The sequence below is a fragment of the Corynebacterium sp. KPL1818 genome (assembly GCF_000478135.1).
Taxonomy (GTDB): domain Bacteria; phylum Actinomycetota; class Actinomycetes; order Mycobacteriales; family Mycobacteriaceae; genus Corynebacterium; species Corynebacterium accolens.
In genome coordinates this window covers 1-230686 of record NZ_KI515758.1, presented here as the reverse complement: position 1 = coordinate 230686, position 230686 = coordinate 1, and the positions used below count along the sequence as shown (strand labels likewise).

At 60.6% G+C, this 230686-nt stretch carries 188 protein-coding genes, 6 tRNA genes, 2 rRNA genes and 4 pseudogenes (1 of these 200 cut by a window edge); 114 read left to right on the top strand and 86 right to left on the bottom strand.

Annotation, left to right across the window (positions count from 1 at the left end; genetic code table 11):
• Both HMPREF1261_RS00970 and HMPREF1261_RS00965 read left to right on the top strand, forming a co-directional pair.
• Window positions 1-165, top strand: partial view of a DUF6114 domain-containing protein gene (locus HMPREF1261_RS00970; RefSeq protein WP_023018072.1) — the final stretch only. The gene continues 480 nt to the left of window position 1, outside the view; 165 of the gene's 645 nt are visible here — the last part of the coding sequence; its start codon lies beyond the left edge, outside the window; it ends in the stop codon at window positions 163-165.
• Window positions 162-791, top strand: coding sequence for a hypothetical protein (locus HMPREF1261_RS00965; protein ID WP_023029329.1), 630 nt, complete (start codon window positions 162-164; stop codon window positions 789-791). Before HMPREF1261_RS00970 ends, HMPREF1261_RS00965 begins: the two co-directional genes overlap by 4 nt.
• Window positions 792-809: 18 nt before the next feature.
• Here the strand turns inward: HMPREF1261_RS00965 and HMPREF1261_RS00960 are convergent, their stop codons facing one another.
• From HMPREF1261_RS00960 to HMPREF1261_RS00950, 3 genes are all read right to left on the bottom strand, one after another.
• Window positions 810-2774: an ABC transporter ATP-binding protein gene (locus HMPREF1261_RS00960; protein WP_023029641.1), complete on the bottom strand. Its 1965-nt coding sequence runs from the start codon at window positions 2772-2774 to the stop codon at window positions 810-812.
• Window positions 2774-4516 (bottom strand): ABC transporter ATP-binding protein, encoded by a 1743-nt coding sequence (locus tag HMPREF1261_RS00955; RefSeq protein ID WP_023029640.1) that lies wholly within the window; start codon window positions 4514-4516, stop codon window positions 2774-2776. The genes HMPREF1261_RS00960 and HMPREF1261_RS00955 overlap by 1 nt, the downstream gene beginning before the upstream one ends.
• A gap of 110 nt (window positions 4517-4626) precedes the next feature.
• Window positions 4627-5043, bottom strand: a complete 417-nt coding sequence (locus HMPREF1261_RS00950) for a hypothetical protein (protein ID WP_023029639.1) — start codon at window positions 5041-5043, stop codon at window positions 4627-4629.
• A 172-nt stretch (window positions 5044-5215) separates the two neighbouring features.
• On the opposite strand from HMPREF1261_RS00950, the gene HMPREF1261_RS00945 reads away from it, so the two are divergent.
• From HMPREF1261_RS00945 to HMPREF1261_RS00930, 4 genes are all read left to right on the top strand, one after another.
• The gene (locus HMPREF1261_RS00945) at window positions 5216-6001 is read left to right on the top strand and encodes a phosphoadenylyl-sulfate reductase (RefSeq protein ID WP_023029638.1); all 786 of its coding nucleotides are present in this window, start codon (window positions 5216-5218) and stop codon (window positions 5999-6001) included.
• On the top strand, window positions 6001-6900 hold the full coding sequence (cysD, locus tag HMPREF1261_RS00940) for a sulfate adenylyltransferase subunit CysD (RefSeq protein WP_023029637.1): 900 nt from the start codon (window positions 6001-6003) through the stop codon (window positions 6898-6900). The genes HMPREF1261_RS00945 and cysD overlap by 1 nt, the downstream gene beginning before the upstream one ends.
• Window positions 6900-8183: a sulfate adenylyltransferase subunit 1 gene (locus tag HMPREF1261_RS00935; RefSeq protein WP_023029636.1), complete on the top strand. Its 1284-nt coding sequence runs from the start codon at window positions 6900-6902 to the stop codon at window positions 8181-8183. Before cysD ends, HMPREF1261_RS00935 begins: the two co-directional genes overlap by 1 nt.
• Window positions 8184-8284: 101 nt before the next feature.
• Window positions 8285-8875, top strand: coding sequence for a nucleosidase (locus tag HMPREF1261_RS00930; protein WP_023029635.1), 591 nt, complete (start codon window positions 8285-8287; stop codon window positions 8873-8875).
• Between the two features lie 136 nt (window positions 8876-9011).
• Here the strand turns inward: HMPREF1261_RS00930 and HMPREF1261_RS00925 are convergent, their stop codons facing one another.
• The 6 genes from HMPREF1261_RS00925 to HMPREF1261_RS00900 form a co-directional block, all read right to left on the bottom strand.
• Window positions 9012-11369 carry a SpaA isopeptide-forming pilin-related protein gene (locus HMPREF1261_RS00925; protein WP_232207961.1) on the bottom strand — a complete coding sequence of 786 codons (2358 nt, stop codon included), beginning with the start codon at window positions 11367-11369 and terminating at the stop codon, window positions 9012-9014.
• A 485-nt stretch (window positions 11370-11854) separates the two neighbouring features.
• Complete coding sequence (locus HMPREF1261_RS00920; protein WP_232207960.1) at window positions 11855-12658, bottom strand: hypothetical protein; 804 nt, start codon at window positions 12656-12658, stop codon at window positions 11855-11857.
• A gap of 57 nt (window positions 12659-12715) precedes the next feature.
• The gene (locus tag HMPREF1261_RS00915) at window positions 12716-13636 is read right to left on the bottom strand and encodes a class C sortase (RefSeq protein ID WP_023029632.1); all 921 of its coding nucleotides are present in this window, start codon (window positions 13634-13636) and stop codon (window positions 12716-12718) included.
• 163 nt (window positions 13637-13799) lie between these two features.
• Window positions 13800-15320 carry a SpaH/EbpB family LPXTG-anchored major pilin gene (locus tag HMPREF1261_RS00910; protein WP_023029631.1) on the bottom strand — a complete coding sequence of 507 codons (1521 nt, stop codon included), beginning with the start codon at window positions 15318-15320 and terminating at the stop codon, window positions 13800-13802.
• A 445-nt stretch (window positions 15321-15765) separates the two neighbouring features.
• A complete protein-coding gene (locus HMPREF1261_RS00905) occupies window positions 15766-17226 on the bottom strand; it encodes an AI-2E family transporter (RefSeq protein WP_023029630.1) in 1461 nt (486 codons plus the stop codon).
• Window positions 17227-17366: 140 nt separating this feature from the next.
• A complete protein-coding gene (locus HMPREF1261_RS00900) occupies window positions 17367-20807 on the bottom strand; it encodes a bifunctional proline dehydrogenase/L-glutamate gamma-semialdehyde dehydrogenase (RefSeq protein WP_023029629.1) in 3441 nt (1146 codons plus the stop codon).
• 1127 nt (window positions 20808-21934) lie between these two features.
• Here HMPREF1261_RS00900 and HMPREF1261_RS00895 point away from each other — a divergent pair.
• The gene (locus HMPREF1261_RS00895) at window positions 21935-23548 is read left to right on the top strand and encodes an LPXTG cell wall anchor domain-containing protein (RefSeq protein ID WP_232207959.1); all 1614 of its coding nucleotides are present in this window, start codon (window positions 21935-21937) and stop codon (window positions 23546-23548) included.
• A gap of 138 nt (window positions 23549-23686) precedes the next feature.
• Here HMPREF1261_RS00895 and HMPREF1261_RS00890 read toward each other — a convergent pair whose 3' ends face one another.
• From HMPREF1261_RS00890 to HMPREF1261_RS00880, 4 genes are all read right to left on the bottom strand, one after another.
• Window positions 23687-24361 (bottom strand): response regulator transcription factor, encoded by a 675-nt coding sequence (locus HMPREF1261_RS00890; protein ID WP_023029627.1) that lies wholly within the window; start codon window positions 24359-24361, stop codon window positions 23687-23689.
• Window positions 24346-24501, bottom strand: a complete 156-nt coding sequence (locus HMPREF1261_RS12805; RefSeq protein ID WP_005285046.1) for a hypothetical protein — start codon at window positions 24499-24501, stop codon at window positions 24346-24348. Before HMPREF1261_RS12805 ends, HMPREF1261_RS00890 begins: the two co-directional genes overlap by 16 nt.
• A 91-nt stretch (window positions 24502-24592) precedes the next feature.
• On the bottom strand, window positions 24593-25771 hold the full coding sequence (locus HMPREF1261_RS00885; protein WP_232207958.1) for a sensor histidine kinase: 1179 nt from the start codon (window positions 25769-25771) through the stop codon (window positions 24593-24595).
• A 226-nt stretch (window positions 25772-25997) separates the two neighbouring features.
• The gene (locus tag HMPREF1261_RS00880; protein WP_023029625.1) at window positions 25998-26219 is read right to left on the bottom strand and encodes a hypothetical protein; all 222 of its coding nucleotides are present in this window, start codon (window positions 26217-26219) and stop codon (window positions 25998-26000) included.
• A 495-nt stretch (window positions 26220-26714) separates the two neighbouring features.
• Here HMPREF1261_RS00880 and dnaK point away from each other — a divergent pair, with 495 nt between their 5' ends.
• The 5 genes from dnaK to HMPREF1261_RS00855 all read left to right on the top strand — a co-directional run bounded on the left by dnaK (window position 26715) and on the right by HMPREF1261_RS00855 (window position 33115).
• Window positions 26715-28577: a molecular chaperone DnaK gene (gene dnaK, locus HMPREF1261_RS00875; protein ID WP_023029624.1), complete on the top strand. Its 1863-nt coding sequence runs from the start codon at window positions 26715-26717 to the stop codon at window positions 28575-28577.
• On the top strand, window positions 28577-29299 hold the full coding sequence (gene grpE / locus HMPREF1261_RS00870) for a nucleotide exchange factor GrpE (protein ID WP_034657799.1): 723 nt from the start codon (window positions 28577-28579) through the stop codon (window positions 29297-29299). Before dnaK ends, grpE begins: the two co-directional genes overlap by 1 nt.
• A 98-nt stretch (window positions 29300-29397) precedes the next feature.
• Window positions 29398-30603, top strand: coding sequence for a molecular chaperone DnaJ (gene dnaJ, locus HMPREF1261_RS00865; RefSeq protein WP_023029622.1), 1206 nt, complete (start codon window positions 29398-29400; stop codon window positions 30601-30603).
• Window positions 30604-30623: 20 nt separating this feature from the next.
• Window positions 30624-31166: a heat shock protein transcriptional repressor HspR gene (locus HMPREF1261_RS00860; RefSeq protein WP_023029621.1), complete on the top strand. Its 543-nt coding sequence runs from the start codon at window positions 30624-30626 to the stop codon at window positions 31164-31166.
• Window positions 31167-31594: 428 nt separating this feature from the next.
• Window positions 31595-33115: an aldehyde dehydrogenase family protein gene (locus HMPREF1261_RS00855; protein ID WP_005279394.1), complete on the top strand. Its 1521-nt coding sequence runs from the start codon at window positions 31595-31597 to the stop codon at window positions 33113-33115.
• A gap of 43 nt (window positions 33116-33158) precedes the next feature.
• Here the strand turns inward: HMPREF1261_RS00855 and HMPREF1261_RS00850 are convergent, their stop codons facing one another.
• Together HMPREF1261_RS00850 and HMPREF1261_RS00845 are read right to left on the bottom strand one after the other, a co-directional pair.
• On the bottom strand, window positions 33159-34337 hold the full coding sequence (locus tag HMPREF1261_RS00850) for an alpha/beta hydrolase (RefSeq protein WP_023029620.1): 1179 nt from the start codon (window positions 34335-34337) through the stop codon (window positions 33159-33161).
• A complete protein-coding gene (locus HMPREF1261_RS00845) occupies window positions 34334-34597 on the bottom strand; it encodes a hypothetical protein (RefSeq protein ID WP_034657956.1) in 264 nt (87 codons plus the stop codon). Before HMPREF1261_RS00845 ends, HMPREF1261_RS00850 begins: the two co-directional genes overlap by 4 nt.
• Window positions 34598-34688: 91 nt before the next feature.
• On the opposite strand from HMPREF1261_RS00845, the gene HMPREF1261_RS00840 reads away from it, so the two are divergent.
• Window positions 34689-35504, top strand: a complete 816-nt coding sequence (locus HMPREF1261_RS00840) for a carbon-nitrogen hydrolase family protein (RefSeq protein ID WP_023029302.1) — start codon at window positions 34689-34691, stop codon at window positions 35502-35504.
• Here the strand turns inward: HMPREF1261_RS00840 and HMPREF1261_RS00835 are convergent.
• Both HMPREF1261_RS00835 and HMPREF1261_RS00830 read right to left on the bottom strand, forming a co-directional pair.
• The gene (locus tag HMPREF1261_RS00835; protein WP_023029301.1) at window positions 35501-36739 is read right to left on the bottom strand and encodes an FAD-binding oxidoreductase; all 1239 of its coding nucleotides are present in this window, start codon (window positions 36737-36739) and stop codon (window positions 35501-35503) included. The genes HMPREF1261_RS00840 and HMPREF1261_RS00835 overlap by 4 nt on opposite strands.
• 112 nt (window positions 36740-36851) lie before the next feature.
• Window positions 36852-38195, bottom strand: coding sequence for an NAD(P)-binding domain-containing protein (locus HMPREF1261_RS00830; RefSeq protein ID WP_023029300.1), 1344 nt, complete (start codon window positions 38193-38195; stop codon window positions 36852-36854).
• Window positions 38196-38326: 131 nt separating this feature from the next.
• On the opposite strand from HMPREF1261_RS00830, the gene HMPREF1261_RS00825 reads away from it, so the two are divergent.
• From HMPREF1261_RS00825 to fbaA, 8 genes are all read left to right on the top strand, one after another.
• A complete protein-coding gene (locus HMPREF1261_RS00825) occupies window positions 38327-39703 on the top strand; it encodes a sodium/glutamate symporter (RefSeq protein ID WP_023029618.1) in 1377 nt (458 codons plus the stop codon).
• A gap of 474 nt (window positions 39704-40177) precedes the next feature.
• A complete protein-coding gene (gene clpB, locus HMPREF1261_RS00820) occupies window positions 40178-42733 on the top strand; it encodes an ATP-dependent chaperone ClpB (RefSeq protein WP_023029617.1) in 2556 nt (851 codons plus the stop codon).
• Window positions 42734-42777: 44 nt separating this feature from the next.
• Window positions 42778-43635, top strand: coding sequence for a sulfurtransferase (locus HMPREF1261_RS00815; protein ID WP_023029616.1), 858 nt, complete (start codon window positions 42778-42780; stop codon window positions 43633-43635).
• Between the two features lie 70 nt (window positions 43636-43705).
• Complete coding sequence (locus HMPREF1261_RS00810) at window positions 43706-45724, top strand: hypothetical protein (RefSeq protein ID WP_034657798.1); 2019 nt, start codon at window positions 43706-43708, stop codon at window positions 45722-45724.
• A gap of 77 nt (window positions 45725-45801) precedes the next feature.
• Window positions 45802-46356, top strand: coding sequence for an orotate phosphoribosyltransferase (pyrE, locus tag HMPREF1261_RS00805; RefSeq protein WP_023029295.1), 555 nt, complete (start codon window positions 45802-45804; stop codon window positions 46354-46356).
• Window positions 46357-46360: 4 nt separating this feature from the next.
• Window positions 46361-47089 (top strand): TrmH family RNA methyltransferase, encoded by a 729-nt coding sequence (locus HMPREF1261_RS00800; RefSeq protein ID WP_023029294.1) that lies wholly within the window; start codon window positions 46361-46363, stop codon window positions 47087-47089.
• 53 nt (window positions 47090-47142) lie between these two features.
• Complete coding sequence (locus HMPREF1261_RS00795; protein WP_023029293.1) at window positions 47143-48348, top strand: glycoside hydrolase family 76 protein; 1206 nt, start codon at window positions 47143-47145, stop codon at window positions 48346-48348.
• 173 nt (window positions 48349-48521) lie between these two features.
• Entirely contained in the window at window positions 48522-49556 is a 1035-nt protein-coding gene (gene fbaA, locus HMPREF1261_RS00790) for a class II fructose-bisphosphate aldolase (RefSeq protein ID WP_023018031.1), read from the top strand.
• Between the two features lie 231 nt (window positions 49557-49787).
• Here fbaA and HMPREF1261_RS00785 read toward each other — a convergent pair whose 3' ends face one another.
• Window positions 49788-50846: an HNH endonuclease signature motif containing protein gene (locus tag HMPREF1261_RS00785; protein ID WP_023029614.1), complete on the bottom strand. Its 1059-nt coding sequence runs from the start codon at window positions 50844-50846 to the stop codon at window positions 49788-49790.
• Window positions 50847-51023: 177 nt separating this feature from the next.
• Here HMPREF1261_RS00785 and HMPREF1261_RS00780 point away from each other — a divergent pair, with 177 nt between their 5' ends.
• Window positions 51024-52250: an aromatic acid exporter family protein gene (locus HMPREF1261_RS00780; protein ID WP_023029613.1), complete on the top strand. Its 1227-nt coding sequence runs from the start codon at window positions 51024-51026 to the stop codon at window positions 52248-52250.
• Between the two features lie 90 nt (window positions 52251-52340).
• Here HMPREF1261_RS00780 and HMPREF1261_RS00775 read toward each other — a convergent pair whose 3' ends face one another.
• On the bottom strand, window positions 52341-53156 hold the full coding sequence (locus HMPREF1261_RS00775; protein ID WP_034657797.1) for a hypothetical protein: 816 nt from the start codon (window positions 53154-53156) through the stop codon (window positions 52341-52343).
• A gap of 88 nt (window positions 53157-53244) precedes the next feature.
• Here HMPREF1261_RS00775 and HMPREF1261_RS00770 point away from each other — a divergent pair, with 88 nt between their 5' ends.
• The gene (locus HMPREF1261_RS00770; RefSeq protein ID WP_023029611.1) at window positions 53245-54537 is read left to right on the top strand and encodes an adenylosuccinate synthase; all 1293 of its coding nucleotides are present in this window, start codon (window positions 53245-53247) and stop codon (window positions 54535-54537) included.
• 140 nt (window positions 54538-54677) lie between these two features.
• Here the strand turns inward: HMPREF1261_RS00770 and HMPREF1261_RS00765 are convergent, their stop codons facing one another.
• Complete coding sequence (locus tag HMPREF1261_RS00765) at window positions 54678-55130, bottom strand: hypothetical protein (protein ID WP_005279422.1); 453 nt, start codon at window positions 55128-55130, stop codon at window positions 54678-54680.
• Window positions 55131-56805: 1675 nt separating this feature from the next.
• Here HMPREF1261_RS00765 and HMPREF1261_RS00755 point away from each other — a divergent pair.
• From HMPREF1261_RS00755 to purT, 3 genes are all read left to right on the top strand, one after another.
• Window positions 56806-60369: a VaFE repeat-containing surface-anchored protein gene (locus HMPREF1261_RS00755; protein WP_232207957.1), complete on the top strand. Its 3564-nt coding sequence runs from the start codon at window positions 56806-56808 to the stop codon at window positions 60367-60369.
• Window positions 60370-60510: 141 nt separating this feature from the next.
• Window positions 60511-61266, top strand: coding sequence for a class F sortase (locus tag HMPREF1261_RS00750; RefSeq protein WP_023029608.1), 756 nt, complete (start codon window positions 60511-60513; stop codon window positions 61264-61266).
• A 164-nt stretch (window positions 61267-61430) separates the two neighbouring features.
• On the top strand, window positions 61431-62783 hold the full coding sequence (gene purT, locus HMPREF1261_RS00745; protein ID WP_023029607.1) for a formate-dependent phosphoribosylglycinamide formyltransferase: 1353 nt from the start codon (window positions 61431-61433) through the stop codon (window positions 62781-62783).
• Between the two features lie 110 nt (window positions 62784-62893).
• On the opposite strand, the gene HMPREF1261_RS00740 is transcribed toward purT, so the two are convergent.
• Window positions 62894-64255 carry an FAD-dependent oxidoreductase gene (locus HMPREF1261_RS00740; RefSeq protein ID WP_005284969.1) on the bottom strand — a complete coding sequence of 454 codons (1362 nt, stop codon included), beginning with the start codon at window positions 64253-64255 and terminating at the stop codon, window positions 62894-62896.
• A 228-nt stretch (window positions 64256-64483) separates the two neighbouring features.
• On the opposite strand from HMPREF1261_RS00740, the gene pta reads away from it, so the two are divergent.
• A complete protein-coding gene (gene pta, locus HMPREF1261_RS00735) occupies window positions 64484-65851 on the top strand; it encodes a phosphate acetyltransferase (protein WP_023029282.1) in 1368 nt (455 codons plus the stop codon).
• Window positions 65852-67075, top strand: coding sequence for an acetate kinase (locus tag HMPREF1261_RS00730; RefSeq protein ID WP_023029281.1), 1224 nt, complete (start codon window positions 65852-65854; stop codon window positions 67073-67075).
• Window positions 67076-67078: 3 nt separating this feature from the next.
• Here the strand turns inward: HMPREF1261_RS00730 and HMPREF1261_RS00725 are convergent, their stop codons facing one another.
• Genes HMPREF1261_RS00725 through HMPREF1261_RS00715 form a run of 3 tightly spaced genes read right to left on the bottom strand, consistent with a single transcriptional unit; the run spans window position 67079 to window position 72575 of the window.
• Window positions 67079-70126, bottom strand: a complete 3048-nt coding sequence (locus HMPREF1261_RS00725) for a serine/threonine protein kinase (RefSeq protein WP_023029606.1) — start codon at window positions 70124-70126, stop codon at window positions 67079-67081.
• Window positions 70123-71130 (bottom strand): glutamate ABC transporter substrate-binding protein, encoded by a 1008-nt coding sequence (locus HMPREF1261_RS00720; protein WP_023018022.1) that lies wholly within the window; start codon window positions 71128-71130, stop codon window positions 70123-70125. The genes HMPREF1261_RS00725 and HMPREF1261_RS00720 overlap by 4 nt, the downstream gene beginning before the upstream one ends.
• Window positions 71130-72575 (bottom strand): hypothetical protein, encoded by a 1446-nt coding sequence (locus HMPREF1261_RS00715; RefSeq protein ID WP_023029605.1) that lies wholly within the window; start codon window positions 72573-72575, stop codon window positions 71130-71132. The genes HMPREF1261_RS00720 and HMPREF1261_RS00715 overlap by 1 nt, the downstream gene beginning before the upstream one ends.
• Before the next feature lie 70 nt (window positions 72576-72645).
• On the opposite strand from HMPREF1261_RS00715, the gene HMPREF1261_RS00710 reads away from it, so the two are divergent.
• The 3 genes from HMPREF1261_RS00710 to HMPREF1261_RS00700 are packed head-to-tail and all read left to right on the top strand — an operon-like array spanning window position 72646 to window position 74973.
• A complete protein-coding gene (locus HMPREF1261_RS00710; RefSeq protein WP_023029604.1) occupies window positions 72646-73140 on the top strand; it encodes an NUDIX domain-containing protein in 495 nt (164 codons plus the stop codon).
• Between the two features lie 30 nt (window positions 73141-73170).
• Window positions 73171-74190, top strand: a complete 1020-nt coding sequence (locus HMPREF1261_RS00705) for an ABC transporter ATP-binding protein (protein WP_023029276.1) — start codon at window positions 73171-73173, stop codon at window positions 74188-74190.
• A gap of 6 nt (window positions 74191-74196) precedes the next feature.
• Window positions 74197-74973 carry an ABC transporter permease gene (locus tag HMPREF1261_RS00700; protein WP_023029275.1) on the top strand — a complete coding sequence of 259 codons (777 nt, stop codon included), beginning with the start codon at window positions 74197-74199 and terminating at the stop codon, window positions 74971-74973.
• Window positions 74974-75084: 111 nt separating this feature from the next.
• Here the strand turns inward: HMPREF1261_RS00700 and HMPREF1261_RS00695 are convergent, their stop codons facing one another.
• The 4 genes from HMPREF1261_RS00695 to HMPREF1261_RS00680 are packed head-to-tail and all read right to left on the bottom strand — an operon-like array spanning window position 75085 to window position 79044.
• Window positions 75085-76548, bottom strand: a complete 1464-nt coding sequence (locus HMPREF1261_RS00695) for a phospholipase D-like domain-containing protein (protein ID WP_023029274.1) — start codon at window positions 76546-76548, stop codon at window positions 75085-75087.
• Window positions 76549-77358: an exodeoxyribonuclease III gene (locus HMPREF1261_RS00690; protein ID WP_023029603.1), complete on the bottom strand. Its 810-nt coding sequence runs from the start codon at window positions 77356-77358 to the stop codon at window positions 76549-76551.
• A 58-nt stretch (window positions 77359-77416) separates the two neighbouring features.
• The gene (locus HMPREF1261_RS00685) at window positions 77417-78418 is read right to left on the bottom strand and encodes an N-acetyltransferase (RefSeq protein WP_023029602.1); all 1002 of its coding nucleotides are present in this window, start codon (window positions 78416-78418) and stop codon (window positions 77417-77419) included.
• 2 nt (window positions 78419-78420) lie between these two features.
• Window positions 78421-79044, bottom strand: coding sequence for a peptide deformylase (locus HMPREF1261_RS00680; protein ID WP_023029271.1), 624 nt, complete (start codon window positions 79042-79044; stop codon window positions 78421-78423).
• Between HMPREF1261_RS00680 and HMPREF1261_RS00675 the strand changes: the two genes are divergently transcribed.
• The 3 genes from HMPREF1261_RS00675 to HMPREF1261_RS00665 are packed head-to-tail and all read left to right on the top strand — an operon-like array spanning window position 79043 to window position 81464.
• A complete protein-coding gene (locus HMPREF1261_RS00675; protein ID WP_005279449.1) occupies window positions 79043-79318 on the top strand; it encodes a DUF3263 domain-containing protein in 276 nt (91 codons plus the stop codon). The two genes, HMPREF1261_RS00680 and HMPREF1261_RS00675, sit on opposite strands and share 2 nt — an antisense overlap.
• Window positions 79319-79341: 23 nt before the next feature.
• The gene (locus tag HMPREF1261_RS00670) at window positions 79342-80280 is read left to right on the top strand and encodes a LytR C-terminal domain-containing protein (protein WP_023029601.1); all 939 of its coding nucleotides are present in this window, start codon (window positions 79342-79344) and stop codon (window positions 80278-80280) included.
• A gap of 44 nt (window positions 80281-80324) precedes the next feature.
• Complete coding sequence (locus HMPREF1261_RS00665) at window positions 80325-81464, top strand: glutamate--cysteine ligase (protein WP_023029600.1); 1140 nt, start codon at window positions 80325-80327, stop codon at window positions 81462-81464.
• Window positions 81465-81572: 108 nt separating this feature from the next.
• Here the strand turns inward: HMPREF1261_RS00665 and HMPREF1261_RS00660 are convergent, their stop codons facing one another.
• The 8 genes from HMPREF1261_RS00660 to HMPREF1261_RS00625 form a co-directional block, all read right to left on the bottom strand.
• Window positions 81573-83093 (bottom strand): glycosyltransferase 87 family protein, encoded by a 1521-nt coding sequence (locus HMPREF1261_RS00660; RefSeq protein ID WP_023029599.1) that lies wholly within the window; start codon window positions 83091-83093, stop codon window positions 81573-81575.
• Between the two features lie 15 nt (window positions 83094-83108).
• Window positions 83109-83489 (bottom strand): monovalent cation/H(+) antiporter subunit G, encoded by a 381-nt coding sequence (locus HMPREF1261_RS00655; RefSeq protein WP_023029598.1) that lies wholly within the window; start codon window positions 83487-83489, stop codon window positions 83109-83111.
• A complete protein-coding gene (locus tag HMPREF1261_RS00650; RefSeq protein WP_005279460.1) occupies window positions 83486-83761 on the bottom strand; it encodes a monovalent cation/H+ antiporter complex subunit F in 276 nt (91 codons plus the stop codon). Before HMPREF1261_RS00650 ends, HMPREF1261_RS00655 begins: the two co-directional genes overlap by 4 nt.
• Window positions 83761-84288, bottom strand: coding sequence for a Na+/H+ antiporter subunit E (locus HMPREF1261_RS00645; protein ID WP_005279462.1), 528 nt, complete (start codon window positions 84286-84288; stop codon window positions 83761-83763). The genes HMPREF1261_RS00650 and HMPREF1261_RS00645 overlap by 1 nt, the downstream gene beginning before the upstream one ends.
• Window positions 84281-86116, bottom strand: a complete 1836-nt coding sequence (locus HMPREF1261_RS00640) for a Na+/H+ antiporter subunit D (RefSeq protein WP_023029597.1) — start codon at window positions 86114-86116, stop codon at window positions 84281-84283. The genes HMPREF1261_RS00645 and HMPREF1261_RS00640 overlap by 8 nt, the downstream gene beginning before the upstream one ends.
• The gene (locus HMPREF1261_RS00635; RefSeq protein ID WP_005279466.1) at window positions 86109-86609 is read right to left on the bottom strand and encodes a Na(+)/H(+) antiporter subunit C; all 501 of its coding nucleotides are present in this window, start codon (window positions 86607-86609) and stop codon (window positions 86109-86111) included. The genes HMPREF1261_RS00640 and HMPREF1261_RS00635 overlap by 8 nt, the downstream gene beginning before the upstream one ends.
• A complete protein-coding gene (locus tag HMPREF1261_RS00630) occupies window positions 86610-89618 on the bottom strand; it encodes a Na+/H+ antiporter subunit A (protein ID WP_023029596.1) in 3009 nt (1002 codons plus the stop codon). It lies immediately after the preceding gene.
• A 245-nt stretch (window positions 89619-89863) separates the two neighbouring features.
• The gene (locus HMPREF1261_RS00625; protein WP_034657953.1) at window positions 89864-91231 is read right to left on the bottom strand and encodes a dipeptidase; all 1368 of its coding nucleotides are present in this window, start codon (window positions 91229-91231) and stop codon (window positions 89864-89866) included.
• A gap of 179 nt (window positions 91232-91410) precedes the next feature.
• On the opposite strand from HMPREF1261_RS00625, the gene HMPREF1261_RS00620 reads away from it, so the two are divergent.
• From HMPREF1261_RS00620 to HMPREF1261_RS00600, 6 genes are all read left to right on the top strand, one after another.
• Window positions 91411-93426 (top strand): OPT family oligopeptide transporter, encoded by a 2016-nt coding sequence (locus tag HMPREF1261_RS00620; protein WP_023029594.1) that lies wholly within the window; start codon window positions 91411-91413, stop codon window positions 93424-93426.
• Window positions 93427-93693: 267 nt separating this feature from the next.
• Window positions 93694-95337: a chaperonin GroEL gene (gene groL / locus HMPREF1261_RS00615; protein ID WP_005279471.1), complete on the top strand. Its 1644-nt coding sequence runs from the start codon at window positions 93694-93696 to the stop codon at window positions 95335-95337.
• A 728-nt stretch (window positions 95338-96065) separates the two neighbouring features.
• Window positions 96066-96245, top strand: a complete 180-nt coding sequence (locus HMPREF1261_RS00610) for a hypothetical protein (RefSeq protein ID WP_005279472.1) — start codon at window positions 96066-96068, stop codon at window positions 96243-96245.
• Between the two features lie 24 nt (window positions 96246-96269).
• Window positions 96270-96395 carry a hypothetical protein gene (locus HMPREF1261_RS13140; RefSeq protein ID WP_005279473.1) on the top strand — a complete coding sequence of 42 codons (126 nt, stop codon included), beginning with the start codon at window positions 96270-96272 and terminating at the stop codon, window positions 96393-96395.
• 158 nt (window positions 96396-96553) lie between these two features.
• Entirely contained in the window at window positions 96554-97453 is a 900-nt protein-coding gene (gene ppk2 / locus HMPREF1261_RS00605) for a polyphosphate kinase 2 (RefSeq protein ID WP_005279474.1), read from the top strand.
• A gap of 252 nt (window positions 97454-97705) precedes the next feature.
• Window positions 97706-98854: an alpha/beta hydrolase gene (locus HMPREF1261_RS00600; protein WP_023029593.1), complete on the top strand. Its 1149-nt coding sequence runs from the start codon at window positions 97706-97708 to the stop codon at window positions 98852-98854.
• 103 nt (window positions 98855-98957) lie between these two features.
• Here HMPREF1261_RS00600 and HMPREF1261_RS00595 read toward each other — a convergent pair whose 3' ends face one another.
• From HMPREF1261_RS00595 to HMPREF1261_RS00570, 6 genes are all read right to left on the bottom strand, one after another.
• On the bottom strand, window positions 98958-99749 hold the full coding sequence (locus HMPREF1261_RS00595) for an Abi family protein (protein ID WP_023029592.1): 792 nt from the start codon (window positions 99747-99749) through the stop codon (window positions 98958-98960).
• A gap of 156 nt (window positions 99750-99905) precedes the next feature.
• On the bottom strand, window positions 99906-103829 hold the full coding sequence (locus HMPREF1261_RS00590) for a Pls/PosA family non-ribosomal peptide synthetase (protein WP_023029591.1): 3924 nt from the start codon (window positions 103827-103829) through the stop codon (window positions 99906-99908).
• Between the two features lie 2 nt (window positions 103830-103831).
• Window positions 103832-104290 (bottom strand): MarR family winged helix-turn-helix transcriptional regulator, encoded by a 459-nt coding sequence (locus HMPREF1261_RS00585; RefSeq protein WP_005284892.1) that lies wholly within the window; start codon window positions 104288-104290, stop codon window positions 103832-103834.
• Between the two features lie 37 nt (window positions 104291-104327).
• Window positions 104328-104624: a rhodanese-like domain-containing protein gene (locus HMPREF1261_RS00580; protein ID WP_023029590.1), complete on the bottom strand. Its 297-nt coding sequence runs from the start codon at window positions 104622-104624 to the stop codon at window positions 104328-104330.
• 24 nt (window positions 104625-104648) lie between these two features.
• Entirely contained in the window at window positions 104649-105317 is a 669-nt protein-coding gene (locus tag HMPREF1261_RS00575; protein ID WP_023029589.1) for a response regulator transcription factor, read from the bottom strand.
• Window positions 105314-106123: a sensor histidine kinase gene (locus HMPREF1261_RS00570; protein ID WP_232207956.1), complete on the bottom strand. Its 810-nt coding sequence runs from the start codon at window positions 106121-106123 to the stop codon at window positions 105314-105316. The genes HMPREF1261_RS00575 and HMPREF1261_RS00570 overlap by 4 nt, the downstream gene beginning before the upstream one ends.
• Here HMPREF1261_RS00570 and HMPREF1261_RS00565 point away from each other — a divergent pair.
• Together HMPREF1261_RS00565 and HMPREF1261_RS00560 are read left to right on the top strand one after the other, a co-directional pair.
• Complete coding sequence (locus HMPREF1261_RS00565; protein ID WP_034657794.1) at window positions 106122-106808, top strand: ABC transporter ATP-binding protein; 687 nt, start codon at window positions 106122-106124, stop codon at window positions 106806-106808. The genes HMPREF1261_RS00570 and HMPREF1261_RS00565 overlap by 2 nt on opposite strands.
• Window positions 106805-108205 carry an FtsX-like permease family protein gene (locus tag HMPREF1261_RS00560; protein WP_023029587.1) on the top strand — a complete coding sequence of 467 codons (1401 nt, stop codon included), beginning with the start codon at window positions 106805-106807 and terminating at the stop codon, window positions 108203-108205. Before HMPREF1261_RS00565 ends, HMPREF1261_RS00560 begins: the two co-directional genes overlap by 4 nt.
• Window positions 108206-108315: 110 nt before the next feature.
• Here HMPREF1261_RS00560 and HMPREF1261_RS00555 read toward each other — a convergent pair whose 3' ends face one another.
• Together HMPREF1261_RS00555 and HMPREF1261_RS00550 are read right to left on the bottom strand one after the other, a co-directional pair.
• Entirely contained in the window at window positions 108316-109146 is an 831-nt protein-coding gene (locus HMPREF1261_RS00555; protein ID WP_023029586.1) for an endonuclease domain-containing protein, read from the bottom strand.
• A gap of 269 nt (window positions 109147-109415) precedes the next feature.
• Window positions 109416-109889, bottom strand: a complete 474-nt coding sequence (locus tag HMPREF1261_RS00550) for an inorganic diphosphatase (RefSeq protein WP_023029585.1) — start codon at window positions 109887-109889, stop codon at window positions 109416-109418.
• A gap of 82 nt (window positions 109890-109971) precedes the next feature.
• Between HMPREF1261_RS00550 and dacB the strand changes: the two genes are divergently transcribed.
• From dacB to HMPREF1261_RS00485, 13 genes are read left to right on the top strand one after another with little or no spacing between them, the layout of a single operon-like run.
• Entirely contained in the window at window positions 109972-111258 is a 1287-nt protein-coding gene (dacB, locus tag HMPREF1261_RS00545) for a D-alanyl-D-alanine carboxypeptidase/D-alanyl-D-alanine-endopeptidase (RefSeq protein ID WP_034657793.1), read from the top strand.
• Window positions 111259-112239 carry a tRNA lysidine(34) synthetase TilS gene (tilS, locus tag HMPREF1261_RS00540; RefSeq protein WP_034657792.1) on the top strand — a complete coding sequence of 327 codons (981 nt, stop codon included), beginning with the start codon at window positions 111259-111261 and terminating at the stop codon, window positions 112237-112239.
• 12 nt (window positions 112240-112251) lie between these two features.
• A complete protein-coding gene (hpt, locus tag HMPREF1261_RS00535; RefSeq protein WP_005279498.1) occupies window positions 112252-112839 on the top strand; it encodes a hypoxanthine phosphoribosyltransferase in 588 nt (195 codons plus the stop codon).
• Window positions 112840-112851: 12 nt separating this feature from the next.
• Window positions 112852-115263 carry an ATP-dependent zinc metalloprotease FtsH gene (gene ftsH, locus HMPREF1261_RS00530; RefSeq protein ID WP_023029582.1) on the top strand — a complete coding sequence of 804 codons (2412 nt, stop codon included), beginning with the start codon at window positions 112852-112854 and terminating at the stop codon, window positions 115261-115263.
• Window positions 115264-115274: 11 nt separating this feature from the next.
• Complete coding sequence (gene folE / locus HMPREF1261_RS00525) at window positions 115275-115883, top strand: GTP cyclohydrolase I FolE (RefSeq protein ID WP_023029581.1); 609 nt, start codon at window positions 115275-115277, stop codon at window positions 115881-115883.
• 41 nt (window positions 115884-115924) lie between these two features.
• Window positions 115925-116884, top strand: coding sequence for a dihydropteroate synthase (folP, locus tag HMPREF1261_RS00520; RefSeq protein WP_023029580.1), 960 nt, complete (start codon window positions 115925-115927; stop codon window positions 116882-116884).
• A gap of 2 nt (window positions 116885-116886) precedes the next feature.
• Window positions 116887-117285: a dihydroneopterin aldolase gene (gene folB / locus HMPREF1261_RS00515; protein ID WP_005284850.1), complete on the top strand. Its 399-nt coding sequence runs from the start codon at window positions 116887-116889 to the stop codon at window positions 117283-117285.
• A complete protein-coding gene (gene folK, locus HMPREF1261_RS00510) occupies window positions 117285-117770 on the top strand; it encodes a 2-amino-4-hydroxy-6-hydroxymethyldihydropteridine diphosphokinase (protein WP_023029579.1) in 486 nt (161 codons plus the stop codon). The genes folB and folK overlap by 1 nt, the downstream gene beginning before the upstream one ends.
• The gene (locus HMPREF1261_RS00505; protein WP_005284844.1) at window positions 117767-118240 is read left to right on the top strand and encodes a DUF3180 domain-containing protein; all 474 of its coding nucleotides are present in this window, start codon (window positions 117767-117769) and stop codon (window positions 118238-118240) included. The genes folK and HMPREF1261_RS00505 overlap by 4 nt, the downstream gene beginning before the upstream one ends.
• A gap of 5 nt (window positions 118241-118245) precedes the next feature.
• Window positions 118246-119322 (top strand): DUF6779 domain-containing protein, encoded by a 1077-nt coding sequence (locus tag HMPREF1261_RS00500; protein WP_023029578.1) that lies wholly within the window; start codon window positions 118246-118248, stop codon window positions 119320-119322.
• Entirely contained in the window at window positions 119323-119997 is a 675-nt protein-coding gene (locus HMPREF1261_RS00495; protein WP_023017987.1) for a hypothetical protein, read from the top strand. It begins immediately after the preceding gene.
• Window positions 119994-120935 (top strand): pantoate--beta-alanine ligase, encoded by a 942-nt coding sequence (locus HMPREF1261_RS00490; protein ID WP_023029577.1) that lies wholly within the window; start codon window positions 119994-119996, stop codon window positions 120933-120935. The genes HMPREF1261_RS00495 and HMPREF1261_RS00490 overlap by 4 nt, the downstream gene beginning before the upstream one ends.
• A complete protein-coding gene (locus HMPREF1261_RS00485) occupies window positions 120935-121546 on the top strand; it encodes a GNAT family N-acetyltransferase (RefSeq protein WP_005284832.1) in 612 nt (203 codons plus the stop codon). The genes HMPREF1261_RS00490 and HMPREF1261_RS00485 overlap by 1 nt, the downstream gene beginning before the upstream one ends.
• A gap of 51 nt (window positions 121547-121597) precedes the next feature.
• Here the strand turns inward: HMPREF1261_RS00485 and HMPREF1261_RS00480 are convergent, their stop codons facing one another.
• From HMPREF1261_RS00480 to HMPREF1261_RS00455, 6 genes are all read right to left on the bottom strand, one after another.
• Entirely contained in the window at window positions 121598-122899 is a 1302-nt protein-coding gene (locus HMPREF1261_RS00480; RefSeq protein ID WP_023029576.1) for an aminopeptidase C, read from the bottom strand.
• A 13-nt stretch (window positions 122900-122912) separates the two neighbouring features.
• Window positions 122913-124232, bottom strand: coding sequence for an aminopeptidase C (locus tag HMPREF1261_RS00475; RefSeq protein ID WP_023029575.1), 1320 nt, complete (start codon window positions 124230-124232; stop codon window positions 122913-122915).
• 77 nt (window positions 124233-124309) lie between these two features.
• Window positions 124310-125251, bottom strand: coding sequence for an ArsA family ATPase (locus HMPREF1261_RS00470; RefSeq protein WP_023029574.1), 942 nt, complete (start codon window positions 125249-125251; stop codon window positions 124310-124312).
• Window positions 125242-125499 (bottom strand): cory-CC-star protein, encoded by a 258-nt coding sequence (locus tag HMPREF1261_RS00465; RefSeq protein WP_023029243.1) that lies wholly within the window; start codon window positions 125497-125499, stop codon window positions 125242-125244. The genes HMPREF1261_RS00470 and HMPREF1261_RS00465 overlap by 10 nt, the downstream gene beginning before the upstream one ends.
• The gene (locus HMPREF1261_RS00460) at window positions 125483-127195 is read right to left on the bottom strand and encodes a carbon starvation protein A (RefSeq protein WP_005284818.1); all 1713 of its coding nucleotides are present in this window, start codon (window positions 127193-127195) and stop codon (window positions 125483-125485) included. Before HMPREF1261_RS00460 ends, HMPREF1261_RS00465 begins: the two co-directional genes overlap by 17 nt.
• 433 nt (window positions 127196-127628) lie before the next feature.
• A complete protein-coding gene (locus HMPREF1261_RS00455) occupies window positions 127629-128339 on the bottom strand; it encodes an ASCH domain-containing protein (RefSeq protein ID WP_034657790.1) in 711 nt (236 codons plus the stop codon).
• A 90-nt stretch (window positions 128340-128429) separates the two neighbouring features.
• Between HMPREF1261_RS00455 and HMPREF1261_RS00450 the strand changes: the two are divergent.
• The 5 genes and pseudogenes from HMPREF1261_RS00450 to HMPREF1261_RS00430 form a co-directional block, all read left to right on the top strand.
• Window positions 128430-128930, top strand: a pseudogene (locus HMPREF1261_RS00450) (IS3 family transposase); the annotation flags it as partial.
• A 95-nt stretch (window positions 128931-129025) separates the two neighbouring features.
• Window positions 129026-129898 (top strand): ABC transporter substrate-binding protein, encoded by an 873-nt coding sequence (locus tag HMPREF1261_RS00445; protein ID WP_023029573.1) that lies wholly within the window; start codon window positions 129026-129028, stop codon window positions 129896-129898.
• Complete coding sequence (locus tag HMPREF1261_RS00440; protein WP_023029572.1) at window positions 129898-130860, top strand: iron ABC transporter permease; 963 nt, start codon at window positions 129898-129900, stop codon at window positions 130858-130860. Before HMPREF1261_RS00445 ends, HMPREF1261_RS00440 begins: the two co-directional genes overlap by 1 nt.
• Window positions 130850-131833, top strand: a complete 984-nt coding sequence (locus HMPREF1261_RS00435) for an iron ABC transporter permease (RefSeq protein WP_023017976.1) — start codon at window positions 130850-130852, stop codon at window positions 131831-131833. Before HMPREF1261_RS00440 ends, HMPREF1261_RS00435 begins: the two co-directional genes overlap by 11 nt.
• Before the next feature lie 2 nt (window positions 131834-131835).
• Window positions 131836-132657 carry an ABC transporter ATP-binding protein gene (locus HMPREF1261_RS00430; protein WP_023029571.1) on the top strand — a complete coding sequence of 274 codons (822 nt, stop codon included), beginning with the start codon at window positions 131836-131838 and terminating at the stop codon, window positions 132655-132657.
• A 74-nt stretch (window positions 132658-132731) separates the two neighbouring features.
• Here the strand turns inward: HMPREF1261_RS00430 and HMPREF1261_RS12195 are convergent.
• Window positions 132732-133025: pseudogene (locus tag HMPREF1261_RS12195) on the bottom strand (transposase); the annotation flags it as partial.
• A gap of 690 nt (window positions 133026-133715) precedes the next feature.
• Between HMPREF1261_RS12195 and HMPREF1261_RS12630 the strand changes: the two are divergent.
• Window positions 133716-133913, top strand: coding sequence for a hypothetical protein (locus HMPREF1261_RS12630; protein ID WP_156907259.1), 198 nt, complete (start codon window positions 133716-133718; stop codon window positions 133911-133913).
• Here the strand turns inward: HMPREF1261_RS12630 and HMPREF1261_RS12920 are convergent.
• Window positions 133910-134110, bottom strand: a complete 201-nt coding sequence (locus HMPREF1261_RS12920; RefSeq protein WP_232018276.1) for a hypothetical protein — start codon at window positions 134108-134110, stop codon at window positions 133910-133912. The two genes, HMPREF1261_RS12630 and HMPREF1261_RS12920, sit on opposite strands and share 4 nt — an antisense overlap.
• A 316-nt stretch (window positions 134111-134426) precedes the next feature.
• Between HMPREF1261_RS12920 and lysS the strand changes: the two genes are divergently transcribed.
• Window positions 134427-136004, top strand: coding sequence for a lysine--tRNA ligase (gene lysS / locus HMPREF1261_RS00425; protein ID WP_034657788.1), 1578 nt, complete (start codon window positions 134427-134429; stop codon window positions 136002-136004).
• 338 nt (window positions 136005-136342) lie between these two features.
• Here lysS and crtI read toward each other — a convergent pair whose 3' ends face one another.
• The 3 genes from crtI to HMPREF1261_RS00410 all read right to left on the bottom strand — a co-directional run bounded on the left by crtI (window position 136343) and on the right by HMPREF1261_RS00410 (window position 140333).
• Entirely contained in the window at window positions 136343-137944 is a 1602-nt protein-coding gene (gene crtI, locus HMPREF1261_RS00420; RefSeq protein WP_034657787.1) for a phytoene desaturase family protein, read from the bottom strand.
• Window positions 137945-138013: 69 nt separating this feature from the next.
• The gene (locus HMPREF1261_RS00415; RefSeq protein ID WP_023029567.1) at window positions 138014-138865 is read right to left on the bottom strand and encodes a phytoene/squalene synthase family protein; all 852 of its coding nucleotides are present in this window, start codon (window positions 138863-138865) and stop codon (window positions 138014-138016) included.
• 31 nt (window positions 138866-138896) lie between these two features.
• Window positions 138897-140333, bottom strand: a complete 1437-nt coding sequence (locus HMPREF1261_RS00410; protein ID WP_023029566.1) for a GuaB1 family IMP dehydrogenase-related protein — start codon at window positions 140331-140333, stop codon at window positions 138897-138899.
• Window positions 140334-140430: 97 nt separating this feature from the next.
• Between HMPREF1261_RS00410 and HMPREF1261_RS00405 the strand changes: the two genes are divergently transcribed.
• On the top strand, window positions 140431-141852 hold the full coding sequence (locus tag HMPREF1261_RS00405) for an MDR family MFS transporter (protein ID WP_034657786.1): 1422 nt from the start codon (window positions 140431-140433) through the stop codon (window positions 141850-141852).
• A gap of 130 nt (window positions 141853-141982) precedes the next feature.
• Here HMPREF1261_RS00405 and HMPREF1261_RS00400 read toward each other — a convergent pair whose 3' ends face one another.
• The gene (locus tag HMPREF1261_RS00400; RefSeq protein WP_023029564.1) at window positions 141983-143368 is read right to left on the bottom strand and encodes a hypothetical protein; all 1386 of its coding nucleotides are present in this window, start codon (window positions 143366-143368) and stop codon (window positions 141983-141985) included.
• Window positions 143369-143584: 216 nt separating this feature from the next.
• On the opposite strand from HMPREF1261_RS00400, the gene HMPREF1261_RS00395 reads away from it, so the two are divergent.
• A complete protein-coding gene (locus HMPREF1261_RS00395; RefSeq protein WP_023029563.1) occupies window positions 143585-146461 on the top strand; it encodes an ATP-dependent Clp protease ATP-binding subunit in 2877 nt (958 codons plus the stop codon).
• Between the two features lie 277 nt (window positions 146462-146738).
• Window positions 146739-146909, top strand: a complete 171-nt coding sequence (locus HMPREF1261_RS12185; RefSeq protein WP_081443674.1) for a DUF4236 domain-containing protein — start codon at window positions 146739-146741, stop codon at window positions 146907-146909.
• A gap of 56 nt (window positions 146910-146965) precedes the next feature.
• Here the strand turns inward: HMPREF1261_RS12185 and HMPREF1261_RS00390 are convergent, their stop codons facing one another.
• Window positions 146966-147820 (bottom strand): A/G-specific adenine glycosylase, encoded by an 855-nt coding sequence (locus tag HMPREF1261_RS00390; RefSeq protein ID WP_023029562.1) that lies wholly within the window; start codon window positions 147818-147820, stop codon window positions 146966-146968.
• Window positions 147821-147855: 35 nt separating this feature from the next.
• Here HMPREF1261_RS00390 and HMPREF1261_RS00385 point away from each other — a divergent pair, with 35 nt between their 5' ends.
• Window positions 147856-148515: a carbonic anhydrase gene (locus HMPREF1261_RS00385; RefSeq protein ID WP_023017962.1), complete on the top strand. Its 660-nt coding sequence runs from the start codon at window positions 147856-147858 to the stop codon at window positions 148513-148515.
• Window positions 148516-148525: 10 nt separating this feature from the next.
• Window positions 148526-149245 (top strand): hypothetical protein, encoded by a 720-nt coding sequence (locus HMPREF1261_RS00380; protein ID WP_023029561.1) that lies wholly within the window; start codon window positions 148526-148528, stop codon window positions 149243-149245.
• A gap of 263 nt (window positions 149246-149508) precedes the next feature.
• On the opposite strand, the gene radA is transcribed toward HMPREF1261_RS00380, so the two are convergent.
• Both radA and HMPREF1261_RS00370 read right to left on the bottom strand, forming a co-directional pair.
• Window positions 149509-150873: a DNA repair protein RadA gene (radA, locus tag HMPREF1261_RS00375; protein ID WP_023029560.1), complete on the bottom strand. Its 1365-nt coding sequence runs from the start codon at window positions 150871-150873 to the stop codon at window positions 149509-149511.
• 84 nt (window positions 150874-150957) lie between these two features.
• Window positions 150958-151557 carry a hypothetical protein gene (locus tag HMPREF1261_RS00370; protein WP_034657785.1) on the bottom strand — a complete coding sequence of 200 codons (600 nt, stop codon included), beginning with the start codon at window positions 151555-151557 and terminating at the stop codon, window positions 150958-150960.
• A gap of 192 nt (window positions 151558-151749) precedes the next feature.
• Here HMPREF1261_RS00370 and HMPREF1261_RS00365 point away from each other — a divergent pair, with 192 nt between their 5' ends.
• From HMPREF1261_RS00365 to rlmB, 5 genes are read left to right on the top strand one after another with little or no spacing between them, the layout of a single operon-like run.
• Window positions 151750-152334, top strand: a complete 585-nt coding sequence (locus tag HMPREF1261_RS00365) for a CarD family transcriptional regulator (protein WP_005279544.1) — start codon at window positions 151750-151752, stop codon at window positions 152332-152334.
• A complete protein-coding gene (gene ispD, locus HMPREF1261_RS00360) occupies window positions 152306-153031 on the top strand; it encodes a 2-C-methyl-D-erythritol 4-phosphate cytidylyltransferase (protein ID WP_023029558.1) in 726 nt (241 codons plus the stop codon). The genes HMPREF1261_RS00365 and ispD overlap by 29 nt, the downstream gene beginning before the upstream one ends.
• The gene (gene ispF / locus HMPREF1261_RS00355; protein ID WP_023029557.1) at window positions 153024-153512 is read left to right on the top strand and encodes a 2-C-methyl-D-erythritol 2,4-cyclodiphosphate synthase; all 489 of its coding nucleotides are present in this window, start codon (window positions 153024-153026) and stop codon (window positions 153510-153512) included. The genes ispD and ispF overlap by 8 nt, the downstream gene beginning before the upstream one ends.
• Before the next feature lie 31 nt (window positions 153513-153543).
• The gene (gene cysS / locus HMPREF1261_RS00350) at window positions 153544-154950 is read left to right on the top strand and encodes a cysteine--tRNA ligase (RefSeq protein ID WP_023029556.1); all 1407 of its coding nucleotides are present in this window, start codon (window positions 153544-153546) and stop codon (window positions 154948-154950) included.
• Window positions 154951-155010: 60 nt separating this feature from the next.
• The gene (rlmB, locus tag HMPREF1261_RS00345) at window positions 155011-155961 is read left to right on the top strand and encodes a 23S rRNA (guanosine(2251)-2'-O)-methyltransferase RlmB (RefSeq protein WP_023029223.1); all 951 of its coding nucleotides are present in this window, start codon (window positions 155011-155013) and stop codon (window positions 155959-155961) included.
• Window positions 155962-156148: 187 nt separating this feature from the next.
• Here the strand turns inward: rlmB and HMPREF1261_RS00340 are convergent, their stop codons facing one another.
• The 5 genes from HMPREF1261_RS00340 to HMPREF1261_RS00320 all read right to left on the bottom strand — a co-directional run bounded on the left by HMPREF1261_RS00340 (window position 156149) and on the right by HMPREF1261_RS00320 (window position 160860).
• Window positions 156149-157345, bottom strand: coding sequence for an HNH endonuclease signature motif containing protein (locus HMPREF1261_RS00340; protein WP_034657781.1), 1197 nt, complete (start codon window positions 157343-157345; stop codon window positions 156149-156151).
• Between the two features lie 69 nt (window positions 157346-157414).
• The gene (locus HMPREF1261_RS00335) at window positions 157415-158245 is read right to left on the bottom strand and encodes a PHB depolymerase family esterase (RefSeq protein WP_023029554.1); all 831 of its coding nucleotides are present in this window, start codon (window positions 158243-158245) and stop codon (window positions 157415-157417) included.
• 11 nt (window positions 158246-158256) lie between these two features.
• Window positions 158257-159156 (bottom strand): metal ABC transporter permease, encoded by a 900-nt coding sequence (locus HMPREF1261_RS00330; protein WP_023017953.1) that lies wholly within the window; start codon window positions 159154-159156, stop codon window positions 158257-158259.
• A complete protein-coding gene (locus HMPREF1261_RS00325; protein WP_023029552.1) occupies window positions 159149-159850 on the bottom strand; it encodes a metal ABC transporter ATP-binding protein in 702 nt (233 codons plus the stop codon). Before HMPREF1261_RS00325 ends, HMPREF1261_RS00330 begins: the two co-directional genes overlap by 8 nt.
• Window positions 159850-160860 (bottom strand): metal ABC transporter solute-binding protein, Zn/Mn family, encoded by a 1011-nt coding sequence (locus HMPREF1261_RS00320; RefSeq protein ID WP_023029551.1) that lies wholly within the window; start codon window positions 160858-160860, stop codon window positions 159850-159852. The genes HMPREF1261_RS00325 and HMPREF1261_RS00320 overlap by 1 nt, the downstream gene beginning before the upstream one ends.
• Before the next feature lie 39 nt (window positions 160861-160899).
• Here HMPREF1261_RS00320 and HMPREF1261_RS00315 point away from each other — a divergent pair, with 39 nt between their 5' ends.
• Window positions 160900-162021 (top strand): LacI family DNA-binding transcriptional regulator, encoded by a 1122-nt coding sequence (locus HMPREF1261_RS00315; RefSeq protein WP_023029550.1) that lies wholly within the window; start codon window positions 160900-160902, stop codon window positions 162019-162021.
• Here the strand turns inward: HMPREF1261_RS00315 and otsB are convergent.
• The 5 genes from otsB to HMPREF1261_RS00290 all read right to left on the bottom strand — a co-directional run bounded on the left by otsB (window position 161993) and on the right by HMPREF1261_RS00290 (window position 166914).
• Complete coding sequence (otsB, locus tag HMPREF1261_RS00310; RefSeq protein WP_023029549.1) at window positions 161993-162751, bottom strand: trehalose-phosphatase; 759 nt, start codon at window positions 162749-162751, stop codon at window positions 161993-161995. The genes HMPREF1261_RS00315 and otsB overlap by 29 nt on opposite strands.
• 11 nt (window positions 162752-162762) lie before the next feature.
• Window positions 162763-163281: a hypothetical protein gene (locus HMPREF1261_RS00305; protein ID WP_023029548.1), complete on the bottom strand. Its 519-nt coding sequence runs from the start codon at window positions 163279-163281 to the stop codon at window positions 162763-162765.
• The gene (locus HMPREF1261_RS00300; RefSeq protein WP_023029547.1) at window positions 163281-164750 is read right to left on the bottom strand and encodes a trehalose-6-phosphate synthase; all 1470 of its coding nucleotides are present in this window, start codon (window positions 164748-164750) and stop codon (window positions 163281-163283) included. Before HMPREF1261_RS00300 ends, HMPREF1261_RS00305 begins: the two co-directional genes overlap by 1 nt.
• Window positions 164751-164764: 14 nt before the next feature.
• Window positions 164765-165121: a hypothetical protein gene (locus HMPREF1261_RS00295; protein ID WP_023029546.1), complete on the bottom strand. Its 357-nt coding sequence runs from the start codon at window positions 165119-165121 to the stop codon at window positions 164765-164767.
• A 62-nt stretch (window positions 165122-165183) separates the two neighbouring features.
• Window positions 165184-166914, bottom strand: coding sequence for a threonine/serine exporter ThrE family protein (locus tag HMPREF1261_RS00290; RefSeq protein ID WP_023029545.1), 1731 nt, complete (start codon window positions 166912-166914; stop codon window positions 165184-165186).
• A gap of 152 nt (window positions 166915-167066) precedes the next feature.
• On the opposite strand from HMPREF1261_RS00290, the gene HMPREF1261_RS00285 reads away from it, so the two are divergent.
• Window positions 167067-167139, top strand: a tRNA-Thr gene (locus tag HMPREF1261_RS00285).
• Window positions 167140-167207: 68 nt separating this feature from the next.
• Here HMPREF1261_RS00285 and HMPREF1261_RS00280 read toward each other — a convergent pair.
• Window positions 167208-168731, bottom strand: coding sequence for an MFS transporter (locus tag HMPREF1261_RS00280; RefSeq protein WP_023029544.1), 1524 nt, complete (start codon window positions 168729-168731; stop codon window positions 167208-167210).
• Window positions 168732-168890: 159 nt separating this feature from the next.
• Here HMPREF1261_RS00280 and HMPREF1261_RS00275 point away from each other — a divergent pair, with 159 nt between their 5' ends.
• From HMPREF1261_RS00275 to HMPREF1261_RS00265, 3 genes are all read left to right on the top strand, one after another.
• The gene (locus HMPREF1261_RS00275) at window positions 168891-170636 is read left to right on the top strand and encodes a pyruvate dehydrogenase (RefSeq protein ID WP_023029543.1); all 1746 of its coding nucleotides are present in this window, start codon (window positions 168891-168893) and stop codon (window positions 170634-170636) included.
• 213 nt (window positions 170637-170849) lie between these two features.
• Window positions 170850-171554, top strand: coding sequence for a response regulator transcription factor (locus tag HMPREF1261_RS00270; protein WP_005279568.1), 705 nt, complete (start codon window positions 170850-170852; stop codon window positions 171552-171554).
• A 14-nt stretch (window positions 171555-171568) separates the two neighbouring features.
• Window positions 171569-173104 (top strand): cell wall metabolism sensor histidine kinase WalK, encoded by a 1536-nt coding sequence (locus HMPREF1261_RS00265; RefSeq protein ID WP_023029542.1) that lies wholly within the window; start codon window positions 171569-171571, stop codon window positions 173102-173104.
• Here HMPREF1261_RS00265 and HMPREF1261_RS00260 read toward each other — a convergent pair.
• On the bottom strand, window positions 173101-173529 hold the full coding sequence (locus HMPREF1261_RS00260) for an HIT family protein (RefSeq protein ID WP_023017943.1): 429 nt from the start codon (window positions 173527-173529) through the stop codon (window positions 173101-173103). The genes HMPREF1261_RS00265 and HMPREF1261_RS00260 overlap by 4 nt on opposite strands.
• Before the next feature lie 34 nt (window positions 173530-173563).
• Here HMPREF1261_RS00260 and purD point away from each other — a divergent pair, with 34 nt between their 5' ends.
• From purD to HMPREF1261_RS00230, 6 genes are all read left to right on the top strand, one after another.
• Window positions 173564-174838, top strand: coding sequence for a phosphoribosylamine--glycine ligase (gene purD, locus HMPREF1261_RS00255; protein ID WP_034657951.1), 1275 nt, complete (start codon window positions 173564-173566; stop codon window positions 174836-174838).
• Between the two features lie 33 nt (window positions 174839-174871).
• Complete coding sequence (gene purB / locus HMPREF1261_RS00250) at window positions 174872-176311, top strand: adenylosuccinate lyase (RefSeq protein ID WP_005279575.1); 1440 nt, start codon at window positions 174872-174874, stop codon at window positions 176309-176311.
• Window positions 176312-176354: 43 nt separating this feature from the next.
• Window positions 176355-177248 (top strand): phosphoribosylaminoimidazolesuccinocarboxamide synthase, encoded by an 894-nt coding sequence (locus HMPREF1261_RS00245; RefSeq protein ID WP_023029540.1) that lies wholly within the window; start codon window positions 176355-176357, stop codon window positions 177246-177248.
• Between the two features lie 93 nt (window positions 177249-177341).
• Complete coding sequence (locus tag HMPREF1261_RS00240; protein ID WP_023029539.1) at window positions 177342-179465, top strand: S9 family peptidase; 2124 nt, start codon at window positions 177342-177344, stop codon at window positions 179463-179465.
• 89 nt (window positions 179466-179554) lie between these two features.
• On the top strand, window positions 179555-180238 hold the full coding sequence (locus HMPREF1261_RS00235; protein ID WP_023029206.1) for a DUF2334 domain-containing protein: 684 nt from the start codon (window positions 179555-179557) through the stop codon (window positions 180236-180238).
• 27 nt (window positions 180239-180265) lie between these two features.
• On the top strand, window positions 180266-180499 hold the full coding sequence (locus HMPREF1261_RS00230) for a helix-turn-helix domain-containing protein (RefSeq protein WP_023029538.1): 234 nt from the start codon (window positions 180266-180268) through the stop codon (window positions 180497-180499).
• A 6-nt stretch (window positions 180500-180505) separates the two neighbouring features.
• Here the strand turns inward: HMPREF1261_RS00230 and HMPREF1261_RS00225 are convergent, their stop codons facing one another.
• Window positions 180506-183223: an ExeM/NucH family extracellular endonuclease gene (locus HMPREF1261_RS00225; protein WP_034657946.1), complete on the bottom strand. Its 2718-nt coding sequence runs from the start codon at window positions 183221-183223 to the stop codon at window positions 180506-180508.
• A 279-nt stretch (window positions 183224-183502) separates the two neighbouring features.
• Here HMPREF1261_RS00225 and purS point away from each other — a divergent pair, with 279 nt between their 5' ends.
• The 7 genes from purS (at window position 183503) to HMPREF1261_RS00190 (ending at window position 190701) form a co-directional block, all read left to right on the top strand.
• Window positions 183503-183745: a phosphoribosylformylglycinamidine synthase subunit PurS gene (gene purS, locus HMPREF1261_RS00220; RefSeq protein WP_005279580.1), complete on the top strand. Its 243-nt coding sequence runs from the start codon at window positions 183503-183505 to the stop codon at window positions 183743-183745.
• Window positions 183746-184429 carry a phosphoribosylformylglycinamidine synthase subunit PurQ gene (gene purQ, locus HMPREF1261_RS00215; RefSeq protein WP_023029203.1) on the top strand — a complete coding sequence of 228 codons (684 nt, stop codon included), beginning with the start codon at window positions 183746-183748 and terminating at the stop codon, window positions 184427-184429. It begins immediately after the preceding gene.
• A 15-nt stretch (window positions 184430-184444) separates the two neighbouring features.
• Entirely contained in the window at window positions 184445-186754 is a 2310-nt protein-coding gene (purL, locus tag HMPREF1261_RS00210) for a phosphoribosylformylglycinamidine synthase subunit PurL (RefSeq protein ID WP_023029536.1), read from the top strand.
• Between the two features lie 145 nt (window positions 186755-186899).
• Window positions 186900-188183: a glycosyltransferase family 87 protein gene (locus tag HMPREF1261_RS00205; RefSeq protein ID WP_023029535.1), complete on the top strand. Its 1284-nt coding sequence runs from the start codon at window positions 186900-186902 to the stop codon at window positions 188181-188183.
• Window positions 188184-188288: 105 nt separating this feature from the next.
• Window positions 188289-188546: a hypothetical protein gene (locus HMPREF1261_RS00200; RefSeq protein WP_126319752.1), complete on the top strand. Its 258-nt coding sequence runs from the start codon at window positions 188289-188291 to the stop codon at window positions 188544-188546.
• Window positions 188547-188700: 154 nt separating this feature from the next.
• Window positions 188701-189426: a type IV toxin-antitoxin system AbiEi family antitoxin domain-containing protein gene (locus tag HMPREF1261_RS00195; RefSeq protein WP_023029533.1), complete on the top strand. Its 726-nt coding sequence runs from the start codon at window positions 188701-188703 to the stop codon at window positions 189424-189426.
• 96 nt (window positions 189427-189522) lie between these two features.
• Entirely contained in the window at window positions 189523-190701 is a 1179-nt protein-coding gene (locus tag HMPREF1261_RS00190; RefSeq protein WP_023029532.1) for an alpha/beta hydrolase, read from the top strand.
• A gap of 19 nt (window positions 190702-190720) precedes the next feature.
• Here HMPREF1261_RS00190 and HMPREF1261_RS00185 read toward each other — a convergent pair.
• A pseudogene (locus HMPREF1261_RS00185) lies at window positions 190721-191728 on the bottom strand (TDT family transporter).
• Between the two features lie 70 nt (window positions 191729-191798).
• On the opposite strand from HMPREF1261_RS00185, the gene HMPREF1261_RS00180 reads away from it, so the two are divergent.
• From HMPREF1261_RS00180 to HMPREF1261_RS00170, 3 genes and pseudogenes are all read left to right on the top strand, one after another.
• Window positions 191799-192815, top strand: a complete 1017-nt coding sequence (locus HMPREF1261_RS00180) for a LysR substrate-binding domain-containing protein (RefSeq protein ID WP_084538490.1) — start codon at window positions 191799-191801, stop codon at window positions 192813-192815.
• Between the two features lie 154 nt (window positions 192816-192969).
• Window positions 192970-197972, top strand: a pseudogene (locus HMPREF1261_RS00175) (DEAD/DEAH box helicase).
• Between the two features lie 95 nt (window positions 197973-198067).
• A complete protein-coding gene (locus HMPREF1261_RS00170) occupies window positions 198068-198799 on the top strand; it encodes a hemolysin III family protein (protein WP_034657776.1) in 732 nt (243 codons plus the stop codon).
• A 234-nt stretch (window positions 198800-199033) separates the two neighbouring features.
• Here HMPREF1261_RS00170 and HMPREF1261_RS12180 read toward each other — a convergent pair whose 3' ends face one another.
• From HMPREF1261_RS12180 to HMPREF1261_RS00155, 4 genes are all read right to left on the bottom strand, one after another.
• Window positions 199034-199501, bottom strand: coding sequence for a type II toxin-antitoxin system death-on-curing family toxin (locus HMPREF1261_RS12180; RefSeq protein ID WP_084538489.1), 468 nt, complete (start codon window positions 199499-199501; stop codon window positions 199034-199036).
• Between the two features lie 6 nt (window positions 199502-199507).
• Window positions 199508-200113 (bottom strand): Panacea domain-containing protein, encoded by a 606-nt coding sequence (locus HMPREF1261_RS00165; protein WP_023029525.1) that lies wholly within the window; start codon window positions 200111-200113, stop codon window positions 199508-199510.
• A gap of 38 nt (window positions 200114-200151) precedes the next feature.
• Window positions 200152-201372, bottom strand: a complete 1221-nt coding sequence (locus tag HMPREF1261_RS00160; RefSeq protein WP_023029524.1) for an asparaginase — start codon at window positions 201370-201372, stop codon at window positions 200152-200154.
• A gap of 89 nt (window positions 201373-201461) precedes the next feature.
• Window positions 201462-202472, bottom strand: a complete 1011-nt coding sequence (locus HMPREF1261_RS00155; RefSeq protein WP_023029523.1) for an acyl-CoA thioesterase — start codon at window positions 202470-202472, stop codon at window positions 201462-201464.
• A gap of 33 nt (window positions 202473-202505) precedes the next feature.
• Here HMPREF1261_RS00155 and HMPREF1261_RS00150 point away from each other — a divergent pair, with 33 nt between their 5' ends.
• From HMPREF1261_RS00150 to purM, 3 genes are read left to right on the top strand one after another with little or no spacing between them, the layout of a single operon-like run.
• Window positions 202506-202910, top strand: a complete 405-nt coding sequence (locus tag HMPREF1261_RS00150; protein WP_023029522.1) for a sterol carrier family protein — start codon at window positions 202506-202508, stop codon at window positions 202908-202910.
• Window positions 202911-202920: 10 nt separating this feature from the next.
• Window positions 202921-204417, top strand: a complete 1497-nt coding sequence (gene purF / locus HMPREF1261_RS00145; RefSeq protein WP_005284635.1) for an amidophosphoribosyltransferase — start codon at window positions 202921-202923, stop codon at window positions 204415-204417.
• 25 nt (window positions 204418-204442) lie between these two features.
• Window positions 204443-205495 (top strand): phosphoribosylformylglycinamidine cyclo-ligase, encoded by a 1053-nt coding sequence (purM, locus tag HMPREF1261_RS00140; protein WP_005284632.1) that lies wholly within the window; start codon window positions 204443-204445, stop codon window positions 205493-205495.
• A 66-nt stretch (window positions 205496-205561) separates the two neighbouring features.
• On the opposite strand, the gene HMPREF1261_RS00135 is transcribed toward purM, so the two are convergent.
• Window positions 205562-205759 (bottom strand): DUF3073 domain-containing protein, encoded by a 198-nt coding sequence (locus HMPREF1261_RS00135; protein ID WP_023023830.1) that lies wholly within the window; start codon window positions 205757-205759, stop codon window positions 205562-205564.
• A gap of 141 nt (window positions 205760-205900) precedes the next feature.
• Complete coding sequence (locus HMPREF1261_RS00130; protein WP_023029521.1) at window positions 205901-206965, bottom strand: folate-binding protein YgfZ; 1065 nt, start codon at window positions 206963-206965, stop codon at window positions 205901-205903.
• Window positions 206966-206995: 30 nt separating this feature from the next.
• On the opposite strand from HMPREF1261_RS00130, the gene HMPREF1261_RS00125 reads away from it, so the two are divergent.
• A complete protein-coding gene (locus tag HMPREF1261_RS00125) occupies window positions 206996-207865 on the top strand; it encodes an aminodeoxychorismate lyase (RefSeq protein WP_023029520.1) in 870 nt (289 codons plus the stop codon).
• 16 nt (window positions 207866-207881) lie between these two features.
• Here the strand turns inward: HMPREF1261_RS00125 and HMPREF1261_RS00120 are convergent, their stop codons facing one another.
• Complete coding sequence (locus HMPREF1261_RS00120) at window positions 207882-208577, bottom strand: FABP family protein (protein ID WP_023017914.1); 696 nt, start codon at window positions 208575-208577, stop codon at window positions 207882-207884.
• A 53-nt stretch (window positions 208578-208630) separates the two neighbouring features.
• On the opposite strand from HMPREF1261_RS00120, the gene HMPREF1261_RS00115 reads away from it, so the two are divergent.
• Complete coding sequence (locus tag HMPREF1261_RS00115; protein WP_156907256.1) at window positions 208631-209668, top strand: diacylglycerol kinase family protein; 1038 nt, start codon at window positions 208631-208633, stop codon at window positions 209666-209668.
• On the opposite strand, the gene HMPREF1261_RS00110 is transcribed toward HMPREF1261_RS00115, so the two are convergent.
• Window positions 209665-210489 (bottom strand): DUF2993 domain-containing protein, encoded by an 825-nt coding sequence (locus HMPREF1261_RS00110; RefSeq protein WP_023017912.1) that lies wholly within the window; start codon window positions 210487-210489, stop codon window positions 209665-209667. The two genes, HMPREF1261_RS00115 and HMPREF1261_RS00110, sit on opposite strands and share 4 nt — an antisense overlap.
• A 33-nt stretch (window positions 210490-210522) precedes the next feature.
• Between HMPREF1261_RS00110 and mshD the strand changes: the two genes are divergently transcribed.
• The 5 genes from mshD (at window position 210523) to pstB (ending at window position 215700) form a co-directional block, all read left to right on the top strand.
• Window positions 210523-211425 (top strand): mycothiol synthase, encoded by a 903-nt coding sequence (gene mshD / locus HMPREF1261_RS00105; RefSeq protein ID WP_034657942.1) that lies wholly within the window; start codon window positions 210523-210525, stop codon window positions 211423-211425.
• 224 nt (window positions 211426-211649) lie between these two features.
• On the top strand, window positions 211650-212762 hold the full coding sequence (gene pstS, locus HMPREF1261_RS00100; RefSeq protein WP_023029517.1) for a phosphate ABC transporter substrate-binding protein PstS: 1113 nt from the start codon (window positions 211650-211652) through the stop codon (window positions 212760-212762).
• Window positions 212763-212895: 133 nt separating this feature from the next.
• The gene (gene pstC / locus HMPREF1261_RS00095; RefSeq protein WP_023029516.1) at window positions 212896-213948 is read left to right on the top strand and encodes a phosphate ABC transporter permease subunit PstC; all 1053 of its coding nucleotides are present in this window, start codon (window positions 212896-212898) and stop codon (window positions 213946-213948) included.
• Window positions 213949-213960: 12 nt separating this feature from the next.
• Window positions 213961-214875, top strand: coding sequence for a phosphate ABC transporter permease PstA (gene pstA, locus HMPREF1261_RS00090; protein ID WP_023029515.1), 915 nt, complete (start codon window positions 213961-213963; stop codon window positions 214873-214875).
• A 51-nt stretch (window positions 214876-214926) separates the two neighbouring features.
• Complete coding sequence (gene pstB / locus HMPREF1261_RS00085; protein ID WP_005279626.1) at window positions 214927-215700, top strand: phosphate ABC transporter ATP-binding protein PstB; 774 nt, start codon at window positions 214927-214929, stop codon at window positions 215698-215700.
• An 84-nt stretch (window positions 215701-215784) separates the two neighbouring features.
• Here the strand turns inward: pstB and phoU are convergent, their stop codons facing one another.
• Together phoU and dusB are read right to left on the bottom strand one after the other, a co-directional pair.
• Window positions 215785-216513, bottom strand: a complete 729-nt coding sequence (gene phoU / locus HMPREF1261_RS00080) for a phosphate signaling complex protein PhoU (RefSeq protein WP_005279628.1) — start codon at window positions 216511-216513, stop codon at window positions 215785-215787.
• A gap of 58 nt (window positions 216514-216571) precedes the next feature.
• Window positions 216572-217717 (bottom strand): tRNA dihydrouridine synthase DusB, encoded by a 1146-nt coding sequence (gene dusB, locus HMPREF1261_RS00075; protein ID WP_023029514.1) that lies wholly within the window; start codon window positions 217715-217717, stop codon window positions 216572-216574.
• Window positions 217718-217909: 192 nt separating this feature from the next.
• Here dusB and HMPREF1261_RS00070 point away from each other — a divergent pair, with 192 nt between their 5' ends.
• Together HMPREF1261_RS00070 and HMPREF1261_RS00065 are read left to right on the top strand one after the other, a co-directional pair.
• Entirely contained in the window at window positions 217910-219412 is a 1503-nt protein-coding gene (locus tag HMPREF1261_RS00070; RefSeq protein ID WP_023029513.1) for an acetyl-CoA hydrolase/transferase family protein, read from the top strand.
• 126 nt (window positions 219413-219538) lie between these two features.
• A tRNA-Lys gene (locus HMPREF1261_RS00065) sits at window positions 219539-219611 on the top strand.
• A 31-nt stretch (window positions 219612-219642) separates the two neighbouring features.
• Here the strand turns inward: HMPREF1261_RS00065 and HMPREF1261_RS00060 are convergent.
• Window positions 219643-219975, bottom strand: coding sequence for a metal-sensitive transcriptional regulator (locus HMPREF1261_RS00060; protein ID WP_005279633.1), 333 nt, complete (start codon window positions 219973-219975; stop codon window positions 219643-219645).
• 82 nt (window positions 219976-220057) lie between these two features.
• On the opposite strand from HMPREF1261_RS00060, the gene HMPREF1261_RS00055 reads away from it, so the two are divergent.
• From HMPREF1261_RS00055 to HMPREF1261_RS00035, 5 genes are all read left to right on the top strand, one after another.
• Window positions 220058-220133: transfer RNA gene (locus tag HMPREF1261_RS00055), tRNA-Glu, on the top strand.
• 35 nt (window positions 220134-220168) lie between these two features.
• A tRNA-Asp gene (locus tag HMPREF1261_RS00050) sits at window positions 220169-220242 on the top strand.
• Window positions 220243-220432: 190 nt separating this feature from the next.
• Window positions 220433-220506, top strand: a tRNA-Asp gene (locus HMPREF1261_RS00045).
• A 19-nt stretch (window positions 220507-220525) separates the two neighbouring features.
• Window positions 220526-220598, top strand: a tRNA-Phe gene (locus tag HMPREF1261_RS00040).
• A 56-nt stretch (window positions 220599-220654) separates the two neighbouring features.
• Complete coding sequence (locus tag HMPREF1261_RS00035; RefSeq protein ID WP_167530828.1) at window positions 220655-220936, top strand: GNAT family N-acetyltransferase; 282 nt, start codon at window positions 220655-220657, stop codon at window positions 220934-220936.
• A 48-nt stretch (window positions 220937-220984) separates the two neighbouring features.
• Here the strand turns inward: HMPREF1261_RS00035 and epsC are convergent, their stop codons facing one another.
• Window positions 220985-221548, bottom strand: coding sequence for a serine O-acetyltransferase EpsC (gene epsC / locus HMPREF1261_RS00030; RefSeq protein WP_005284613.1), 564 nt, complete (start codon window positions 221546-221548; stop codon window positions 220985-220987).
• 82 nt (window positions 221549-221630) lie between these two features.
• Window positions 221631-222566 (bottom strand): cysteine synthase A, encoded by a 936-nt coding sequence (gene cysK, locus HMPREF1261_RS00025; RefSeq protein WP_005284610.1) that lies wholly within the window; start codon window positions 222564-222566, stop codon window positions 221631-221633.
• A 265-nt stretch (window positions 222567-222831) separates the two neighbouring features.
• Between cysK and ramA the strand changes: the two genes are divergently transcribed.
• From ramA to HMPREF1261_RS00005, 4 genes are all read left to right on the top strand, one after another.
• Window positions 222832-223671, top strand: a complete 840-nt coding sequence (gene ramA, locus HMPREF1261_RS00020) for an acetate metabolism transcriptional regulator RamA (protein ID WP_005279642.1) — start codon at window positions 222832-222834, stop codon at window positions 223669-223671.
• Window positions 223672-223692: 21 nt separating this feature from the next.
• Window positions 223693-224961: a UDP-N-acetylglucosamine 1-carboxyvinyltransferase gene (murA, locus tag HMPREF1261_RS00015; RefSeq protein WP_023029512.1), complete on the top strand. Its 1269-nt coding sequence runs from the start codon at window positions 223693-223695 to the stop codon at window positions 224959-224961.
• Between the two features lie 610 nt (window positions 224962-225571).
• Window positions 225572-227089: ribosomal RNA gene (locus HMPREF1261_RS00010) — 16S ribosomal RNA — on the top strand.
• A 510-nt stretch (window positions 227090-227599) separates the two neighbouring features.
• Window positions 227600-230675 (top strand): 23S ribosomal RNA (locus HMPREF1261_RS00005).
• Together the 16S and 23S rRNA genes form the textbook arrangement of a ribosomal RNA operon.
• Window positions 230676-230686 lie beyond the last annotated feature (11 nt).

Sequence of the window (230686 nt, the reverse complement as noted above, 5' to 3'; positions counted from 1 at the left end):
GTAGCCATTATTGCGCTGCCCACCTCAAACCTTGGCGGCTTTCTCATCGGTAGCCTGTTGGGCATTATCGGCGGTGCACTCGCCTTTGCTTGGCAGCCGCAGGATCGGCAGAAGGTGTCGAATAAGGAAAAGTCCGAGGCGAAAGAGGTGGCGGTTTCCGCATGAGGCTATTCAGACTAGTCTCGCTATCGCAAGGCCCTTCCCCTCGCGCGTTAAAAGCAAGTGCGCTCGCGGTGCTCTGCGTTTTTATGGCAGTGTGCGTGGTCAACCATCCTGAGAAAACCCGCGCGCAGGAAGATTTGGCCTTGGCACAGTCTGAACTTAGTACTGTCACCGCTGATAATGTCACGCTGACCGGAAACGTGACAGCCTCGCTTGTTACGGTGCAAACGGCACAGGGCGAGCAGCGAGCGCTCAAGCTGGTGGGTGATAAACTTGCTGCGCGAAATCTCGCCCTTACCCTTCCTAGTGTTGTGGGACAGGGAAAACTGACTACCGGGGATGTGGAAACCACCGTTACTGATGGGCCGGTAACCGTGCTGGCGACCGGGCTGCAGACAACCCCCGCGGTGGTAGACCATCCCACCATTCCGGTGAACGTGGATTTGGACAACGAGGATATCAATGCCGTACTTGATCAGTTGGGCGTTCCTGCTCCGCACGCAGTCCCCGATGCTCCTATTCCCAATCCCCTGATGGAGCGCATTTCGCTACAAGACGTCACCATGGAGCTGGTTAACCTGCAAGGCGCGAATCTGCACGCCCCGCAAGTCCAACTCACAGTGAGGTAATCATGCAGCGGCGCTCCCTTAAGAATCGTTGAACTGCGATTGGTGCAGGCGCCAATAAGCGCCTTGGGCGCGCAGCAGCTCTTCGTGGGAGCCTTGCTCGACGATGCCCCCGTTTTCCATCACCAAGATCAAATCAGCGTCCCGGATGGTGGACAAGCGGTGGGCGATGACGAAGGAAGTGCGCTCGGCGCGCAGGGCATTCATAGCCTCTTGGACGAGCACCTCGGTGCGGGTATCCACGGACGAGGTCGCTTCATCCAAGATGAGCAGTGCGGGCTGGGCCAAAAAGGCGCGGGCGATGGTAATCAACTGGCGTTCGCCGGCGGAGATGGCGCCGCCATCTTGGTCGATGACGGTGTCATAGCCTTCCGGCAGGGAGTGGACGAAGCGATCGACGTACGTTGCTTTGGCCGCGGCGATGACCTCATCATCCGTGGCATCGAGCCTGCCGTAGCGAATATTGTCCATGATGGTGCCTTCAAAGAGGACGGCATCTTGTAGCACCATGCCCACTTGGGAGCGTAGGGCGGTCCGGGGCATGTGGGCGGTATCGTGGCCATCGATAAGAATGCGCCCAGCATCGATGTCATAAAAGCGCATGAGCAGGTTGACCATGGTGGTCTTACCGGCACCGGTGGGGCCCACGATCGCCGCGGTTTGCCCCGGCTCCACGCGCAGGTTGAGCCCGGTAATAAGCTCCTTCTCCGGCGAATAGGAAAAGGCAACGTCCTGGAACTCCACGCGGCCGCGGGCACGGCCGGGTAGTTCATCGCTGGCGTTCTCCAACGATTGCTCTTCTGCATCGAGGAACTCGAAGACGCGCTCGGCAGAGGCCACACCGGATTGCACCTGCTGCATCATGCCGCCCAATTGGCCCAGTGGCTGGTTAAATTCGCGGGAGTACTGGATAAAGGCGGTGGCCTGGCCCAGGGTCATCTGCCCGTTGGCCACGCGCAGGCCGCCAAGTACAGCGATGGCCACATAAGACAGGTAGGACACGAACTGCATGATGGGCATCATGATGCCGGAGAGGAATTGCGCCAGCGCGGAAGCGCGGAAGAGCTCGTCATTGCGCTCATCAAATTGGCGCGTCATATCCTCCGTGCGGCCAAAGACGATGCCTAAGTCGTGGCCGGAGAAGGACTCTTCTACCTGGCCATTGAGCTGGCCGGTAGCGCGCCACTGGGTTTTGAATTGGCGCTGCGAGCGCCCGCCGATGACCCCGATGATCAGCGCGGTTAGCGGGAGCGCCAAGAGTGCTACCAGGGCGAGCCGCCAAGAGATGCTCAGCATCATCACGGTGATGCCCAGGATCATCAGGATGTTATAAAACAGCTGGGACAGCGCCTGCTGGAGGGCTTGTTGCACATTGTCGATGTCATTGGTGGTGCGCGAGAGGATATCGCCGCGCTGGTGGGAGTCGAAGTAATTCAACGGCAGCGCATGCACCTTGGCCTCCACGCGCTGGCGCAGCTCGTAGACTGTGTCGATGGTCAAGCGGTTTAAGATGAGCCCTTGCCAGAGCTCGAAGGCGGCAGAGACGATGTACATCGCGATCACCGCGATGATAAGCGTGCCCAAGCGGGTAAAGTCGATGCCCTCGCCGGGAATGAAATCCATGCCGGAGGCCATATCGGCCACCTGATCTTGGCCTTGGGCGCGCATGCCGTCGATGGCCTGTTGCGCCGAGATGTCAGACGGCAGCTCGCGGGCGATGACGCCAGAGAAGATGACGTCCATGGCATCACCCAAGATCTTAGGGGCAAAGACCGCGAGGAAGACGCAGACTATGTTCATCGCCGCCACTACCGCCAGCATGCGCTTATAGGGCATGAGTAGCAGCAACAAGCGCTTGGCAGAAGGCCAGAAATTCTTGGCCTGGCGCGGTGCGGAACCGGACCATTCATCGGCGGCAACCTTGGCCTCAAGTTCTTGGAGCTCAGCTTCCTCAGCGGAGGAGTGGTGGGTGGTGTCTTTAGCCATTAGTGCTCGCCTCCAGCTACTCCAGCGGTTTCTTGGGATTTAACGATTTCCTGGTACACATCCGAGGAATTCAGCAGCTCCGTGTGGGTGCCGCGGGCGACGATGCGCCCGGCATCGATGACCAAAATCTGATCGGCATCCTGGATGGAGGCCACGCGCTGGGCCACGATGATGGTGGTGACGGCCTCGCCGCGCTGGGCAAAGGACTGGTGCATAGCGGCGCGCACATTGGCATCCGTAACCACATCCAGCGCGGAAAAGGAATCATCAAAGAGATAAATGCGCGGCTGGGCCACGAGCATGCGGGCGATGGACAGGCGCTGGCGCTGCCCGCCCGATACATTGGTACCGCCCTGTGCAATCGGCATGTCCAGGTCATCGACGAAGTCCGCCTGCGCCACGCGCAGCGCCTCCCATAGTTCATCGTCGGTGGCCTCGGGGCGGCCCAACCGCAGGTTGGAGGCCACCGTGCCGCTAAACAGGTAGGCCTTTTGCGGCACCAGCGAGACGCGGCTGACGATGTCCGGGCGGGAGAGGGAGGTGGTAGGGGTGGCATCGATAAGCACCTCGCCCTCGCTCGGAACGTACAGGCGCGGGATGAGGGACAGCAGCGTGGTCTTGCCGGCGCCAGTGGAACCAATGATCGCGGTGGTGGTGCCGGGAGTGGCGGTAAAGGAAATACCCTCTAGCACTGGGGCATCCGCGCCGGCATAGGAGAAGCTGACATTGCGAAACTCCACGGTGCCGGACATGGTTTCCGGGGTGACGGTATCTTGCGGCGGGGTAATGGATGGCTCGTGGCTCAAGACCCCGGTGATGCGGCGGGCACACACAAGGGCGCGCGGGAGCATCATCGCCATAAACGTGCCCATCATGACGGCGGCGAGGATTTGCAGCAGGTATTGCAGGAAGGCGGTGAGCCCGCCGACATCGACAAGCCCGGCATCCACTCGCTGGCCGCCAAACCACAGCACGGCGCCCGTGGCCACGTTCAAGATGACGGTGATAAGCGGGAACATGAGCACGAAAAGCTGGCCGATTTTCAGCGAAAGCTGGGTAATGTCCTTATTGGCCTTGGTAAAGCGTTCAGTTTCATAGGCCTCGCGCACGAAGGCGCGCACGACGCGGATGCCGGTGATCTGCTCGCGCAGGGTGCCGTTGATGGTATCCAGCTTGTCCTGCATGGCACGAAAAAGCGGCATAAGCCGCGCGATGAGGACGGAGATGGTGCCAAGCAATACCGCGACAGAAACCCACACCAACCAGGACAGTCCGGCGTCCTCGCGGATGGCCATGATGATGCCGCCGATGGACATAATGGGTGCTGTGACCATGAAGTTCAGCATCATCATGTAGACCATCTGCACCTGCTGCACGTCATTGGTGCCGCGGGTAATAAGGGTGGGCGTGCCGAACTCGCTCATATCTTCTGCAGAAAACGTGGTGACCTTGCGGAAGACCTCGCTGCGCAGATCCCGGCCCACACCCATGGCGGTGCGGCTGCCGCACCACACCGCGCCGATGGCGGTAATGACCTGGACAAAGGCCACAATCAGCATGATTGCGCCGGTGCGCCAGATATAGTCGATATCGCCCTTGGACACGCCCTCATCGATGATTTTGGCGTTCAAGGACGGTAGATACAGGGTAGCCGCGGTGGACAGCGCCTGCAGGATAAGTACCGCTAGGACATAGGGCGTATACGGTGCCGAGCGGGTAAAGAGGATTCGGACCAGATCCATAAACCTGCGCTTCTTTCGAGGGAGAATAGGGATTAACCAGCAAGCATATCTGGTGGGCGCAGATGGGGCGAACGGTTTTTATATTTAGGCACCTGACCGTAAGGGCGAACCTAGACCAAGACGTGCGCCAATTGCGCCCTGGCGATGACGCTGGTCCAGTCCTCAAAATCCGTAATCGGCGTGCAGAGTCCCTCCCACGTGGTAACGGGAACGCCACGGGCCTTTAATTCCATGACGATGAGCTCGCGGTCCCCGTGGGCGGCCAGCTGATGGACCTCGTTATGGGTGATATCGCCACCTACTCCCACGCGCACGTTTCCCAATAGGCGCAGCCGCGGGGTAGTACCTGGTGCGCACTCGTGCGACACGGCTTCCTCGGGCACGCCAGCAAGCCCCGCGAAGCGGCGAAGTAGACCGAACGGTGCAGTTTTTTCTGAGATGAGGTCTACGCACATGCCGGCGATCAGAAGCCTTTCCACGGTGGATAAGGCGGCAGGACCTTCCCCAATGATGGCGACACGCTGCATAAAAGTTCCTCCTCGGGCGAGTCCGGTCGGCCCGCAATAGACTACATTGTCTATAAATCTAGTCAGCTTGGTTCAGAAATAAAACATTTTATTCTTCCCTTCGGCCAAGCTCAGCGCCGTTTCCAGAAAAACGTGCTGCGTGAGCTACCGCGGTTGCCTAGTGTGTGAGCTCATGAACCCAACGACGAACCTGCTGGATGGTGGAAAGTCCTTCCGCGATCCCCACATCTCGCCCGAAGGCACGCGCGATACCGCGCCGCTTCCTACCGAGGTGGCCGCGCGCAATGAACAGCTAGTGGACACGTGGGCGGATAAGCTCTACGCCGAATCCGCAGAAAACATCACCGAGTGGGCCGCCGAGCACGCCCCTGGCCGGCTTGCGGTCACCATGTCCATGGAAAATACGGTACTGGCAGAGCTCTCCCACCGCGCCGGGCTCGCAGCGGATCTCCTCTTCATCGATACCGGCTGGCACTTTCCAGAAACCCTCCAGGTGGCCGAAGAAGTGGACAAGCGCTACCCGGATCTCCCCCTAGTCCGCGTGCTGCCGCTGCTGAGCCCCGAAGAGCAAGACGAGGTCTACGGCCCGCGCCTGTACGCGCGCGATACGGCCGCCTATAACCGCATGCGCAAGGTGGAGCCGCTGAACATGGCCATGGATCCTTATGCAGGGTGGGTCACGGGCCTGCGCCGGGCCGATTCCGAGCACCGCGCCCACGCCCCAGCACTCAGCCTCGACCGCACCGGGCGGTTAAAGATTTCGCCGATTATTACCTGGGACTTGGACGATACCGATCAGTACATCGCAGATAATGACCTCATCATCCACCCATTGACCCTGCAGGGATACCGGTCCATCGGCGATGCGCCGTTGACCTTCCCCGTCGGCGAGGGCGAGGACGCCCGCTCCGGGCGAGTATTTGCAGATAGCAAGACAGAATGCGGGTTACACGAATAATGAGCACACTTTCCCCACACCTACAAGATTTAGAAAATGAATCCATCCACATCCTCCGCGAGGTGGCCGGGCAATTCGATAAGGTAGGCATCCTCTTTTCCGGCGGCAAGGACTCCGTTGTCGTCTTCGAGCTGGCCCGCCGCGCCTTCGCCCCGGCCACGGTGCCTTTTGAATTGCTCCACGTGGATACCGGCCATAACTTCCCCGAGGTCATCAAATTCCGCGATGACTTGGTCGCGGAATCCGGTGCCCGCCTCCACGTCGCCCATGTCCAAGACTGGATCGATAGCGGCGAGCTGCAGGAACGGCCCGATGGAACGCGCAACCCGCTGCAATCGGTGCCGCTGGTAGAGAGCATCGCCAAGCGCGAGTACGACGCCGTGCTGGGCGGGGCCCGCCGCGATGAGGAACGCGCCCGCGCCAAGGAACGCATCTTTTCCATCCGCGATTCCTTCGGCGGCTGGGACCCTCGCCGCCAGCGCCCCGAGCTGTGGGATCTGTACAACGGCGGCAAGATGGCCGGCGAAAACGTGCGCGTGTTCCCCATCTCCAACTGGACCGAATCCGATATTTGGGAATACATCGGCGCCCGCGAGCTCGCGCTCCCGCCCATCTATTACTCGCACCAACGCGAAGTATTCAACCGTGGCGGCATGTGGCTTTCCCCGGGTGAATGGGGCGGGCCTAAGGACAATGAGCAGCTGGAAACCCGCACCGTTCGCTACCGCACCGTCGGCGATATGTCCTGTACCGGCGCCGTGGAATCTACCGCTTCGACCCCGGATGAGGTGCTGGCGGAAATCTCCATTTCCACCCTGTCAGAGCGCGGCGCCACCCGCGCCGATGACAAACTTTCTGAATCCGCCATGGAAGACCGCAAGAAGGAAGGCTACTTCTGATGACGACTACCCTCGCGCCGAATGTCGGCGCCCTCAAACAGCGCGATACCCTGCGCTTATGCACCGCTGGCTCCGTTGATGACGGCAAATCCACCTTCGTCGGCCGCCTGCTCTATGACACCAAGTCCGTGCTGGCGGATCAGGTCGAGTCCATGGAGCGTTCTTCCTCCGATCGCGGCTTCGACGGCATGGACCTGTCCCTGCTGGTCGATGGCCTGCGCGCCGAGCGCGAGCAAGGTATTACCATCGACGTGGCCTACCGCTACTTCGCCACCGATAAGCGCACCTTCATCCTCGCCGATACCCCTGGCCACGTGCAGTACACCCGCAATACGGTTACCGGCATGTCCACCTCGCAGGTAGTGGTGCTGCTTATCGATGCCCGCCACGGCGTTGTCGAACAAACCCGCCGCCACCTCAACGTGGCCGCGCTCCTGGGCGTGCGCCACGTCGTCCTCGCGGTCAACAAGATCGACCTCGTTGACTATGACGAGCAGGTCTTCCGCGATATCGAGGCCGAATTCCACAAAATTGCCCAGCGCCTGGACATTACCGATACCACCGTCGTGCCCATTTCCGCGCTCAAGGGCGATAACGTGGTCGAGCGCTCTACCACCATGGACTGGTACACCGGCCCCACCGTCCTCGAGGTCCTTGAGACCACCCCTGTTGCCACCGGACGCGCCGATGAGCTGGACTTTCGCTTTCCCATCCAGTACGTCATCCGCGAGCACGCCACCGATTACCGCGGCTACGCCGGCCGCGTGAAGGCCGGGTCCATCGCCGTGGGCGATACGGTGCACCTGCCCGAAGGCCGCACCAGCACCGTCACCCAGATCGATACCGCCGATGGCCCCGCCCCCACGGCCGCCGCCGGTGATTCGGTAACGTTACTGCTTGCCGATGACGTCGATCTCACCCGCGGCGATCTCCTCGCCGGCGCCCAGCGTCCCCCGGCCACCCGGGAATTCGATGCCACGGTGGTAGGCCTTACCGAAAAGGACCTGAAACCCGGCCAGATGCTCAAGCTGCGCTATGGTTCCTCCCTGGTCAAAGCCCGCATCGCCGCCGTTTCCCGCACCTTGGATCTCGATGGCGTATCCGACATAGATGATCCCGAGGCCGTTGCCATGAACGACATCGCCCACATCACCATCCAGACTCAGGCCGAACTGCCCGTGGAGGACTACGCCGCCCGCGGCGCCGTGGGCAACTTCCTGCTCATTGATCAATCCTCCGGCAATACCTTGGCCGCCGGCTTCGTGGGGCACCGTTTGCGTTAGCAATGCGAGCACGGTGACGAGCGTGCATTCGCGGCGTAGAGGGATGAGCATTTGTGCAGGCCTATCCGGCGACCACGTGAGGTGCAGGTATTGTCGCAGGCATGGAAAATTTATCTGGACGGACCCTATTCGTCGCGGCCGTGGATGCCGAAGCTGCACACATTCCGGACGGTGAAGCACTGCTTATCACCGGGATCGGCACGGTTCCAGCCGCGATATCCCTGACCGAGGTATTGGCAGAGGCCCGCGCGCATGATGCTTTGCCTGAGCGCGTGGTCAATATTGGTACGGCAGGCGCGCTTGTCGATGGCATGGATGGCGTTTTCGAGATCAATAAAGTAACCAAGCACGATTTCAAGCTAGAAGTGCTGACCGATATCAGCCGTTATCTCCTGCCAGAATTCATCGAGTTGGAGACTTCTGGTGAGCTTCCGGCACGGGGGCTGGCCACCGGCGACATGTTTGTTTCCACTACCGCCCTGCGCAATGAGCTGGTGAAAAAATCCCAGTTGTGCGATATGGAGGGATATTCCGTCGCGGCCACCTGCCAGCGCTTCGGCGTGCCCTGCACGCTGCTCAAGCAGGTTTCTGATTCCGCGAACGAGGAATCGATGGGCACTTGGGCTGGGGTCTTGGATCGCAGTGCCCGCCAGCTCGCCACGGCCGCAGCCGATTTAGGCTTTTTGTGCTAGAAGTATTCCCAGCTACTAATCCGGTATGAGACGCGTGCGCAGGATATAGATCAGGAAAGGCCTTCTCAACGTCATTTTTGAAAGACGTTGAGAAGGCCTTACGGTTAAAGGACAGTTCTACGGAAGAATTCCTTGATTAGTTCAAAGCGCGCCGTCCAATAAACACAGCTGCTGCTGCTACAACACTGGACAACAGGGCTAGTCCTCCCAACCCGCGACCGCCGGTATAGGGCAGATCGCCTTTGCGGATATCGGCTACCTGCATTACGGAGTGGTTCGGTTCCTTTTTATCTTTCTGGATAGAAATCTCCGGGTACTGTTCAGCTCCTCCCTCAATCTGAATCTCTGGTTTCCCAGATTCTCCAATAGCGATGTTGAAGTAGATGGGACGGCTAAGCAGCTGGTAGCCAGTAGGTGCTTGTGTTTCTACAAGTTCGTAGCGATTGCCCGGTTCGAGGTCGAAAATCCTCGTTGCGCCATCGCGCAGAACCCCTACTTGTTCGCGGTTATCCCCCTCTACTTTATTAAGCGTAAATTCGGAACCTGCTAGTGGTTGCGGGGTGTCTTCGAAACTGACTTTTTGCACGGAAAGATCAATTTTTACGGGAACGGTGTCATTTTCAATCGTGCAATTAACGATGCCCCGGAACGGAACATCCACGCCGAAGCCTGGCCTTTCGGCATGATCAATATTGCGCACCTTAGCGTTCGTAGTCTTCCAGGAGTTACCGTCTTGTACACGAGTCGTGCATACGGCATTCTTGCCGTTCTGCTTGTGGAGCCTATAGCCAGACTGCTGGTGCTCAACTACGGTGATGGACTGGCCCTTCCGGTTCTCTTGATTCAAGGACCGCCCGTAGCGTCCGTCTTCATCGGTTTTATCAGTGACCTGTGCCTTACGCTCAGTTCCATCCTCGCCGTCGATGATGGCTTCTTGACCACCGTCAACGGAGGTATCAAAGGTCCAATCCTGTCCAGGTGAGACCGAGCCATCTTCGCCATGGACAAGCTTAGTCACGTTAATGGAACCAAAGCAGTCACTGAGGACTAGGTCATTGAGTCTATTCACCAAATTATTGAAGTTATCTACGGTAGTGACAGCATCCTCGCTGGAGATATCTGCACCGATGGACTTAGTATTACGAACGCCCGCACGCCAAACTTCTGGCTGGTTCGTAATATCGTATTCCGTGACGGTACTCGCATCAGTGGTATCCCACATCAAGACCTTGCCATTCTCGACAATATCCCGCACGAAATCCGCTTGTCCGTAGTAGCTCGGGTATCCATAGCCGTCCTGGTGAGGCCAGGGTTTTGATATACCATCTGTCACATTGGGTACGTTTGGCGTCTTCTGATTTTTAACTGCCCCCAAACCGAAGTAATCATCTTTCAGAATGTGCTCGTTAAATGGTTCTACGCCTACCATAACGGTTTCGATGCGTGTGCCGGATTCTTTGATCCGGTTAGCCGCGCGAACTGCGGCGGATAGATCACTTTGATTGATCAGGGTACCGATATCAAAGCCGTAAGGATAGTCTCGCCCGCTTGTGGTTGGAAGCCCATCGGAGATGAAGTAGACTACGTCGAACTCTCCCGAGGGGATCTGGTTAAGGCCGGCTTCATAATTGGTGCCACCACGACCATCGCGGTAAAAAGGTTCTGCGATGGCATTAACAGCGCTGCGCAGCTTTTGCACATCACCATTGTCGTTGAGGCTTAACGTATCTGTTGACATGCCGGGGACGGACTTTGCGCTTGAAGCAAAGTTATAGATCGCCATCTGGCTTCCTGTTCCCTGTAACGCGTTAATAACGCTTAAGCCGGCATCGCGGCTAGCAGCAACACCGGCACCACTATTTCGTGCGATGGAATCGGAGGTATCAAAGACTAGGGCAATCTTTCCCCCACAGCGCTTCGGCAAGGCGGGGTTTGGGGAAGATGCTGGCAGCCAGTCTAACTCGTGACGTGGTGTTTCTGGTGCGTTGATATCGATATCTGTTGCGTCGCGGTTGAACCACTCGGGAGCCTTGTGCCACAGCGTCATCTGGCAATTGGATTGTGTCACATTTAGTGGGATCCGGGCTTCGACATCGAAGGAGTCGATGTTTGAAGGAGCTCGTTGCATCTTTTGATTGAGCTCAAAAAAGATTCGGTTTCCACTTACCGTCAGCGTGTAATCAACGTCTTTTTTCAGCTCTGTCCAACCGGCCGCCCCGGAGCCGAAGCGGAGTTGCAGCTGTGGATCTGCGGTATTGATGGCATTAGTGAGGTCCCCGACTCCATTAAGAGCCACCTCGACGACGCTTACATCCTTGCCGCCGTTCTTTCGCGTGTTTTCTGAATTGTCCCACCAAGTCTTCGCATACAGAAGACCATTGTTTGAGGTGCAAGCATCCCACGTTCTCTTGTTTGGAAGCTTACGGTAGTTTTTCGCCTCTGTGGGATTTCCAACTGCTGGGGGTTCTGGTGGTGCTAACTCGGTGCCTTCCATGGTCGCCGTCATACTAGACAACCTAGGGACATTTCTCTGTCCTGCCCGCCATTGGACAACAATTGGAGTCCCAGGCTGTACGTCTATGGCAGTCGGAAGATCTACAGTAAGCGTATTCGTGGGCCTCCCGCTAGGCGATATCCAAGACACAGGATACGGGGCACCATTGATAGTGAGGACCTTGTCTGTATCAGCTGGGTTCGTACCGAACTTCTCTGTGGTGTTAAGAGTGAGCTTTTTCATCGACATCGCTTGGGTGGCCGACATGTGAACCGAAAAAACGTTGCTGTATACAGTGCGAACGTTATTGATTGTCACCGGAGCTCGCACTGCAGATTGAGCATGAGCAGTCGGTGTGACGGAGTGTTCCGATTGGGTTGGGGTGACCGCTGGAACAGCCCCAGCTGTCAACATGAGGGTAAAGGCAGCTACTGCGCTTGTCCGCATTTTGCGGGATAAGCTGTGCATTGTTGTCGTCCCTTTCATCATTGGTCACCTTTGTTATTTCGACGGATAAGCAGCATTCCGGCCGCGATGAGGCCAGCAGCCAGAACAAGGATTCCGAGTACGGAAGCGCCTGTTCGTGCTAATTGGCTGGGCTTTGGTTTCTCAGGACCTTCTGGTGGGGTATCAGCAGGCGTAGTTTCTGTTGTTTCGGAGCCATCCGGTCCCGGCCCCGGAGGCGTGGTGTCTTCAGGTGGTGGGGTCGGACTAGGCTTCGATGGAGTCGGAGTGGGGGTCGGTCGTGGATCGGGGATATCCGTTGGTGGAGGGACATCGCCACCGCCGTCGTCGGTTTTGGCTACTACCTTGAGATCGTGTAGCCAATTTCCCTCCTTGTCGGTGGCAGGAAGCACAACGATCATGGGCTGGATGTCCTTATGCTTCTCCCCGCTGCGTTGGGGAGGGGTTATCTCGATTAGGTACGCACCCGCGGGGAGATTTTCGAAGCGAACCTTGCCAGAATCATCGCTGGTTTCTTTCCGCTTGACGTCAGTAAATCCCAGATCGCGTGCTTTTTTGGGAGTGAGGTTGAGAGCATCCGTATATCCCTGGCGCGTACGAATATCAAGACCCGCTATCTGCGCCAGTTCGAAGGTATATCCGCTTAAAGCCCCTGGCGGTAGCTCGCCCTCTTTAACTTCATCAAAGGGATTTCCAGTGGGTAGAGAAATGGTAAGGGAATTGAGCTCTTGGCCAATGGAGCTGGGGTCGACCTGAGTGGACGCGGTAGCATACCCGGAAATGACTTTGGCATCGGCCGGTGCTGCGGGTGCAGCCAGTGTCACGAGACATCCTGCGCACAGGGCTGCTGTTGTCCGAGATAGTCTATGGTGTTTAAACATTTATGCTTCCTCTGGTGATACTGACTGGCCGAACTCCGGCTTTTGCTTTTTGTTCATTTTGTACAGCCATAGTGTGGCCGCAATCGCGATAAGTAGTGCACCAGCCATAAAAGCCCACATCCACCAAGTCCAGTGAAGACCACGAGGGGTAAAGGCTTGCTCAGCTTCTTCATCGAAGGGCACGCGCTCAGCAGTAACCAAAAGGCGATGGGAATTGACGCCATACGGTGTGCAGGTAATGAGGGTGACTTGATCCTTGCCAGCTTCTGGCCGGAGAGAATCCGTTTCGTGTGGAAGCACTACCCGAATGTCATTGACCTGGTACTTCATTTTTTCTCCGGAGACACCGACATAGATCGGATCCCCTTCTTTGACTTTGGTGAGATTGTCAAAGAGGGTTGCGTTTACTAGCCCCGTGTGGGCAGTTAGGACCGAGTGTGTTCCTTCCCCGCCAACAGGGAGATCGGAGCCATATAGATGCCCAACGCCCTTTTGAAGGACGTCCTCACTGGTTCCGTGATAAACAGGAAGATCGACGTCAGCCGAAGGTACAACCAGTCGAGCCATCACATCATGGGCATCTAATTCGGATAAGTACGCTTGGTAGTCGACGTTGTCCTCAGAAATACGCGTCAGCCAGGGATCGAGGATCGGACCAGCCGAATGAGTCTTGTTATATTCCTGGGCTGCGGCGAATTGCTGGGCAAGCAACTCCTGATCCGCATTATCGATGTCGCTGCTATAAGAATCAGCTGCGCGGAGCTGTTCCCAGTTATTGAGTTGTGTCACCACCACTGGGTAAAGCAAGAGGCCGATGGCAAGCAGCGCGAGGACAATGACGGGAACTGCCTTTTGCGGCAGAGCCTTCGATGTGGCCCTGTGTTTCGCTTTAACCGCAGGACCAGAAGTACGCAGTACCATATAAAAATTTCCTCACTCGCCAGTCTAGGAATCTCCGTTGTGGTGGTGTAAAACCTCGTGGTACCTGTCCCCGCGCTGAAGCGAGGGAACAGTCCACGTATTAGGGAGTTATGTGCCTGTATGCAGGCGAATTGACTCCCAGGTGCTCAACCGAGGGTTCGGTTTAGCTTTCTTTGTTCGCGCGGCGAGCGAACCAGAGTGCACCGCCTGCTACCAGTACAGCCAGTGCGCCTAGGATGCCGATACCCATGCCACCGGTAAGCGGGAGCTGCGGCATATCGGAACGCTTGTTTTCAATCTTTTTCTCCAACTGCACAGGAGAATCAGCGTTCAGTTTGGTTTCGTCGGAAGTCAGCTTGAAGGAGTGGACTTCGTTGGTGGCGACAAAGCCACGTGGGGCTTTGGTCTCTACGAGGCAGTAGGAATTGTCGATCGTCGTCGAATCATCTTCTACATCGGTGACGTGGATGCCATCGATAAGTACGGTGCCGTCATCTGTAGTCTTCCACTTAGAAGTGCCGTCGATGGAAATCTTGTCCTGTTCGTTTAGCTGCTCAGCTTGGGTTTCAGTACCTTCACAGCGGTAGAGCTCGAATTCAGCGCCCTTCAGAGGAGTCTCGGAGCCCTCTTCGGTTTTAACTACCTTAACTTGGCCCCAGTAAGACTTGACCTCATTGGACTCGGTTTCGGTCTCGTTATCTTGGTTGGGGTAGTGGACGAACTGACGAGCCTTGTTCACGGCGATACCATCGGTGCCTGCCAGTTTCTTCACCTTGGCGGTAATGGTGAGATCGACGGTGGTTCCAGCATCCAGGCCAGCGAGCTTGTCCAAATTGGTGAAGTTTAACGTCACTTTGCCGGTGTCTTGGCTAATATCCAGGGTGTAGTCACCAGTAGCCAGCTCGGTGCCATTAGAAAGTGCGACCTGAGCGTCAATCTCCTCGAGGTTTTGGGTGTCCAGCGTGTCCTCAAGGCGGAAGCCCTTGAGCTTTTCGCCCTTCGGGACCACTGGCACGTTGCCATGGACAACGTACTCGATGGTGTCTCCGACGTTCTTGTCGGCGTCTTTGACTTCCTTGGTAACGCCAGCAGTGGTGTTCTTCGGCTGAACCACCACATCGTAGTTCCATCCATTGCCCTCACCGTTGGTATAAGGCAGTGAAACAATAAATGGGGTGGAGGGAGCTACCTCGGAGGCTTTGTAGCTCTTTTGAGTCACGGTGTCGGTGACATCGCCTTCGATGGTCTCGGTGAACAGCCAGATGCCCTGCTGGAAATCGGTACCGTTCGAATTAAGCTTCAGCTGGCCATCGTCTCCGGTCTTGCCGGTGACCGTGGTTCCCGTCGCGGTAGCACCAAGCTCCTTGTAGTTGCTGGCGTTCAGATCGCCTAATTTCTCCGGTTTTACGGCAGTGACGTCAAGGAGCGTACCAGTGAAGGTTGCACCCGCCAGTGGGTTACCGGTTGCATTTGGATCTGTTGTGCCGGAACCAGGGCCGCCAATGCTGGTGGGGTTCAGGCGCTTATCAATAGTCAGGGTCACCGGCGCATTTTCGTCGATGACAGCGGCGGGGGGAGCAGCTGGAGCGTCATCTTGAGCCACGGCGGTTACTCCGCCCAGGGACAGCGTGAGTCCGAAGATTGCCGCAGCGCTTGCGGACCGGATAAATGCAGTTTTCTTCATGCGTGAAAAGCCTTTCTGTGCTTAACACCTAACCTGTAGAGGGGCTTGTATGAGGTGTTGGCGAGGAAATTGTGGGAACCATGAGAAGGTTTCCTTGTAAATAAAATAAAAAATTAAAGGCTCCCGTACAAATTAATTGGAGTGTGATTGTCGTAACCTTAAAATGAGCTGCCTACTAGATTTATATAATGTCAGCCTCTGTTGGAAATGTGCTGGTCATAGCCCTTTAAGTGTAGGTGGGAGATTTAAGGGTGGGTGATATAGTTGCAATTTATATGGCGGAGGGGGGTTAATAAATTTTATGCATCCGCCAAAAGCTAAGAACTATGCACTCCAATGTGTACCGGTGTAACGAATGCAAGGTGGCCATTAGAAAAGCCGGTGAGAAGAAAACTACTTCTTCACCGGCTTACTGGACCTAGCGGAATGTTGGGTTTTCCAGACGCTACTTCAACGGGCTCATGGCCGCGAAAAGTTGTTTCACCTTATCGCGAGGAGACTCTTCGCGGGGGCTGCTGCCGTCGCTTCCTTCGTCGGTGCGCTCGGTCGCGGGGGCTGTGTTATCCGCGTCCTCATCTTTGTCGTCCTTAGATGCTGATTTAGCACCGGTGATGACTTCGATGTCATCGGGGGAGACTTCGCCGGCGCGCAGGGCTGCCATTTCCGCGTGGTAGCGAAGGACAACCGCAATCGTTGCGGCGACCGGCACGGCGAGGAAAGCGCCGACGATGCCGGCCAGGGTGGACCCCACCGTGATGGAGAGCAAGACGATGGCGGCGTGCAAGCCCATGGCCTTGGACTGCAGGATGGGCTGGAGGACGTTGCTTTCTACCTGCTGGACAATGATGATAAGTGCGAGCGCGAGCAGCGCATTGGTCAGGCCGTTAGATACCAGGGCGATGATGACGGCCAGGGCGCCGGCGGTGACTGCACCGATGATGGGGATAAAGCCCGCGAAGAAGGTAATGACGGCGATGACTAGCGCCAGTGGGACCTGGAGGGCCCAGAGGCCGAGGCCGATAAAGACGGCATCGACAAGCGCGACTACTGCCTGGGCCTGAATGAAGCCAGACAGCGTCTTCCACATGCGGGAGGTCAATTCCGTGATGTGCCAGGCGGCGGAATTGCCGGTGTATTTGCGCAGCCAGGGCAAGAACCTATCGCCATCTTTAATGATGAAGAAGGTGATAAAGAGCATGATGACGGTGGCTACCGCAATGGAGCTGGCCATGGAGACACCAGAAAGCACGCCGGTGGCAATCGTGGAGGCCTGGCCCTTGGCAAAGCTCACGATGTCCTGGAAGACCGATTGCAGCTGGTCCACCTCAATATCAAGCGGGGAATCGTTGACCATCTTGGTCAGCTGCATAATGCCGGCTTCGGCCTCATTAATAAGTACCTTGGACTGCGCGGTGACCATGGGTGCCATGGCGGCAAAGATGCCACCGAAAATAACCACCAGGCCCAAAAGTGTTGTGACCGCTGCCAGGGTGCGGGGAAAGCCTACGGACCGCAGCCAGGCGGTGACCGGATACAGCACCGTGGAGACCAGGATGGCGAGGATCACCGGCAGCAGGCCCACCCAAATAAAGCGCAGCAGGAAGCCCGCCAGGCCAAGTCCTGCCGCGATGAGGATAAAGCACACCGAAATCTTGGCCATGCTGCGGAAGTCTTTCGCCAGCACGGCGGATTTATTATCGCGATCGGCGGGATCGGCGGTGGCTACCTCAGCGCCCAGCTGGGATTCATCGGGGGAGACCAGCGGCGCGGCGTAGGGGTTTTTCGCATCGGCCTTGCGGTTGACGGCGTTGTCCTCAAGCGCCGAGGGGTACTGCGCGCGCTGCGCCGCGTCCTGGCCCGAGTGCTGCCCCGCGCCGTGAGGGGAATGGTTTTCTGGCGTAGTCATTCATCTACTATGCCACAGGAAACCACCTAGAGATAGCGCCGGAAAAGCGGAGAAAAAGGTAGCGCCCCACCCAACTCCCAGCAGGAAGGGGAGAAGGCGGGGCGCTTAGTTGCTATACCGCGAGGGCAGCAACTGGCGTACTAGTCGCGCAGGTTGCCCACGTTGCGGATGATGCCGAAGCGGTGCATGGTCACGGAGACTGCCTGCTCGAGGAGGTAAGGCATGAGCTCACGGCGGCCATCGGCAAGCACGGGCTGGTCCAGCACCACGGAGTTAGAGCGCACGGCTGCCTCGTAGACGGAATCCGGCACGGTGCCCAGGGCACGCACGCGGGAGGACTCGTCATTGGCCACGGCGGCGGCGAAGGAACCATCAGAAATGGACTTCACGTCGAAGCCGAGCTCCTGCAGCTGGGCGGCAACCTCTGGGACGGCGGAGATCTCCGTCTCGGTGCCGGTAATCCCGGAGGCCAGTACCTGGCGGGCGACATCGCGCAGCTTGTAGTCCTCACCCACGCGGATGCGCAGCTTGGTGAGCAGCGGGCGGTAGCGGAAGCGGTTGGCCTCAGAAACCAGCGCGGTGCGGTCGTGGGTGCGGCCGAATTCCTCGAGCCACGCAATCCGGTCCAGCTCGGCGGAGCGCCAGAGCCATTCCAGATCGTCCTTGCTGAGCTCATCAGAAAGCTCATCGCGCAGGCGCTCCAGAATCTTCACGCTGGCAGGGGCGATGTCCACGTCGCGCGGCTTGAGCTCGCCATCGGTCCAAGTACCCATCTGAGCCACGTAGTTCGGGCCGCCGGCCTTCGCACCTGGGCCCATGACGGACTTCTTCCAGCCGCCGAAGGACTGCCGCTGGACAATCGCGCCGGTAATGCCGCGGTTGACGTAGGCGTTGCCCACCTCAACGTTGTCGATCCAGTACTCGATTTCCTTGTCATCCAGGGAGTGGATGCCGCCGGTCAGGCCATAGCCGGTGCTGTTTTGCCAAGCGATGGCCTCTTCCAAGGTATCGGCGTACATGATGCCGAGGATGGGGCCGAAGCACTCATTCTTGTGGTACCAAGAACCCGGCTGGACATTATCGCGAATGCCTGGGGACCACAGGGTGCCCTCTTCGTTGAGCTTCTCCGGCTTCAGCAGCCACTTCTCGCCCGGCTCCAGCTGGGTCAGGCCGCGCAGCAGCTTCTCGCTCGGCTTTTCAGCCAGGCCGTTCATCGTGGTGGTGATGTCATAGCCCGGGCCAGGCTTCAGGGTCTTGACGGAATCCAGCAGCTGCTCGCGCAGGCGCTTGGACTTGCCCGCAGCGCCAACGAAAATCACCAGCGAAGCGGCCGAACACTTCTGGCCGGAGTGGCCAAAGGCGGAGTTGTACAGGTCCTGGATGGCCAGGTCCGGGTCGGCGGCTGGGGTGATGACCAGCGCGTTCTTGCCGGAGGTCTCTGCCATCAGGTTCATCTTGGGCTTCCAGGAGCGGAAGAGCGCGCCGGTATCGGATGCACCGGTCAAGATGATGTTGTCCACGTCATCGTGGGAGAGCAGGGCCTTGCCGGCATCGCCTTCATCAGTCAGCACCAGCTGCACCAGATCCGGGTCCAGGCCTTCTGCTTCGAGTGCGGTGCGGAAGGCTTCAACCACCATCTTGCCGCAGTGGACTACCTGGGGAGCAGGCTTGACGATGACCGCCGAGCCCGCCGCCAAGGAGGCCGCAATGCCGCCAGTAGGAATGGCGATGGGGAAGTTCCACGGCGGGGTCACCACGGTGACGGTGTGCGGGTGGAACTCGGAGTGCGCCTCTTCCAAGAAGCGAGCGGACTGGCCGTAGTAGGTGCAGAAGTCGATGGCTTCCGAGACCTCCGGGTCAGTCTGGGTAACCGTCTTATTGGCCTCGTAGACTGCTACAGAGATGAAGTCCCCGCGCTTGGCGGCCAGCTGGTCCGCGACGGCGTCCAGGGCTGCGGCGCGCTCTGCGGCGGGGCGCTTGCCCCATTCGGTGCCCAGTTCCTTGGCGCGGGCGACGTAGCTTTCCACGGAGGAGGGGTCGGTGACCTCCTGGACGCCGTGCTCACCAGGGTCATTTGCAAGCGCGCGCTTGGCCCAGGTGCGGTTCGGGGTAATGGCCGGGTCCGTATCGGGCTCGTTCCTGAAGCGCCCGGAATCCGGTGCCTGGCGCCCGGAATCCTCGAGGCGGTTCTGGGTGCGGCGCGATCCAGCGAAGGTATCCCAGCGCTTGGCCACGGCCTTGCGGAAGGTCTCTTCCTGGCTTGCCAGCGGTTCCTCGCCCGGGGCGAAGAGGGCGTAGAGGAAGTTCTGCGGCGCGGAGTTCTCCTCCAAGCGGCGCACCAGGTAGGACACGGCGACGTCAAAGTCATCCGCGTGCACTACTGGGGTGTAGAGGATCTGGCGGCCCTCGTAGACCTTGCGCACGGCTGCCTGCTGCGCCGGGGACATGCCCTGCAGCATCTCAGAATCCAGCATGTGCAGCACCCCGCGCTTGACGCCCAGCTCGTAGGCCATAGCGGCGGTGTACAGGTTGTGGCTGGCCACACCGATGCGGATGCAGTCCGCGAATTCCTCCTGCAGGATGTAATCCAGCAGGCGGTAGTAGTTAGCGTCAACGTCCAGCTTGTTGGTGTAGGTAGCCAGCGGCCAGTCGTGGACTTCGCTTTCGGCGGTCTCCATGGACAGGTTGGCGCCCTTTACAATGCGCACCTTGACCTTGGCGCCGCCTTCTGCCACGCGCTGCTTGGCAAATTCCGCGATGTCCTGGAGGGCATCGAAGGTATCGGGCAGGTAGGCCTGCAGCACGATGCCGGATTCCAGGTTCTTGAACTCCGGCTCGCTCATCAGGCTCTTGAACAGGCGCAGCGTCAGGTGGAGGTCGTGGTATTCCTCCATGTCCATGTTGATAAAGACCTGCGGGTTGCGGCGTGCAGCCTCCTGGTAGAGCGGGCGCAGGCGGTCCTTCAAGCGCTCTACGGAACTGCCGATGTCCCAGTTATTCAGCTGCGCCACCATTGAGGACGCTTTGACGGATACGTAGGTCACGCGCGGGTTTTTAATGAGCTCCAGGGTGCGGCGCGCGCGGGACTTTGCTTCCTCTTCACCGAGCACGGCTTCACCCAGGAGGTTAAGGTTCAACTGCTCGCCAGAGGCTGCGGCCTTTTCCAGGGTGTCATTGAGCGCGTCCGATTCCGCGTCCAGCACCAGGTGGCCAACCATCTTGCGCATGTACATGCGTGCTACCGGCATGACCAGGTTAGGCAGGATGGGTCCGAAGAAGCCGCCGGCGCCAACGAGTGCGCCATTGATGCTGCCCAGGAAGGAAGGATCGTACTGGGAGGAAATGTCCTTCAGCGCCTTGGCCGCGACCTTGTCATCTTCCGGGCGCATGACGCGGTCCACGAAGTCCATGGTAAACCGCACACCATTGTCATCGCGCAGCAGCTCCGCCAGCTGCTCGGTGGCCTTGTCCTTTTCATCTGCGGTGGAATCGAGCCAGCCCTGCGCGCGCTTAATGGCGGCGGGCAGTACGGCCTCAACATCATCAGATAGTGGCGTGCGGGTGTATGCGGGAGAAGTCATGTGAAATTCAACCTCTTTTTCGAAACGTGTACTTCCAGGTTGGTGGCCAACCCACACCGCGGTGTGGCCTTTATGCTGTGACTTTTAGCGCCGGTGGCAGAAAGTGGCTGGTAAGTCTATGGAAATGAGAAAGCATGCGGGGCGTTTTAACGCCGCACACGTGGCAATGAGTGGAACACGCGGAATGCGCGCGCCGCTGCTCGGTGGTTTACACCAAGCGAATCAACAAGCCATAGTGCTATCGGTATTGGTGACCGGGGGCCTGTCGCTATGGCGGCGGACGCGTGCCAAGTTGGTGTTCAACACTCACCTGCTTTCTACGAAGTGACGATATTAAAAAAGGGTGAGCACTCCCTGTGATAAAAGTGCAAGTCCCTTTGCGTTCCAGACTGGGGTATAAGTGCCACCAACGGTATAAATGCGCTGGTAGGCAAGGATTTTCACCCCTTTGCTGTTAATTTGATTATAGGGACGGAAGGAACGTGATGCTAGTCTCGTTTGCAAAATCACACTCGGGGGTAAAAGCGGAAAAGCTAACGTGCTGCGTACAGAGTTTTAGGGGGTAGCCGTGGTCCGGTGTTGAAGGTGTGGTTTCCCCGAAATTAACCGTGTTAAAGACGGTCTGGCGAGGTCAGCGTTATGCGGATGTGTGGGGTAAATGGGGCGGGGCTGCATTTCATTCAAATCGCCCCATATGCAAAGTTGATATGTGTCCAATCTTGTACATGAGCCGTACACTTTTCACAGCTCATGTTAATGTTCACGGCTGAATCTTAAGCATTCTCTAGCCCCTATCCATCTACTTGCCAGAGGTTTCCATGAGGACTTCCAGAAAAGCTTCCACGAAAGCAATGGCGTTGCTCACCGCTTCGCTCCTGACGGTAGGGGGTGCTGCGGTAGTAACTCCTACATCTGCTAATGCCTTCATTCCTGACACATCGCTAGAGGGGCAGTCTCACGGTGACGACCTGGGGCACGGCCCCAAGACGGCCAGGATTACTTTGGACACGGATAAAACCAAGGTTAAACCCGGTGAGACCGTCAATGCCCACGTTGAAATTGAAGGTACGGCGCCTTATCCAAAATCGGGAAAATGGAAATATGGCGAGTCTGATATTACCGCAGTTTTGTTTGAACTGAATGTTGATCCGAAACTGACCGTGAAATCGGTAGATAAGTTGGACTTCAAGTGGAGCGACGGTAAGGAGCGGGAGCTTACCCAAGCGCCGACTGTGGACGAGCACAACACTATTGCTTTTGAATTTGCAACCGGCGAGCTTCGCCCTGGGTTTAAATCGACTACTCCCTTTGGCGCCGATACTTCTCTAAGTGTCGATATTCCTGTCACGGTTAACGAGACTGTCAAAGATGGCGAAGAACTCGGTGTGGCAGTAGGGACCGAAATTGTTATCCGCCCGACGCTGGACTGGACGTACGGGAACTGGGAAATGCGCGAAACGAGGGATGCCTGCTATCGAGACGCGGAGGGCACTCTTACCTTTAAAAACCCAGGCCGCTACGGAACTTGGATGGCCGATTTGTGGCTCGGGACTACTGCTGACCACTTCGAATTGAACGGTAAACCAGAATTTACGGTGACGGGCCCCAATGGAGAGAATCTCACCGATAAGGTTTTCCCAAGTGACGCTTATCCAAAGCGTACCCTGAACCCGCAGGCGAAGCCGACCATTTATACGGGTGCCGACGGAACGGATCTGACAAACTACCGTTGGCTCAGCCGGTATGAGTGGAAGTTTAATGAGCAGAAATCCGCCGGCGATGTATGGATACCGGAAGGCTCTACTATTCACGTAAAGCAACGTGTGAGGTCTACTAAATGTGATTTCGACCCCAGTGAGGACCACTTCGGTGTCAAGGTCGAAAGCCGAAATGCGCATCTATTTAAGCAAGATGCTGCGAAAGCCACGCTGACCGTCGATGAAAACCCGGAGTCTCCTGAACCATCAGAGCCATCGGAACCGTCGGATCCATCAGAGCCTTCGGAGACTACGCCCAATGAAGATGGCGAGACCACGGTAACGACCACGGAACCAGAGACCGAGGCCCCTGAGCCTGAGCCGGAAGAGGATCCTGAGCCATCTTCTCCTTCGTCTACTACGTCTACGGAGGTGACAACTACCTCGGAGACTCCTGCTTCTTCGACTACAGGGACGACGACCAAGACGACTACGCCGACGTGTAAGCCATCGGAGTCTGAGTCTCCTAAACCTTCGGATCCGTCGGAGCCGTCAGAGCCTTCGGAGCCAACGCCTAGCGAGAGTGGCAAGACCACGGTTCCTTCCACGGAACCTGAGTCCGAGGACCCTGATTGCGAGCCATCGGGAAGCCCTGAGCCTACGCCTTCGTCCACGACGACGCCGACGCCGACGCTGCCGCAACCATTGCTCCCAGTGCCATTGTTGCCGTTGGGAAAGAATAAGGATAAGGAACCGAGCACGACGCCGGAGAAGCCGCAGTCGAGCGAGCCAAAGGAAACTGAGCCGCGGGAACCCGGCAACCAGCAGGAGACCACCCAGCCGCAGGAGACCACCCAGCCGCAGAACGGGTCGCAGTCTCATGCCGCCACCAGCACGACGGCGCCAGCCCCTGCCAAAGGTGACCACTCGCAGCGAACCACTGGCCTTGCCAATACCGGTGCATCTGTCATCGGCCTGGTGATTGCCGGAATAATGGCTATTGCAGGCGGTCTCTTCCTGGTGCGTAGGAACCGCAACGCTTAAGAAAGCTAGTGGCAGTTACCTGGCACTGCCGGCTTCTGAGAAGCTGACTTAGAAGCGGTCAAAGCAGCGCCCTTGCAACGCATACGAAACGTTGCGGGGGCGCATTGTGCTGTGCAGGTGCCCTCTCAAGGAAAGCCCCTATTTCCCGTAGCCGGCTTTCAGCGCTTTGACGGCGAGTTCAAGGCGGGACTTAGCATGGAATTCGCTGAGCAGGCTGGAGACGTATTTCTTGACGGTGCCGGCGGCATAGTGGGTGCTGGTGGCAATTTCCTCATTGGATTTGCCCTCGCAGACTAGGTCGAGGATGCGCTCTTGTGCCGGGGAGATGGTGGGTGCTTCCGGGCTGTGGTCCGGGGCGGCGGCATCGCTATCGGTGTGCAGCTCCGGCATCTGCTGGAAGAGGCGCGTCAAGGATTGCGGGGCGACGACCGTGCCGCCGCGCACCGCCTCCCGGACCGTGTCTTGGATATAGGCGGGCTTGGAGCTTTTGAGGATATAGGCTGCGGCCTTGTGGGACATGACCTCTTTGAGGGTGTCATCGTTATCCATCGCCGTCATCGCGATGAAAACGGGTGGATCCTCCAGCTTGTTGATCTCGCGCAATAATACCGTGCCATCCATTTCTGGCATGTGAATATCGGCGATAACCGCATCGATGTCGTTGGCCTTTAGCTGCTCCAGGGCGTCCTTGCCGTTTTCCGCGGTGGCGCGGACCTCCATGTCCTCGGCGGTGGCAAAGTAGTGGCCGAGGGCCTCGAGGACGAGGGGGTCGTCATCGACAAGCAGCAGCGCTGTCTTTACTCGAAGCACCATGGGGCCGGGCAGCCGAAGACGAGCTCTACGGAGGACTCGTACTTGGTGTTGTGGGGGAGATCGCCAGGGGTGAGGTCCGCGCCGAAAAGGGAGGTGGACATCATTAAGGGCGTGAGGATGCTAGCGAGCGCGGTCTGCATAACCAATCTCCTTGTCATAAAATCTACGTCAAAATAAGCAAGGCATAGCTTAATTGAAGGGGGCGCGGGCCTGCCATGCGGCGTGGCATAATTAACGCGCCTTATGCGCCGAAGGCGGCAGGGATAGGGTGAGCTCCCAGCGCTTGTCGATGCCCCTTGCATCCAACCTGGCATCGATAGTTGCTGCGATGCGCTGCATGGATGAAAGCCCAATGCCTGACGATGTCTCCGCCGACGTGCTCGTGGGCTTCGCAATGGGATTGCTCAGCCTAAGCTGAGTCCAGCCCATGTGCGGACGCGCCGAAATGGCAATCTCGGCGCCGGGCGGCGAGTACTTCACGGCGTTCAGGCACGCCTCGGTGGTAATAGCGGCGATGGATTCGAGCACCGTGGGAGGAAATTCGGGGCAGAAATCGTGCCCGCTAATGTTGACTACTGGGCGTCTGTTGAGTTTGGAGAGCCGCTCTTCCTCGCGGCTAAGCAGCTGGGCAAAGCTGGTGGGTGGGGCCATCGTCCCCAGGCTGGTGGCCTCAGTGGTGCCCTCGATATTGGTGCGCAGCACCTTGGTGAGCGCGCGGACCTCGGACATGGAGGCACGCATGGCATCGCTAAGCTCAGTAAGGCGCTGGCTAAGCCCTGGATCGTTGGCGTATTCCAAGCTCAGGGCTTCTAATTGCATGGTATTGACCGTCAGGCTGGAGACCACGGAATTGTGGAGGGTCTCAGCAAGGTCGGTCTGGCGGCGCTTGACGTCATTATTCCATTCCACCATCGCCTTTTTGTAGCGCTTGGCGGAATGCGCCAGCGTGCCGCCGATAAGGGCGCTGACGCCCAAAAGCATGCCCCAGACCAGCGCGGGCGCGGGGAGGAAGACCAGCCGGTGCGTGCCGGGATCGATAAGCCCGACGCCCCAAAATGCCAAGAGGAGGAAGAAGGCCTGCCATTTAGTGCCATGAAAGGCGAAGACGGCGAGGAAGACCGGGGCGAGGAAGACGCAGCTGGCATAGGGGATGCCCACCGTGAGGATGGCAGTGACCCAGATGCCCAAGAACGCCACCGTCATGGTCTTGGGGTAGCGGTACACAGAGGCGGTGATCACCGTAAGGATGAGCCCGATGATGGCCGCGGATAGCTGATGCTCGGTTGGGGTGAGAAACGCTGCGAGCAGGGTAAGCGCTACGCACAGAGCGGCGATTAATGCTGCGGTGCGCTGGAGGGTCATCGCCGAGCGGAGGCGGTGATACAGCGGTGGGCGAGGGGCGTGGGTCACGGCGAGGAATTCGCTTTCTAGACGCTGGGGTGAAGGTTGACGTGCGCGTCTAGTGTAAATACAAACGCGTATCTGAGAAATAGGGTGCTAAAACAGTTAAACCCCCTGCACCTTCTGGCTGCTTATTTGTGCAGCGAATGCCGCGCGGCACAGAAGGTGAGGGAGGTTTAGCTGGTCTTCACGAAGGAGTGTGAAACGCTACCGAGCGTTTTAAGCGTTCGGGGTTTTAAGCGTTTGCGGCGGTGGCGGTGGTGGTAGCCTCTTCAGCCGCAGCGGTGGTCTCAGTGGTGGACTCTACGCTGCCCTGGGAGGACAGACCCTCAACTACAGAGGATAGGCCCTCGGAGTTGGAGTCGGACTGAGAAATCAGCCCAACAATGCCCTTGGCGATCTTAACGACAGTATCGAAATCAACGGCGGAGCTGAGGTGTACAAGGGTATCGAGCATTGACATTTCCTTTCATGTCGGTGGGGGGAAGTGAATCTACACAACAATCATTCTCTGGAGAGCAACCAGCGGTTGCCGTGGTGTCCAGTATCTGCGAGCGGGTGAAGGCTGACAATCCTCTTTGTGCCCCTTTCTTTGGTAACTTTTGGCCACCTTTGGGCTACTTTTGGGGCGGTTTTGGGGCGCCGTGTGGGTGACTTTGGGATCTGCGGGACTCTCTGGGAAAGAGTTTTTCTGTGCTGTGTTATCGGGGAAGCTGGGACGTCGTGCCATCATTGCGGCCTGCCTAGCTGGGGAAACATAAAAAGTTTCAAGAAAGTTGAGTCCGTGGGAATAACTTTGCAGGGTGGCTCGTTGTTAAGATTGAGTGACACAGGCTCAAGGTTTTGTGTAGGAGCGCTGAAGTTCTGTTAGAGTAGCGCAAGGACGCAACGAAGAGTTGAGTCACTGACAATCAACTTTATTAACTGCACTCGATAAAAAGGAGAAAGAATCATGGGACGCGCAGTAGGTATTGACCTTGGTACGACGAACTCCGTCGTTTCCGTACTGGAAGGTGGCGAGTCCACCGTTATCGCTAACTCCGAAGGTTCTCGCACCACGCCTTCCGTTGTAGCGTTTGCGAAGAACGGCGAAATCCTGGTTGGTCAGTCCGCCAAGAACCAGGCCGTGACCAACGTGGACCGCACCATCCGCTCCGTCAAGCGCCACATTGGTACTGACTGGACCGTCAACATCGATGACAAGGACTACACCTCCCAGGAGATTTCCGCTCGCACGCTGATGAAGCTGAAGCGCGATGCAGAGTCCTACTTGGGTGAGGATGTTACGGACGCCGTTATTACCGTCCCTGCATACTTCGAGGACGCCCAGCGTCAGGCCACCAAGGAAGCCGGCCAGATTGCCGGGCTGAACGTCCTGCGCATTGTCAACGAGCCCACCGCGGCTGCGCTTGCATACGGCTTGGAAAAGGGCGAGCAAGAGCAGACCATCCTGGTCTTCGACTTGGGCGGCGGCACCTTCGACGTGTCCTTGCTGGAAATCGGCGATGGCGTCGTTGAGGTTATGGCTACTGCAGGTGACAACACCTTGGGCGGCGATGACTGGGATCAGCGCATCGTTGACTGGTTGGTTGACCGCTTCAAGAGCTCCCAGGGCGTTGACCTGACCAAGGACAAGCGCGCCGTGCAGCGTCTGCGCGAGGCTGCAGAGAAGGCCAAGATTGAGCTGTCCTCCTCCCAGCAGGCCAACATCAACCTGCCTTACATCACCGTTGACTCTGATAAGACCCCACTGTTCTTGGACGAGACCCTGACCCGCACCGAGTTCCAGAAGATCACCCAGGATCTGCTGGACCGCACCAAGGCTCCATTCAACCAGGTCATCAAGGATGCTGACCTTTCCGTCGGCGATATCGACCACGTTGTGCTGGTTGGCGGTTCCACCCGTATGCCGGCCGTCTCTGACTTGGTCAAGGAGCTGACCAGCAAGGACCCGAACAAGGGCGTTAACCCGGACGAGGTCGTTGCAGTGGGTGCTGCCCTCCAGGCAGGCGTGCTGCGCGGCGAGGTTAAGGACGTGCTGCTTCTCGATGTCACCCCGCTCTCCCTCGGCATTGAAACCAAGGGCGGCGTGATGACCAAGCTCATCGAGCGCAACACCACCATTCCGACCAAGAAGTCTGAGACTTTCACCACCGCAGAAGACAACCAGCCTTCCGTGCAGATTCAGGTCTTCCAGGGTGAGCGCGAGATGGCTACCGCTAACAAGCTGCTGGGTTCCTTCGAGCTCGGCGGCATTGCACCGGCACCACGTGGTGTGCCCCAGATTGAGGTCACCTTCGATATCGACGCCAACGGCATCGTTCACGTGACCGCCAAGGACAAGGGCACCGGCAAGGAAAACACCATCAAGATCCAGGAAGGCTCCGGCCTTTCCCAGGAAGAGATCGACCGCATGGTTAAGGACGCCGAGCAGCACGCTGAGGAGGACAAGAAGCGTCGCGAGGAGCAGGAGCTGCGCAATAACGCAGAGTCCACCTCCTACCAGACCCGCAAGTTCTTGGAGGATAACGAGGACAAGGTCTCTGAGGACACCAAGACCAAGGTCACCGAGGCTGCTGACGCCGTCGATGAGGCGCTGAAGGGCGATGACCTCGACGCCATCAAGTCCGCAGTAGAGAAGCTGTCCACCGAATCCCAGGAGATGGGCAAGCAGATCTACGAGGCACAGGCTGCAGAGGGCGGCGCTGAGGGTGCTGGCGATGCCGGTGCCGCACAGGGCGACCCGAACGTGGTCGACGCTGAAGTTGTGGACGAAGACGAGAACTCCGACGACAACAAGGATGGCGACAAGTAATGACTCAGGACAGCGGAATGCCGCAAAACCCAGGCGACCCGGAAAACACGGATCCGGAGGCTACCTCGGCTGACCGCGCTGAGGCTGCTGCCGAAAAGGCCGAGGAAGCACAGGCTGCCAACGACGCGCAGGCTGATGCCTCCGAAGAAGCCAAGTTGGATCCCACCCTTGATTCTGACCTCGAAGACGCGCTGGCTGATGTCAACGCCGATGAGGTCGAGGCCGAGGCGGAGGGCGATGAGCCCACCTCCACCGGCGCTGCCACCAACGATGTGGAGGCGCAGTTGGCAGAACGCACGGAAGACCTGCAGCGTCTGAATGCGGAATACACCAACTACCGCCGCCGCACCGAGCGTGACCGCCAATCCGTTATCGAGACCGCGAAGGCAAAGGTCATTAGTGACTTGCTGCCGGTTCTTGATGACCTCGATTTGGCCAAGCAGCACGGTGACTTGGAGGGCCCGCTCAAGGCGGTTGCGGATAAGCTCCGCAAGGGCCTAGAGCAGCACAACCTCACCGCCTTTGGTGAAGAGGGCGAACCCTTCGACCCAGAGATGCACGAGGCCGTGCAGGATTTATCCTCCGGCGATGAGCAGGTGCTCGGCACCGTGCTGCGCCAGGGCTACCGCGTAGGCGAGAGGCTGGTGCGCAACGCGCTGGTCATCATCGCGGACCCCGGTGAGGACTCCGGCAGTTCGGAAGGCACCGAACAAGCCGATTAATCCGGGAAAAGGGCGCCTTGGGAACTGACTGATTCAACTTCCCCCGGCGCCCTTTTTACTAACTACAACCGATTCTTCTTGAAAGGAGGAGATGCCCAGTGAGCGCTAAACCCGAATGGGCAGACAAAGATTATTATGCGGATCTGGGGGTCTCCTCGTCCGCAGATCAAAGCGAGATCAAGCGCGCGTACCGCAAGCTTGCCCGCGAAAACCACCCGGATACCCACCCCGATGACCCCGCGGCAGCGGACCGGTTCAAGCGGGTTGCGGAAGCATACGATGTGCTTTCCGATGCCTCCGAGCGCAAGGAATACGACCAGTTCAAGGCCATGCTGCGTAATGGCGGTGGCTTTGGACGGAACGGAGGCGCCGGCTTTCCCGGCGGGTTTCGAGCCACGAACATGGGTGGACAAGGTGCGCAAGACTTCGACCTCTCGGACCTCTTCGGAGGAGCCACTGGAGGATCGTCTCAAGGCGGCGGTTTTGGGGATATCTTCGGTAGCGTTTTCAACCGCAGCGGTAGTGCTGGCCACTCAGCTAAACCGTCGCGGGGGGCCGACGTCGAAACGGAAATAACCCTCGATTTCCGCGAGGCCGCCAAGGGGACCACCATCCCGCTGGCCTTAAGCGGTAATGCGCCGTGCACCACGTGCCACGGCTCGGGTTCTTCCTCCGGCAAGACCTCAACGTGCGGGACCTGCAATGGCTCCGGGTACACCTCGGAAAACCGCGGTGCCTTCGGCTTTTCCGCCCCGTGCAAGGATTGCGATGGCACGGGCCGCCGCATCCCAGATCCATGTTCGGATTGCAACGGCACCGGAACGGTGCACCGTACCCGGAATATCACGGTCCGCATCCCCGCCGGCGTCATCGACGGCCAAAAGGTCCGCATCGCCGGCCAAGGCGAGGCTGGCCCGAACGGTACCCCGGCCGGTGACCTCTTCGTTGCGGTCACCGTTAAGCCCGACAAGGTCTTTACCCGCGACGGCGACGATATCCACATCACCGTCCCTGTCTCGTTTGCCGAGCTCGCCCTTGGTGACACCATCACGGTTCCCACCTTGGACAGCCCGGTCCGCGTGAAGATCCCGGCCGGTACCCCGGATGGCCGCACCTTGCGCGTGCGTGGACGCGGCATTGCCAAGCGCGCCGGCAAGGCTGGCGACCTCTTGGTCAGCGTGCAGGTCACCGTGCCTTCCAAGCTCGATGCTGCGGCCTCCAGCGCCTTGCGCACCTACGCACAAGCCGAAAAGGACTCTGGCTTTAATCCCCGCGCAGGCTGGGCCGGCGCGGAGAGCAATTAAGGCAGGAGGTGCACTGCACAATGAGTACTGGAAAGGCAGAAGGCTCCGGCACCGCCGTTTATGTCATTTCCGTGGCCGCCGAGCTTTCCGGGATGCACGCCCAAACCCTGCGCACCTATGACCGCATGGGCTTGGTCTCCCCGGCCCGCACCCGGGGCGGCGGCCGCCGTTATTCGGATCGCGATATTGAATTACTCCGCAAGATTCAGGCGCTCTCGCAAGACGATGGCGTCAATCTCGCCGGCATCAAATCCATCATCGAGCTAACCGAGGAACGCGACCAGCTCGAGGCTGAACGCGATGCGCTTGCCGATGAAGTCCGTGCCCTCCGCGACCAACTCGCCGCCGGGCAGCGCTCGGGATCGCAGCACCCCCAAGCACAACATCCCCAAGCACAGGGGCAGCACACCCGCGGCGCCCAAGGCCCGCAAGGCTCGCAGGTCTCGTTGCGTTCTCAACGCAGCGGTGAGCTCGTCCACGTCCCGCGGTCTACCTCCGTGGTGATGTGGAGCCCGCGCACCGCGCGCGACCGCAAACGCAATCGCCGAAACAACGGCGGCTAAACCGCCTAAACCGGCTAAACCGCCTAACTCGTCCTGCGGACGAGAAACCTCAACTAAAACCCTCCATACCTTTTACGGCATAGCGCCCGCACAGGTATGGAGGGTTTATCTCTGCCCAAAAGCCCCTCGCACTCTCGGTGCCCCCGGCCTCCCGGCTCCCCCTCGGCCCCTATCATTCCCGCGCCCCCTCGCACCGCTGCCCCTCCCTCGGGCAGTTCTGCACTCGCACAACCGGACTTTGGCCTGTGAAGAAATGTTAATTTCCTACCCCTATTTAGTGCGAGATGCGAAAAATTGCATTACTATGTCTGGAAAGCAGGTGAGGTACACCACAGTAGAGCGCCTACAGTGGTACGAGCCATACCCGGTAAGGACCATACCTGGCAAGAACCACAGTCGAGATTTCTGCACGAGAGGACACCACCATCATGACTTTGTACGCAGCGCCCGGAACCGAAGGGGCCATCGTTAACTACCGCGACCGCTATGACAATTACATTGGCGGTAAGTGGGTACCGCCAGTCGATGGCGAGTACATGGACAACATCAGCCCCGTGACCGGTGAAGTATTTTGTCAGGTGGCCCGCGGCAAGGAAGCCGATGTTAATGCGGCTATCGATGCCGCGGAAAAGGCCTTCGCCACCTTTGGCAAGACCACGCCAGCAGAGCGCGCGCTCTTGCTGCACCGCATCGCGGACCGGATTGAAGAGAACCTGGAAAAGATCGCCGTCGCGGAAACCTGGGAAAACGGCAAGGCCGTCCGCGAGACCTTGGCCGCCGATATCCCACTGGCCGTTGACCACTTCCGCTACTTCGCGGGCGCCATCCGCGCGCAGGAGGGCCGCCTGTCCCAAATCAGCGAAGACACCGTGGCCTACCACTTCCACGAGCCGCTCGGCGTGGTCGGCCAAATCATTCCGTGGAATTTCCCGCTGCTCATGGCTTCCTGGAAGATCGCACCGGCCCTGGCCGCCGGTAACTGCATCGTTCTCAAACCCGCGGAGCAAACGCCAGCATCCATCCTCTTGCTCATGGATATCATCGGCGACCTCCTCCCAGACGGCGTGCTCAATATCGTCAACGGTGTGGGCGAGGAAGCTGGTGCGGCATTGTCGGGTTCGGACCGCATCGCCAAGATCGCGTTCACCGGATCCACCCCAGTGGGCAAGCTCATCAATAAGGCCGCCGCGGACAAGGTCATTCCGGTCACCCTGGAACTCGGCGGTAAATCGCCGTCCATCTTCTTCAAAGACATCATGGATGAAGATGACTCCTACCTGGAAAAGTGCGTCGAGGGATTCGTCATGTTTGCCCTCAACCAGGGCGAGGTCTGCACCTGCCCATCGCGCGCGCTGGTCCATGAGGATATTGCTGATAAGTTCTTGGAGCTCGCCATCGAGCGCGTCAAGAAGATCAAGATTGGCCACCCGTTGGATACCGAAACCATGATGGGCGCCCAGGCCTCTCAGGAGCAGATGGACAAGATCACCGAATACCTCAAGATCGGCCCAGAAGAAGGCGCGGAAACGCTCACCGGCGGCCACGTGAACAAGGTCGAAGGCCTCGAAAACGGCTATTACATCGAGCCCACGGTCTTTAAGGGCAGCAACGAGATGCGCATCTTCCAGGAGGAGATCTTCGGGCCAGTGCTCTCTGTGGCGACCTTCAAGGATTACGACGAGGCCATCGAGATCGCGAATACCACCAACTTCGGCCTTGGCGCCGGCGTATGGTCGCGCCAACAAAACATCTGCTACCGCGCCGGGCGCGATATTCAGGCCGGCCGCGTGTGGGTCAACCACTACCACGACTACCCGGCACACAGCGCCTTCGGCGGCTACAAGGAATCCGGCCTGGGCCGCGAGAACCACTTGATGATGCTCGGCCACTACCAGGAAACCAAGAACATGCTGGTCTCGTACTCGGACGCCCCCGCAGGACTCTTCTAAACCCGCCCCACGCTCCCACGCCCCCGCGCTGCCCAGCCCAACGCTAATCCGGCCTGGGTTCCGGGGCGGCCACCGTGCCCAAACCGCGCAGGAACTGCGGGTCCTCCCAATAAGACCCGTGGTCCCCAGGCAGGCCATCCGCGCCGGGGAGGGGAGTGGCGCCAAAGGACTGGGTGGTGGGATCCGGGCCGTGGATCCCGCTCAGTGGCCCCGTCGCGATAGCGATGGGGTCATTGTCATTGGTCGCCGCCCACACAGTGCCGTGCAGCTCGCCGACATGCTGGGCACTAGTACCGGGGCTTCCCACGAGCACAATATCGGAGGCGATGTCCTCCTCGCGCGCCGCGTATCCGGTCACGACGGAGCCATAGGAATAGCCCACCACCGTTCGTTTCGCACCTGGATACCGCTTGCCGATGCCCCGCTGAAACCGCACCAGCTCCTGCCCCGCCGCCCGCGCGGGATCGGCGTGCACGGCGCGCGGCAGACTCGCCGGCGCCTGGTAGCCCAACCATACGGCGGCAGGGCCACCGCTCGCCCTTGCAATATTGCGGCCACGGTCCACGGCGCGCTGCCAGGTGGTGGGGTCGGAGGAATGCACGCCTTCAACGAATGTGGTCACGGACGCAGGCTCCGTGCGAAAGCCCTCCGGATCCACCAGCGCCACCAGCCGGCCGGGGCTGGTCTCCACGATGCGCATATCGGGATTATCCGCGGCCAGCTGCGCCACGCGGTCGCTGGCTTGGGCGAGGTTAATCTCGTGGATGGTATCGAGGGGAAGATCGGCAAAATCCTCCAGCCGCTTAGGCGGTTCCGCCCCGGCCGGCGTGCAGAGGGCATCGATTTCTTGGGCGCAGAGCCAATCGAGGGCATCGCCAAGCGCGCGCACCTCCCGCAGTTGCACGGCCCCGGCCAGCGCGGCGGGCCCAGAAAGCTCATCAACCTTGCCCAAAAAGGAAATGATCCGCGCCTCCACCTCCTCGCGCCAGGTCTGCAGATCCGCATGCCGGTCGAGTACCTCGATGACCCGCTCCATCTGCCCAAGGGGGCTACTCAGCCACTCGGTCGCCTCCTCCAAACCGGATCGCGCCGCGATACCCGCGGGCCCACCCAGCGATAGCGAGCGCCAATCGTGGTGTGAATCCACATAGTGAGTGTGCAGGCCAGCGCGGTCCGCGGCGAGCTGCGCGGCACTGTGGCGCAGGGCAGTCGATAAATTCATTGCGTCCTCCCCAAGCTCGCGGCGAGCGAGGAATCGAGCGCGTGGCTGCGCGCCAAAAAGTCGTGGAGGCTGCGCAGGCGCTCGGAAACGGTGGCATCGCTAAGCTGCTGCGTTTCAGACCACTGTGTCACCGCGCGCTGGAGGGAAGCGGACGTCCGAGAGGCCACGCTTAAGTGCGCCCCCGGCAACGCCGCCGCCGGCCGCGCCCTCAACGTGCGTACATGTGCGGGAAGGTGTTCAGGAATATCTACATAACTCATGGCCTTAAGCGTGGCCGCTGCGGGCTGTGGCCGCGAGGGCAAAATCGCCAACCTGTGGATAACTAGGTGACGCTGCACTAAGTTGGGATTTATGAAAGTAGCAGCAGTGCAATTGACCTCTACCGGCAGCATCGAGGACAACCAAGAACTCGCCCTGGATAAAATCCGCGAGGCCGCGGCGGCGGGCGCGCGCCTTATCGTGCTGCCCGAGGCCACCTCGCAGAACTTCCGCTCGGGCCGCCTGGACGAGCAGGCGCAGAACCTCGAAGGCTCGTTCGCCACCGCGATTCAGGAAGCGGCGGAGGAATTGGAGGTCACCGTCGTAGTCGGCATGTTCTGCCCAGCCGATACCATCGAGCGCGAGGATAAGACCATCAACCGCGTATCCAATACCGCGCTCGTCGCAGGCCCCGGCGTGCTGGGCGGCTACGAGAAAATCCACACCTACGATGCCTTTGACTACCGCGAATCCGATACGGTGCAGCCTGGGGAGTCCTTGGTGACCTTTGACGTCGATGACCTTACCGTCGGCGTCGTGGTTTGCTACGATATCCGCTTCCCGGAGCAGTTCAAGGATCTCGCGCGCGAGGGAGCGCAGCTCATCGTCGTGCCCACCAGCTGGGCGGATGGCCCCGGCAAGCTGGAGCAGTGGCGCCTGCTCACGGCGGCGCGGGCGCTGGATTCCACCAGCTATATCCTCGCCGCGGGCCAATCCCGCCCGGGCGGCAACGCGGAGGCCGGTTCCCCCTCGGGACCGACCGGCATCGGGCACTCCACCATCGTCGATCCCAACGGCGTGCGCGTGGCAGAAGCCGGCTACGAAGACGAGATCCTCTACGCCGATATCGACCCGCACGAAGTAGCGAAGACGCGCCGCTCCCTGCCGGTGCTAGAACTCAACGACTAAGACTGCGCCGCATAATCCTCCGGCAGCCACTCCCGGTCGCGGCCCCAGCTGTGGCTTAAGATCCACTGCTTGCCGATGCCCCTTTTCTCCAATCCCTTCCTTCCTTCCGCTACCTCCTCGGCGCTGCCGAAGAGGGCAAAGTAGGTGGGCGTGCCTGTGGATAACTCGGCCTCGTTGACTACTACATCGGTCGGGTCGGGGGAGAGGGTGTGGGTGGCGGCATCGGCAAGCGGCTGTGCCCCCAGCAACCACGGGTCGTTTTCTTGCCGGATGATGCGGCGCAGGCTGAGATCGGGGTAGAGGGCCGTAAGGTTCTGCTGGAAGTGCGTGTCATAGTGCGCGCCGGGGCTATCCGCAACGGCAAAAATCTGCAGGTCCAGGTTCTTCGCGAGTCCCTCCTCGCCCGCATCCGCGGCCTGGCGGGCCGCCAGCGCCAAGCACCGCGCCGCCGCCCAGCCCGTGCCATAGGCTACGATGACCAACCTGCCGCCGCGCAACGCGCGCAGGTCCTGCCAGATGGACCCGGTGGGCCGGCCCAAAGTCCACCAATCGCCCGGCTTGGTATGCGCAAGCGACCGCGAAGCCGCGCCCACCGCGGCGACGTGGAAGACCAGCTGGCCGGTGGCATCGCTTGGCTGAGCTGGGGTGAGCATGCGCCACTGGCCGGGAAGGTACTGGGTGGTGACGGGGAAATACTGCCCCGGCTCGAAGTCGGCGGTCATTCCCGCCTCGACGCGAATGACCGCGGTTTCGCGCGTCGGCCGCTCCACCGCAACCACCTGCCCCGAATACGCCGGCGCCTCCCCAGCCAGGTCCGCCTCGCGCGCCGCGGTGGCCATCTCCGCGCAGACCTCGTGGATGACGGCGCAGGCGAAGTCGTATTGGTACCGCGTCAGCGCCAATACCCGCAGGCCTTTGATGAGCGCCTCCTTGAAGCGTGCATACACCTCTGCCGGGAAGCCGTGCCTGCGGTGATCGCGGCCGAGCTGCGCGATTTTCTCCCGGACGGCCTCAGGCAACGCAGCTCCAACCCCGGACCCCGCCTTCGTGCCGGCGCTGCTGGGCTCCGCGTGTTCAATCACCCACGCCAATGCGTGCACCATGGACCGGTGGGTGTCCTGCATAGAAAGGGAAAAGACCTGCCGCGCCTCCGGCACCATGAGGAAAAACTGCTCATGCACCGCATCGCGGTAGTCGTCTGCGTACTTTCGGAAGTGCTCGCCCAATTCCCACATGTTTTCCCATTCTAGTGTGCTTGCTTGCCTCTATTTCGCACTTTCACCCCGCGCCTGCCTTTTGGTGGGGAGCGGCGCCCGCTCCATCGGCGCCTGCTCTATCGTCCCCGCGCTACAGTCCCAGCACCTTCATAACCTCGCGCGCAGCCAAGCGCCCAGCCCGTGTCGCTCCCACCGTCGAGGCAGTCGATCCATATCCGGCGAGGAAAACCCGCGGGTTCGCGGCAGGCGAGACCTCGTTGCGCATGACAATCCCGCCCTTGCGCGAGCGCAATCGCAACGGCGCCAGGTGGTCGAGTACCGGACGAAAACCGGTATTCCAAAAGATGACGTCCACCGCCAGGTGCGTGCCCGCCGGGTACGGCTGCCATGCCGCCCCGCTTTCCGATGCCCCCACAAACCCACCGCTCACAGCACCGTCGCCGTCCGCCACCGTCTCACAGTGCGCCGTAGATTCATCGCTCGCCGCAGTCCTGCCACCCGTGGCCGCCCCGTCGCTCGCCGCAGTCCTGCTGCTCGTCGCAGCCTCGCCAAACCGCACGCCGGTCGCATCAATGGCATTGAACATGCCGCGCGAGACCAAAACGCCGCGCTCGACTGCATCCAGGTATTCCTGCCAGGGCGGAATCCCGGTGGTCGAGACCACCGAGGCCGGTGGATTGCCGCTAAAGACCCGCTCGCGGACCTTCTTTTCCACATCCAAACCCCACTGCTTATCGAACTCCGTGTCCGTAAAATCCGGTGCCCGCCGCGTGGCCCAAGTGGTTTGCGCGATGCCCTCAAGCTCCAATAAGAACTGCACCGCGGATAGCCCACCGCCGACGACCAATACGTGCTGGCCTGCAAAATCCTCCGCCGCCGAATAGTCCTTGGTGTGCAGTTGGCGCCCGCCGAAACTGCCGATGCCCGGAATATAAGGAATATACGGCCTATCCCACGTGCCAGTGGCGTTAACGATGGCGTCCGCGGAAAACTGCTCGCCGGACTCCAACGTCACGAGAAACGCGCCGCGCGGCTCGGGCTCGTCGTGCGAGGCGTGCGCACCGCGTGGCTCGTCTGGGTTCTCTGTTGCGCGCTCATCGCGCGGGCCGAGCGCGCCGTGGAGATTGCGCGCGCTGTGCGTGCCGGGCAGGGGGCGGACGCTGCGGACGCGCGCTGGGCGGTAGGGCCGCAGCTGAAACTTGTCCTCGTAAGCGCCGTAGTAGGAGGCGACTACTTGGGAGGCGGGGGAGGAGGCATCGGCAAGCGGGGCGGGCATGCCCGGCAGATCCGCGATGTTGTGGGCCTTGCCCAGCGTCAGGGAATCCCACCGGTGACGCCAGGCGCCGCCGGGGGCGGGGTTGGCATCGATAAGCAAAAAGTCTTGGGCGGGGATAAGGCCGCGGGAGGTGAGCTGGTGGGCCGTCGCCAAGCCTGCCTGGCCCGCGCCGATGATGATGCTGAGGTAGTGCTCCACCGTGCCATTGTAGCGGGGGTGAAAATCCGCCGTATGTTGTGGCTCACTACATGATAGGTAATGTACTTTTTATCTGCGAGCTCTCTACAAGTGAGCGGCCTGTCATAACTGCACAGCTAGAAAGGATTCCCATGGAAGATTTTTCCGCTTATACCCTCATGCTGGACGTGGGTTGGATTTCCTTACTCATGGTCATCGGCAATATTTTGCGCCACCAAGTGAAGTTTATCTTCCAGGACTTATTGCTGCCTGCCCCCATCACCGCCGGCCTGATTGGCCTGCTCGTCGGCCCCAACGTGCTGGGCTGGATCAACTTCTCCGATAACCTCGGCGATTACACCTCCATCCTCATTGCCGTGGTCTTTGCCTCGATGGCGTATTCCATGGAAGTCGGCGGCAACATGGGCAAGGGCGCGCGCAATATGTGGGGCTTTTCCACCATGATGTTCACCGGCCAGTGGGGCCTGTTCATCGTGCTCGGCCTGCTCTTCTTCGCCCCGGTCTTTGATACCCCCAACTGGTTCGGCATGATGCTGCCGGTTGGCTTTACCGGTGGCTTCGGCACGGCCGCCGCTGTGGGTGGCGCGCTGGAGGGCGTCGGTGCCGAGGCGGCGTCGTCGTTGGGCTTTACTTCTGCGACCGTCGGCACGCTGGCCGCGATTATCGGCGGCGTTATTGCTGGTAACTGGGGTATCCGTAAGGGCAAGGTGTCCTACGTGCCCAAGGAGCTGCCGGAAGAGATTCGCCGCGGCTACATCAAGAACCTGGCTGATCGCCCCTCCCTTGGTCGCGCCACCACCAACCCTTCTTCCATCGAGCCGCTAGCGCTGCACTTCGGCTTCATCATCCTCACGGTCATGACGGCGTACGGCGTCAATAAGGGCATTTCCAGCATTTGGGAAAATGTTTCCATTCCGCTCTTTGCGATGTCCATGGTTATCGGCCTCATCTTCCGCGCCATCATGAACTTCGTCGGTGCCGAGGATTATCTGGATAAGGATTCCGTATCCTCCATCTCCGGTGCTGCTACCGACTACCTCATTGCCTTCGGTGTGGCCGCCATCGTTCCTACTGCTATCGCTTCCTACTGGCAGGCGCTGCTGGTGCTGTTTATTTTGGGCACCATCTTCTGTAGCTTCTTCCTGATGTGGTTCCCCGCCGAGTTCTTTGGCGAGCGTTGGATCGAGCGCGGCATCTTCGGCTGGGGCTGGGCGACGGCCACCGTGGCTACCGGCATCGCCGTGCTCAAGATCGTCGACCCGAAGCTGAAATCCGGCACGCTATCTGAATACGGCATGGCCTATATCGGCTTCGGCCCGTTCGAGATTTCGTGGACCATTATCGCGCCGATGGCTGTGATGTACGGATTTACCGGCGCGTTCGGTGCCGTCTCGCTGGCCATTTCCATCGGTGTGTACCTGACATTCAAATTCATGGGTTTGCTTCCGCCGCGCGGCACGATTTTCAAAGAGGGCATCGGCCACGTGGGCCAGAAACAAGAAACCTAGCCTTCACAAATCCACCCTGCGCAGCCACTCTGCGCAAGCCGGGCTCCCACATTTTTGGTGTGGTGGCCCGGCTTTGTCGTGCCGCGTCCCAGCCCTCGCTAGCCTTCGCCGCGCCCGCCAGCCTTTGCCTCGCCCTGCCGGGGAAGTCGGCCGCAAACTCGCGGCCTTGCAGGCACCGGTTTAAGCTCCGCCCCGTCAGCGCGGTACGCCTTGAGGTTCTGCTGATTATGGCACTCCAAAGTAAGCCCAGCCCCAGCAGCGGAGCACGCCCACTCCTAGGGCGGCCGGACTTCGGTAGCGCTGTTGTGGCAGTTCGGCAGGGGCATAGTAGATACCTACGAGGCACAAAAACGGGAAGTTGAGCCGGGTGGACTCAAAAAATTTGGGTTGAGTGGAATAGGCTCAACTTTATGTGCGTTATACCAAGTGAATCCTTAAAATGGACGAATAAATCTTAGAAGGAGAAACGTACACATGAGTTCTTTTAACCCCACCACCAAAACACAAGAGGCGCTGCAGGAAGCCCTGCAGACCGCTTCCGCGAATGGCAACCCGGATATTCGGCCGGCGCACCTGCTGGCTGCCATCCTTGGGCAGGAAGGCGGCATCGCCGCGCCGGTGCTCAAGGCCACCGGCGTTGACCCGGATACAGTGCTGAAGGAAGCGCGCGAGCTGGTTAACTCTTACCCCAGCGCCGAGGGCGCCAATATGTCCAACCCGCAATTCAACCGGGATGGCTTAAACGTACTGACCAAGTCGCAGGAATTGGCGGGCGAGCTTGGCGATGAGTTCGTGTCCACCGAAGTCCTCCTCGCCGCCATCGCTGGTTCGAAGACCGACGCCGCCGAGTTGCTGACCGGCCGCGGCGCAACCTACGACGCCATCAAGGGCGCCTTCCCCTCCGTGCGCGGGGCCGCCAAGGTGACCTCGGAGAACCCGGAGGACCAGTTCCAGGCGCTGGAAAAGTACGCCACCGACCTCACCGCGCGGGCGCGCGAGGGCAAGATCGACCCGGTCATCGGGCGCGATCAGGAAATCCGGCGCGTCGTCCAGGTGCTTTCGCGCAGGACGAAGAACAATCCGGTGTTGATTGGTGAACCGGGCGTCGGCAAGACTGCGATCGTTGAGGGCCTAGCCCGCCGCATCGTGGCTGGCGACGTCCCCGAGTCCCTGAAGGGCAAGACGCTTATCAGCCTGGATCTCGGTTCCATGGTCGCCGGCGCCAAGTTCCGCGGCGAGTTCGAAGAGCGCCTTAAGGCTGTGCTGGATGAAATCAAGCAATCTGAGGGCGAAATCATCACCTTCATCGATGAGTTGCACACCATCGTCGGCGCCGGCGCTACCGGCGAAGGCTCCATGGATGCTGGCAACATGATTAAGCCCATGCTGGCCCGCGGTGAGTTGCGCCTCGTCGGTGCAACCACGCTGGATGAGTACCGCAAGTACATCGAAAAGGACGCCGCCCTCGAGCGCCGTTTCCAGCAGGTCTATGCCGCAGAGCCGTCCGTGGAAGACACCATCGGTATCCTGCGCGGGCTCAAGGAGCGCTACGAGGTGCACCACGGCGTGCGCATCATGGACTCCGCCTTGGTGTCTGCAGCGGAGCTATCGAACCGCTACATCACCAACCGCTTCCTGCCGGATAAGGCCATCGACCTCGTCGATGAAGCCGGCTCCCGCCTGCGCATGGAAATCGACTCCTCGCCGCAGGAAATCGATGAGCTCGAGCGCATCGTTCGCCGCATGGAGATCGAAGAGCTCGCGCTGAAGAAGGAATCCGACGCTGCCTCCCAGGACCGCCTGGCCGCCCTGCAAGGCGAGCTCGCGGACCAGCGCGAAAAGCTCGGCGAGCTCAAGGCGCGCTGGGTCAACGAGAAGAAGGCCATCGATGACGTGCAGGATATTAAGGAGGAACTCGACGATCTCCGCCGCCAAGCAGAAATTGCCGAGCGCGACGGCGACCTCGCCCTAGCCTCCGAGATCAACTACGGCAAGATCCCGCCGCTGGAAAAGGACCTGGTAGCAGCCGAGGAAAAGGCCGCTGCCCAGCGCAATACCATGCTGGATGAGGAGGTCAGCCCGGATACCATCGCGGAGGTCGTCTCCGCGTGGACTGGCATTCCCGCCGGCAAGATGCTGCAGGGCGAGACCGAGAAGCTGCTGAACATGGAGGCGGTGTTGGGTGAGAGGGTCGTCGGCCAGCGCGAGGCCGTGACCGCTGTTTCCGATGCCGTGCGTCGCTCCCGCGCGGGCGTGGCTGACCCCAACCGCCCGACCGGTTCCTTCCTCTTCCTCGGCCCTACCGGTGTGGGTAAGACGGAGCTGGCTAAGGCGCTGGCGGACTTCCTCTTCGACGATGAATCCGCCATGGTGCGCATCGATATGTCCGAGTACGGCGAGAAGCACTCCGTCTCCCGGCTCGTCGGTGCCCCTCCGGGATACGTCGGCCACGAAGCCGGCGGCCAGCTCACCGAGGCCGTGCGGCGTCGGCCTTATACGCTCGTGCTTTTCGACGAAGTGGAAAAGGCCCACCCCGACGTCTTCGACGTCCTCCTCCAGGTCCTGGATGAGGGGCGGCTTACCGATGGCCAGGGGCGCACCGTCGACTTCCGCAATACCGTCATCATCTTAACGTCCAACCTGGGCGCCGGCGGTACGAAGGACGAGACGATGGAGGCCGTGAAGAGGGCGTTTAAGCCGGAATTCATCAACCGCCTCGATGATGTGGTGATGTTCGAGCCGTTGTCGGAGGAGCTGCTGCGCGGCATCGTGGACATCCAGCTGCGCGGTCTCACCGAGCGCCTGGCGGCTCGTCGCCTGACGCTGCAGGTATCTGATTCCGCGAAGTCCTGGTTGGCCGACCGCGGCTATGACCCCGCCTACGGTGCCCGCCCGCTGCGCCGGACCATCCAGCAGGCTATCGGTGACAAGCTGGCGAAGAAGCTTTTGGCTGGCGATATTGCCGATGGCGATACCGTCCACGTCGACGTCGCCGATGGCGGTGCGGAGCTGGATATCTCCGCTCGCTAAATTACCGGGCGAAAAATAATGCTCATGCCTTTAGACTGGAAGGCATGAGCATTTTAGTTTCCCCGCAGGAACTCAAAGAATCCATCTACCACGGCGATCGTTTCACCCTCCTCGGCACCCACTGGCAGCCCAAGACGGGCCAGAGCTTCATCGACTTTGCATCCCAGCACATCCCCACCGCGCTTTTCGGCGATACCGGCGCGGCCTTCGTCGGCCTTCCCGGCTCGCGCAATGGCCGCAACCCGCTTCCCGACGAAGACAAGCTGCAAGCCTGGATCCGTTCTTGGGGCCTGCAGGAAGACCGCCCCGTGGTGGTCTATGACGAGGGCCGCGGGCTGTTCGCCGGCCGCGCGTGGTGGACGCTGCGCTGGGCAGGCCTGACGGATGTGCGCATCCTCGACGGCGGCTTGGAAAACTGGCTCGCGCACGGTTACCAGACTCTCACGGGCCCGGGCAATATCGCGGTTGGCTCGACGTTCGAGGTCACTCCCGGCCAGCTACCTACCGCCACGATTGATGACGTCCGCAAGCATGATGGCGTCCTCATTGATACACGCTCCAGCAACCGCTTTGCCGGTCGCCGCGAAAACCTGGATTTGAAGGCCGGCCACATCCCCGGTGCGGTCAGTATTCCCGAGCGCCTCTTCCACAACGATGGGGTGCGCACGTTGAAGTCTCCGGATGAAATCCGTGAGGTGCTGGCCGCGGCCGGATTGACCCAGGAAAACACCAAGGACGCAATCATCTATTCCGGCTCGGGCAACCACTCCGCGCTGGCCCTCGCGGCGATGGAAGACGCCGGATTCACCGGCCTGCGCCACTACATCGGCGGCTGGTCGCAGTGGTCTGCAGACCCGACCAACCCGGTGGAACGCGGGGATAGGACTTCGGTTAACGATTAATCCCAATTAATCGCTCCGACTCCGACTGGTACCGGCACCGTGGGGTGCCGGTACCTATTATTATCGGGAGATGATGGCTTCTTTACTCCTGATTTTCGCGCTCGTACTCGGCATCGCCGGTGGCTTTTTGCTGTACTACGACCGCACGCAGCGCGCCACCGATGCCCAGCGAGACACCGCATCCCAGCAGGACACCGCTGCAGGCGATTCCGATAATTCGGCGGCGGAACAATCTCAAGGCGAGAAGCCCCAACACAACGGGAAAGACCGGGACGCCCAAGGAGACCAGGACACCTGGGCAGAATTGGGCACTCGGGAAGGCCAGGGTGCGCCTTTCCGCGCAGCTACCGACACGGACCACACTGACCACACGGACGACACTGACCATGCTGACGGCAGTGACGAGGATGCCGAAGGCGCCCCAGAAACCGTAGGCACCCCGGACGCCAAAGTGGTCGCAGAGCCTGAAGGTGAAGCCGCTGCTGAATCCTCCTCCAGTTTCGCGGCAAAGTACTCGCCGTCCCCCGATATTGAATCCGATTCTTCCTCCGCTACCTCTTCAGGGCGTCACCATCGCACTGCAGACGATGCGCACCGCAGCGCCAGCGACACCCGCCGTGCCAGCGAGTCCGAAGCTCTTTCGGAAAATGATGTCGTAAAGGGCAACACAACCGACGCCACAACCGCAGGCCCTGCATCCGGCGCAGACGGTGCCGGCAGGGCCAGCAGCAACGGCAGTATCGACAGCAACGACAGCAACGACACTGACGGCACTAACGAGAGCGTCGACAGTGCTCACACCGCAGGCAACACTGAAAAGGCCGCGGAAACTGGCGCAGGCTCTGGCATTCACCCTGCTGCGGACTCAGCTGAAGATACGGAATCGGATGCGGATGCCTCCTCCGACGAGGCGGGCCAGAAGGGAACTGAAGAGCAACCGGAAGCTCACGCGAAGCCTAAACCTGTGGGAAGGCCGCGGCCGCTTATCCCTGGCACCATTCGCCGGGAGCGCAAGAACTGGGCGGAAACCCGGGGCTTTGAGTACATGAAGTCGGACCAGTACCTTGTCGATGAATGGACGAGGGGAGTCGCCTCCTCTGGCGCCGCGCCGAAAGACATCGTCGCCGGCAATGTGTACGGCCACGAAATGCTGCTGATGGATATCGACGGCGTCAATGTGATGGCGATGAGGACGGGGGCGGCATCGGATGTGGTCATTGATTTCCAGCGCTTCGACAGCCAAGAGCCCGAGATGTCGGAGGATCTGCTTTTGGCCATGAACATCGAGGGGTTTGAGGTATATTCCTCCGATCGCGGCGTGACGGAGCGGATGGTGGACGAGCGCGTGCGCATCGCGCTGCAGCGCATGCCGGAAGTGGTGTCGGCGCTGTGGCTGGAAACCGAGTGGGTTTTGGCGCAAACCACCAAGCATTCGCGCACCGCGGATTGGGAAGCAATGCTCCCGCCCTTGGCATTGCTTGCCGATGCTGCCCGCGTCCTCCCACCCCGCTCCTCCTCCGTGCACACCATTCACCTCGAGGACCTAGACCCAGCCAGGGAAATTCCCGCCGCGCCTGTGGTTGAAGCAGTGGGAGGCACAACGTCGGTGGGACAGCCGGAGTTTTCCCGGCCGGTCATCCAAAGGCCGGAGGAACCATTGGATATGCCGTCGCGCACGTACTCCGAGACCCGCGGCCCGGTTGAGCACACGGCGATTGGGGCGGACGAGGTCGATGCCATTGCCGATGGCAATGAGCGCCCCACCCCCGATTCAGGCGCCGCCCGCCTGCCGCGCCGGCAATTCGGGGAGGCTTCCATCTTCGGTGACACTTTTGGCAGCGCTTTTGGCGGCTCTTTCAGCGGCGGCCTCGGCGATGCCTCCCCAGGCCCGGGCAAAGACGCGGCCAAGAACGCGGCCAAAGACGCGGCCAAGAACGCGGCCAAAGACGCGGCCGAAGGTTCAGCCGAAGGCTCGTCCACGGGCCCATCCAGAGATTCTTCTCGAGGTCGTTCCAGAAACACCAGTGGCCCAGCCGCTGCACGCGATAAAGACCGCCAGGACGAGTCGGGGCCGCGGCAGGGGGAGTAGCCTAGAATGTTGCGTTGGCCCACATAGCCAGGACTTTCCTCATATGCCGAAGAAAACTCTAAAGAAGGAGCAATGCGATGACTGAAGTGCACCTGCAAGAAGACAAGAAGAAGCGTCTCGCGGAACTGGTCAAGGAGCTTGCCGTTGTGCACGGCAAGGTGACTTTGTCCTCGGGCAAAGAGGCCGATTACTACGTTGATTTGCGCCGTGCGACCTTGCACCACGAAGCCTCCCGCCTCATCGGATCCTTGCTCCGCGAGCTCACCGCCGATTGGGATTTCGCGGCCGTGGGAGGCCTCACCCTTGGCGCGGATCCGGTAGCGACCTCCGTCATGCATGCCGATGGCCGCGATATCGACGCCTTCGTCGTGCGCAAAGAAGCCAAAAAGCACGGCATGCAGCGCCGCATCGAGGGCACGGATGTGACCGGAAAGAAGGTGCTGGTCGTCGAGGACACCACCACGACCGGCAACTCGCCACTCACGGCAGTCGCCGCATTGCGCGAGGCCGGAGCAGAGGTGGTCGGCGTGGCTACCGTCGTTGACCGCGCTACCGGCGCCGAGGATGTCATCTCGGCCGAGGGCCTTGAGTACCGTTCCCTGCTTGGCTTGGGTGACCTTGGACTCGCGTAACGAGATGGACCAGGACGCGCAGACTGGGCAGGGCGAGAGTGCTGCGCAGCAAGAGCAGCAAGAGCAGCAAGAGCGGCCCGAGGAGGCGAAGGGGCCGACCGAATGGAATGAGGGCCGGCACGGCGTGGGGCCCTGGGAAGGGCCCTGGCCGGAAGGCCCGGAGGCGGACAAATACGATCCGGAGCTGCTGCGCGAGGGCGACCGGCGCAATGTCGTCGACGCGTATCGGTATTGGCGGAGGGAGGCGATTAAGGGGGACATCGATAAGCGGCGGCATAGCCTGCATATCGCCATCGAGAACTTTGAAAATGACGCCAATATCGGCACCGTCGTGCGCACCGCTAACGCCTTTGCCGTCGATACCGTCCACATTGTGGGGCGGCGCCGGTGGAACCGCCGCGGCGCCATGGTGACAGATAGGTATCAGCATCTGCGGCATCATGAGAGCGTCGATAAGCTTATTGCCTGGGCGTCTGAGGAAGACCTCACGGTCGTGGCCATCGATAACACCCCCGGTTGCGTGCCCCTCGAAACCGCCGAACTGCCGGAACGCAGCTTGCTGCTATTCGGGCAAGAAGGGCCCGGCGTCAGCGCCGCCGCGCAAGACGCCGCCCTGATGACCTGCTCCATCGCGCAATTTGGCTCCACGCGGTCCATCAACGCTGGCGTGGCCGCGGGCATCGCCATGCATGCCTGGATCCGGCAGCACGCCGATCTGAACAATTCCTGGTAAGAGATCGTTACACTAACTGTAATAAACCTTGCTACTGGAGTGATAAAGAAAACGTGGAAGAAAAGTGGGCCCACCGCGCCGAACTCGCGGAAACCGCCATCGATGAGCGCCATGCGCATTCCGTATGGGGCCTGCCGCGAACCAACCTCGCCATCGTCAGCTGGCCGCCCACCACGAAAGAAAAGCTCCTCGTGCACTGGCACTACTGGTGGCAAGCGCACTACCTCGACTGCCTCGTCGATGCCGCGGAGCGGAAGAACACCAAGGTCCTCCGCCAGCGCATCCTTGACACCACGCGCGGGATTCGCGTCCGGAACCTGACGCAGCTGACCAAGAATAAGTACTTCGATGACAAGGCCTGGCTCGCGCTTGCTTTCGGGCGTGTGGGCGAGGTGAAGAAGATGAAACCGCCCAAGGCATTGGCATCTTTGCAGCGCAATATCACCGAGGGGCTCGATGATTCGCTGGGGATATTGCCGTGGCGCGATGGCGAGAACTTCATGAACGTGCCGGCTAACGGGCCCGGAGCCATCATGCTCGCGCGGATGGGAGATATCACCGCGGCCCGCCGCATCGTTGACTGGGTCTACGACAATTTGGTCAACGAAGACGGCTTCATCATGGACGGCGTGCGCATGCGCATGGATGGCCCCGAGATCGTCAAACAAGTCCACCCGTACTGCCAGGGCGTGATGCTCGGGGCATGCCTGGAGATTGTGTTGGCGATGCGGGAGGAGTCGAGCATCGGCAAGCTGGAGCAGATCGACAGCGTTTACGAGGCCGAACTGGCCTCCGAGATGATGAGCTACATCATCAAGATTCGTGGCCTGGTGCAGGCTATTGCCTCCGGGATGGCGACTCCCTCCGGCGTCGTGGATTGGGAGACCGGTGATGGCGACGGCGGCCTGTTTAAGGGTATCCTGATGCGCTATCTTGCCGATGTCGCCGTGCGCCTGCCCGGGGATTCGCCCGCCAACCGGGCTACCAAGAAGCTGGCGACCCGGATGGTCGTGGCGTCTGCCGAATCCGTGTGGGAGCACCGGCTCGAGGTTGATGGCCTGCCAATTTTTGGCTCTGACTGGACTGCCGATGCCCGGCTTCCCCACAACTACGGCTTCGGGCACACGACCGTGAGTGAAAAGATGGGCATTATTCGCGTGGATGAGCGCGACCTATCCGTGCAGCTGTCTGGCTGGATGCTGTTGGAGGCGTGCGCCCGGGTGGCTCGTGACCTGCACGAAAAGTCGGGCCGCGCTTAACCTCGCCGTTGATCATTTCGCTGCGGGGTTTGTTGTGCGGGGCGCGGCATTGTGAGAGTTAAACTGTAAACACAGGAAATGTCACAGAAATTTTACGGCGGGATTCCGGAAATGTGGGCATAATTGGCTGTTGGAACGTGTTTGACCGCAATCCCAGTTAAGGATGGAATTTCATGCCAATTGCAACCCCCGAGGCGTATAACCAGATGCTGGACACCGCGAAGCAGAACGGCTTCGCGTTCCCGGCCATCAACTGCACCTCATCTGAAACGATCAACGCAGCACTGAAGGGCTTTGCCGAGGCAGAGTCTGACGGCATCATCCAATTCTCCACCGGTGGCGCAGAGTTCGGCTCTGGCCTCGCGGTCAAGAACAAGGTTAACGGTGCTCTGGCGCTAGCCGCTTTCGCACACGAGGCTGCGAAGCACTACGGCGTTAATATCGCCTTGCACACCGACCACTGCCAGAAGGAAGTTCTGGACGATTACGTTCGTCCGCTGCTGGCCATCTCCCAGGAGCGCGTTGACCGCGGCGAGAATCCCCTTTTCCAGTCCCACATGTGGGACGGCTCTGCTATTCCGATCGATGAAAACTTGGTCATCGCCCAGGAGCTTCTGGAAAAGGCAAAGAAAGCGCACATCATTCTCGAGGCAGAAATTGGTGTCGTTGGCGGTGAAGAAGACGGTGTCGAGGCTAAGGCCGGCGATAACCTGTACACGACTCCGGAAGACTTTGAAAAGACCATCGATGCCCTGGGCACCGGCGAGAAGGGCCGCTACTTGTTGGCCGCTACCTTCGGTAACGTGCACGGCGTCTACAAGCCGGGCAACGTGAAGCTGCGCCCCGAGGTCCTGCTGGAGGGCCAGAAGGTTGCGCAGAAGAAGCTCGGCCTGAGCGAGGGCGAGCACGCCTTTGACTTCGTCTTCCACGGCGGCTCCGGCTCCGAGAAGGAGAAGATTGAAGAGGCGCTGCGCTACGGCGTCATCAAGATGAACGTGGACACCGATACCCAGTACGCGTTTACCAACCCAGTGGCCCGCCACATGATGGAAAACTACGACGGCGTGTTCAAGATTGACGGCGAGGTGGGCAACAAGAAGGTCTACGACCCACGCTCTTACCTGAAGAAGGCAGAGCAGGGTATGTCCGAGCGCGTCATCGAGGCATGCCAGGACCTCCACTCCGTGGGCAAGACCACCGCCAAGTAGGCCCGCCCCTAAACTGGGCACGCCGAAGTAGCCGCTTCCCCCTGTGCGGGAGGCGGCTTTTCCTATTTCTGGGCCTATCCCTGGTTCTATCTTGAGTCCTATATCCAGGCCTATCTGTGGGGCGCAAGGATGCGGTGGGGCCTTGCCGGAGATGAGTCAGATCAGTCAGCTAAATCAGATCAGCCAGACAAGCTATGCCAGCGAGATTAGGCAGATTGGGAGGATAGCAGGTTAGGTAGAACTCCTTGTTGGGCGTGGTGAATGGGCAGGCGAGGGGATAAACCGCGGGTTACCGCTCCACGGCGGGATCCAGGCGATGCGGCCCTCGATGCGGACCATGCGCCCGCGGGCGGTGGGGCGGGAATCATCATCTTGATTCACCGCATTGTGGTGGGCACAGAGCGTTACGAGGTTTTCTTGGTTCGTGGGGCCGCCGGCGGCCCAGGCGGTGAGGTGGTGGACTTGGGCGTCATCGGCAGGCGTGGAACAGCCGGGCCAAGCGCAGATGGGATGCTCCGCGCGGGCTAGCATGCGTTGCTTCCAGCTGGCCATGCGCTCGGTGCGATACAGGTTAACCGCGCCGTGCTCGGGGTGGACCAAGCTGACGTAACCGCGCTGGGCGAGGGTGCGGGCCACGAGCTGGGCGCCGGACATGCGTGCGCCGTTGGAAAGCTGAAGCATGATGTCATCACCCTGGCTAGCAGTGATGCGATCTAGTTGGTCAAGGGTGATGATCACGTTGGTGTGCACCGCGGGGAGTGCGCCGGGATTGCCCTCGAGAATTACCTGCTTGGCTGCGGCGAGCGGGTTTTCCTTATCCACGGAGGCGAGAACGCCTTTGATATCTGCGATATCGGTGGGATCTGCGGTGATGGAGATGGTGTGGGGACCATCGGGGCGTCGGGTATAGCGCACGCCGTGGGAGGGACGCTTAGCGGGGTTGAGCTGCTTGAGGCGCTTCTTCGCGATCGCCGGAATCAGATGGGCCTCCGCGCGGCAGAGCTCCAGGCGGAGATCCCAACTGCGGTTGGTGTCCTTTACTCTTTGGGCGAAAGACTCGATGCTTTCAAGCACAGCGAGGTCGTGGCCGCGGGAACGGGCGGCCTCGCAGGCAAGGCGCTGCTTGCGGCTATTGGAAGTGCGGCCGAAATAGGTGTGTTGCAGGCGGGCGAGTTGCGCGGCGAGGAGCTGGCTGGCGCCGGCCTTGATGAGCTCTTGTTCGGAGCATCCCTGAAACTCGGCGACGAGGTCCACACCGCGACGGCAAAGTTGCAAAAATTCTGTGTTCACGACTCCTGACCGTAAAAGCGGCACGGGTACACAGCAATGGATGTGCAAGGCGAAACGGCAAATCTGTGGAATTCTCGCGCTGCGGGGGTCGCTGGGGCGCGCAATTAGCGCGTTATCCACAACCTGGCGCGGGCCGGGATGCGGACGCACGGGGGCGGTGGTAGAGGGAGGTCTTCTATGCTGGAGGTCATGTCGGAAGCGAAACAAAGAGTCTCAACGAGGCAAATGCTGCGGGTGGTGGACCGCTCAGTAGTATCGCGCCTGCAACGCATCCGTTCGCGCTTCGTTTATATAATCCAGGCCACCGTGGGTGCCGCATTGGCGTATTGGGTGGCAAGCTCCGTCGTTGGGCATCCGCAGCCGTTCTTCGCGCCCATCTCGGCCGTCATCATCCTGGGGCTTTCGGGCGGGGACAGGATGAAAAGGGCGGTGGAGATGTCGCTGGGCGGCATCGTCGGCGTGGCCTTGGGTGATCTGCTCTTCCAAGTGGTGGGGCAGGGCCCGTTCCAGATCCTGTTCATCGTGGGAGCGGGCCTGGTGGTGGGGTCCTTTATTACGAAATCGCCGCTGGTATCCAACCAGATTGTCTTTGGATCCATCCTTATTGCCACGATTTTTCCGCCCACCGAGGGGCCGGGTGGCCTGCACCGAGCCATCGACGCGATGATTGGTTCTGGTATTGGGCTTATCACGATCGCGCTTATCCCTAATTCGCCGTTGAAGGAGGCTCGGCGCGAGGTGTCGAAGGTGCTGAGGATTGCCTCGAGCATTCTTAACGACGTCACGCATGGCATCCGCGATACCAATCCCGAGATCATTCGCGACGCCCGCGAGGCGGTGCGCGGCACGCAAAATGACGTGAATACGCTGTTGAGCGCGGCGCAATCGGGCAGGGAGGCATCGGAAGTATCGCCGCTTTTGTGGACCTCGCGCAGGAATATTCGGTCCCTGGAGCGCATCCTCTTGCCGGTAGATAACGCGGTGCGCGGGGTGCGGGTGCTTTCGCGCCGCGCGCTAGTGCTTACCGAAGACGGCGATACCGTGTCCGATAAGCAGCTTGAGCTCCTAGAAGAACTATCAGAAATTATCCTCGCGGTGGGAGAACTCTACGGCCGCCAAAAGCGGGATCACGATGAGGCGATAGAGATACCCGAGCTGGTGCAGCGGCTGCGCTACGTGGGCGGCCAAGCGGGCATGGATCTTATCGAAGAAGATGCGACGCTTTCCGCATATACGATCCTCGCGCAGACGAGGTCCATCGTGGTGGACATGCTCATGGTGTGCGGGCTCTCGCGCGAGTCCGCCGTCGCGCACCTGGTTCCTACCTCTGCGCACCCGGCATACCCGCCGGAGGTGTGGGAGCGCGACGATAAACCGAGCGATAAACAGAAGGGGCAGGATTAGCAGGACCCCGCCCCGCAAATCCGCCGAGCGGGGTGCCGGTGCGGGGCGGCGGTAAGAACCAAGGGAAGTCGGCGTGAGCTGCGAAGGAGGCTAGGGGCGCACGACTTGGAGGTCACGCAGGTGGCGGTAGAAGGTGACGCGGGTGAGGGGGCGTTTGTGGGGGATGGCATCGACAAGCACGCGCAGCTGGGGGCCGCCCGCCTGGACCGCGCGGCCGGTGTGGATGGAATCTGGGTCGAGGCGGCCGGGTTTGCGCAGCAAGGAACGCAGGCGGCCTGCGGGCTCGACTGGCGATGTCGCGCGGGCCGCCAGGATGCCCGGGGCATCGGTCATGGGGACCAGCCGCGCGCCAAAAGTACCGCGGCCGGAGGCGGCGAGGGTAGCGTCATCGATGATGATTTCACCGGTAAGCGGGCCATTGGACCAATCCGAGATGGTTGCCGAGCCGGCGACGGCCTGGCCGGAATCGTTGCGGATGAGCGGCACCGGGCGAACCGGGGCGGTGCGGGCGAGCTTGAGGGCCTCTTGCGGCGCGGCGGGCAGGCCCCAATTGGCGGCGGCGGCCGACTCGCCCGTGGGGATGAACGCGACCTCGGCCCACAGGTTATCGGCGCGCATGAGCCGGGTGATGACGGCGTTCAGCGCCGAATCCGAGCCCGCGACGACCACGCGCAGGCGGTCCTCCAGGTAAGGCTCCTGCGGGGCGGCGGCAGGGGCGCCGAGGTGGCGGACATCGGGCTGCGCGGCGATATCGTCAAGCGAAGGCGTGGGGTCGTGGGGGAGGAGGTTGGTGGCGGCGGCATCGACAAGCGCGAGCTCCTTGCGGGAAGGAACGGCCGAAAGATCATAGGCCTCTGCGGGCAAATCAACGTCGGGGGCGCCGCAGCGGAGGAACAAAAAACGCATGCACAACATGCTACGTGGGCTATTGCGGCCAGAAAAGTGTAAGGTAAATGCGTATTTTGGCTTCAATAATGAGGAAGTGACTTAAAAGATGGCAGCGATCGTCATTGTCGGCGCCCAATGGGGCGACGAAGGCAAGGGCAAGGCTACCGATATCCTCGGCGGGAAAGTTGACTACGTAGTCAAGCCGAACGGCGGCAATAACGCCGGGCACACCGTCGTGGTCGGCGGTGAAAAATACGAGCTGAAGCTCCTGCCCGCCGGGATTCTTTCTGAAAACGCCACCCCCGTGCTGGGCAATGGCGTGGTGATTAACCTCGAGGCGCTCTTTGATGAGATTGATGGCCTGGAAGCGCGCGGGGCGAATGCCTCCCGGCTGAAGATTTCCGCGAACGCGCACCTCGTGGCGCCGTACCACCAGACCCTCGACCGCGTGCAGGAGCGTTTCCTGGGCAAGCGCGCCATCGGCACCACCGGCCGCGGTATTGGGCCGACCTACGCTGATAAGGTCGCGCGCATTGGCATCCGCGTGCAAGACATCTTCGACGAATCCATCCTGCGGCAGAAGGTGGAGTCCGCGCTGGAGATCAAGAACCAGATGCTGGTGAAGATGTACAACCGCAAGGCCATCGAGGCCGAGCAAATTGTGGAGTACTTCCTGAGCTACCGTGAGCGCCTGCGCCCCATGGTTATTGACGCGGAGCTCGAGCTCAACCAAGCGCTTGCCGATGGCCAGAACGTACTCATGGAGGGCGGCCAGGCCACCATGTTGGACGTCGACCACGGCACCTACCCGTTTGTGACTTCCTCGAATCCGACGGCGGGTGGGGCTTCGGTTGGCTCTGGCATTGGGCCGACGCGGATTAAGACCTCGTTGGGTATTATCAAGGCCTATACCACCCGCGTGGGTGCCGGCCCGTTCCCCACGGAGCTTTTTGATAAGTGGGGCGAGTACCTGCAGACCACCGGCGGTGAGGTCGGCGTGAACACCGGCCGCACGCGCCGCTGCGGTTGGTACGATTCCGTGATCGCTCGCTACGCCACGCGCGTCAATGGCTTTACGGATTACTTCCTGACCAAGCTCGATGTGCTCACCGGCATTGGGGAGATTCCTATCTGCGTGGCTTATGACGTCGATGGCAAGCGTTACGACGAGATGCCCATTACCCAGTCTGAGTTCCACCACGCCGAGCCCATCTTTGAGACCATGCCCGCGTGGGAAGAAGACATTACGGGCTGCTCGACCTTTGAAGAGCTCCCCCAAAAGGCGCAAGACTACGTGCTGCGCTTGGAAGAGCTATCCGGCTGCCGCATCTCCTACATCGGCGTCGGTCCCGGCCGCGACCAGACCATCGTGCGCCACGATGTCATGGAGGATCAGTAGGCAGAGGCGTTACGTCGCTGCCGTGAGCGCGTGCCTGGCTAGGACCGCGCCGGGCCACGACAAAGTAAAGGGCGAAGTACCAGGTTGAGGTACTTCGCCCTTTTTTGATCCTCGGCAGGTGTCGAGCTTGCTCGTGGTTTTTAGTACGAGGCGGTCAGATTGTCGTAGCCGTTGATCTTGAGCGCGTTGAGCACGCGGTCTACGGCTGCCTGATCGGTATCCGGGTTATAGGTTTCCAGGAAAATTAGGTGCGCGGTGTGGTTGTCCTGGAAATTGATGTTCAGAAACTCGTGACCAAGCTCCTGCGTAGCAAGTGCGAGCTCGCGCTGCACAGCCAATTTGCCGCTCTGCAGATTCGGCGTGGATTGCTCCTCGTCGGCGCCGTTGATGATGTCTTCTTTGTCGCCGGTGATGCGGCCCTTATCGGCGTGGGCGCCCGGCTCGGGGGACTGGTCCGTGGTGGATTGTTCCGCTTCGGCCGTGTGGTGCACGTCCGGCTCAGCGAGCTGGTCCTGAGCATCGACTGGGCCGATGCTGCCTGCTAGGGGCAGCACTGCAGCCACGGCGCTTGCAATAAATGAAGGAATAGACATTTTCGGTCCTTTCTAAAAGGTAAATTTTATTGAACCGATGGAAATATTAGCACCGTGTAAGAAGGTTAACTACACGTAAAAATCGTTGTTGACATTTTCATTAAATAGATAATTAGCTGTTGCTAAATTGATTAAAAGGCAGGAAGTTCCTATGGTTATCTGGCCTGCGTTGGTCTTAGCGAAAACGTGATTTCAGACATTTCCGGATTATTAAGTGAAATGTAATATATCTCGAGCATGGGTGTCGCCTCGGCCCTATTGGTGTGGAGAAAGTGAACATTCAGGGTTTTGTTCATAGAGCTGCCGAGTTTCCCGAAGGGGAATGGAGGGCGGAGTTTTTATCGCGCGTTAGAAAAGGACTAGAAAAGATGCACGAGGCCTTCACGGGGTGCAAATTTAAGTGGTGTTGTCCACGTTTAACTGTGATCTGAAGAACTTTTTTGAACTTTTCTTAATTGAGTACAGTTTTCTTGACTGGACATTAGAAGAAAAACATATGCAACTGCGCGTTAGCCGGAGCCATAAGGACGCGAACATATGGTCGCACTTGAAGAACTGGCCAAACTTGAGTCTTGGGGGCCGCTTTTAAGTGGCAGGTTTCACAAAATGAGGGGCAATCGGGGATATCCCCTGGTGTTTCGGGTCATTTTATTCCGGAGAGTGATGAACTGGCACCCAGGGTTAACGGTGTAAATAGGGTCTTTAAATGTTCTCCAAGCCTACATTTATCTATCAGATAATAATAATTAACCCGCCAACTTCATTTTCGAACAAAGGTCTATTTGGGTCGGGTTGTCTTTTTTGTTAAGCCTCTTATTGGAAGGCACCTATTGACCGCAAAGTTGTTGATTTGTCATGTTAATAAGACTTGTCTTATGCGCTATCGGTGCCCTTATTGGTACTCTGCCAAAGGAGCAATTAAAGGCTCCTCACTGATTTTATGAACCAGTGTTGACTACTTTGTGTTCAAGATTTCATGAGTGATGTCTGTACAGATGAAAGGCAAGCTGTCCAGATAAAAGTTGTAAGAATACGTCCTTTTTAAGGGGAAAAGATGAGCGGAGTGTTAGGTCTATCTCGGAAGAGATGGTCCGTCTTAACCGCGGTGGTTGCTGCAATTGCGGTTATTGCGGCAATGGTCACCGTTCCGGGAGTGAAGGCGGAGGCTGCTGAGCCTACCGATTTTACGCCCAATAGTACATTGGGCAACGAACTTAAGAAGGAGGAAAAGGATCCACAGCATTTCGCCGCGGACTACTCCTGGGGTTTGCTTGTTTGGGCGGGAGAGCCAGCAGGGCCCGGCTTTAACAATGGTGGAAACAAAAAAAATGATGTGGGCTGGGCGTGGTGTATTGAACCGCACGCTAAAACCCCTCTCAATACGTTCGAAGCGTATAAGAAGAAGAACGCTACGAAACTTGAGTTCGATGAGAGGTATCACGACGCCGTCATTAATCTCGGACGGAAGATGGAAGCTGCAGCTGTCCGAGGGGATAAAAAATCGGCTGCTAACTATTACGTCTACCTGTTGATGTTCCTCAATTCGCCTCAGAACCCAAAGTATCTACCTTTTAAAACGATTGTAGGGAATAGCAAAGACTATTTCCCAGGGTTTACTGGATCGCACGAAGATTTTACGGCGCTTACGGGTTATAAAATTGAGGGAACCGAAGCTATGCCGCAGCTTGTAAAAGACTCGGCGGTGGAGATAGCAAAGCAGCCTGCAGATGCATTTATTACTGTTGTGCATCCGAACAACAAGCGCAATTCAAAGGCACAGTCTGTCATTCCGGTAGACCAGCCTGGTCTGCCTGATGAGCCTGACAATGGTGGTAGCTCCGAAGAGCCCACGACCTCTTCTGAGGAGAATCCTTCGGACGAGACCACTCCGGAAAACCCTGGCGGGGAGACTTCTCCGAACGAAACGACTGAGAATCCTGAGCCGTCTGATTCTGAAGAGACCACTCCGAAGGACACCACCTCCGAGACGACTCCGGATAAGACGACTGATGTAGTACCTAATCCAGAACCGACTCCTACTACTAGCGAGCAGCAGAAGGATCTTGAGCCCAAGATTGAAACGGAAGCTTCCATCAAGGACGGCAACCGTGTGGAAAAGGGTGCCACGGTTATTGACACTGTGACGTATGAGGATCTTGTTCCGGGTAAGCACTACACCCTGAAGGCGAAACTGATCTCCAAGGCCGATGGCAAGACCGTACTGGGTGAAAGCTCTACGGAGCTTGTTCCGGATGAGTCTGCTGGCAAGAAGGACGTTGAGCTTGTCGTTAACGACAAGGCAGATCCTGCTGTGGACTCAGCGGTTGCCTTCGAGAAGCTCGTATCTACCGAGGTAGATAAGGACGGTAAGGACACCTCTAACTCAACTGATGAGAACACGATCGCTACTCACGAAAATATCAACGATGAGAAGCAGACCGTCAACACTGAGTGGAAGCCGGAGATTCATACCAATGCTGACTTTGACAACGCTACTCAGGTAAAGGCTGGCGTTACTGTCAAGGACACCGTCGAGTACACCGACCTGGTGCCGGGTAAGGAATACACCCTGAAGGCAGAGCTGCGAAACAAGGCAGTGAATGACAAGGGTGAGCACGAGGTCGTTGGCAAGGGCGAAGCTACCTTCACCCCGGATAAGTCTGCTGGTGAGCAGGTAGTTGACATCAAGGTCAAGGACGATGTTGAGGGAGTCATTAAGGCTGCCGTCGCATTCGAGGATCTGTACTCCAAGCAGGTCGATGAGAACGGTAAGGAAACTCCGAGCTCTGATGAGGAGAAGATTGCCGAGCACCGCGACATCGAGGATGAAGCTCAGACCGTAACCTCTAAAATGAAGCCATCCATCGGCACCAAGGCTGAGAAGGCTGAGGGCGATGAGATTAAGTCTGGCACTGTCATCACCGATAAGGTCGAGTACCAGGACCTGGTCCCTGGCAAGGAATACACTCTGAATGCTGAGCTGCGTTCCAAGGTGAAGGATGAGAACGGCGACTACGCGGTAATTGGCCACGGTGAGAAGACTTTCGTACCTTCCGCTTCCAAGGGCAGCGAGGAAGTCGAGATCACTGTTGATGAAGGTGTTACCGAGACTGTTGATGAGGCAGTTGCTTTTGAGTACCTGACCTCTACCGCAGTGAACAAGGACGGCGAGGATTCCAACACTGGTAAGAAGAATGACATCGCCGACCACACCGACATCAACGATAAGGATCAGACTGTAAAGTCTGAGAAGCCTTCTGAGACTACTACCTCGCAGACCACCACCACTACCGAGGAGGTTCCGGGTAAGCCTGGTGATGGTGGCGAGGGTGAGACCTCTGCACCTTCTTCTGAGGATTCTTCTACCCCGAAGACCAGTGAGACCTGTGAGTCTGAGGAGCCGGGCGACTCGGAGAGCGAGAAGCCTTCCGAGTCTGAGGAACCGTCTTCGTCTGAGTCCAGCGAGCCTTCTGAGTCCGAGTCTGTAGAGACCACGTCCTCTGAAGCTTCCGAGACCTCTGAGTCTGATAAGCCTTCGGATTGCGAGTCGACGACTCCGAGCAAGCCGGATGAGCCAGGCGAGCCTACTGATGGCAACGACGAGAAGACCCCGAAGGTTTCCACTAATGCTGACTTCGAGGGCGACCTGCGCGAGGTTGTTGCTGGTGCCAAGGTTGTCGACCAGGTTTCCTACGAGGGTCTGGTTCCGAACAAGGAATACACTTTGGATGCCCAGCTGATTTCCAAGGAAGACCGTAAGACCGTTCTGGGCGAGACCAAGGGCCACAAGTTCACTCCGAAGAGCGCTAATGGCACTGAGGCTGTCACTATCGTTGTCAATGAGGATGTAACTGAGCCGGTTGAGGCTGCGGTTGCTTTCGAGACGTTGACTTCCACCGAGGTGGATAAGCACGGTGAGAATAAGCCGACCGATGAGGACAACCCGAACCACGTTGGTGAGCACAAGGACATCAATGATGATGACCAGACTGTGACCTCCGAGGGCTCTGAGAAGACTCCGAAGATCACCACTAACGCTGACTTCGAAGAGGGCTCCCACGCTGTTATTGCTGGTGCCAAGATTGTCGATGAGATTACCTATGAGGGCTTGGTTCCGGGTAAGGAATACACCTTGAATGCTGAGCTAATTAACAAGCAGGACGGTATGACTGTTCTGGGTACTGGGCACAAGACCTTTACTCCGGAGAAGTCAGCAGGCAGTGTCGAGGTGGAGATCACTGTTGATGACGATGTGACGGAGCCGGTTGAGGCTGCGGTTGCCTTTGAGGAGCTTACTTCCACTGAGGTCAATGACATGGGCGAAGAGACTCCGGATGTTGAGCAGCCGAATGAGATTGCTGAGCACAAGGACATCGACGATGCAGACCAGACTGTGATTTCCCACGGGGACGAGGACACGACTTCGCCTGAGGACGAGCCGTGGATTTCCACCAACGCTGATTTTGCTCACGGTTCGCATGAGGTTGTTGCCGGTGCTGAGGTTGTTGATGAGGTTACCTATGAGGGTTTGGTTCCGGGTAAGGAATACACCTTGAACGCTGAGTTGATTAGCAAGGCTGATGGCGCAACTGTTCTGGGCGCTGGTGCCAAGACCTTTACTCCGGAGAAGTCTGCAGGCAGCGTTGAGGTGGAGATCACCGTTAACGATGATGTGACGGAGCCGGTTGAGGCTGCGGTTGCTTTTGAGACGTTGACCTCCATCCAGGTTGATAAGAACGGTGAGGAGACTCCGAGTGTTGAGCAGCCGAATGAGATTGCTGAGCATAAGGACATCACTGACGAGGATCAGACGGTAACGTCCAAGGATTCTGAGACCCCAGGCAAGCCGTCTAAGGGCAAGATTCCATGGTGGGCAATCCTGATTCCGGGCATCGGCTTGGGCAAGATCATCCATGACCGTCACCACAACCATGACCATTCCACGGAGCAATCAAAGGAGCAGCCGAAGGAGCACCCGAAGGATCAGTCGGAAGAGCACTCCAAGAAGCAGGACTCCGAGGGACAGGGTGAGCACAATGCTCCGGAAAGCAATGGTGAGGATAAGCCCGGTGATACTGGTCAGCACGCTGGTAAAGAGCACCACGGCTCCGAAGCTAACGGCCACGTGCCAGGTCAGACCGGTAACCCGCTGCCATCCGATGCCGGACGTGCAGAAATTAAGTCCGTGCCATCTGGTGCTACCCAGCTCGAGGCGGGCATGCAGAGCTACATTCAGTAGCCTGCGCACACTGGACAGCTAATGGGCAATAGCGCCTAGACGTAACACGATAAGTCCCCTTCAGGGTGTAACTGAACACACTGGAGGGGACTTTCTATCTGATGTGAACAACAAAAGTGACAATTAAAAGGAGTCGGGGCAATGTCTGAGGAGACCGGCCGCAAAGAACCCATGAGCCGGGGCAAGATTATCGGATTTATCGTCTTGGTAGTAGCCGTAATTCTGGTGCTAATCCAGTTGGCGCTGTATTTAACCAGCGATAAGGAGGGGGATGAGGGTGATGTGGGGGCATCGGCAAGCGCGTCTGTGAGCGCACCGGCAGACAAAGATGCAGGCGCTGCGGACAAGCCCGATGCCTTCGTCGATGATTCGGGCGCGCAGGAGCACGAATTCGAGCCGGCCCCGGGCGAATTCCACGGCTTCGAAGGTATGTCTGTGGGCATCGACGGCGATTTCGCCGCCGTGGACCCGGTGCAGGTGACGGACCAGGGCGTGCTGCTGCCGCCGCACGATGTCTCCCGCCTGGGTTGGTACTCCGCCTCGGCGGTGCCTGGCGATGCCGGCAACATCGGCTCCAGTGTCATCACCGGCCACGTGAACTACCAGGGCCAAGGCACAGGCTATGCGGAGAAATTCACCCGGCTGCAGGAAAACCAGGAATTTACCGTGGTCATCGATGGTGAGGAGCGCACCTTTCGCGTGACGGAAAAGCCGTACCGCCTGCCTAAGAGCGCGGATTTCCCGGACGTGGTCAATGACGCGGACGGGGCGAACCGCCTGGTGCTTATCACCTGCGGCGGCCAGTTCGTCGGTGGTGCGTTGGGCTATGAGGACAACATTATTACCGTGGCAGAGCCTGTCGATGCCCCGGTCCCACCGGAACAGGCGCAGGCATAGCTTGTAGCCCTGTGGCTTAGAAGCGCCCGGCTCGAGGAAGATTTTCCCGGGCCGGGCGCTTGCGTTTGTGCACTTCACGCATGTGCGTCCAGGCTGCGGCGGGCATCTATGAAATAATTTGGGGAAGTATCTGCTGCTAGGAGCGGAATTAAAGGAGCAAAGTCATGGATATTCCAGGCAAAATCGCCGGTCATATCGGCACGGCGCTGACGGGCAATGCCACGAAGGTATTGCTGCTCGGCGCGGGCGAGTTGGGAAAGCAGTTGGCTATTTCCTTCCAGTCCCTGGGCCTTGAAGTGCACGCGGTGGATAAGTACCAGGGGGCGCCGGCCCACCAGGTCGCGCACTATAGCTATGTCGCGGATATTACTGACGCCGCGCAGGTATCGGAATTGGTGCAGCAGATTCAGCCGCACTACGTGGTGCCGGAGGTGGAAATCGTGGCGGTGGAGGCCCTGGAGCAGGTTGAGCAGTCTAGCGACGCCGTCGTCGTGCCCACGGCGCGCGCATGTGCGCTCACCCAGGACCGCGAGCGGGTGCGCGCGGTGGCAGAAGACATTGGGCTGCCGACCTCGGCATACCGTTTCGCCACCTCGGTAGAGGAGCTGGAAGAGGCGGCGACGGAGCTGGGGTTTCCGTGCATCGTGAAGCCGGACGTCTCCACCTCGGGCAAGGGCCACATGCTGGCGCGGGATGTGGAAGATGTGCGCGAGGCGTGGGAGACGGTGCGCCGCGTGTCCTCGGATTCGCAGCGCGTGGTGGCGGAGCGCTTCGTGGATTTCGACCTCGAGGTCACGCTGCTGGCCATCCGGTCCATCGATCCGGCCACGGGTAAGCTGGCCACGTGGTTTAGCGAGCCCATTGGTCACCGCCACGAGAAGGGCGATTTGATCGAGGAGTGGCAGCCCACCGGCATGAGCGAGATTGCGCTGGAGAACGCGCGGTCAGTTGCGGCGCGCATTTCCAATGAGCTGGGCGGGCGCGGCGTGTACGGCGTGGAGCTTTTCGTCGCCGGCGATGATGTTTACTTTTCTTCGGTCTCCCCGCGGCCTTCGGACACGGCGATGCTTACCGCCTATACGCAGCGCTTTTCCCAGTTCGACCTGCACGCCCGCGCCATTTTGGGCTATCCCATCGACGCGACGTTGATAACCCCGGGCGCCAGCATGTTCTTGCACGCGCCTGAGCCGCTTGCCGATGTCGCCTTTACCGGCATCGCCTCCGCCCTCCACTACGCCGAGACGGACGTGAAGCTCTTTGGCAAGCCCGATGCCTATAAGGGCCGGCGCATGGGGCTTGTGACCACGACGGCGGAAACGGTGGAAGAGGCCCGCGACCGCGCCGCGCTGGCGGCGCACAAGGTGAGCGTGACCTCCACGCCTGGCCTGCTCGCGCAGGGCGGTGCGCGCGGCATCGACCCGCAGGCGGAAAACGTGCCCGATATCGAGGTCGTTGAATACGAGGGCGGGGTCGAGCTCGATCCCAAGCTGACCTCAGGCGTAGACGATACCGACTAGCCCCGCGCCGCGCGGTGCCCGTCCGCCCCGCGCGGCAGCGTCGGCCAGCCCCGAGCGCCGACCAGCCTTGCACGGCAGCGCCGGCCGGCCCCCGCGCGGCGCGGCGCTGGTTAGCGCTGCGGGCCGGCGTGCTTGACCATCTCGTCCCACTCGACGATCTTGATGCGCTCGCGGCCGTGGGGCTCGCCGGCGGCTTGCTCGGCGGAGTTGAGGCGGTGCCAGCCGGCCCAAGTGGTCACGGCGATATCGCGGGACTCTAGGAGATCCAAGATGTCTTGCGGATCGCGCTTGGTCGCAGGCTCTAAGTCGCCGGACTTGTAGTCCGCCAGCAGCATGGTGGTGGTGTCCTTGGCATCGGATTTGGTATTGCCAATAAGCCCCACCGGGCCGCGCTTGATCCAGCCGGTGGTGTAGAGGCCGGGGAGCTTTTCGCCGTCGACATTGGCAAGCACGTGGCCGCCGTCATTGGGCATGGTGGCGGTGGTTTCGTTGAAGGGGATGCCGTCAACGGACTGCGGGTGGTAGCCCACCGCGCGGTAGACCGCCTGCACGGGCCACTCGGTGAACTTGCCGGTACCGCTCACGGAGCCATCGCCATTGAGCTGGGTGCGCTCGGTTTTGATGGCGGTGACGTGGCCGGCATCGCCAAGCACCTCTACCGGGGACTCGAAGAAGTGGATGTAGAGCTTGTGCGGGGCATCGCCAGGTTCGCGCATGGCGTAGGACTCCAGGGTCTGGCAGACCAGGTCGGTGGACTTGGCGGCGCGGCGGGCCTCCTCGGAAGCCTCGTCGTACTCGATGTCCTCCGGGTTGACGATGACCTCGATGGTGGGGGACTCATCGAGCTCCTTGAGCTCCTTCGGCGTGTACTTGGCCTGCGCCGGGCCGCGGCGGCCAAAGACGTGGACCTCCTTGGCGCGGTTTTCCTTCAGGGAAGAGTAGACGTTGTCTGGGATCTCCGTCACCAGCAGCTCGTCGGCAGTCTTGGCTAGAATGCGGGACACGTCGAGCGAGACATTGCCCACGCCCACGACGGCGACGGACTCCGCGGACAGGTCCCAGTCGCGCTCGAAGTTGGGGTTGCCGTCATAAAAGCCCACGAATTCGCCGGCACCGTAGTTGCCCTCGAGATCCTCGCCGGGGATTCCCATTTCCTTATCGGCGGTGGCGCCGGTGGCGAAGATGATGGCGTCGTAGTAATCGCGCATCTCCGTGACGGTGATGTCCTTGCCCACTTCGATATTGCCCAGGAAGCGGATTTCTTCCTTCTCCATGATGTTGTGCAGCGACTGCACGATGCCCTTAATGCGCGGGTGATCCGGGGCAACGCCGTAGCGAATCAAACCAAAGGGCGCGGGCATCTTTTCAAAGAGATCGATCTGCACGTCCACATCGGATTTTACGAGGAGGTCAGAGGCGTAAATGCCGGCCGGTCCGGAGCCGACGACGGCGACACGCACTGGGCTAGTCATCTGTTTAGGGTGTCCTTTCTTTAGGTTTTCTCACATTCTACGCGGTGGCAATGTATTAATTGTCACGGTGCTCACAACCCCTAGTTTAGGAGGGCGCCAGGGCGCGGAAAAGCGGCTGATTCACGTACAGTGGAGACGTCACCACGTGCTAGTAACTGTGATGTACGGCATAATGTTACGGCGCGTGTTCCCAGAGTTCCCCGTGACGGTAAAGGAAAGGTAATCCGCATGTCTGCATCCCAGTCCACAGTGTTAAGCTCCATCGGCCGCGGCTTCGATGGCCTCGATATTCCCGCCTTGGCGAATAGCCTTGGCGCTGAATTGCTCCGCTTAGAAGATTTTGATCCCACCGTGGCGGATGTTTTGGCCAACGCGCCCACCGCCACTGCCGATGCCCTCCTGGTCCAAGGCACCGGCGAGATCTCCTTCGATGCGGAGGTCGCCGCCGCGCTGGGCCTGCCGCTGGTTATCATCTCCGGCGCCCCTGAGCGCGCGGCGGAGCTGGCGCAGCGCAAGGCCGAGTCCCTTGGAGCCACCGTGGCCGGCGTTTTCACCGATCTGGAGGCCGTGCCCGGTGCGTTGCAGGCCGCTGAGGAGACCGCGCCCGTCATGTCCGCGGACCTCTTCCAGAAGCAGCTCATCGACCAGGCCCGTTCCACCGGCTCCCACATCGTCCTGCCCGAGGGCGATGATGATCGCATCCTTGAAGCCGCCGATGCCCTGCTGCGCGATGAGGTCGCCCGGCTGACCATCTTGGGCAAGGAATCCGATATCCAGGCCCGCGCCAAGGAGCTGGGGCTGGATATTTCGGGCGCCGATATCATCGACCACCTGGAATCGCCGCTAGCAGAGGAATTCGCCGCGGACTTCGCGGAGCTGCGCAAGAAGAAGGGCGTGACCCTGGAGCAGGCCCGCGAGACCATGCAGGACATCTCCTACTTTGGCACCATGATGGTGCACAAGGGGCTTGCCGATGGCATGGTATCCGGCGCCGCCCACACCACCGCCCACACCATTAAGCCGTCCTTCCAGATCATCAAGACCAAGCCGAATGCCTCGGTGGTCTCTTCCATCTTCCTGATGGTCATGCGCGGGCGCCTGTGGGCCTTCGGCGACTGCGCCGTGAACCCAAACCCCACCGCGGAACAGCTGGGCGAAATCGCCGTGGTCTCCGCGCAGACCGCGTCCCAGTTCGGCATCGACCCGCGCGTAGCCATGCTGTCCTACTCCACCGGCGCTTCCGGCACCGGCCCGGACGTCGAGCGCGCCATCGCGGCCGTCGAGGCCGCCAAGAAGCTGGATTCCTCGGTGAAGGTGGACGGCCCGCTGCAGTTCGACGCCGCCTGCGATCCGGGTGTTGCCGCAAAGAAGATGCCGGATTCCGATGTCGCCGGTAAGGCCAATGTCTTCGTCTTCCCCGATCTGGATGCCGGCAATATCGGCTATAAGACCGCGCAGCGCACCGGCGGCGCCTTGGCCGTGGGCCCCATCCTGCAGGGACTGAACAAGCCGGTCAATGATCTATCCCGCGGCGCTACCGTTCCGGACATCATCAATACCGTTGCCATTACCGCTATCCAGGCTGGAGAGAAATAAATGTCATACGTACTGGTCCTCAACTCGGGCTCCTCATCCATCAAGTTTCAGCTAGTGGACCCAACCGCTAGTGCCACGGATGATCCACTCGTATCTGGCCTGGTGGAACAGGTTGGCGAGCCGAGCGGCGCCATTACCATCAAGGTCGGCGGGGAAAAGGTCACTGAGGAACTGGAAGTTCCCGATCACTCCTTTGGCCTAAAGCGCGCCTTTGACCTGATGGATGATCATCAGGTGGGAACGAAGGACGTCGATATCATCGCCGTGGGACACCGCGTCGTGCACGGCGGCCGCCTCTTCTCGGAACCGCAGCTCATCGAGGATCAAATTGAATCGATGATCGAGGATCTCATCCCGCTGGCCCCGCTGCACAACCCGGCCAACCTGGACGGCATCCGCGTTGCGCGCAAGATCCTGCCGGATATTCCGCACGTGGCGGTCTTCGATACCGCCTTCTTCAATACCCTGCCGCCGGCCGCAGCGCTGTATGCCATCAATAGCGAGGTTGCCTCCAAGTACGATATCCGCCGCTACGGCTTCCACGGCACCTCACACGAGTTCGTCTCCCAGCAAGTGCCGAAGATCTTGGACCGCGATCCGGAGCACACGCACCAGATCACGCTGCACCTGGGCAATGGCGCCTCTGCGGCGGCCATCCGCAATGGCCGTGCCATCGATACCTCGATGGGCCTTACCCCGCTGGCTGGTCTCGCCATGGGTACGCGTACCGGTGATATCGACCCAGGCATCATCTTCCACCTGGTGCGCCAGGCGGGCATGAGCATCGACGACATCGATAAGCTGCTCAACAAGCAATCCGGTGTCAAGGGCATCGCGGGCGTCAATGACTTCCGTACGTTGCGCGAGCACATTGATAAGGGCGATGAAGACGCATGGCTGGCGTATAACATCTACATCCACCAGCTGCGCCGCTTCATCGGCTCCTACATGATTGCCCTGGGCCGCGTGGACGCGATTACCTTCACCGCCGGCGTGGGCGAAAATGACACCGAGGTGCGCCAGGACGCGCTGTACAACTTGGATATGTACGGCATCGACTTTGATAAGGAGCGCAACCTCGTCCGCTCCGATGAGCCGCGGGTCATCTCCACCGATGATTCGCCCGTCAAGGTCTTGGTGGTTCCCACCAACGAGGAGCTGGCCATCGCGCAGAAGTCTGCGGAGGTCGCCGCCCAGGCGCGCGAGGCCGGCCTTTTTAAGTAGGCCCTAGAAGGTGGTGATGGGCCGGACCTGGTTGGCCAAGTCCACCAGCGCGTAGCGGTGGCGGCTAAACGGGGCCTGGCGGGCAAGGGCCCGCAGGGTCTCGGCCAGGCCGGTGCGCAGGCCGCGCTGGGTAAAGGCGTACTCGAAGAGATCGTTGGGCGAGGACGCCCGCGCGAGATCGGCGTTGCGCAAAAAGTTCAGTCCCGCGGAGATGACGGCGATCTTGATTTGGAGAAAGCGCGGCTCGTTGGTGGGGACTTCTTCGAGGCGTCGGGCAGCGCGGCGAATGCGCGATTCCGATAGATTGTGCACGATAAGCTGCAGCACGGTGGTCAGCAGCGCCATACGGAAGTGACGCGAGGCATTGGGGACCTTATCCAAGGTTGCTACGGACAGCTCCACCTGCCCTTCCGCGCGCAATTGGCGGGCAAGCCCAAAAGCGGAGGATACGGTCGTGGGGTTGGTGGCCCAGACGATGCCGTACAGGCGCATGGAATTAAACCGCAGCGCGCCCGGGTCTTGGGTGACATGCGACCAGATTTCTGGCTGGCCCTCAAAGGCGGAAGAGGGGAGATCGGCCAGGGTGGAGTAGAGGTTGGAGCAGGCGCGGGCTACGGTGGCATCGATAAGCGATGTTTCACTGTAATCAATTTGCTGCAAGATGAGCTCATTGATGGCCGCGATGGCGAGCTTGGGGGCGGCCTCGCCGGGCAATAAATCGAGGACTGTGGCGAAGTATTCCTGCGCATCGATGTAATCATCGTGCAAGAGCTCGGTGATGCCGGCGTACCACTGGTAGCGCCAGTCTTGGCCGAGGCGGTCCTCGATGGAGCCTAACCACTGGCGGGCCTCGTCGGTATAGCCCAAATCAATCATGGAACGCACCACGCCGAGGGGAATCTCGGCGGAATGCTCGTATTCCGGAGTCCGCATGGCTTGGCGCAGGGTCTCGAGGGCTTCCTGCGGCTCGGCGTAGGACGTACCTTGTAGCAGGCTGGCGCCGACATCGTCGCGGTCTACCAGGGGCGTCGGCAAGGCGGAGACGACCTCGGGTGCGGTGATTTGGATGGTGCGGTCGATGCCATCGATAAGCTGATCCGTGCGAAAGACCAGGTGCTTGGTGCCAAAGGTGGTACGTTGCGGCGAGAAGAGCGAGTGCTGGGAGGGGTACTGGCGGCCGTCGCGGATGGCCAGTACCTCGCGCAGCACGCCGTAGAGCTGGGTGCGCAGCTCCTTGATGGAGCTAAACCGGCGCTGCGGATCGCGGTGGGTCGCGCGCAGCAGCAGGCGGTAGAGGGAGAGGAAACGGCGCAGCTCCGGCTCCTTGGACGGGTTGGGGATGCCTGGGAGGAAGACGCCGTCCTCGCTGGGCAGCTTGAGGCATAGCGCGGCCAGGGTGCGGCCGATGGTGTAGATATCGCTGGCGATGGACGGCCCCTTGGACGCGACCTCCGGGGCCTGGAAGCCCTGGGTACCGTAGATAAACCCGAACGCCCCGATGCCGGAGACCGCGCCCAAGTCAATGAGCTTGACCTGGTCCTCGGTGACGATGATGTTATCCGGCTTCAGGTCGTTATAGACCACGCCGCGCGAGTGCAGGTACTCCAGCGCCGGCAGGATTTCCAGGATATAGCCAATGGCAATGTCAACGGGCAGCAGCTCGTTGGGTTGCTTATTGCGCCTGCTTCTTAGCGATGGCCCGCCCACGTACTCCATGACTATGAATCCACCCGGCACGCGGTCATCGTCGATAAAATTAAAAATCTTGACGATGCCCGGGTGGGTAATGTCTGCCAGAAACTCGCGCTCCGCCTCGGCCGCGGCCGTCTCATCGGCGGACTTTTGGGCCTGCATGCCCTTGAGCACCACCACGCGCCCGGAGACGTAGTGGTCATTGGCCAGGTAAATCCAGCCCATACCGCCGTGGGCGATGACGCCGAGGATTTCGTATTGCTCCGCGACCATATCGCCCGGTTCCAGCTGCGGCGGCGGAACCTTTTTGCCCTTGATCTTCTCTTTGGGGTCGATGAGGGCGGCGGTGGGATCGGCCGGGGTGATAAACGGCAGGCGCACCATGCCATCAGCAACCGGCCGCTCGGTGCGCTGCGTGCCGCGGCGCTCGCGGAAGGTATCGATCGCCTGCCGGCGCGAGCGTTCCGAGGACTTTTCCTGGGCCGTTTTCTCATCGCGCTCGCTCTCGCGCTGAGCACGGATATTCTCTAAGTCCGCGAGCAGGCTGGAGAGGTGATCCGGGTCGATGGAACCGTCGTCGTCTTCATCGTCATCGGCGAAAGGATCAAAGGCCACCGCCGAAGTCCCCGGATCCCCGCGGTGCTCGATGGGTTCGCTCGCGAATGGGTCATACGCCACGGCCGCCGTGCCCACTCCGCCGGTATCGCCGGCGTTGCCGCTCTCGTCGGCGGTGTTTCCGTTTCGCGCACCCTGGGCCGCGGTATCCTGACCAGCCGTGCTTTGGCCTGCCGTCCTTTGTCCAGCTGTGCTTTGTCCAGCTGTGCTTTGGCCCGAAGTGCCCTGGGCTGCGGTGTTTGGGCCAGTCGTACTGCCGTCCGCTGTTTGCCTGCTTGTTGCCTCCGTATCCGGGAATGCAGCGGCAGGGGCCGTGCCAGGGACCTGCGCCGCGGCGGTATCGACATCAGCTTCGCTAGTGCCATTGTCGCTAGCATCAGCGTTGTGAGTGGTGGCCGCGGTATCGGCCCCGACGTCGCGGTTGGCAGGTCTGCGGTTGGCAGCGTTGGTGCTCGCGGTGGGGGAGTCCGCGCCGGCGTTGGCAGCGGCGGTATCCGAGCCAGCGGCGGCGTTGGCGGCGTTGGTGTCAGCGTCATCGGCTGTGCTGGCTGTGTTGGGGGAATCGGCGGCGTCGCGATCGCGGTCCTGGCTGCGGTCTGGGTTGGAGTCTTGGTCGCGGTCCCGGTCGGGGTCAGCGTCGCGGTAGGAAGCCTTGGTGGGCTGCCGGAATTGGCGCTGGGTATCGAGGTTTTCGGGCTCGAGGTATTCGAGCTCGTCTTCGCTGAAATTCGGGTTATGGTTCATGACTTATCTTCCTCGATGTATGTCCCTGACGGCAGGGTGGGCTCGTCTAGGTAAGCACCTAGCCACCTATCAAAGATGTCGGACCACGTCCCGTCGCGGCGGATGCGCTCCAAGGTGGAATTGACTTGGCGCAGCAGCGGGCGGGTGTCATGATCCTTGTTGGGAAGGCGCGCGGCAACGCCGTAGTTCTCGGTCTTTAAGGGTTCGCCCACGATGGAGGTGTAGGAATCCTGCGCGGCCATGCCGGACAGCAGGGCATCATCAACCACCACGCCATCGGCTTGGTTGAGCTGCAGCGCCATGAGGCAATCGCCCCAGGAACGGGTGATGAGGATATCGGACTGGGGGGCGCGCTCGCGGATGGTATCCAGCGCGGTGGACCCGCGCACCCCGCACAACCTCTTGCCATCGGCGTCATCGATGGAATTCATCCCGGAGCTGGTGAGCACCAGCATGCGGGTCTGCGTGGTCATATAGGGGATGGAAAAGGCCACTTCCTTCTCGCGCTTGGGGCTAATGGTCATGGTGCGCACGATGATATCGACGGTGCCATTATCCAGCGCGGCGGTGCGGTCGGAGGATTCGACGAAGCGGAAATCCACCTTATTGGGATCGCCGAAGATATCACGGGCAATCTCGTGGGCGATATCAACCTCGAAGCCGCGGACATCGCCGGAGGCGGCATCGCGGTAGCTCAGCAGGTTATTGGAGCGGTCCACGCCCACGATAAGGCGCCCGCGCTTGACGATGTCCGGCACCCGCTCCTTCGCCGTTTGATCATCCGGCCGGTAGGTGCCTTTGAGCTTGGTATCGTCTTCCTGCTTGGGCGCGTTGGTGCCGGCCTCTTCTATGGAGGAGCCTTCCGGCAACGGCGGGCCAGGGCTGGCATCGAGTGCTTGCTGCTCGGGCGATTCCAGCGGCGGGACGGAGCGAATATCGCAGCCGGCCAGCGCGAGGATGCTGCAGGTTGCAACGATGGCGGTAAGGGGTGCTCGGTAGCGCATTAGAGGTACTCCTGCAGTCGGGGACGAATGCCCAGCCACACCGCGAAGATGGCGCACAGGGTGAGCAGGAAGACAGCGGAGGAGACCGCGGTCATGGCGGTCAGTCCGCGCTCTAAGTAGGTGCGCATGGCGATGCGCGCCTGGCCGATGAGCTCTGAAAGCTCGCTATCGAGCTCATTAAAGGACTGCGCGGCGGTGGTCTCGCCATCCTCGGGATCGGTGATGGTGGCCTGGTAGACGGCTTCGTCATAGTCGCCTTCGCTTAGCGCAGCCATGAGCTTTTCGTGCGAGTCTTGCCACTTTTCGGTGGCGGCGCGGGCGCTGTGGATGAGCTCAGGATCGTTGACCTCGACATCATCATCATGCAGTGCGCTTTCATAAGCACCCAGCGCCTTTTCGATGGATTCCACGGATCCGGAAAATCGCTCGAGCGTATCTTCCTCAGAGGAGCGCAGCACCAGCGCGAGGGTTTCTGAGGTGCGCGCCTGCTGGGCCTCAATGCGCGAGGCGGTCAGCGAATCCCACGGGCGCGAGGCCGTTTCAAAGCCCTGATGGCCGGTGGACCAAGTGGCCAAATTAGACAGTGCGACCCAGAAAATGGCCAAGAAGAGCAGCACCGTTGCGGTTAAAAAGCCGCGGTTAAACCGGCGGCGGGTCTGGCGCCACAGCCACCACTGCGCCACGATGAGGAAGAAGACCGCCGCCAAAAGGCCAGATAGCGGCACCCACTGCGGCGAGGTGAGCTTTTGCTGCTCCTGGTTGACCTTTGCGGTGGTCAGCTGGAAAAGCTCAGAGGCTGCCGGCAGGATGTGCTCGCGCATGAGCGAGGAGGCATTGGACATATAGGAATTAGCCACGGCATTGCCGGCGCGGTGGTTCGAGCGCGCCTTTTCAATCATCGCGGTATAAATGGGCAGCTCGCGCTGGATGAAGGTAACGAGATCGCGCACGCGGGCATCGTCAGGCGTGGTGCCCAGCACGGATTCGGTCGCAGCAATGGAGGCGGCATCGATGGCATCGTTATAGCGCTCGCGGTTGCCCTCTGATTCCACGCCGGCCTGCACGAATCCGGTGGTCGCGATGGTATCTGCCACCGATAGGGAGCTATAGAGGTGATGGGCCGCATTGGACATCGGCTCAGTGGTATTGAGAAGCTCGTCGAGGTCGGAGTGGCGGGCGGCGGAAGATTGGGACATCGATAAGCCGGCGGCCCCTAAAGCCACTGTGAGGATCAGGGTGACGGTAAAAAGCTTGCCCGGGGTAGTGGAAGCGAAGTAATAAAACCGCCGCAGCAGGCGCGCCGGGCCCGCAAACCATTCCATGGCGCGGTGGGTCAGCCCGCTTAGGGCCGGGCGAGAGGGTGCGGTAACCTCATCCAGCCAGTGATCGCTGGGGTGAGCGTCCTCACCGCGCTCTGACTCTACCCGCACTGCCTGCTCAGTCATTCACTTAGAATAACGCCCCTAGTGTGCTGGGCGCCACCATTTACCCGCGTGTGTGGCTAGGATAGGAAATATGCATAACCCTCACAGTGGAGACGGCTGGGCGGCGGGCCCCAGTGGCATTCGCGTATGGGGAAAATTCGGTGCCGCCGGCCTCTTCCTCGTCGCTGGGCGCGAGGTGCTGCTGCAACACCGCGCCGCGTGGACCAATCACGGCAATACCTGGGGGATTCCCGGCGGGGCGCGGGACTTACAAGAAAGCCCCACCCAGGCCGCGCTGCGGGAAACGCACGAGGAATGCGCCATCGCGCCTGCCGATGTCGAGGTGCTCGACACCCAAGTAACGGCCGGGCCCTATCCACCGGCGGGGGATTTGCCGGGGGAGTGGACCTATACCACCGTGCTGGCGCGCACCCGCAGCGGCCTGCGCCTGCCCACCACCGCCAACGAGGAATCCCACGAGCTGCGCTGGGTGGGCCTAGATGAGGTGGAAAAATTACCGCTTATCGCGCCATTTCGCCACGCCTTTCCCGCCCTGCGGCGGCGGGTGGAAAAATTGAACCGGTAAGGTATCCAAAAATATGGCATTCTAGTGCTCATGATTGAAGTACAAGGACTGACTAAGGATTACGGGTCTGTCCGCGCCGTTGAGGATCTCACCTTTCAGGTAAAGCCCGGTGTGGTCACCGGCTTCCTGGGGCCCAATGGTGCCGGCAAATCCACCACCATGCGGATGATCGTGGGTCTAGACGAGCCCACGGCCGGTGAGGTTCGCGTCAACGGCAAGCACTACCGCGATCTCGCGCACCCGCTGCGCGAGGTGGGCGCGCTTTTGGACGCGAAGGCGGTGCATCCCAACCGCACGGCCGCGAATCATCTGAAGTGGATGGCGGCGGCTAACGGCATTCCCACCTCCCGCGTGGATGAGGTGCTGGGGCTGGTGGGGCTTTCCGATGTCGCCGGTAAGAAAGCCGGCGGCTTTTCCCTCGGCATGGGCCAGCGCTTGGGCCTTGCGGGCGCGCTATTGGGCGATCCGGGAATCCTCATCCTGGATGAGCCGGTCAACGGCCTGGATCCAGAGGGTATCCGCTGGGTGCGCCAGCTCGTGCGCGCGCTGGCCGCAGAAGGCCGCACCATTTTGATTTCCTCCCACCTCTTGTCCGAGATGGCCCAGACGGCTGACCACCTCGTGGTCATTGGCAAGGGGAAGATGGTTGCGGATAAGCCCACCCACGAGTTCGTCCGCGGCCACTCGCAGTCCTTGGTGTACGTGCGCTCTAACCACCTTCCGGAATTCGGGGAGGCCCTCAAGAAGGAGGGCGTTTCCTTTACCGAATCCAAGGACGAGGAGGGCCGCCCGCGGCTCGAGGTCATCAACCAGACCACCGAGTTCGTGGGCGAGCTTGCCTATTCCACTGGGGTGCCGCTGCACGAGCTCACCCTGAAAAGCGCGTCGCTGGAGGATGCGTTCATGGATCTCACCGGCGATGCCGTGCAGTATCACGCCGGCACGCCTGGTGCCTCGGGGACGCAGGCAGGTCAGTCGGGACAGGTCGGCCAATCCGGCCAGCCAGGCCAATCCGGTGGGTTCGCCCGCCCCAACGAGCAGGAGGTTTAATCCGCCATGTTGAATATCTTGAAATCCGAGTGGATTAAGCTGCGTACCACCCGCTCCTTCTGGTGGACCACCGCACTATTCCTCCTGTTTTCGTGGGGCTGGGCCGGCACCAGCGCCGCGTTGATGGAGCCGCTCGAGCCGGAGGCCATTGACATGGGCTTCCAACTTATTGAGCCCGAGTTTACCGTCGTATTCCTGGTGACCTTGGGCCTGCCTGTGCTGATGATTCAGGCCATCATGCTGGTGACCACGGAATATCGCTTCGGCACCCAAGCGATTACCTTCATGGCCTCCCCGCGGCGCGGGAGCGTGGCCGTGGCCAAGCTGGTCTTATACGCGGTCATCGCGGCCGTACTGACCTTCATCGGTGTGGTGGGCGCGTACCTGCTTACGGATCTGCTTGCTGATAGCTCCATTTCCGCCACCTTCGACCCCTGGAACGATGAAGTCGGCCGCGAGCAGCTGTGGAAGTACCCGCTGGCCGCAGCCCTCGTGGTGGCCTTTGCCCAAGGCGTTGGCATGCTCATTCGCCAGACCGCGGGTTCTGTGGCGCTATGCCTCATTCTGTACCTGGGCGTGGACCAGATGGTCAGCATGATTCCCGTCGTCGGCGATAAGATCGGCAGCTACATGCCCTTTACCGCCTTCCAGAATTGGCTGTTCAATACCCCAGTGGATAACGCGCTGTGGACGGAGGCCGCAGGCAGCGGCGTCGTATTCTTCATCTGGGCCGTGGTGCTGTGGGCCCTCGGCGTGCTGGTGCTGCACAAGCGCGATGCTTAATCGCTGCTCCCCAGGGTTAGTCCCTGGGGAGGGAGCAACGGATGCCTTGGGCGAGGCGGTCTTAGCCTTGCGAAGGATTCGGGGGTTGGGAGGGGCATCGGCAAGCAAAGCTTATTGCAGGGCCGAAGTTAGCCGCATGACGTTATCGACGTAGCGGCGGACAAAGCCGCGCTGGTTCCACTCCTCAAGGGTGAGCTCGTGGCAGACCGCGCGGTAATTGGCGGCGAGCTGGTTGAACTGGGCGAGGAGATCGCCCTTGGCCACGAGCATGGTGGTCTCATAATTGAGGCCGAAGGACCGCGGGTCCATATTGGACGAACCGAACATGCACAGCGGATTGAACTCTTGGTCATCCGGATCCGTGATGATGAACTTGGAGTGCAAAACATAAGGGTAGGGGAATTGGTAGATATGCACCCCGGCCTCAAGCAGCGCCTGGTAATACGAGGACTGGGCGTGGTTGACCATGAATTGGTCCGCGGTATCGGAGACATAAAGCTCCACATCCACCCCGCGGTAGCAGGCGGTGGTCACGGCCTCTAAGAGGGATTCATCCGGCACGAAATACGGCGAGCACAGCACTAGGCGCTGCTTGGCGTGGTGTACCAGGGAATTAAACATGCGCAGGTTGGGCTCGGTGGTATAGCCGGGGCCGGAGGGAATCATCTGCAGGTAGTTGGCGTCGACTGTTTGGGCATCGTCATAGGGCAGCTCATCTAGCGGGAGGTTCTCGCCGGATTCGGTGTACCAATCCACCGCGAAGACCGCGGTCATGGCGGTGACGATGGGGCCAGATAGCTCCACCATGTAATCGATCCAAAAGCGGTCAGTGGTTTTATATTGGCGCTTGATCAGGTTGATGGAACCGATAAAGCCGACCTCGCCATCGATGATGACGAGCTTGCGGTGGTTGCGCAGATCCGGGCGGCGGAAGCGGCCCTTGTGCAGCTGGATGGGCAGCATGAGGCGCCAGTCCACGCCGATGTCTGTCAGTTTGTCCCCCAGCGAGGAATAACCCTTGTACTTAAAACTGCCAATCTGATCCAGTAGCAGGCGGACCTTGACGCCGCGGGCGGTGGCGCGGGCGAGGGCCTGGAAAAACACATCCGTGACCTCGTCCCAGGACTGGATATAGACCTCGATGGAGACGTACTTTTCGGCGCGGTCCACGGCCGCGGCGATGGAGCGAATGCATTCATCGTAATCCGCATGCAGGCCTAGGTTGTGGCCAATGAGCGCTGGAAAGCCGGTTAACTCGCGGTTGAGCTTGATGACGGATTCCACCTCGGCCGACAGGATGCCCTTCGGGTGATCCGGGGTGCGGGCGGAAATATCCTCGAGGCGCTCATTGGCCTCTTGCTGGATGCGGTGGCGGCGCCGGTTGATATACGGCGAGCCCATGAGCAAAAACAGCGGCAGGCCGATGACGGGCAGCACCAAAATAGCCAGCAGCCATGCCGTGGAATTGGAGGGCCGGCGGCCTTCTGGCACGAAGCCGACGGCGATGATCTTGATGGAATAATCGACGATGAGGAAGGCCAGCTGCCAGAAGCTGAGATCGAGCGACCAGGTCATTTAACGCACGGAATCGAAATCGGGCAGATCGAAATCTGCATGAAGCGGGCAGTGATCGGAGGTCTTTTCGCCGGCGCGCTCCTCCATGTCTACGCGGGCGCCGGTGACGTGCTTGGCCAAAGGCGGCGAGGCCAGCTGGAAATCGATGCGCATACCTTCATTCTTTTGAAAGCGCATCCCCTTGTAATCAAAGTAGGTATAGCGCTGGTCCTCGGTAAACCGGCGCGTGACCTCTTCGAGGCCGGCCTCCTCAAGCATCTGGAAGGCGGCGCGCTCGGGTTCGGTAACGTGCGTCTTGCCGCGGAATGCCTCGATATCCCAGACGTCTTCATCGCGCGGGGCGATATTGAAATCACCGGTTAAAAGCAGCTTGGATTGGGCACGGCCGGCGGCGTAGCGGGCGAGCTGGTAGAGGAAGTCCAGCTTGTAGTCATAGTGACGGTCCGTGATCTCGCGGCCGTTGGGGATATACAGCGACCAGATTTCTACCCCGCGGATGCGCGCACCAAGCGCCCGGGCCTCGCGGTCCTGGGGCTTTTCTGGGTCCTTGGCAAAGCCGGGCTGGTGGGGGAATCCGGTAAAGACTTCTTCCGGTTCCTCCTTGGAAATGATGGCCACGCCATTCCACTGGTTCAGGCCATGGCAGGTGACGTGGTAGCCGGCGTCCTCGAAGGCCTCGCGGGGGAATTTATCGTCCTTGACCTTCGTCTCTTGTAAGCACAGCACGTCGATGTCGTGCGTGTGGAGAAGGTCCAGCGCCCGCTGGGCGCGGGTGCGAACGGAGTTGATATTCCACGTGGTGATGCGCATGGATAATACAGTACCGCGCGGGCAATGGCCCGGACTAGTCCAGGCCGCGGGCGGCGGGCTAGTCGCGCAGCCGGGCGTAGATCTGGCGGTGTTGCTCGATGAACCCCAGCTTTTCGTACAGGCGAATGCCGGCGGTATTAGAAGCCAGGACATCGAGGTAGGCGTGCTTCGCGCCCTGCTCGCGCCCCCAGCGCAGCATATGCTCGCCCAAAAGCGCTCCTAAGCCCTGGCGGCGGTGCGCGGGCGATACCTCCACGGCGGAGTATCCCAGCCAGGCGGTGCCGTCGCCGGATTCGGTGATGGTGCCGCGGGTGATGGCGACGGTCTCGCCGCCAATAACGAGCTGCCCAAAGCCCATCGAGCCCTCGATGCGGGCGCGCAGGTATTCCAGGGCCTGGGCGGGTAGCGCCTGGCCGCGGAAGTGGTACATCTGCAGCCACGCTTCATCGGGTTGGTCATCGATGCGAAACTCCGCGCCGCTGGGGTGGGAGCCCGGGATCTCGGCGGATAGCGCCTCGAGATCGCGCAGGACCATGACGAGGATTTCGGGTTCGGTGTGCCAGGTGGCATCGGCAAGCAGGCGCTCTGCAGGCTTGCCAATGCGCTCCGGGATGAGCAGGCGGACCGGGAGATCGTGGCGGCGGTAGAACTCCGTGATTTCCGCGAGCGGCACCGGGTTGAAGCCCGCGGAGGGCCCGAGCGGGACGGCGGAATTGGACCGGCCCGTCACGCCATCGCCGGCGCGCATGAGCCAGGCGCCGTCCGAGGTCCACGTGTGTTCCTTGCCGGGAAAGGCCTGGGCGGTGGCGTATTCGACGGCGCGGATATCGGAATTGCGCACCATGCGCGGTGAAAGGCGCTTGATAATCTTCAGCTGCTCGGGGGCGATTTCCACGGCCTCGAGATCGGAAGGGTAGCCGCCGACCTGCTGCGGGCGGATGACCAGCGGCTCGAGGCTGAGGACGTGGCCAATGACATCGCTATGTACCCCGCCGAAATCGCGCCGGGCCACGACGCGATCGCCTACCTGCACGTTATCGGAGCGAAAGATGCCGGACATGATTAATCGTCGTGCCCGAAGGGGTCTTCGTCCTCGCCCGGCATCCAGGAATAGCCCGGCTCGGTCCAGCCATTGCGCTTAATGGCCTTCTTAGCCTGGCGCTTGTAGCGGCCGATGAGGGTATCGGTATACAAGTAGCCATCGAGGTGGCCGGTTTCGTGCTGCAGGCAGCGGGCGAAAAAGCCGTAGCCCTCCACGGTGATGTCGTTGCCGTGCTCGTCCTTGCCGGTCACGCGCGCCCAGTCGGCGCGGCCGGTGGGAAAGCCCTCGCCCGGCACGGAGAGGCAGCCTTCGTCATCGGAGCCGTCATCGGCAGGCATGGTCTCTGGAATCTCGGAGGTCTCCAGCACCGGGTTGATAACACATCCCTTGCGCATGCCGGCCTTATCCGCGGGCAGCTCGGTGCCGTCCGGGCCTTCGGTATCGGGGCAGTGGTAGACGAAGAGCCGCTTGCCTATGCCCACCTGGTTCGCCGCCAAGCCCACACCATGGGCGACCTCCATGGTCTCGTACATGTCCGCGATGAGCTGTTGCATCTCGGGGCTGGAAATCTCGGATTCTTCCACCGGCGTGGTGGGCTGATGAAGCACGGGCTCGCCGTGGATAACGATGGGACGAATAGTCATGTTCTACAGTTTAAGCATGAACCCCTTGTCTGACCTAGACGCCGCCATTTTGGACTTTGAGGAAACCGCCCCGCGCAGCATTGGCCGCAAGGAAGAGGCCATTCGCGCGCAGCTGGACATCTCGCCAGTGCGCTATCACCAACGCCTCAACCTGCTTCTCGATGCCCCCGCTGCCGCCGAATCCCATCCCCTCCTGGTGGCCCGGTTGAAGCGCCTGCGGGAGGAGCGCGAAAATACGCGGCGCGCCGCGCGGGGAAATACCCCACCGCGTTAGAACCTGCTACTAGTGTTACTGAAGTGACTAAAGAGAATCCGGATAATCTATACGACCAGCAATTCGACGACGCCGCCGGCGAGGCCGCCGCGGCCGATTACGGCGATGCATATTATGACGACGCCTACGAAGGTGCTTACGACGGCGCTTATGACGATGAGGTAGACGGCGAGGACGTTGCTGCTGGCGCTGCCGGGGCTGGGGCCGGGGCCGCCGCGGCCAGGACCGGCGGCGGTGGGGGAGGCGCCCACGCCAAAAAGAGCGGTTTACCACTGCGCGGGCTCGCCATGGTGCTTATCGCCGTGGCCGTGATGCTTGGCCTGTGGGGCCTTTATGCCATGACCTCGGAGGACGATGATTCGACCGTCGCTTCCGATTCCGAGCAGTCGAAGTCAGACGGCTCCGCCAATGGCGGCCAAGAGGGCAACGGCGCCGACGGCCCTGCCGCGGATGGCGCGCGCGGCGATGGTTCCCGTGCCGATGGCGCCAATAACCAGCCGCCTCGCGAGGGTGAGAACGCGCACCCGAACGGCGGCGCCGAGGGCGAGGCTAACCGCGACGCCAACCGCGATACCGGCGCGCGCGATCAGCACGGTGAAGGCCGCGCCGGGGATGAAGCCCGGGCCGGCGGCAATGATGCGCCGTCTGCCGCGCGTGACCGCAATGACATTAAGGTCAGCGTGCTTAATAACTCCGGTGAATCCGATAAGGCCAAGAACGAAGCCGATGTGTTGAAGGACGGCGGCTTCAAGGTGGGCTATGTGGGCAACCTGCCAGGCGATGTCCTGACCGTGCCCAAGACCACCGTCTTCTACCCTGAGGGCGATGCCTCCGCGGAGTCGCTGGCTAAGGAAGTTGCCGCGCGCTACCAGGCAGAAGTAAAGCCCATGAATAAGGACCTGCCCAAGGAAGCCACAGAGGACGGCGCCGTCGTGGTCGCTCTCGCCGTCCCCCAGGCCTAAATAAAATTCATGGAATATTACCTGCCACCCGTTAAGCTGGACCAGTGAAGATTCCGGCAGAAGTATTCGCCCGTTCCCCCGAGCCCACGCTCGGGGTGGAATGGGAAGTCGCGCTCGTGGACCGCGACTCGCGCGATCTCGTCCCGCGCGGGGCTGAGTTGATCGATCTCGCCACTGCCGTCCACCCCGATATTCACGTGGAAAAGGAATTCCTGCAGAATACGGTGGAACTAGTCACGGGCATTTGTACCACGGTGCCGGAAGCCATGGCGGAGCTAGAAACTTCGCTGGCCGCCGTGGAGGAAGCCGCGGATAAGCTCGGCATCGATGTGTGGGCCTCAGGCGGGCACCCGTTTACGGATTTCCGGGAAAACCCGCTGTCAGATAAACCCAGCTATCAAGAGATCATCGCCCGCACCCAGTACTGGGGCAAGCAGATGCTGCTATGGGGCACCCATGTTCACGTGGGTATCAGCCACGAGGATCGCGTCTGGCCCATCATCAATGCGCTGATGACAAAGTACCCCCACCTCTTGGCTATCTCTGCCTGCTCGCCGGGGTGGGAAGGCTTGGATACGGGCTACGCCTCCAATCGCACGATGCTCTATCAACAGCTGCCCACCGCCGGCATGCCCTACCAATTTTTCACGTGGGGCGAGTGGCAGTCCTATATGCGGGATCAGGCCATCTCCGGGGTCATTAACCACACCGGCTCGATGCACTTTGATATTCGCCCAGCCTCGAAGTGGGGCACCGTCGAGGTCCGCGTGTCCGATGCGACCTCGAACCTGCGGGAGCTCTCCGCCGTCGTCGCGCTCACGCACTGCTTGGTCGTGCACTATGACCGCATGATCGACGCGGGCGAGGAGTTGCCCGTCTTGCAGCCGTGGCACGTGGCGGAAAACAAATGGCGCGGGGCGCGCTACGGCATGGATGCCCTCGTTATTACCTCGCGCGACACCGACGAGGCTTGGGTCAAAGATGAACTGGCCCAGATGGTAGAAGAGCTCACTCCCTTAGCCCGTGAGCTAGGCTGCGCGGAAGAGCTGGCCCTAGTGCACGAGATTATTGACGGCGGCGCCGGATACGAACGCCAACGCCGCCTCTTTCAAGAAACCGGCAGCTGGCGCGATGTCGTCGAAGAAACCTGCCGGGAGCTGCACACCTTCCGGCCGGTGCGCTAATCAGCTAACTACTAATCAGCGAACCGATGGCCAGCGCTAAGCGTGCGCGCTCAGTGACCGCACGCCTAGTGCCACACAGCAGGTAGCTATCCGCGACGTGTGCGCTGCCTAGCCGTTGTCTCGAGCGTGGCGGCCGCCGTAGGACGGGGGAGCCGGGATATCGGTATAGCCCTCGGTGGAAGGAAACTCGCGGGTCTCGGGGTTAAATACCGGGAACTCTGCGGTTTCATCGGGGGCAGAAGCACCCTGCGAGGTAGCGCCAGACTCAGGTGCGCCAGACGCAGGTGCACCAGCTGCGGGTACACCGGAAGCCTGGGTGCGCTGCGCCTGGGAGTGCTGCGGCTGACCCTGCTGCAGCGGGGCATGGTGCTGCGGTTGGGCAGCGGGCTGTGCCGCGTGCTGGCCGGCGTGGGGCTCGTCCTCGCTGGGCTGGGTGCCGGGGATGAATCCCCAGAGGGCATAAAAGGCGATGTAGAGGATGCCGGAGCCGGTGAAAAAGAGCATGGCCCACGGCTGGAAATCCCAGTGGTTGAGCGAGCGGTTGGCGGCTTCGAGCCAGAAGGCTGCGGAGACATAGGGCAGGAGCACGATGCACATGGCCGCGAAGGAGACCAGCGCTGAAACTTGCGCGCCGATGACACCGCGCAGGCGCTTGCCCAGTGCCTGGTTGACGGAGATGAGGACCACGATGGCCAGCGGGAAGACCCAGACCCAGTGGTGGTACCAGGAAAAGGGCGAGACCAAGCACGCGCTAATGCCGGCCAAGGCCATGGCGGCGGAGTTATTCTTGTGCTTCATCGCGGTGCGCAGTGCCAGGCAGGTCAAGACGAAGACCACCGCGACGGCGGCGAGCCACATCCAGCCGCCGTCGATGCCCCATGCGCGCACCATGAGCGAGCGGATAGACTGCGCGCCCGGGTTGGTGTGTTCACCCACGCGGGAGGAATTGAAGATGGCATCGGTCCAGAACACCTCGGCGTCCGGGATGGTGACGAAACCAATCGCCACGGTCACCGCGAAGGTAAGGACGCTGATGACCGCCTGCCACCAGCGTTTTTGGAATAGGAGCACCAACCCCATGAAGGCCGGGGTGAGCTTCAAACCGGCAGCGAGGCCGATGCCGATGCCGGGCAGGGCCCACTTCTTGGGAATGACATCGAGGGCGACCAAGAACATCAAAAAGACGTTGATCTGGCCGTAGAACAAGGTGCCATACATCGGCTCCACGGCCGGGGCACACAGCACCAGCAAGATGCCAACGACCCAGGTCAGCGGCGATAGTTTGAGGCCGCGCTCGTGGAAGACCATGAGGATGACGGCCAATAAGGCAAGGATGGTGCCGCCTTGCCAGAGGATGATAAGGGGGTCATCGGCAAGCGAGGAAATCCACTTGAATAGCGTGCCGGCAAAGGGAGGGTAGGTAAAAGGCAGGTTGCCAATGTAGGCGTTGTCGTAGAGGTTGGCGCCCTCGGCCACCTCGCCGCCGGCGAGCCAGTAAATCTTCAAATCCAGCGGCACGCGCCAGATGAAGGCATTGGGACCGTCGTATTTGCTATAGCGGGAGATGCTGAAGATGAAGAAGGCAACCAAAAGGGTAGCCAGAGTAGGCAGTCCGTATAGCTTTTTCACGGTTAAAGGTGCCTCCTATTTGCGGCGCAGCGAACGGCCGGCGGGGCGGTCATTGCGCGACATCGATTCCTCGGAACCGTACAGGCCTTCACGGCGTGCGATACGTGAGGTGCGCTGCGCGGTCACCGGGCTGGTAAACATCGCAAACAGTACCAGCAAAATAAGTATACCCAAATCACCACGCTCGGCCATACTGAATGATTCTGCCCCGGTGATGCGGATGAACGCACCCATGATGGTGAGGATGAGCCCGGTGGTCTGCGGCTTGCTCACGGCATGCACGCGGGACATCGTGTCCTTAAAGCGCGCCAGGCCAATGGCGGCGGCGAGGATGAGCAGGCTGCCGCTGATGACGAGGATGAGCGAGAGGATATCGGCGATTAGTGACCAACTCATTGGTTATCCCTCTTCCTAAACCTGGTGACGGATACGGTGGAGATGAAGCCCAGCAGCGCGATGACCAGCATGGCCGAGACCACGGAGGTATCGAGCGACCAGCACATATAGGTCGCCAGCGCGCATTGGAACATGGCGGTAAAACCGTCCATTCCCACCAGTCGGTCGAGGGAGTTGGGCCCTACGATAATGCGCCAGACGGTGATTAATACGGAGACCCACAGCAGGAATGCGGGAACCAGCAGGATGGCGTGATAGATCTGCGGATCCATTATGGGTGGCTCCTTTCAAAGATCTCGATCATGGAAGATTCTAGGCGGGACACGGCATCGATTTCGCGCTGGATCTGCGCCTCATCCCGGGCATCCAGGATGTGGATGGTGATCATGCGATTGGCGATGTCAATATCCGTCACCGTTCCACCCGGCTGCAGGTTATATAGCGTCACGGCAAGGGAGAGGATGAACTCATTTTCTAGGCGCATCGGCAATTCCAGGATGGCGGTCTTGGGCAGCGGCTGCGGCCTTGAGGCCAGCCAGCCCACCTTGAGGGAGGCGTAAAACAGCTCCCAGAACCAGCGGAGCATGTAGCGGAAGAATTTGCCCCACGCGACCTCGACGCCGGCAATGGGCATCGCCGGCAGCGGCAGGGCAAAGACAATGACCAGTGCGACGAGGAGGCCGCCGACCACATTGCCCACCGTGATTTCGCCCATGAGCATGCACCACATGACGGTAATCCAGACGGTAAACCACGGCCGGAAGCGGTAGCGCACACCGGCAAAGCGGCTCTTAGTCATCGCGGGCCTCCTTCTTTACTGGCGTAGGGCTTTCCGATGCCCCCGATTTCCCCGGCGCATCCTCGCTCGGCGTCTTCGAAGTCGGTGTCTCCGGCGTGGTGGATTTCGGCTCGTGGGCCGGGTCTGGATCCGGCAGCAGGTGGCTGCGCTCTTTGTAGGAGTCCGCGCCGCCTTCGTAGCGCTCCTTCTGATCAAGGTGCCGAGTGGGGTTATCGGCGTTTTCGCCCAATACGGCGTACTGATAAATGGAGGTATCCTGCGCGGATTCGGCCGCGCGGGAAGTAATGCCGGAAATCGGGCCGGCTAGGAAGGTAATCGAGGTCGAGGCGATGACTAGCAGCGCTGTGGCGCCCACCATGCCGAACGGCACCCGGCCGACGTCCTGGCGGGAGGAGAACTCGACCTCATCGGTGATATCGGAAAGCGGGGCGGGGCGAGCCAGGGCGACGTTACCCTCGGGGGCATCGGCGCGGTCGCGCTGGAAGCCCTTGGCCCAGACCAGCATCATGACATAAAGAGTCAGCAGCGAGGTCACCAGTGCGCCACCGATAAGCACCCATGCCAGCCAGGAGCCTTCATTGGCGCCTGCCTGAATGAGGATGATCTTGCCCAAGAAACCAGAGAACGGCGGTACGCCGCCCAGGTTGATGGCCGGGATGAAATACAGCACGGCGATAAGCGGGGCGGAATACATCAGCGAGCCCAGGCGCCGGAGCGAGGAGGTACCGGCCTGGCGCTCGATGAGGCCGACGACCAAGAAAAGCGCGGTCTGCACCAGAATGTGGTGGATGGCGTAGAAAATGGCGCCGGATAGCCCCTGGGCGGTGCCCAAGGAGACGCCAAAGATCATATAACCGATGTGGCTGACCAGGGTAAAGGACAGCAGACGCTTAATATCGGTCTGCGCGATGGCGCCCAGGATGCCCACCAGCATGGTGGCCAGCGCCACCCACATCAGCACGGTATCGAGCCCACCATTGGTAAAGATGGACGTGCGCGCGCGGATGATCGCGTACACACCGACCTTGGTCAGCAGGCCGGCGAAGACGGCCGTCACCAGCGAGGGCGCGGTGGGGTAGGAGTCCGGCAGCCAGGCGGCTAGCGGCACCACCGCGGCCTTAATGCCAAAGGCCACGAGCAAGGTGGCGAAGATGGCGGTGCGGGTGCCCTCCGGGATGTCCTGCATGCGCTGGCCAATCTGGGCCATGTTCATGGTGCCGACGGAGGCATAGACATACGCCAGCGCCAGCAGGAAGATCATGGATGAGGCCATCGAGACCATGACATAACCCACGCCGGCGCGCACGCGGCCTGCCGATGCCCCCAAGGTCAACAGCACATACGAGGCCACAAGGAAGACCTCGAAGCCGACGTAGAGGTTAAACAAGTCGCCGGCCAAGAACGAGATATTCACGCCCATGGTCAGCAGCATGTAGGTAGGCAAAAAGACCGCGACCGGTTCATCTTTGGTGCCATCGCGCACACCCTGGGAGATGGCGTACCAGATAACGGAGAACAGCACCACGGAGGAGGTAAAGAGGATCATCGTGGAGAGCCGGTCCGCGACCAACGTGATACCCACCGGCGCATCCCAGCCGCCTATTTGCAGGGTCTGTATGCCATGAAAATCCACTATTATGATCAGACTCGCGTTGACCGCGGCCGTAATCAGAAGGGAGAAAAAGGCAATCTGGCGCTGCACATTAGGCATGCGGGCAAAAAGCAGAGAGAGTGCCGCGGCCACGGCCGGGATGATAACGGGCAGCGGGATGAGGGTGCCGACGTACGGGTACATCGTTTCGGCCGCCTGGTGGAATGGCTCAGTCATCTTCGGCTCCCTTCACTGGCTCCTCGAAGGACTCGGGGCCGAAATTATCGCCTTCCTTGGTGGCGCGCCCGGTGGCGGGGTCATTGGAGGCATCATGGTCTGCGCTCGCCGCGGCGTTGCCGGGCTTGGAGGCCTTGGCGGCAATCGCGGTGTCTTCGGCGTCATCTTCAATGACGTCGGCAGTGCGGTAGCGGTACTGGCGGTAGGCCAAGGTGAGGATGAAGGCCGTCAACGCCATGGAAATGACGATGGCGGTAAGAATCATCGCTTGGGTAAGAGGGTCTGCAATATCGCTGCCGTAGGGCTGGGCCTCGCGGCCATCGATAGGCGGCGAGCCCGCCGGGCCACCGGCCTGCAGCATGAAGAGGTTGGCGCCATTGCCCAGCAAGAGCAGCCCGAGCAGCATCTTGGTCATGGCGCGGTCGAGCAAGAGGTAGATGCCCGCAGAAACCATCACTCCGGCGGCGAGCAGGAGGAAGAGGTTGGCTTGCATTTATTTCTCCTTTCCTGCGTTGTCCCCGGAATCTGTGCCGGAGGGGCTCGTTGCCGCTGGTATCTTTTCTTGTTTCTTCTCTTGTTTTTGCGCCCTTTGGGCCTTCTGCTTGGTGCTGCGCTCCCGGTTCTTCCGCGCAAGGGAACGGGCGCGGTCGCGGGCGCGCTGCTTACGCATCTCTTCTTCCTCATCCAGCTTGGCGCCGAGCGAGCTGAGCACGTAGAGCGTGAGCCCCACGACGATGAGGTAGACGCCAAGGTCAAAGACCAGCGCCGAAGGCAGCGAGACCGCGCCGATAAGCGGGATCTCGGGCGAGGTATATCCGCTGGTAAGCGGCGGATGGCCAAAGAACATCGGCACCACCACCGCCAAGGCGGAGAAGGAGAGACCTGCGCCCATGGTGCGCCCGGCATCGATGGGCAGGGCCTCATCGAGCTCCGCGCGGCCACCGGCCAGGTAGCGCAGGATGAGCGCGAGCGCGGCTACAAGACCACCGGCGAAGCCGCCGCCTGGCGCATTGTGCCCGGCGAAGAAAAAGTAGAACGACAGCGCCATCATGGAGGGGAAGAGCACGCGGGTGGAGACATCGATCATCAGCGAGCGGTTGAGCGCCTGCTCCGATTCCGCGCCCGCGGCCAGCCAGCGCCGGCCGGTGACCTGTAGGGTGGGCCGGCGGCTATCCCTGGAGAAGGATTGGGTGCGATAAATCAGGGAGGCCACGCCGAGCGCGGCGATGATGATCACCGTGATCTCGCCAAAGGTATCCCAGGCGCGCAGGTCCACCAGCAAGACGTTGACGGCATTGGCGCCGTGGCCGATTTCCTTGGCCAGCTCCGGCATGTACTGCGAGATGGGCTCGGCAGAGCGCGCGTTGATGGCGAACATCGCCACGATGGTGACGGTCAGACCGGTGCCAACGGAGAGCCAGGCGCGCAGGCGGCCCATCTTCGGGTCCTGCTTCCACTCGGTAGACGCCGGGATGCGGCGCAGCACCAGCATGAATAGCACCATGATGATGGTTTCCGTGAGCAGCTGGGTCAGCGCCAAGTCCGGGGCACCATGGATGGCAAAGACGAAAGACAAGGAATAGCCGGTAATGCCGACGATGATGACGGCAGAGAGACGGTTATCGGTCACCGTGGCGGCAATGGCGGCCACCATCATGATGATGGCGGCGACAATCTGCCAGGGGTTTTCCGCAACCACCATGCGGATATCCGTGAGATCACCGGTAATCAGCATGGTCAGCGGCAGCACCATCAGGGTGGCGAAGATGACAGTCAGGTTGAGCTGCAGCGAACCGCGCTGGGTCACGGCCGTGGTGCGCAGGGAGAGCTTGCGCAGGGTGGAGATGACCTTGTCGTAGACGGCGTCGGCATCGCCAAGCGCGGGGTACGCAAACTGCCATTGCTCCAGGACCTGGCGGCGCCAGTGCACGATGATTCCGGCCACGATGATGATGGCGGAGACGCCCAAGGTCACCGACCACCCGTGCCAGAGGGCCAGGCCGTGGTGCTCGCCTGCCCCAAAGGTGGAATCGAGGTGCTGATCGATGGCCGCCGAAAGCGCCTGCGGCGCGAGGCCAAGCGCGATGGTCAGCGCGGTGAGCACTGCCGGGGCGAGCCACAGGCCCACGTTGACCTTGTGCATCGTGGCCACAGCCGCAGAAACGCCGTCCTTATCGTCAGGGAGATTCTTGGAGGCAAAGGCACCCCACAAAAAGCGCAGGGCATAGGCCATAGTAAGGATGGAACCTGCCACATAGGCCACCAGGATCATATTGCGCGGCATGCCAATGAGTAGTTCTTCGTGCATGGTGGATTCCAGCACGGCCTCCTTGGACACAAAGCCAAAGAGCGGGGGAACACCAGCCATGGACAGGGCGGAGATTACCGCGATGCCGTAGAGGAAGGGCTGCCTGCGCCCAAGGCCAGATAGCTTCGTAATATCGCGCGTGCCCGAGCAGTGATCGATGGCGCCGACCACCATGAACAGTGCGGCCTTAAAGAGCGAGTGGGCAAAGGTCAGCGCCAGGCCCGCCTGCATGGCCTCCCGGGAGCCAACCGCCACGATGGAGGTAATAAAGCCCAGCTGGGAGACCGTGCCATAGGCCAAAATGAGCTTGAGGTCCTTTTGCTTCAGCGCCATCCAGCCGCCGAGCAGCATGGTAAACACGCCCAAGGAAATGACCACGAGGTGCCAGGTGGCTACCTCGTACATATCCGGTGCCAGGCGCGCGACCAGGTAGATTCCGGCCTTGACCATGGCGGCGGAGTGCAGGTACGCCGAGACCGGCGTTGGCGCTGCCATAGCACCCGGCAGCCAGAAGTGCGCCGGCACGATGGCGGATTTGGTCAGCGCGCCGACCAGGATGAGCACGATGGCGACGGTGACGTATGGCGTTTGGGGGAAGTGATCGTAGGCGTGGATTTCACTAAACGTCCACGCCCCGGTCTGCCGGCCGAGCAGGCAGATGCCCATCAGCATGGACAGGCCACCCAAGACGGTGACCATCAGGGCTTGCTGCGCGGCGCGGCGCGAGGAGGCGCGCTCGGCGTAGTAGCTGACCAATAGGCACGAAAGGAGGGAGGTGATCTCCCAGAAGACGTACATGAGCAGCAGGCTATCGGAGGCCACAAGGCCAAACATGGCGGTGGCAAAGCCCACCATTTGGCCGGCGAACATGGCAAGGCGGCGGCGCGTGGAATCGAAATAACCCCAGCAATACAGCAGGACCAGAGCGCCCATCCCTAAGATGATGAGGCTAAAGAGCCCGCCCAAGGCATCCATGCGCAGATCCACGGCGAGGTGCGCGGCCGGCATCCACTCGATGGTGTAATTCAGCGTGCCGCCGTCACGGAAAGTGCCCCGGGCAAAGTGCGCGAGGGTCCACACGAAACCGACACCGGGAACTATTGCCAATAAACCAAAGGCTGGGCGGCCCACATTCATAATGAGCAGCGGTGCAACCACGGTGGCAACGATGAGGGCACCCAGAAGTATTAGCACGTTGGAATCTGCGCTCCTTAGGTTGTGTCAAGTTCTCAGACCCTCGGTGCCGTGGTGCGTGGGGCATATGCGCCGGGAGCATATACACGCCAAGACAGTTCGCACTCGGCCGAGTGCGAACTGTCCCACTTGTGCAAGTAGCGTGGCCGGAAACGGGGTCAACTCGTCAAAAGTTTACCGGTTTTTCCACAACTTCGAAAGATTACTTTTCGTGCACAGTATTATATGCCGCCGTTGCGCGCTTTTTAAGCGTAGCGCTGCAAGAAAAGAGCCTCCGCGGCGGCGACGTGCTCGATCTCGGTGGGATCGACGGACTCATTGGCGGAGTGGATGGTGCACTTGGGCTCTTCCACGCCGTAGAGAGCGATTTCCGCGTTGGGGTGTGCCTCCTGCAGCTCGGTGGTTAGCGGGATGGAACCGCCCATGCCCTGTGCCGCGGTGTCCTTGCCGTAGGCCTCGGATAGGCACTGTCCCAATAGTGCGACGGCGGGCTTTTCCGGGTCGGTGGAGAAACCGGCATTGGCCTCCACGACCTCTGCCTTGACGTGTGCGCCCCAAGGGGCGTGGTTCTTCACGTGCTCGCAGACGGCCTCACCGATGGCACGGGCATCGGTGCCGGCCGGAACGCGCAGATTCAGCTTGGCCGCCGCGGTAGCGGGAACGGCGTTGACGGCCTCAGCCACCGGGGTAGAGGTAAAGCCGGTTACGGAAATGGCCGGGCGGGACCACACCATATCCGCCACCGGGGTAGCGCCCTCCGGATCCTTGGAGCCCATGATCTCGGTGCCCTCGAGCAGCTGCGCATCGCCGCGGAAGGCCTCGGCCGGGTATTCCTGGCCCTGCCAGTGGGCGCTCGTATCCACGCCATCGATGGTGGTGCGGCCGTACTCATCCGTGAGCGAATCCAGCGTGCGCATCAGCGCCTTCACCGCATCCGGGGCCGCGCCGCCGAATTGGCCGGAGTGCACGGGCGCGGCCAGGGTATTGACCTCGACCTCAATCTGCGCGCCGCCGCGCAGGGAGGTGGTCAAGGTGGGCTGGCCCACCGCGGCATTGCCGGCATCCGCGATCAGGATGGCATCGGCAGCGAAAAGCTCCGGGCGGTCCTTGATGAGTTGGGACAGTCCCTCGCCGCCGCGTTCCTCGGAGCCCTCGATGAGGTACTTGAGGTTCACCTTGGTGCCGCCATTGGCCTCGAGGGCGCGCAAGGCCGCCAGGTGCATGGCCACATTGCCCTTGCAGTCCGCCGCGCCGCGGCCGTACCAGCGGGTGGTGCCCTCGGCATCGGCGCGCTCGGTCAGGGTGAAGGGATCAGCCTCCCACGCCGCGCGGTCACCGGCGGGGACCACGTCGTAGTGCGAGTACAAAAGGACGGTCTTGGCGCCTTCCTCGCCCTTGCGCTCGCCCAAAATGGCGGTGGAACCATCCGCGGTGGTGATGGTTTCTACCGTTGCCCCGGCCTCTTCCAGCGCGGTCTTTACCCACTGGCTTGCGCCCTTGGCTTGGTCTTCCAAGCCCGGCTCATTGTGGACGGAATTGAATCCCACGAGCTCGCTGAGCTGGCGGAAGATGGTGTCGCGGTCACTGCGTACGCTGTCAATGATATTTGTCATGCACTCCACGGTACCCTGCCGTGCGCGGGCCATAAAGTAAGCCATAAATTAAACGGAATAGGTACACGGGGCGGCGGTGGCCTAGAATTTTCCCCATCTTCCCGCCAGGTACCTTCCGGTGGCCGACGCGAAGATGGTTGAGATTAAAAACAGTGAAGCAATACTAGAAAGGACCTGGCATGGCGTCTACGCAAGCTCCCGCCGCCGGTTCGCAGGCCAGCCTGCCCGAGTTGACCCTGCGCGGGGTCATCATCGGCGGCCTGATTACCCTCATTTTTACCGCCGCTAACGTCTACCTGGGCCTGAAGGTGGGCCTGACGTTTGCCACCTCTATTCCCGCCGCCGTGATTTCCATGGCGGTGTTGCGCCGGTTTGCCGGGCACAACATCAAAGAAAACAACATTGTGCAGACCATTGCCTCGGCCGCAGGCACGTTGTCCGCCATCATCTTCGTCCTGCCCGGCCTGGTCATGGTGGGCTATTGGCAAGGCTTTGGATTCTTCAAAACCGCAGGCGTGTGCATCATCGGCGGTGTGCTGGGCGTGATGTATTCCATCCCGCTGCGCCGCGCGCTGGTCACCGGTTCCGATCTCCCTTATCCGGAAGGTGTTGCCGCCGCGGAGGTCCTCCGCGTTGGCGATGAGAACGGCGACGACTCCAGCCACGGGGAGAATGCCAAGGGCCTGCGCGTCATCGTCGTCGGTGGCCTGGTCTCCGCCGCGATGGCGTTATTGACCTCGATGAAGGCCGCGGCCGCCGAGGTGTCTACCTATTTCAAGCTCGGCTCCGGCGCCACCACGCTGGGCGCGAGCCTGTCCACCGCGCTCATTGGCGTGGGCCACCTGGTGGGCCTGCCGGTGGGCATTGCGATGCTGGTCGGCGTGGTCATTTCCTACTTCGTCCTGCTGCCCATCCGCACCTCCGGCGATGTGGGCCCTGCTGCCGCGCTTGCCGATGTCGTCGATACCACCTTCGCCGATGACATCCGCTTCATCGGCGTGGGCACCATGGCCATTGCTGCCATCTGGACCCTTATCAAGATAGCCGGGCCGATTACCGTGGGCATCCGCCAGTCCTTGGCCTCGTCGCGCACCCGCAAATCCGGTGGCGCAGTCGATGTGACCGAGCGCGATATTCCCTTCCCCTATGTGGTCACCACCATCGTGGTGCTGATGGTTCCCATCGCGCTCTTGCTGTGGGACTTCGTGCAGGGAACCGATATCCATGATCACATGGTGGTGCTCATTACCGTCTCCGTGCTCTTTACCCTGCTTGTCGGCCTGATCATTGCCTCCGTCTGTGGCTACATGGCCGGTTTGATTGGTGCGTCTAATTCACCCATTTCTTCCATCGGTGTCATTGCCGTGCTCACCGCATCGCTGGTTATCGCGGCGGTTACCCGAGGCACCAGCGCGGAGCCGCTCTCGCTGGTGGCCTATACGCTCTTTACCGCCGCCATTGTCTTTGGCATTGCGACCATTTCCAATGACAACCTGCAGGATCTGAAGACCGGTCAATTGGTGGGTGCTACCCCGTGGAAGCAGCAGGTGGCGCTGATCATTGGCGTGGTCTTCGGCTCCCTGGTGATCCCGCCCATCCTGCAGCTCATGCTCACCGGATTCGGTTTCCAGGGTATGGAAGGCGCCGGCGAGGATGCCCTTGCTGCCCCGCAGGCCGCCCTGATGTCCTCGGTGGCCTCCGGCATTTTTGAAAATTCGCTGAACTGGAGCCTCATCTTTACCGGCATGGGCATCGGTGCCGTTCTCATCATCGTGGACGAGTGCCTGCACAAGTTCACTTCCAAGGGCTCGCTGTCTCCGCTTGCCGTCGGCATGGGCATGTACTTGCCCGCAGCACTGACCATCGTCATTCCCATCGGCGCCATCCTGGGTACCTTTTATAATAAGTGGGCCGCACGCCAATCCCGCCCGGAGTTTGCCAAGCGCATGGGCACGCTGTTGGCCACCGGCCTCATCGTGGGCGAGTCTCTCTTCGGTGTGGTCAATGCCGCCATCATCGCCGGCTCCGGCGGGGATAGCCCGCTGGAGGTCTTTTCCGGCGGTACCTCCGCGACGGTGCTCGGCATCGTGCTATTTATCGTGGCGCTCAGCTTCATCTACCGCTGGACCGCGCGCAAGGTGCAAGCCCCTGAGCAGACCGACAACCAGGACAAGGCTGCGGCGGCCGCGCAGTAGGACGCTTCCTTATATATACGCATATGTACGTCTACATCTGGCGCCTCTGCGGGAGGCGCCAGATCGCTAGAGGCAAGCGCGTTGCACCTTGCAGTCGGGGTAGGAGAGTGCCAGAATAGTCGTTAGCACTCGCACAGAATGAGTGCTAGATAAATCTCCATCGTTGTGGTTGAGGTTGGTTCACACTCACCAGCCATGCCGTCGCGGGCGTCCGCAGCGAGAAAGACGTGAGTGTCGTCCTCAATAAATCCAAGGAGCACAAACACTATGGCAAAGATTATCGCTTTTGATGAAGAGGCCCGCCGCGGCCTTGAGCGCGGCCTGAATACTCTGGCTGACGCAGTCAAGGTCACCCTCGGCCCTAAGGGCCGCAACGTCGTCCTAGAAAAGTCTTGGGGCGCGCCGACCATTACCAATGACGGCGTTTCCATCGCTCGCGAAATCGAGCTCGAGGATGCTTACGAGAAGATCGGCGCCGAGCTGGTCAAGGAAGTTGCCAAGAAGACCGATGACGTCGCCGGTGACGGCACCACCACCGCAACCGTTCTGGCACAGGCACTCGTGCGTGAGGGTCTGCGCAACGTAGCTGCTGGTTCCAACCCCATGGGCATCAAGCGCGGCATCGAGACCGCTACCAAGAAGGTTGTGGACTCCCTGCTGTCTTCCGCAAAGGAAGTAGAAACCCAGGAGCAGATCGCTACCACCGCTGGTATTTCCGCTGCGGATCCAGCAATTGGTGAGAAGATCGCTGAGGCAATGTACACCGTGGGCAACGGTTCCGTAAACAAGGATTCCGTTATCACCGTGGAAGAGTCCAACACCTTCGGCGTTGACCTCGAGGTTACCGAGGGCATGCGCTTTGATAAGGGCTACATTTCCGGCTACTTCGCTACCGATATGGAGCGCCAGGAGGCAGTCCTTGAGGATCCCTACATCCTGCTGGTGTCCTCCAAGATCTCCAATATCAAGGACCTCGTCCCGCTGCTGGAGAAGGTCATGCAGTCCGGCAAGCCGCTGCTGATCATCGCCGAGGACGTTGAGGGCGAAGCCCTGTCCACCCTCGTGGTTAACAAGATCCGCGGCACCTTCAAGTCCGTTGCCGTGAAGGCTCCGGGCTTCGGTGACCGCCGCAAGGCCACCCTGCAGGACATGGCCATCCTGACCGGCGGCCAGGTCATCTCCGAAGAAGTTGGCCTCTCCCTCGAGACCGCCGAGCTCGAGTACCTGGGCCAGGCACGCAAGGTCGTTGTCACCAAGGATGAGACCACCATCGTCCAGGGTGCTGGCACCCAGGAGCAGATCGATGGCCGCATCAAGCAGATCCGCGCCGAGATCGAGAACTCCGATTCCGACTACGACCGCGAGAAGCTGCAGGAGCGCCTGGCTAAGCTCTCCGGCGGCGTGGCCGTGCTCAAGGTCGGTGCCGCCACCGAGGTTGAGCTCAAGGAGCGCAAGCACCGCATCGAGGATGCCGTGCGTAACGCCAAGGCAGCCGTGGAAGAAGGCATCGTTGCCGGCGGTGGCGTTGCCCTGCTGCAGGCCGCTTCCGTTCTTGACTCCATCGAGGCCGAAGGCGATGAGGCAACCGGTGTAAAGATCGTCCGCGAGGCACTGTCTGCACCGCTCAAGCAGATCGCTCACAACGCTGGCCTCGAGCCTGGCGTGGTGGCCGACAAGGTCTCCGGCCTGCCTGCCGGCGAGGGCCTCAACGCCGCCACCGGTGAGTACGTCAACCTCATGGAATCCGGCATCAATGACCCGGTTAAGGTCACCCGCTCCGCACTGCAGAACGCTGCATCCATTGCAGCACTGTTCCTGACCACCGAGGCCGTTGTGGCTGATAAGCCAGAGCCTGCCGGCTCCAACAACGCTATGCCTGACGCTGACGCTATGGGCGGCATGGGTTTCTAGGCTAAGAGCCTAGAAAGCCTGCCGTATAGCCCTTATATACGCCTCTCAGGCGATATAAGAGGTATACGTGTCAAGGCCTTAGCGGAGGCACGGTAAGTGTCAATGCGCCCCTTCAATGTGCATATACCGCACAATGGTGGGGCGCTTCGGCGTGTCTAAGGCATTCTGTGCGCTTGTCGTGTTACTGCAACGATGAAATTTCGTTGAATCGCGGCATAAACGACGAAAATGCTAGTCATTGGCATCTTTCTTGAGTCATGACAGCTTCTTCATGGAGCGCCGAAAACTAGGTGACTGAGGCTAAATAAGTGTCCCCTTACCTGATAACATCAGCCACATACGTCACAATACCCCCCGATGTGGGTACTGGAGCGGGCGATAGGCGCAAGAAAATTTTGGCTGCGTCTACAGACATTAGAGAGTTATGTATATCGGTATTTGCACCCTCGGGTGTTACAGTGTTCACCCGAAATTAACTAAATCGCGGTGCGGGAATACTAAAACCGCAGCTCACAGCCTTGTCTGGACGTCATAAATTCCATCGCGTATCTATATAAAAAACAGGACCATTTCAGTGCAAGTCGAAAAAGGCGAAAATTTTCCGCGAAGTGGACTTGCTTTCAATCGAAGTTGTGCCAAAATATCTCTTGTGACGCCCACTGAGGGTGTCTGCAAACTGCAAACCCCTCCGGGGCAGAAAGCTTCGGACATACTTTAGGAGTTCAATTATGGATCTCTCCACCATCCAGATGCACCTGGACAACTTCGTTACCACTTGGACCCAGTGGCACAACATTGTCGAGGCTGTTCACTCCCTCGTCACCACTGGTAAGGAGAGCTTCGGTGCGGTAAGCTCCAACTTCCCGCTCTTCGCTGGTTCCAGCCACCAGAACGTATACGAATTCTAATTTAATTCTTTTTAAGGAGACACAATGCAAGAGCAACTTTCTTCCTTTGCTTCTAACCTCTACACCTTCGGTGAGGCTATCTACAAGGCGTTCGAACCGTTCTTGAACATCGCTGACGCTGCTTCCAAGCTGCTCGGCATGTTCCAGTAAGAACAGCCTTCTAAAGTGAGCTTATAAAGCTCCTGAAGTAGAATGACCTGTCCCGTTTGGGGCAGGTCATTTTTCGTTTTCTGTTTTATATACCTGTATGCAGGGGCGGCGTTGCCTTTTGGCGCGCTAGAAGCCATCGAACGGGTTACACTAAGTGCATGGCTGATATTAAAGACGACGAACTCCCTGAGATTGACCTTGCAAAGACGGACGGCTTTGTCGTCGATGGAGCGGATGAAGACGATCCGTCGCTGATCATGCCGGATGGTTCTCCCGTGGAGACGTGGCGTGAGAATTATCCTTATGACGAGCGCATGACGCGTGATGAATACGACACTATTAAGCGCTCGCTGCAGATTGAGCTTTTGAAGTGGCAGAACTGGACCAAGGAAACCGGCCAGCGCCATATCATCCTATTTGAGGGCCGCGATGCTGCTGGCAAGGGCGGTACCATCAAGCGCTTTAATGAGCACCTGAACCCGCGTGGTGCGCGCACCGTGGCTTTGGAGAAGCCTTCACCGCGCGAATCCACGTCGTGGTACTTCCAGCGCTATATCGAGCATTTCCCTGCTGCGGGAGAGATCGTCTTTTTTGACCGCTCCTGGTACAACCGCTCCGGTGTGGAACGGGTTATGGGCTTTTGCACCGAGTCCCAGCATGCGGAGTTCCTGCGCGAGGTACCCATGTTGGAAAACATGCTCTTGGGATCGGGTATCTCGTTAACCAAACTGTGGTTCTCGGTTACTAGGAAGGAACAGCGCACGCGCTTTGCCATCCGCCAGATTGATCCGGTGCGCCAGTGGAAGCTCTCGCCGATGGACCTGGCTTCCCTGGATAAGTGGGATGACTACACGCGCGCGAAGGAAGAGCAGTTCCGCTATACGGATACGGAAGAATCGCCGTGGATTACCATCAAGTCCAATGACAAGAAGCGCGCTCGTGTCAATGCGATGCGCTATGTGCTCTCGAAATTCGAGTACACCAACAAGGACCATGAATTGGTGGGGGAGCCGGACACGAACATTGTTAAGCGTGGGCGCGACCAGATTGGTGATTAGTAGCTTTAAGTCTTAGCGCCTTTTGTAGTGGGAAGATCGTGATAATCGGTCTTCCCGCTTTGCTGTGTCTATGGCCTTCACGGCTGAACCGTAGCTGTGGCGAGGGCGTGACTCATGCGGATATTTATTAGGGAATCAGCAGCCATAAATAAAAACTTCTTGAGTTACGTTCCCGGGGAAACTACTATTAGGGTGACCTAAGAGTCATCTTGCCCGTATGCGTGGCATAACCCACATCTAAGGAGTATGTACATGATAAGGAAGAAACTGTGTGTCTTGGCTACCGCGACCGCTGTATCCATGGCACCGATTGCAGTATCGGGAACGCTCACTGCCACCGCATTTGCCGGTGGCAGCGAAGCAGCCGCGGAGGCAGCGGCCGATAAGACCGACGTGCTTGGCCGTTCGACGGTGTCTGATAAGCAGATTGCCGATGAAGACGGCTACTTTGATAGCCACGATGGCGAAGGCGTGAAGATCTACTACCGCAAGCAGCTGGTAGAAAACCCGCGTGGCAATGTCGTATTGGCCCATGGCGTCTCTGAACACTCTGGGCGCTATGACTACGTGGCCAAGCGCCTGCTGGATGCTGGATACAACGTCTACCGCCTGGACCACCGTGGACACGGTAAATCTGCATCTGGCAGCACGCCGCTGGGGCACATTGATAACTTCCAGTACATCCTCAATGACTTCGACCGCGTCGTCGATATGGCCAAGGGCGAGCACCCCGATGTAAAGACCTTCCTGTTGGGTCACTCCATGGGCTCGCTGACCGTGCAGGCGTACGGTATCCGTGAACCTGGCAAGGTCGATGGCATCATCACCAATGGTGGCGGTGCACCATTGAACCTGTCCGGTAAGAAGGCAACCGGCCAGACCGTCACCCCAGAAGAAATTTCTGAGGTGCAAAAGCAGCTCGACCCCACCCTGTTCGAGCGCCTGCCGCTGGCGGATATCACCAGCTTTAACGCCAACTACGCGCAGAACCTAATCCCGCACCGCACCCACATTGGTGCGCAGTCGCCGGAGCTTTCTAAGAAGGTCATGTTGTCTAACCCGTTCACGGAGGGCATTTCCACCAGCCAGGCCGTGAAGGACGAGTACGCTACCAGCCCGCTTATCGCGCAGAAGACCAGCGCCGGTACCGCGCTGCAGCTGGGTGCTATTGCAACCTATGATGCCGTCAATGCGGACTTGTTCACCGCGCCGACGCTTATCATGCACGGCACCAAGGACGGCATTGTTCCGCCGTACTTCTCCCAGGACTGGTACAACTCCATTTCCTCTGAAGATGTGGAATACATCAACTGGGAGGGCCAGAAGCACGAGGTATTTAACGAGCCCGCCGCTGATCAGGCCCTCGATACCGTTGTGGATTGGCTGGACCGCCACGTGTAGAAGATAGCGTGTCTCGGGTTTAATAGGCCCGGCACACAATGACCTGCTTTCCCTGTCGTTGGGTTGGTACTTAGGCTTTAGCGGCCTAGGGAAGGTGGGTCATTTATGATTTGTTTGAATTATTTAGACTTGCGTAGAAGGTGCCCAACTCGGTGAGAATTGCTGTTGTGGGCAGGTTTTCCGTGAGGTAAGAGGCTAAATCACGGTCCAACATCGCTGCTACATCTTGGCAGGCCTCGTGGCATTCTCTAGGCCGTAATCGAGTATCTGTGCCCGTGACAGGGATGCCGCGAAGGACTACAGACTCGTGATGCGCAACCCTATTTCTAATTTTCTTTATCTCGAGGATTTTGGAATGAACCCACTTACGGGTCAGACCGTGAGTGGAAAATTCAGGATCTTTCTTCCGAGCTACTGAATTCGCACCTGGAAAGACAGAAATTAAGGCTTGGCGGGACCAGATTCTGTCATGATCAGCATTGTTGAAAGGGGCTGGTAAGCCCGTGGAGCCTCCTGTATCGAGGATATTTGTCCAAGTTCTAAACATGGAAGCAGCAATGACCCGTCCTCCCAGCCTTTTGCTTCGTTCGGTATTCTTGGTGAAGTCTGTTGGCAGGCTATTCCATGCTTCTGTGATATTGTCTCGAACCCGTTTATCGAACCCCATCTCGAGCTTGCAATACCAATCATCTCCGTATTCGGAGCTGAGATATCCAGAAACTGAGTTACGTAATGCTACTTCGATGAAGGCTATCTCATGAAAAAGGGAAGCACTAAGGTGGCGATCGAGTTCGTAGAGCTCAAAAGCCTTATCTGTGGATCCACCAGTTTTTGTAAGGTAGGGCTCCAACCTGTTTTCTGATAACCACTCTTTTTTAATCCTTTTACTACTCATGGCTACCAACTTAAAGGCTCTTTAAAAATATTTTTGATTGAGGCGGCACGTCCGATTATACTCGGTATAGTATTCCCCTCCTCGTGGTGGTCAACCGTTCAGCGGCTTGGCTGAGGAGGGGTCTTTTGCTTACATAACTCCGGATCCAGGCGTGGGCTATCCCCACGGCTCAATGGGGTTGCCCTGCCAGATGGCGTTGGCGGGGACGCGGTCGCCGCGCATGACCAGCGAGCCGGGGCCGACGGTGCTGGACTTACCAATGAGCGAGGCGGGTAGCGCCACCGAGTGGGAGGCGAGCGTGGAGCCGGCCTCGATGGTGACGGTATCCAGGCTCATCACGCGGTCCTGGAATAGGTGGGTCTGCACCACGGTGCCAGGCCCCACGGAAGCACCGGCGCCGACGTGGCAGAGATCGGTTTCTGGGAACCAGTAGGAATCGATCCAGGCGCCCTTGCCAATGTCCACGCCCAGCCCCCGCAGACCCAGGTTGATCTCTCCTGTGCCGTAGGTGTGCTGGAAGAACCACGGGGCGGCGACGACCTCTACGAAGGTGTCTTGCAACTCGTTGAGCCAGACGAAGGCGCTCCACAGCGGGTGGTCGGCCGCGCTGTGGGTGCCCACGCAGATCCACTTCACGGCGATGGTCACAGCCATGGCGATAGCGCCCATCGCCATGAGCACGAGGCCGGAAAGGGCCCAGGTGGTGGGGAAGCCGACATCGGCAAGCAGGTAATACAGCGTCCCCAGGGTGGCGGCGAGCAGCATGGCCGAGAACATCGGCGCGAGCAGGCGCATGGTCTCCACGATGCCGCGGGCGGCCTTGAGCTTAAAACCCGGGTTATAGGTCAGGGCCTCGGCGGACTCGGCGGGGGCATCGACCTGCGCGGCAACACGCCGCATGCGCTCTGGCGGGGAGCCCCACCAGTTGGCGCCGGACTTGGTCTTCTTCGGGGTGGAGGACAGCACCGCGACCAGCGAGTTCTTGGAAAGCTTGCGCCCGGGTGCCGTGATGCTGGAGTTGCCCACGAAGGAACGCTTGCCCACCTTGGCCTCGCCGGAGTGAATCCAGCCACCGCCGAGCTCGTAGCCGCCGATCATGGTGTCATCGGCAAGGAAGGCGCCGTCTTTGACGTCCGTGAGCACGGGGATCATCACGGCGGTGGAAATCTCCACGTCCTTGCCAATGCGCGCGCCCAAAGCGCGCAGCCACCGCGGGGTCAGCTGCGAGGCGTAGAGCGGGAAGAGCTGCGTGCGGGCCTCATCCATGAGGCGCTCGATGGCCCACAGGCGCCAACCGGCGGCAGAGCGCACCGGGTTCACGCCGGGTGAGATGCCGATGGACAGGATGCGCACGCCCAGCCAGGTCTGCAGCATGTAGGTGGCAAAGGCCGCAAGCGCCGCAAGGGGAGCGAAAAGCACCGCGCCGATGAAGCGGTTGCCGGAGGTGGAATGCACCAGTGCTAAATCCACGATGGCGCCGATAAGCAGCGCGATGAGCGGCTGCGCGGCCAGGAAGAGAGAGGTCGCACCGTAAATGGCCACCCACCAGGGGTGGCGCTTTGGCGGCTTGGAGGGGAAGCGGTGCTTGGAGCGGCCCACCTTCTTGGCGGGCGAGCCGGACCAGCGCTGGCCGTCCTTGATCTTCTTGCGGCCGGTGACGGTGGAACCCGCCTCCACGTGGGCGTACTTGCCCACCACGGTGCCAGGGAGCAGGGTGGAGCGCGCGCCTACGCGGGCGCCTTCCTTGATGTCGATGGCGCCGACGTGGAGGACGTCGCCGTCCAGCCAGTAGCCGGTGAGATCGACCTCCAGTTCCACCGCGGCGTGCTTGCCTAGGGTGAGCAGGCCCGTCACCGGTGGCAGCGAGTGTAGATCCACGCCGCGCTTCATCTTCACGCCTAGGGCGCGGGCGTAGTTATTGACCCAGGTGGCGCCCGCAATGGAGCGCGATCCCGAGGCATCGGCCCACCGCTCCGCGGCCCAAATGCGCAGGTGGATCGAACCGCCGCGCGGGTAATCGCCGGGCGTGATGCCGGCGGTAATCAGGCGCGCGCCAAAGCCACCGATGGGGATGCGCCCCAGCGGCGTGGCAAAGATGAGCACCAGCGCGATGACCAGCCACCACGGGAAGGACTGTGCCCAATTAACGCCCAAGGCGGAGGCCACGGTCGAGCCCAGCATGAGCCAGGCCAGCCAGGTGGTCGCCGCCAGCGTCATGGCGGGGATCTGCAGTAGCGTTTGGGCCATGCGGGTCTTAGCGCCCACGGGGGTGACCTCGCGCAGCGGTTTCTGTTGCTCCGCCGCGGGGCGCGGTTCGGCGCCGGCGATAAGTTCTGCCAGCGAACCAAGACGTGGGTGATCATAGAGATCGCGCACGGCCACGGTGGGGTAGCGATCGCGGATGTGGCCCACCAGCGTCGCCGCGGCCAGGGAGGTGCCGCCAAGGTCGAAGAAATCGGCGTTCTCATCCTCCACGGATACACCGAGGGTCTCGACCCAGAGCTCGGCCAGCCACTTCTCGGTCTCTGTCAGCGTGGTCGATTCCACGCCGACGCCGGGCAGCGGCCACGGCAGCGCCTTCTTATCCACCTTGCCGGAGGTGCGCACCGGCAGCTTATCCATCACGCAGATGCGCGGGACCAGCGCCGCAGGCATGGTTTCCGCCAGGCGTTCGTGGGCCACGCCGTGGTTAAAACCGCGCGCCTCATCTTCCAGCGAGACGTACCCCACCAGCACGGATTCACCGCCGGGGGTCTTTTGCACGGCCACGGCGGAGTTGTAGACGTTATCCAGCGCGGCGACATTTGCGTCGACCTCACCCAGCTCAATGCGGCGTCCGCCAATCTTTACCTGGTCATCCACGCGGCCCACAAAGTACAGGCCGTCTTCTTCCAGGCGCACGTGGTCACCGGTGCGGTAAGCGCGCTGCCAGCCCATGGATTCCAGCGGCGCGTATTTCTCCGCATCCTTCTGCGGGTCCAGGTAGCTGGCCAGGCCCACGCCACCGATGACCAATTCGCCGGTCTCGCCCAAGCCAACGGGCTGGCCCTGCTTATCGATGACCACCAAATCCCACCCATTCAGCGGCAGCCCGATTGATACCGCGTGCCCCGGGATCATCCGTTGCGCGCAGGCGACGACCGTGGCCTCCGTGGGGCCGTAGGTATTCCACATCTCACGGTCTTCGGTGGCCAGGCGGTCCACCAATTCTTGGGAGCAGGCCTCGCCGCCGACGATGAGCAGGCGGATATTATCCAGCGCCTCCGCAGGCCACAGGCCCGCCAGGGTAGGGACCGTGGAGACGACGGTGATATCGCGGCGAATCAGCCACGGTCCGAGGTCCATGCCGGACCGCACCAAGGAACGCGGTGCCGGAACCAGGCAGCCGCCGTGGCCCCAGGCGAGCCACATCTCCTCGCAGGATGCGTCAAAGGCAACGGAAAGCCCGGCTAGCACGCGGTCTTCTGGACCTAGCGGGCCGTGGGGATGATCGATGAGGAAGAGGCTGGCCTCCGCGTCCACGAAGGCGGCCGCCGAGCGGTGGCTTACGGCCACGCCCTTCGGCTTGCCCGTGGATCCGGAGGTAAAGATGATCCACGCGGTATCTTCTGGCCGCGGGGTCTCGACGCCCTCTGCCGCGTGGCGCGGGTGTTCGCGCAGGAAGCGGAAGCCGTCATCGCTAAAGAGGCCGTCGATGTCGGCCTCGCCGAAGACCATCTCCGCGCGCTCATCCGGATCGTCCGCGTCCACCGGCACGTAGGCCGCGCCGGCGGCCAGGGTGGACAAGATGGCGAGGTAAAGATCCCGCTTGCCAGACGTCATCCGGATGCCGATGCGATCGCCCCGGCGCACGCCATTGACGTGCAGCTCCGTGGCCCACAGTTGGACCTCGTGGACGAGTTCGGCGTAGGTGATGATTTCGCCATCGTCAAGCGCGGCCGCTTCCGGGTGAATCTCAGCCGTGGTGGTAATGATGTCCCACAGCGTGCGCGGGCGCGGAGCTAGATCGCGCAGGAGGTACTGCTGCGGGACATTGGGAAACTCTGAATTGGGACTACTACATTCTTCGGGCTCGTCCATCCTTACGCCTCGTCCTCGTCCGCGGCGATGATGGCCTTGGCCAGCTTGCGCAGGTGCTTGAGCTGCTTATTGGTGGATACGTCGAGCGCGTCATCCTCGGCGTTGGCGACGAGCTCCGCCAAGTCCTTGTGGGTCTTGGTGCCCTTCTTGGTGCACGCCACGATTTGGCGCCGACGGTCCTTGGGATCGCGCTCGCGCTTGGCCCAGCCGCGGTCCTCGAGGGCATCAATAAGCCGCACCATATCGGAGGCATCGATGGCCAAGGTCTCAGACAGGAAGGACTGGGAGGCGGCATCCGCCTCCACGAGGCAGGTAAGCACCCAGAACTCGCGGATGGTCGTCTGCTTGGTCTGCAGGGCGGCCTCGACGCCATCGCGGGTGCGGCGGCGCAGGCGCTCTAGCTGGAAGGACGGGGATTCGAGCAGGGAGGTGGGTATGCCGGAATTATTAGTGGAAGACATACCATCATCATAATCTTAAAAGATGGGTAAAGGCCAATTAATCGCGGATAACGGGCAGGCCATCCGCCTCCCACTGGCTGGTACCGCCCTCGACATTAATAACGTCCCAGCCCAGGGCGTGTTCCAGGTACTGGCAGACCTGCGCGCTGCGCCCGCCCGAGTGGCAGATTACATAAATATCGCGGTCCGGGTCTATTTCCTGGATGCGACCCGTTATCTCACTCATGGGAATATGGGTGGCACCCTGCGCGTGCACGGTGGCCCATTCGTCGTTTTCGCGCACATCGATAAGCTGCGCGCCTGCGGGAACTTCGGTTGGCTGTACGTTTTGCATACCCCGCAGTCTACGTGCCGCGCGCTAGCTGCCGTAGGTGGCCGCGGACAGGTACTGCAAGATCGCCTTCACGCGGCGGTTATCCTCGCTGGGGTCCAGGCGCAGCTTGGTAAAGATATTGGACACGTGCTTGGCCACCGCAGCATTCGAGAGCACCAGCTCGGCGGCGATGTCCTTATTCGACTTCCCGTGCGACATCAGCTCTAAGACCTCGCGCTCGCGCGGGCTGAGCTCGCCCAACCCGCTGCGCCCAGAGCGCATCAGTGCCTGCGCCACCGTCGGATCGATGACCGTGCCGCCCTGAGCCACCACCTCCAGGCTGGCCAGGAAATCGCGCACCTCCGAAACGCGATCCTTGAGCAAATACCCAGTGCCCGCATCCGGGGAATCAAACAGCGCCACCGCATACGCCGGCGCCACGTACTGCGATAACACCATCACCGGCAGGCCCGGATAAGCCCGGCGCAGCGCCACCGCCGCCTTCAGCCCATCATCGCCCATCTCCGGCGGCATGCGCACATCCGTTATCACCACATCCGGCAACTGGGCACTCAGCTTGCCGATGACCCCCTCCAGCTCCACCGCCGTTCCCGCCCTGCCCACGACCTCGTGGCCGCGGCGCTCCAAGAGCCCGGCAAGGCCCTCGCGCAGGATGGCGGAGTCATCCGCAATCACAATCCTCAATCCACTCATGCTGATATTCCCGTCTGCCCGCGCTCCAAGAGGAGCGGAATCGTACAACTTACCCGCGTTGGCCCGCCGTCTGGCGAGGACAGCGACATCTTCCCGCCAAAGGCTGCGAGCCGCTCGGCCATGCCAGAAAGCCCGCGCCCTGGAACCATCCGCGCCCCGCCCGGGCCCTCATCCATGACCGAAATACGCAGCGCCGCATCCGAGGTGATAAGCACCGAAACCGGCGCGCCGGGCGCGTGCTTCGCGGCGTTGGTCAGCGCTTCGGTGCCAAAGAAATAACCGCAGGCCAGCACGCTGGCGGAAAGCCGCGGCAACGGGTGTGGGGCGTAGACGCTGACGTGGGGGCCGTGGGCGGAGGCGGCATCGGCAAGCGCGGCCACCAAACCGTGATCCTGGAGGACCTGCGGGTGAATGCCGTGCACCGTCGCGCGCAGCGAACGCAGGCCGCGGTCCACGTCCCGCTTCGCGGCCTCCAGCAGCTCGGCCTCGGCGCCGGTGGCATCCAGCAGGGCCTCGCCCAGCTTCATGCTTGCCGCCACCAAATATTGTTGCGCGCCATCGTGCAGATCGCGCTCGATGCGGGCGCGCTCTACCTCGTAGGCATCCGCAATCGCGCGGCGCGAGGCCGTCAGCTCCGCGATGACCCGCGCCTGCCGCTCCTCATTGCTGGTGGCCTGCTTCTTGCTGAAAAACACACCCCCAAGCCTAATCGCGCGCGCCCCAGGCAGGGGTAAAGCTAGCACTACCCGGAAAGTATCCTTAGCGCTGTAGGAATAGCGCGCCCGGCACGGTGAAATGAACAGCATGACACAGACACTTTCCCTCCACGACATCACGAAGGACTTCGGCGGCGGCCCCGTGCTGGCCGGCATCACCCTGGACATCACCCCAGGCGAGCTTGTCGCCATCATGGGGCCCTCCGGTTCCGGCAAATCCACGCTGCTGCACTGCATGTCCGGCGTGCTCACGCCCACTGATGGCAGCGTCCACTTCGGTGACGAAGACATCTCCACGCTTTCCGATGCCGCCCGCTCCCGCACCCGCCTCCGCCACTTCGGCTTCGTCTTCCAAGACGGCCAGCTTTTGCCGGAACTGACCAACCTGGACAATGTGGCGCTGCCCGCGATGCTCAACGGGCTGGGCCGGCGCGCGGCCCGTTCGAAGGCGCTGTCACTGCTCGACCAGCTGGGGCTCGGCGATCTCGCGGAGCGCCGCCCCGCCCAAGTCTCCGGCGGCCAAGCCCAGCGCGTGACCATCGCCCGCGCCCTCGTGGCCAACCCCGGCGTCGTCTTTGCCGATGAACCCACCGGTGCCCTCGACCAGGCAACCGGCCACGAGGTCATGCAGATGCTGACCACCACCGTGCGCCAATCCGGCGCCAGCCTGGTCATGGTCACCCATGACCCCAAGGTGGCGGACTGGATGCAGCGCCGCGTGGAAATCCGCGACGGCATCATTCACGATGACCGCCGCCTGGGGGTGCAGCCATGAACACCGCGACCCTAGTCCTCAGCCTCCAACGCGAATCCGTCCGCGCCCGCTCCGGTGCGGGCATTGTCAGCGTGCTGGCCATCGTGAGCCTGACGCTGGGTTCTGCCATCGCCTTCCTCGTCGCCGGCGGCACCTGGATGTTCTGGCAGCGCGTTCATCACCCAGAAGACGCCGTGCCCACCCTGCGCGCCGCCGCCGGCGAAAACCCGGAAAACTACTTCATGCCCTGGTTCGTCCTCGCGCTCATGGCCTGCGCGTTTATCGTTCCCGCACTCTTCAACCTGACCGCGCAGGCCGCCGTCCTCGGCGCCTCCGGCCGGGAACAGCGTCTGTCCACCCTCCGCCTTCTGGGCCTAAGCTCCCACCAAGTTGAGCGCATGGCCGCCGTCGAGACCGGCATCCAAGCCCTCATCGGCATCGTGCTGGGCTGGCTCATCAGCGTGCTCATCGCCCCCGTCTTCACGCACGTGAAATTCCAGGACCGCCCCGTCGCCTTCGAGGAAATCACCCTGCCCTGGTGGGGATACCTCGCGGTGGCCGCAGTCCTCTTCCTCCTCGCCCTCGCCGCGGCCCTTGCTGGCATGTGGCGCGTGCGCGTCAGCCCCCTCGGCGTGGCTAAACGCCAGATGCCCGCCGCTTTCCGATGGTGGCGCCTCATCGCCTTCCTCCTCATCGTCATCGTCGGCGGTGTCCTGCTCAAAGGCCAATCCGGTACCCCCGAAATCTCCATGGCCGTCCCGCTCTTCGCGGTGATCATGAGCATCAACCTGGTCGCGCCCTACCTCCTGCAACTCGGCGCGCGCCTTTTGGCTTTGCTCCCCGGCACCGCGCACCTCGTAGCCTGCCAGCGCGTGGGCGCCAACGCCCGCCGCGCCTGGCGGCAAAGCGCGGCCATCGGCTTCTTCGGCTTCCTCGCCGGCTTCCTGATGGGCTCGCCCAATGGCACCGATGCCCTCGCCACCGCTCTGAAAGAAGAACAAGAAACGGGCATCGTGTTCCGAGACGTCTCCACCGGGGTCGTCCTGACCTTGCTCTTCGGCTTCGCGCTGACCAGCATGTCCATCTTCCTCGGCCAAGTATCGTCCGCCTTCGAGGACAAGGAACTCATCCGCTCCCTCGACCTGATGGGCGTGCCGCGCCGCTTCCAATTCCGCACGAACACCCTCGCCGTGATGGGACCCATCGTCGCGCTCAGTATCTTCGGTTTCCTCTTCGGTGCCGGCATCGCCGGCACAATGTTCTTGAGCATCGTCTGGGACGAAGGCGTCGACCTCGCCGAACGGCTCCTCATTTCCTTCAGCTTCCTCGCCGTGGGCTGGGCGGTGACTTTCCTCGCCATCGCGCTCGTCGAGCCCCTGCGCGGTCACGTTCTCCGCAGCGGTCGCCGCAAGGAATAGCCGGTTTCCTCGGGCGCGCCGGGCTGTGGTTCTGGGGCTTTGGCCTTGGCCCTGGCCCGGCTGGGCCTATGCCCGGCCTTGCGCTGGTCAGCTGTTGCGCCAGCCTTGCTTCAGCGCCGCGCGCTTTCATGCCGCCACAAGCGGTGCCACTGCCACGGCGGCCGCGCAAAGGGGCGCTTATTCTTTGCCGTAGCCATTACCTGCTGCACCACGAAATCTGGGTAGTGGTCAATCGTCGTCGCGGTGAAGTGGAGGGGCTTCCAGCCGCGATGGACGGCATCGTTAAGCTTGTGCCGGTCCAACTCAAACTGGCGGCGATTTTCGCCCCGGTGGTAGGCGTAGCCATCGACCTCGATGGCGATTTTGTGTTCCTTAATCACCAGATCCCAGTGGTAGGGGCCTATTTTTATATTGTTCTGCACCGTGAAATGCGGAGCGAGGGCGCGCGTTAACTGGCGCTCTGGCACGCTATCCGTGCCGATGATCGCCCTGTCCAACGCACGCTTTACCGGCCGCGGAAACCGCTGGTAGTCCAGCTTATTCAGCTCCAGCCGTTGGAGTCCGTCCTTGCCGGAGTAAAAGTCCTCGAGAAAGGCGACCGCATCATCCTCCGGCATCGCCTCGACCGCCTGCAGTGGATTGCACACGGTGACGCCGTCCCAGGTCAACGCGCCCTTCGGCCTGGCGCGGCGGGAGGTGAAATACTTACTCGACGGCAGCGATGAGCTGCGCAGGAACTCCAACGGAAAGCGCAGCGGCTTTTCGACGTGCTTGAGCGCCGCCGAGTAGCCGTCGAGCGCGCAATCCGGCCATTGCTCACTCATGATGCGCGCGAGCTGGTTCGGCGTCGGCTCCTCTGACAGGCAGAAGCCGTTCGCGATCCGGATGGCGCCGTGGCGTACCGCTTGCTGAGCGGCACTTTTCCCCCGAAAAATTTCCATTCGTATCCCTCGATCCCCCGAAACGAAGGTTGTGTGGCGCGGTTGGGCGCTTGTTTGATGCGGTTTGATGCGTTCTTGATGCGATCTTGATGCGATCTTGATGCGTTTTAACAAATAGCGGCCTCAAACCCCGCGGTTTCCGCGGCCTATTTGTCAAAACGCATCAGCTGGGCCTCAAAACAGACTTCACGGCCCTAAAACGCCGAGCTCGGCCCCGCAAAAGCGCGGGCCGAGCCCGAAGCCCCCGAAGCCCCCGCAAACCCCGCGACCTACTTCAGGCGAGCCTTGGCCTCTTCCAGAATCTTCTCAGCCTCGGCCTTTTCGCCCCAGCCGGAACCGGAAACTTCCTTGTTGGGCTCGAGGTCCTTGTAGTGCACGAAGAAGTGCTCGATTTCGTCCTTGATGTGCTGTTCCACATCGTCGATGTCCTGGTAGCGCTCCCAGCGCGGGTCATCGATGACGGCGAGCAGCTTGTCGTCGCCGCCGGCCTCGTCGGTCATCTTGAACACGCCGACGATGCGGGCTTCAACGATGACGCCGGGGAAAACGGGCTCGGGGAGGATGACGAGGGCGTCGAGGGGGTCGCCGTCTTCGCCAAGCGTGTGGTCGATGAAGCCGTAGTCGGCGGGGTAGGCCATTGGGGTGAACAGGTAGCGGTCCAGGTAGACCTTGCCGGACTCGTGGTCCACCTCGTACTTATTGCGGGAGCCCTTTGGGATTTCAATGGTTACTTCAACGCTCACAGCGATGTCCTCCATGTGGGATTGGGTGTTAATTACCGTCAATAGTCTAGCGCGTCGCCCATCCGCGCTAGGGTTGGTGGCGATGAAAGCTAAGAAGGTTTGGTGGTCAGTAACCGCGCTGGTGGTCACGGCGGCGGTCGGGGGCACGGCTGCGCTGGGGGTTACCATCCAGCGCGAGTACGGCGATCTTTCGCATGGCGAGGCCGAAACGGTCCAGGCCCCGGAAAATCCCCTGCAGCCGGCTAAGGCGCAGGACGTGGATTTTGCGGCGCTCAGCGCGAAGCTGGATGAGCTGGGCAAGAGCGAGGATTTGGCTAACTTTGGCGGGCAGGTCATCGATAGTGAGACCGGCACGGTGGTGTGGGAGCGCGCTGCAGATAAGGCGCTGACCCCGGCTTCCTCGACGAAGGTGCTGACCACCGCCGCGGCAACGCTGGCCCTGGATGAGTCCAAGCGGATTACCACCAAGGTCTACCGCGGCAAGGACCCGAACAACGTGGTGATCAAGGCGGCTGGCGATGTCTGGATGACCAACGAGCAGCTCGATGACCTCGCGGACCAGATTAAAAAGACCGGCACCCAGGCGGCGGGCGTGTACATCGATACCTCCGCGTGGGCGGGCGAGCCGCAGGCGCCGGGCTGGGATCCGGAGAACGTGGATGAGGGTTTCGTCGCGCCCATGGAGCCGGCCATGCTCTACGGCGGGCGGATCGGCGCTACGGAGGGCGATGTCCCGCGCAGCCACACCCCGGCCCTCGACGTCGCGGGCGAGCTGGCCAAGCGCCTGGGCACGGATAAATTCGCCCCCGGCACGGTGACGGAAGGCGCGGAGGAGCTGGCCAGCGTCGAGTCGGCGCCCCTCAGCGAGCGTGCGCTGGAGATGGTGCGGCATTCCGATAACGTCATGGCGGAGGCAATTGCCCGCGAGCTTGCCGATGCCCGCGGCAAACAGCCCAGCTTCCAGTCCGACACCCAAGCCACGCTGGAGGTGCTGCGCGAGCATGGGTTCGATGTGAGCGGCGTAGATATCAAGGACAACTCGGGCCTTTCGGTAGATAATCGGTTGAGCGCGAGCGTGCTGGCGGAGATTGTCAACGGCGCGGTCGAAGAACCGCAGCTGCGCCCCTTGACGGCGTATTTGCCGGTCGCAGGTGGCGACGGCACGCTGCACGAGCGCTATGGGGAATCTGCGGCGCGCGGGTTTGTCCGGGCGAAGACCGGCACGTTGACGGGAGTATCCGCACTGGCGGGCACCGCGCAAGGCCAATCCGGGCGCGTGTATTCCTTTGCGTTCTTGGTCAATGATGGCGAGATTATGGCGGCGCGCGCGGCCCAAGATGACCTCGCCGCGGCGCTGCACGAGTTTTAAATGAGCCCACAGCCTGGAGTTATGCCGTTTTGGCCGCGGGTTTCGCCGCATTTTTTGGCCTGTCGTCGAGCGGTCCGCGCGGCACAGTTGGACCATACCGTGGCGGTGGGGCTATCCGGCGGCGCAGATTCTTTGGCACTGTGCGCGGCGATGCTCGCTGAGCGTCATGACGTGATCGCGCTGTGCGTCGACCACGGATTGCAAGATGGTTCGCGTGAGCAGGCTGAAAGGGCCGCTCGGCAAGCAGAGAGCTTGGGCGCGCGGGCACGGGTGCTCGAAGTGCAAGTGCCGGAGGAAGCGGGGAATTCGCTGGAAGCGGCGGCTCGGCAAGCGCGCTACCAAGCGATGTCCGCAGCCGCGCGCGAAGACGGAGCTTCGCGCAGAGGAGGAGGGCCGCTGGAGATTGCCGTGGCGCATACGGCCGATGACCAGGCGGAAACGCTTCTCCTTGGTGCCCTGCGCGGCCGAGTGGCCGGCATGCCGGAGCGAGCAGTGGTGGAAGGCGCGCGGGTGGTGCGGCCATTTCTGCAGGTACGCCGTGCCGATACGGAGGGCGCGTGCGCGGAGCTGGGGTTAGAGGCGTGGCAGGACCCGCAAAATGCGGATACGGATTTTCGGCGGGTGGCGCTGCGCCGGGGGATCATCCCGGAGCTGTCGCGGGTCATCGGCGGTGATGCGGTACCGGCGCTGGCGCAGGCGGCGATGGATACCGCGCGCGATGAAGAATACCTCGCCACGCCGGCCACCGCGGACTGCGCGGAATTGGCCGCGCTGCCGGAGCCGCGACGCCGGCGCGCTATTGCGGCCTGGCTCATCGAGCGGGGAGTGAAGGTGACGAGGGAGGGGATTGGGGGCATCGGCAAGCTGTGTACCAACTGGCACGGACAAGGGCCGGTGGCTGTGAGTTCGGCGCGGCAGGCGGGGCAGAGGTTGGAAGTAGCACGTATAGGTGGCAAACTGGCACTATTGTCTGGTCATTAAAGGAGCGCACACGTGCACGACAAGAAAGACTTCGCCGTCCCCGCAAACCGCTACGGAGACGATGTAGAAGCAATCCTCATCACGGAAGAGGAAATTAAAGACCGCGTCCAGCAGCTGGCGGATGCGGTATCTGAGAAATATGCCGACGCCGAGCAAGACCTGCTTTTGGTCTGCGTATTAAAGGGTGCGGCCTTTTTCCTGACGGACTTCGCGCGCAAGCTATCCATTCCCTCGGAGCTGGAGTTTATGGCCGTCTCCTCGTATGGCGCCTCCACGTCTTCTTCTGGGGTGGTGCGCATCTTGAAGGACTTGGACCGCGATATTGCCGGGCGCGATGTGGTCATTGTGGAAGACATCATCGACTCGGGCCTGACGCTATCCTGGCTCATTCGCAACCTGCGGGGGCGCAACCCGAAGTCGCTCAACGTGGTGACCTTGTTGCGCAAGCCGGAAGTGGTAAAGGCGCAGATCGATCTGCTCGATGTGGGCTTTGATATCCCCAATGAATTCGTCATTGGCTATGGCCTTGACTACGCGGAACGCTACCGCGACCTGCCCTTTGTGGGCACCCTTCACCCTGATGTCTATACCACCAACTAAAATCGCGCAGTAATGAAAAACAATAAACTCCTTCGCTACGGCGGCATTGCGGCGCTGATCCTCGTAGCGCTGTACGCCTTTACGTTCTTTAGCAACGAGACCCGCGGATACGTGGACGCGGATACCTCCGTGGCCTTAAAACAGCTGCAGGATAAAAACGTTGACGAGGTAGAAATTGATGACCGCGAGCAGCGCCTGCGCATCAAGCTCAAGGATGAAATCACGGTAGAAGAGCGCGAGGGCGTAGAAGAGATCGTGTCTCAGTACCCCGCACGCGCCTCCGAGCAGGTCTTTGATGCGGTCAAGGATTCGGGTGCGGAGAAGTACGAGACCAACGTCACCCAGGAATCCTTCTTGGGCTCTATGCTCAGCTTCCTGCTGCCGATGATCATCCTCTTCGGCCTGCTGTTCTGGCTCATGTCCCGCATGCAGCAGGGTGCTGGCGGCATGTTCGGCATCGGCGGCTCCAAGGCCAAGGAGCTGACCAAGGATATGCCGACCAATACCTTCGAGGATGTTGCCGGCGCCGATGAGGCCGTGGATGAGCTGCAGGAAATCAAGGACTTCCTGGAGGATCCGACGCGCTACCATGACTTGGGCGCGAAGATTCCGCGTGGCGTGCTGCTTTATGGCCCTCCGGGTACCGGTAAGACCCTGTTGGCCCGCGCCGTTGCGGGCGAGGCCGGCGTGCCGTTTTATTCCATCTCCGGTTCGGACTTCGTGGAGATGTTCGTCGGTGTGGGTGCCTCCCGCGTGCGTGACCTGTTCAAGCAGGCCAAGGAGCACAGCCCGTGCATCATCTTCGTGGACGAGATCGACGCCGTGGGCCGCCAGCGCGGTTCCGGTACCGGCGGCGGGCACGATGAGCGCGAGCAGACCCTGAACCAGCTGCTGGTGGAGATGGACGGCTTCGGCGACCGCGAGGGCGTGATCCTCATCGCGGCCACCAACCGTCCCGATATTTTGGACCCCGCATTGCTGCGCCCGGGCCGTTTCGACCGCCAGATTCCGGTCACCAACCCGGATCTGGCCGGCCGCGAGCAGATCCTGCGCGTGCACGCCAAGGACAAGCCCTTGGCAGAAGAGGTCGATGTGGCGCAGCTGGCCAAGCGCACCGCCGGCATGTCCGGTGCGGACCTTGCCAATGTGCTTAACGAGGCCGCGCTTCTCACTGCCCGCATCGGCGGCAACGTCATTACTTACGATGCGCTGGAAGAGGCCACCGACCGCGTGGTGGGCGGGCCACGACGCCAGGGCAAGATCATCTCCGAGCACGAGAAGAAGGTCACCGCCTACCACGAGGGCGGCCACACCTTGTCCGCGTGGGCACTCAAGGACATCGAGCGCGTGTACAAGGTCACCATCTTGGCCCGCGGTCGCACCGGTGGTCACGCCATGACCTCGCAGGAAGACGACAAGGGCATGTACACCCGCGATGAGCTGTTTTCCCGCTTGGTCTTTGCCATGGGTGGCCGCGCCGCCGAGGAATTGGTCTTCGGTGCGCCCACCACGGGCGCGTCCTCCGATATTGAGAACGCCACCAAGATCGCCCGCGCGATGCTGACCGAATACGGCTTTTCGCCCGACCTGGGCACCGTCAAGTACGGCCAGGAGCAGGGCGATCCGTTCAGCCACATGAGCGGGGGCGGCGGCTCCATCGATTACTCGGATGACGTTGCCGCCAAGATCGACGAGCAGATGCGCTACCTCCTCGAGCGCGCGCACGAGCAGGCCTACGACATCCTGCGCACCAACCGCGAGTTCCTGGACAAGCTGGCCGAGGCCCTCCTTGAGAAGGAGACCCTGCGCCGGCCGGATCTGGAGAGCATCTTCGACGGCATCGTCCCGCGCGATGCCTACGATGTCTTCCCCGGCGAAGACGATCGCTTCCCGCGCCAGATTGGTTACGCGCCGGTCAAGACCCCGGTCGAGCTGGCCAAGGAGCGCGGCGAGGAACTTCCCAAACGCATGACGCTTCTCGATGCCTCCCGGGCCGCCCGCGAGCGCCGCCTCGCCGGCGAAGAGCTCAAGGGCGAAGTTGGCTTTAACTTTGGCCAGCACGCCGGCGATTACGTGAACCCCGAAACCGTGCGCGAGCTGCACGGCGGCGGCAGCGATTCCGAGTACCGCAGCGGCCACGGCACCGGTAGCGATGGCCGCGGCGCGGACCGCGAGAATCGGAGCGATCACGCCGACCGGAACGACCGCGAGAACCACGGCGACCACGACCGCGCCGACCACAACGACCGCGGGGACCGCGACGGTGGGGAAGGGCGAGCGGATTCGGCATCGGAAAGCAGGGGCAAGCACCACAAGCCAGAGGGAGAAACCAGCCAATGGTTCACCCCAGGCTGGAATGAGTCTTCCCGCCGCGATAATCCCTACGCGCGCGATGCGGAAAAGCCGCGCGATGATAAAGAGTAAGAAGTACGTGCATGTCTGAAAATCACACTGATTCCCAGCCGGTGCCCGCCCGAGCATCGTATGACCAGGAGCGGGCGGAGGCGGCCGTTCGCGAGCTGCTCCTTGCCGTGGGCGAGGATCCTGACCGCGAAGGACTGCGCGAGACCCCGGCACGCGTGGCCCGGGCCTACCGCGAGGTCTTCGCCGGCCTGCATGAGGATCCGACGGAGGTGCTGCACAAGACCTTCGCGGAGGACCACCAGGAACTGGTCTTGGTGCGCGATATTCCTATCTATTCCACCTGCGAGCACCACCTCGTGCCGTTTTATGGGGTGGCGCATATTGGCTATATCCCCGGCAAGGACGGGCACGTGACCGGGCTGAGCAAGCTGGCGCGCCTGGCGGATATGTACGCCAAGCGCCCGCAGGTTCAAGAGCGCCTGACCCAGCAGATTGCCGATGCCCTCGTTAATGTCCTCGAGGCCCAATCCGTCATCGTGGTCATCGAGTGCGAGCACCTGTGCATGGCCATGCGGGGCATCCGCAAGCCGGGCGCGACCACAACGACCTCCGCGGTGCGCGGCGGGTTCAAAAATAACGCTGCCTCGCGCGCGGAAGTGCTCAGCTTCATCCGTACGTAGCGCGTACGCAGTCGAGTTTGTCGAGCGAAAAGGAGAACGCAGTGCACCCGGCTTCCTCAGTTGGAGAATTGACCATCGCGAAGCGCACGCTCGTCATGGGCATCGTGAATGTTACGAAGGATTCCTTTTCCGATGGCGGGCGGTGGCTCGACTTTGACGCCGCCACCACTCATGCCCGTGAGCTGGTGGAACAGGGCGCGGACATGATCGATGTGGGCGGCGAATCCACCCGCCCGGGTGCGGTGCGCGTGGAGGCGCAGGAAGAGGCCGACCGCGTGGTCCCGGTCATCCAGGCGCTGCACGAGCAGGGCATTCGCACCTCGGTGGATACGATGCGCGCCTCGGTTGCCACCGCTGCGGCCGCGGCCGGGGTGGACATGATTAATGATGTCTCCGGCGGCCTCGCTGACCCCGAAATGTATGCCGCCATGGCCGATGCCGGCGTGCCGGTCTGCCTCATGCACTGGCGCACGCTGCAGGAAGGCGCGTTCGGATCCGCGGCAGGCACGGCGGATCACGGCGGCGATGTGGTCCGCGACGTGCACGAGACCCTCACCCGCCTGAGCCAAAATGCCCTGGATGCGGGCGTGAAAAAGGACAATATCGTGCTGGACCCGGGCCTCGGCTTTGCCAAGAGCCCGCAGGATAACTGGGCGCTGCTTAAGGCCCTGCCCGAGTTCCTGGACGGCGAGTTCCCTATCCTGGTGGGCGCCTCGCGCAAGCGCTTCCTCGCCGCCATCCGGGAAGACCGCGGGGTAGAGGCCAGCCCGCTGCTTGCTGATCCCGCCACCGCCGCCGTGACCGCCATCTCCGCCCAGATGGGCGCGTGGGGCGTGCGCGTGCACGAGGTGGGCGTATCCCGCGATGCCGTCGACGTGGCCGCCGCGTGGAACGCCGGCAACTCCTATGTCGGCGGCGCCAATGCCACCGGCAGCTACCGCAATGCCGCCACCGGCGCGGGCACAGTGACCTCCACCGCGATGGGTACGGAAAGGAATTAACCATGGCAGATCGCATCGAATTAACCGGCCTGGAATGCTTTGGCTACCACGGCGTCTTTGAGGAGGAAAAGCGCACCGGCCAGCCCTTTATCGTCGATATCACCTGCTGGTCCGAGTTCGCCGAGGCCGCAGCTCACGATGATCTGACCAAGACCATCAATTACGCAGAGCTTGCCGATGTCGCCGCCAGCATCGTCGAAGGCCCCTCCCGCGACCTCATCGAGACCGTCGCCAGCGAGGTGGCCGATACCATCATGGATTCCTTCGCCGACCTCCATGCCGTGGAAGTGACCGTGCACAAACCCAAGGCGCCCATCCCGCGCACTTTTGCCGATGTCGCCGTCGTCGCCCGCCGCTCCCGCAAACACGCGCGCCTTGGCACGAACCCCGGGAGTAAGTAATGCGCGCGGTACTATCCATCGGCTCCAATATGGATGACCGCGTGGAGCTTTTGCGCACGGTATTTACGGAGTTCCGCGAGGACATCGTGGCGGCCTCGCCCGTTTATTCAACCCCGCCATGGGGAGTAACGGACCAGGATGAATTCTTGAATGCGGTGCTTATCGTGGATGTCCAGGAAAGCCCGCTGGAGCTCTTGCGCCGCGGCCAGAAGCTGGAAGAAGCGGCAGAGCGCGTGCGCGTGCGCCACTGGGGTCCGCGCACCCTGGACGTGGACATCGTCGATATTGAAGGATATAGCTCCGCCGATGCGGAACTTACCGTCCCACACCCCTATGCCCACGAGCGCGCATTCGTGCTTATCCCCTGGTTAGCCGCCGATGGCGCTGCTAAGTTGAAGGGAAAGGATGTCTCCGCGCTGGTTGCCGCGTTGGACCCGCAGGAAACCGCCGATATCCACCGCTTGGGTCTGATGGAGGAGCTATGAAACGAACCTCGCTCGGTGCGCTTATCGGCGTTGGGGTATTCATGGCCGCCGCGGCCGCCATCCTCACTACGCGCTTTTATGGCTCGATGATGGCCATCCCGGTTACGGTCTCTGCCACGCTATGGCTCATGGTGGTGGTGTGCCTGGGGCTTACCTGGAAGGTGGATAAGGCCACCGATGAGGATCACGGCATCGGGTTGGATAATTCGCAGCTTAATCCCATGACCATCGCGCAGTTTATGCTGGTGGGCAAGGCATCGGCGTGGACGGGTGCGATCGTCGGCGGGCTCTATGCCGGAGTGGCCGTGTACGTGATCCCGAATGCGGGCACCCTTGTCGCCGCTTCCGATGATCTGGTGGGAGTGCTCGCTTCTGCTATCGGCGGCGTCGCCATGTCCGCGGCTGGCCTGCGATTGGAGCGACACTGCGAGACCCCGCCGCCACCAGACGGGCTTCAAGCGGTACATTAGGGAGCATGACTCAGCCGCGCTCTTCTTCCAAAAACTCGTCGTCCTCGCCGGATTTGGGACAAATTGGGATTATCGCCCTCGTCATCTTGGCCGTCATCGCCAGCATCGTCATGCTCATTTCCGGCTCGGCAGCGGCGCTCAAGATTGCGCTCATCGCCGCCCTCTGGGCCGCGGTAGTGGGCTTTTTCTTGGTGATGCGCTACCGCCGCCAGGCAGAGGAATCCGTGACCAAGCTGGAGCTGCAGGAGCGCGCCCACCGCGCGGAGCTCAAGCAGGCCCGCGCGGCCGAGGGCAAGGAGCTGCCGGACCAGCAGATCCTCGATGAGATCCGCGCCGAGCTCGCCTCTATCCGCAAGCAGATCGAGGATTTGTCCGGCCACGAGTTCACCTACGAGCCCGCCGCGCTGCACGCTGAGGCGCGCCGCATCATGGAGCTGGAGGCACAGACCGCCGCGGCATCCCATCACCGGGAAGAAGAGATCGATTTCGAGCAGGCTTCTACCGGCGCGCCTTCTGCCGATGCCATCGCCGGCCGCCTGGGCAATCAGCCAACTAGTGCGCACGCGGACTCCAACCCGCTCAATGACATCATCAGCGAAAACACCCGCGCCCAGCGCAGCACCGGCCGGACCGCCGAGCCGCTTGCCGATGCCCCCAAGCCCGCCGCGTCCAGCGAGGCCGCGGGTGCGAAGGAACCGAAGGACGTTTCCTTCGATACCGGCAGCTTCCAGGCCGTGCGCTGGGATTCAGGCGGAGACTCCGATATCAAGCGCCACGGCTCCCAGCACGCGGGTACCGATAGCGCGGCACACTCTGGTTCCCGCGGCAGCCACCGCAAGCCGGAAGATGACACCGCAGCTGAGCCCGCTTCCGATGCGGTGACCCAGAATATCCCGCAGCAGGCAACCGGCAAGGACGCGCGCGAGGAATACAAGGGCTCGGGCCACCACGTGGCGGCCGAGCAGAAGCAAACGGCATCGCGCCGCCAGCAGCAGACCCGTGGCCGCCGCCGCAGCGACGAGCAGCGCGATGGTTCCGTGTCCGTTTCGGAGCTGTTGGCACAGATGAAGAAGGATAAATAAATGCGTCCACCGCGCATGCGTGTTGCCCTTTTCGGACGCAGCCTCGCCGGGATCTCCCTGGCCAATGCCATGGAGCGTGCCGGCCACACCGTGGAGATGCTCAATGATCCGGCCGAACTTGGCTCCTTCCAGGCGCTGATTCTGGCCGTGGGTGAGGCACGGCTGGACGCTGCCGTCGAGCTAGTCCAGGACCACGTGCACAAGGGGCTCATCGCTTTCCACACCTGCCTATCGCGGGGCGTGCAAGGCCTCGATCCGCTGGAGACACACGGTTGCATCGTGGCGGCCATAGCACCCATGGCGGGCGGGCGCTGGGCCGTATCCACGCTGGATGAGCTGGGCGAAAACATCGCTGACTTCGTAGTGACCGAATTCCGGGGGCAGGCAGTGCCTCTTTCCGATGCCGAACGTCCCGCCTTTGCCGCCCGCTCCTACTACATAGAAATGCTCAGCCGCTTGCACCTAGCAGCGGCCGTAGAAGCCAATTTCTTTGCCGAGTTTGATGAGATCCCACCGTCTGAATTCGACATCGATACAGAGGACATCATCGCGGCCTATCGCGGCGCCACGGATCCCGGAATGCGCCGCCACTATTTAGAAACCGCTCGGCGATTGGGTGAAGTAGAAGATCGCACCGAATTAGAAATGTGGGCCCTGCAGGAGGAATCGCGATGAGCTTGAAGATGGGACAAGCCACCATCATCAGCGAGGTCGACCGCATCCGCATGGTGGGAAGCGCCCTGCGCAAGACCGGTCGCCCCGTAGCCTTCGTGCCGCTGACCACCGGCGTGCATGCCGGGCACATCGCCCTGGTGCGCGCGGCCCGCCGCATCCGCGGCGCGGTGACCGTCGTGGCCCTCCAAGCGCCCCGCGCCGAAGATATAGAACTCCTGCGCGCCGAGGGCGTGGACGTCATCTGGGATTACACTCCCGAAAAACTTTGGCCGCATGGCCGCCGAATTACTATCTCGGCTCGCAGCGTCGCGGACGCACACGACGCCGCGAACTCCGCCGCTGCCGAGCTGACGCCGGACACTGAATCCGCGTCCGCAGGCTTAGAGCCCGATCTATCAAGCGAGCTCACGCTATACCTCACGCTGATGATGGCACTATCGCCTACCGATGTCCTCATCGGGGAGAAAGACTACGAGCTGCTCTTAGGCATTCACTACGCGGTGCAGGACCTGCACCTTGGGGTTCGCGTGCAGGGCGTTCCCGCCGTGCGCATGCCCGATGGCGTGGTGATGAGCCTGCGCAATACCCGCGTGCCCGAAGATAAGCGCGAGGACGTAGCCGCCCTGTCCGCCGCGCTTACCGCTGGTGCACATGCCGCAGAGGCGGGAGCGGACAAGGTCCGCGAGGTTGCCGCAGGTGTCCTAGAAGCCGCCGGAGTAGAACCGGAATACCTAGAAGTACGAGGCCGCGATTTAGGCGCGCCGCCTGCCGAGGGTGATGCCCGCCTGCTCGTTGCGGCCACCATTGGCGGAGTTAGATTAATTGACAACGTTGGCCTGCCGCTGGGGATTGGATTCACTAATATTGAAGAGCACGAGGCTAAGGCCGAGCTCGAGCGCGAAAAGCAGCGCGAACAAAACCAATCCCCGGAGGACTAATGACCGAAATTCACATCCGCGACCTTGACCCGCGCGATGAACCCAAGGCGATTGAGTTTGCCATCGAAGGCATGCACCTGCATTGGTTTGTGAAAAATCCCCGTTTCGAGCGCGCCTATGGCCGCTACTTTTGGGATTTAGAGCGCGCCCAAGCCACCGATATCTTGGCCGCCTACGCCGATGATGGGCGTTTCCTCGGCGTGATTTTGGCATCGATTAAAGGCGAACCAGCGCTGCCGTATCCATGGTGGCGCAAGGCCTATGTCAAGGCCGTAGATCTCTTCAATAGCCTGCGCCCTGGCGGCCACCGCGAGGACTACGATGCCGCGAACGAGGATATGTTGGTCAGCTACCTGGCCGAAAACACCGTGGACGGTGAAATCGGCTTCCTCGTCGCGGACCCAAACTCGGGTGTAAAGGGCGTGGGCACCGCGCTCCTTGAGGCCTTTGAGGAGCGCCACCCCGGCAAGGATATTTATCTCTACACCGACGATGGCTGCACCTATCAGTTCTACGATTCCCGCGGTTTTGAGCGGGTGGGGGAGAAGGAAATCTCCATCGATGAGGACCGCGACCTTACCTGCATGCTGTACGTGCGCCACGTGGCGTGATGGGGATCACGCCACGATCCAAGCGGAAGCATCACGCCGCTTTGAACAGCTTTAACGCGCCAGCGCACCCATCGGATCCCACGCCGGCAGGGTGGTGATTTCGGCGGACTTGAGCGCCTCTTGGTATTGCTCAGGCAGGCGGGACGGGTGGACGGCGATTTCGAAGACGTACTCGTCAAACCAGTCATCGGCCATGGTCCAAAAGCCCTTATCGCCCTTCTCGGTGCCCCAGGAATTCTCCACGCGCCAGCGGGTGACGTCGCCGCCCTCGGCGATATCCGCGCCGGTAAAGACCATCGCGTGCGTCATCAGGGACTCGTGGAGGCGGAGGCGGTCCGGCTTCTCGATGCCCATTTCCACCCCATACAGCCCCTCATAATCGTGCAGGCGCTTGGCCCAGACGCCGCTATCGGCATCGGATTGCTGGCCGGTATCGCAGCCGAACCAGACGGGCTGGCCATCCTCGATGGCAGAGCGAGTGGCATCGCGCAATACCTCGACCGGGGCGTTGAGGTAGGTGACCTTTTCGCCGGCGACGTTGCCCAGGTAGTCCACGGTGTAGAGCTCGCCGTAGTTATTGCGCGGGTCATTGACCACGCAGACGTACTCGCCCAGATCCTTCGGGAGGTATTCGCGGGCGAAGTCCTGCGGGGTAAAAGTGCCCTCGCGGTGGAAGTTATCGTCCTTATCGCGGTACTGCCACTGGAACTCTGTGGGTGGGAGGCCGAGGTTGGCGGTGAGGATGCGGTAGACATCGGCAAGCGCGTGCTCCTGTGCGCCTGACTTGCCCGCGCGGATCTGGTGGGCGGCGCGGCGCAGGACGGTCTGCAGGTTGCGGTTGAGCATGGCGCTGGCCTCAGAGGAAGCGGTCTCGGGCATGGCGTATTTGGGCACCACGCCGTACTTTTCCACCAGCGAGACGAACATGGACCACTGGCCGCCATCGCCGATGGGGTCATCCATGAGCTTGGTCAAGGTGCGGTCCGTAATTTCGCGGTCCTTGAGCTCGTCTACCGCAGTGAGGAACCAATTGGCTTTTTCCAGCTTGTCGTAGAAGTACAGGTAGGTCTGCGAAAGCTCGAAATCCTTGGTATTGGTGCGGTCCATGATGCCGCCGCGCAGGGAATTCAGGCCCGCAAAAATCCAGCAGCGGCCAGAAGCCTTCTGGTTGGCCGCGCCCCACTTATCGAGCTTGTGGCTGGTCGCCGTGGTGAGCTCGCGCACGAGATCGCGGTCGACGCTGAGCTTATCGATGCCCTCCTGCGCCACCGCATTCCGCGCCGCCCTGATGGCCGGCTCGCTGGTGAGGGTGGCGTTGGTGGTGTGAACTTCCTGTGGATTGATCTCATTCATTTCTCGATGCTCCTTAGTTCATCCGGTCCCAGAAGGGAAGCTCGATGGGCTCGGTCTCTAGCGCTTGTTGCTGCGCGGAAGTGAGGAATTCCTTGCGCACGACGATGTGGAAGACGTTTTCGCCGAACCATTCATCCGACATCGTGGCAAAGCCCTTGCCGGGTACCTCATCGGCGTCGTCCTTGCGCGGCGGCTTGGTGCCCCAGGAGTTCTCCACGCGCCATGCCCGGGGTGCACCATCGATACCGGTCAGCGCCATCGCGTGGGTGGGCGCAGATTCGCCGGAGGTAAAGCGCTCTTCCTTGCTCATGGTGGAATCGATGCCGTAGAGGCCATCGGTATTAACGAGCCCTTCGTCCCACACGGCGTTCTGGAACGAGAATTGACGGGAGACATCGCAGCTAAACCACACCGGTTCGCCGGCCTCGATGCTGGCGCGCGCGGCGGCGCGCAGCTCGTCCACATCGACATTGAGGTAACCGGCGGCCTTTCCACCGGCGACATTGTTTTCGCCGGCGCTGGTGAACAGGCGGTGCTTGTCGTTGGTGGTACGGGGGTCATCGGCAAGCACGACGTACTCGTCCAATTTCGGCAGGTACTTATCCGCAAATTCGCGCGGGGTGGAATGCACGCGGAAGAATTGATCGTCTTTGGTGCGGTAGCTCCAAGTAAATTCCTTGGGCGGGGTGCCCAGATGAATGGCGAGCACGCGTTGGATATCGGTGCGGGCCTGCTTGATGATGTCCCCGCGGTTTTCCTCACCTTCCACCGCACGGTGCGCGGCGCGGCGGATGATGGTTGCGATATCGCGGTTCATCTGCGCGGTGTGGCCGGACGAGTGCACCTCAGGCATGACCTCGGCCGGTACGGCACCGTACTTGTCCACGAGGTTGGTGAAAAATGACCACCAGCCGCCGTCGTCGCCTGTGAGCTCGAGGGAAGTAGCCACGTCGCGGTCATCCCAGTCGGTGCCGTCTTCGGTGAGATCCAGCAGTTGGTTGAGCGCGAAGTTGGCGCGCTCTAGTTTGTCGAAGTACTGCAGGTAGGTAAAGGAAAACTCAAAGTCATCGATATTGAGCTCCTTGGCCGCGCGGTGGCGGAACACGTTGAGCGCGGCAAACATCCAGCAGCGCCCGGAGCGCATCTGGTCGGTAACCCCGAGGCTATCGAGTTTTACCTCGGTGGTGGGGTAGAGGGCGGTAATGCGGTCACGGTCGAGGGCCGCCTTGGCCACCCCTACGCTGGTAATGGCATTGCGCGCGACGCGCAGCTGGGAGTCCGCTGCGGCCTCCTCGCGCAATTGGGACAGGAAGTCATTGGTGAGCAAAGTCATATTCTCTGTTTTAGCAGATTGCGATCTCACTCGGGGCCGCTGGGTACTGGATGGCCGTTAGAGATCGCTACAAACCGCTATAGATGCTCCGCCAGCCGCGCCACGGCTTCGGGGCTTCCCACCTCTTCTGGGAGCCAGGGGATCTCGTGAACCGGGGTATCGGGAAGCTTATCGTGCAAGAGCGCTAGGGCCTCGTCCTCGGCGGCGCGGCGGGAGGCCAAGAACTCGCCTTGGTCCGCAGGCGTGCGGCGGTTGACCAACATGGAGCCTACCCGCACGCCATTGCCGGTGAGATCCGCGTGGAACTCGGAAGACTCCAAGACGGGCAGGCGCTCGGCGGTGAGCACGATATGGAACACGGTGCGCCCTGAGGTCAGCGCAGCGCGCAGGTGCTCGAAGCGCTCGCGGCGCTGGAAGAGCGTGGCTCGGATTTCCTGATTGCGCCGGTCCACCGGATCGTTATCGGCACCGGACTCCGCGGACATCCCGCGCACCAGCGAGCCGAATTTATCGGATTTCTCGCGCCGGGCAAGCAGCCCATCGGTATAGGCCGCCATGATTTCCGGCAGGGCCATCAGCCGGGAGGTGTGACCGGACGGGGCGGTATCGAAGATGAGGTAGTCATACTCGTCCGCGTTAGCGACCAAGGTGGCCATGCGCTCCAAGAGCGCCGCCTCCTGCGTGCCGGGGGATTGCCGGGCCAAATCTAGGTGCTTTGTTACCTCGCGGTGCAAGTGCTCCGGCATGAACCGGCGCATCGAGGCGCCCACGGTCGCGAGGTGTTCCTCGGTGGCGCGGGCCGGATCGAGCTCGATGGCGGAGAGGGAGGGGGTGAGGTGAGAGGGGGCATCGGAAAGCGTGGCATCAAAGATATGCCCCAGGTTGTGCGCCGGATCCGTGGAGACCAACAACACGTTGTGGTCCTGGGAAAGCGACAGGGCTGTGGCGGTGGCGAGGGTGGTCTTGCCCACGCCGCCCTTGCCGCCAAAGAACATGATGGGCGCGGTTTCTAGCAGCATTGAATATTCTCCAGGGGTGATTTATCCATGCCCATGCGTGTGTGCCAGGCGTGGAAATCTTCGTAGACCAGCGGCAATAGCTCCAGCGTGTAGTAGCTGGCGGGGTTGGGGATGCCGAGCGCCTCCGAGGCCACCAGCATCATAAATAGGTCATCTTCTTGCTGCTGGGCCTTGGCAAAGACGGCGCGGTACGGGGCCTGGTAGAACTCATTGAGTCCCGCGCCGAAGGCCTTAAGCTTGTCGAGCATGCTGGGGAAGGGGAGCGTCGGTATCGTCGTCGGTCCACTCCAGCGGTGGTTCCTTGCGCGCGTTGGAGATGGCGCCGATCGACTCCACGATGACCCAGATGGAGGCGATGACGATGACGACGTCCATGCCGAAGAGCAGCCAGTTCTGATCCGCAAACAGGGATTTCAGCTGTAGCAGCGCTGCCCACAGCGACATGATGGTGACGAAGATGAGCGGGATGATAACCGGCAGGGTAGGCCGGCGCAGGTGGGTGAGGATGACCACGACGATGGCCAAGGATAGGCTGGCCATGAGCTGGTTGGTGGTACCAAAGAGCGGCCAGATGGTCATACCGCCGGAGCCGTCCGCACCCGCCGAGAAGGTCAGGCCGAAGGCCAGGCCCACCGCGATGATGGTGGAAACCAGCGCCGTGATGCGGATGCCCATGATCTCGCCGATTTCCTGGACCACGATGCGCTGCAGGCGCACGCCGGAGTCCATGGTGGTGGCGGCGAAGAGCACGGCCATGGTTGCCAGGATAGTGGCAGACAGCGAGGTGGGAATGCCCAGGCCCTCGTTCATCAGCGCGCCGCCGCCCTGCACGAAGGCGTTGACGCCGCCGGCGTTCCACTCGGCGTAGATTTCCTCCCAATTCGCCAGGGTCTTAAAGCCGGCGGTAGTGGCGATGATGGTGCCGAGCGCGAGCAGGCCCTCGCCCACAGCACCGAAGTAACCCACGAAGCGAACGTCGGTTTCCTTATCAATCTGCTTCGACGAGGTACCCGAGGCCACGATGCCGTGGAAACCAGAGATGGCGCCGCAGGCGATGGTGACAAAAAGCAGCGGGAAAATGCCCGGGGTTCCGTCAGGAACGTTCTCGCGCACGGCAGGGGCGGCAAGCTCCGGACGGGTGATAAGGAAGGAGCCGTACAAGATGATAAGACCGACGAAAAGCTGCAGGCCATTGATGTAATCGCGCGGCTGGAGCAGTACCCACACCGGCAGCAGCGAAGCGATGAAGGCGTAGATAAATAGCAGGATGATCCACACGCCGTTGGCGGGAATACCCAGGACCGTCTCTGGCAGCACGACCGGGAAGCGGTCACCCAGGACCATCAGCGAGTACAGCGCCACCACGCCCACGAGGGAGACCAGCGGCAGGTTCCAGTTCAGGCGGTAGATGGCCTGCCCAATCAGCAGCGCGACGGCGATGGCGCCCCACGTGGGAATGACCGCCGAAGGCGTGGAGATAAGCAGGTTCGAAATCACCACGGCGAAGGCAGCATTGACCATGAGCAGCAGCAAGAAGATCACAATGAGGAAGAGGTTGCGCCCGCGCTTGCCGATGTAGCGCCCCGACAACGTACCAATCGACTGACCCTTGTGCCTTTGCGAGGCCCATAGCGCGCCCAGGTCGTGCATGCCGGCGATAAAGACGGTGCCGAACGTGACCCACAGGAATGCCGGGAGCCAACCCCAAATGACGGCCACTGCCGGGCCGATAATCGGTGCCGCACCCGCCACGGAGGTGAAGTGGTGGCCCCACAGCACGTATTTATTGGTGGGAACGTAATCCACGCCGTCTTTGAGGCGGTGCGCCGGGGTGGTGTAGTTCTCTGATAGCCGGAAGATGCTCTTGCCCAGGAATTTGGAATAGAGCAGGTAGCCGGCCAGCATCATCGCCACGCCGATGATGACAAGGATGAGAGAGTTCATGGCTGTGTCTCCTTGCGCGTCGAAGGTGGGGTGTTGTGTATCACAGGTCTGAACAGTATGTCACGGTTCACACAAATTCTTGCAGTGCGGGTGAATTAAGGGGGTGGTGTCCCACTATGTGGACGCGGTGGAGGGGCTTATGCGTTCCTTTGCGCGCTCGGCGTGGCTTGGCGGACATATCTGGGCCAAATCGCGGGTAGCGGGCGGGATTAAAGGACCCTGCTGGCGCGGCATGTATCCAGTAGTGCCGAAGTACCGTGGTTAACGGCGAAGGCTCAATCGACTGGACTTATGGAGGAGTCGTTATCTCGCTTCCTCCAGTTGGGAGCCCTTTGGTGGCGGCACTTGTAAATCTTGACGAAATATCTTAAAAATTTCCGAACAGCGGCTTTTTGGCGAGGTAGCGAATGATTCGATTTTCGGTCTGGCGAGTCTACTGGAGCTCGAATTCTACAACGTCAACTTCGTCTGTATCCGCTAATCCGGGGTAGTGGGTATCTAAAGCTTCGTGAAGCTCGGATAGAGAATTGAACCCGTCATTTTTAGCTTGCTTTTCCGACAGCAGCCCGCGCTGGGTAGATACAACGGCTGTGACCTGTGCGGGTAAGCTGACGACTTCCCCGGTTTCCTTCTCAAAGACTATTTGGGCTTTTCCTTCATTGAAGGGATCATCTACTCGGATTGTTTGACGCTTTTCTCCGCTCCGAATGGAATCCTCGTAGCCTTCCCACATGTAGATGCGCTGCTCTTTTTCCAAGTCTTGCAAGTTAAACGCGAATGGAAGAAGTTCTTCCACAGTGGGCGCAACGAGGCCGTTGCTTCCGCGCACAATACACTGGATAGATGGATCGACATCAAAAAGTACCTGGCGGCATTTACCACAGGGTGAAATAACTTGACCGGTAGGTCCATATATGGCGACTACTGCTTGGATGGGATCCCCTGGATAACTAGCGGCATGGTTTGCTAAAGCAGAGACTTCGCCACAGGGGCCACCAAGGAAATGGTGTGCGTTTAAACCGAGAACGTGTTTTCCTGATTTGGTCAGGAGGGCTGCGGCTACGGTGTGGTCTCCTCCGTCTTGGAAGCGCTGCGCATGGGCGGCTGCTTTGGCTGTTAATTCCCGAAGTTCGTTAGTAATCACGCTCTAATGGTAGTAACTACTAGCAGCTTCGATCTGAAGTGTCCCAGATTTTCCCATCTACTCAAACGGAACAAAACCTGGGACACTTCAATGTCGGATATTACCTACCTGCGCACCGGTGAAGGATGGTTGTACTTGTGCGCGGTCCGCGACGGCCATTCCCGCAGGTTACTGGGCTGGGCTATGGATAGCGTGCAAGACACAAGTTTGGCCGAACGGGCCCTGCGGATGGCGCATACATTGCGCGGTGATGTTCCTGACGGGCTGGTGTTTCACGCCGACCGGGGAACACAATTTACCAGCGAACAACTCTGGGAGGCGTGCCGCAATCTGGGCGTTGCTCAATCCGTGGGGCGTACCGGGGTGTGTTTCGATAATGCGATGGCTGAGTCGTTCTGGTCGACGCTTAAGACCGAGTTCTACGACCGGAAGCGCTGGCCCACCCACGATGCTGCGCGTCAGGCTGTGGCTTACTGGATTGAAGTGGTCTACAACCGTCGACGCCGGCACTCCGCCCTCGGGATGGTCAGCCCTATCGATTTCGAGAACCATATCACCCAAACCAGAAACGAAGAAGAAATAGCTGCCTAACCACTAGGTAGCTTGACTACGTGCCCACGATTTGCGGGCAACCCCACTCGCATCTGACACTAGACAGTAAACTCTTATTAATATAAAGTAAGGCTATGCTAGAATCGTTTACAAAAGGGCGTGTAGTTCTCGCGCTCGTATCCGCCTTAGCTCTAGGGGCAGGCCTTGTGGCGTGTTCTTCTGATTCTTCTTCTACGGAAGAGAACGGAGATAAGAAGATCGAGCGAGTTGTGGCGCTCGATTGGCGCTACGAGGAAATTCTCAAGGCCCTCGATGTGGACCCAGTGGGAATCGTGGAAATCGGTAAATCGGAGGCGCCGACCACCTTAAAGGGCCAGCTGGAGCAGGCCACCTCAGTGGGGCAAGCCAAACAACCGAACCTAGAGGTTATCCAATCCTTGGAGCCAGATCTGATCCTGGCTAGCCCTACCCGCCAGGCCAATATCATGCCACAGCTAGAAGAGATTGCGGATACCGAATCCTACTCAGATGAGACTTACTCGGACGTGCTGGATTCGATGGATGAGATCGCGGCCAAGCTTGGCAAAGAGGAAAAAGCCAAAGAGGTCCGTCAGCGCATCGAGGACAAGATCGCTCAGACTAAGGACACGGTAAAGCCAGGCAGCCGTGCTGTTGTGGCCGGTTGGTCCAGCGAGCTGCTCTATACCTGGGTCAATCCTTCCTTCCCCCAGTCCCTGCTGAGTGAGGTGGGCTATGACTACGCCTTTGAAGGTGAGAAGTCATCCATCGAATCCAAGACCGATGTAGCGGAGCTGACTGGCGATAAGCTCCCCGGTATGAAGGCTGACCGGGTCTTTATGTACAAGGACGTCGATGCGTTTAAGAAGACGCCCTATGCTAAAGGGAGCGGTGACATCGTAGAAGTAGACCAAGATATCTGGTCACGCGCCCGCGGGCCGCTTTCTGCTGAGCACATGCTCGATGACATTATTGCAGCTGAAAAGTAGTGGCACTACGAACTAAAACCGGTTCCTGCTTGGTCCTTGCCACCGCTGTCGCCGTGTTCGTGTGGTGGTGGCGGCTTCGCCATGTTCAGGTGCCAGTTGATGCCCCGTGGCTGGAAGAAGAGCTACATAGCGTGGCTTTTGACCGCCTCCTTGCTACCACGGTGGTTGGTATCGCGTTAGGTGTGGGTGGGCTATTGCTGCGCACGGCCACCGCGAACCCGCTTGCCGATCCGTCCATTACTGGTGTGAACTCCGGTGCGGCACTCGGTGCAGTCGCAACCGCAATGTTTATAGGAAGCGAAACCTCGAGCGTCGATCAGCTGCCCGGTGCGCTGTTGGGCGCAGGGATTGCTGTGGGGGTGACTGTGGGCGTCGGTAAGAGCGGTGAGATCCAGCGCATGGTGCTTGTTGGCGTTGCCGTTTCCACGCTGTGTAGCGCTTTGACCTCCATTTTCCTGGTAATCGATGAGGCTCAACTGGCTACGGTGATGTCATGGCTTTCTGGGCGGCTTGCAGGGGTGCGTCTGGGCGAAATTGTCCCCGCGCTGGTTTCCGTGCTGGTCGTGGTGCCCTTGACCTTAGTCAGTGCGAAAAGATTGGACTTACTCGTAGCTGGCGATGCCGTGGCCGGTGCTGTAGGAGCGAAGCCGGAGCGAATTCGATTGGCTGCCATTGTGGCGGCGGTAGTGCTCATTGCTCCGGCGGTGGCCGCAACCGGGCCGATTGGGTTCTTGGGGTTGATGGCTGCAGCAGTTGCGTGGCGGGTTTGTGGTCCGCATCACCGCGTGGGGTTGTGCGTGGCTGGAATTGTTGGAGCGGCGGTGCTCCTAGTGGCCGATTCGATTGGCCAAGCAATCTGGGCGCCGGCCGAGACCCCAGTGGGCATCGTGACTTCTTTGGCTGGCATGCCACTGGTGCTGTGGTCCGTCCATACGCTGGGGAGGAGCAAGCATGCGGCATAAGAGATTTATTGTAGTGCTAGTAGGACTCACCCTGGCGTTGGTGTGTAGCGCGGTTATCGGCATGGGCGTCGGTGCAGTGATGAAGCCGCCGGCTGAGGTGGTCACCGCTTTCTTTACCGGAGAGCCGCTCATCTGGAAGTACCGCGCCCCGCGGATCTTGGTGGGTATATGCGCAGGCGTTGCCATGGCCGTTTCCGGCTGCCTATTGCAATCCGCGCTGCGGAACCCCTTGGCCGCACCAGATACGGTGGGTATTACCTCCGGCGGTGGACTCGCGGCCGTTGCGGTACTCATGGGAGCAGGCGCCCTGCCGGCCCACCTGTTGACTTTTATTGTCTTTATCGGTGCGCTGGCAGGAACCGCGCTGGTTCTCCTCCTCGCTGGACGTGGGGCGAGTGACCCGGTACGCCTGCCGCTTACCGGGGTAGCGGTATCTTTTGGGCTGGGTGCAATCACCGAACTGCTGCTGGTGCGCGCCGCCCCAGAAGCAGGCGCGGCAATGACATGGCTGAAAGGTTCGCTTTACGCCCGCTCGCTTGGCGATGCCACCATTGTCGCTCCCTTCATCCTTCTCGCCCTAACCGTTGCGATGGTGGTGGCAAAACACCTGGATATGCTGGCGCTAGATGATTCCACCATGGCCGGTATCGGCGTCAGGACTAGGATGTGGCGCCTCATAGCCATCGCCTTGGCCGTCATCCTCGGCGCCGCAGGGGTCGCTGCGGCTGGGGTCTTGGGGTTCGCCGGGCTTATCGTTCCACATGCTGCCCGTTTGGTGGTCGGTACGAACCTGCGCCGGCAAATACCCGTGGCGGCGCTCGGCGGCGCGGTCCTTGTCACCGCATGCGATTCGGTAGGCCGGTGGGCCTTTGCGCCCACGGAAATTCCCGTCGGTGCGCTCATCGCGTTGATTGGCGCACCTTACTTCATTTTCTTATTGACTCGGCTCACCCGAGTGCGAAACGGAGGCTAGACATGACACTGACGTGTAGCGCATTAACCGTGGGCTACGGTGGTCCAGATGTGGTCAAGAATGTAAATCTCCACTTAGCCAGCGGTCAAGTAACTGCCCTTATCGGGCCAAATGGCTGCGGTAAGTCGACGCTTCTCAAGACCTTGGGCCGCCAACTTACACCCAGCTCAGGCGCAGCCTACCTCTTAGGAAAAGATATCAGCGAGTATTCCTCGCGCGCTTTTGCCCGGGAAGTTTCTTTCCTGCCACAACACCCCGTGGCCCCGGAAGGTGTAGTAGTGCGCGACGTCATCGGCTACGGCCGCTATCCCTATACGGGGGCGCTAGCAACGATGCGGGCCGGAGATCATGAAGCGGTAGAGCGTGCAGCCAGACGTGCTGGGGTGAGCGAGCTGCTTGATACCCCCGCCGCAGACCTTTCGGGCGGCCAGCGCCAGCGCGTTTTCCTCGCTATGACGTTGGCGCAAGAAACACCAATTACCTTGCTTGATGAGCCAACTACTTACCTCGACCCCGCGCACCAATTGTCCATCTTGGACCTCATCCGAGATCTTAACCGTGCCGAGACTACGGTGGTCATGGTGGTCCACGATATGGTCCATGCCGCGCGTTACGCCGATCGAATCGTAGCTATGCGTGAGGGGCGCATTGTGGCCGAAGGGCCCACCGAGGAAGTTATGACCGCTGAACTCGTACGCGAAACCTTCCATGTTGAGTGCCTAGAGATGACTGATCCATCTACCGGTCGACGCTTCCCCATACCCATTTCCGTTCACGCTCCTGAACTTTTCGGACCCCAGAAGGAAGAAGATAAATCTCTTTAAAAGAACACGTAGTAATGGAAAACGATCTAGGCCATAAGATCGACTCGAACCGCACACTTATCTTTTGACAACTCCTTAGGGACCATAGTCTGCAAGAATGTTCCAGCCCGATCTCTCGGCACACCAACGGTCACTGGCCTGTAGTTAGAATCCACGGTTTTCGGGTAGGTGCCGTTGCGGTAACTGTCTGTTCCAGCAGCAGCTTTGCCTTCCCTATCGCCGGGCTCATAGCCAAGGTGGGCATCCATCTCAGCATTCAAACCTCTAGTGATCGAGACTTGCAACATGCCCCGAACCAGGTCGTTGGCATCCGTTGTATGCGTGCCTAGGTCATCAATCAGTTTCGCGATTTCAGGGTTAGCAAGAAGCTTCTTTTCAATCGCATCAATCTTGGCCTTATCAACTTAGATCTCGTCGTGCCACACTAGTCATTCTGGCTTATCTCCTTATGCAGGTTGGGAACCTACACACAAACCATTAGACACTCTCTCAATAGCGGCCACCGAATCCGCATAGGAGACTTTGACATGCGCAAAGCCACCTCCCCAATAGAACCGGACGAATAAAGGAAACAGCCGAGCCGACTCCGTCGGCCCGCCGCAGTACCAACTACCCAGAACACAGCAGTTCCGAGTCCCCAGTACACCGGTACCAAAACCTCGCATCTGACAGCGCTATCACCGCACGGTAATCCGTCGTAACCGGAGTCCTTCCGGTACGTGCCGCACCCGAGCGGTGTATCTCCCGGAATGAAGTGTCCCGAGCATTGTGAACTGCTACCGGTTTCATACTCAAGCGCTACCGGATGGTCACGACACTGCTACCAAATAGCCGGTCACAACAGATTCCATCACGGTGAAGTGCATGCCACATTGTCCGCACGCCTAAGATACCGTCATTATCCCGATGAATAGCACTAATGCGTTCAATTAGCACAACCGTCACGAAGGCGACGAGCACTTAAGCCCTCGGGCTTTGGACTGGCGATAACCACGCGAGGTGATAAACCCGCCAGCCCGGTTATTTTTCAACGTCTTGCAGATGAACTCGACAGAGAAATGATTCCGGTATTTATCGATGAACCGGATCATAATCGAGGCTTGGGGCCTGGTCGTGAGGCGAAAAAGCTGACGCGGCCTTCAGCAACTCGTTGGTATCTCGAAGCTGGTGATTTTCGCGGCGTAGCCTGGCATTTTCGGCAGCCACGTCTTCAGGAACAGGTTCTGGGGTTCTTCCTGCACGGCGAGCAGGCTTAAGTCCATTGACGAGCTGTGTGCCATGAAACCCCCAACTTTGGAGCTACTGCCTGGCATGCGGGGCGCATTGACATGTTTTCCGCCACGATGCGGTCCTCTACAAGACGAACCACACGGTCCTTTAAATCCTGATCAAAATTTTTCTTGGCATGTTCCAGATTTTCCCATCTACTCAAACGGAACAAAACCTGGGACACTTCAATATGTCAGTTTAGGCATCACACACTTGTTTTCCTTTTAGAATAGGTATAAAAACTTAGCTATAGAGCGGGACAGTACCCGCAGCTACAGAATACCGGCGTTGAGTAAGTATCTCAGGGCCGGATTCTTTTTATAGGTGGGGAAGCGCAGGCTTAAACGAGGGTTAAACGATATTTTGTAGGAATCGTTAATGTTCTCGGTCGATACAGCGTCATGGTGTGTACTTGCTGTCTGTGCGCTCTTTCGTTGCTTTGGCAGACATGGCTGGGCCAAATCGCGGGTAGCGGGCGGGATCGACTACCCTTGGCTAACGTGAGCGAGCAGAAGAATACTGAAGTAAACGATGTCCCTGAGCAGCTGCGCATCCGCCGCGAAAAGCGCGACCGCCTGCTCGAATCCGGCGTGGAGGCCTACCCGGTATCCGTCGAGCGCACCATCGCGCTTAAGGAACTGCGCCATGATTTCCGCGTAGTGGCCGAGGGCGAAGAGCCGGGCAATGAAGAGGGCGTGACCTACCTGGAGCCCGGCGAGGAAACCGAGGTCACCCACGCCATCGCTGGCCGCCTTATCTTCATGCGCAATACCGGTAAGCTGTGCTTTGCCACCTTGCAGGACGGCGATGGCACCCAGATGCAGGCTATGCTTTCGCAGGCCAAGGTGGGCAAGGAGCGCCTCGATGCCTGGAAGTCCGACGTGGACTTGGGCGACTTCATCTCCGTTAGCGGCCACGTGGTTGCTTCCCGCCGCGGCGAGCTGTCCATCATGGCTGAGGAATGGACCATGGCGGCCAAGTCCCTGCGCCCGCTGCCGGTGTCCTTCGCGGATATGGCTGAAGATACCCGCGTGCGCCAGCGCTATAACGACCTCATTATCCGCGAAGAGGCCCGCAAGAACGCCATGGTGCGCGTGAAGGTCATGCGCGCGCTGCGCAATTACCTGGAAAGCCAGGACTTTGTAGAGATCGAAACCCCGATGCTGCAGACCCTGCACGGTGGTGCGGCCGCTCGCCCGTTTATCACCCACTCCAATGCGCTCGATATTGACCTCTACCTGCGCATTGCCCCGGAGCTGTACTTGAAGCGCGCCGTCGTCGGTGGCATCGACCGCGTCTTTGAAATCAACCGCAACTTCCGCAATGAGGGCGTGGACCGCTCCCACTCGCCGGAGTTCGCCATGCTGGAGACCTACGCCGCCTGGGGCGATTACAATGATTGCGCCCGCATGACCCGCGAGTCCATCCAGTCCGTGGCTCGCGAGGTCTTTGGTTCCACCACCGTCACGCTTGCCGACGGCACCGATTTCGACTTCGGCGGCGAGCAATGGCCCGAAATCGAGATGTATCCTTCCCTGAACGAGGCCTTGCAGCGCAAGTTCCCCGGTCAGCCGGAGGTCACCATCGATACCGACGTGGAGACCCTGAAGGGAATTGCCAAGGTCATCGGCCTCGACGTGCCGAAGGGGGAAGGCTGGGGCCACGGCAAGCTGGTGGAGGAAATCTGGGAGGTCCTGTGCGAGGACCAACTGGAAGGCCCCATCTTTGTGAAGAACTTCCCGGTGGAGACCTCCCCGCTAACCCGCCAGCACCGTTCCGAGCCCGGCGTGACCGAAAAGTGGGACCTCTACGTGCGCGGCTTCGAGCTAGCCACCGGCTATTCGGAGCTTGTCGATCCCGTCGTCCAGCGCGAGCGCTTCGAGGATCAGGCCCGCCTTGCCGCCGGCGGCGATGAGGAAGCCATGGTCTTGGACGAGGACTTCCTCGCCGCAATGGAACAGGGCATGCCGCCCACGGCCGGTACCGGTATGGGCATGGACCGCCTGCTCATGGCCCTGACCGGCCTCGGCATCCGCGAGACCGTGCTCTTCCCGCTGGTAAAGCCAGAACAGAAGTAGCCATACCCGGCGCCCACTCGGTGCCCGCCCACGCGGGCACACGTTAGCGCCCCGACACCGGCTGCAGCCTTTTTCTTTGCCTACATCTACGTACTTCTATCGACTTCACAAAAGTGCAACCTCCTCGGTGATATCTGAGTGAAAAATGCTACATTTCAGGGCCGAGTTTGCTCAGTTAGCACCGAGGACCTATTGCATAGGAGGATGCGCATCCGAGGTTGCACAAAAGAGGTTGTGCATCGAAGGCTGCACAATCGAGGCCGAACGAGAGGCGTTGCGCATCGGAGGCCGCGCTGCGAGCAGTGGGCGGCAAGTGGAAAACGAGCCGGCGAGCGGCCTCAGGCACCATCGGTAGGAAGCGGGCCCGCGGAGCGGTCATCGCGCAGGCGTTTGATGATGTTTTCTGCAGAAATCAGGCACATCGGCACGCCGACGCCTGGCACAGTGGTCGCACCAGCGTAGTAAAGGCCGGTCACCTTGCGCGAGGCATTGCGCCCGCGGAAGAATGCGGATTGAAAAAGCGTATGCGCTGGCCCCAAAGCCCCGCCTGACCAGGAGTGATAGCGCTCGGCAAAATCGGCGGGGCCAAGGGTGCGGGTGATGGTAATTCGCTCGTGCAGGTCTGGAATCCCGGCGGTGGCCGATAGCTGGTCGATGGCTGCTTGAGCGATCGCCTTAACGCGTGGGGACGCCTCGGGATGGTAGGCATCGCCGTGGCCAAGGTCTTCTGCAGCCGGCACGGGAATGAGGAAGAAGAGGTTTTCGTGGTCCTCGGGTGCCACATCGGCGTCGGTGGCTGAGGTTTTGGATATATAGATAGACCGCGAGGCCCCGAGCGGGCGCATAGGTTCTGGTCCAGAAAACACGGCCCGGAAATCCGGGTCCCAGTCCTGGCTGAACAAAAAGGTGTGGTGAGCTAGCTGCGGGAGTTTTCCCTGCACACCGGCGAGCACCACCACGGTGCCGAGCCCTGGATTGCGGCGGGCCCAGTAGCGCTGCGGATAGGTGCGCAGCTTCGGCGGTAAGAGGTGGGTTTCGGTATGGTGCAGGTCCGCAGCCGAGACCACAATATCGGCACCGATGTGCCCGTTTGTTGTGCGGACACCGGTGGCGCGGATGCCGGTGGCGCGGGCGGAGGAACCGCCGGCGGTGGTTATGGCGGTGACCTCTTCGCCCAAGCGGAACGTGGTGCCAAAATTTTGGGCTTGGCGGTAGATGGCCTCGACTACGGCAGCGAATCCACCGCGCGGGTAGCGCACGCCTTCCACCAAATCGGTATGGCTGAGCAGTGAATATAGCGCGGGGGTTGCGGCAGGTTCAGAGGAGAGAAAAACCGCTGGGTAGCTCAGAATCTGGCGCAGGCGCGTATCCGAAAATTTCTCATTGACATAGCGCTGCAGGCTGCTGGTTAAAAGCGCCGCGATTCGCGCTAGCCGATGCCGAATATCACTATGCACCAGGTTCAACGGCGCCGAAAAAGTGGTGTACAAAAAGTGATCGAGCGCTACCTGGTAGGCGTCGCTGGCATCTGCCAAATAGGTGCGCACCTGCTTGCCGGCGCCTCGTTCTATCGACTCGAAGAGTTGGGCCACGTTATCGGTTCCGGAGTGAATATCCACGGGGGTAGGTCGCGAGCCGCTGCCAGGAGTGGATGCGGTGGGGCTGCCGGTATAGACGCGGTAATCGGGTGAGAGGCCCACCAAGTCGAGCTCCGCTTCCGTCGAGGTGCCGCAGAGGGAAAAGAAGTGGTCGAAGGCCTCCGGCATGAGGTACCAGGACGGTCCGGTATCCCAGCGGAACCCGGCCTCCGTATAGCTGCCCGCGCGCCCGCCGACCTCGTCTAGGGAATCTACGACGGTGACCTCGTAGCCCTCTTTGCCCAGTAGGGCAGCGGTAGCCAGGCCGGCGATGCCGGCCCCGATGACAACGGCGCGCATCATATTCTCCTTAGTCTGCGGTATTTGGCGGGGGTCCTTCATCTACGCGTGAGCCCATCTCCGCGCGGTGCACTACCTCACCGCGCGCACCGCACGCACGGCGCGGGCGGCCAGCCACGCCTTGGTGCGATTCGGCACGGATATGCGGGTGGTGTTTAACTCCGCGGCGGGGGTAGCAGCGAGCCGGTTGGTGAGCTCGGCAAAGATATCGGCGGCCGCGCGCACGCCAACGCGGGCGGATAGCGGCAAGAGGTTAATGGCTTCTTCGGCGGCGGCGAGCTCGCGGCGGATGTCGGCGATGAGCGCGGATTTGGCGGCCTCGGAAAGCGCGCCACCAGCAGCCTGCGGGAAATAGGCCCGGCCGAGGACCGAGGAGTCCTCGCCCAGGTCCCGCAGGAAGTTAATCTTTTGAAACGCGGAACCCAAGTGGCGCGCACCGCGGTCCATCGCGGCGCGGTCGGCGGCGGAGACGGTCTCTTCCGCCAGGAAGACCTGCACGCACAATAGGCCGATGACCTCGGCGGAGCCGTAGATATACTTGGCGAGCTCGGAAGCGGAATACTCCCGCTGGTTAAGGTCTGCGCGCATGGAATCGAAAAAGGCCACGAGGTGCTCGCGCTGGAATCCGCAGCGCCTGGCGGTAATGGCATAAGAGTGCACGACGGGATCGGTGTGCAGCCTTTTCTCCGGCGCGGCCAAGATAGCGGACTCGTAGGCATCGAGCGCGGCGGCGGCATCGATGCTGGCTTGGTCAGCGGTGCCATCGACAAGCTCGTCCGCGATGCGCACCACGGCATAAAGGTGGCGGATGTCTTCGCGCACCCGCCCGCGCAAAAGGCGCGTGGCCAGGGAAAAACTGGTGGAATACTGCCCCATAACCTGCGCGGCCGCGCGCGAGGCCGCCTGGTCATAGCGAGTCAACATACTTGCAAAAGTAGCACGCGCCTGAATCACCCTAGCGGTTGGTGGCCCGCGGCTGGCCCTCGGCAAAGCCGGCGGCCGATTGCACGCCCACGGTGGCGCGCTCGTGGAAGCTAGCCAGCGAATCGGCCCCGGCGTAGGTGCAGGACGAGCGCACGCCGGAGATTATGCGGTCCACCAAATACTCCACGCCGCCGTGCTCCGGATCGAGATAGATGCGGGAGGTGGAAATGCCTTCCTCAAACATCTCCCGGCGGGCGCGCTCGAAGGCCTCGGTGGCGGAATTGCGCCCGCGCACCGCCCGGCGCGAGGCCATGCCGAACGATTCCTTGTAGAACGAGCCATCGGCGTCCTTGTGCAGGTCACCGGGCGATTCAAAGGTGCCGGCGAACCAGGAGCCAATCATCACATTGGACGCGCCCGCAGCCAGTGCCAGGGCCACGTCCCGGGGATCGCGCACGCCGCCATCGGCCCACACGTGCGCGCCGACTTCGCGGGCCGCGGCGGCGCACTCCAGCACGGCGGAAAATTGCGGCCGTCCCACGCCGGTTTGCATGCGGGTGGTGCACATCGCGCCGGGGCCCACTCCGACCTTAATAATATCCGCGCCCGCCGCGGCCAGCTCGCGCACACCGGCGGCCGTGACCACGTTACCGGCGGCAATCGGCAGGCCCAGATCCAGGGCCTTGACCTTGCGCAGCGCCGCCAGCATGCTGTCCTGATGGCCGTGGGCGGTATCGATGACGAGGACGTCGGCGCCGGCATCGGCAAGCGCCCGCGCCCTGCCCTCAACGTCGCCATTAATGCCCACCGCGGCACCGATGTGCAATCGCCCCTGCTTGTCGATGCCCGGCTTATACATCGTCGCCCGCAGCGCACCCTTGCGCGTCAAAATGCCCGCCAGCGTGCCATCCGGATTGACCACTGGGGCGAGCTTGCGCGAGGTTGTGCGCAGGCGGGTAAAGGCCTCCTGTGGGTCGATGCCTACCGGCAGGGTCACCAAATCCGTGGTCATGAGCTCGCCCACGGCGGTGAAATTATCCTGCCCGCGCAGATCCTTTGGCGTAATGATGCCCACGGGCAGCGCACCGTCGACCACGATGGCCGCGCCGTGGGCGCGCTTGTGCAAAAGGTTGCTGGCATAGCCCACCGTGTGGTGCGGCTTGATGGTGATAGGGGTGTCATAGACCAGGTCGGCGGCCTTCACCGAGGCGATCGTTTCCGCCGCGGCCTCCAGGCTGAGGTCTTGGGGCAGGATGGCCATGCCGCCGCGCCGGGCGATGGTCTCTGCCATGCGGCGGCCGGCCACCGCGGTCATATTCGCCACGATGAGCGGGATGGTATTGCCCGTGCCATCGGCTGCGGTGAGGTCGACCGCCTGCCGCGAGCCAACATCTGAGTGGTTCGGCACCATAAATACATCCGAGTAGGTCAGCTCGTAGGGTGGGCGGGAATCATTGAGGAAATGCACTGTGGGATTGCCTAACGTGAATCGAGGGTGCAGGAAAAGACATCTAAATCATACGCCCCAAGTTTTGCAGGTTAAGCCAACTCAGTATCCTGATTTGGTGTCTCAGAATCCCGCCCCGAAAATCTCCGCAGAGGTCATAGCCAACCTCACCATCTTGGTGCTCTCCGCGATGGTGATGATTTTGAACGAAACCGCGCTTTCGGTGGCGCTGCCCACCATCATGGCGGATTTCTCCATCCCGGCGACTTCCGCGCAGTGGCTGCTGACCGGCTTCTTGCTCACCATGGGTGTGGTCATTCCCACCACCGGGTTCCTGATGGATAAATTCACCACCCGGCAGATTTTTGGCGCCTCTACCGGCGTTTTCCTCACGGGCACGGTGTTGGCGGCCCTCGCCCCGGCCTTTGGGCTGCTCCTTGCCGGCCGCGTGCTGCAGGCCGCCGGTACCGCGCTGATGATTCCCACCCTTATGACCGTGGCCATGACGCTCGTTCCACCGCAGCGCCGCGGCACCGTCATGGGCATTATCACCGTGGTCATCTCCGTGGCGCCGGCCCTGGGCCCTACCGTCGGCGGGTTTATTTTGAGTATGGCGACCTGGCACGTCATCTTCTGGACCATGGTCCCGCTCATCGCCGCCATTAGCATCGCCGGCTACTTCCGCCTAGTCAACGTGGGTGAGCGCAGGGATACCCCGCTCGATATTCCGTCGGTATTCTTATCCGCCCTGGCCTTCGGCGGGCTCATTTATGGCTTATCGTCCATCGAAAAGATGGTGGAGGGCGGCTCGCTTGCCGATGCCCTCGTGCTCCTCCTCGGCGTCCTCACCCTCATTACCTTTACCGTGCGCCAACTCCGGCTGGCTAAGGTAAACCGCGCGCTTTTGGACCTGCGCCCGTTTAAGGTCCGTAATTTCACCCTCGCGGTCATCGCCATGCTGCTCATGTTCGCCCTGCTGCTGGGTACGGTGAATATCTTGCCCATTTATCTGCAGACCTCGCTGGCGGTATCCTCGCTGGTCACCGGCCTCGTGGTGATGCCCGGCGGCCTTTTGCAGGGCGGTATTTCCCCGATTGTGGGGCGGATTTATGACGCCCTTGGACCCCGGCCCCTGTTAATCCCCGGCGCCATCATGTTTTCTACCGGCATCTGGCTGATGACCCTGCTGACAGAAAACAGCGAGGTGTGGATGGTCATCGGCATGCACATCCTGTTCGCCGTGGGCATCGCGCTCATGATGACTCCGCTGATGACGGTCTCGCTGTCCTCGCTTCCCGATGACCTCTATTCGCACGGCTCCGCCATTCTAAATACGCTGCAGCAGCTCGCCGGCGCGGCGGGTACCGCCTTCCTCGTGGCCTTTTTGACCAGCGGCACCAAATCCGGCCAAGCCGAGGGCATGAGCGAGGCCGCCGCCACCGCCCAAGGCGCGCACTGGGCCTTCCTTTTCGCCGGCGTGCTCTCGCTTTTCGTGCTCGTGCTAGCGCCCCTGCTCAAGCGCGTGCCCGCCGCGGACTAGCGCCGGGACGTTGCACGGCGCCCGACGCGCCGAAGGATTGGCCTCCGCGCGGGCGTTCCCCGGCCAGCCCAGCCCTGCGCGGGGTAGCCCTGAAAGCGCGCCTGCTCTCCTTCGTCGTCTCTGTGCGTGGCTATTGCGCACACAGAGGTAGCTTGAGCCGCGCGGATTCGGCATCATCGCCCCACACCATGAAGATGGACTGGGTACCTTCCACGGCCATGACGTAGGTCATCGGATCCTTTGAGGCCTCGTAGCTTTGGATGGTGCACCTATCGTTAGACAGCTCTACTGGGTCAGTGTCTGGGAGAACGGCATCGCGTTCTTCCACGCTGGGATAGTAGGCGGCAGTGTAGCTGAAACCATCTCCCGAGCAGGTGATCTTCGCTTCTTGTCCGTCCTCTGGGGTGCGGGAGGAACACTCCGCGCCGAGCGCGCCGTCTTGGCCGCTGCGCGAGCCAATCAGGCTCGGATAAGCATCCGCAAGGTTCTTTTCCTTGGCATCCCAGCTGGGGTAGGACAGGAAGAACCACAGTGCGCCCGCGGCGGCCACCGCGATGACGGCCAGAACGGAAATGAGCGCGATGAGCCCGCCCTTGCCCTTCTTCTTTGGCGGGGCCGCATTCATCGGTGGCATCGGCTGCTGTTGGTATTGCTGCTGGTATTGCTGTTGATACTGCGGCTGATACTGGGGAGCCGCCTGGTTCTGCGGCGGGAACTGCTGCTGCGGTTGTGGCGGGAACTGTTGTTGCGGCTGGGACTCGGGCTCTGCGGCCTGCACCGGCGGGAATTGTGAGGTATCGAGATCGCGCTCGGGGTGCAGCGCCGCCACGACCTCTTTAGCGCTCGAATAATCCTCCTCCGGCGTGAAGGAAGGGCACGTGGCGGCAACGAGTTTTTGGAAGGCGCGGACCGCATCGGCACCCGTCGCGCTCTCGGCCTTTTCTGAAGTTTTCTCGGCGGTTTCCTCCGACGATTTCTCCCCATCGTTCTCGGCGGTTTCCTCCGACGATTTCTCCCCATCGTTCTCGGCGGTTTCCTCCGCCGTGCTTGCACCGCCTGGGCCAGCGGCGGCGAGGACGGCGACCTTTTTATCCTCATCCACAAACACGCGATCGGCCTTGAGCCCGTGGACGGCGAAATCCGCGCGGTTGCGGCTAATCAGGAAATCCACCGCGCCTGCCACGGGGGTGAGGATTTCTTGGGCGTGGGGCTTGGTGGGGGCATCGGCAAGCGCGGGCAGCGCAGTACCCGAGCAGGCCTTGCGGACCAAGAACTCCTGGCCATCCGCGGTGGTGCCAGAACCCACCAGGGCGGCGAGCGCGGGGTGGTGCAGGCCGTGCAGGGCAGTAGAGGCCTTGACGATGCCCTTTGTCTCCGCCGCGAAGATCTCCACCGTAAATTCCTCGTGCGTGGAGCCATCCTCCACGGCAAAAAGGGTGGAGTTGGGCCCCTCATCCAGCACTGCCTTTTCGTGCAGGTTGTGCTGGGAAGCAAAGAATTCGGGAAGGTGCGGCACGGTTGTTTTATTCCTTTGTATCTACGAGGCGACAGGGAGAATGAAGAAGATTCTAGGCTAAATAGGCCCTGTTCGCTACCGGCGTACACCCATGTGAGCTGCGAGTATGGGCGGTTTGGGGCGTTTATAGGCCAATGGGGGCCAAAAAGAGGAAATCCTTTGGGTCATGCGGCGTTACAGTGGGTACCACATTAGAAGCGAAAGTTTAGGGGAGTCATGTTCGAGAGGTTTACAGACCGTGCTCGTCGCGTCATCGTTTTGGCGCAAGAAGAAGCACGCATGCTTAACCACAACTACATCGGAACCGAGCACATCCTGCTCGGCCTTATCCACGAGGGAGAAGGTGTAGCTGCCAAGGCTCTAGAGTCCATGGGCATTTCCTTGGAGGACGTGCGCCGTGAGGTAGAAGAGATCATCGGCCAGGGCAGCCAGCCGCACACCGGCCACATTCCTTTTACCCCGCGCGCCAAGAAGGTCCTCGAGCTGTCCTTGCGCGAGGGCCTGCAGATGGGGCACAAGTACATCGGCACGGAGTTCCTCTTGCTCGGACTTATCCGTGAGGGCGACGGCGTTGCCGCACAGGTGCTGACGAAGCTCGGCGCGGACCTGCCGCGCGTGCGTCAGCAGGTTATCCAGCTGCTCTCCGGCTACGAGGGCGGCCAGCAAGAAGGCGGCGGCGACTCGAACCAGGCCCCAGGCCCCATCGGCGCGGGCGCAGGTTCCGGTGCCGGCGCTGGTGGGCGCGGTGGCTCCGGCGGCTCGGGCGAGCGCTCCAACTCGCTCGTGCTGGACCAGTTCGGCCGCAACCTCACCCAGGCAGCCAAGGACGGCAAGCTAGACCCCGTCGTTGGCCGTGAGTCCGAGGTCGAGCGCATCATGCAGGTGCTCTCGCGCCGCACCAAGAACAACCCGGTGCTCATTGGTGAGCCCGGCGTTGGTAAGACCGCCGTGGTTGAGGGCTTGGCGCTGGACATTGTCAACGGCAAGGTCCCAGAAACCCTTAAGGACAAGCAGCTGTACTCGCTTGACCTGGGTTCTTTGGTCGCCGGTTCCCGCTACCGCGGTGACTTTGAGGAACGCCTGAAGAAGGTTCTTAAAGAAATTAACCAGCGCGGGGACATCATCTTGTTCATCGACGAGATCCACACCCTCGTCGGTGCCGGTGCTGCCGAAGGTGCCATCGACGCCGCTTCGCTGCTAAAACCCAAGCTGGCCCGCGGCGAGCTGCAGACCATCGGTGCTACCACCCTAGATGAGTACCGCAAGCACATCGAAAAGGATGCCGCGCTGGAGCGTCGTTTCCAGCCGGTGCAGGTCGATGAACCTTCGCTGGATGATACCTTCCTCATCCTGAAGGGCCTGCGCGATAAGTACGAGGCGCACCACCGCGTGTCCTACACCGATGAGGCGCTGCACGCTGCCGCGCAGCTGGCGGACCGCTACATCAATGACCGCTTCTTGCCGGATAAGGCCGTCGACCTCCTCGATGAGGCCGGTGCCCGCATGCGCATCAAGCGCATGACCGCCCCGAAGGGCCTGCGCGAGGTCGATGACCGCATCGCGGAAGTCCGCCGGGAAAAGGAAGCGGCTATCGATGCCCAAGACTTTGAAAAGGCCGCCGGCCTGCGCGATGACGAGCGTAAGCTGGGCGAGGAGCGTTCCGAGAAGGAAAAGCAGTGGCGCTCCGGCGACCTGGAGGAAATCGCCGAGGTGGGCGAGGACCAAATTGCTGAGGTCCTGGCGCACTGGACCGGCATCCCCGTGCTGAAGCTGACGGAGAAGGAATCTTCCCGCCTGCTCAACATGGAAGAAGAGCTGCACAAGCGCATCATTGGCCAGGACGAGGCGGTCAAGTCCGTCTCCCGCGCCATCCGCCGCACCCGTGCAGGCCTCAAGGATCCACGCCGTCCTTCCGGTTCCTTCATCTTCGCCGGCCCGTCCGGTGTGGGTAAGACCGAGCTGTCGAAGTCGCTGGCTAACTTCCTTTTCGGTTCGGATGATGATCTCATCCAGATCGATATGGGCGAGTTCCACGATCGCTTCACCGCCTCCCGCCTCTTCGGTGCTCCTCCGGGATACGTTGGCTACGAAGAGGGCGGCCAGCTGACCGAGAAGGTTCGCCGCAAGCCGTTCTCCGTGGTGCTTTTTGATGAGATCGAAAAGGCCCACAAGGAGATCTACAACACCTTGCTGCAGGTGCTGGAAGACGGCCGGCTTACCGATGGCCAGGGGCGCGTCGTCGACTTCAAGAACACCGTCCTCATCTTCACCTCGAACCTGGGGACCCAGGACATCTCGAAGCCGGTGGGCTTGGGCTTTACCGGCGCCAGCGAGAATGATTCGGACGCCCAGTACGAGCGGATGAAGGCAAAGGTCAACGACGAGCTGAAGAAGCACTTCCGCCCCGAGTTCCTGAACCGTATCGATGACGTCGTGGTCTTCCACCAGCTCACCCGCGAGCAGATCGTGCAGATGGTTAACCTGCTCATTGACCGCGTGGGTACCCAGCTGGAAGAGCGCGATATGGGCATCGAGCTCACCGATAAGGCCCAAAACCTCCTGGCCCAGCGCGGCTTCGACCCGGTACTCGGTGCTCGTCCGTTGCGCCGCACCATTCAGCGCGATATCGAGGACCAGCTCTCGGAGAAGATCCTCTTCGGCGAGATTGGCGCCGGCGAGATCATCTCGGTCGACGTCGAAGGCTGGGACGGCGAGTCCAAGGACGACTCCGGCGCTACGTTCACCTTCACCCCGCGCCCGAAGCCGTTGCCGGATGACATCGATGAGCCCTCGCTTGCCGATGCCTCCGTGCGCGACAACGACCCCTCCGAAGACGCCGCCGACGGTTCCGATTCGGGTTCCGATTCCGACGGTGACAACGGCGACGGCAACGGCAACGGCGGCCCCGAGGGCGACGATCCGAAGGATGGTGGCCCGAAGGACGGCGGTTCCGGTTCCGGCAATGATGGCATTGACACCAACGGCGAGCCAGATGTCATTTCCCCGGACGTGCCTTCGGAAAAGCCGGGCCTCGGCAACTCCGACGATGATGGCAAGAACCCGCCACCAGCAGGTGCTGGCCAGCCGATGTAACTAATCGGCCAAGCCCCGACCCGGCTCGGGCTCGGCTCGTCCCGCCGCGCCCCAGCCCAGCCCGCGCGTGCCGGCTACGCGCCTACCGGCCGCGCGCGGCGCCACATAACCACCCACGGTTCCACCGCGAACCCTGGGTGGTTTTCGTATGCGCCCACCCATGGTCAATTTGCTCACCAGCCGGGGGAATATCTCTGTCCGGCGGTATGGCGGTACAGCGGCCCGATGGTTCTGTGGCGCAGCGTCGTGCACGGGGGTATTGCTAGAATGACCCGTTATGGGACTTCAATATCGTTCGCGCAAAAAGACCGGCAAGAATAGCTGGATAAACATTTCCGGATCCGGTGCCTCCATGTCCACGAAGATTGGGCCGGTGACCTTTAATTCCCGCGGTGGCATGTGGGTCAACCTCCCGGGCGGACTCAACTTCCGCGGCCGTTGGCGTTAGCGAGTCGCTGCGCTTTAACGCTGACAGGCCCGCCGGGCGGTTAAACCGGCAGGTGGTTAGTCCGGCAAGTGGAAGAGGCCGGCGGGGTTTTGCTCGGCGAGGCCATCGTCAAGCAGCGAAGCCAACGCGCGGGAACGCTGCGCGGCATCGGGCCAGACCACGTCGATTGCGGACTGCGGCACCGGGTGATCGGCGGCGCGCAGCACGTCTAGGATCTTGCCGCGTACCTGTCTATCGGTCCCGGCAAATTTTTGCACGCGCTTTTTGGCGCGGGATTGTTCCGCGGCGGAAGGCTCGGGGCACCCGGCGAGCTGCCAGGCGCAGGTCGCGCGCAAGGGACAACGCTTGCAATCGGGATTTTTCGCAGTACACACCAGCGCGCCGAGTTCCATGAGCGCGGCAGAAAACCGCGGCCCGTTGCGCTCGGGCAACAGCGCGGCCACAGCGGCGAGCTCGCGCTTGGAGGGCAACGGGGCGAGAAAGTTGCCGTCCTCGGCGCGGGCATAGACGCGGCGCACGTTGGTATCGACCACCGGCACATTCTGGCCAAAGTGAAAGCACGCCACGGCGCGGGCGGTGTAGTCGCCAATTCCAGGCAGTGCCAGCAGCTCATCCACGTCTGACGGAACCTCGTCCATTACCCCCGCGCACTCCCAGAGCCGCAGCGCGCGCCGCGGGTAGCCGAGCTTGCCCCAAGCGCGCAACACCTCGGCGCGGGAGGCTTTGGCGAAGTCCGCGGGGGTGGGCCAGCGCCGCATCCACTCCTCCCATACGGGGGCGACGCGCGCGACGGGGGTTTGCTGGCTCATGACCTCGGAAATCAGCACTCCCCAGGCGGAGGTGCCGGGGCGTCGCCAGGGCAAATCGCGTTCATTGGCGTCAAACCAGGAAAGAAGTGCGTGCGTATCCATCTCGCAGGACAGTCTAGGGCATTAAAATATACTTCATGCCATTAAGTAACGTTGCCCACGAGCCGCAGGCCGTCTGGGAGGCCCTCCAGGCCGGAAACCAGCGCGTCATCGACGGCACCATCATGGATCTCAACAAGATTTATGAGCGCGAAGGGCTCACCAAGGGCCAGGATCCCCGCGTGGTGGTCCTGGCTTGCTCGGATTCCCGCGCGCCCATCGAGCACATCTTCAATATCGGTTTCGGCGATGCCTTTGTCATCCGCACCGCCGGCCACATTCTGGATGCCTCCGTGTTGGCTTCCTTGGATTATGCGCTCGACCACCTGCACCCCAACCTGTTGGTGGTCCTGGGCCACCAGTCCTGCGGTGCGGTGGCGGCCGCGGTGGATTTTGTCCGCGGCGGCGAGCTGCCCATCGGCCTGCAGCGACCCATCATCGAGAAGGTCGCGACGTCCGCGTGGACTGCGGGGCCTGATGCCACGCTTGCCGATGTCGAGCGCCAACACACCCTCCAAACCGTCACCCAGGTCGTGGCCAGCATCCCTAATGTGCGCAAGCAGCTTGACGATGGCTCCTTCGGCATCGTCGGCGCCCGCTACCTCCTCGAGGACTCGCGCGTGGAGCCATTGTACTCTTACGGCGTTGAGTTGACACGCGGAGCGCGCTTAGCGGATCCTGGCGCGTCTACCACTTAAAATTGAGTGCGTGAACCAGAATAAGCCCCTTCCAGAAGAGATCTATAAGCGCCGCCGGGTTGCCGCGCTTATCATCGTGATCGTCCTGGCCGTGGTGCTAATCTGGGCGGCGGTGGCCGCCTTCGGCGGCGAAAGCGACGATTCCGTTGCCGCGTCCTCAGAGTCTTCGGCGGCAACCACGTCCGCAGAAACTACCAGCGAATCCGCAACCTCGTCCGCGGACTCGACGAGCGAATCCGAGTCCGAATCCGAACCTGCCTCCGAGTCGGAAGCCAAGGATGGGGAAGAGGGGGCATCGGAAAGCAAGGAGCCCGAGGAATCCGTGCACGCCGCGAAGGACACCTGCTCGCTTGAGGATTTGGAGGTGCGCACCTCCATGCTTAACTACTCCGTGCCGGAGGGCGAACTGCCGAAGTTCTTCATGACCGTCACCAACCCCACCGCCGCGGATTGCAAGATCGACCTAGATGAGAACTCGCTGCGCTTCGAGGTCTACAAGATGGCCGATAACCAGCGCGTGTGGTCCGATACCGATTGCTATGCCTCCGTGCAGACCGGCGAGCAGACCTTCCCCGCGGGCAAGGACCTGAAATTCGAGGCCGAATGGTCCCGCCAGGCCTCCGAACCGGGCAAGTGCACCGACCGCCCCACTGCCGAGCCAGGCGCCTACTTCGCCCACACGGTCATCGGCGATAATTCCTCCCCGCCGCAGGACTTCACCCTCCGCTAAGCGCGCGGACTCCTTGCAGTCGGTCGCGCGGAAGCAGGTCGCGCGTTATCTACTCGGGCGGAACCTACTCGGGCGAGATCAGACCACGCGGAACCAACTCGCGCGGAAATGAGCCGCGCGGAACCAGCTCGGGCGGAAATAGCCCGCGCGGAAGCAGACCACGCGGAACCAGGCAGCGCGGAAGTTTGCGCTGCTGGAGCGCCCGCCCCTCGTCACCAGCAGGGCTAGAAACGGCCACCGGTTACAGTTGGACTGCGGTTGGGCTACGGCTGGACTGTGGCGAGGGCCTCGCCAAGCGTTGCGACTTGACGCACCTGCATGCCGTCCACGGGGTTGATTTCCCCGCGCGGGACAATCGCCCGCTTGTATCCCAGCCGGGCCGCCTCCTGCAAGCGCCGCTCAACATTGGGCACCGGCCGCAGCTCGCCGGCTAGGCCTACCTCGCCAATGACCACCGTCTTCGCCGGTAGCGGCTGCTCGTGCAGCGAGGACCAAGTAGCCAGCGCCACCGCGAGGTCGGTTGCGGTTTCGGTAATCCGCACCCCGCCCACCGTGGCTACATACGCATCCTTGTCGTTCGTGCGCTGGCCGGCGCGCGCCTGCAATACGGCCAGCACCATGGGCACGCGGTTGGCATCGAGCCCCGTGACCACGCGCCGCGGGTTCTTCGCCACGGGGTCGACGGTCAGCGCCTGGACCTCGGCAAGGATGGGCCGCACGCCGTCCATGGCGACGGTCACCGCGGAGCCATCCGGCGTCGTGCCCCGGTGCGAGAGGAAGAGCCCCGACGGGTCCGCGACCTCCCGAATACCCCCGGCGGTTTGCTCGAAACAGCCCACCTCGTCGGTCGCGCCGAAGCGATTTTTCATCCCGCGCAGCATGCGCAGGCTGGACTGGCGGTCGCCCTCGAAGTTTAGGACGACATCGACAAGATGCTCCAAAACCCGCGGTCCCGCCACGTTTCCGTCCTTGGTCACGTGCCCCACCAGCAGCACGGGGATGCCGGTGGATTTCGCCAGCGACGTCAGCGCCGCGGTCACGGCGCGCGATTGCGCGACGCCGCCGGGCACGCCTTCCACCCCCACTGCGTGCATGGTCTGCACGGAGTCCACGATGATGAGGCCGGGTTTGACGGCATCGACATGCCCAAAGACGGCGTCCAGGTTGGATTCGGCCGCGAGGTACAGCGATTCCTGCAGCGCCCCGGTGCGCTCGGCGCGGGCACGGACCTGGCCGGCGGATTCCTCGGCGGTGGCGTAGAGGACGGTACGGCTGAGCTGAGCCCAGCGGGAGGCGACCTCGAGAAGCAGCGTGGATTTGCCCACGCCGGGCTCGCCGGCCATGAGCACCACCGAGCCTGGCACGATGCCGGAGCCCAGCACGCGGTCGAGCTCGCCGATGCCCGTGCGCACCGTCTTCGTCGCCTGCGCGCCCACCTGCGTGATGGGCTGCACCGGGCTCGCAGGCGCCACGCTCGCATGCCCACCGCTTGCCGATGCCCCCGCCATCACCGGCGCCTTTTCCTCCATCGTCCCCCACGAACCGCAATCCGGGCAGCGCCCGAGCCACTTGGGGGAGACATAACCGCATTCGGAGCAGGTGTGGATGGGGCGAGATTTTTTGGCCATGATGTAGAGCCTAGAACGTGGCGGCAAAAACGACGAACGCGCCCGTACTCCGCGGAAAGAGTAGGGCGCGCGTGCGGTGGGCTATTAGTGGTGCGAGTGACCGGTGTTCGCGTCGGTGGTATAGCCCTCTGGGGATTCCACGTCGCGGTCGTACTTACCGGACTCCATCTGGGAGGCGGCGACGGTGGCGTCGATCTCGATGGTGCCGTTGGAGAACTCGAAGGTCACCGGGCGGTGGCCGGCGTAGCCAAAGTCATCGTTATCCAGGTGGGTGGCCACGTACTGCACGGTCTCGGAATTGTGATCCGGGGTTGCGTCCAGGTTCTTCTGGGAGTCCGCCACGATGGAGTGATCGCGCTTGAGCGGCTGGGTCTGCTTCATCTCGACGGGCTGACCATCAACCTTCACGGACTTCAAGGTGATGACATCGGTTTCATAGCCCTGGTTGACGGCGTTGAACTTCAACGCGGCGCCACCGTCTGGCTCAGCCAGGATGGTGACATCGCGGACGGCAATCTTATCGTCATCGGTGCTGGCAGAAGCGCCATCAACCGCAGCTACCTTCTCTGCCGTCTGGGCGACGTGGCCTGCCGAGCAAGAAGCCAGCGCCAAAGCGGAGACGGCGGTAACGGAAATAATGGCACCGCGACGGGCGGCGGACTTCAGGGACTGCACGTTGAGCATCCTCCATCAATTGCGATCTCAGGGCTTATCAAATCTTTAGCCTAGTCCCTTTCGATATAAAGTACACAGTTTCTCGCTAAGCTAGCGGGTAGTCCGTGGGGGTAATCGGGGGTATCCGGTGGTAGGCATGCCGCGCGTGATAAAATGGCGACCTTAGTTATCGGCATATTCACGGGATTATAAGGAGTGGCAATGGAATATAAGGTCGGCGAGGTCGTCGTCTACCCGCACCACGGCGCGGCGGTCATCGAGGATATCGAAACCCGCGAAATGGGCGGCGAAGAGCTGGAATACCTCGTGCTGCACATTAACCAATCCGATCTCGTCGTCCGCGTGCCCAAGAAGAATGCGGATAACGTCGGCGTGCGCGATGTCGTGGGCAAGGAGGGCCTGGAAAAGGTCTTCTCCGTGCTGCGCGATGAGGACGTGGAAGAAGCCGGCAACTGGTCCCGCCGCTACAAGGCCAACCAGGAGCGCCTGGCCTCCGGCGATATCAACAAGGTCGCAGAAGTGGTGCGCGATCTCTGGCGCCGCGACCAAGACCGCGGCCTGTCCGCCGGCGAGAAGCGCATGCTGGGCAAGGCCCGCACCATCTTGGTGGGCGAGCTGGCGCTGGCGCAGCCTGTCGATGATAAAAAAGCCGATACCATGATGGAAGAAATCGACGCCACCATCGAGCGCCACCGCGCCGCAGGCCTAGTCGATGACCAGTCCATTACCACCGATATCGACAACGACATCGATCTCGATGACCTCTCCTTCGACGACGAAGACTAAACCCCGCGTTATCGCCTTAATCGCCGCGGCCGGGCAAGGCACCCGCCTCGGCGCGGAGGTGCCCAAGGCCTACGTCGAACTTCGCGGCCGCACCCTACTGGAGCGGTCCGTGCGCACCATGGCCCGCTCCGGCCTCGTGGATGAGGTCATCGCGGTGGTGAGCCCGGCTATGGAGGGGGAAGCTGGGGGCATCGTCAAGCGCGTGGGCGCAGATATCCCGGTGCGCCTGGTGCATGGGCGCGGCGAGCGCGCCGATTCCATTTGGGCCGGCCTGCAGGCAATTCCGGACGAGGATGCTGTGGTGCTCATCCATGATGCCGCCCGTGCGCTTACGCCCACCGCGATGGTCGAGCGGGTGGCGCGGCGCGTTCTTGCCGGTGCGCCCGCCGTCATTCCGGTGGTTCCCGTGACCGATACCATCAAGGAAGTTACCGGTAACGCCGTGGTTGGCACCCCCGATCGCGCCCGCCTGCGCGCCGTGCAGACCCCGCAGGGTTTCCGCCTCGCCGCGCTGCGCCAGGCCAACCTGGATTATTGGCGTGACCAGCCGGATTTCACCGCCACGGACGATGCCAGCCTCATGGAATGGCACGGCCAGCGCGTGGAGACCGTGCCGGGCGATATCCTCGCCTTCAAAATCACCACCCCCACGGACCTGACCCTGGCCCACGCCCTTGCAGAGGAGCAGCATGACTGAGCCCATCATCCCCCGCGTCGGCATCGCGACCGACGCCCACCAGATCGAAGCCGGCAAGCCCTGCTGGATTGCCGGGCTGCTTTTCGATGACGCCCCCGGCTGCGAAGGCCACTCCGACGGCGATGTTGTATCCCACGCGCTTGTCGATGCCCTCCTCTCCGCCTCCCACCTCGGCGATCTCGGCTCCTTCGTGGGGGTGGGTCGGCCCGAATACGACGGTGTCTCCGGCGCCCAGCTCCTGCGCGAGTGCCGCGAGCTGCTGGAAGCGGAAGGTTTTATCATCGGGAATGCCGCCGCCCAGCTGATTGGCCAGACGCCGAAGATGGGCCCCCGCCGCGAGGAAGCCGAGGCCGTCCTTTCGGAAATCCTCGGCGTCGATGTCTCCATTTCTGCCACCACGACCGATCATTTGGGTTTTACCGGCCGCAAAGAGGGCCGCGCGGCGGTGGCGACGGCCGTTGTCTGGCGGCGCCAACGCTAACCCCGCGCACGGGTGATTTAGACTGGGTGGCGTGAGTACTTTGCGCATTTTTGACACAGCCACCCGCAGCCAACGCGACTTCGAGCCGATCCGCCCCGGCCACGCCTCCATCTACTTGTGTGGCGCCACCCCGCAGGCGCAGCCGCACATCGGTCACCTGCGCTCCGGCGTGGCTTTCGATATCCTGCGCCGCTGGCTGCTCGCGCAAGGCTATGACGTCGCGCTCGTGCGCAATGTCACCGATATCGATGACAAGATTCTCACCAAGGCCGCCGAGAATAATCGCCCCTGGTGGGAGTGGGTGTCCACCTACGAGCGCGAGTTCACCAAGGCCTATAACCTGCTCGGCGTGCTCCCGCCGTCCGTGGAACCGCGCGCGACGGGGTTTGTCACCCAGATGGTCGAGTACATGCAGCGGCTTATCGATGCCGGCTTTGCCTACCCCGTTCCCGCCCCCGATGGCGCGGCCGGATCCGTGTACTTTGACGTCGAGGCCTGGACCAAGGCGGAAGGATCCGACTACGGCGCGCTGTCTGGCAACCGCGTCGAGGAGATGGAACAGGGCGAGTCAGACAACGCGGGCAAGCGTAGCCCGCTGGACTTCGCCCTGTGGAAGGCCGCCAAGCCGGGCGAGCCGAGCTGGCCCACCCCGTGGGGGCGCGGCCGCCCGGGCTGGCACTTGGAGTGCTCTGCCATGTCGACGTACTACCTGGGTTCCAATTTCGATATCCACTGCGGCGGCTTGGACCTGCAATTCCCGCACCACGAAAACGAGATCGCGCAATCGCACGCGGCTGGCGATAAGTTCGCCAATTACTGGATGCATAACCACTGGGTGACCATGGCCGGCGAGAAGATGTCGAAATCGCTCGGCAATGTGCTTTCCATCTCCAACATGCTGGAGCTCGTGCGCCCGGTAGAGCTGCGCTACTACCTGGGCTCTGCGCATTACCGCTCCGTGCTGGAATACTCCGAATCCGCCCTGACGGAGGCGGCGGCGGGCTACCGGCGTATTGAGGACTTCGTCAAGCGCTTTGCAGGCGTCGAACGCGGCGACTGGACGCCGGACTTCGAGGACGCCATGAATGACGATATCGCCGTGCCCAAGGCTTTGGCCGCCATCCACACCACCGTGCGCGCGGGCAATAAGGACCTGGCCGCCGGGGACGAGGACGCCGCCCGCGCGAAGGCCGCCCAGGTGCGCGGGATGGCGCACGTACTTGGATTTGACCCGCTCGAGTGGGAAGATGGAGGCGAAGCTAGCGGGGCAGACGCGGCGCTGGATGCGCTGGTCCAGGCAGAACTGGAACGGCGCACGCAGGCCCGCGCGGAAAAAGACTTCGCTACTGCCGATGCCGTGCGTGACCGCCTCACCGCCGCCGGCATCACCATTACCGATACCCCAGACGGCCCCACGTGGTCGTTGACCCAGCGCTAGGCAGCTTTCTGCTGTTATTTCCGCTGGTTATTGAACGGTTTCCTCGAAAGGACTGAAACGATGGCACGAACCCATGGCCGCGGTGGCGCGGGCATTCGCAAGACGAATAAGAAGGGCGCTACCAAAGGCTCCGGCGGGCAGCGCCGCAAGGGCCTAGAAGGCAAGGGCCCCACCCCGAAGGCCGAGGACCGCGTCTACCACGCCAAGCACAAGGCGAAGCTGGAGCGCGAGCGCCGCAACTCTGGGCGCCACCAAAAAGAAACCGCAGAGATGGTGGTGGGCCGCAACCCGGTCATCGAGTGTTTGCACGCCAAGGTGCCGGCCACCACGCTTTACATCGCTGCCGGAACTCGCAATGATAAGCGGCTTTCCGAGGCCGTGTCCATGTGCAATACCCGCAATATCCCCATCATCGAGGTTCAGCGCCACGAGATGGACCGCATGACGGGAAATGGCATGCACCAGGGCATCGGCTTGCAGATCCCGCCGTACAAGTACGCCGCGGTGGAGGATTTGATTGCCAACGCCGCCGAGAACCCGCGCCCCGGCATGTTCGTCATCCTGGATAACATCACCGATCCGCGCAACCTGGGCGCCGTCATCCGTTCCGTGGCCGCTTTCGGCGGCGATGGCGTGATCATCCCAGAGCGCCGTTCTGCTTCTGTCACCGCGGTGGCGTGGCGCACCTCGGCTGGCACCGCGGCCCGCTTGCCGGTCGCCCGCGCAACGAATATCACCCGCACCGTGAAGGAATTCCAGAAAAACGGCTACCAGGTCGTCGGCCTCGATGCCGGCGGCGATCACACGCTGGATACCTATGAAGGCGGCACGGATCCCGTCGTCATCGTCATCGGTTCCGAGGGCAAGGGCATTTCGCGCTTGGTCAGCGAGACCTGCGATGTCCTCATGTCCATTCCCATGACCGGGTGGGTTGAGTCCCTCAACGCCTCCGTCGCCGCGGGTTCGGTCCTATCCGAGTTCGCGCGCCAACGCCGCGTCGCCGAAAAATAACCCATTCCCGCCGCGCCAGCTCGCCGCGACGGATAAGCGCCACCCGCGTTCGGTGCTGGCAAAGTCGAGCGCGCAGAATCGCCTCCCCAGCCGCCGGTGCGGTTGTCGGCGCAGCTAGCGTCAAAGGCGTGCTAGGTCCTTTGCGGGGCACAACGTTCTCAGTGCGAATCGTTGTGGCCTGCAACAATTAACCATTATTTGCCCAGGGTGGCAGCCATCGGATGGTTCCGTTGACCCGGGCTAAGTGCCCGCGCAGGGGCGGGGCGTTGGGATCATCGTCGTTCACGCCATTGTGGTACGGACAAGCGATGGTTAAGTTTCGAGAGTTGGTCTCTCCACCGTTTTTCCAGGCATTGAGGTGGTGAACCTGGCATTCATCGGCGGGATAACGGCACTCCGGCCATGGGCAGACCGGGTTTTCGGCCGCTGCCATCAGTCGTTGCTTTGCAGAAGCAAAGCGCGAGGTGCGGTAGAGGTTGACCGGACCTTCCACTGGATGAATGAGCGTGACGTATCCGTGCTCGGTAAACGCCCGTCGCACCAGTTCGGCGCCGGTCATCGTGGCGCCATTGGTCAGCTGGACCACGATATCGCCGTCAGAGTCAGAACCATGGGTAGAGTCAGCGCCAGCGGCGGCGTTAGAGGCGGAACCGGCGCTGGGGTTCGAGTTTGTGCCGGCTGATGAGCCGGCGCGGGCGTTGGAGCTCGAGCCGGGCTGAGGGCTAGTGCTAGAGCCAGGCTTGTGGTCAGTGGCAGACTTGGAGCCAGCGGCGGGCTTGGGGCCGGAGCCGAAATCGACGATGCGATCGAGCTCGTCGAGGCGAAGCACGACATTGGTTGTCACGCTGGGGCGGGCGGCGGCCTCGCCGTGGAAGATATTCTGCACGGAAGCAAGCGGGGCGTCCTTATCAATCGCGGCGTGCATATCGGCGATATCGGCGGACGGGCCGGTAATGGACATGGTCCACGGGCCGTCGGCGCGGCGATAAATCTTCACGCCGGGCTGGCGCTTGACGGGCCCCTTGAGCTCCTTGACGCGGGCGCGGCCCCGCTTATCGATATCCGAGACCTTCCCCTTCATCCCACACAATTCGCGCCGCAGCGCCCAGGCATCGCGCTTTTTCTTCAGCTTGGCGGCGTGGCGCTCGATGGTGAGCAGGGCCGTCAGGCTGTGCCCGTTGGCGCGGCTGGCGGCGATGGATTCGCGCTGCTGGCGGCGGAAGGCGGTGGTGCCGAAGTAGGTATCGGCAAGCGTGAGCAGGCGGGTGGCGGTGGTATCGGGACACCCGGCCGCAATCAGCGCGCGCAGCGAGAGGCCGTGGCAGTCGGCGATGATATCCATGCCGAGTGCCAGGCCCTTGAGAAATGTCTGCAGCGCGTTCATGACCCAGAGACTAAAGGGACCCGCAAGCCCGCGCTTGCCGATGCCCCACCTCCCTGTGGACAACTACCCTTAAACGTCACCTAAGCCGAAGAAATCGCGGACTTTATCCACAGCATTGAAGGAATCCGTATTTGGCCCTATGCTCGCTGGCGTTTCTTTGCTAGAGGGAATGACGTGCCCGAGGCCCTCCATGGTCCACAGTTCCACGGGGTAGTCGCCGTCGTAGTAGGTGGAGGTTATCCCGGGTATGGGCTGAGTTTCGCGGGGCGGGCGGCAGCCATTGGCAAGGGCGAAGTGTTCCGCGGTGGCGGGGGCAGAAAGCACACACCCGCGGGTTTGCTGCCCATCGATGGCGGCAAGCCCGCCATAATAGGGCGCAATCGGATCTTCGGTGCCGTGGATAAACAGCAGCGGGGTAGGCCGGTAGCCATCGGGGTGGGTGGGCGCGTGGTTGGAACCTTCGCCCAAAGTGGAGGCGAAGACGCAGGCGCCGGTGAGGGTAAAGGGGGCATCGTAAAGCAGGCGCAGCACCATCTGCCCGCCATTGGAATAGCCGGCGGCGAAGGTGCGCGCGGTGGCGTACTCGCGCTGCATGGTCTCGATGAGGAAGGTGCTAAAGGCAACGTCGTCCACCCCGAGCTCGCGGGCGCGGACCGGCAGGTTGGCGCGGGTGTCGTTGAAGTGGTGGTCGATGCCGTCGGGGTAGACGATGAGGGTATTGGTGGCATCGGCAAGCGCGTCCACCGTGCCGTTGGTAAAGCGGCGGATGACGTTTGCGGACTGGTGGGAGCCGTGGAAAAACAGCAGTAAGTCCGGCTGGGGCCTGAGCTCCTCGGGCTCGATGACGATGAAGCGGCGGGTGTGGCCAGCCACATCCGCGGTGCGGCGATGAATATGCATGCCCGCCGAGTTTAGTCGGCGTGGTGGGCCTCTGCGGCGCTGCGGTTATCGGCGTGGAAATGCTTGGCCGCTACCTCATCGCGGATAGCGCGCTTGCCCTGCCGCCAGCCGATGAACCGGCATACCAGGTAGATCACAAAAGAAATGGTGGTCACGAAGACGGAGACCGGCAGGCCTGGCGCGAGGGAGAGGATGAAACCGCCAACGGCGGAGACCTCGGCGAAGATGGTGGACCACAGCACCGCGCGCAGGGGCGAGGAGGTGATCTGTACGGCCGCCGCGCCGGGGGTGATAAGCAGCGCCATGACGAGCAGTGAGCCGACGATTTGCACCGACTGCGCTGCGGCGAGGCCGACGAGGACGGCGAAGGCGACGGAGATGGCGCGGGTGGGAACGCCGGCGGCGCGGGCCATATCAGGATCGGCGGAGGCGAAAAGCATGGGCCGCCAGAGGAAGCCGACGGCGGCGACGATGATGACCGTGGTGGCGGCCAGCAGCCACACCGAGGCGGAGGATACGCCGACGATTTGGCCGGTCAGAAGCGTCATCGCCGTATTGGAATTGCCGGGGTAGAGGTGCAAGAACAGCACCGAAAGGCCCAGGCCAAAGCTCATGACCACGCCGATGGCGCTGTCTTGCTGGCCTTTAAAGCCCAGCATGGCCAGGATGATAGCGGCGACGATGGCGCCGGCGACAGCACCGAAGCCCAGGTTGAGGCCGAAGAGCAACGCCGCGGAGGCACCCATGAGAGCCAGTTCAGAGGTGGCGTGGACGGAAAAGGACATCTGGCGCAGTACGATGAGCGAGGTCATCACGCCAGACAGGATGCCCAGCAGCGCGGAGGCGATGAGCGAAGATTGAACGAAATCCACGCTGAGCAAGTATTGGGTATCTTCCCAGAAATTAGACAACAATGAGCCTCCCGTCGACGTTTAAGACATTGACCTTGGAACCGTACAGCTCCGAGAGGACCTCGGAACGCATGACCTCATCGACCGAGCCGAAGGTGTGGCCGTTGGGCGCGATGTAGAGGACCTTATCCGTCACCCCGAGCACGGGGTTGATGCCGTGGGTGACAAAGATGATGGAGGTCCCGCGCTCGCGGCGCAGCGAGTCCAACTTGTTGACCGTGGAGTTTTGCCGGGCGGGGTCGAGGGAGAGGAGGGGCTCATCGGCAAGAATGAGGTCCGGGTCATTGGCCAGGGCTTGGGCCTGGCGGATGAGTTGTTGCTGGCCGCCGGATAGCTGGCCGACTCGCCGGTCCCGTAGCCCCGTGGCACCTACCTCTTCCAACAGCTCGTCCACCCGTCCACGGGGTGGGTGCCGGTGGCGGAATACCCCGTGCGCCACGGAGAGCGAAACGAGGTCGCGGGCGCGCAGGGGAAGGTCAGCGGGGAACATGCGCTGCTGGGGGATGAACCCGACCCGGCAGTTGACATCGACGCGGCCACTGGTGAGCGTACGTGTGCCGAGGATGGTGCCCAGCAGGGTGGACTTGCCCACGCCATTGGGTCCTAAAACGGCGATAAACTCGCCGCGGTCCACGGCGAGGTTAAGCTGCGACCACAGCGGGTCTACTGCGGCCTCATGGAATTCAACGAGCACTAGTGCTTCCCCAGCTTGCTCGTGACTTCGTCGTAGTATTCCCAGAACTTCTTGCCGTCTGGCGGGGTTTCGCCGATTTCTACGATATCGATGTCATTGTCTTCTGCGGCGGATTTGATGCGGCTTGCGGTATCGGTTTCGGTTTGGGGGTTGAAGATGAGGAGATCGACCTCGCCATCGTCAATGGCCTTGATGAAGGCGGCGACATCGGCAGTAGCGGGCTCGCCCTCGGAGATGGTGGCCTTGCGGAAGCCCTCGGGAGTGACGTCCTTGGTGTCGGTGTACTTCATGAGGTAATCGGCGATGGGCTCGGTCTGCGCGTAATTCAGGCCATCAGGAAGCTGCTTGAGCTTATCGCGCAGCTGGTCCACGTGGGAGTCGATCTTCTCGGTGGTGGCGCCGGCGTCGGAGTATTCCTCGTTGATCTGGTCCGCGATGGAGCCTGCGACCTCCTCCAGAGCGGCGGGGTCGTACCAGATGTGCTCGTTGCCCTCGATATTGGTGACCTTGTCCGGGTCATCCTTGGCGGTGGCCTTCGCGGCATCGATGGTCATGACATCGGGGTCCTCGTCCAGCTTGCCGTGGTCCGTCAGCGGCAGGGCGGAGATGATGTTGTCTTGATCAGAAACGGCCTGGTAAATCCAGGCATCGTAGCCGCCGCCGTTGACCACGAGCATGTCGGCGTCATTGGCCTTGGCTATATCGGCCGCGGTGGGTTCGAAGTGGTGGGGGTCGGTGTCATTGCCTTCTACGATGGGTTTTACCTCGATGTCGACGCCGGAGGCGGTATCGGCCACGGCCTGGGCAACATCGGCCCAGATGGAGGTGGAGGCGACGATGGAAAGCTTCTTTTCGCCGGAGTCGGATCCGGAGCCAGATCCAGAATCTGCGGAGCACGCGGCGGTGAAAAGGAGGCCACTTGCTGCGAGTAGGGCTGTTGTTGCGCGTAGTGACGTGTGCATACCCTCCAGTGTGCGGTTGCTGGCAATCGTTGTCAATTGAACATGCATTGAAAATTGGGCGGCGGGGCGCAGGGTAAGGTAACAGGCATGGTTAAACGCAGCCCCACCCGGAAGACACTGGCCTCCCTCGCCGCGGAGTTGGGGGTTTCGCGCACAACCGTATCCAATGCCTATAGCCGCCCTGACCAGCTCTCCCCGGCAACGCGCGAGCGCATTTTGGCCGCGGCCAAGGCGCGCGGGTACCCGGGTCCCGATCCCACGGCGCGCAGCCTGCGCACCCGCCGCGCCGGGTCGGTAGGCGTGCTGCTAACCGAGCACCTGTCCTATGCCTTCGAAGACATGGCGTCGGTGGATTTCTTGGCGGGCATGGCGGAGGCATCGGCAGGCGCGCAGACCACGCTGACGCTGATTCCCGCAGGCCCGGAAGGCGAAGCGGAGGCGACCAGCCTGGTGGGTTCGGCCGCGGTCGATGGCTTCGTGGTCTATTCGGTCGCCGCGGGCGATGCCTACCTCGCGGCCGCGCGGGGCCGGGGCCTGCCGCTGGTGGTCTGCGATCAGCCCACCGATGCGGGGCTACCGTTTGTGGGCATTGATGATCGCGCGGCGATTGCCCCAGCGGCGCGTGCGCTTATCGATGCCGGGCACCGCCACATTGGCATCCTCGCCATCCGCCTGCGCCTGCAGCGCCACGACGGCCCGATTTCCTGGCAGGAAGTCCAGGATGCGGAGATGCACGTGCAGCGCTCGCGGGTGATGGGCGCGCTCGATGTCTTCGCCGAGGCGGGCATCGCGCCCGAAACCGTGCCCGTGGTCACGCAGCACATTAACGATGCCCACACCACCCGCGCCGCCGCCGAGCTCCTGCTCGACGCCCATCCGGAGCTGACGGCCGTGCTGTGCACGACCGACTCCATGGCGCTCGGCGTGCTGGCCTATGCCCGCGAGCGCGGGCTGAGCGTGCCAGAAGATTTATCAGTGACCGGCTTTGACGGCATCGATGCGGCGCAGCGCCTCGACCTGGCCACCGTCATCCAGCCCAATAAGGCCAAGGGGGCTGCGGCCGGGCACATGCTGGAAAAGCTCATCGCCGGCGCGACAGATACCGCAGGCGAGGCCCGCGCGAAGGCAGACGCGGTGCCGCGGCGGGTGCTGCAGACACGGTTCGCGCCCGGGAAATCGGTTACTGCACCGCGGCCGCGCGGGCGGTAGCGAGCTCGGTGAGAAAGTGGGCGACGGCGTCGACATCGGCAAGCTGCACGGCTGCGATGGAATCGCCCTCGCCCACCTTGACGCCCACGTCCGGCGGCTGGTGGAGGGCGCGGAAGCCGTCCTCATCGGTGACATCATCGCCCAAGAAAACCATGGCGGTGGCGCCGGTGCGCTCGCGGAGGGCCTCAAGCCACGTGCCCTTGGTAGCGGTGGTGGCAGAAAACTCGATGACGGACTTGCCGGCGGTGCGCGGGAAACCGGCGGTATCGAGCGCCAAGCCCGCCTCGTAGGCGGCCGCGCCCTGCTCCGGGCTGTCCAGCTCCAGCGAGCGCAGGTGCAGCACGCGCTGGAAGGGCTTGACCTCAAGCTCCGCGCCGGGGAAGCGGTCTATGATGCCGCGGATTTCTTCCTCCTTGCGCGCAAGGTGCTCATGCATGGCGGGGGTGAGCTCGGTCTGCTGCCAGGAGGACTCGGCGCCATGGGAGCCGCCGAAGAAGACGGGCTCGCGCAGGGGGCACACGCGCTGCAGGCCCTCTAGGTGGCGCCCGGATAGCACCGCGGCGGTGGTGCGCGGCAGGTGGGCCAAGTGGTTCAGGGCGCGGGCGGCATCGGCGTTGATTTCCACGTCATAAATGGCGGTGGCAAACGGAGAAAGCGTGCCGTCAAAATCAGAAACCACGGCGAGCTCTTCTGCCGCGGCCAAGGCCTTAATGGTGGTAGAAAGCGTCATGGCATCACATGCTACCCGCGGGAGACCAGCTTGATGGAGGGCGAATCTACCTCATCGGTATCCAATTCCAGGATGAGCTGGTTATTGCTGTTGACGGTGTAGATAAAATCATTATCCGAGCTAATCAGGTTGCGCAGCAGGTTATCGGCCCATACGGAACCGCCCTCGCAGTCCTCATCGGTGTCGTCGTACTTGACCTCATCGAAGTGCAGCTTGTTGCCATCGCGGATATTTTCGCGCTCGTCATCGGCGGTGTAGCTCAGCCGGGCCGCAAGGCGGGTGCAGCCGGTGGTGCCCACCATGGTGGATTCGCCGAAGCTAAATTCCGGCGCGTGGGGAATCGACTCCGGGATGGTAGAGGCCGCGTCGGGCGCGATATTGATGGAGACGACCTGCCACTGCTTGTCTACAATCCGGTCATCGCCCGCAGGCTGCGGGGCATCGTCCTCGGATCCGCAGGCGGTAAGCAGCGTAACGGCGCCCAGCGCGGCCGCTGCAGCGGCGCGTGCGCGGGGTTGGGAAGGAAGCATTAGGAGTCCTTTCCGTGCGGGTCGGTAGCTTGCGAAGCGGTTTCGGTCCGGGTAGTACGCAGGCAGCCCAAAAAGGACTGCGACCACAGCCGCACATCGTGGCTCATGACCTGTTCGTGCATGGTGAACATGCGCTGGGTCATGGTGAAGGGGGCATCGGAAAGCGCCCGCACGGCGTTGAGCAGGGCGCGTTTGACGGATTCGATGTCGAAGGGATTGCACAGGTAGGCCTCATCGAGCTCCGCGGCGGCGCCGGCGAATTCCGAGAGCACCATGGCACCAGAACCGTCATCGTGGCAGGCCACGAACTCCTTGGCCACGAGGTTCATGCCGTCCTTAAAGGGCGTGACCAGCATGATATCGGCCATGCGGTAGTAACAGCGCAGCACGTCCTTGGGCACGCCGCGGTGCTGGTAGTGCACCACGGGGTGGCCCATGCGGGAAAAGCGGCCATTGATGCGGCCGACGGCCTCTTCCACCTGAGAGCGGGTGGCCTTGTAGTGGTCGAGGCGCTCGCGCGAGGGCGTGGCCAGCTGCACCAAGGTGACCTCTTCCGGATCCAGGGCGCCGGTTTCCAGGAGCTCTTCGAAGGCGGTCAGGCGCTGCAGGATGCCCTTGGTGTAATCGAGGCGATCCACGCCCAAAATGATGCGCTTGGGGCTGCCCAAATCCTTGCGCAATTGGGCCACGCGGCGCTCATCCTCGTCGCTAAATTGGCCGAAATCCTGCGCGGCGATGGAAATGGGGAATGCGCCCACGCCTACGGTGCGGCCGCCGGGGAGGCGAATATGGGCGGTGACATCGCGGGTGGTGGCCTCCCCGCGCACCTCGAGGCCCTGGCGGCGGGCCAATTCCAAGAAATTGCGGGCATTAGCCTCCAAGTGGAAGCCAATGAGATCGGCACCCAAGATGCCGCGCACCGTTTCCTCCCGCCAGGGCAGCTGCCGGAAGAGATCCGGGGAGGGGAAGGGGATGTGCAGGAAGAACCCGATGGTGAGATCGGGGCGCATTTGCCGCAGGATGCCCGGCAATAATTGCAGCTGATAGTCCTGCACCCAGACCGTCGCGCCCTCTGCGGCCACGTGGGCTACCTCGTCCGCGAAGCGGAGGTTGACCTCGCGGTAGGCATCCCACCAGTCGCGGTCATAGGTCGGGGTGACGATGAGATCGTGGTAGAGCGGCCACAGCGTGGCATTGGAAAAGCCCTCGTAAAAGGCCTCAAAATCGGACTCGCTAAGCCTGACCGGGTGCAATAGCACCCCGGCCTCGGTGCGGAAGGGTTCGGGCGCGGCATCGGCAACGCCGGGCCACCCCACCCAGCAGCCCTGGTGCGCTTCCAGCACCGGCGAGAGCGCGGTGACCAAGCCGCCGGGCGAGGGCGTCCACGCCTGGCTGCCATCGGCCGCGGTAGTTAAATCTACCGGCAGGCGGTTTGCCACTACTACGAAGTCATTGCCGCGCTCACTCATAGCCCAAGACTAGCTTAAGACTTCTTGGTCGACTTCTTCGTTGATTTCTTCGTCGACTTCTTGGTGGACTTTTTCGCCGCCTTGGTGGTCTTCTTGGTCGACTTTTTAGTGGACTTCTTTGAAGCCTTAGACGTCGACTTCTTGGTGGCCTTCTTCGTCGACTTCTTTGGCGCGGCGTCGGCCTGTTCTGCCAATACCTTCTTGTGCACCAGGCCCTTGGGCTCGACACCCAGCATGGACATCAAGGTCACGCCGTCCAAGAAGTCTTGGGAGTAGGTGGCCACCACGCGGCGGGCGGCGCGGGCGGTTTCCTCTGCCAGGGCAATATCTTGTTCTGCCTGTGGGTGCGTGTCTTGGACCTTGGGTGGCACGGCGAGTCCTCCTGAATGTTGGGAAAGCTATCAGGCTAAATATTGTACGCTACCGGCGGCGTTTAGGGCTCCTTGGGTTCCTCCCCGCCGGGCTTGGTGGATTCGGATTCCTCTGGCGAGGGCGATTTCTGGCCGGGCACCGTATAGGTGGTGCGCTCGGTATCCTGCGGCTGGGCCGGCCATTGGGAGCCCGCCGGCCACAAATCCTCCGCGGGAGTGGTTCCTGGCGCGTGCTGCTGGGGCTGCGCCTGTTGCGGTGGCTTTGGCCCCAGCGTGGGCGGCAATTCGGGGCGGTTAACGCGCGGGGCGAAGGGGGACATCGGCACGCGCGGGATGCGCGGGGCCTTGCGCGCCAGGTTGGTTGCCTTGTGGAAGGAGAACCGGCCGATGCGCTTGAACGCGGAGTACGGGCGGAAGTACTTCGGGCGGCGCAGGCGGCGGGCGACGCGTTCGCCAAAGACGACGCCGGCTGCCAGCGCGCCGGAGATGGCCAGCGCGGTGGCCAGGTTGGTAAAGCCGGTAATCATCTGCTCATTGATTGAGGCATACATGCCGCGGTACAGCATGAGGCCCGGCAGCATGGGCGTATAGCCCACGATCATCGTAATGAGCGGCGGGATGCCCCACCGGCGCGACATCAAACCGCCGGCCAGGCCCACCACGATGGCGGATATGCCGGAGGCAATCACCGGGCCGACGCCGAAGGGCACGACCACGAAGTAGTAGAAGACCATACCGGCGGCCGCCGTGAGGCCTGAGAGGGTAATTTCTATCCAATTAGCCCCGCAGGCCAGCGCGAATGCGGCCGAACCCGTGCCGCCGAGCAGCACCAGAAGGGGAATCTTGTGATAAACCGGCGGCGCCAGGGTGCCCATTGGCGGCAAATCAAAGCCCATGGCGGAGGCCAGCTGAATGCCCACACCCACGCCGGCGATGATCGCGCCGGTGGATAACAGCGCGGAGAAAAAACGCGCGGAAGAGGTCACGGGGGAGCGGGTGATGCCATCGACAAGCGATTGCACCAGCGTCAGCCCCGCCACCAGCACGATGATTCCGGACGCAATGATCTGCGCCGGCGACATATTAATGCCGAAGGCGGCGGCAACGTTATACAAAATCGCGGCCGGGAAGACGGCCAAGAAGCCACCGACGACGTTTTGATAAAAGGGCGGCAGGCGGTAATTGGCCAACCAATCATTAAGCCCCATAATCAGCGCTGAGACCACGAAGGCAATGAGGCCGACGAGGAGATCGCCGCCGAGCATCATGGAAATCAGGCCACCCATGCCGCCCCAGCCGAGCATCACCGTGGACGGCTTATACGGCGCTGGCATGCGATCGATGTCATCCAGGCGCTTTTCCGCCATCGCGGGCGGGACCTTACCGGAGTGGATATCGCGGATGAGCCGGTCTACTTCCGAAAGCTTGGAAAAGTTCACGCCCACATCCGGCACCACGCGAAAGACGTGGAGGTTCTGGCGCTTATCGCCCGTGCCGATCGCGGTGTGGATGGTGATGGTATTCATCAAGATATCCACGTGGCAGTAGTGCAAACCGTACGACGACGCCGCCAGGTGCACCTGCGCGCGGGCATCCGAGTTGGCGGATCCTGCGCTAATGAGCAGCTCGCCGATGCGCGCGGCAATCTCCATCACGCCCGTGACCTGAGCAGCATCGGTCAGATCGACCGGGGCGAGTGGCGATGGTGGGGGTGCGGCTTTGGCCGCGTCAATGATGGCGACTTGGCCTGCGGATACGCGCAGGCGCTCCCGCATAGCGGACAGTAGTGACACGAAAATAACCCTCGAAAAAGCGGTGGGACACTAGTAATAATTTCAGCCTGAACTTTAACCCTTGTGGGGCGCAAATGCATACAAGGGGGACCGGCTTTCCACTTGGGCGAGGTCCTCGGGTACCATGCAACGAGCGGAAGAAATTCCGCGGTGCTGGAGTGGCGCAATTGGTAGCGCAACGCACTTGTAATGCGTAGGTTGCGAGTTCAAGTCTCGTCTCCAGCTCAAAAAATTACCCCCTAGCTGCACAAACAGTTAGGGGGTAAAAGTTTACAAGTCAGCCAGGTGGCTATTTATCCGCTACTTTGCGCTGACAGCGCCCCGGACTTCGGGTTATCGCGGAAGCACCAGGCGGTCAGTGCTGCGAAGACTAGGGCCAGGCAGGCAAGCCCGCCGACGGTGAGGAAATACGCGGAGTCATACGCCGCGGCGGCGGTGTCGTGCGTGGCGGGCGATAGGAGGGCGTCGGTGCCTTGCGGGGCGAGGGCATCGGGAAGCTTGTGCGTCATCAGTAGTGGCACGAGGGAGCCGGTAATGGCGATGGAGAGCAGCGTGCCGAATTCGTAGGAGACGGCTTCCACGCCAGAGGCCATGCCCGCGCGGTGGGAGGGGGCGGCATTGATGATGGCGGTGGAAGAAACGGACATCGAGGAGCCGGCGCCTAAGCCGGTGAGGATGAGGCCGGTAATAAAGACCGCGAGGTTATCGGCGCGGTCGGCCCAGATGATGCCCAGCATGCCGATGCCCATGCTGAGGAAACCGCCGCTGATAATGGGCAAAAAGCCCACGCGGTGCAAGACGCTGCCGCCCACAATGGCGGTGGGGATGGCCGCAACCGCCATGGCGGAGATGAAAAGGCCGGCGTCGAGGGGCGAGAGGGCATCGACAAGCTGCAGCTTTTGGGTGGTAAGTAATTCAAGCCCCGTAAGGCCAAACATGGCGCCACCGGCGGTAAGCACGCCGCCGGTAAAGGTGGGCGAGTAGAAGATGTCAAAGGTCAAAAGCGGATCACTAAGTCGGGTTTGCCGGTGGGCAAAGGCTGCGGCGCCGAGCAAGAAAGCGGCAATGGAACAGACCAGCAGCACGACATTGATATGGGTGGCCGCCGCCGTCTTAATGGCCAGGACCAGGCTGGACAGTGTGATAAGCGCATAGAACGAGGAGGGGAAATCCCAGTGCTTGTGCGGATTCGGCAGGTTGGGCGGGCCAAGGAGGAAGGTGAGGATGATGGCGAGGGCCACGATGGGCACGTTGATCAAAAAGACGGAGCCCCACCAGAAATGCTCTAGGAGGAATCCGCCCACGGTGGGCCCGGCGGCAGCGCCCACGACGGCGACAGAACTCCAGATACCGATGGCTTTATTGCGCTCAACCTCATTGGGGAAGGTCAGGCGGATAAGCGCCAGGGTAGAAGGCAGCATGATGGCAGCGCCCAGGCCCAATAAGGCCCGGCCGGAAATGAGCAGCCAGGCATTGGGCGAATAAGCCGCCACGAGGGAGGCGGTGCCAAAGGTGGCCAGGCCGATAAGGAACATCAGGCGGTGGCCAATGCGATCGCCCAATGTGCCGGTGCCCAGGAGCAAGCCCGATAAAACCAGCGTATAGGCATTGATGATCCACAATTGCTGCATGTCAGTGGCGTGCAGCTGCTGTGTGAGCTGCGGCAGCGCCGTATAAAGGATGGAATTATCCAAGCCCACCATGAGTAGCCCCAGGGACACCACGGCAAAGAAGGACCACCGCTGCGCCGGGGTGGAGGACGCCGCGGCCGCGCGGTGCGGGGGCTCAGTGGCAGTATCAGGTGACTCGATGCTCATCGCTAGAAACCGTAGCGAATACGCATGTGATATTTCAGGTTAGTATTGCCTTCCTCACAAGTAGGCGGGCGGTGTGAGTATGTAGGAATTGCTGGACTTTCCTGCATGTTTAGTAGCACAGTGGTACTAGAACAGTTAAAGAGTTAAGGATGATGTTTAATGGCACGCAATTACGCAGAACAACTTGTTGAGACGCTAGAAAAGCAGGGCGTCGAGCACATTTATGGCCTCGTGGGAGACTCCCTCAACCCGATCGTGGATGCGGTGCGCCGCTCCTCCATCGAGTGGATCCACGTGCGCAATGAGGAAGCAGCGGCCTTTGCCGCGGAGGCAGACTCGCTGACCACCGGCAAGCTCGCCGTGTGTGCGGCCTCCTGTGGTCCGGGCAATACCCACCTCATCCAGGGCCTTTATGATGCCAACCGCAATGGCGCCAAGGTGCTGGCCCTAGCATCGCACATTCCTTCCCGCCAGATTGGCTCCCACTTCTTCCAGGAGACCCACCCAGAGCAGATCTTCCAGGAGTGCTCCGGCTACTGCGAAATGGTCATGTCCGGCGACCAGGGCGGGGTAGTACTCCACCACGCCATCCAGTCCACCATGGCGGGCAATGGCGTATCGGTGCTGGTTATCCCTGGCGACGTTTCTACCGAAGAGGTGGACGATGACACCTTCGTAGAATCCAAGATCTCCACCGGCCGCCCGGTGGTTTACCCGGACCCGGCAGAGGCCGCAGCGCTGACCCAGGCCATCAATGAGGCCGAGTCCGTCGCGTTCTTCGTTGGTGCCGGCGCGAAAAATGCCCGCGAGCAGGTGCTGCAGCTGGCAGAAAAGGTCAAGGCCCCCATCGGCCACGCGCTCGGCGGCAAGATGTACATCCAGTACGATAACCCGTTTGACGTGGGCATGTCCGGCTTGCTTGGCTACGGCGCCGCGCACGAGGCCACCCACGAGGCGGACCTGCTGATCCTCTTGGGCACGGACTTCCCGTATAACGACTTCCTGCCTAAGGGCAACGTCGCGCAGGTGGATATCAACGGCTCCCACATTGGCCGCCGCACCAAGATCTCCTACCCCGTGACCGGTGATGTTGCCGCCACCATCGAGAACATCCTGCCGCACGTGGAGGAGAAGAAGGACCGCTCCTTCTTGGATAAGATGCTGAAGAAGCACTACGACAAGCTGGAGCACGTCGTGGAGGCTTATACCTCCAACGTGGAAAAGCACACCCCGATCCACCCCGAGTACATCGCGGATCTCATTGACCAAGAGGCCGACGATGACGCCATCTTCACCGTCGATACCGGCATGTGCAATGTTTGGGGCGCGCGCTACATCACCCCGAATGGCAAGCGCGAGCAGATCGGTTCCTTCCGCCACGGCACCATGGCTAATGCCTTGCCGCAGGCCATCGGCGCGCAGCAGGCTAACCCGGGCCGCCAGGTCATTACCTTCTCTGGCGACGGCGGGCTGTCCATGCTCATGGGCGAGCTGCTGACGGTTAAGCTGCACCAGCTGCCGGTCAAGATGTTCGTGTTCAATAACTCCTCGCTGGGCATGGTCAAGCTGGAGATGCTGGTGGGCGGCATTCCGGAGCACGAGACCGACCACGAGTCCGTGGACTTTTCCAAGATCGCAGAAGCCGCCGGCATCAAGACCTTCCGCATCGAGGATCCAAAGCAGGCTCCGAAGCAGATCAAGAAGGCCTTGGCGTATAACGGCCCTGCGCTTATCGATGTCGTCACCGACCCCAACGCCCTGTCCCTGCCGCCGACGCTGACCTTCGACCAGCTCCTGGGCTTCTCCAAGGCTGCTACCCGCACTGTCTTCGGCGGTGGTGTGGGCTCCATGCTGTCCATGGCCAAGTCCAACCTGCGCAATATCCCGCGCCCGCAGGACTTCTAAGCTATAACTGCCCAATAGCGCGCTAGCCACGTTTCCTTTTTCCACCGCGGATTTTTTCCACGGTTGGAAAGGGGGAGCGTGGCTTTTTGCTTTCACAGGTTTCAGTCAGAAACTTATCAGTGGGCTAGAAACTGGGTTTGCCATGATGGCTTAGTGAAGCTTGCACGCACGCAGGTGTGCAGATAACAGGAAGTAATAGGAGCTACAGGACGCATGGAAGACAATAAACTTGCCAAAGTACTCGTCGTTGATGACGAGCCGAATATCGTGGAACTACTGACGGTATCGTTGAAGTTCCAAAATTTTGAGGTCTACAGCGCTAACTCGGGCAATGAGGCGCTGCGCGTGGCGCGCGAGGTAAACCCGGATGCCTATATTTTGGACGTCATGATGCCGGGCATGGACGGCTTTGAGCTCTTGGGCAAGCTGCGCCAGGAGGGCCTGGACGGCCCGGTGCTGTACCTAACTGCCAAGGACGGCGTGGATCAGCGCATCCACGGCCTGACCATCGGCGCGGACGATTACGTCACCAAGCCCTTTAGCCTTGAAGAGGTCATTACCCGCCTGCGCGTGATCATGCGCCGCGGCGGTGCCGCCGAGGAGTCTTCTAATGACGCCACCATGAGCTATGCCGATCTGACCTTGAATGACGATACCCACGAGGTCACCAAGGGTGGCGAGCTCATTGAGCTTTCGCCCACGGAGTTCAACCTCCTGCGCTACCTCATGCAAAACAAGGAAGTGGTGCTGTCTAAGTCCAAGATCCTGGACAACGTCTGGCACTACGATTTCGGCGGCGATGGCAACGTCGTGGAATCTTATATTTCTTACCTGCGCCGCAAGATCGATACCGGCGATACGCAGCTTATCCACACCGTGCGCGGCGTTGGCTATGTGCTGCGCACCCCGCGGTCCTAAACTGACGTTTTATAATGGCAGATTCACAGGAGAACCCCGCTGCGGGCAGGCCCGCGCAGTCCCAGTCCCAGCGGACACAGCAGCCACAGCAGCCGCCCAAGAAATGGCATGAGCAGCTGGACCAGCTGCCGCAGCAGGGGCAGGGAAAGAAGAAGCGCTCCAAGCGCGACTACATCAAGCAGATTCCGCAGGCGATGCCCTTGCGCACCTGGCTTGTGGTTCTCCTCGTGGTGATCTCCGGCCTCGGGTTAACGGGCTCGTCCTTTGCTGTGAACTCGATCATGCGCAACGTGCTCTATAACAACGTCGATAGCGAATTGCGCTCGGCGTCGTCCTCTTGGGCCCGCGATGTGGGCAATGACTTCTTCCTAGGTGATCACACCAAGCGCCCGCCCACGGAATACGTGGTGCTCAATTACCTTCCGGATGGCACCATTCGCTATTCCGGGCCCACGTCCACCACTCCGGACGTAGAGGGCGTTCCCTTGGGCGGGTACCCCACGACGGTGGGCTCGATTGAAAATAACACCAAGTGGCGCGCACTGGCCTTTGCGGATTCCAATGGCGTTATCACCGTCATTGCCAAGGACATGACCCATGAAAAGGAAATCCTGCACGGCCTAGCCATGGTGCAGGTATCCATTGCGGCGATTGCCTTGGCAGCCATGGCCGGCGTGGGTTTCTGGTTTATCCGCAGGGCGCTGCGGCCGCTGCGGGTGGTGGAATCGACGGCATCGGAAATCGCGGCCGGCGACCTGGACAAGCGCGTGCCGGAATGGCCGCTGCATACGGAGGTCGGCCAATTGGCCGCCGCACTCAATATCATGCTGGGCCACCTGCAGCGCTCGGTCGTGACGGCGCAGGAAAAAGAGGAACAGATGCGCCGCTTCGTCGGCGATGCCTCCCACGAGCTGCGTACCCCGTTGACCAGCCTGCGCGGTTACACGGAGCTTTACCGCTCTGGGGCGACAAACGATGTTGATCTGGTCTTTTCCAAGATCGATAAGGAATCCAAGCGTATGTCGCTGCTGGTAGAGGACCTGCTGGCGCTGACCCGCGCGGAAGGAACGCGCCTGGACCTGCGGCCGGTGGACCTTTTGGAGCTTTCTCTTTCGGTGGGATCGTCCGCGCGCGCCGCCTTCCCCGAGCGCGAGGTCAAGGTGGTTAATAATGCGCAGTCCATCCCCGTGGTCAATGGCGATGCAGACCGCCTCCACCAGGTGCTGCTCAACCTGATTTCCAATGGCCTGCGCCACGGCGGCGAGGAAGCCACGGTTACCCTGCAGCTGCGCCGCGACAACAAGGACATCCTGGTAGACGTCATCGATGACGGCAAGGGAATGTCGTCTGAGGATGCCGCCCACATCTTCGAGCGTTTCTACCGCGCGGATTCCTCGCGCACGCGCGATACCGGCGGATCCGGCTTGGGCCTTGCCATCGTGCATTCCCTAGTGGAACAGCACGGCGGCAGCATCAGCGTGGACTCCAAGATGGGCCAGGGCACCACCTTTACGGTGCGCCTGCCCGCGCTGGAGGAACCGGAGGATTAGTCCTCGCGGTAGCCGTCCTCGTTGGTGCCCAGGTGCTGGCGGATGCGCGCGGCGGCCTCATCCATGGCGGCATCGTCGGTGTCCTCGGCGGCATAGGCCTTGGCAAAGTCGTACTCTTCCATCTTCTCGGTGGGGAAGAGGTGGATATGGGTGTGCGGCACATCGAAGCCGGCGATGACGTAGCCGGTGCGCGGGGTATCGTACGCGTTCTTGATGGCCTCACCGATTTCTAGGGCCACCTCGTTCAGGTGCGTCCAGGTCTGCGGATCGAGGTCGGTCCACTTATCTACTTCCTCTACCGGCACGACCAGGGTGTGGCCGTAGCGCAGCGGCTCGATGGATAAGAAAGCCACGCAAGTCTTATCGCGGTAGACAAAGCGGGCGGGTAGGTCACCAGTGATGATTTTGCTAAATACAGAAGCCATAGCTGCCAGGCTACCCCCAGCTATGATGGTGGGCATGCGCATTCTCGTAATTGGTTCGGGCGGCCGTGAACACGCCCTCGTGAAAGGACTGCACGCTGATCCACAGGCTGCGGAGATCCACGTCGCGCCGGGCAGCGCGGCCATGGCTCCGCTGGCTACCCTGTACCCGGAATACTCCCAGGTAGATAACCCAGAACGCATGGTGGAACTCGCCCGGGAGATCAATGCCGAGCTCGTGGTCATCGGCCCCGAGGTGCCGCTGGTCGCCGGCGTGGCGGATGCGCTGCGCGCAGAAGGCATCGCCGTTTTCGGGCCGAATAAGGACGCCGCCCAAATTGAAGGCTCTAAGGCCTTTGCCAAGGAAGTCATGGAGGCAGCTGGGGTGAAGACCGCCCGCGCGCAGCAGCTGCGCCCAGGCGCTAGCGATGCCGATATTGAGGCCGCGCTGGATAATTTTGGCCCGCAGTTCGTGGTCAAAGACGATGGCCTGGCAGGCGGCAAGGGCGTGGTGGTCACTGGCGAGCGCGCCGCCGCCCGTGCCCACGTGGATGCGGTCTTAGGGGCCGGCAACCCGGTACTGCTGGAATCTTTCCTGGATGGCCCCGAGGTATCGCTATTCTGCCTTGTCGATGGCGAGACCGTCGTGCCGCTTTTGCCTGCCCAGGACCACAAGCGCGCCTACGATAATGACGAGGGCCCCAATACCGGCGGCATGGGCGCGTACACACCGCTGCCGTGGCTGGGCAAGGGCGACGTACAGCGCATCGTGGACGAGGTATGTACCCCGGTTGCCAAGGAAATGGTGCGCCGCGGCACCCCCTATTCAGGCCTGCTCTATGCCGGGCTGGCCTGGGGCGACGAGGGCCCGGCGGTGGTGGAATTTAACTGCCGCTTTGGTGACCCAGAAACCCAAGCGGTGCTCTCACTTCTTAAGTCCCCGCTGGCGCAAGCGCTCAACGCCACCGCCACCGGCACCCTGGCAGAACTCGAGCCGCTGCAGTGGGAAGACGGCTATGCCATCACCGTGGTCATGGCGGCTGAAGGATACCCCGCCTCGCCCCGCAAGGGTGATGCCATTACGGGCGAGGGCCTCGAGGATCCAGAGCGCGTGCTGCACGCCGGCACGGAATACTCCAATGGGGTATTCCAGAGCAATGGTGGCCGCGTGCTCAACGTGCTGGGCAAGGGCGACACGCTAGACGCCGCGCGCGAGAACGCCTACGCTACCGTCCGGGGCATTGAGTTTGCGGGCGGGTTTGTTCGGGGGGACATCGGCAAGCGCGCAGCAGACGGTGAAATTTCTATCTAGCAAGTAGCCACGGGGGAGGGCAGGCATGGAATAATGAGCCACGTGGCTGAGAAGAAGAATATCCCCAACGTCCTGTCCTCCCGTTATGCTTCTGCGGAGCTTGCCAATATCTGGAGCGCGGAGCATAAAATCATCCTCGAGCGCAAGCTGTGGATCGCCGTGATGCACGCCCAGAAGAACCTGGGCGTGGACATCCCCGCCAAGGCCATTAGCGCGTACGAGGCCGTTATCGAGGACGTAAACCTCGAATCCATTGCTGAGCGCGAGCGCGTCACCCGCCACGATGTGAAGGCCCGCATCGAAGAATTCAATGCGCTGGCCGGCTACGAGCACATCCACAAGGGTATGACCAGCCGCGATCTCACCGAGAACGTGGAGCAGCTGCAGATCCACACCTCGCTGGAAATCATCCGCGATAAGGCCATCGCCGTGGTCTCGCGCATCGGCCGCCACGCCGCCGAGTACCAATCCCTGGTCATGGCTGGGCGCTCACACAACGTGGCCGCGCAGGCCACCACTCTGGGCAAGCGCTTTGCCACCGCCGGTGATGAAATGCTGCTGGCCATCGAGCGCGTGGAAGACCTGCTGTCGCACTACCCGCTGCGCGGCATCAAGGGCCCCATGGGCACCTCGCAGGACATGCTGGATCTCATGGGCGGTTCCGAGGATAAGCTCGCCTCCCTAGAGACCAATATTGCGGATTACCTGGGCTTCCGCCGCATTTTCAACTCCGTGGGCCAGGTGTACCCGCGCTCGCTGGATTTCGATGCCATCTCCTGCCTCGTCTCCCTGGGCACCGCCCCGGCATCGCTTGCCACCACCATCCGCCTGATGGCCGGCAATGAGACCGTTACCGAGGGCTTCAAGGAAGGCCAGGTGGGCTCGTCCGCCATGCCGCACAAGATGAACGCCCGCTCCTGCGAGCGCGTGACCGGCCTGCAGGTTATCCTGCGCGGCTACCTCACCATGGCCGCGGACCTGGCCGGCAGCCAGTGGAACGAGGGCGATGTCTCCTGCTCGGTGGTGCGACGCGTTGCGCTTCCTGATGCCTTCTTTGCCATCGACGGCCAATTCGAAACCTTCCTCACCGTGCTCGATGAATTCGGCGCCTTCCCCGCCATGATCGACCGTGAGCTGGAGCGCTACCTGCCCTTCCTGGCCACCACCCGCATCCTCATGGCGGCGGTGCGCGCCGGGGTCGGCCGCGAGACCGCCCACGAGGTCATCAAGGAAAACGCCGTGGCCGTGGCCCTGAACATGCGCGAAAACGGCGGCAACCAGGACCTGGTCCAGCGCCTCGCCGCAGATGACCGCCTGCCCATGGACGAGGCCGAGCTCGAAAGGGTCCTCGAGGATAAGCACGCCTTCATCGGCGCCGCCGAATCCCAGGTCTCCCAGGTCCTGCACCGCATCAAGGCCCTCGTGGGCGAGCACCCCAAGGCTGCGGCTTATACGCCGGGCGAAATCCTTTAGCGCCGTGCGCGGGCTTACCTGCCCGCGCGTTATGATGAGGACCATGCGTCCTGAGCTTTCTTCTTATACCCATGTAGCCTCTGGCAAGGTCCGCGATATTTACGATGTGGACGACACCACCCTGCTGATGGTGGTCTCTGACCGCATCTCCGCCTACGACTTTGCCTTGGAACCCGCCATCCCGGATAAGGGCCGGGTTCTCACGGCCACCTCGAAGTTCTTCTTCGATGCCATCGATTTTCCCAATCACCTCGCCGGACCGCTCGATGATGAGCGCATTCCGGAAGAGTGCTTGGGCCGCGCCATGGTGGTCAAGAAGCTAGACATGCTGCCCTTCGAGTGCGTGGCGCGCGGTTTCCTTACCGGTTCCGGCTTGAAGGAATACCAGGCCGACGGCACCGTCTGTGGCATCGAGCTGCCCGCAGGCCTTGTCGAGGCCTCCCGCCTGCCCGAGCCCATTTTCACCCCAGCCACCAAGGCTGAGCAGGGCGATCACGATGAGAACGTGTCCTTCGCGCACGTGGCGGACAAGCTCGGCCGCGAGCGCGCCGAAGAGCTGCGCGCGGCCACCTTGCGCATTTACGCCAAGGCCGCCCAGCTTGCAGAAGAGAAGGGCATCATCTTGGCCGATACCAAGTTCGAGTTCGGCCTTGATGAAGACGGCACGCTCGTGCTTGCCGATGAAGTCCTCACCCCCGATTCCTCCCGCTACTGGCCCGCCGATTCCTACGTGGAAGGCGAGGTCCAGCCCTCCTTTGATAAGCAGTACGTGCGCGATTGGCTGACTTCTGCTGCCTCCGGCTGGGATAAGTCCTCTGAGACCACCCCGCCCGCGCTTCCCGATGACGTCGTTTCCGCCACCCGCATGCGCTACATCGAGGCCTACGAAAAGCTATCGGGTGAGCGTTTCGCGGATTTCCTCGCGCCGAGTTCCTAGCCGGGGGCTGGGGTTCTGGTCTTGCCCTGCCCGCCGTGGCCCGCTCGTCGCCTTCTGATGGGGCAAGGCAGCTGACGCGTACAGTGGTAGGGCATGAGTGATGAAAAGACGACCGCACCGGTAGCCCCAGTCCACCCCATCAAGCGCGAATTTCACGGCCGCGAATTCGTGGATAATTACGAGTGGCTGCGCGATAAGCAATCGCAGGAAACCCTGGATTACCTCAACGCCGAAAACGATTACACGGCGGCGCATACCGGGCACTTGGATGCGATGACGGAAAATATCTTCCAAGAGATTAAATCCCGCATTAAACAAACCGATATGTCCGTGCCCGCCCGCCGCGGTAAGTACTGGTACTACGGACGCTCCGAAGAGGGCAAGAACTACGGCTATTCCTGCCGCATCCCGGTAGAAGAGGGCAGCGATCCCTGGACCGCACCGGTGATTCCAGAAGAAGGCAGCCCAGAGGGCGAAGAAATTATCTTGGACGCCAACACCCTGGCAGAGGGCAAGGACTTCTTCGCCCTTGGTGCAGCCTCCATCTCAGATTCCGGCCGCTACCTGGCCTATTCCGTGGACTTTGCCGGCGATGAGCGCTTTGAGCTGTCCATTAAGGACCTCGAAACGGGAGAGCTCCTGGACGATCACCTCACCGGCATTTTCTACGGCGCTACATGGGTAGGCGATGGTTATATCTTCTACTCCACGGTGGATGATGCCTGGCGCCCAGATGCGGTGTGGCGCCATAAGGTAGGCACCGAGCAGTCCGCGGATGTGCGCGTCTTCCACGAGGAAGATGAGCACTTTAATGTGGGCATCGGCAGTGCCCGCTCCGATAAATACCTCTTCATTGGGGTGGGCTCGAAGATTACCTCGGAAGCCTGGGTGCTGGATACAGAGAACCCCGAGGGTGAATTCCACCCGCTGTGGACGCGTGAGACCGGCGTGGACTACGACGTAGACCATGCCGTAGTGGGCGGCGAGGACTACTGGATTGTCACCCACAACGCCACCGGCCCGAACTTTGCGGTGGGCTATGCCAAGGTGGATGCGGAACTTCCCGCCCTGTGCGAACTGCCGGAGCTTTTGACACACGATGACACCACCCGCATCGAGGGCGTGGACACCTACCGCGACCACATGGTGGTGGGATATCGCCGCGGCGGCATCGGAAGGGCCGCCATCATGCGCGTGGGCGATGACTTCGGGGAATTCGAAGAGCTCAACTTCAACGAGGAACTTTTCACTGTCGCCGTGGCTGGCAACCCGGAATGGGACGCACCGGTCGTCCGCGTGAATTATGTGTCCTATATCCAGCCCGCGCAGCTTTTTGATTACCGCGTGGATACCGGCGAGTACACGCTGTTAAAGGAACAAGAAGTCCCAGGCGGCTATGATCCGGATGATTACGTGGCCTACCGCATCTGGTCGACCGCCAGCGATGGCACTAAGATCCCGGTCTCCGTGGTGCACCGTTCTGACCTGGACCGCACCAAGCCCAATCCGACGCTGCTGTATGGTTACGGCTCCTATGAGGCCAGCATGGACCCGTACTTCTCCGCGTCCCGGCTATCGCTCATGGATCGCGGCATGATTTATGCGGTTGCCCATGTGCGCGGTGGCGGCGAGATGGGCCGTCAGTGGTATGACGACGGCAAGATGCTGCAGAAGAAAAACACCTTCACCGATTTCATCGCAGTGGCCGATGATCTCATCGAGCGCCGCGTGACCACCCCGGACCAAATGGTGGCCGAAGGCGGCTCTGCCGGCGGTATGCTTATGGGGGCCGTGGCCAATATGGCACCTGACCGCTTTACCGCTATCCAAGCCGTCGTCCCCTTCGTGGATCCGCTAACCTCGATGCTCATGCCGGAGCTTCCCCTCACCGTTCCCGAATGGGAAGAGTGGGGCGACCCGTACCACGATCCGGAATACTACGACTACATGAAGTCCTACTCGCCCTACGAGAATGTTGAGGCCAAGGACTACCCGGATATCTTGGCTATCACCTCGCTGAACGATACCCGCGTGCTGTACGTGGAACCGGCAAAGTGGATTGCGCAGCTGCGCGCTACCGCCACCGGCGGCGAATTTCTGCTCAAGACGGAGATGGCCGCCGGGCACGGTGGCGTATCCGGCCGCTACGATAAGTGGCGCCAAAACGCCTTCGAATACGCCTGGACCATCAATAAGGCCACCGGCCTTACGGAGTAACCACGCCGCACAGTCACGCGCTGGCCGGCACCCTGGCCAGCGTTCTGGCCAGCGCGCGGATCTGGCGGTACTGTGCGATAATTTGAGCTATGACTAGCCACCTTCTGGTTTCTATCTCCAGTATTTTTGAGGACACTCGGAAGCAGGCTACAAGTTTCCTGTCGGTTCTGGACCGGGAGGAAATTCCCGTCTCCCTGCTCATCGCCCCGCATATTGATGGCAATTGGCACCTGGCCAAGGACAAGGACACCCAACAGTGGCTCAAGGACCAGGCGGCTGCTGGCCGTCCGCTTATCCTCAATGGCTTTGATCAAGCAGTGCAAGGCCGCCGCGCGGAGTTTGCCAACCTCAATTCACATGAGGCGAAGCTGCGCCTAGCCGGTGCGACCCGGCAGATGGCGCAGATTGGTTTCGAACCCACCATCTTCGCGCCCCCGCGCTGGCGCATGTCTCCCGGAACGTTGCAGGTCCTGCCCAAATTCCCCTTTGAAGTGGCAGCTTCCACGCGGGGCATCCTGGAAGTACCGACCGGGAAATTCCACCAAGCCCGCAACCTTTCTTTTGGTGAGGGCTTTGGTTCCGCCAAATGGTGGCGCAAAAACATTATCCGCGCGGCAGAGCGCTCCGCCCAGCGCGGCAATACCGTGCGCCTTTCCATCTCTGCCCGCAACCTGGATGACCGCAAGGTCATTAAGGACTTTGTCAAGGCTGCTCGCCGCGCCCTCGACGCGGGCGCTACTCCCGCTGATTACAGCATTTACCTTCCGCGTTAGTCCGGCGGAGGTTTTATAGTAGGTAGCATGAAACGAACAGATGAACTAACAACGCAACAGGCGGCAGACTTTCTGAATGTCTCTCGGCCGCGAGTCATCGAGCTTATGGACGAAGGAGTTCTAGAGGGACATACAGAAGACGCCCACCGACACCTGTATGCCTCCAGCGTGCAGGATTTTAAACGTCAGAGAGACCTTGAGCAGCGTGCTGCTGCAGACGAGCTCGTGGTGCTTTCTGACGAGATGGGCCTGTACGAGTAGGCGCTCCTACTTGCTTAGGCCGTTAATGAAGTCCTTCGCCTGCTGCGGGAGCATGCCCCAGATTCCAGCGGGGATGATCTTTTGCAGGTTGCCGGTGGCCGCCATGAAGCCGGGGATGGCGAGCAGGCCAGCTAGGATGGCGAAGCCGATAATGGCGCCGGTGCCAAGTGAGCTAGAGCCGAATCCGAAGCCTGGGCCATCGGTGTTGTCGTCGTCCTGGTCGTCGCCGCTTGGGGCGTCGGTGGATTCATCCTCGCCGAGCGTGAAACCGACCTTGACGGGGTCGTGGTCAGAGGCGCGGAAGGGGGAATCGTCGTAGAAATCCACGACATTGTAGTTGCGGCGGGAGTACTCAAAGGCGACGGGTTCGTCGGCGTTGATGTTCCACACTTGGGCATCGGCAAGCGCGCCCGAAGCAACCTCATTGGCCAGGACGTGGTCTAAGGTGCCGAGCAGGCCGTCGAACTGGTAGGAGGTATCGGCGCCGTACTTTTCGGCAGGCACGGTAAAGCCATCATTGCGGAAGACATCGAGCGCGGTTTCGTGGGTGTAGGTATTGAAATCACCCAGGGCGAATAGCGGCTTATCCTTCCAATCGTCCTGCTTGTGCAGTGCATCGAGCACGGCCTGGGCCTGGGCGTTGCGGACGTTGGGGTTATTGCCCTGGCCGTCGCCGGAATCTTCATCGCCCTTGGCCACCGAGCCCTTGGACTTGAAGTGGTTGGCCACGGCGACGAAGGACTCGTCGTCGCTATTGAGCGGCTGGAATTCTTGGGCCAGCGGCTCACGGGCGGTGCCGGAAAAGCGCGGATCCTGGAAGATGCGGGATTCGCCCACGGGCTTGACCACGTCCTTATGATAAATGAACGCGGTGCGGATGACATCGGGGTGCGCAGGGACCTGATCCTTGGACGGGGAGGGCACGAAGGCCCACTTTTCGGAGCCCGCAGCCTCATTGAGTTTTTCGGTCAGGCGTTTCAGCGCCTTATCGCGCTGGTCAAAGTCCCCGGTAACTGCGTAGCCATCTTCGATTTCGGAAAGGCCAATGACATCGGCATCCAGACCATTGATGGCCGCGACGATCTTGCGCTCTTGGTCCTTTAATGCGGATTCGGTATAGGCGCCGCGGGTCTTGCCGCGGTTGACGGTGACCTTATTGCCCGCGCGGTCGGTATAGGCGCTGCCACCGAATTCCTCGCCCAAGGAGGTGAAGTAGTTCAGCACGTTGAAGGCGCCGATGGTGTATTCGCCCTTGACGTCATCAACGGCGTGCAGCTCCGCATCGCGGGATTCTTCCCAGGAGATGGGGAGATCGGCGCCGGCGGTTTCACCGGTGACCGGCTCGGTGGGCTGGAAGCGCCACTGCTCGTGGGAGTAACCCACGATGACCGGGTGCTGGAATTCGACGGTATCGGTGGTGCGCAGGGACTTGATGGTCTTGCCGCCATCTTGGGCGATATAGGGCAGCGGGGTGTCCTTATCGGTCCTTAGATAATCGCGGGTGCGGCCATCATCCAGGGTGACGAGCTTTTCTGCGTTATCCTTGGCCAGTTTTTGCAGCTCGGAATTGGGGTCGGTGGAAGGGGAGTGGACATCGGAAGGCTGGCGGAAGGCCTCATCGCCCGGGGCGAGGCCGACCTCGCCGTATTGGTTGAGTGAGTAGTTATTGGTCACGGTGTGCTTGCCGGGCTGGATGAGCATGTGCTCAAAGGGCTCGCGGGCGCCGTCGCCTTGGGGAAGCTCGTCTACAGCGAGCGGGGTAACCTCCTCCAACGCGGTATCGAGCTGCTTGAGGGAAGAAGCGCTGACCTGGGTGGCGCCGTAATACTCGGAGACCTGGCCGGTGACCTCTACGGAATCGCCGATGCTGGGGTATTTATCGGCGGCCTTTTTACCCATGTGGACAAATAGCGCCTGGGAGGCATCGGTGGCTTCTTTGCCGGTGCCGCCGGTCTGGATGGTAAAGCCGTTTAAGCCACCTTCGCTCCATACGCCGGTGACAACGCCCTGGGTAGCAACGTTCTGGCCTTCGAGCGGAGAGGTATCGCCGGTGCCTTGGATTTCAGCGATCGGGGTAATGCCTTCGGGCGCGGGAAGGTTCTCGGAGCCGCCCGAGCCACCCGGCTGTGGGGCCGGGGACTCGTTGCCGGAATTGGTGGGAGACGGCGTGCCGACGGTGAAGTCCGCGGAGTTGTCATCGGTATCGGCGCCCGCCGCGTTGCGGGAGGCGGAGGTGTCATTAGACAGAGCACCGGTGGCAGCGCCTTCAAACTTAGAGGCGGCGCCGTAACCTAGGAGGTCGATTGGGTTTCCGGTGGCATCGGCAAGCTGCACTGAGCCCTTCGTGCCAGACATATTGACCTTGCCTTCCGCATCCGGGGTGGGAAGAGCCGGGGCCTGGCCATTGCCGGCGGCAGCCTGTACCAGGTAATAACCGTGGGGAGCGATGGTGCCGGACAGCGTTATCTTGCCGCCGCTATTGCCGTTGGAGGCGAAGTACTCCACGGACCAGCCGGTGAGATCGATTGCGGCATCGGTGGGGTTATAAAGCTCGATGAAATCATTAGAAAAGCTCGCGCCCTTGTTTCCGCCACCGCCGTAGACCTCAGAGATGACCGCGGTGGAATTATCCGGGGCGGCCATGGCGGTAGGAACCGCGACGGATAGGGAGAGGGTGGAGAAACCGGCAGCGAGGGCTACCCTGCCAAGGCGGCGAAGAGCCATAGAAGTCACCTTAATCATAGAGAAAGTTGTCATGGACGCCTTTTATCTTTACTCGCTGAACAATCGGTGTACCCGGGACCGCAAGGGGCGGGTTTCGCGCGAGCAGGCGGTGAAACCTGGGTGCCGCGCAAAATTCGTTTTCCTGTTGGTCGTAATTTACGCGGAGTTTGCTTTGCTGGGGTGAAAACCCTGCAGTGGGGGTATATCTAGGGATTGGGCGGGGGTATGACTACACTGAATCGGGCAGACCTAAGCCCCATACAGTAAGGCAAAAATTTCATGGCTCGTGTAGTTGTCAATGTCATGCCCAAGGCGGAAATTTTGGATCCGCAGGGCCAAGCTGTCGTCCGCGCATTGGGTCGCATCGGAGTATCCGGTGTCAGCGATGTGCGCCAAGGAAAGCGCTTCGAACTCGAGGTAGATGACTCCGTTACCGCAGAGGAACTGGATAAGGTGGCAGAAACGCTGCTGGCTAATACCGTCATCGAGGACTACGAGGTTACGCAGCTGGAGGTCAAGTAAGTGACCGCAAAAATCGGAGTAATCACCTTCCCCGGCACCCTGGATGATGTGGATGCTGCCCGCGCGGCCCGCACCGCCGGCGCCGAGGTCATTAACCTCTGGCACGCGGATGCTGATCTGCGCGGCGTGGACGCGGTAGTCGTGCCGGGCGGTTTTTCCTATGGTGACTACCTGCGCTCGGGCGCTATCTCGGCGCTCGCCCCCGTCATGCGCAGCGTCATCGACCGCGCCAAGGCGGGAATGCCGGTGCTCGGCATTTGCAATGGTTTCCAAATCTTGACTGAAGCAGGCCTCTTACCGGGCGCATTGACCCGGAATAAGGGCCTGCATTTTCATTGCACCGATACCTACCTGGAGGTGGAGCACTCCACCACGGCCTGGACCAGCGAGTTTGAAAAGGGCCAAAAGATTTTGGTGCCCGCCAAGCACGGTGAAGGCCGCTTCCAAGCAGGCGATGACGATATCGCCCGCATCGAGGGCGAAGGCCGCGTGGTCTTCCGCTATACCGATAATTACAACGGCTCCATCAATGGCATTGCCGGTGTAAGCGATGAGTCCGGCCGGATTGTGGGCCTCATGCCGCACCCAGAGCACGCCATTGACCCGCTGACCGGCCCATCCACCGACGGATTGGGACTTTTCGTATCCGCCATCAAGGCCGTCGCGGAAGCGCCGGCGGTTTAAGGAGGCCACACCTACATGACCGTTTCTAATGACACCGTAGAAAAGGCGCAGTCCACCCCGGATGAAAAACAGCCTTACGTTGAGCTCGGCCTAAAGGATGACGAATACCAGCGCATCCACGATATTTTGGGCCGGCGCCCCACCGACGCGGAGCTGACCATGTACTCCGTGATGTGGTCCGAGCACTGCTCCTATAAGTCCTCCAAGACGCACCTGCGCTACTTTGGTGAGACCATGACGGAGGAGATGGGGGAGAAGATCCTCGCCGGCATTGGTGAAAACGCCGGCGTGGTGGACATCGGCGATGGCAATGCGGTGACCTTCCGCGTGGAATCGCATAACCACCCCTCCTATGTGGAGCCCTACCAGGGCGCGGCCACTGGTGTGGGCGGCATCGTCCGCGATATCATGGCCATGGGTGCGCGCCCGATTGCCGTGATGGATCAGCTGCGCTTTGGGCCTGCCGATGCCCCCGATACCAAGCGCGTGTTGCCCGGCGTCGTCTCCGGCGTGGGCGGCTACGGCAACTCCTTGGGCCTGCCCAATATTGGCGGCGAAACCGTCTTTGATGAAACGTATGCGGGAAACCCGCTGGTCAATGCCCTGTGCGTGGGCGCGTTGAAGGTCGATGATTTGAAGCTCGCCTTCGCCTCCGGCACTGGCAATAAGGTCATGCTGTTTGGCTCCCGTACCGGATTGGATGGCATCGGCGGTGTATCCGTGCTGGCCTCCGATACCTTTGAAGACGGCGCGGAGCGCAAGCTGCCGGCCGTGCAGGTGGGCGACCCCTTCGCGGAGAAGGTGCTCATCGAATGCTGCCTGGACCTCTACCACGCCGGCGTTGTGGTGGGCATCCAGGACTTGGGCGGCGCCGGCCTAGCGTGTGCCACCTCTGAGCTGGCTGCGTCCGGCGATGGCGGCATGGAGGTCAACCTCGATGCGGTGCCGCTGCGCGCGGAAAACATGACCGCCGCGGAAATCCTCGCCTCCGAGTCCCAGGAGCGCATGTGCGCCGTCGTGGCACCGGAAAACGTGGAGAAGTTCCGCGAAATCTGCGAGCACTGGGAGGTCACCTGCGCCGAAATCGGTGAGGTTACTGAGGGTGACCACCTGGTCATCCGCCACCAAGGCGAGGTCGTCGTCGATGCCCCAGCTGGCACCATCGCGGATGAAGCGCCCGTCTACGAGCGCCCCTACGCCCGTCCCGAGTGGCAGGATGAGCTGCAGAAATACCAGGGCACGGACAAGCGCGGCCTGGTCGAATCCCTGCAAAAGCTCGTCTCTTCGCCCTCGCTGTGCTCGCGCGATTTCATCATGAACCAGTATGACCGCTACGTGCGCGGCAATACCGTCCAGTCCCACCACGCGGACGCGGGCGTGTTGCGCATCGATGAGGAGACCGGCCGCGGCGTCGCCGTTTCCGCCGATGCGTCCGGCCGCTACACCAAGTTGGACCCGAACATGGGCGCGCGCCTGGCCCTGGCGGAGGCCTACCGCAACGTCGCGGTCACCGGCGCCAAGCCCGTTGCGATTACCAACTGCCTGAATTACGGCTCGCCGGAAAACCCGGACGTGATGTGGCAGTTCCGCGAATCGGTGCATGGGCTTGCCGATGCCGCCGTGGAACTCTCCATCCCCGTCTCTGGCGGCAACGTCTCCTTCTACAACCAGACCGGCTCCGAGCCCATCCTGCCCACCCCGGTCGTGGGAGTGCTCGGCGTTATCGATGATGTGCACCAGGCCATTGGCAATAACCTGGGCACCGTCAATGAGAAGGAGGTCCTCATCGCCTTGGGCGAGACCAAGGATGAGTTCGGCGGTTCCATCTGGCAGCTGGTGAGCGCCGAGGGTGCCGATAAGGACAACCTCAACGGCCTGCCGCCGCAGGTGGACATGGCCAATGAGAAGCGCCTCGCGGACTTCTTCCACGGCAACGATCTGCTCACCGCCGCGCACGATGTCTCCGAGGGAGGCCTTGCCGTCGCCGCCTTTGAGATGGCCAAGCGCGCCGGTGCGCTTGCCGATGCCGCCAGACTCGGCCTCGACCTCGATCTCACCGCCGTGCACGAGGACGCCTTTACCGCGGCCTTCTCCGAGTCCGCTTCCCGCGCGCTCGTGGCCACCACCGCCGACCGCGCCGATAAGGTGCTCGCCCGCGCGGCAGAGCTCGGCATCCCCGCGGCCATCGTGGGTGAGACCACCGAAACCGGTGCCCTTACCCTGGGCGGTGAATCCGTGGCCATCTCCCAGCTGGTTGAGGCATGGTCTGCCACCTTGCCTGACCTCTTCGGCCACGCCGTGGGTGCTAACTCCGTCGTGGAGTAACCAAGCCCCTGCCACCGCCTAGCACAAGCCCGGCTTCGGCCGGGCTTGAGTAGCGTTTAGGCAATCTTCGATAGTCCAGGCCGCCGCCTAATAAACAAAGCCTTTTCTCTCTGATTCGAATCGTGATTTTTACAGTAGGAGTCCCATGAGTGCGCATTCCCGCCACCAAGCCTCCGCACCCGCATCAACAGTGCTGCGGTGGTGCCACCATGGTATTGGGCTGGTATTTGGCCTAGTGGTCGCCATAATTTCCGCCGGAAAAATGAATTACGATGACTGGGATGCGTTATGGGTAGCGGGATTGCTCGTAAGCGATGGAAACCGGGAACACCTCTATAGCATCAATGAACATGATTTCGCGATGCCCCGTGGTGACGTCTGGCTAGATACCATCGCCCACTCCGATGTCACTGGGTTTCCGCACCCTTATGTTCACGCCCCATTTCTTGCCGATGTCATGAGCTTTGTCGTGCAAGTCATGAGTTTTGATGTCTCCGTGATAGTGCTCGCGGTTGTTTCCGGTTGGGCGTTGGTGGTGCTGATAGCCTCCGCCTGGTTCTTGTGGTTTGAAGAAGAAATACCGACCATGACCCTGCTTTTCGGCATACTCTTGGGCTGGGTATCGACGGCTTTTCAGTCATCGTTGATTCTTGGCCAGACCAGCCCATTGATCTTTGCGGGAGTTGCATACGGCCTTGCTGCGTCCCGCGTGCACCCAGTGCGCGCGGGAATTGCACTAGGGCTTGTATCTGCGGTGAAGCTAACCCCCATTGTCCTCGTGCTCATCTGCGTGGCATTTCCGCGGGCGCGGAAAACGGGAGTGGTAGCACTCGGGACAGGCGCCATCGCTGTGCTGTACTCAATCGTCGTTTCTGGTTGGAACGTGTTTACCTCTTGGTGGGATACCCTTCAGGACATCATGGGATCAGTAATGGTCGCCCCCGTCAACGGATCGATCGCCTCCCAGCTCAGCACCAACCGCGTTGAAGATGACAACCTTCTTGTCACCATTGTCGATGATCCTTCACTGGCTGCCAGCATTATTCCGCCACTTGTCACCCTGGCATTGATTGCACTGGTTATTGTTACCGCTGTGCGGTCACAGGATCCGTGGCGCATTGCTGCCGTAGGCATCTTTACGGTTCTTACAGCTACCAGCAGTATCTTGTGGGATCATTACGTCTTGTGTGCCGTATTGCCACTGCTAGGCGTCCTGGCACGCGGGCAGAATCGCATCATTTATGCCGTGCCCGTCTTGGGACTCTTCCTATTCCCGCCGCTGGCCAAGTCAGATTCTGATTTGTGGTTGCCGTGGTCCTCGTTCATCGCCTTGGCAGGCTTCGTCATCGCACTGTGTATCGCGGAGCTAAGCCGGAAGGACGCCCTGCCCCTGCGGGACCGCCGCCTTTCCTTTAAAAACGCGAGCTAGCAGGCGGCTTTTCTCCACTAAAGCCGCCACCACGCATCTCCGGACACGAATACTTGAGGATCGTTGTCCGGCTGCTATCCGCCCAATGATGGTGGCACCCACTCAGTGATGGTGTATTTCCACGGCGGCCAGTTGGCGCTGAATGCGCTTGCCGATGCCTCCGGCCTCGACCTCGATCTCGCTCTCTTCGCCGTGGACGAGGACGCCCCCAACGCGGCCATCGTGGGTGAGATCACCGAAACCGGGGCGCTTACTTTGGACGGTGAATCCGTGGCCATCTCCCAGCTGCTTGAGGCATGGTTCTCCACCTTGCCTGAGCTCTTCGGCTACGCCGTCGTGGGCGTTAATTCCGTTGTAGAGTAAGCCAGCCTCTGGCATCGCTTAGCTCAAGCCTGGCTTCAGCCGGGCTTTTTGCTTTCAAGCCTGTGCAACGTAGGTACTCAATCCGTCTTTACTTGTATCCCTCTGGCTGATACAAGTAAAGAAAAGGTCAAGGGTAGAGGGGTCCGGTGTCGAAATGAAAGCTGTAGAAATTCTGGCGCAGCTAGAATCCTTAGCGGCGAATCAGTGGGGCATTATCACTACGGCTCAGGCTCAACGCGAAGGTATTTCTCGCCTCCACATAAATCGCTTGGCAGGGAGCGGGATTCTAACGCGGGCACGCAGGGGCATTTACCTTCTTCCCTCAGTTCAGCTTGGTCCATTAACGGATATCAGGGAAGCCTGGATATCCCTTGAACCAAATCTATTTGCGGTAGAACGTATAGACGCCGGCAATAAGATCGTTGTGTCTCATGAGTCCGCAGCACTTATCCATAGCATTGGTGATTTGATTCCGAATACACAGACTTTCTCGGCTTCCTTGCGGAAACAAACCAGTCAGAATGATATCCACATTTATGACGATCGTGAGATAGGGGTCGGGGATATAGAAAATATCGACGGATTGCCCGTAACCTCAGTAGAAAAGACGGTGGAGGACCTGGCCTCTCAAATAATGGAATTCAATTATTTGGCGACTCTTGTCGTGGACTCCTTGCGAAAAGAAGGCGTTCGGTTAAAGAGCTTGGCAAAGCGGCTGGGCCCAATGTCAGCAGCTTATGGATTCAATTCTGGTAACGATCTTTTGGCTGCGTGTTGGGAAGAAGCGGGGGCTGACGAAGATATTGAAGAGCTCCGAGCCCGCTTCTTCATCAGCGCGGGCACTGGTGTGGAGACAAGGAGTTTTAGAGACTCTCGTTAGCCGCAGAGTGCAGTGAAACGTCATAGAAGAAAATACGCCGACTGGAGCTGCAATCTCCCCCACGCATTTGCAGAAACGAGGACTAACGTTGCCGGTATGAAGATCGTTGCCCGGCTGCTGTCCGTACCGCTTGCACTTGTCGCTTTCCTAGCGCTGTGGCTTGCGGTGGCGCCGTTTACGCCGCATATTCCGTATTGGGGTGCCGGCGCGCTCATTGGCCCGCAGTATATCGGGCCGGTGGTTCTCTTTTCCCTTATTCTCCTGGTCCTTGCGGTGCTTGGAGGATTCGCCTCCCGCAGCTTCTACGTGCCAGGGGCATTCGCGGCGATTGCCCTCACTGCCGGGCTTGTGCTTTTCGGCACGCAGATTCACGCCGCGAAGGGGCAGGGTACCGAGGTGGATATTCCCGCTGCCTTTAGCTGGGCCGGGGTGGAAAGCACCAACGAGGGCCCCGACCATACGGTGGCCTACGATTCCTTCCACGGCGACGATCTAGATATGGATATCTACACGCCACAAGAAAGTGGGCCCCATCCGGTCATGATGTATGTCCACGGCGGCGGTTGGGGCCAGATGACCAAGCGCTCCCAGGCTTTCAATATGCGGCAGATGGCCCAGCGCGGTTACCTCGTATTATCCATCGACTACACGCTATCCAGCTGGGAGCAGCCCACGTGGCAGGTGGCAGCGGAACAGGTGGGCTGCGCGATGAACTGGGTCAATGCCCACGCCGCAGATTATGGCGGCGACCCAAAGCGTTTCTTTACCTATGGTGAATCCGCCGGTGGGCAGCTGGTCCTGAACGCGACTGCCGATGCCGCCGCGCACCCCAACCACCTACCTTCCGCCGATTGCCCTGGCACGCCGGCCGTTCCCAGCGCCGTGTATGCGGATTCACCAGCCCTCGATGTCCACCACATCTATGATTCTGACGATCCCTATGCCGCGCAGGGCTCCCGCGATACCGTGCAGAAATACCTGGGTGGAACGCCCGAGGAATATCCCGACCGCGCAGATTTCGTCACCTCAGCTACGCACCTCACCAGGGACATGCCACCCATCAAGATTGTCCGCAGCGACAACGATCGCCTCGTTCCGCCGGAAAGCTATGACGATTTTCGCTGCATAGCCCAAGAAAAGAATATCGACCTTAGCGAATACGTGCGCCCACACGCCGACCACGCATCGGCCCTTAGCACCCGCGAAGTCTGGAACCAACACTTGCTCCAGGCGATTCCCCAATTCTTCGCCGAGCACGATCCACAAGGTTTTTAAACTGCCGAACCCTCTGAAGCTATGCGTGGCTCATTTGGCTGACCTTGAAATGCTCGGAAACGGTTTTGATGGCTCCGAAAGCAGCCCAAGTGACGTGGAGGAGAAGCAGGACCAGCAGGGCGGCGCTCACGGTATCCATCCAGCCCAGACCCCACGCGAGCGCCGCGGGCTGTGTGGATAGGGTATGGGTGCCGAGGCAGCACGTGCCCACGGGGAAGGTACTGGCCCACCAGCTGGGGTTATAGCACATTGGGGTATTTCCTAGGGCGGTACCCCAGTGCTTGGCCAAAGCGTAGATGCTCAGCGGCACGCCCAAGCCCAGCATCGCTACACCATAGACCATGGCGCGGAAATGCCATTGGTCACCGGCGAGTAGCTGTGCTGCGGCGGTGGACTGGCCGACCAACCCCATCGGGATCCAAGCGGTGGCAGCGAAGCTAATGGGAACCTTGGGAAAGGTGCGCAGGTAAACGACGGCAAACGTCGGCAGTCCTGTCACCCAAGCCACTACGAAGCAGAACACGCCGATGCCGTGGATGACCGAGCCCCATTCACCAGCATGCGGTACTAATTGCGCCGACGAGGTTGCGGAAACCATGGGGGCAACAAGGGGTAATCACCAGGTAAAAGCGGGGTTAGAAGGGCGGTCGGAGAAAAGAAACTTGAGATATTTTAAACAGGTAATGACGCTCAGGATTGTTCCTACCGCCCAACACACGGTGTGAATCAACCAGGCGTCAAAGATAAGTGAGTAGGCACTACCCAAAGCGAGGATGCCCATGGAGACCATGCCCCATGCAGGCATGTCGCTGGAGTTGAATCCCGGAGTGCGGTGCTTAATAAATCCCGCTGTGAACGCCAAGAAGACAAGCGTTGCAACGCCGAGCATGATTTCTGCTGGAAGGCGGCCCAGGATTGGGCTCAGGTGAGCATCGATGAGAGACGAGGAGATTCCGAGTCCCATTACTGCTCCGGCCCAGCCAGGTCCTAGCGGAGGGAGCTCTATCTCATTGCGAATCTTTAACATATTCTTCAGGTTAGGCACTGCTTGATGTGTGCGGGAGAGCGCATAATCCGAACGGGGTTACAATAAATGAATGTACCCCTCACGAGAAGATGGTAACGATGGATTCTCTCCCGTTCGACGCAGCTACGTTCCCGATGCTTTCACGGTTGATGCCGTCCTTGCTGTAGCTCGATATGGGGGTATGAACCAGGCTGCGAAACACCTGAATGTCTCCCAACAAACGGTTAGTACGCGCATCGCCAAGTTTGAAAAACGCCTCAATAATCGCATTTTTTGGCGCGGAGCGGCGGGTAGTTCCGTGACAGAAGTGGGCAGTCAAGTCGTCCGTGTACTCGAGGGATTAGAAGGGGCCCTGAACGAATGCGCGCGTGGCCTCGAAACAGCCGTTGGGGTTGGGGCCACCGAGGACATTAGCTTGGTGGTTTCTCATACTGTGTCTGAAGTGGACTACCCCCGTTGGGCCGCGGCCTACCAACGCGCTCACCCACATACTTATCTGTACATGCGTCAGCTCAACAGCCGGGAGGCGCAGCGCCACGTGGTTCAAGGACAGGCAGAACTAGCGATTATTGAGGGCCACTGGGTGGCCCACGAACTGCACGAGCGTGTGGTCGGGCACGATGAACTCGTGGTTGTTGTCCCCGCAGAACATCGCTGGGCGAAGCCGCGCAACCACAATCAGCCAGTGACCCCGTCAGCATCAACGTCAGCACCAACATTGGAAACGAAGGTATCTCCAGTGACGAAGGAGGAGCTGCAATCTACGCCCTTGGTGCTGCGTGAACAGGGAAGCGGCACACGAGAGGTGGTGGCGGATGTTCTGGGAGTGCTCGCCCCGCCGGCAGGGGAGTTCGGGTCTCTGGGAGCTCAACGTACTGCGATAGGAGCTCTGGGTGCGCCGGGGGTTATCGCGCGGAGAGCGGTGGCGTCACAGCTCGCTACAGGAGAATACGTAGAGGTTCCGGTGGTGGGAATCAGCTTTGACCGGCCGCTACGGGTGGTGTGGAGTGCGCAGAATCGTCTTTCTGATCCGGCCCAACATTTTTTGCGCTTCCTTGTGGACTATGCGGACGGGCGCAAGGACTAAAACGCGTAAAGACTCAAGATATATCCAACCCTGGGCAATCATTTCCCTATGTAAACGGGGCTGACCACTTGAGTAAGCCATTTCATCGGGCTACAGCTAGCGAAATGCAGCAATAACGAAGGAAACCTGAAGCCCCCTCAGGCATAATGTTCCTATGTCAAAGTTCTCTGAGGTCCTGGAACAGCTGCGCGAAAACCAACCAAAGGCGAAGTATGGTATCGCTTTTGAAAAGCTGATGGTCAATTATTTTCAGACTGATCCCACTCTCAAGGCACAGTTTGATGAGGTCAGCCGGTGGACTGACTGGCGCTATAACGGTGGCAAGGCCGATACCGGGATTGACTTGGTAGCTCGCCGCCGCGATGACGGGACGTGGACCGCTATCCAGTGCAAGTTCTATGCGTCCACTGCCCGCATCCAGAAATCGCACCTGGACTCTTTCTTTGAGGCCTCGGGGCATTCCTTTGAAACGGAACATGGCCGCGAGCATTTCGGCAGCCGGATGATCATTTCCACCACGGACCACTGGTCCTCGCACGCCGAGGAAGCATTGGCCAACCAGATTATCCCCACCAGCCGCATTGGTATTTCTGCCATCGCGGAATCGCCCATTAACTGGGACGTCGCCTTCCCAGGCTCTGAGGTGCAGGATAAAAACATCCAAATCAACCTCTCGCAGCGCAAGACCTTTGAGCCGCGCCCACACCAGCAAACGGCCATTGACAAGGCCATCGAGGGATTTCAGACCCATGACCGCGGCAAGCTCATCATGGCTTGCGGTACCGGTAAGACGTTTACTGCGCTGCGCCTCGCGGAGCGAGTGGCAGAAGATTGGGGGGGGGCAAGGCTCGCATCCTGTTCCTAGTCCCTTCTATCTCGCTGCTTTCGCAGACGCTGAAGGAATGGACGGCGCAGGGGCACCTTGATATGCGCGCCTTCGCGGTGTGCTCGGACTCGAAGGTATCTAAAAAGGCCGAAGACATTGCGGTCTATGACTTGGAAGTCCCCGTCTCTACTGAGGGCGCGGATATTGCGCGGCGTTTTGCGTCTGGAAAGCGCGCCAAGGGGCTCAATATCGTCTTTTCCACCTATCAATCCTTGCCAGCAGTGCACGAGGCACAGCAGCATGGCCTAGATGACTTTGACCTGGTCATTTGTGATGAGGCCCACCGCACCACCGGCATCACCCTGGCCGGCGAGGATTCCAGTAACTTCGTGCGCGTGCACGACGCGGACTACATCAAGGCCTCTAAGCGTTTGTACATGACTGCAACGCCGCGGCTTTTCGATGACGCCGTAAAAGGCAAGGCTGCCGAGCACTCTGCCGAGCTCACTTCCATGGACGATGAGGGCATTTACGGTCCCGAGTTCTACCGGCTGGGCTTTGGCGAGGCCGTGGACAAGGGCCTGCTGACGGATTACAAAGTCTTGGTCATGACCGTTGATGAATCCGTGGCTGCCAACGCTATGGCCCATAGCGAAGACAATCAGATCAACCTCTCGCTTGCCTCCGCCATGATCGGTGCGTGGAATGGCTTGGCCAAGCGCTCTGGTGAGCTGCAAGGAAAGAAGGGTGGATTCGATGAAAACGCCAACCCCATGCAGCGCGCGGTGGCCTTTGCCAAGGACATTAAGACCTCTACCCAGATTGCGGAGAGCTTTCCTTCCCTGATTAGGACTCACCAGGAGCTGCTGAAGGATAAGGCGGTGCTTAATGATGTCTCCTTGACCAACGTTGATCTCCAAGTTGCTGCCCAGCACGTCGATGGCGGCATGAACGCCATGGAGCGAGGCACCAAGTTGTCATGGATCGAATCACCTGCGGCAGAAAACGAAGCCCGGATACTGACTAACGCGCGGTGCCTTTCGGAAGGCGTGGATGTACCGGCGCTGGACTCGGTGATCTTTTTCAACCCGCGCAATTCCATGGTGGATGTGGTCCAATCCGTGGGCCGTGTGATGCGTAAATCTGCGGGCAAGGACTACGGCTACATCATCTTGCCGGTCGCCGTCGCGCAAGATGTCTCGCCCTCGGAGGCGCTCAATGATAACCAGCGCTTCAAGGTGGTCTGGCAGATCCTTAACGCGTTGCGCGCACACGATGATCGCTTTAACGCCAAGATTAATTCCATCGCGCTCAATGGAGCCAACGCACAAGAAGAACTGCCCATTGATGTCAACCATGTCCCTGGTGACAAGGAGAAAAGCGATAAAGAAAAGCTGGAGGATGCGGAACGTACCAAGTCCACTGAGGCTTTTGAAGATTCTTCCGCGATGACCCAGCAGATTGCCTTGTTCTCTTTGGAACAATGGCAAGAGGCCATCTATACCAAGCTGGTGGATAAGGTCGGCACCCGCACCTACTGGGAGGACTGGGCCGATGACGTTGCCACTATTGCAGAAAACCAAATCACCCGCATTACCGCGCTGGTAGAAAACGCCGATGAGGACCTGCGCCAAGAATTTGATGAGTTTGTTGAGGGCCTGCGCAATAACTTGAACGATGGTATTTCGGCTGATGATGCCATCTCTATGCTCTCGCAACACCTGATTACTGCACCGGTGTTCAACGCACTATTTGAAAACCATGACTTCATCACGCATAACCCCGTGGCGCAGGTCATGGAGAAAATGGTTGCAGCTTTATCGAAGGCGAACTTGGATACGGAGACCGAATCGCTGGAAAAGTTCTACGAGTCTGTGCGCGTGCGCGCTTCCGAGGTAACCTCTGCTTCCGGTAAGCAGCAGGTGATTAAGGAACTGTATGAGCGCTTCTTCCGCAAGGCTTTCAAGAAGCAAGCGGAAGCCCTCGGCATTGTCTACACTCCGGTGGAAATCGTGGACTTCATCCTGCGCGCTGCCGATGAGGTCTCCCAAAAACACTTTGGCAAGGGGCTTAGCGATGAAGGCGTGAGCATCCTCGACCCCTTCGCCGGGACCTCGACGTTTATGGTGCGCTTATTGCAGTCTGGGCTCATCAAACCAGAAGATATGGCACGCAAATATGCCAACGAGCTTTTTGCCACTGAGATCATGCTGCTGGCGTACTACGTCTCCGCCGTCAATATCGAAACTACCTACAACGCCCTGCGTGAGGAAGCCGCGCAACGCAACGGTGAGCCAATTCCGGACTATGTACCCTTCACCAACATCGCTTTAGCGGATACCTTCCAAGTCCACGAAGATGGCGATATCCCAGACCTCAACATCTTCCGCGAAAACAACGCCACCATCGAGCGGCAGAAGAATGCGCCCATCAACGTGGTCATTGGCAACCCGCCATACTCTGCGGGACAAAAGTCTGCGAACGACCTCAACGCCAACCAGAAGTACCCCGGCCTAGACAAGCGCATTGCGGAGACCTATGTGGCAAAGAGTAACGCTCGAGTAAGTCACATGGTTTACGACTCCTATTTGAGAGCATTTCGTTGGGCAACAGACCGCATCGGCCCAAAAGGAATAGTTGCCTTTGTTTCCAACGGCGGCTGGATAGATAGCAATTCAGGCGACGGCGTGCGCTTGTCGATGGCCGAGGATTTCACCGACCTTTATATTTTTAACTTGCGCGGCAACCAGCGCACTGCTGGTGAACAGTCACGAAAGGAAGGCGGAAAAGTCTTCGGTTCGGGGTCCCGCAATACTGTAGCCATCGCGGTCGGCATCAAAGATCCCTCTAAGTCTGGCTTTCGGCTGCACTACCGAGACATCGGTGACTATCTCACCGCTGAAGAAAAGCTTGGGATCGTCGATTCTTCCGTGATTGAAACCATTGACTGGCAGACCATCGAACCGAACAAAGAAGGTGACTGGCTTAATCAACGCTCCGTGGAATTCGAGACTTGGCCCGAGATTAGTGCAAAAGGTTCAGGATCCAAAAAGATTTTTGGAATAGGGTCTGGTGGTTTAGCAACGGGAAGAGATGCATGGAACTATAATTTTTCGTTCGAGACACTATCGAACCGGTTTGATTCGATCATTTCAGAATATGTCACCGCTAAAGACGAGTTTCACAAATTCAACCCAGTCAAGAAGAAGCGTGCAGAATTTATCGAGTTTTTAAAAAGCAGCGCTATAAATTTTGCCGATCCAGTGAAAATAAAGTGGTCGGTGAGTCTTGAGACCGCTGCGGCCGCAGGGCGCTCAATCAGGCGATCGGATAAGGACTATCGCTTAGCTCTCTATCGTCCGTTTTGCAAACAGCAGTCAAGTTTCGGCGCGTTACTAAATCACTCTCGGTACCAATTACCCTCGATGTTCCCGACATCAGAGCACTCCAATATCGGTTTTTATCAAGTGGGTAATGGTTCCGCTGTGCCTTTTTCTGTAATTGCAACGTCCCTACTCCCAGATCTACATGTGACTGGCGCAGGCTCGGGCGGCCAATTCTTTACCCGCTTCACCTGGACCCCAGTCGATGCAGAGGACGGTGGTCTGTTCGGTGAAGGGAACGTCGTCAAGCAGGGCGAAGCCAGTGTCTATGGTCAGGTCGGTGAGGTTGTTGATGGGTATGTGCGCGTAGACAACATTACGGATGAGATTAAGCAGATTTACCGAGATGCACTGGGCAGTGATGCATCCGGTGATGACATCTTCCACTTTGTCTATGGCAAACTGCATGACCCTGCTTACCGTGCTCAGTACGCGGCGGATTTGAAGAAGATGTTGCCGCATATCGAAACGCCATCTTCGCGTGCGGAGTTCGATAAGTTTGCTGCGGCTGGCAAAGAACTGATGGCACTGCACGTGGACTACGAATCCGTAGAACCGTGGCCGTTGGATATTCAGGTCAAGGGTGATGAGTCTGACCGCGAGACTTGGCGCGTGCACAAGATGAAGTGGGCCAAGCGCAAGGATCCGGAAACAGGCAAGAACGTCAATGACGTGACGAAGCTGATCTACAACAAGCAAGTGACCATTTCAGGTATTCCGGCGGAAGCGGACCAGTACATGCTGGGCTCACGCTCGGCAGTGGCCTGGTTGATTGACCGGTACCAGGTAAAGAAGGACAAGGCTTCCGGAATTGTGAACGACCCGAATGATTGGGCCGATGAGGTAGGCAACCCGCGCTATATCGTCGATTTGATTGGCAAGGTCACGCGTGTAGCTATGGAAACCGTGCGGATCGTAGATGGACTGGATTCGGGCGAAAAGGATTAGATTCTCCTTTTCCTTGAAGCTCTTTATTCCTCTCAGTACACTTACGGTAACGTAACTTAGCTCTGGTGGGAGAAAGAAGTATCGCTGTGGCTCAGATGCATGCTGAAGGAACAAAAGAGGCGGGGGAGCATCCCTTGAAAGAAGGCTTGGTGCAGCGCACCTATTGGATGGCGGATCGTGGCGAGCGGCCGCTGACCCGTGGATGGGGTCATGCGCTGGCGGCGTTGCTATCGGTGATCGCCTCTACCGTGCTCATCACGTATGCGTGGATGACGCTGCACTGGTGGCAGGGCCTGGGCGTTACCGTTTATGGATTAGGGCTGGTGGGGCTTTTTGGAGTCTCGGCGCTGTATCACCGCTATCCGTGGGCTAGTCCCCGGGCGGTGCAGTGGTGGCGGCGAGCGGACCACGCCACGATTGCGGTGTTTATTGCCGCCACGTACACCCCGCTGTGTTTGATTGCGTTATCCCCAGTTCAGGCCGCGTGGATGCTGGCCATTGCGTGGGCGGGTGCGATTTTGGGCGTGATATTGAGCCTGGTGTGGATTGAGCACCCGCGGTGGCTCGACGTTGTGGTTTACCTGGCGTTGGGCTGGTTGGTGCTGCCGCTACTGCCCACGCTGTGGAGCGATGCCGGCGCGGCAGTGGTCTGGCTATTGCTGGCCGGCGGAGTGGTCTACTCCGTGGGCGCGCTGGTCTATGGATTTAAGTGGCCTGGGCGCAACGCGCGCTACTACGGCTATCACGAGCACTTCCACACCGCGACCATCGCGGCGGCGGTGGTGCATCTCGTGGCAGTGTGGCAAGTCGTCGTTGGCGCTGGCTAGCTCGCAGTTCATGTTCTGAAGAATCGGACGATTTCTCTCTGCAGGCTCACCTTAAAATTCACTCACCCAGATATGTAGAGTTCGTGTTTTAAAACTGGGTTGCATTAGCCCCAATGGCTAATCTTTTTAGACCCGCTTCCGGTGCTTTTCGTGCGGTGCGCCTTAGACTTTTGAGTGTGCAGCGCCAGGCAGACAGGATATTTGAATTCTCGTGGGGAATGAGAAACAAATAGCCTAGCCCCGATTGAGCGTTGTCCACTTTATTAATGTGGTGCTGACATAGTCCACGAGGGCATCCAAATCTTCTTCAGAACTCGTAACAGAAATTACGAGATCTGCTCCCGCTTCTGCATTCGGTGTTGGGCGAACGGTAATTCCGTTCAGTCTTAAATAAAAGATGGCTAAATGTAGAGCAGTGCGTTTGTTTCCATCGTGAAACGCATGCGCCTTAGCTACATGAACTAGTAACGCGGCTGCTCGGTCATATATACCTGGGCGGCGCTCTTGGCCCATAATGACTTGAAATGGTGCAAAAATCGCGGATTCGAGAGATGGCATATCAACTGCGTAGCCCGAGTAGGCGTGAACGTGATTGTTTCCCTCTACTCGATTTTCGCATTGCTTATTCAAACTACATGCAGTACGGACGAGGAAGTCTGCGACTTTTTCCTCGTCCGTTGGTCCTTTGTTTTCAGACGGCATGCCTGTTTATCGGTCCGCCAATATCCGGAAAGTCTCCCACCAGTCCTGTTCGATTTCCTTGGCCTGCGGCGAGGCTAAGAGTTCATCCACGTCTCCGTCGAGGTCAACATTAGGCAAAAGAACTTCTGCTGGTTGTAGCGGAGGTCGTGGGGTGGGATTGTGGGAGTTTATCGCTTGGGAAAATTCTTGGAGGATGGTCGTTGTGCGAAGCTTCTCGTTAGACTTCTGGTCTTTCGGGATGCCCCGGCGGGCCTCGTTCCAGGCAAGGCCATGACTCAAATCAGAAAGCTTGGTTGATTTAACTCCGCCGTAAAATGCGATGATGCTATCTACGACTTCGCGTTCGTATGTGCTGAGATTGTCGGACTGACCACCGGGAACATAGGGGACTGGCCAGGGCTCTTTGGTCCCTGCTACCTGCCAGGTTTGAGCGCGCAGCTCGCTGGAAACAGGGCCGTGCCGCCACGCTTGAAACTCCGCCTGGAATAATGGGCGACCCGTCCACGCCAGATGCCAGCCTTGGGAGAAGTAGCACAGCTTGTTCAGCTTGAGCTTGTCCACGTTGGGAATGCGCTCAGTGATGTACTGTCCAACGTCGAAAATGTCTGCCATGCTCTCCTCCTTTCAGCGTCGCGCTAAAGTATACGGCCTTATCCTGCAGGAGAAAAGAGCTTCTGTGCATCCGTTCCCGTGGCAACCGCGGCTGCGAGCAGTATGCGGGCCTGGGGTGCACGGAGGTTGCCGGAGGGGATAACTCCGGCATCGGCAAGCGTGGCACCGCCACCGGCGCCGCCGTAGATACCCTCGACGGGTCCGTGATCCACGCGGGTAGTGAGCACGACGGGAACGGACTTGGCAGCTTCCATGGCGGCATTAGCCAGATCGGGGCCGATATTCCCTGAACCCATGCCCTCAATGACGATGGCCTGCGCGCCCTTGGCCAAGGATTGTTCAATGAGATCCGCTGGGGCGCCGGGGTAGGCGGCGATGATGTCCACGCGGACATCGCCAAGCGGAGCGTACTTCAGCGGCTCGGGGCGTTCTGGGAATTTCTCCTGGCTATTGGTAGCAAAGCCAACGGCCTTTTCCGTATCAGATTTGAACGCGCCGCGGGCGGGGATAACTTTACCGTCAAAGGCGATGAATGCGCCGTGGCCGGCATAGTCCGGGTTGGTGACAGTCTCTACCGCGGTAGCGAGGTTTTCTGGGCCGTCTGGATCATCGTCATCGAACGGGCGCATTGCACCGGTGAGTACGACAGGCTTATCGCTGTCGTGGAAAGTATCGAGCGCAATGGCGGTCTCTTCCATGGAATCGGTGCCGTGGGTGACGATTACGCCATCGACGTCATTGCGCTGTAGCTGCTCGTGTACGGCGGTGATGATTTTATCGGTATCGGCCAAGGTCATCGCAGATGAATCCAGGTTGGCAATGTCTTTGACCTCAAGCTCCAACTTGTCTTTGTCGAACTCAGAGTACAGCGGGTCCACCAAGTCAGAGCCCTTTACGGTGGGCACCACCGCGCCCTTGTCATCGTGGGTGCTGGCGATGGTGCCGCCGGTAGAAAGCACCACCACATGCCCCTCGATTTCGGAGCGCTGCTTGGCGTGGGAGCTGCTTGATTTGGTGGAAGAGCTTGTGGCGGAGCTGCTGGCGCTACTGGAGCTGGTAGCGGAACTAGAACTCGATGCCGTGGAAGATGCTTCTGAGGTCTTTTCCGCGGAGGTAGAAGAAGAGGTGGTCGTCGGTGTAGCCGAAGCCTCATCTTTATCCTCCTGATTGGCCGGGTTCTGGCAGGAGGCCAGCAGCAGCGCGGAGGCAACTAATGTGGCGGAGTACTGCACCCTGCGGCGCAGGCGTGGGTTAGACATTTCAACTCATTTCTCTAACGTGGTTTCTGTTACCTATTTAATACCACGCTAGGGTATAAGCGCCACGCAATAGAAAATCTGTTGGAAATTTAATCCACGTGTTGGCTGTGCGGTGCCACAATGAGCGGCTTAGGGGAGTACTCGCCGCGCAGTTCGCGCAAGATATTGGCGTGTTCGGCCAAGCGGATGTCTTCCTCGGTCTGCGGGGTGAAGGTGCGTGCGGTCATCGGCTGCCCATCGCGGTCCATGCCAATATAGGCCACGGTGGCGTGGATGGCGGTCTTTAAATTGTCGCGGCCGCCGCGCGGATCGCCGGAGCGCACGTGCACTGACATCTGCATCGAGCGGCGGTCGGTGCGCATCATGCGGGCATCGACCTCAATGAGATCCCCGATGGAAATGGGTCGATAAAAGCGGATACCGCCGGCATAGACGGCCACGGTGCGCTCACCGGACCACTCCATGGTGCAGGCGGTGCCGGCCTCATCGATCCACTGCATCGCGGTGCCGCCGTGCACCTTGCCGCCCCAGTTGACGTCGGTGGGCTTGGCCAAAAAGCGGTTGACCATCCGTGGGGCATCGGAAGGCCCATCGTAGGTTTGCTTGTCCATCTCCAGCTCGATGGCCTTGCGCAGCTCGATGCGGGATTTCGCGGCCTCGGCCACGCGCAGGTGCTCATCGGTATCCGGCACGAAGGTGGGAACCGGGGTGGTCTTATCGCTTTCGGGATCCTTGGCCACGAAGATGACCAGGCAATCGCAGGCGCGGGTGAAAATTCCCTCGCGGGGATCGGCAGACAGCACCTCGTTGATGATGTGCATGGAAGACCGGCCGGTCATCGCGATGCGCGAGCGCACCTCCACGATGTGCCCGGAGGGAATGGGCCGGGTGAAGTGGATATGGCCCACATAGGCGGTCACGCAGTACTGCCCGGACCACTGCACGGCGCAGGCGTAGGCGGCCTTATCGATCCATTCCAGCACGCGCCCGCCATTGATGCCGGGGGCGCCGGCCATGGTGACATCGGTTGGCGATGCCATAAAGCGCAGCGTCAGGGTAGGGGACTTCTGGGTTTCCGCAGCAGCGTCAGTAGGTGACATAAACAATAAGATAACAGTAGCTATGCTGTGGCTATGCCTAAACCCGTAGATCCCGCCGCCACGCGCGCGGCCATAATCGCCATCAAGGATTGGATTCAGGACCCGGACGGGCAACAAAAGCCAGGCAGGGCCCTGCTTGCCGATGCCGTCCGTCGCACCGCCCGCACCCTCGAGGCCGACGCGCCGGGGCACTCGGTGGAGCTGCGCGTACCCCCATTTGTTGCGGTGCAGTGCATTGAAGGCCCCCGCCACACGCGCGGCACCCCACCCAATGTGGTGGAAATGGATGCGGAGACCTGGCTGCGTTTGGCCACCGGTGTCACGGACTGGGACGAGGTTAAAAACACAGGTCGCGTCGATGCTTCCGGGTCGCGTTCAGGGGAGATTGCACAGTGGCTTCCCATCATTCCGTTAGTTTTCGACGGCCCAACGCGCTAATATAAACGCCGTGGTAGAAGTACATACTCCTAGTATCACTGACCTTGACGATCATAACGAGGAGGAACCCCGCGAAGAGTGTGGCGTCTTTGGCGTCTGGGCTCCCGGGGAGGAAGTCTCCAAACTTACCTACTTTGGCCTTTTTGCTCTCCAGCACCGCGGCCAAGAAGCCGCCGGCATTGCGGTGGGCGATGATGACCGCATCGTCGTCTTCAAAGACATGGGCCTGGTGGCCAATATTTTCGATGAATCGACCCTTTCTGCCTTGACTGGCAACGTGGCGGTGGGCCACACGCGCTATTCCACGGCCGGCGGCAAGGAATGGTCCAATGTGCAGCCGATGTTTTCCACCTCCTCTACGGGCGTGGACATTGCCCTGGGCCACAACGGCAACCTGGTCAATTACCTCGAGCTGCGCGCAGAGGCCGTCGAACGCGGCCTGATTAAGCCGCACGAGGAGTCGGTTTCTGACTCGATGTGCTTGTCCATGCTGCTTGCCGATGGCGTCGATGAGACCACCTCCGTCTTCGACTCCGCCCGCGAGCTCCTACCGCGGGTCAAGGGCGCATTCTGCTTGACCTTTACCGATGGCCACACCATGTACGCCGCGCGCGACCCGCAGGGCGTGCGCCCGCTGGTCCTGGGCCGGCTGGCCAAGGGCTGGGTCGTCGCCTCCGAAACCTGCGCGCTGGATATCTGCGGCGCGCAATTTATTCGCGAGATCGAGCCGGGCGAGCTCGTTGCCATCGATGAGGCCGGCATCCGCTCTGAAAATTTCGCGCCCGCCAAGCGCAGCGGCTGCGTTTTCGAATACGTCTACCTGGCCCGCCCGGATAGCGATATCAAGGGCCGCTCGGTCAACGCCTCCCGCGTGGAGATCGGCCGCCGCCTGGCCCGCGAATACCCGGTGGAGGATGCGGACCTGGTCATCCCCGTGCCGGAATCCGGCAACCCGGCCGCGGTGGGCTACGCCCGCGAATCCGGCCTCACCTTCGCCCACGGCCTGGTGAAAAACGCGTATGTGGGCCGCACTTTTATTCAGCCCACGCAGACGCTGCGCCAGCTGGGCATCCGGCTAAAGCTCAACCCACTGCGCGAGGTCATCGACGGCAAGAAGCTCGTCGTGGTGGATGATTCCATCGTGCGCGGCAATACCCAGCACGCGCTCATCCGCATGTTGCGCGAGGCCGGCGCCGCCGAGGTCCACGTGCGCATCGCCTCCCCGCCGGTGAAGTGGCCGTGCTTTTATGGCATCGACTTTGCCTCGCCCGGCGAGCTGATTGCCAACGCCAGCCCGTCCGATGATCCGGACGAGATTTGCTCCACCATCTGCGAGACCATCGGCGCTGATTCTTTGGGCTTTGTCTCCATCGATGAAATGGTCGCCGCCACCGAGCAGCCTCGCTCCGAGCTGTGCACCGCCTGCTTCTCCGGCGAGTACCCCCTTGGCCTTCCCGCCGGAAACCCCAATGCCGATGCCGTGCGCACCCTGCTCGGAACCCAATAAAAACTTCTAAGGAACTTTCAAAAACATGAGTGACAACACCTACGCCGCAGCCGGCGTCAATATCGAAGAGGGCGACCGCGCGGTTAGCCTGTTTGCCCCACACGCCAAGCGCGCCACCCGCCCAGAGGTCATGGGCGGCCTCGGCGGCTTTGCGGGGCTATTCAAACTGGGCGACTACAAGGAACCCATCCTCGCCGCCGGCTCCGATGGCGTGGGCACAAAGCTCGCCGTGGCGCAGGCCATGGATAAGCACGACACTATCGGCATCGATCTGGTGGCCATGTGCGTCGATGACCTAGTCGTCTGCGGCGCCGAGCCGCTATTCCTGCAGGATTACATCGCCGTGGGCAAGGTCGTGCCGGAAAAGGTAGCCGAGGTAGTCAAGGGCATTGCCGAGGGCTGCGTGCAGGCAGGTGCTGCGCTGCTTGGCGGAGAGACCGCCGAACACCCAGGCATGATGGGGGAGAATGAATACGATGTCTCCGCCACCGCCGTCGGCGTGGTTGAGGCTGATGGCGTGCTGGGCCCAGACAATGTGCGTGAGGGCGATGTGCTCATCGCCATGGGCTCGTCCGGGCTGCACTCCAATGGCTATTCGCTCGCGCGCCACGTCCTGCTGGAGCAGGCGGGTATGCCGTTGGATGGTTATGTGGAAGAGCTCGGCCGCCCGCTAGGCGAGGAGCTTTTGGAACCCACCCGCATCTACGCCAAAGAGTGCCTGGCGCTGGCACAGGAATGCTCCGTATCCACCTTCTGTCACGTCACCGGCGGCGGGTTGGCCGGCAACCTGGAGCGCGTTATCCCAGAGGGATTGAGCGCCGAGGTTAACCGCTCCACGTGGAATCCAGGCCAGATCTTCAAGCTCATCTCCTCCATGGGCAAGGTCGAACTGGCGGAGATGGAAAAGACCTTCAACATGGGCGTGGGCATGATTGCCGTGGTTAACCCAGAGGACCGCGACCGCGCTTTGGCCATGCTTACCGCCCGCCACATCGACGCGTGGGAGCTGGGCAGCGTCCGCGAAGCAGACGGCGAAGAACCGCGCGTTATCATGCACGGCGAGCACTCAAACTTCTAGGTACAAGAGGAAGGCCTTAGGTTAAAAACCTAAGGCCTTTTGTGGATTTATCCGGCGAGCGGAAGATTAGCGCTCGTCGTCGTTGTCCTCATCCCATTCGTCGACATACTCGGCGTAGGGATCATCCTCTTCGTAGTCGTGGGAGTCACCCTCCTGCTGAGCAGCGAGTTCCCGCTGAAGGGACTCGATATCCATCTCGGGTGAGTTGTACTTGAGCTGGCGTGCAACTTTGGTCTGCTTTGCCTTAGCGCGTCCGCGTCCCATGTGCATGACCCCCTTGGGCTAGTAGGGCGCTCCAGGGATTCTTGGGCGCCCCATCGGCTTGTCAATTGTGTATCTTCCTGTAAGACACAATAGCGCGTGTGACGAAAAAATTCCGCACCGGCCCCCCGATGAGTGGAAAATCTACCGCCCGCGCAGCCGGTTTACCGCCTCGCGCCCGGCCTTGGGTCCCTCATCTTCGGGGATGGAGGACGCATCGATCGACGCCGCGGTATCGCCGATATCCAATGTGCCTGCATCTAGCGCAGAACGCTTGACTAGACCTAAGGCGATGGGGCCGAAATCGCAGTCATCCACGATGGTGCCGATGCGACCTACCTTACGTCCATTAAATGAAATGTCATCGCCCACATTCGGCCGCTCCGGCGCGGATCCGTCCAAGTGGAGGAGCACCAAGAGGCGGGGAGAGCGGCCCAGGTTCTCCACGCGCGCCACGGTTTCCTGGCCGCGGTAGCAGCCCTTATTCAGGTGCACGTGGGCGGGATCGGCATCGCTGCGGCTAATCCACTGCGGAACCTCGTGCGGGATGGATTTCTTATCCAAATCGGCGGCAAGCTCCGGCTCGCGGGCGCGCACGCGCTCGGCGGTAAAGGCCATGAGCCCGGCAAGCCGCGCGCCCTCGGCCTCCAGGGCGGCCATGGATTCCACCAACTGTTCGCGCGGAAAGCCCAAGTCAACGCGCTTGATTCCCGGCCATTGCACCTCGCGGGAAAAGACCACGGTGGGTGGGGTAGGAATATCGGCCTCACCCAGCAATGTCACGATGGCGATATCGGCTTCCTCGACCGTGACCTCGGACCAGAAGACCATCTTGGTCAAAAAGTCCTGGGCGGATTCGAACTGCGCGGCGGGCAGATCGAGGTAGAAGTCCTCGCCCGCGCGGGTGATATCCATGTGGTGCAAAATGTGACCCTGGATATCTAGGTCGAGGGCGCCGGCGGAGAAGCCGGAGGGGGCATCGTCAAGCTTCTGCGTGAGCAGGTTATTAAGAAATCCCGGCGCATCCGCCCCGCTGACACGCAGCGCGCGGCGCTGCGAGCGGTCGATGGCGATGGTCCCGGTCTCGGCCGCACGCTGTTCCCCGAGGGGATTGCCATAGTGCCAGGCCACACCTTGGGTATCGAGTACAGTCGCGTCCTGGTGCTCGGCGGCACCGGCGCGTTGAAGAAGTGGCGAAGAATAACTCACATCTACCGATGGTAGGGCATAATCGAGTCTATGAAACCCTCCCCGCGAAAAGAGCCGGTCATCTACGTCGTGGAACCCTTTGGTGGGTCGGTGCGCAAGCATTCGCCCTCCCTGCCGCTGGTTTATGCTGATGATGCCGCCGTGACCCGCAGCGATGGCATCTTTGAATCGCTTCTGGTCCGCGGCGGCAAGGCTGCCAACCTCGCCCGCCACGCGCAGCGCTTTCGCGATTCGGCGCGGGCGCTCGATTTACCGGAACCGCCGATGCACAAGTGGGAGGAGGCGACCCGGCTGGCGATCGCGGATTATTGCGGTACCGATGCCGATCATCCCGATGCCAAATGCACCTGGACGTATACCCGCGGCCGGGCTTCGACCGGCGTGCCCACCGCGTGGGTGACGGTGCAGCCGCTTGGCGATGTCCCTCTTCACCAACGCACCACCGGCGTCACCGTCCTGACGAGCCCGCGCCTGTGGCACGTGGCCGAAGAGCTACCGGCCAAGACGCTGAACTACGCCGCGACGATGGCGATGCTGCGCATGGCCAAGGACAAGGGCTACGACGATCTCATCCTGACGGATCCAGATACCGGCGAAATCTTAGAGGGCGCTACCTCTACCGTGGTGGCGGTGCGGGGAAAAAAGCTGCGCACCGCCGCCGGCCGCGGCATTTTGCCCGGTACCACGCAGGCCGCGCTCTTTGATTACGCCCAGGACCGCGGCTATCGCTGCAAGGCCAAGCCGCTGACGGTGGAGTACTTAGAAAAGTCCGATTCGGTGTGGCTGGTCTCGTCCGTGCGCGTGGCGGTGCGGGTGACCAAGCTGAATGAGAAAACGTTAAAAGCCCCGGATAACGAGGAAGAAATCCGGGGGCTTATCGATGCCGCGCTAGGGGCCTAGCCAGTTTTAACCAGCTCTAGCCGGCGATGCGGGTGAGCTCGGCGGACATGTAGGGGCGCATTTCGCCATCGACCATGCGCTCATCTACCCAGCCCAGGTTGTTATTGGGCATGAGGCCGTACATGCGCTTGCCGGGGCCCAGGTTCTTCGGGCCGGTCTCCGTGACCATGGTGGAGGCGGATTCGAGCTGCCAAGCGCGCTCGTTGAAGGGCTCGCCGTAGAAGATTTCCACGATGCCGGTAGAAGAGGTGTAGGTGACCTCGATTTCATCCTTGGCGGAGATGCGCCAGAAACCGGTCTCGCGGGTAGACGGGCCCTGCGGCTTGCCTTCGGTATCGATCTTCCAGGTGCGCGAGCTAAAGGTCAGGTAATTCTCGCCGTCGTGGGCGACGACCAGCTGCTGGCCAAAGGTGTATTCGCTGCCATCGGTGTCGTGGGCCTGGCCCTCGCCCTGCCAGACGCCTACGAGGGGGAGGAGCCCCAGCAGGCCATCGTGTAGCGACGGGCCCTGGCGCAGGTTGGCGGTATCGGCGGGAACAGGGACATCGCCAAGCTCAATGGCGGGGATATTGTGGCTGGCCGCGTCCTTCCACTGCTCGGCGGCTTGGTTGACCGCGTCATTGCCATTGAGCGCGCCGGAGGTGTTTTCCGGGTGGGACGCGGCGGCGGTCTCGACGTTCGGGGTATTGGTGTTCTCGGTATTTTCGCTCATGGGCGTCCAGCCTAGTCGTGCCGGGGCCGCTTTAACTACTAGACTGGTCCGTTGTGCATGCGCTGATGATTTCCAATCCCAATTCGACCTCGCAATCCAACGGGCTCTTTCGCCAAATCGTGCCCGCCCTGCGGGCCGTAGAAGGCATGCACCTATTGGTCAAATTCACCCATTACCCCGGGCATGCAGAAGACATCGTTCGGGGGCTTACCAGGGATGATTATGATGTCATCATTGCCGTGGGCGGCGATGGCACCGTCAATGAGATTGTCAACGGCCTGCTGGGACCGGCCGATGAAGATATCCCCAGCCCGCACGAGGTGCCGGCGCTCGCCGTCATTCCCACCGGATCCGCGAACGTCTTCGTCCGCGCCCTCGGCTTTCCCAATACGCCGGTTGAGGCCACCCACGTTCTGGCCCGCATGCTCGAGCGCGATCTGCGCCGCACCATTTACCTGGGCACTTGGAACGAACGCTGGTTTGCCGTCAACGCCGGCTTTGGCATGGATGCGGACGTCCTCGCACGCGTGGACCGCGCCCGCGAACAAGGCTTTTCCGCCACGCCGCTGCGCTACTTGAACGTGGCCATTCGGGCCTGGCTACGCGCGCGCCGCAACCCGCCGCAGATTACGGTGCACGCGGAATCGCGCTTGGGGCAGACGCTCCATAAGAAGGACTTCCCGCTCCTATTTACCTCTAATACCAACCCCTGGACCTTCTTGGGGCCCTTGCCGGTCGTGACCAACCCGCGCAATTCTTTCGATGAGGGCCTGGCCCTTTTCGGTCTGGAAAAACTCAGCGGTGTGCGTGGGGTCATCGGCCTGCTGCACCTCTTTGGCGCCGATAAGCACGGCTGGCTCAAGCGGCTGGTGAAGGAAAAGACCCTGGGCTTTGATGACGCCAAGCGCGTTGAGCTCGATTGCCACACCCCGCAGCGCTTCCAAGCCGATGGCGAATCCGAGGGGACCTTCCGCCACGTGACGCTGACCTCTGTGGCCGATGCCATCGAGGTCTACGCCCCGCAAGACAGGCGGCAGGTGGCCCAGCGCTCCGTGCAGGAAGTGCTGCGGGACTTTATTCGCCTCCGCTAGGATTCACCCTCTTTCGGTGCGGGGCCTACCTTATTGGCGGTATCGGCCGCCTTCTTTTCGGCCTCTTCCACGGCTCGTTGCTCAGATCCCTCGATTTCCAGCGGGGATAGCTGGGCCATCTGGACCTTGATATTGCGGCGCTGGACCTCAAAGTAAATGGTGCCGCCCTGCAGCCTTACCATGGTGGCCTGCGCCGGCAGCGGGAGCTCGCGTGTATCGAAGTTGAGGGAAAACGCCTCCTTGAGGCGCGGATCATCGGTTCCGTAGACCTCCATGCGGAACTCCGGGCCCACCAGGCGCAGTGTGACCATAGCGGTGGATTTTTCCTTATCGCCGGGCAGGGTGCCGGTAAGCTCCGCCTCGGCAGAAACGCCGCCGGAGGGAGAAATATCATCCGGGTTGGCAATGGAAAGATCGGTAATGCCCAAAAGGCGGCCTAACGCCACGCCGTCGAGGGAAATTCCGCGCGAATACGTGGATACGGGTGCGCCTTCAATATCGCCGCTTACTACCTGCTCAGGGGTGACGGTAATATCGCGCAGCACGGTCGAGGCATTGACCATGCCCAGCTTGGGAACCTCCACATCGAGCGCCTTGACCTGCAGATAAGGAATTTCCTTGGAGCCTGCCGCCAACAGGTACGGGGTGCCGCCGATATACACCTGGGGCGAGTTTTCCAGCCTGGAGTTCTCCTTAACCTCCTGGGCAATCTTGTGCTCAGAATGCATGGCCACGCAGGCATCGGCCACCCATGCGGCAATGACCACGCCCACCACGATGAGGACGTGCACAATGCGCCGGTCGACTTTGACTACACTCACGCCTTCAAATTTAGCCTACGTATTATGGGCACCATGAATATCACCGAAGAAAACCTCCCCGCCTCCCCAGAGCTTGCGGGCACCCTGGAAGAACTAGCAGCGCACGCTGAAAAGACCGACGGCATCGCCCCGCTGTCGGAGCAATTCCTCAATGGCCTGCGCGATGAGCGCCTGCATCACAAGCACTTGGTGGCTTGGCTGGATGGCGAGCCCATTGGCGTATCCAGCCGCGAGGATTCCACCGCGGAGCTTTTTATCGCCCCCGATTATCGCGGCAAGGGCTATGGCACCGCGCTTTACGATGCCACCGCTAACGCCACCACCAACCTCGAGACTTGGGCGCATGGCAACGGCAAGCCCGCTCAGGCCTTGGCTAATTCCCGCGACCTGAAGGTCACCCGCACCCTCGTGGTCATGGGCATCGAGGGCAGTGATCTGGATAGCGCAGCCCACGTAGGCGAGCTTCCGCTACAAGCCGCCAATTACAGCGAGGCGGTGGACAAGTGGGGCAAGGACACCGTGGAAAACGAGTGGCTGCGCGTTAATAACGAGGCCTTTAATTGGCACCCAGAACAAGGCGGCTGGGATTTAGAGCGCCTGCACCGCGGCATGGAGGCCGAGTGGTTCGATCCTAAGGACGTTTTGTTCTTCTGGGACGAAAAAGAGCAGGGGCACCCGACCCTGGCTGGCTTCCACTGGACCAAGTGGCACAAGGAAGAAGATCCCGGCTTTGGTGAGGTCTACGTGGTGGGCCTTGCAGAGGCGTACCGCGGCCAAAAATTGGGCGGTCCATTGCTACAGATTGGCCTGCGCCGCATGGTAGAAAAGGGAGCTCAGCGGGTTATTTTGTACGTGGAAGCGGATAATGAACCGGCGCTGAAGGCCTACAAACGGCTGGGCTTTTCCGTTGATGAAGAGCACGTTGTCTGGGGCTAGTGCGATTAAGGTCATGTCAACTTCTTGGCATGTTCATTAAGTGTTTACCTCACGTCACCCTGCTGGTTAATTCCGCCGGTTAGCTTTACTGATTGTGAGAAAGCCGCGCCTGCGCACCTGCACCCCGCTGCCGAAAAGCGGACGTGGGATGTGGGTTCCCCTTTGATGGGGATGCGGTTTCCTCGGACAATCAATCTCTGATCTGCACCGGAAAGGGTTTTCCCGTGATTCGCAACTTCAAGCGCTCTGCCGCTATCTTCGGCCTCGTGGCCGCTACCTCTACCGCTCTCGTAGCGTGCTCTGAGGACACCTCCTCTTCCTCTGACTCCTCGGGATCCTCCGAGGGCAGCGGCGTCGCTGGCGAGCTTGTTGGTGAGGGCGCATCCTCCCAGCAGAACGCAATGTCCTACTTCGGCACCGTCTTCGCAGAGGACAACCCAGACGCAAACCTGTCCTACACCGCTTCCGGCTCCGGTAAGGGTGTTGAGGCATTCCTGAACGGCCAGGCAGACTTCGCTGGTTCTGACTCCCCGCTGAAGGAAGACGACGGCCAGATTGAGGCTGCCAAGGAGCGTTGCGACGGCAACGACGCATGGCACCTGCCTTCCACCATCGGCCCAGTTGCCATCGCTTATAACTTGGGCGACCAGGAGATCAACCTCTCCACCGATACCATTGCCAAGATATTCAAGGGCGAGATCAAGAAGTGGAATGACGAGGCCATTGCCGCTGATAACGAGGGCGCAGACCTGCCGGACACCGACATCCACGTCATCTTCCGTTCTGACGAGTCCGGTACCTCCGATAACTTCCAGAAGTTCCTGACCGCTTCCACCGGTAACTGGGACGGCGAAGGCAAGCAGTTCCCTGACTCCGTTGGTGAGGGCGCAAACGGCTCCTCCGGCGTTGCTGACCAGGTTGCAAACATCGAGGGTGCCATCACCTACGTTGAGGCCGGCTTCGCTGACCAGAAGGAAGCTGACGGCGTCAAGAAGGCCAAGATTGACTTTGGCAACGGCCCGGTTGAGCTGAATGACGACACCGTCAACAAGGCGCTGGAGAACCTGGAGTTTAAGGACACCGCTTCCGAGAACGACATGGTCGTTGACTCCAAGGCCCTCTTCGCTTCCGATGCAGAGGGTGCATACCCGCTCATCCTGACCACCTACAACATCGTCTGCTCCGCTGGCTACGATGACGAGACCGCTGAACTGGTCAAGACCTTCTTCAACGACGTTCTGGACCACCAGGATGACCAGTTGGCAGAGCAGGGCTTCATCCCAGTTAAGGGTGACCACCTTGACCGCCTGAAGAGCGCCGTTGACGCACTGCAGTAAGGCGTAAACTGCGCTTTACCTCGCGAAATAACGCTCCGCCCGCCCCCACTGCCGCCCTCGAGACGCGCTTTGGGGGCGCAGGCATGTAACGCATGACCCTTTGTTCCACTTTAAATAAGGATTAGTACGTCTCATGGCAGACAATAATCTCACCAAGGCATCGACCTCGGAGACCCTTCCCGTCTCTGGCGTTGAACAGCCTCATACCCGTGGCGATAACGAGAATGACTTGGCTACCTCCAGCTCCGGTAGCTCCGTCAAGCGCCCCGGTGACCGCATTTTCGAATTCCTCTCCACGGCCTCTGCCACGCTGATTACCGTGATGATCGCGGCGATTGCTGCCTTCCTCATCTGGCGCGCCGTGCCGGCGCTCAGCGTGAACGAGAATGGCCTGCTGGGCTTTTTCACCCACGGTGAGCGGTGGGAGACCACCGATACCTCCGCGATGAAGTTCGGTATCCCGACCATGTTCGGCACCACCGTCCTCATCTCGGTCTTCGCCCTGATCTTGGCCATGCCAGTGGCGCTTGCGATTGCCATCTTCTTGTCCAACTACGCCCCGGCACGCCTGGTTAAGCCGCTGGGTTTCTTGGTGGACATGCTGGCCGCCGTGCCGTCCATCGTCTACGGCCTGTGGGGTTGGCAGGTCCTCGGCCCGGCCCTGTCCAGCTTCTATACCTGGCTGGAATCCTGGGCCGGCGGGTTCTTCCTGTTTACCCATTACGATAATTCGCCCGCTTTTGCTACCGGCCGCAACCTCTTTACCGGTGGCATCGTGCTCGCTGTGATGATTTTGCCCATTATCGCCGCCACCGCCCGCGAGGTCTTCGTGCAAACCCCTCCCGGCCAGATCGAGTCCGCTCTGGCGCTGGGCGCAACGCGCTGGGAAGTCATCCGCATGACCGTCCTGCCCTTCGGCATGTCCGGCTACGTTGCCGGCTCCATGCTGGGCTTGGGCCGCGCTTTGGGTGAGACTATGGCGCTGTACATGGTGGTCTCGCCGCTGGTGGACTTCCGCTTCTCGCTTTTCGATGGCGGCACTACCTTCGCCACGGCCATCGCCCTCGCCGCTGCCGAGTTCGGTAACGAGACGCGCGCCGGTGCGTATATCGCTGCCGGTTTGATGCTGTTCTTGCTGACGTTCGTGGTCAACGCCATTGCCCGCGCCATCGTGAAGAGCAAGTAAGGAAGGACAACAATGACTACTACGACAAATAACAAGCCGGCCTCCGCTGGTGGGGCAACCTTCCTGGAAATCTCCGGTTCCCGCAAGGCGGCCAATAGCATTGCCACCGTCGTTGTATGGGCCGCTATGGCCTTGGCGATGGTCCCTTTGATCTGGGTCCTCTGGGAGCTAATCTCGCGCGGTAGCGGCGTGGTTTTCTCCGCTGACTGGTGGACGCTGTCCCAGCGCGGCGTGATGAATAGCGCCGAAGGCGGCGGTGCCGCCCACGCCATCGTCGGTACCTTCGTGCAAACCGCACTGGCCTCCATCCTGTCCATCCCGATCGGCATCTTTACCGCCATCTACCTGGTGGAATACTCCAAGGGTGGTTGGCTCGGCCGCACCACCACCTTCATGGTGGACATCCTGTCGGGCGTGCCCTCCATCGTGGCGGCGCTGTTCATCTTCGCCATGTGGATTACGCTCTTTGGCTTTGGCCGCTCCGGCTTTGCCGTCGCCCTGTCCTTGGTCCTGTTGATGATTCCCATCGTGGTGCGCAATACCGAAGAGATGCTGCGCGTGGTTCCCATGGACCTGCGCGAGGCTTCCTATGCGCTCGGCGTGCCCAAGTGGAAAACCATCGCACGCATCGTGCTGCCAACCGCCCTGTCCGGCATTGTGACCGGCATCATGCTGGCCATTGCCCGCGTGATGGGTGAATCCTCCCCAGTGCTGGTCTTGGTTGGTTCCTCCTCGGTCATCAACTGGGACGCGTTTAAGGGCTCGCAGTCTTCGCTGCCGCTGATGATGCTTGATATGTACAAGGCCGGCGCGCAGCCTGCCGTGCTGGATAAGCTGTGGGGCGCAGCGCTGACGCTGGTTATCCTCATCGCCATCCTCAATATTGCGGCGCGAGTAATTTCCGCGAAGTTCTCGGTCAAGAAATAGCCGCACACGATTCCGCCACTTTTACACCCCTTAAGAGGAGAAACCTCCACAATGTCTAAGCTCGAGCTCAATGACGTCGATATTTTCTACGGCGATTTCCACGCCGTGCAGAACGTAAATATGCAGATCCCGGCGCAGGCCGTGACCGCCTTCATCGGCCCCTCCGGCTGCGGTAAGTCCACCGTACTGCGCACCTTGAACCGGATGCACGAGGTCATCCCTGGCGCATCCGTCAAGGGCGAGATCCTGCTCGATGGCACTAATATTTATGGCCCCAAGGTGGACCCGGTATCCGTGCGCAATACCATCGGCATGGTCTTCCAGAAGGCCAACCCATTTCCCACCATGTCCATCGAGGACAACGTGGTTGCCGGCCTGAAGCTGTCTGGTGAGAAGAATAAGAAGAAGCTCAAGGAAGTTGCCGAACAGTCCCTGCGCGGCGCTAACCTTTGGGACGAGGTCAAGGACCGCCTGGATAAGCCAGGCGGCGGCCTGTCCGGTGGTCAGCAGCAGCGCCTGTGCATCGCCCGCGCGATTGCCGTGGAGCCAGAAGTTCTGCTGATGGACGAGCCCTGCTCCGCACTGGACCCGATTTCCACCCTGGCCGTGGAGGATCTCATCCACGAGCTGAAGGAAAACTTCACCATCGTCATCGTGACCCACAACATGCAGCAGGCCGCCCGCGTGTCCGATAAGACCGGCTTCTTCTCCTTGGAAGCTACCGGTAAGCCGGGCCACCTGGTGGAATTCGATGAAACCACCCGCATCTTTGAGAACCCTTCCCAGAAGGAGACCGAGGATTACATCTCCGGTCGCTTCGGCTAATACGTAGCCCCCTGATTGTCCGACAAGGGCGGTACCTCCAGCGCAGGGAGGTACCGCCCTTGTGGCAGTTTTAGGTCTATGGTCCTAGCGGCGGAATTGGCGTTCCAGTTCGCTCATGCGGGCCTCGAACTCGGCGTCCTTTTGATCCTCTTGGAGTTTTCTTTCAAACTCTTCCGGCAATAGGCCGGTGGCGAAGTAAATGATGCGCCCAGCCACGGAAACGCAGTGATCGGCGTAGCGCTCGTAGTAGCGGGTAATCTGCGCTGTCTCTACGGCCTGGCGCACCGTCCCTTCCCATTCGCGCTGGGTGAGGATGCGCAGCAGGTGGTGGTTAATATCGTCCACGGCATCATCATCGGAACGCAGGTTAACGGAGAGCTCGGCATCCGGGGTGACCAAAATATCGTGCACCACCGAACCCATTTCCTGGGTCAGGCGGAACATTTCTTCCATGAACCCGAGGTATTCAGCGGGCACGACGGCCTCTGGGTGGCGGCGGCGCGCGGCATCGGCAATGTGCTGGGCTAGCTGTCCCATGCGGAAGAGGTCTTCGACGATGTAAATGGAAGATACCACCTGGCGCAGATCCTGGGCCATGGGATTTTCCAACGCCAGGAGCTTTACCGCGCGTTCGGAGCAGCGCGAGCGAATCTCATCGAGTTCTTCGGTGAGGCTAAGCGCTTCCTCCGCGGGTTCCAGGGCGCGATCGAGCAGCGCCTGGGAGGCCTTATCCATGATGGTGCGGACGGTATCGCACATGACGATGAGGTCGTGCGAGAAGTTGTCCAGATGCTCACGGTAGGCAGTACGCATGCAGGAAATGATAGCTCACAAACCGCGCAAATGCTTGCTGAGTCACACCTGTGCGATTTTAGCCGCCAGAGTTATAAATATCGGCGCCGACCGGAACGAATTCATCCTCGGGGTCATCAAGCCAGCCATCGGGAAGCGCGACCTTGGAGGGCGAGCCCTGGCGCCCGCGCGCACCATCGGCATCGGCAGCCAAAGCATCAGAATCCGCCCAGGGTGCCAGCAATTCGCGCAGGCTCTCTAAGGAATCCACCTTGGCTAGGCCGGCGCGCACCTGTCCGCCGACGGGGAAGCCGCGCAGGTACCAGCCAATGTGCTTGCGGATGTCCCTGGACGCGTGATCCTCGCCCTCGTGTTGCGCGAGCAGCTCCGCGTGGCGGTGGATTACCTGGGTGACCTCGCCCAAGGTGGGCTCGGCGGGGATGGACTCGCCGCGCAAGGCGGCACTCAACTCCGCGAAAAGCCATGGGCGGCCTAGGCAACCGCGGCCTACTTGCACGCCATCGCAGCCCGTGGCTTCCATCATGCGGCGGGCGTCATCGGCGCGGAAAATGTCGCCATTGCCCAGCACCGGAACGCCGGTATCCGCCAGGTGCTCCTTGAGCCGGGCGATCTCATCCCACCGAGCATCGCCGGAGTAGCGCTGCGCGGCCGTGCGCCCGTGCAAGGTCACGGCGGCGGCGCCGGAATCTACGGCGATGCGCCCGGCATCGAGGTGAGTGTGGTGCTCGTCATCGATGCCCACGCGCATTTTCACCGTGACGGGGATATTCGTGCCCTCGGTGGCCTTGACGGCGGCAGAGACGATATTGCCAAACAGGCGGCGCTTATAGGGCAGGGCAGAGCCGCCGCCACGCCTGGTCACCTTGGGGACGGGGCAACCGAAATTCATGTCGATATGATCGGCCAAGTTCTCATCCACGATGATCTTGGCGGCCTTATAGGTGTATTCCGGGTCCACCGTATAAATCTGCAGGGAACGCGGATCCTCATCCGGGGCAAAGGTGGTCATGTGCATGGTTTTCTCGTTGCGCTCCACCAAGGCGCGCGCGGTGACCATCTCGCAGACATACAAGCCTGACACCGTCCCGGTGCGGGCCAGCTCCTGCTCCCGGCACAACGTGCGGAAGGCGACGTTGGTTACCCCCGCCATGGGGGCGAGGATGACGGGGGAGGAGAGGTCATAGTTTCCAATGCGCAAATTCACGCCCTAATTGTGCTCGTTAACGGCGGAATTTAGCAACTAACAGCAAGGTGGTGGTTACCGAGGAGTCCCATGATTGGGGTGAAGATCACACAATGATGGTGGCAAAAACGTTAATTTTCGCTACTGTGGTCTGTGTAACTAAATTGGGTTGGCCGTAACCCCGGTCTACTCGCAGATAAAGGAGGATGACAGTTGTCCGATAGAATCGCATACGCCCCGTTTGAGAAGCTCGTAGTTTCTGCAGAGGAGGCTGCGAAGCACGTCAACAATGGTGACCGCGTAGGCATCTCCGGCTTCACCGGCGCCGGTTACCCTAAGGGTCTGCCTACCGCCATTGCAGATAAGGTGAAGGCGCTGCATGACAAGGGCGAAGAGTTCAAGATTGACCTCTTCTCCGGTGCTTCTACCGCCCCGGACTGCGACGGTGTTTTGGCAGAGGCGGAAGCCATTAACTTCCGCTCCCCGTACAACTCTGACCCACTGCTGCGTAAGCAGTTCAACGATGGCACCGCGCTCTACCAGGACATTCACCTGTCCCACCTGGGCCAGCAGGTAGAAGAGGGCTTCTACGGTGACTTCCAGGTAGCCATCATCGAGGCCGTACGCATTACCGAGGAAGGCCATATCGTGCCCTCCTCCGCAGTGGGCAATAACCTCGAGTTCGTCGAGGCTGCAGACAAGATCATCATCGAGATCAACGAGTGGCAGTCCGAGAACCTCGAGGGCATGCACGACATCTACCGCATCGACAAGCTGCCTAACCGCCAGCCCATCCCGATTAACAAGCCGGGCGACCGCATCGGTACCACCTACATGGAGATCCCAGAGGAGAAGGTCGTTGCAGTTGTTAAGACCAACTCCCCAGACCGCAACGCTCCATTCCGCGAGCCGGACGAGACCTCTGAGAAGATCGCCGCTAACTTCATCGAGTTCCTGGAGGGCGAGGTAGCCGCAGGCCGCCTTGAGTACGACAAGTTCATCATGCAGTCCGGCGTGGGTAACGTGCCGAACGCCGTGATGGCAGGCCTGTTGGACTCCAAGTTCGAAAACATCCAGGCATACACCGAGGTCATCCAGGACGGCATGCTGGACCTTATCGATGCCGGCAAGATGACCGTGGCTTCTGCAACCTCCTTCGCATTGTCGCCAGAGTACGCGGAAAAGATGAACGCGGAGGCAGACCGCTACCGCAACCACATCATCCTGCGCCCGCAGCAGATTTCCAACCACCCTGAGGTCATCCGCCGCGTCGGCCTGATTTCTTCCAACGGCATGATCGAGGGAGATATCTACGGCAACATCAACTCCACCAACGTGTCCGGTTCCCGCATCATGAACGGCACCGGTGGCTCTGGTGACTTCACCCGTAACGCGTACATCTCCACCTTCGTGTCCCCGTCCATCGCGAAGGATGGCGCCATCTCCGCTCTGGTTCCGTTTGTATCCCACACGGACCACACCGAGCACGACACCATGGTCATCATCACCGAATACGGTGTGGCTGACCTGCGTGGCCTGGCTCCAAAGCAGCGCGTAGAGAAGATTATCGCCGTGGCTCACCCGGACTACCGTCCGCTGTTGGAGGAGTACTACGAGCGTGCGAAGGAAAACAAGTTCCAGCACACCCCGCACGACCTGAAGTCCGCCTTCGACTTCCAGGTTAACTTCATGGAAAAGGGTGACATGCGCGGTTAATCTCCACCGCCATGGCAAAGGAGGGCCTCCCGGTTGGGAAGCCCTCCTTTTGCTGTGTGTGGATACTCTCAGGCGAGGGGTGAATTAGGAGATCTAAAAGTCAACACGCTAATATAGAGTGACGTTGGGCCTTTAGCTCAGTTGGTAGAGCTACGGACTTTTAATCCGCAGGTCGTGGGTTCGATCCCCACAGGGCCCACATCAGGAGCCGCCTTCGGGCGGCTCCTTTTCTAGTTTTTCACGAGCTTCTTAATGGCGTGCATAGCCTCCGCTAGCTTCTCCTTAGCCACCTCGCCGTCCTCGGCCGCCGCACCGGCCACGCAGTGCTCTATATGGTCCTCTAAGAGCGCCAGAGAGACGTTCTCTAGTGCGGAGGTCACCGCGGAGATTTGGGTGATGATATCGATGCAGTACTGGTCCTCATCGACCATGCGGTGAATCCCGCGCGCCTGGCCTTCGATGCGTTTCAGGCGCGCCAGATAACGCGCTTTGCTCTTGCTATCGGCGTTGTATCCGTGTACATCCGGCTCGTGGCAGGAACAAGTTTTCTGCTGCTCAGACATGGTAAAAACTCCTTCTGGGGGAGCGATTTTGTTTCTTGGTGATGTCTCCAGTATATTTCTAGAAGTCGCCAAGAAGCGACTGGCCCCCATCGTCTAGCGGCCTAGGACACTGCCCTTTCACGGCAGCGGCACGGGTTCGAATCCCGTTGGGGGTACCAACACTTTCGTGTTGGTTCTAAATAATTTCTCATTTGGCCTTGTGGCGCAGTTGGTTAGCGCGCCGCCCTGTCACGGCGGAGGTCGCGGGTTCAAGTCCCGTCAAGGTCGCATTCTGAACAGTACACGCTTCGGCGGGTGCTGTTCTTTTTTGGTTTTAGGCCGCTGTGTGGTGGTGTCACCTTGATGCAGGGGCATCGGCAAGCGCGGGAAAACCGCCTTTGTAGTGCTGATTTGTGTTGTTTCGAGGCGTCTGTGTAAAGTAACTACCCGTGCCCAAGGGGCACACAAAACTGAAAATGGCCTTGTGGCGCAGTTGGTTAGCGCGCCGCCCTGTCACGGCGGAGGTCGCGGGTTCAAGTCCCGTCAAGGTCGCGGAAACCTTCGGGTTTCTGGCCAGATAGCTCAGTCGGTAGAGCACACGCCTGAAAAGTGTGGGGTCGCCAGTTCGATCCTGGCTCTGGCCACAACTATGGTCCCTTCTTATTATCAAGGAGGGGCCATTTTTGGTTTAATGGGGGACATGGAAAAAGCAATTTCTCATCAGTCCGATTTGTCCCGTTTCGTGCTCACCGTTGATGGTGTGGAGGCAGGAATCTGCGAGTACGTAGATTCCGGTGATACCCGCGAATTTAATCACACGGTCATCGGGGATGACTTCCGCGGCCAGGGCTTGTCCTCGCCGTTGATTAAGGCGGCCCTCGATGAAACCCGGGAGGCCGGCATGAAGGTCATCGCCACCTGTTCCGCAGTGGCGCACTTTATGGACAAGAACTCCGAATACCAGGATCTGCTGCGCGGTTAAGCACAGCAAAAAGCGGCCCACATAAGCCTGTAGGCCGCTTTAGTCTATTTAGATGTAGTAGTCCGGATCCACGAGTTTGACCCGCTCATGCCTATTTGAAGGCCGGTTTTGGGCGGGGATGCCCACGGCGATGTGGTCGGCCGGGACGTCTTTCGTCACCACGGCATTGGCGCCGATGGCGGAACCAGCCCCGATGGTGATGGGGCCTAAGACCTTGGCGCCTGCGCCGATGGTGACGTTATCTTCCACCGTGGGGTGGCGCTTGGTCTGGGTGAGCACCTGACCGCCGAGCGTCACGCCGTGGTAGAGCATGACGCCATTGCCAATTTCCGCGGTTTCGCCGATGACAATGCCCATCCCGTGGTCGATAAAGAAGCGGCGCCCGATGGTGGCGCCTGGGTGGATCTCGATGCCGGTAAAAAAGCGGTTAATTTGGGCCAGGATGCGCGCAGGGCCCCGCAGGCCGCGCTTCCATAGCCAGTGGGAGACGCGGTGAGACCAGATGGCGTGCAGGCCGGAATAGACGATCGCATTTTCAACGTCGCCGCGGGCGGCAGGGTCGTGGTCGCGGGCATTGGCTAAATCTTCGCGGATATATTTAATAATGCTCATGGGGACTATAGTACTGGTCACAAAAAGGCACCCGCCAAGCTTGACGGGTGCCTTTTATTCACGGACTAGGTGGCGGGGCTAATTATGCCTCGCGGATGTCCTCAAAAAGAACGGTGGAAACGTAGCGCTCACCAAAGTCCGGCAGGACAACGACGATGGTCTTGCCCTCGAACTCGGGGCGCTCGGCCAGCTTCAGTGCGGCGGAGAGGTTTGCGCCGGCGGAAATACCAACCAGCAGGCCTTCCTCGGTGGCAAGAGCGCGGGAAAGCTTGATGGACTCCTCGAGGGAAGCGGTCAGAACCTCATCCAGCTGCTCGCGGTTGAGCACGTCCGGCACGAAGTTGGCGCCCAGGCCCTGGATCTTGTGCGGGCCGGCCTGGCCTTCAGACAGGACAGGGGAGTCAGCCGGCTCAACGGCTGCGAGGTAGACGTCTGGGTTCTTGGACTTCAGGTAGCGGCCTGCACCGGTGATGGTGCCGCCGGTGCCGACGCCAGCGACGAAGGCATCGACATTGCCCTCGGCGTCTTCCCAGATCTCCGGGCCGGTGGTGGCCTCGTGGATCTTGGGGTTGGCCTCGTTAGCGAACTGGGAAGCCAGGATGGCGTTGCCGCGCTCGGCGACGACCTCGTTGGCCTTGTCAACCGCACCCTGCATGCCGGCAGCGCCCGGGGTCAGGATGATTTCTGCACCGTATGCGCGCAGCAGCACCTTGCGCTCGTTGGACATGGTCTCTGGCATGGTGAGGACGACGTCGTAGCCCAAGGTTGCGCCGGCCAGTGCCAGGGCAATGCCGGTGTTACCGGAGGTAGCCTCAACGATGGTGCCGCCCGGCTTCAGGTCGCCGGACTCCTCGGCGGCCTTGATGATGGCCAGACCGATGCGGTCCTTCACGGAGTTACCTGGGTTAAAGGACTCTACCTTGGCCAGCACGGTGGCGCCCTTGCCCTCTGCTAGGCGGTTGATGCGGATGAGCGGGGTACCGCCGATGGTCTCCAGGACATTGTTATAAATAGCCATTTATTAAGACTCCTTTGGGAATCAGATTCGCGGTCAAATCAGGTACAAGCGTAAGGATACACTATTTAAGTAGACAGAGTGGTATATTTATTGCAGACAGCCTATTCGGGCATGGAATGTGGGATTCACCGCTGGGGAAACAAAGAGGCGATTTCGAATTACCCCCACTTGCTGTCTATAATTCCACGTAGTTACCCGCTGGTCCCCAAGTTTTCGGGGATATCGGGTGCACCTGCTTGGTTACCCCCGACGAGGAAAGAGTCTCATGGAGTCGCATCGCCTCAAAGATGATGAAGAATCCGTACGCGCGGCACTGTCGTCCCTCAAAACCGCCACCGGAATCCCGGTGACGATGTACGCGACATTATTGGCGGATAACCGCCTGCAAATTACCCAGTGGGTGGGCCTGCGTACGCCGGCGCTGCAGAATCTGCTTATCGATGCCGGCGTGGGCGTCGGCGGGCGCGTGATTACCACCCGCCGCGCGGTGGGCGTATCGGACTACACGCGGGCTACCACCATTTCCCACGAGAACGACAGCGTCATTCAAGACGAAGGCCTGCACTCGATCGTGGCCGTGCCCGTTACTGTGCAGCGTGAAATCCGCGGAGTGCTCTACGTTGGCGTGCACTCCCCGGTGCGCTTGGGAGATAAGGTCATCGAGGAAGTAACGATGACGGCCCGGACCCTGGAGCAAGACCTTGCGGTCAATTCCGCGATGCGCCGCGCCGATGGCGGAAAGGGAGGCGCTTCCCGCGGTCACGCCATGAACGGTGCGGAATGGGAACAGGTTCGTTCCACCCACTCCAAGCTGCGCATGCTAGCCAACCGCGTCGAGGACGAGGAATTGCGCAAGGAACTTGAGGCACTCTGCGATCAGATGGTTTCTCCCGTGCGCGTGAAGCAATCGACCAAGCTGTCCGCCCGCGAGCTCGATGTCCTTTCCTGCGTGGCGCTCGGCCACACCAACGTCGAAGCGGCAGAGGAAATGGGAATTGGCGCCGAAACCGTGAAATCCTACTTGCGCTCCGTGATGCGCAAGTTGGGGGCGCATACTCGCTACGAAGCCGTCAATGCAGCCCGCCGGATCGGCGCGTTGCCCTGATTACCGGTAGCGTAGAAACCTGTGAAAGATCAGTTTATTGTTTCCGGCGGTGCCCGCCTTGCAGGCACCGTCAAGGTAGATGGCGCGAAAAACAGCGTCCTTAAGCTCATGGCCGCCGCATTGCTGGCGGAGGGGACGACGACGCTGACCAATTGCCCAGAGATTCTGGACGTACCTTTGATGAAGAAGGTGCTCGAAGGCTTGGGCTGCGAGGTGACAATCGATGGCAGTACCGTTCGCATCACCACCCCCGCGAAGCCGCAATCGAACGCGGACTTTGATGCGGTCCGCCAATTCAGGGCATCGGTATGCGTCCTAGGCCCACTGACCTCGCGCTGCGGGCATGCCAAGGTAGCGCTGCCCGGCGGTGACGCCATTGGCTCCCGCCCGCTCGATATGCACCAGACCGGCTTGGAAAAGCTCGGCGCTACCACGCGCATTGAACACGGCGCCGTGGTGGCTGAGGCCTCCGAGCTTCGTGGCTCCACCATCCGCCTGGACTTTCCTTCCGTTGGTGCGACGGAAAACATCTTGACCGCCGCAGTCTTGGCCGAAGGCACCACCGTTCTCCACAATGCCGCCCGCGAGCCGGAGATCGTGGACCTGTGCGAGATGTTGAAATCCATGGGTGCCAATATCGAGGGCGAGGGCACCTCCGAGGTCACCATCCACGGAGTCGAGCGGCTCAATCCCACGGAGCACGAGGTCATCGGTGACCGCATCGTGGCCGGCACTTGGGCTTACGCCGCCGCCATGACGCAAGGCGATATCACCGTCGGCGGCATTGCCCCGCGCCACCTGCACCTTCCCCTGGAAAAGCTGAAGTCCGCCGGTGCGGATATTGAAACCTATGAAAACGGCTTCCGCTTGCGCATGGAAAAGCGCCCCACCGCGGTGGATTACCAGACGTTGCCTTTCCCAGGCTTTCCGACGGACCTCCAACCCATGGCCATCGGCATTTCCGCCATCGCCGAAGGAACCACCGTGATCACGGAGAACGTCTTTGAATCCCGGTTCCGCTTCGTTGACGAGATGCTGCGCCTGGGTGCCGATGCCCAAGTAGATGGCCACCACGTGGTGGTGCGCGGTAAGGAGCATCTTTCTTCTACGCACGTGTGGAGCTCCGATATTCGCGCCGGAGCCGGCCTGGTCCTCTCCGCGCTGTGCGCAGACGAAGCCACGACCGTTCACGATGTCTTCCATATTGACCGCGGCTATCCCCACTTTGTGGAGAACCTTTCGCGGCTTGGAGCCACCATCGAAAGGACGCAGGAAGAAGAACTCTTCTAAATTAACCTCTCCCCAGTACGCATTTTTACGGTGTGTGCTGGGGATTTGTGTGTTTTTCGGGGTTGGGTGTAACTTTATCGAAGTCGCCGAGAGGTAGCCGGTTGGTTACTTTTGAGTGACTTTTTGTACTGACTTGGCTCGAGGATTTGACTTGGTTCAGGTTGTTGGGTAAGTTGGTACGAGCCGCCGCTGAGAGGTTAACGTTTGGTTAACTTTCTTGTGGTGTGTGGATGTTGTTTGAGAACTCAATAGTGTGCCAATGTACTTATTTTTTATTTTTGTGTGCATGGTTGTGTGTTGATTGGTCTGTTGGCTGGCAAGCGTTGTGTGCTTGTTGGTTGGTGTGTGCCGGTAAGGTGTTGGAATACGCATCTTTTTGAATACTGTTTAGTGTTTCGGCTGCATTGATGGATTGGTTGGCATGTGATTGTGTTCAACTTTTTGTCTCCCTTTTTGTGCCCCGTCGGGTTGGGGAGGCAGTGATTTTTTCTTTGTAGTAATTTTTGGACGCCAGCATGGGCCTGCTTTTGTGGGTTTGTGGTGGTTTGTTCTTTTGGTTAGGTTTGGGCTTTTCACGGCCTTTTCAGGATTTTGTTGTTCTGAAATTCTTTTTGTGGAGAGTTTGATCCTGGCTCAGGACGAACGCTGGCGGCGTGCTTAACACATGCAAGTCGAACGGAAAGGCCCTGCTTGCAGGGTACTCGAGTGGCGAACGGGTGAGTAACACGTGGGTGATCTGCCCTGCACTTCGGGATAAGCTTGGGAAACTGGGTCTAATACCGGATAGGAGCCATCTTTAGTGTGGTGGTTGGAAAGTTTTTTCGGTGTAGGATGAGCTCGCGGCCTATCAGCTTGTTGGTGGGGTAATGGCCTACCAAGGCGGCGACGGGTAGCCGGCCTGAGAGGGTGTACGGCCACATTGGGACTGAGATACGGCCCAGACTCCTACGGGAGGCAGCAGTGGGGAATATTGCACAATGGGCGCAAGCCTGATGCAGCGACGCCGCGTGGGGGATGAAGGCCTTCGGGTTGTAAACTCCTTTCGCTAGGGACGAAGCTTTTTGTGACGGTACCTAGATAAGAAGCACCGGCTAACTACGTGCCAGCAGCCGCGGTAATACGTAGGGTGCGAGCGTTGTCCGGAATTACTGGGCGTAAAGGGCTCGTAGGTGGTTTGTCGCGTCGTCTGTGAAATTCTGGGGCTTAACTCCGGGCGTGCAGGCGATACGGGCATAACTTGAGTGCTGTAGGGGTAACTGGAATTCCTGGTGTAGCGGTGAAATGCGCAGATATCAGGAGGAACACCGATGGCGAAGGCAGGTTACTGGGCAGTTACTGACGCTGAGGAGCGAAAGCATGGGTAGCGAACAGGATTAGATACCCTGGTAGTCCATGCCGTAAACGGTGGGCGCTAGGTGTGAGGGTCTTTCTACGACTTTCGTGCCGTAGCTAACGCATTAAGCGCCCCGCCTGGGGAGTACGGCCGCAAGGCTAAAACTCAAAGGAATTGACGGGGGCCCGCACAAGCGGCGGAGCATGTGGATTAATTCGATGCAACGCGAAGAACCTTACCTGGGCTTGACATACATCAGATCGCTGCAGAGATGTAGTTTCCCTTTGTGGTTGGTGTACAGGTGGTGCATGGTTGTCGTCAGCTCGTGTCGTGAGATGTTGGGTTAAGTCCCGCAACGAGCGCAACCCTTGTCTTATGTTGCCAGCATTTGGTTGGGGACTCATGAGAGACTGCCGGGGTTAACTCGGAGGAAGGTGGGGATGACGTCAAATCATCATGCCCCTTATGTCCAGGGCTTCACACATGCTACAATGGTCGGTACAACGCGCTGCGACACTGTGAGGTGGAGCGAATCGCTGAAAGCCGGCCTTAGTTCGGATTGGGGTCTGCAACTCGACCCCATGAAGTCGGAGTCGCTAGTAATCGCAGATCAGCAATGCTGCGGTGAATACGTTCCCGGGCCTTGTACACACCGCCCGTCACGTCATGAAAGTTGGTAACACCCGAAGCCGGTGGCCTAAACGTGTTAGGGAGCCGTCGAAGGTGGGATCGGCGATTGGGACGAAGTCGTAACAAGGTACCCGTACCGGAAGGTGCGGGTGGATCACCTCCTTTCTAAGGAGCTTTTATTTTGGCTGCAGTTGCAGCCATGACCCACAGTTGTGGGTTGCCCACTGTTGTTTGATGGTGGGTTGGTGGTTGAGTAGGCGAGTGTTCTGCTGCCACCGATGTTTGGAAATTCCGGGTAGGACATACACCTTAATCAGCAGGTCTAAGTGTTGAGACAGTGCTTTGTGACATGCGTAAAAGTGTCCATGTATACGAAAATGAGTGTTGATTGTACGTTGGTGCATTGTTGGGTGTCTGGGGCATTATCCCCTTTTGTGTGTGCCTGACTGGTTGATGAGCGTCGTCTGTTGTGGTGGTGTTTGTTGCTGGTTGGGGTGTTGTGTGAGAACTGTATAGTGGACGCGAGCATCTCACATGATGCCACTTGTTTTTGTGCTTGTGGTGTCTTGTGTGTGATGTGATTTTTCTTTTTGTTTATTTTGTCAAGTTCACTTGTTGCCACTGCATACGGATTGTGTGACCTTTGTGTTGTGTGGTTTGTGTGTGGTGGTTGGTGTGTTCGTTATTTAGGGCACATGGTGGATGCCTTGGCATGCTGAGCCGATGAAGGACGTGTAAGGCTGCGTTAAGCCTCGGGGAGTTGTCAATAAAGCGTTGATCCGAGGATGTCCGAATGGGGAAACCTGGCCCTGGTTATGTGGGGTTACCCTTCAGTGAATTCATAGCTGTTGTGGGGGTTACGCGGGGAAGTGAAACATCTCAGTACCCGTAGGAGGAGAAAATAATAATGATTCTGCTAGTAGTGGCGAACGAACGTGGATGAGGCTAAACCGTGTGCATGTGATACCTGGTAGGGGTTGTGTGTGCGGTGTTGTGGGGCCTAGCTTTGTGTCATCTACCAGTGGCACGCCCTGTGCATTGTTGTTAGGTGAAGTGGTTTGGAATGATCTACCGGAGTAGGTGAGAGTCCTGTAGCTGAAGATGATGATGTGGGGGTTGTTGGGTTCCCGAGTAGCAACGGGCTCGTGGAATCTGTTGTGAATCTGCCGGGACCACCCGGTAAGCCTAAATACTCAGTGTGACCGATAGTGGATAGTACCGTGAGGGAATGGTGAAAAGTACCCCGGGAGGGGAGTGAAATAGTTCCTGAAACCATGTGCTTACAATCCGTCAGAGCACCTGTTTGTGTGTGATGGCGTGCCTTTTGAAGAATGAGCCTGCGAGTCAGCGGCATGTCGCGAGGTTAACCCGTGTGGGGTAGCCGTAGGGAAACCGAATCCTAATGGGGTGATAAGTGGCATGTCCTGGACCCGAAGCGGGGTGATCTACCCATGGCCAGTGTGAAGCAGCTGTAAGAGGTTGTGGAGGCGCGAACCCACGTAGGTTGAAAACTGCGGGGATGAGCTGTGGGTAGGGGTGAAAGGCCAATCAAACTCCGTGATAGCTGGTTCTCCCCGAAATGCATTTAGGTGCAGCGTCGCATTTAGCTTGGTGGAGGTAGAGCGACTGGTTGGTTGAGCGGGACTACAATCTTAGCAATGTCAGCCAAACTCCGAATGCCATCAATTGTGTTGTGCGGCAGTGAGACTGTGGGGGATAAGCTTCATAGTCGAGAGGGAAACAGCCCAGATCGCCGGTTAAGGCCCCTAAGGGTGTACTAAGTGGAAAAGGATGTGGGATCGCGAAGACAGCCAGGAGGTTGGCTTAGAAGCAGCCATCCTTGAAAGAGTGCGTAATAGCTCACTGGTCGAGTGGTTCTGCGCCGACAATGTAGTGGGGCTCAAGTACACCGCCGAAGCCGCGGCAAGCAACATACGTTGTTTGGGTAGGGGAGCGTCGTGCATGGGTGGAAGCGTTACCGTGAGGAGGCGTGGACTGTGTGCGAGTGAGAATGCAGGCATGAGTAACGAATTGTAAGGTGAGAATCCTTACCGCCGGATGACTAAGGGTTCCTGGGTCAAGTTCGTCTTCCCAGGGTGAGTCGGGACCTAAGGCGAGGCCGACAGGCGTAGTCGATGGATAACCAGTTGATATTCTGGTACCCGTACATGTGCGCCCATGATAAAGCACGGATACTAACCACTGCGGATACGCTACCTGTTCACTTTTTTGAGTGTTGGTGGTGTTGATGTCGTGGGGCCTGATGTGTGGTTCAAGTGATGGGGTGACGCAGTGAGGTAGCCGCGCCACTTATTGGATTGGTGGTGTAAGCGTGTAGGCCGTGTGGTAGGTAAATCCGCCGCACTTTGTGGTTGAGGCGTGATGCGTAGACCCTAAAAGGGTTGATGGTGGTGATCCTGTACTGTCGAGAAAAGCCTCTAGCGAGTGTGTGTATGGCCCGTACCCTAAACCGACACAGGTGGTCAGGTTGAAGATACTAAGGCGTTCGGGTGAACTGTGGTTAAGGAATTCGGCAAAATGCCCCCGTAACTTCGGGAGAAGGGGGGCCCTGTGACGTGAAGACCTGTGCGGTTGGAGTGTTGTGGGGTCGCAGAGAATAGAGGGAAGCGACTGTTTATCAAAAACACAGGTCCATGCGAAGACGTTAAGTTGATGTATATGGACTGACGCCTGCCCGGTGCTGGAAGGTTAAGAGGACCGGTTAGTAACCTTTGTGGTTGCGAAGCTGAGAATTTAAGCCCCAGTAAACGGCGGTGGTAACTATAACCATCCTAAGGTAGCGAAATTCCTTGTCGGGTAAGTTCCGACCTGCACGAATGGCGTAACGACTTCTCTGCTGTCTCGACCACAGGCCCGGTGAAATTGCATTACGAGTAAAGATGCTCGTTACGCGCGGCAGGACGAAAAGACCCCGGGACCTTCACTATAGCTTGGTATTGGTGTTTGGTTCGGTTTGTGTAGGATAGGTGGGAGACGTTGAGGCTATCACGCTAGTGGTGGTGGAGTCGTTGTTGAAATACCACTCTGATCGGATTGAGCATCTAACCTTGGCCCATGATCTGGGTTGGGGACAGTGCCTGGTGGGTAGTTTAACTGGGGCGGTTGCCTCCCAAAATGTAACGGAGGCGCCCAAAGGTTCCCTCAGCCTGGTTGGCAATCAGGTGGTGAGTGTAAGTGCACAAGGGAGCTTGACTGTGAGACAGACATGTCGAGCAGGGACGAAAGTCGGGACTAGTGATCCGGCACCTACTTGTGGATGTGGTGTCGCTCAACGGATAAAAGGTACCCCGGGGATAACAGGCTGATCTTCCCCAAGAGTCCATATCGACGGGATGGTTTGGCACCTCGATGTCGGCTCGTCGCATCCTGGGGCTGGAGTAGGTCCCAAGGGTTGGGCTGTTCGCCCATTAAAGCGGCACGCGAGCTGGGTTCAGAACGTCGTGAGACAGTTCGGTCTCTATCCGCCGCGCGCGTTGAAACTTGAAGAAGGCTGTCCCTAGTACGAGAGGACCGGGACGGACGTACCTCTAGTGTGCCAGTTATCCCGCCAGGGGTATCGCTGGTTGGCTACGTACGGAAGGGATAACCGCTGAAAGCATCTAAGCGGGAAGCCTGTTTTAAGATGAGGTTTCTTTTGAGGTCCCCTAAAGACTATGGGGTAGATAGGCCAGACTTGGAAGCACTGTAAGGTGTGAAGGCTACTGGTACTAATTGACCAAAACAAACACACCACAACAACCC

Bases quoted from the DNA above. Each gene is read 5' to 3' on its own strand.
- HMPREF1261_RS00965 (WP_023029329.1), top strand. From the start codon at position 162: ATGAGGCTATTCAGACTAGTCTCGCTATCGCAAGGCCCTTCCCCTCGC.
- HMPREF1261_RS00960 (WP_023029641.1), bottom strand. From the start codon at position 2,774: ATGGCTAAAGACACCACCCACCACTCCTCCGCTGAGGAAGCTGAGCTC.
- HMPREF1261_RS00955 (WP_023029640.1), bottom strand. From the start codon at position 4,516: ATGGATCTGGTCCGAATCCTCTTTACCCGCTCGGCACCGTATACGCCC.
- HMPREF1261_RS00950 (WP_023029639.1), bottom strand. From the start codon at position 5,043: ATGCAGCGTGTCGCCATCATTGGGGAAGGTCCTGCCGCCTTATCCACC.
- HMPREF1261_RS00945 (WP_023029638.1), top strand. From the start codon at position 5,216: ATGAACCCAACGACGAACCTGCTGGATGGTGGAAAGTCCTTCCGCGAT.
- cysD (WP_023029637.1), top strand. From the start codon at position 6,001: ATGAGCACACTTTCCCCACACCTACAAGATTTAGAAAATGAATCCATC.
- HMPREF1261_RS00935 (WP_023029636.1), top strand. From the start codon at position 6,900: ATGACGACTACCCTCGCGCCGAATGTCGGCGCCCTCAAACAGCGCGAT.
- HMPREF1261_RS00930 (WP_023029635.1), top strand. From the start codon at position 8,285: ATGGAAAATTTATCTGGACGGACCCTATTCGTCGCGGCCGTGGATGCC.
- HMPREF1261_RS00925 (WP_232207961.1), bottom strand. From the start codon at position 11,369: ATGGAAGGCACCGAGTTAGCACCACCAGAACCCCCAGCAGTTGGAAAT.
- HMPREF1261_RS00915 (WP_023029632.1), bottom strand. From the start codon at position 13,636: ATGGTACTGCGTACTTCTGGTCCTGCGGTTAAAGCGAAACACAGGGCC.
- HMPREF1261_RS00910 (WP_023029631.1), bottom strand. From the start codon at position 15,320: ATGAAGAAAACTGCATTTATCCGGTCCGCAAGCGCTGCGGCAATCTTC.
- HMPREF1261_RS00905 (WP_023029630.1), bottom strand. From the start codon at position 17,226: ATGACTACGCCAGAAAACCATTCCCCTCACGGCGCGGGGCAGCACTCG.
- HMPREF1261_RS00900 (WP_023029629.1), bottom strand. From the start codon at position 20,807: ATGACTTCTCCCGCATACACCCGCACGCCACTATCTGATGATGTTGAG.
- HMPREF1261_RS00890 (WP_023029627.1), bottom strand. From the start codon at position 24,361: ATGGTGCTTCGAGTAAAGACAGCGCTGCTGCTTGTCGATGACGACCCC.
- HMPREF1261_RS12805 (WP_005285046.1), bottom strand. From the start codon at position 24,501: ATGCAGACCGCGCTCGCTAGCATCCTCACGCCCTTAATGATGTCCACC.
- HMPREF1261_RS00880 (WP_023029625.1), bottom strand. From the start codon at position 26,219: ATGCTCGATACCCTTGTACACCTCAGCTCCGCCGTTGATTTCGATACT.
- dnaK (WP_023029624.1), top strand. From the start codon at position 26,715: ATGGGACGCGCAGTAGGTATTGACCTTGGTACGACGAACTCCGTCGTT.
- grpE (WP_034657799.1), top strand. From the start codon at position 28,577: ATGACTCAGGACAGCGGAATGCCGCAAAACCCAGGCGACCCGGAAAAC.
- HMPREF1261_RS00860 (WP_023029621.1), top strand. From the start codon at position 30,624: ATGAGTACTGGAAAGGCAGAAGGCTCCGGCACCGCCGTTTATGTCATT.
- HMPREF1261_RS00855 (WP_005279394.1), top strand. From the start codon at position 31,595: ATGACTTTGTACGCAGCGCCCGGAACCGAAGGGGCCATCGTTAACTAC.
- HMPREF1261_RS00850 (WP_023029620.1), bottom strand. From the start codon at position 34,337: ATGAATTTATCGACTGCCCTGCGCCACAGTGCCGCGCAGCTCGCCGCG.
- HMPREF1261_RS00845 (WP_034657956.1), bottom strand. From the start codon at position 34,597: ATGAGTTATGTAGATATTCCTGAACACCTTCCCGCACATGTACGCACG.
- HMPREF1261_RS00840 (WP_023029302.1), top strand. From the start codon at position 34,689: ATGAAAGTAGCAGCAGTGCAATTGACCTCTACCGGCAGCATCGAGGAC.
- HMPREF1261_RS00835 (WP_023029301.1), bottom strand. From the start codon at position 36,739: ATGTGGGAATTGGGCGAGCACTTCCGAAAGTACGCAGACGACTACCGC.
- HMPREF1261_RS00825 (WP_023029618.1), top strand. From the start codon at position 38,327: ATGGAAGATTTTTCCGCTTATACCCTCATGCTGGACGTGGGTTGGATT.
- clpB (WP_023029617.1), top strand. From the start codon at position 40,178: ATGAGTTCTTTTAACCCCACCACCAAAACACAAGAGGCGCTGCAGGAA.
- HMPREF1261_RS00815 (WP_023029616.1), top strand. From the start codon at position 42,778: ATGAGCATTTTAGTTTCCCCGCAGGAACTCAAAGAATCCATCTACCAC.
- HMPREF1261_RS00810 (WP_034657798.1), top strand. From the start codon at position 43,706: ATGATGGCTTCTTTACTCCTGATTTTCGCGCTCGTACTCGGCATCGCC.
- pyrE (WP_023029295.1), top strand. From the start codon at position 45,802: ATGACTGAAGTGCACCTGCAAGAAGACAAGAAGAAGCGTCTCGCGGAA.
- HMPREF1261_RS00800 (WP_023029294.1), top strand. From the start codon at position 46,361: ATGGACCAGGACGCGCAGACTGGGCAGGGCGAGAGTGCTGCGCAGCAA.
- fbaA (WP_023018031.1), top strand. From the start codon at position 48,522: ATGCCAATTGCAACCCCCGAGGCGTATAACCAGATGCTGGACACCGCG.
- HMPREF1261_RS00780 (WP_023029613.1), top strand. From the start codon at position 51,024: ATGCTGGAGGTCATGTCGGAAGCGAAACAAAGAGTCTCAACGAGGCAA.
- HMPREF1261_RS00775 (WP_034657797.1), bottom strand. From the start codon at position 53,156: ATGCGTTTTTTGTTCCTCCGCTGCGGCGCCCCCGACGTTGATTTGCCC.
- HMPREF1261_RS00770 (WP_023029611.1), top strand. From the start codon at position 53,245: ATGGCAGCGATCGTCATTGTCGGCGCCCAATGGGGCGACGAAGGCAAG.
- HMPREF1261_RS00765 (WP_005279422.1), bottom strand. From the start codon at position 55,130: ATGTCTATTCCTTCATTTATTGCAAGCGCCGTGGCTGCAGTGCTGCCC.
- HMPREF1261_RS00755 (WP_232207957.1), top strand. From the start codon at position 56,806: ATGCCGCAGCTTGTAAAAGACTCGGCGGTGGAGATAGCAAAGCAGCCT.
- HMPREF1261_RS00750 (WP_023029608.1), top strand. From the start codon at position 60,511: ATGTCTGAGGAGACCGGCCGCAAAGAACCCATGAGCCGGGGCAAGATT.
- purT (WP_023029607.1), top strand. From the start codon at position 61,431: ATGGATATTCCAGGCAAAATCGCCGGTCATATCGGCACGGCGCTGACG.
- HMPREF1261_RS00740 (WP_005284969.1), bottom strand. From the start codon at position 64,255: ATGACTAGCCCAGTGCGTGTCGCCGTCGTCGGCTCCGGACCGGCCGGC.
- pta (WP_023029282.1), top strand. From the start codon at position 64,484: ATGTCTGCATCCCAGTCCACAGTGTTAAGCTCCATCGGCCGCGGCTTC.
- HMPREF1261_RS00730 (WP_023029281.1), top strand. From the start codon at position 65,852: ATGTCATACGTACTGGTCCTCAACTCGGGCTCCTCATCCATCAAGTTT.
- HMPREF1261_RS00725 (WP_023029606.1), bottom strand. From the start codon at position 70,126: ATGAACCATAACCCGAATTTCAGCGAAGACGAGCTCGAATACCTCGAG.
- HMPREF1261_RS00720 (WP_023018022.1), bottom strand. From the start codon at position 71,130: ATGCGCTACCGAGCACCCCTTACCGCCATCGTTGCAACCTGCAGCATC.
- HMPREF1261_RS00715 (WP_023029605.1), bottom strand. From the start codon at position 72,575: ATGACTGAGCAGGCAGTGCGGGTAGAGTCAGAGCGCGGTGAGGACGCT.
- HMPREF1261_RS00710 (WP_023029604.1), top strand. From the start codon at position 72,646: ATGCATAACCCTCACAGTGGAGACGGCTGGGCGGCGGGCCCCAGTGGC.
- HMPREF1261_RS00705 (WP_023029276.1), top strand. From the start codon at position 73,171: ATGATTGAAGTACAAGGACTGACTAAGGATTACGGGTCTGTCCGCGCC.
- HMPREF1261_RS00700 (WP_023029275.1), top strand. From the start codon at position 74,197: ATGTTGAATATCTTGAAATCCGAGTGGATTAAGCTGCGTACCACCCGC.
- HMPREF1261_RS00695 (WP_023029274.1), bottom strand. From the start codon at position 76,548: ATGACCTGGTCGCTCGATCTCAGCTTCTGGCAGCTGGCCTTCCTCATC.
- HMPREF1261_RS00690 (WP_023029603.1), bottom strand. From the start codon at position 77,358: ATGCGCATCACCACGTGGAATATCAACTCCGTTCGCACCCGCGCCCAG.
- HMPREF1261_RS00685 (WP_023029602.1), bottom strand. From the start codon at position 78,418: ATGTCCGGCATCTTTCGCTCCGATAACGTGCAGGTAGGCGATCGCGTC.
- HMPREF1261_RS00675 (WP_005279449.1), top strand. From the start codon at position 79,043: ATGTTCTACAGTTTAAGCATGAACCCCTTGTCTGACCTAGACGCCGCC.
- HMPREF1261_RS00680 (WP_023029271.1), bottom strand. From the start codon at position 79,044: ATGACTATTCGTCCCATCGTTATCCACGGCGAGCCCGTGCTTCATCAG.
- HMPREF1261_RS00655 (WP_023029598.1), bottom strand. From the start codon at position 83,489: ATGAGTTGGTCACTAATCGCCGATATCCTCTCGCTCATCCTCGTCATC.
- HMPREF1261_RS00650 (WP_005279460.1), bottom strand. From the start codon at position 83,761: ATGGATCCGCAGATCTATCACGCCATCCTGCTGGTTCCCGCATTCCTG.
- HMPREF1261_RS00645 (WP_005279462.1), bottom strand. From the start codon at position 84,288: ATGACTAAGAGCCGCTTTGCCGGTGTGCGCTACCGCTTCCGGCCGTGG.
- HMPREF1261_RS00640 (WP_023029597.1), bottom strand. From the start codon at position 86,116: ATGACTGAGCCATTCCACCAGGCGGCCGAAACGATGTACCCGTACGTC.
- HMPREF1261_RS00635 (WP_005279466.1), bottom strand. From the start codon at position 86,609: ATGCAAGCCAACCTCTTCCTCCTGCTCGCCGCCGGAGTGATGGTTTCT.
- HMPREF1261_RS00625 (WP_034657953.1), bottom strand. From the start codon at position 91,231: ATGACAAATATCATTGACAGCGTACGCAGTGACCGCGACACCATCTTC.
- HMPREF1261_RS00620 (WP_023029594.1), top strand. From the start codon at position 91,411: ATGGCGTCTACGCAAGCTCCCGCCGCCGGTTCGCAGGCCAGCCTGCCC.
- groL (WP_005279471.1), top strand. From the start codon at position 93,694: ATGGCAAAGATTATCGCTTTTGATGAAGAGGCCCGCCGCGGCCTTGAG.
- HMPREF1261_RS00610 (WP_005279472.1), top strand. From the start codon at position 96,066: ATGGATCTCTCCACCATCCAGATGCACCTGGACAACTTCGTTACCACT.
- HMPREF1261_RS13140 (WP_005279473.1), top strand. From the start codon at position 96,270: ATGCAAGAGCAACTTTCTTCCTTTGCTTCTAACCTCTACACCTTCGGT.
- ppk2 (WP_005279474.1), top strand. From the start codon at position 96,554: ATGGCTGATATTAAAGACGACGAACTCCCTGAGATTGACCTTGCAAAG.
- HMPREF1261_RS00600 (WP_023029593.1), top strand. From the start codon at position 97,706: ATGATAAGGAAGAAACTGTGTGTCTTGGCTACCGCGACCGCTGTATCC.
- HMPREF1261_RS00595 (WP_023029592.1), bottom strand. From the start codon at position 99,749: ATGAGTAGTAAAAGGATTAAAAAAGAGTGGTTATCAGAAAACAGGTTG.
- HMPREF1261_RS00590 (WP_023029591.1), bottom strand. From the start codon at position 103,829: ATGGACGAGCCCGAAGAATGTAGTAGTCCCAATTCAGAGTTTCCCAAT.
- HMPREF1261_RS00585 (WP_005284892.1), bottom strand. From the start codon at position 104,290: ATGTCTTCCACTAATAATTCCGGCATACCCACCTCCCTGCTCGAATCC.
- HMPREF1261_RS00580 (WP_023029590.1), bottom strand. From the start codon at position 104,624: ATGCAAAACGTACAGCCAACCGAAGTTCCCGCAGGCGCGCAGCTTATC.
- HMPREF1261_RS00575 (WP_023029589.1), bottom strand. From the start codon at position 105,317: ATGAGTGGATTGAGGATTGTGATTGCGGATGACTCCGCCATCCTGCGC.
- HMPREF1261_RS00565 (WP_034657794.1), top strand. From the start codon at position 106,122: ATGACACAGACACTTTCCCTCCACGACATCACGAAGGACTTCGGCGGC.
- HMPREF1261_RS00570 (WP_232207956.1), bottom strand. From the start codon at position 106,123: ATGCTGTTCATTTCACCGTGCCGGGCGCGCTATTCCTACAGCGCTAAG.
- HMPREF1261_RS00560 (WP_023029587.1), top strand. From the start codon at position 106,805: ATGAACACCGCGACCCTAGTCCTCAGCCTCCAACGCGAATCCGTCCGC.
- HMPREF1261_RS00555 (WP_023029586.1), bottom strand. From the start codon at position 109,146: ATGGAAATTTTTCGGGGGAAAAGTGCCGCTCAGCAAGCGGTACGCCAC.
- dacB (WP_034657793.1), top strand. From the start codon at position 109,972: ATGAAAGCTAAGAAGGTTTGGTGGTCAGTAACCGCGCTGGTGGTCACG.
- tilS (WP_034657792.1), top strand. From the start codon at position 111,259: ATGAGCCCACAGCCTGGAGTTATGCCGTTTTGGCCGCGGGTTTCGCCG.
- ftsH (WP_023029582.1), top strand. From the start codon at position 112,852: ATGAAAAACAATAAACTCCTTCGCTACGGCGGCATTGCGGCGCTGATC.
- folE (WP_023029581.1), top strand. From the start codon at position 115,275: ATGTCTGAAAATCACACTGATTCCCAGCCGGTGCCCGCCCGAGCATCG.
- folB (WP_005284850.1), top strand. From the start codon at position 116,887: ATGGCAGATCGCATCGAATTAACCGGCCTGGAATGCTTTGGCTACCAC.
- folK (WP_023029579.1), top strand. From the start codon at position 117,285: ATGCGCGCGGTACTATCCATCGGCTCCAATATGGATGACCGCGTGGAG.
- HMPREF1261_RS00505 (WP_005284844.1), top strand. From the start codon at position 117,767: ATGAAACGAACCTCGCTCGGTGCGCTTATCGGCGTTGGGGTATTCATG.
- HMPREF1261_RS00500 (WP_023029578.1), top strand. From the start codon at position 118,246: ATGACTCAGCCGCGCTCTTCTTCCAAAAACTCGTCGTCCTCGCCGGAT.
- HMPREF1261_RS00495 (WP_023017987.1), top strand. From the start codon at position 119,323: ATGCGTCCACCGCGCATGCGTGTTGCCCTTTTCGGACGCAGCCTCGCC.
- HMPREF1261_RS00490 (WP_023029577.1), top strand. From the start codon at position 119,994: ATGAGCTTGAAGATGGGACAAGCCACCATCATCAGCGAGGTCGACCGC.
- HMPREF1261_RS00485 (WP_005284832.1), top strand. From the start codon at position 120,935: ATGACCGAAATTCACATCCGCGACCTTGACCCGCGCGATGAACCCAAG.
- HMPREF1261_RS00480 (WP_023029576.1), bottom strand. From the start codon at position 122,899: ATGAATGAGATCAATCCACAGGAAGTTCACACCACCAACGCCACCCTC.
- HMPREF1261_RS00475 (WP_023029575.1), bottom strand. From the start codon at position 124,232: ATGACTTTGCTCACCAATGACTTCCTGTCCCAATTGCGCGAGGAGGCC.
- HMPREF1261_RS00470 (WP_023029574.1), bottom strand. From the start codon at position 125,251: ATGCTGCTAGAAACCGCGCCCATCATGTTCTTTGGCGGCAAGGGCGGC.
- HMPREF1261_RS00465 (WP_023029243.1), bottom strand. From the start codon at position 125,499: ATGCTCGACAAGCTTAAGGCCTTCGGCGCGGGACTCAATGAGTTCTAC.
- HMPREF1261_RS00460 (WP_005284818.1), bottom strand. From the start codon at position 127,195: ATGAACTCTCTCATCCTTGTCATCATCGGCGTGGCGATGATGCTGGCC.
- HMPREF1261_RS00445 (WP_023029573.1), top strand. From the start codon at position 129,026: ATGCTAGAATCGTTTACAAAAGGGCGTGTAGTTCTCGCGCTCGTATCC.
- HMPREF1261_RS00435 (WP_023017976.1), top strand. From the start codon at position 130,850: ATGCGGCATAAGAGATTTATTGTAGTGCTAGTAGGACTCACCCTGGCG.
- HMPREF1261_RS00430 (WP_023029571.1), top strand. From the start codon at position 131,836: ATGACACTGACGTGTAGCGCATTAACCGTGGGCTACGGTGGTCCAGAT.
- HMPREF1261_RS12630 (WP_156907259.1), top strand. From the start codon at position 133,716: ATGATTCCGGTATTTATCGATGAACCGGATCATAATCGAGGCTTGGGG.
- crtI (WP_034657787.1), bottom strand. From the start codon at position 137,944: ATGATGCGCGCCGTTGTCATCGGGGCCGGCATCGCCGGCCTGGCTACC.
- HMPREF1261_RS00415 (WP_023029567.1), bottom strand. From the start codon at position 138,865: ATGTTGACTCGCTATGACCAGGCGGCCTCGCGCGCGGCCGCGCAGGTT.
- HMPREF1261_RS00395 (WP_023029563.1), top strand. From the start codon at position 143,585: ATGTTCGAGAGGTTTACAGACCGTGCTCGTCGCGTCATCGTTTTGGCG.
- HMPREF1261_RS12185 (WP_081443674.1), top strand. From the start codon at position 146,739: ATGGGACTTCAATATCGTTCGCGCAAAAAGACCGGCAAGAATAGCTGG.
- HMPREF1261_RS00390 (WP_023029562.1), bottom strand. From the start codon at position 147,820: ATGGATACGCACGCACTTCTTTCCTGGTTTGACGCCAATGAACGCGAT.
- HMPREF1261_RS00385 (WP_023017962.1), top strand. From the start codon at position 147,856: ATGCCATTAAGTAACGTTGCCCACGAGCCGCAGGCCGTCTGGGAGGCC.
- radA (WP_023029560.1), bottom strand. From the start codon at position 150,873: ATGGCCAAAAAATCTCGCCCCATCCACACCTGCTCCGAATGCGGTTAT.
- HMPREF1261_RS00370 (WP_034657785.1), bottom strand. From the start codon at position 151,557: ATGCTCAACGTGCAGTCCCTGAAGTCCGCCGCCCGTCGCGGTGCCATT.
- HMPREF1261_RS00365 (WP_005279544.1), top strand. From the start codon at position 151,750: ATGGAATATAAGGTCGGCGAGGTCGTCGTCTACCCGCACCACGGCGCG.
- ispD (WP_023029558.1), top strand. From the start codon at position 152,306: ATGACCTCTCCTTCGACGACGAAGACTAAACCCCGCGTTATCGCCTTA.
- ispF (WP_023029557.1), top strand. From the start codon at position 153,024: ATGACTGAGCCCATCATCCCCCGCGTCGGCATCGCGACCGACGCCCAC.
- rlmB (WP_023029223.1), top strand. From the start codon at position 155,011: ATGGCACGAACCCATGGCCGCGGTGGCGCGGGCATTCGCAAGACGAAT.
- HMPREF1261_RS00340 (WP_034657781.1), bottom strand. From the start codon at position 157,345: ATGAACGCGCTGCAGACATTTCTCAAGGGCCTGGCACTCGGCATGGAT.
- HMPREF1261_RS00335 (WP_023029554.1), bottom strand. From the start codon at position 158,245: ATGCATATTCATCGCCGCACCGCGGATGTGGCTGGCCACACCCGCCGC.
- HMPREF1261_RS00320 (WP_023029551.1), bottom strand. From the start codon at position 160,860: ATGCATGTTCAATTGACAACGATTGCCAGCAACCGCACACTGGAGGGT.
- HMPREF1261_RS00315 (WP_023029550.1), top strand. From the start codon at position 160,900: ATGGTTAAACGCAGCCCCACCCGGAAGACACTGGCCTCCCTCGCCGCG.
- otsB (WP_023029549.1), bottom strand. From the start codon at position 162,751: ATGACGCTTTCTACCACCATTAAGGCCTTGGCCGCGGCAGAAGAGCTC.
- HMPREF1261_RS00305 (WP_023029548.1), bottom strand. From the start codon at position 163,281: ATGCTTCCTTCCCAACCCCGCGCACGCGCCGCTGCAGCGGCCGCGCTG.
- HMPREF1261_RS00300 (WP_023029547.1), bottom strand. From the start codon at position 164,750: ATGAGTGAGCGCGGCAATGACTTCGTAGTAGTGGCAAACCGCCTGCCG.
- HMPREF1261_RS00280 (WP_023029544.1), bottom strand. From the start codon at position 168,731: ATGAGCATCGAGTCACCTGATACTGCCACTGAGCCCCCGCACCGCGCG.
- HMPREF1261_RS00275 (WP_023029543.1), top strand. From the start codon at position 168,891: ATGGCACGCAATTACGCAGAACAACTTGTTGAGACGCTAGAAAAGCAG.
- HMPREF1261_RS00270 (WP_005279568.1), top strand. From the start codon at position 170,850: ATGGAAGACAATAAACTTGCCAAAGTACTCGTCGTTGATGACGAGCCG.
- HMPREF1261_RS00265 (WP_023029542.1), top strand. From the start codon at position 171,569: ATGGCAGATTCACAGGAGAACCCCGCTGCGGGCAGGCCCGCGCAGTCC.
- HMPREF1261_RS00260 (WP_023017943.1), bottom strand. From the start codon at position 173,529: ATGGCTTCTGTATTTAGCAAAATCATCACTGGTGACCTACCCGCCCGC.
- purD (WP_034657951.1), top strand. From the start codon at position 173,564: ATGCGCATTCTCGTAATTGGTTCGGGCGGCCGTGAACACGCCCTCGTG.
- purB (WP_005279575.1), top strand. From the start codon at position 174,872: ATGAGCCACGTGGCTGAGAAGAAGAATATCCCCAACGTCCTGTCCTCC.
- HMPREF1261_RS00245 (WP_023029540.1), top strand. From the start codon at position 176,355: ATGCGTCCTGAGCTTTCTTCTTATACCCATGTAGCCTCTGGCAAGGTC.
- HMPREF1261_RS00240 (WP_023029539.1), top strand. From the start codon at position 177,342: ATGAGTGATGAAAAGACGACCGCACCGGTAGCCCCAGTCCACCCCATC.
- HMPREF1261_RS00235 (WP_023029206.1), top strand. From the start codon at position 179,555: ATGACTAGCCACCTTCTGGTTTCTATCTCCAGTATTTTTGAGGACACT.
- HMPREF1261_RS00230 (WP_023029538.1), top strand. From the start codon at position 180,266: ATGAAACGAACAGATGAACTAACAACGCAACAGGCGGCAGACTTTCTG.
- HMPREF1261_RS00225 (WP_034657946.1), bottom strand. From the start codon at position 183,223: ATGGCTCTTCGCCGCCTTGGCAGGGTAGCCCTCGCTGCCGGTTTCTCC.
- purS (WP_005279580.1), top strand. From the start codon at position 183,503: ATGGCTCGTGTAGTTGTCAATGTCATGCCCAAGGCGGAAATTTTGGAT.
- purL (WP_023029536.1), top strand. From the start codon at position 184,445: ATGACCGTTTCTAATGACACCGTAGAAAAGGCGCAGTCCACCCCGGAT.
- HMPREF1261_RS00205 (WP_023029535.1), top strand. From the start codon at position 186,900: ATGAGTGCGCATTCCCGCCACCAAGCCTCCGCACCCGCATCAACAGTG.
- HMPREF1261_RS00195 (WP_023029533.1), top strand. From the start codon at position 188,701: ATGAAAGCTGTAGAAATTCTGGCGCAGCTAGAATCCTTAGCGGCGAAT.
- HMPREF1261_RS00190 (WP_023029532.1), top strand. From the start codon at position 189,523: ATGAAGATCGTTGCCCGGCTGCTGTCCGTACCGCTTGCACTTGTCGCT.
- HMPREF1261_RS00180 (WP_084538490.1), top strand. From the start codon at position 191,799: ATGTACCCCTCACGAGAAGATGGTAACGATGGATTCTCTCCCGTTCGA.
- HMPREF1261_RS00170 (WP_034657776.1), top strand. From the start codon at position 198,068: ATGCATGCTGAAGGAACAAAAGAGGCGGGGGAGCATCCCTTGAAAGAA.
- HMPREF1261_RS12180 (WP_084538489.1), bottom strand. From the start codon at position 199,501: ATGCCGTCTGAAAACAAAGGACCAACGGACGAGGAAAAAGTCGCAGAC.
- HMPREF1261_RS00165 (WP_023029525.1), bottom strand. From the start codon at position 200,113: ATGGCAGACATTTTCGACGTTGGACAGTACATCACTGAGCGCATTCCC.
- HMPREF1261_RS00160 (WP_023029524.1), bottom strand. From the start codon at position 201,372: ATGTCTAACCCACGCCTGCGCCGCAGGGTGCAGTACTCCGCCACATTA.
- HMPREF1261_RS00155 (WP_023029523.1), bottom strand. From the start codon at position 202,472: ATGTCACCTACTGACGCTGCTGCGGAAACCCAGAAGTCCCCTACCCTG.
- HMPREF1261_RS00150 (WP_023029522.1), top strand. From the start codon at position 202,506: ATGCCTAAACCCGTAGATCCCGCCGCCACGCGCGCGGCCATAATCGCC.
- purM (WP_005284632.1), top strand. From the start codon at position 204,443: ATGAGTGACAACACCTACGCCGCAGCCGGCGTCAATATCGAAGAGGGC.
- HMPREF1261_RS00135 (WP_023023830.1), bottom strand. From the start codon at position 205,759: ATGGGACGCGGACGCGCTAAGGCAAAGCAGACCAAAGTTGCACGCCAG.
- HMPREF1261_RS00125 (WP_023029520.1), top strand. From the start codon at position 206,996: ATGAAACCCTCCCCGCGAAAAGAGCCGGTCATCTACGTCGTGGAACCC.
- HMPREF1261_RS00120 (WP_023017914.1), bottom strand. From the start codon at position 208,577: ATGAGCGAAAATACCGAGAACACCAATACCCCGAACGTCGAGACCGCC.
- mshD (WP_034657942.1), top strand. From the start codon at position 210,523: ATGAATATCACCGAAGAAAACCTCCCCGCCTCCCCAGAGCTTGCGGGC.
- pstC (WP_023029516.1), top strand. From the start codon at position 212,896: ATGGCAGACAATAATCTCACCAAGGCATCGACCTCGGAGACCCTTCCC.
- pstA (WP_023029515.1), top strand. From the start codon at position 213,961: ATGACTACTACGACAAATAACAAGCCGGCCTCCGCTGGTGGGGCAACC.
- pstB (WP_005279626.1), top strand. From the start codon at position 214,927: ATGTCTAAGCTCGAGCTCAATGACGTCGATATTTTCTACGGCGATTTC.
- phoU (WP_005279628.1), bottom strand. From the start codon at position 216,513: ATGCGTACTGCCTACCGTGAGCATCTGGACAACTTCTCGCACGACCTC.
- HMPREF1261_RS00060 (WP_005279633.1), bottom strand. From the start codon at position 219,975: ATGTCTGAGCAGCAGAAAACTTGTTCCTGCCACGAGCCGGATGTACAC.
- HMPREF1261_RS00035 (WP_167530828.1), top strand. From the start codon at position 220,655: ATGGAAAAAGCAATTTCTCATCAGTCCGATTTGTCCCGTTTCGTGCTC.
- epsC (WP_005284613.1), bottom strand. From the start codon at position 221,548: ATGAGCATTATTAAATATATCCGCGAAGATTTAGCCAATGCCCGCGAC.
- cysK (WP_005284610.1), bottom strand. From the start codon at position 222,566: ATGGCTATTTATAACAATGTCCTGGAGACCATCGGCGGTACCCCGCTC.
- ramA (WP_005279642.1), top strand. From the start codon at position 222,832: ATGGAGTCGCATCGCCTCAAAGATGATGAAGAATCCGTACGCGCGGCA.